Genomic DNA, 225,572 nt, shown 5'->3' with positions numbered 1-225,572 from the left:
CTTTCAGCTCGAGCTTAGTCCCGGCAATCTCCGCATTCTGACCGTCGGCACGTCGAAAGGCTTTAGCGTCTCTTTTAGCCTGACGGCAGAACTTTCCGAGGAACTCGGGCATGCCCACCTGGATGGAAAAGGCCACAGCGTGAAAACGCACTGACCCTCCTGTTCATGGACCTTGCTGTCATATCGGTCGGGGTTAAGGACGGTGAGCATCAAGCGTAACGATCCGGCCATCCAATGGTTTTGCGTTCAACGCATGTAATGCAAATTGCTGCGCCATCACATCGCGTCCCGTCGGATCATGGGCGACAGCTTTCCACTCTGTGATCTCGAGACTGGCGATACCGTCCGTATCGGCGGTACGTGCGGACATTCGAACGTCGTCGAGCCGATGCAGGACGACTCCCGATCCCTTAATTGTATTCGTCAGCCGCTCCAAACCAACGCGGACCATTGGCCAGTGCTCTATGAAAGGACCCCAACTCTTGTCTTTGAGGATACCGTTGAGGATGCCTCGCGAGATTGGATCTCCCGGCGCCAAGGCGCTAAGGCTCGCAATGACATCAATGACATGCACCCCGGTGGGTAATCGAACAATGAGGCCGATTTTGCCGTCGTCGAATCGTACCAGCTTCATTTCTACTCTCCACCGCTTGTGATCGAGCACAATCATATTTGGCAGGAGAAAGGGAAAACCCCGATTTTTGCTTCCAAACCCAAAATCTGCAAAGGGGCAAAGTCTGCGAGACACTCGAAGCGAAGATTTGGACGCGTGGCGCATCATCCGCGATCCGATCTTCTCGATGGGATTATGATTGCGTCCTGAACTCTTGCCGCGAGCCGTTCGATTCTGGCGTCGGGAATGCCATTTGCCCGCAGACTGTCCCGTGTTTGAAAGAGATAGTCGGCGCAGGAGCCAAGCCCTCCCTTCGCTGTTGCAATCCGCTGAACCATCGTCTCCGTTGGCAGTCGCCCCGCGTACTTTTCGCAGTCGGAATCCATCGTAAATGCGATAGCGTGGCCGAATGCTGGACCGTCCGGGCTGAATAATTCGACCCATCTGGGAATGTACGCGCGACATTGCATCTCGCGTCGCCAAAGAAGTGGCAACTCCGATTCGATGTCCGTGTGGTCGAGTCGATATGCGGTGCCCATGCAGTGGCCACCTTCGTCGAGCCCAAGCATCAACCCTGGATTGGAAATCGAGGCGCGCCCGGCGATGATCGACATGCAGAACGCGCGATGCCATCCGTTGAGGCGCGCGATCCTTTGCTCGGCGGTCTTTAGGGCGGGATTCCAGATGAGTGAACCGTAGCCGAAAATCCAGATATCGCCCGCGGGCCGTGTAGCCAGGATCTTTGCGAGTGAATTCGCGCGGTCCGCCTCGGATAGAAGGCGGATACCTGGGGCGTCCTTTGCGTAGATGTCGGCGACACCATCCCTTTCCAGAAGTGTACGCGTTACGACCGGCGCGATGTGCGGATCGGGTCGAGCGATTGAATTTGTAAGTCTGGTCATTGATGCCCCGAACAGTTCCCCGATGTGCGCTTGCGCCGGCGATGGAATCAGCGTGTCGACTCTTGCGCCAGGAATCGCCGAAACGGCGCTCGCATGCACTCCGATTTCTGTCGTCAATGTCGGTTCGCGGAAAGTCGGATTGCGGAGCAAGAAGCGGAGCGAAGAGGTGCGTTGCCTAGTTTATTTGCCAATACGCAGCATCCTTAGGAAAGAGCATCCCATGATCCGCATTGGTTATGCCCCTGGCGCCTTCGATCTCTTCCACATCGGACATCTGAACTTGCTTCGGCGCGCTAAGGAAAGTTGCGACTTTCTTATCGCCAGCGTCGTCGCGGACGAAGTGTTGATTGCTCACAAAGGCATAACGCCGGTCATTCCGCTCGCCGAGCGCATTGAGATCGTCCGCAGTTGCCGCTTCGTCGATGCGGCGCATTGCGCGATGACAAACGATAAGCTCGAGATTTGGCGGGATCTGCGATTCAATGTCTTCTTTAAAGGCGATGATTGGTTAGGCACCGAGAAGGGGATCCGCCTGGAGCGGCAGTTCGCCGAGGTAGGGGTGGAGGTGGTTTACTTTCCCTACAGCCAGTCAACTTCGAGCAGCCGACTGCGCCGGACTTTGCAGAATATCGATGCGATGGCACTCAGCGGGTTCCGGCGACCTGAGCAAGGAATTGTGGTTGCGGCCTAAGGCGGAATGCGAGTGAACGGAGTCTTTCAGAAGCCGATTGTTGAAGGGGGCACTACCAACCTGGATAAAGCGCGAAGAGTCGTGCCCAATCAACCAGGATGCCGGCGGAATGCATGTGACTGACAGCATCGGCGGCGTGCCAGGTGCAGGGAACGCGCCGAAGCCAGCGATTGTCTTTGCCGGCTCGGTAGAGCCATATGATCGATGCAGCAAGCATCTGGCGTTCATCTGACATAGCGCGATAGTCAGCGCGCCATTGCTCCATGCCCGCAGGAACGACGATCCCGTGATGGAAATCGTAGCCTGTTGGACGAATGACGTGGTGATAAGTACCAGGTCCATCGTCGCTGAACAGGGATCCCAAGCCGTAGTGATGGATCACATAACGAAGTTGATGGTCGAAAGATCTCGGATCGTCGAGAGAGGGCTGAATAGTGCTCGTTTGGAGAATGGTCGCAAGCTGGCCTATGTCGGGATCGTTCAGTTCCAGTCGTGACGCGACGAGTTTCATCAGGCGATAGTCTGGAAATCGCTCTTGAGCCACCTCCGGGGAACGCACCGCGAGCTCTATCAATAAAAGGGGTTCCGCAAGATCAGTTGGTGTCACTTTTGCACTCGTGGATAAATCCGCGAAAAGAGGGCGCTGAAAGTGGTAGCGCCAGCGCAATCCCGGTGTGAGGCTTATACGAGGTGGAATGCCCGGGAACGTTGCTCACGCCTGAGCAGTTCTCGCTTGCGTTTGACGCCCCAACGGTAGCCGGAAATTGAGCCGTCCTTCTTAATGACGCGGTGGCACGGAACAAGAACCGCGATGGGATTGCGAGCGATTGCTTCGGTCACGTCTCGGGCGTCGCGGGTGCCCAGTTTGGCTGCCAAGGCGCCGTAGTTTGTCGTCTCACCCATTGGTATTGCGCCCAGCATCGACCAGACCTCGACTTCATACGGCGTTCCATACAAATCGAGTGGAACGGCAGGATCAAAACCCGGCTCTTCGATTGCGCGCTCCACCTTGTCGAGGACGTCACTCAAGTGCTGCTGACTGTCGATGATGTCGGCCTCGGGGAAACGGTCGCGCAGTGTGCCTACCGCCGTAGAGCGATCTGAACTGAATTCCAGGGCGACGATTCCATTGTCGGACATGGCGAGCACGAAATCGCCGAGGGAACTAATCCCCCATGCGAAGCGTATAGTTTCGCGCATCTTGCGCTCCTTCGGACACGTTATGTCGAGAAGATAGGAGACCGCGATAGCGCGGCCGATCCGATCTTGGCTTTCAAATTGAAAAAGCGCTGGGCCGGACTCTGCAAGGCCGACGCACCCGGAGGCCGGGATGGCATGCGTCCCTATCTCGCGTCGTGGAAGATAATTCCGACGGTGTGACGCATGCCGGAGCGCAAGCGGCTCACGCCATGGCGGAGGTTCACGCGGTAGTTGCCCTTCGAACCCTGCACCGGCCGGTTATGGACAGCGAAGGCGACAGCGTCACCCTGCCGAAGTGGAACGACCTCGGCCCGGCTCTGCATCCGGGGCCGCTGTTCGGTCAGGACGAACTCGCCACCTGTAAAATCCATGCCGGGCTCCGAGAGGAGAATCGCGACCTGGATTGGGAAAGCGAGGTCACCATAGAGATCCTGGTGCAGACAATTGAAATCACCGGGAACGTACTGCAGCAAGAGCGGGGTTGGCCGTGTTTGGCCGGCGTCGTGGCATTGCTCAAGAAATGATGCGTGATTGTTGGGATAACGCTCGTCTTTTCCCATTCGGCCGTTCCATTCGTTGGCGACGCCGGCGAGGCGCGGATAGAGTGCCGTCCGCAAGCCACCTAGAAGGTCGGGAAGCGGATACTTGAAGTAGCGGTACTCGCCCTTGCCGAATCCGTGGCGGGCCATATGGATGTGGCTTCGGAAGTGACTTTCGTCAGGATAGAGTGCAGCGATGTTTCGGCATTCTTCGGGAGTTAGGAGTTTAGGCATAACAGCGCACCCATACCCGTCGAGTTCACCTGCAAGTGCTTGCCAGTCATATGCAGAAACTCGCGTCTCTGCGGACGAAACTGCAGATGCGAGCGACGCGATGGAGGAACGTGACTTCATATCATTGCCTCCTTCGCGATCAGCGCACGCTTGCGTTCAATACCCCAGCGGTAGCCCGCCAGATCGCCATTGCTGCGCACAACGCGGTGACATGGAACAGCCAGCGCGATGGGATTGGCGGCGCAAGCATTAGCGACCGCGCGTGGGGAGGTCAGGGGGCCAACCCAACGGGCCAGATCCATGTAGGATATCGTCCTGCCGGCCGAGATCGCACGGATCTTTTCCCACACACGCCGTTGGAACGGCGTTCCGCGCATGTCGAGTATAACATGAAGTCCTTTAGTGGGCTTCTCTATGAAGCTGATCGCTTTCGCCAGATCATTTCGAATCATGGCCTCGTGAGTGACCAGCTTGGCGTATGGAAAGCGTGAGGCGAGATCCGTCGCCAGCTCGTCGTCGTTGTCGCCGATCAGGATTGCGCAGACTCCCTTGAGGCTGCGAGCGACAAGCAGACGACCCAATGCGCATTCGCCGGTTGCATGGAATATGACTTCGACAGGGGCATTGTTGCGCGCCGCTGGGAGTTCATCTTGCGCGGCTGCCTTAGTGATCATGAAGTTCATCGATGCAGCTCCTTTAATGTGTGCCTCATGATCCGAAATATTCGATGGTCAGTTCATCTGAACTCCGATGCTTGCTTTCGAATTAGAAAGTTTCGATTGATGGCTATCGACATGAAAAAGGCCGAGCGTGGAGCGGCTCGGCCTAAAACAGGTGATCAGATACTGATCAATTTATGCGATACGAGTGATCGTTGTCTCCGCAAGAAGGAAGGTCTCGCCAGTGTGAAAGCGAACTCGAATATCGCCGTTCTCGCGTAGCTGCCATTCTGCATGACCGTCAGACACGAGCTTCCTCAGGCTGTTCAGGATGAGCATTTTTGTCGGATCGGCAGGGGCGAATCCCGCAACCGCGTCCGGCATATCCTCGGTGCCGCAACGCTTCTCCCGCTTTGTCTTTACGTTCGATACGCAATAAAGGGGCATGGTCCAAGGCGTTCCCTTTGCCGGCAGGTCCGCGGATTACCGGCGATATTCGACAAGTACGTATCGATCACCAGACGATAAAACAGTATACAAAGGCCGTGGCCCGACACTCCGTATTTTGTCATCAAATTGAAGGGGGCGCCGCAGCTAGAGTGCGCGCCGGAACGTCAAATTGATGCGCATGCGTCCAAGGGTCTTGTGAGAACCGTCCTTCAATTCCGTTACGCCGTGATAGAAAAGGCGTGAAGGTCCGCCCCAGACAGCAATATCACCGTGCCCAAGAGCAAATCTTTTCACCGGATCGTTGCGCATTAGGCCGCCGAACTGGAACGTAGCGGGCAGCCCCAATGATACAGAGACGATGGGATTAGCGAAATCTCTCTCGTTTTTGTCTTGATGAAGCGACAGGCGCGCGCCGGGCTCGTAACGATTGATAAGGCACGCGTCTGGCCGAAAATCCGAGTAGCCCGCAGCGGCTGCCGCCGCGACTGCGAGGTCTTGGAATGAGGATGGCATGGCGGGCCAGGGGTTCTTGGTCTCGGGATCGATCCGGTCGTAGCGATATCCCGTGCGATCTGTGACCCACCCGGCGGTACCGCAATTTGTCATTCCGACCGACATTATATGGCCGCCTGGCGTGATCATCTGGCGGAAAGGCGATGTGGCGGTTATGTCGGCCAACGCCGCCAAGAGTTCGCTTTCAAATGAGAGTGCTGCCCCGCGTAGTAACACGGCGCCATCCGCCATGATCTCCTTTGGCGGATATAGGTGCGCAACGAGATCGAAAAAATCATCCATACTGGATAATGCCCTAAGGTACGCGTCCCGACCGAACACTGTGATAAACTGACTTCAAGATCGCCGCTTATGTAGCGAGAGGCGAAGCAATCCATCTGCTTGCAACGCCGGGTCGGTTGGCGATTACCGGTGTTGATGGGAGAAGGAATACCGCATGTTTGCGGCGGTCAGCGCTCCGACTCTTGCTTTCAAATCGGCATTTTCGATTGCGGCGCTGCTACTCCAAGACGTTCCCCCGTTCCCGAGGCATGCGCCATAGATACCATGAGGCGACGGTGCGGTGTGGTGCCCAGGCCTTCGCGATCTCGCGCAGTTCTTTGGGCTTCGGGGGTTCGGGAAGCGACTTGAGTGCGCGATAGCCTTCGCGAACACCGAAATCATCCACGGGCAACACGTCCATGCGCTCAAGCGAATACATGAGCAGCATTTCGACGGTCCAACGGCCGATGCCCTTGATCGTGACAATTCTGGCGATCAGTGCCTCGTCGTCCATTTTCAGGGCGACCTTCCGAGACGGAATCAAGCCCGAGAGTGAGCCTTCAGCTATGGCCTTGATGGTCGCACTTTTCGTAGCGGAGAAACCACAAGCGCGCAGAGTGTCGAATTCGGCCGCGATAATGTTCTCCGGCGTCGGGAACGGGACCTCCGGATAGAGAGCTTTCAGCCGCGCGATAATCGCGTCACCCGCTTTTGCGGTGAGTTGCTGATATCCAATAGCCCGAACCAATGCTTCATAAGGTTCGCGTGCGGCTTTAGGGTCATGCCGGCACGGACCGACGTGGGCAACAAGGTGCGCCCAATCGTCGTCAAGGTTGCTTAGGAAGGCGACAGACTCTTTGTATCGCGAGAAGATATTCGATTTGCGTCGTTTTCGCATTCAGGTGCCTTGCGAGGCTTCCCGGTCGAGCAGCGCGCGCTTGCGTTCAACACCCCAGGCATAGCCGGAGAGCGCACCGTCATTGCGAACCACGCGGTGGCAGGGAATGGCGACGGCGAGACTATTCGCCGCGCACGCTCCCGCGACCGCTCGCACGGCCTTTGGCGAGCCGATGCGCTGGGCGACCTCTGCATAGGAGACTGTCTTGCCCACGGGAATTTCCTGAAGCGCTTGCCATACGCGCTGCTGGAAGGCCGTGCCGCGCACGTCGAGCGGAAGATTCAGGCCTATTCCCGGCGCCTCGATGAAGCCGACGACGCGCGCAACCAGGGCCTCATAGTCGTGGTCGGCGCCAATGAGACGCGCCTTCGGGAAGCGATCCTGAAGATTACGGACCAGCTTGTCCGGATCATCCCCTAGCAGAATGGACGCGACACCCTTCTTGCTGGAGGCGACAAGAATAGCGCCAAGGGAGGTTTGTCCGACCGCGAACTTGATTTCCTCGTTCGTGCCGCCGGCCCGATATTGCGACGGAGTCATGCCCAGCATGTTCGTCGATTTCTCGTAGAAGCGCCCGCTGGAATTGAATCCGGCGTCGTAGATCGCCTCGGTGACCGTGTTTCCGGAGTCTAACCCTTGACGGACCTTCTTAGCGCGATTGGCGCTGGCATAGTCCTTCGGTGTCAGGCCGGTGACGGCCTTGAATACGCGATGGAAATAGCTCGAGCTTCGACCGACCGCGCCCGCCAATTCCTCCAGCGATAGTTCTTCTTCACTGTCTTCGATAATCCGGCACGCTTTTGCAACCAGAGTTGCGTTCTCGTGTTCGATTGAGAGGCCGTCCGGATTGCAACGCCTGCACGGTCGGAAACCCGTCGCCTTGGCGCTTTCCAGACTGTCATGAAGCTGAACGTTCTCAGGGTTGGCTGTACGGGAGGGGCACGACGGTCGGCAATAGACGCCTGTCGTCGACACCGAATACCAGAGGTGGCCATCCACTGTTTTGTCGCGTGCGAGAACTCGCGCCCAACGCGGATCGTCTGCGGCTGACGGGGGCGGTTGTTTCACGGACTTGGTGAGAGTCGCTGTCATCGTCTTATGTCTCACATATTGGATCGATCGACACTGCTGCCAGTGCCCGCTGAAAGCACTCCGGTCCTTGCTTTCGAATTCGATCGTTGCCCCATCCAGCTGGGCCGCTCCAGAATTGATAGATGTTGCCCGAGCGGGTTCCTTGAATTGAATACATCCGAACGTCAGGCGCGCCTGCGCAGCATCTCCACGACGTTCATATCCGACCGCATGCTGGCGGCGCGACCCGAAACCCGATCAAAAAAACAAGGTCCGCACCCTTGTGCGGACCTTGTTGACGATCTGCAAAAATTGGGCCCCGATCAAGCGGCCTTGATGAGCCCGAGTTGAGTCAGTGTAGTCACGCCGTCATCGAGGCCGATTTCTTCGACTATCTTGCCGTTGATCACCTTCAGCACCGTGGTGCCGGTGAAGTGCATCTTGCGGCCGGTCGCAGCGGGGAGGCCTCCGATCAGGAAGTCATTGAAGGCCGGGCCTGTATGAGTGCCGCCGCCTTCCCATTGACCGACGACGTAGTCGCCTTCCGCAATCAGATCCGCGGTACCCCAGAAGTTAAGGTCGGGAAATGCAGCACGAAAATCGGTTATGAAGGCCTTGATGTCCTCCCTACCACGGCGCGGTTCATGCAGCGAGTATTTGAGCAACATATCCGGCGCGGCGATCTCGTCGATAACTCCGAGATTGACATTCTTCCCCCAGAATTCGGTGAACCAGCGACCGACAACGGCCTTGTTATCATCTTCCTTGCTCATTGAAGTCATTCCTTATGATCTTTCGTGACGATCACCGACATCGGTCGATAACCTGAGCAAGGGATTACGCTCGGCGCTGACCCGCCAAACTCCGGTTCTTGCCTTGAAATCAAAACTCGGATCTGAATTATTTTGATTGAGCAATGCGGAAAACGAACCGCCTCGCTTGTTTAGCAGACCTGTGCGGTTTCCTGTTCTCGGGTGTCGAGTTTACTGAGGTTGAAAGCGATATCCTGTACGTGTTCGACTGGAGGTCAGGCTGCAGAGATCGAAAATAACTTCTCACTTCATCTGATCATCATCGCGACCGACATCCTAAAACATAACATCGGAATTGTGACGATTATGCCGAGGGTGCTTCATTGATCTCCTTTAGCACCTCGGCCTCTCGGTCCACCATAAAGCCGGCTTTGGTCTTTTCGATCTGCATCTCGTAGCGGAGCGGATTGTTGTCTCGCGGATAAACAATTCGATTAGCGGCGTTTTCAAAACGAACAGCAAAATACCGTCGTCCTTTGTTTTCGGGAATCTCGGCCGCCCGCGTCATGAATTCGGTGATCAGCTCGTCCGAGCGGTTGAATATCTCTCCCAGCTTCGTGGCCATTAATTCTTGCGACGGCGGAGCCACGTTCCCCATAGGGGCAATCCGCAGGGAAACAACGAGTGTCCGCAACCGCGACGCGATTTGAGCACGAAGTTTGTAGAGTTCATCGTTCGTCTCGCCCTGAAGACGCTGTACGAGTGCCCGTATCTCGTCTCTGCTCTCTGTAAGGCGCGACCTCCTGGCTTCGGTGTTCTGGCGCTTGTCCTCATTCGCCTTGAGCAATGCCTTCAGCTCGGCCGATCGAGCTGCAATCTCGGTTAACTTTCCTGTCAAGAACTCGACGGGACCACCTGCAGCGAGCGAAGCGAATGTTTGCTCCGAAGCGAGCATGGCAGACTGTAGCTCGCCTTGCAGCGTGGATCTCTCGTCCTCCAGAGTCTTTCGGACGGCGGCGTCATCGCTGACGTTGATGATACTGTCGAGGTCGAGCTCTTGGACAAATGCAAGGAATGAGGCTTCGAAGTCCCTGTATTTCCACCGGGTGGCCATGCACCCGAGTCGACGCTTGGCGTCGTTACAGATGAGATACGCGCCACCTTTCCGGCCCGATCCCTTGTTCTCGAATTTCATGGCCGAGCCGCAGTAGGCGCACGCGGCGAGTCCGCCGAACAGGTTTGCGAAACCGGTCCCCTTGCGACCCGCTCCGTTTACCCGGCGCTGCTCCTTACCGTTCTGCGCCCGATAGAATAGCTCCCGGTCCACGATCCGCGGGAAGTAATTCTCGATTGGCTCGCCGTCTGGAAGGTGTTTGCCGTCTACCCTCTTGCGGGGCTGGAATTCTCCAAGGACCGCCCGGTTGCTCAGGATTTTGGAGACATACGACTGATGCCAGCCGTCCGACGGGTTGAAGGTTGGCGTTTGAGAAACATTCAGCCGGGCTGCTATCCGGTACATCCCGATCCCGGCTGCTGCGTCCTCGAAGATCAATCGGACCACGTCAACCCGCTCCGGAATCGCATCGAACCGCTCCCGGTCCGGAGACAAGGTGAGCCACGCCGGAGCCCACTTGGTCATCGGACGGCCCTCAGAGGCCAACTTTCGCTTGTACTTCCAAGCGTCCCCGACTCGATCGGCCTTTTTTGCAGATTCCTCGTACGCCTGGCTCATTGCGACGAGAGAGATAATCAGGTCGGTCAGCTTTGTTTCGCCTGTTCGGTAAACGTGACCGTCCATAAGAGTGACGAGGTTGATCCCCGCATTGATGATTTGAAGGAACAGGGCCAGGCCCTGATCGATTTTTTGTCGACTAATGCGATCAAGCGACTCCACCAGCAAATAGGAACCTTTCGGTACCGAATCGGTCCCAACCGCCGCTAGGAATCGCCCGAGCGCCCCTTCCTTAACGTTGGCGCCCTTGAAAGCAGATATGCCGATATCCTCGAGCTCGTCGCCTTCGGCGAGCTCCAGACCGTGCTCCTTGGCATAAGCGCGAGATTTCTCCAGCTGCCGACGTCGACTGTCGCCCTTAAGCTGGATGTCGGTAGACATTCGGAGATAGGAAAAGGCGCGGGGTCCCATGAGAAAGCCATTCGTTGAGAATGGCTTACCTTAACACCGTTTCGGGTTAATTGGACCCACTATAGTGAAGGCTGGCAACCCCGGCGCGACCTGAACCTGCACGTCCACCGCGCGGGCTTCGATGCCTTCAAACGCCACCGTGGAAACGCGCTGAACCATAGCTCCCTCGCCCCGTGGGAAAGCCTAGCAGGAACGGAGGCATGCGCAAGAACATTTAGGGAACAGGCAGAACGGTCTTTTTGAAAGGACGCTTGGAAACCCGGTCCAAAAGCGAAACCCGGCCCAAAAGCGAACACCGATTTTGAAATATTAGTCCAAGTATAGATTGTATTGATTAAAATAAATCAGAATATATTTGCCAATTTTAGTTTTCCTTTTATCCTTAACCAAGGATTAATACATAGGTATACTCGCGCTGAATTCTATTTACCTTGTTTTCGGGGCCCGAATTCAAGGAACAAGAAAATGACCAGCCTGTTTCGCCGGTTTCTGCATCTGACGTTGTTGCTGCTGCTGGCGATACTGGCTCCATTTAACGATTTTTCCCCGCGATCGGCTGCGGTCGCCGGCACGGACGATCCCGAGGTCGCCCATAGCAACAGGGCGCATCGGCCTCAGCGGCTGATCCATGGCGAAAGGGTGAACTGTCCACGTCCTGCGCCGGCTGCGGAGCCGCTCGATCCTCCGACCACGTCTTCATTGTCGCGCGCGCAAAAATTTTCGGCGGGCGAGCACTTCAAGGAAAATATCGCGCCCTCTGCCGACGTCAGGATCGCATGGCTCGGTGCGACCTTCATGCGCCGCTTTGTCATCAAGATCGAAGATGCGGACGGCGAGACGGTACTTCAGTTTCACACGCTGCTCCGGCCGTCGCGCGATCACCACATCATTGCCGAACTCGAAGATCGGCATGAGACCCGTCTCGCCGATCTGTGGTGTCTGCTGAAAATCCAGGCCAGCGGCGAACCCGGAACGCTCCTGACCGATGCGGTCCCGAATATTTTTTACGTGCGCGACAGTTCAGGTGTGCTCGGCGCCGTCGATGCCGTCTGGGGAGGTGCTGGGTGGGAGATCGGCGCAAGTTCGATCGACGGCGAGCGGATGTGGCCTGTCGGGGTGCGCGTGATGTCGCGCTGAGCTGCGTGCTGTTCGACTGAGGAATCGCGGCAGCGAGCAGTCTGCCCGCTGCCGCTCTTATCTTCAGAGGTTCATGATCATCGGCTCGGCGATGTAGCGGAAGCCGTCGCCGACCTTCACCACATGGCCGTATCCGGGCCACGCGAAGTGATACGACATCACGGCCGTCTTGTTGGCCGCGAGCATGTCGAGCATCTTGACCCTTGTCGCCGCCGCCATCTTGGGATCGGAATCGTAGGCGAACTCCATCCGCGGACGTTCCAGCAGCAGCACTTGATGGTGGGTGAGGTCGCCGAGGAAAGCGAACGATTTTCCCTCCGACTGGATCATGAACATGTGGTGGCCGAAGGTGTGGCCGGGCGCCGCGATGGCGGTCACGCCCGGCAGGAATTCCTGATCGTCCTTGAAGAACACGATGCGGTCGCGCACCGGCATCAGGTTTTTCCGGGCGTGAACGATGAAGTCCTTCAGCGGGCCGTCCATCTTCTTTTCATCGGTCCAGAAGTCCAGATCGGCCTGGCTGATGTAAACCTGCGCGTTCGGGAACAGCGGCTTGCCGCCTTCGTCGACGATGCCGCCGATATGATCGATATGGGCATGCGAGCAAACAATGGCGTCGACGTCTTCCGGTTTGAGTCCGGCTTCTGTGATGCTCTTCTGCAGGCGTCCAGTCGTCGGCCCGAACAGCTTCGACGTGCCCATGCCGGTGTCGAACAGAACTACCCGGTCTCCGAAATTCACGATCGGCGCGTTCTGTTCGAGAATGACGTTGCTGGTGCTGAGAAAATTATCCGCCAGCATCTTCTGTACGTCTTCCTTGGGCACGCCGACGAACGTGCCGGACGGATCACCGAGCGGAAGCGGCCCGTCGGACACCACCGTCACCTCCGCGCCGCCGAGCTTGAAGCGATGAAAGTAGGGAGCCTGCGTACCGAGCTTTGGCGCACGCGCCAGCGCGTCACGGCTCATCATCGTTGCAGTAAGTCCGGCACCGAGAGCAAGGAGAGATCGTCGCGAAACATCGATCGTCATGCGTTCCTCCATTGGCTTTTGTTGTTCGTCGCCTGCAGTGGCCGGATTATGAAGCCGGTATCCACGAGCTGGCAAGGAGCGGCGCAACAGCGGGCGCTTGCGCGCGATGCGTTTGCAGCATGACGACGCCTCGAGTTGATATCTAAGAGAAATCAATCCTGACGGGCGTGGGCGTGGATGCGGCTGTCCGGAACCAGCGTCGCTTCGTTTGCGTCGAGCCTGCCGGGCTTGGGCGAGAGGCGCAGCCCGAACACATGCGGAAAACGCATAATCTCGACGTCGAATTCTGCGGTGGTCACCGGCGTCACCGCGGCGGCCGATTTCGGTGCGTAGAGTCGGCCCCAGATATCGACGCCGGAAAATTGCGGAAGTTGGGTCAGGCGCAAGTTGCCGATACTGCCGTCGAAATTCAGAAGCTGCCGGGCGCGATCGTTCATCATCACGACCCAGCCGTCGACCGCATGGCCGACATCATTCGTAATCGGCGACGCGATCACCATGGCGTCCGGCGCGGTGCGGAACAAATGCTCATAGACTTCGAGCTGATAGCTGATCAATTCCGAATAGATCACCAGCATCACGGTGCTTTCGGTGATCCTGATCGGCAGCACCAGCCGCTGCCAGACCTGGCCGCTCTGCGAGCGCCCGCCCGTGTAACGGATAAAGGAAGGAGCCATGCGCCTGGCAACCTGGCGATAGACCTCGCCGAACTCATCCTTGAGAGGATTGGTCAGTTGCGAGAGCAGGCAGCCCCCGAGCTTCTCGGGCGAGGCGGCCTGGATGGCTTCGCCGACGTAGATATAGGCAAAGTCGTCGCCGACGCTCACCATGTGGATGGAGTTGGCGCGCAGCCTGTAGCTGCATTCCTCGGTCAGGCGCTGGACCGTCAATTCGTTGGTATCGTTGAGAGTTTTCCACTTCGCCCACAGAAATTCCATCGCGGCTGTCGCCAGCTCGCGTGGAATCGATGTGCCGTTGAAAACTTCAAGCGCCATTCAATCAACCGTCCGGTGCAAAACCGCAGTTTGATCAGCCGCGGACCCGGGTCCGTCAATCAAATTGGCAGAAAGTGGTCAGCAATTGATTAAATGACAGGCTCGCATCACGCACGCTTGGCTGCGATGACATCCCAGATCTTCGCTGCCACATCGGGGCCGCCGAGCTTTGCGATGGCGCGGATGCCGGTCGGCGAGGTGACGTTGATTTCCGTCAGATGGCCGTCAATCACGTCGATGCCGACGAACAGCAGGCCGCGTTCGCGCAGGGCGGGCTTCAGCCGCTCGCAGATTTCGCGCTCGCGCGGCGACAAGTCGGTCGCCTTTGCGGCCCCGCCGCGCACCATGTTGGACCGCAGATCGTCCGCCGCCGGCACGCGATTGACGGCGCCCGCGAATTCGCCATCGACCAGAATGATGCGCTTGTCGCCGTGCTTCACTTCAGGAAGGAAGCGCTGGATCACCCACGGCTCGCGGAATGTCACCGCGAACATGTCGTAGAGCGAGCCGAAATTCATGTCTTGCGGCGTGACGCGAAACACCGCAGCGCCGCCATGGCCGTAGAGCGGCTTCATCACCACGTCGCCTTGCTCGGCGCGGAATGCGTTGATCTCGTCCTTGTCACGCGAAATGAGAGTCGGCGGCATCAGGTCGGCGAACTCCATCACGAAAATCTTTTCGGGGGCGTTGCGCACGCTGGCCGGATTGTTCACCACGAGCGTTTTCGGATGGATGCGCTCAAGGTAATGCGTGGTGGTGATATAGGCGAGGTCGAACGGCGGATCCTGCCGCAGCAAAACCACGTCGAAGGATTCCAGATCGACGCGGCTGGCGTCACCTAGGGTAAAGTGATCGCCTTCCTGATCGCGAACCGTCAGCGGCTGCACGCTCGCGACCAGTTGCTTGCCCTTCAGGGACAGTTTTTCAGGCGTGTAATACGACAGCGCATGGCCGCGCTTTTGCGCTTCAAGCAACAGGGCAAACGTCGAGTCGCCGCGAATGTTGATCCGCGCGATGGGGTCCATCTGGACGGCGACTTTCAGCTTCATGCTCTAATTCCGTTTGTTGGCTTGCGGCGGCAATCTGGTCGATTTGGAGGTATCTTTCCAGAACAAATCCACGCAACCCTGCTGGTCACGTGCTGGCGTCGAATGCCGCCATCAGATGCTTTGGCAGATGTTTCGGTGCAATCAGGACGGCGTCGAACCGTATGTCGAAATCGGCGTGTTCGGGATGCGTCATCAGCCAGGCTTGCGCCGCCGCGATGATGCGCTGCTGCTGTCGCGGCGTCACCGAATAGGCGGCGTCATCGAGCGTGGCGCGCGCCTTCACCTCGATAAAGGCCAGCAGGCCGCGCCGTCGCGCCACGATGTCGATCTCGCCGTAGGGCGTGCGAAAGCGCCGCGCCAGAATACGGTAGCCCTTGGCGATCAGGTAGACGCAAGCTTTGCTTTCGGCGGAAATTCCGGTCTGAAACGCCGCGACGCGCGCGGGCGAAGGAGTCTTTGCGGTGCGATCCTCGGGCGCTGAACCCGTTGGCGCGATGGTGCCACGACGTTTGAGTGTTCGCGAAGCCGGTGATGGCGGATCGTCAGTCGTCATCGCCGCTCCGCTTTTCTTTCGCGAATTCGAGCGCACGCGCATAAATCTCGCGGCGCGGCCGTCCGGAGACTTCGACGGCATGAGCGACGGCGTCCTTGACGCTGCCGCGCGCCAGCGACGATCGCAACAGGTCGTCGAGCGCGTCGTCGGTCATCAGCCCGGCGTCGGCCGCGGGCGGACCGATTACCAGCACGAATTCGCCGCGCGTCTCAAGCTCGTCCGCCACCGCCGCGAGTTCGGTGACCGTCGCGCGACGCACCTCCTCATGCAGCTTGGTCATCTCGCGGCAGATCGCGGCTTCGCGCTCGCCCATGATACTTGCGAGATCTTGCAGGGAATCCTGCACCCGGGCGCCGCTCTCAAACATCACCAGCGTGGCGTCGATGCGCGCCAGTTCGGTGAGGCGTGTGCGGCGGGCGACTTGTTTCGACGGCAGGAATCCCTCGAAGAAAAACCGGTCGGTCGGCAGCGCCGCGACCGAAAGCGCCGCCAGCACCGACGACGGCCCGGGCAACGCGATGACGTTGAAGCCCGCCGCGCTGACCTCGCGCACCAGTTTGAATCCGGGATCCGAAATCAGCGGCGTGCCGGCGTCGGATACCAGCGCGATCGATGCGCCTTGCGCGAGCTTCTCCAGAATCTTCGGCCGCGCCACCGCCGCGTTGTGTTCGTGATACTGAATCAGGGATGCCGCGATGGAGAATCGTTCGATCAGCCGCCGCGTGATGCGGGTGTCCTCGCAGGCGACCACGTCGACGCCCGCGAGCGTTTCCAGTGCGCGCAATGTGATGTCGCCGAGATTGCCGATCGGCGTTGCGACCAGATAAAGGCCCGGAGCGGCTTTCGGCGCGTTCACGAGTTGCCCGGCGACCGTGAAGGTGCGAACGGGACTGTCGGGAGATCGGTCGGGCGAGGAGGTGGGAACATTCTTGGCGCGCATCCGGACAATCTAGCGCCGATGGATCGCTTCGTCTTGTTCGCAACTGCAAACTATACAATCGCGGTCTTTCCTTACCGGTCCTCGCGGAAATGCTTTTGTTTTAGTTAACTTATGGCCGACAATATGCCTGAATCCCCTTCCAGACGATCCTGAGGACGAAGACCCGGGCTCCTCCGGACGGACTTGACGGAAGAAATACGATGGTTGCGCCGTTCAATTCAAAGCCTCCACGCACCGGCGCGACCCGCCGGAGCGCTGTCGGCCTCATTCTGGGTGCGCCGCTGATCGCGGGCTGTGCTGGGTCGCCGTTTTCCGGCGGCGAGCAGCCTGCGGGGCCGCAGCAACAGCCATCGGCCGTCGGTTCTGGTCAGGTCAAGGTCGGCTTGCTGTTGCCGTTGTCCGCATCGGGCAATGCGGGGGTCGCCGCGCAGTCGATGCGCAACGCGGCGGAACTGGCACTCGCCGAATTCCAGAATCCCAACATCCAGCTTCTCATCAAGGATGATGCCGGCACGGCGCAGGGGGCGCAGCAAGGCGCACAGCAGGCGCTCGACGAAGGCGCCGAGATCGTTCTGGGGCCATTGTTCGCGCCGTCGGTTCCCGCCGCAGCACAGCTGACGCGGACCAAGGGTGTATCCCTGATCGCGTTCTCGACCGATTCGAGTGTCGCGGGTCGTGGCGTTTATCTTTTGAGCTTCCTGCCGGAATCCGACGTCAACCGCATCGTCGATTACGCGGCAAGCACCGGCAAGCGATCCTTCGCCGCGTTCCTGCCGGAGAATGCCTACGGCAACGTGGTGGAGGCGGCCTTCAAGCAGGCGGTGGCCCGCAAGGGTGGCCGTATCGTCGCGTTCGAAAAATACAGCGGCGATCCCGCGGCCTCCGCGCGCACGTTCGGCGCGTCATTGACAGCCGCGGATTCGCTGCTGCTTGCCGACGACGGCGATTCCGTTGTCGGCGTTGCCGATGCGCTTGCGGCAAACGGCGCCGATCTCAAACGCCTGCAATTGCTGGGCACCGGCCTGTGGGACAATCCGCGCGTGTTCGCCAACGCCAATCTGCGTGGCGGGCTTTATGCAGCGCCGGACCCGTCGGGCTTCCGAAGTTTTTCAACCCGCTATCGCGCCAAGTACGGCGGAGATCCGGTACGCACCGCGACGCTGGCCTATGACGGCGTTGCGCTGGTCGCGGCACTGGCGCGGACGCAGGGCGGGCAGCGGTTTTCGCCGGATGTACTGACCAATTCGTCGGGTTTCGCGGGCATCGACGGACTGTTTCGTTTCCGCAGCGACGGCACCAACGAGCGCGGCCTTGCGGTGATGCGGGTGACGCCGGGCGGTGGGCAGACCGTCGCCGGATCGCCGAAGAGTTTCGGAGCGTAATAACTTTCTAGGCCGCCAGATCCGCGACCACGGCGTCCAGCACGGGAAAGCCCTGCATCGTCACGCGCACGCGGCCGTCCGGATCGACGACGATCGCGCCTTCGTCACGCAGGATTTCGATGCGTCTCGGATCGAGCGAACGTCCGGACAGCGCTTTGTAGCGCGCAGGATCGATGCCTTCCGCAAGACGAAGCCCCATCAGCAGGTACTCGTCGGCGCGTTCTTCACTGTTGAGCAGTTCGTCGCTGATCACGCCGTGGCCCTGCGCCTCGACGCGCATCAGCCAGGTCTCGGGACGTTTCTCGGTGGCGATGGCGTGGCGGATGCCGTCGATGTCGAGACGGCCATGCGCGCCCGGACCGATGCCGGCATAGTCCTGTCCGCGCCAGTAAACCAGATTGTGCTTGCACTCCGCGCCCGGCCGCGCGTGATTGGAAATCTCGTAGGACGGCAGGCCGAGCTTCGCGCAAACGTCCTGAGTCACGTCGTACAGCGCGCGCGCGACGTCCTCGTCGGGAATCTTGAGCTTGCCCGCGGCGTGAAGGCCGAAGAACGGCGTCTCCGGTTCGATGGTGAGCTGGTACAATGACAGATGCTCGGCGGCTTCCGCGACTGCGAGCTTCAGTTCGTCTTCCCACATTTTCGGCGTCTGGTCGGGCCGTGCGTAGATCAGGTCGAACGAGTAGCGATCGAACGCCGAGCGCGCGATGGCCACCGCATCAAGCGCCTCGCGCGCGGTGTGCAAACGTCCCAGCGCTTTCAGCGACGCATCGTCCAGCGCCTGCACGCCGAGCGACACGCGATTGACGCCGGCGGTGCGATAACCCTTGAAACGTGTCGCCTCGACGCTGGTCGGATTGGCTTCCAGCGTCACTTCGACATCGCTTGCAACAGACCAGTGCTTGGCGATGGCGTTGAGAATGGCGCCGACGGTTTGCGGCTGCATGAGCGACGGCGTGCCGCCGCCGAGGAAGATCGATGTGACTTCGCGGCCGGGCGTGCGCGCGGCGGTGGTCTCGATCTCGCGCTCGAAGGCGCGCGCGAAACGAAACTCGTCGATCGGCGCGTGACGCACATGGCTGTTGAAGTCGCAGTACGGGCACTTCGACAGGCAAAACGGCCAGTGCACGTAAACGCCGAAGGCTGGCTGTGCGTCAGCTTTTGCCAAGGCACATCTCCGCGAGTTTCACGAACGCCTTCGCGCGATGGGACAGCCCCATGCCGTGCGGCGGCAAACCATGTTTCTCGATGCTGGTCATTTCGCCGAAGGTTCGCGCATGACCGTCCGGCAGGAAAGCCGGATCGTAACCGAATCCCGCGGTGCCGCGCGGCGGCCACACCAGCGTGCCGTCGACGCGGGCCTCGACCTCTTCCAGATGTCCGTCGGGCCAGGCGACGCACAGCGCCGAGACGAAATGTGCATTTCGTTGCGTGGGCTCTTTTGCGCCGCGCTCCTGCAACAGGCGTTCGATCTGAGACATGGCTGCGAGAAAATTCTTGTCTTCGCCGGCCCAGCGCGCCGAATAGATTCCGGGCTGGCCGTCGAGCGCATCGACCGCCAGACCTGAGTCGTCGGCGAATGCAGGAAGTTTTGTGGCGTTCGCGGCCGCTACCGCCTTGATGCGGGCATTGGCCTGAAAGGTCGTGCCGGTTTCATCCGGTTCGGCCAAGCCGAGTTCCGCCGCCGACACCGCTTCAACCCCGTAAGGCGCAAGCAGTTCGCGCATCTCGGCGAGCTTGCCGGGATTGTGGGTCGCGATCACAAGGCGGCCGCTGATTCGGCGATGATCACTCATGCGCAATGGTTATCCGGGAGGAGAACGGTGGGAAGCGGGAAATTACGCCGCCGCCATTTTTTGCAGGTCTACCAGCCGGGCAATGCCCTTCTTGGCGAGCGCCATCAGCGCAAGGAACTCGTCCTGCGAGAACGGCGTTTTTTCGGCGGTGCCCTGCACTTCGATGATGCGGCCGTCGCCGGTCATGACGAAATTCGCATCGGTCTCGGCTTCTGAGTCTTCCGCGTAGTCGAGATCGAGCACCGGCGTGCCGTTGTAGATTCCGCACGAGATCGCGGCAACGTTGTCGCGCAGCACATTGTCGTTCTTCAGCATGTTGCGTGCCTTCATCCACGACAGGCAATCCGCCAGCGCGACCCATGCGCCGGTGATCGACGCCGTGCGTGTGCCGCCGTCGGCCTGGATGACGTCGCAGTCCACGGTGATCTGGCGTTCGCCCAGCGCCACGAGATCGACGGTGGTGCGCAGCGATCGCCCGATCAGGCGCTGAATCTCGACGGTGCGGCCGCTTTGTTTTCCGGCGGCGGATTCGCGGCGCATGCGTTCATGGGTGGCGCGGGGCAGCATGCCGTATTCGGCGGTGACCCAGCCGCGGCCCTGACCCTTAAGCCACGGCGGCAGCCGGTCTTCCAGGGTGGCGGTCACCAGCACATGGGTGTCGCCGAATTTCACCATGCAGGAACCTTCGGCGTATTTGACCACGCCGCGTTCGAGCGTGACGGGGCGCAGTTCGTCGGGCGCGCGACGGCTTGGCCGCATGAAAAACCTCCTGAAATTCGGGAAACCTTGATTTGGCGCTGCTTTTAGGGGGTCGGGACCGCAGCGGCAAGGGAAGATAACGGGCCGGAGAGCATGTCGGAGAATGACGCTTGTCATGTTGCCCCGCGATGGACAATTGTAGCGAGAACAACCCGTTTGGAGCCCGAATTGGCCCACCACGACCCGATCAGCCACCTGATTACACCGAACGCCGGGCTGGCCCAGCTCAATGAGCGCTCCCGGGATATCTTTCGTCAAATCGTCGAGAGTTATCTTGCGACCGGCGAGCCGGTCGGATCGCGCAACATCTCGCGTCTGATTACGGTTCCGCTGTCGCCCGCGTCGGTGCGCAACGTGATGTCGGATCTTGAGCAACTCGGATTGATCTATGCGCCGCATACATCCGCCGGGCGGCTGCCGACCGAACTGGGATTGCGCTTCTTCGTCGATGCGTTGATGCAGGTCGGCGATCTGACCGAGCCGGAACGGCAGTCGATCGAAAGCCAGCTCAAATCGGCCGGAGGGCAATCGGTCGAGGCGGCGCTGAGCGATGCCTTGACGCGATTGTCGGGGCTCACACGTGCCGCAGCCGTCGTGCTCACCGCGAAGTCGAATGTGCGGCTGAAGCATATCGAATTCGTGCGGCTGGAGCCGACGCAGGCGCTGGTGGTCCTGGTTGCCGAAGACGGACAGGTGGAAAATCGCGTGCTGCCGTTGCAGCCGGGCGTGCCGACATCGGCGCTGACCGAGGCCTCCAATTTTCTCAACGCGCGGATTCGCGGACGTACGCTGGCAGAGGCTCGCATCGAACTCGAAGCGGCGCTGACCGAGAGCCGTTCCGAACTCGATCAACTGACGCAGAAGGTCATCACCGCCGGAATCGCAAGCTGGTCCGGCGGCGCCAGCGACGAGCGGCAACTTATCGTTCGCGGCCATGCCAATCTGCTGGAAGATCTTCATGCGATGGAAGATCTCGAGCGGGTGCGCCTGCTGTTCGACGATCTCGAAGCGAAGAAAGGCGTGATCGACCTGCTCGGCCGCGCCGAGCGCGCCGATGGCGTGCGCATCTTCATCGGCTCCGAGAACAAGCTGTTCTCGCTGTCCGGTTCCTCCACCATCATCGCGCCCTATCGCGACGGCGCCGGACACATTGTCGGCGTACTGGGCGTGATCGGCCCGACCCGGCTGAACTACGCGCGGGTCATTCCGATGGTCGATTACGCGGCCCGGATTGTCAGCCGTCTGATCGGTCAATAATCCAAAGCGCTTGATTTTCCGCGCCTAAACCACGATATGCGGGGTTAACAATCCCGCATTCACGACGACGATTTTCTGAAAAGGTGAGTTATGGCGAATTCCAATGGGCAGAAGGAGCCGCAGGGCACGTCCGCGCCGGACACGGCGAATGCCGCAGCGGACAAGGAACCTGTGGTCTCAAAGCCGTACGTGATGCCCGACGACCCCGAAGAGGGCTCGGTTGAGGCGCTCACGAAGGAAGTCGCGGACGCCAAGGACCGGACGTTGCGGACGCTCGCCGAGATGGAAAATCTGCGCAAGCGGACCCAGCGCGAAGTCGCGGACGCGCGGACCTACGGCATCACGTCCTTTGCGCGCGATGTGCTCGACATCGCGGACAACCTGCAGCGCGCGCTCGATGCCGTTCCGATGGAAGCACGCGAAGCCGCCGATCCCGGGTTGAAGGCGCTGATCGAGGGTGTCGAACTGACGGAGCGGTCGTTGCACAAGACGCTGGAGAAAAACGGCGTGCAGAAGCTCGATCCGCTCGGCGAGAAATTCGATCCGAATTTCCATCAGGCGATGTACGAAGTGCCGGATTCCTCGGTGCCGTCGGGCACCGTCGTGCAGGTCGTGCAGGGCGGTTACACGATCGGCGAGCGTGTGCTGCGGCCGGCGCTGGTGGCGGTGGCCAAGGGCGGCGCGAAGGCTGCACCGGCAGCCGCGCAGGAATGATTCCTAGCGCGCGTTGATGCCGTCACGAACCGCGCGGAATCGCGGAAAGGCTTTCGGCCATTCCTCGCGCGTCGCGCTTGCGATGATTCGCAGCGACGACCCGCCGCCGAATCTCAGCCACTGGACCACCGTGACTGGCGTGTCGTCCTTGCCGGCGACGGCATCGATCCGCGTCTCATAGCCGGGCGTGCCTTCAATCCGCATCGGTTCGTTCGCCGTGATGCGCGCATTGCGCAGTCCGGGAATGGTCGCCGCGGCCTGCTGCGCGAAGCGCCCGCGATCGTCCGGTTTTTCAGGACCGCCGCCAACCATGCCGATCACCATGTAGGGCGCGCCGTCGAGCGTGGTGTCTTCGGTGCCGTCCGTCAGCAGGATCGATGAGCGCGGCGCCAGCGTGCGCACCGTCTTGAACTCGCTGAGTTCGCCGATCTTGAAAGGCATCAGGCCGAGCTGTTCCTCGACGGGGACTTCCTTGCGCAGCGTCGTTGACGCCAGCATCTTGCGCACGGCCTCGTCGGACAGCGGCTTGGCGGCATCGTCGCGCACCTGAACAATGGCGTAGCCGGTGAACTTGTCGCCGCCCGACACGATCAGCGAATACATCCGGATCGCCGTGCTTCCATCCTTGCCGGTATCGGAGGTGATGTAAGCCTTGCCCCCCGCGGCTTCGAAGGCTTCGGGCTTGGAACCTTGCCCGGTGGATTTGCCCTCGCTCACCGCGGTTTCGACCGTGGTGAACGCGGCGGCCGGAATTTCTGCGATGCCGACCTTGATCTTCTGGTCGGCGGATTCGAATCCCAGAAACTCCTTGGCGACGGCGAGACCTTCGGCCGGCACCAGTCCGACGCGCGCACCGGGCGGGAACACGGGCTCGGCTCCAAGGGCGGGTTGGCCCGCGGAGACAAGGGCGGCAAAGGCGAGAACGCGTGCGATCGTTTTCATGAAACCTGACTGATGTCGTATTGAGGCCGTTCGATGGTCGGAATCGCGCCAGACCAGAGGCTCCGGATCACGGCCCGGTATTCTCTGATCTGTATTTCGGATCTGGCTTCGGTCCACCGCTCCGGGCCGGTTCGGGGTGAGGTCGCGAGGCGCCAACTGTTTCCGTGCCGGACCAACAGATCAAGGCCCGATTCGTTGCAAATTGGCGCATTGGCCGCCGTCCGCGCGCCCCGGCGGGCTCGGTTTTGCGCTCGTGAAAATTCATTTTCCTGCCTGTTTACAAGGGCCGGTCCTTGCGGGGCCATGCCCCCCTCCTATATGAGGCGGAGCGTCGCGACGTCGCGAATATTTGATATTGGGGGTTTGGATTGGTGCGCCTGATGGGCCCAGCCAACCTGCCGCAAAAAGAAGGATATGAGGACCATGGGAAAGGTCATTGGGATCGATCTCGGCACCACCAATTCGTGCGTTGCCGTAATGGATGGCAAAACGCCGAAAGTTATCGAGAATGCCGAGGGCATGAGGACGACCCCGTCCATCGTCGCCTTCACTGACGACGGCGAGCGCCTCGTCGGTCAGCCCGCCAAGCGCCAGGCTGTCACCAATCCTGAAAAGACCATCTTCGCCGTCAAGCGCCTCATCGGCCGCCGTTACGACGATCCGACGGTCGAAAAGGACAAGAAGCTCGTCCCCTACAAAATCGTGAAGGCCGGTAACGGCGACGCCTGGGTCGAGGCCGATGGCCAGACCTACTCGCCGTCGCAGGTCTCCGCGTTCATTCTGCAGAAGATGAAAGAGACCGCCGAAGCCCATCTCGGCCAGAAGGTCGATCAGGCGGTCATCACCGTTCCTGCCTATTTCAACGACGCCCAGCGTCAGGCCACCAAGGACGCCGGCAAGATCGCCGGCCTTGAAGTGCTGCGCATCATCAACGAGCCGACGGCGGCTGCGCTCGCCTACGGCCTCGACAAGACCAAGCAGGGCACCATCGCGGTTTACGATCTCGGCGGCGGCACGTTCGACGTGTCGATCCTGGAGATCGGCGACGGCGTGTTCGAGGTGAAATCCACCAACGGCGACACCTTCCTCGGCGGTGAAGATTTCGACATGCGTCTGGTCGGCTATCTCGCTGACGAATTCCAGAAGGAGCAGGGCATCAACCTGCGCAACGACAAGCTCGCCTTGCAGCGCCTGAAAGAGGCCGCTGAAAAGGCGAAGATCGAACTGTCGTCGACGACCCAGACCGAAATCAACCTGCCGTTCATCACGGCGGATGCCTCCGGTCCGAAGCATCTGACCATGAAGCTGACCCGCGCGAAGTTTGAAGCGCTGGTCGATGATCTGATTCAGAAAACCGTCGAGCCTTGCCGCAAGGCGTTGAAGGACGCTGGTCTTTCGGCTGCCGAGATCAACGAGGTTGTTCTGGTCGGCGGCATGTCGCGCATGCCGAAGGTGCAGGAAATCGTGAAGCAGCTGTTCGGCAAGGAGCCGCACAAGGGCGTCAACCCGGACGAGGTCGTCGCCATCGGTGCTGCGATTCAGGCCGGCGTGCTGCAGGGCGACGTCAAGGACGTGCTGCTGCTCGACGTGACGCCGCTGTCGCTCGGCATCGAGACGCTGGGCGGTGTCTTCACCCGCATCATCGAGCGTAACACCACGATCCCGACCAAGAAGAGCCAGGTGTTCTCGACCGCCGAGGACAATCAGGGCGCGGTGACCATTCGCGTGTTCCAGGGTGAACGCGAGATGGCGGCCGACAACAAGATTCTCGGTCAGTTCGACCTGATGGGAATTCCGCCGGCGCCGCGCGGCATGCCGCAGATCGAGGTCACGTTCGACATCGACGCCAACGGCATCGTCAATGTGTCGGCGAAGGACAAGGCGACCAACAAGGAACAGCAGATTCGCATTCAGGCGTCCGGTGGACTGTCTGACAGCGACATCGAGAAGATGGTCAAGGACGCCGAGGCCAACGCGGCCGAGGACAAGAAGCGCCGCGAGGCGGTCGACGCCAAGAACCATGCCGACGCGCTGGTGCATTCCACCGAGAAGGCGCTGGCCGAGCATGGCGACAAGGTGGGCGAGCCAGAGCGCAAGGCGATCGAAGATGCGCTCGCCGATCTGAAGGAAGCGCTGAAGGGCGACGATGCCGAAGGCATCAAGACCAAATCGAATACGCTGGCGCAGGCTTCCATGAAGCTCGGCGAGGCGATGTACACGCAGCAGGCCGAGGCCGACGCCAAGAAGGACGCTGCGAAGGACGATGTCGTCGACGCCGAGTTCACGGAAGTCGACGACGACAAGACCAACAAGAAGTCCGCGTAACCCGCTCATGATCAGCCTCCCCCTCAAGGGGAGGCTTTTCACGGTGAACCGAACCGCTTACAGATCCAGACTCGCATGACCCAGATTAGCAATGTCTAAGACCTGCTATTACGAGACACTGGAAGTCGAACGCTCCATCGACGAAGCCGGACTGAAGTCGGCCTTCCGCAAGCTCGCGATGAAATGGCACCCGGACAAGAATCCGGGCGATCCAGCCTGCGAGCACAAGTTCAAGGAAATCTCCGAGGCCTACGAGATCCTCAAGGACGGCAACAAGCGCGCCGCCTACGACCGCTATGGCCATGCCGCGTTCGAGCAGGGCAATGGCGGCGGTCATGGCGCCGGGTTTGGCGCGGGCTTTGCGTCGTCATTCTCCGATATTTTTGAAGACCTGTTCGGCATGGCCGGACAGCGCGGCGGCCGTGGCGGCCGCGAGCGCGGCGCGGACCTGCGCTACAATATGGAAATCACGCTGGAGGAAGCGTTCTCCGGCAAGACCGCACAGATCGACATTCCGGTCGCGGTGACCTGCGAACCGTGTTCGGGCACCGGGGCCAAGGCCGGCACCAAGCCGAAGATCTGCTCGATGTGCGGCGGCGCAGGCCGCGTGCGTCAGGCGCAGGGTTTCTTCACGCTGGAGCGCACCTGCCCGGGCTGTCAGGGCCGCGGCCAGATGATCGAAACGCCGTGCGCATCGTGTTCGGGCTCGGGGCGCGTCACCAAGGATCGCTCGCTGTCGGTCAACATTCCGGCGGGCGTCGAGGACGGCACGCGTATTCGTCTCGCCAGCGAAGGCGAGGCGGGCGTGCAGGGCGGTCCTGCGGGCGATCTCTACATTTTCCTGTCGCTGGCCTCGCACAAGTTCTTCCAGCGCGACGGTGCGGATCTGCACTGCCGCGTACCGGTGTCGATGGTGACGGCGGCGATGGGCGGCGAGTTCGAGGTTCCGACCATCGACAGCGGCAAGACCAGGGTGAAGGTGCCCTCGGGCACCCAGTCCGGCCGCCGCTTCCGCGTCGCCGGAAAGGGAATGCCTGTGCTGCGTTCCCGGCAGATGGGCGATATGTATGTGCAGGTTGTGGTCGAAACCCCGCAGAATCTGACCAAAAAGCAGAAAGAACTGCTTGCCGAGTTCGAGAAACTGTCGTCCGGGGAAACCCAGCCTGAAGCCGCCGGTTTCTTCAAGATGGTCAAGGACTTCTTCGGGACCCGCGCCAATACGCCATAAGCGCTCCTTCTTGACGCTTTTTGCTTGCGCTTGTATCCATTTGTGAAGGAAATTTGACGCCCCGCCCGGCCCCGGGCTCCGTTGGAAGTGACATGGCCCCCCAGCCCTCCGTGCGTGCGTTGAAGAAACCGCTTCGTCTCGATGACGAAGTTCGTTTTCTCCGCTCATGGATTGAAAAGCCGCTTCGCATGGGCGCGGTGATGCCCTCCAGCAAGGTGCTGGCCCGCGCGGTTGCCCGATACGTCGATATTCATTCCGATGGACCTGTCATCGAACTTGGCCCCGGCACCGGCGCGATTACCGATGCGCTGATCGCGCACGGCGTGGCCGAGAAGCGCCTGCTGCTGGTGGAATTCGATCCGGGGTTTTGCGCGCTGCTGAGCGAGCGCTACCCGCAGGCGACCGTGATTCAGGGCGACGCCTACAATCTCGACCAGACGCTATCTGAATTGAAAGAGCCCGCCGCTGCGATGGTGTCGGGCCTGCCGCTTGTCACCAAGCCGATGATGATCCGCATGAAGCTGATGCGCGATGCGTTCCTGAAAATGGAAGCCGGCGCGCCTTTCATCCAGTTCACCTATTCGGTGGCGCCGCCGATCCCGAAATCGCTGCCTGGTATTCAGACCCAGGCTTCCGAGCGGATCTGGATGAATCTGCCCCCGGCCCGTGTCTGGGTCTATCGCAAGGGCTAACAGGCGCTGTGCGCCGACCTCTCCACGACGGAGGGGTGGAGGAAGACGGTGAACCGGCTTTCCCTGCGCCGGAAAACGTTTTAGTCCTGACATCATGGCCGCGCTGAAAATTCTCGTCATTCCGGGCTCGCTGCGCACCGGCTCGTTCAATGCGCGGCTCGCCGCCGTGGTGGTCAGGGAATTGGCGCTGCTCGATGTCGAGGTGACGCTGATCTCGCTCGCCGACTATCCGCTGCCGATCTATGATGGCGACCTCGAGGCGAAGTCAGGCGTGCCGGCCAACGCGGTCAATCTCAAGCGCATGATCGGCGCGCATCACGGCGTGTTCATTGTCAGCCCCGAATACAATTCATCGGTGCCTCCGCTTCTGAAGAACGCCATCGACTGGACGACGCGGGTGCGCGATCGCGGCGAGACGTTCGGTCAGGTGTTTCGCGAGCGCGCCTTTGCGATCGGCGCCGCATCCGACGGAAAATTCGGCGGCCTTCGTGTTCTGATGGCGCTGCGCCAGATTCTGGCGCTGGGCTGCGGCGCGACGGTGATCCCGAAACAGATGGCGCTGTCCTTCGCCGGTCACGCGTTCGACGACATGGATCGCCTCAAGGAACCCGGCGACGCCGAACAGTTGCGCGGAACACTGCGCCAGCTGATCGATGTCGCCCAACAGATGATGTGAGGCCGCATGATGCAAGCACACACGATTGACGCCCGCGACCGGCTGATCCTCGCGCTCGATCTCTCCAGCGTCGAGGCCGCCGAGGCGCTGATCACGCGGCTCGGAGACAGCGTGACCTTCTACAAAGTGGGCTATCAGCTCGCCTATGCCGGAGGTCTTTCACTGGTTCCGAAACTCGCGGATCGCGGCAAGAAGGTTTTCGTCGATCTCAAGCTGCACGACATCGGCAACACGGTCGGGAAGGGCGTCGAGAACATCGCGAAGCTCGGTGCGACGTTCCTCACGGTCCATGCCTATCCGCAGACCATGAAGGCGGCGGTCGAGGCGCGCGGATCGTCGCTGAAGATACTCGCGGTGACGGTGCTGACCTCCTACGACGACGACGATCTGCACGCGACGGGATCGCGGTTCGGCGTGTCCGAGCTTGTAAAGGCGCGGGCGTTGCAGGCGCAGGCGCTCGGCATCGACGGGCTGGTGTGTTCCGGCGAGGAGGCGGCCACCGTGCGCGGTATCGTCGGCCCGCAGATGGCGCTGGTGACGCCGGGAATTCGCCCCGCCGGCAGCGCCGTGGGCGACCAGAAGCGCATCATGACGCCGGGTCGCGCCATTGCCGCAGGCGCGGATTATCTGGTGGTCGGGCGGCCCATCGTGGAAGCGTCCGATCCAAAAGCGGCGGCGGATGCCATCGCCGCGGAAATTGCTCAGGCGGCCGGCTGAACCGAACAAGGCTCAATCAGAACAAGGGAGACAACAATGGCCAAGGGTTACTGGATCGCGCGCATCGATGTGCATGACCTCGACGGCTACAAGCGGGATTACGTCGCTCACAACGGCGCGGTGTTCAAGAAATACGGCGCGAAGTTTCTGGTGCGCGGCGGCACCCACGAAGCGCATGAAGGCCCGGCCCGTTCGCGCAATGTCGTGCTCGAATTCAAGGACTACGCGACCGCGCTGGCCTGCTACAAATCGCCGGAATATGCGGATCTTGTGAAGGCTCGGGCGCCGCATTCCAGCGGCGAGATCGTCATCATCGAGGGCTATGACGGCGAGCAGCCTTGAAAGTTATTTTCCCATCCCGTTTTCCGGAACGATCAGCGGCACGAACCCGAACACGTTGGGACTGTCGGGATCGACGATCACGCGGACCGCGTGAACCAGTGTGTCGCCATAGACCATCAGCTTGTTGACGCCGGGAATCGGCCTGCCCTTGCTGTTGCGCAGTGGCGCGATGGAAAAATAATGCTCGTCGCCGTGGATCAGCAGCACCGGCTTTCCGAAAGCCTTCGCGCCGGCTTCGATGGCGTCGAGCGTGTTGGTAAAGCCGGACTGGCGCGGCATCGCGCCGTTCGGAAACCGCGCCTCGTTGAATTCCGCCTGCACGAACATCACCACGGCCTTGGCGTTGTCCGCCTTGGCCTTGGCGAAGCTCGCCTCGATCCATGCGACGTTGGCCTTGTCGCGGGCGAAAAACTCTTTCACGCCCTCGAGGTCCTGCGCCTCGAAGCCGTTGTTGGAGCCCGGCACATGCGCAGTCAGGAACATCACGCCATTCTTGGCGAAACGCGTGTTCTCCACATAGGTTGAAAATTCCGGCATTACCGATGCCTGGCTTTCAACGTCGAGCGGCGTCTTGCCGAGCGATTTTCCCGGCGTGGCGAAAAACATCTCGCGCAGCTTGGCCAGCCGCTCGCGCGGATTGAAGCTTCCGGCAGCCTTGCGGTGGCAGTCGATCCATTCGTTGTCGCCGATGGTGTAGACCAGCGCGCCCTCGAAGGTCTGGATCTGGTCGTAGGATTTTTTCAGCACGTCGTCGCTGCACGGAAGCGCGCCGGATTTGATGTCGCCCACATGCAGGGTGAAGGCGGGCTTCAGCGCATTGACCGCCGCGATCAGCCGGTCGAACTTCGCGTAATCGTCGGGAAGATTGTAGGGCATGTCGCCGAGCGCCACGAACGAGAAGGCGTTGTCACCGCCGATGCGCTCAGCGGCACCAGCGGATGGGAGCAAAGCGGTCATCGCGAGCATCGCGGCGGATGCGGCAAACAGCAGGCGCATGGAGGTTGTTCCTCGGTCAGTCTGACATGGAGCGTTAGGATGTCCGCATGACGCTTGCGTGACCTCATGGTTGCCGCCGCGCCCCGGCGCCGCTATACCGCAAGAACAGGTTTTAAAACGGGTTTTGAGGGCTGGAAATGGCCGATATGCGCCTGATCGTTGCCGGAGCCGGAGGCCGCATGGGCCGAACGCTGATCCGCGCCATCGACGAGACCCCGGGTGCGGTGCTGGCCGGCGCGCTGGAAGCGCCGGGCTCCGAGCTGCTGGGTCAGGACTCAGGCGTGCTGGCGGGGCTCCCCGCCAACGGCGTCGAACTGTCCTGCGATCTCTGGTCGCTGTCGAAGAACGCCGACGGCATCCTGGATTTCACCGTGCCGGCCGCCACCATCGCCAATGTCGCCATCGCCGCCCAGCGCGGTCTGGTCCATGTCATCGGCACCACGGGGCTGTCGTCATCCGACAACGCCGTGATCCGCAGCGTGACGTCGCAGGCCATCGTGGTCCAGTCCGGCAACATGAGTCTCGGCGTCAATCTGCTGGCGGCGCTGGTCAAGCAGGTCGCGAAGTCGCTGGATGAGGATTTCGACATCGAAATTCTCGAAATGCACCACAAGGCGAAAATCGACGCGCCGTCGGGCACGGCCTATCTGCTGGGGCAGGCGGCGGCGGACGGCCGCGGCATCAATCTCGAACAGCACTCGGTGCGCGCGCGTGATGGCCATACCGGCGCGCGCAACGCGGGCGACATCGGATTCGCGACGCTGCGCGGCGGCACCGCGACCGGCGACCACACGGTGATCTTTGCCGGTCCTTACGAGCGCATCGAGCTTGCGCACAAGTCGGAGGACCGGATGATCTTCGCGCGCGGCGCGCTCAAGGCGGCGATGTGGGCGCAGGGCAAGAAGCCCGGCTTCTACACCATGGCCGACGTGCTCGGCATCGGCGCCTTTTGAACCCATTGTCAAAATCGGAATTGAAAGAATGAGCGACCGTCTTCTCGTGCTTGTGCGTCATGGCCAGAGCGAATGGAATCTGAAAAATCTGTTCACCGGCTGGAAAGATCCCGACCTCACTGAACTCGGCGTCAAGGAAGCCGTCGCCGCCGGGCGCAAGCTGAAGGATGAAGGACTGACCTTCGACGTGGCGTTCACGTCGGTGCTGACGCGCGCGCAGCGCACGCTCGACCTCGCACTCAAGGAAATGGGCCAGACCGGAATTCCGGTTACAAGGAATCTCGCGTTGAACGAACGCGACTACGGTGATCTGTCCGGGCTGAACAAGGATGATGCGCGCGCCAAGTGGGGCGAGGAGCAGGTGCTGGTGTGGCGACGTTCCTATGACGTGCCGCCGCCCGGCGGCGAAAGCCTGAAAGACACGCTGGCGCGCACGCTGCCTTACTACGTGCAGGAAATCCTGCCGGCCGTGCTGCGTGGTGAACGCACGCTGGTGGCGGCGCATGGTAATTCGCTGCGTGCACTGATCATGGTGCTGGAAAAGCTGACGCCGGAGCAGATCCTGAAACGCGAGCTCGGCACCGGCGCGCCGGTGGTCTATCGCTTGAACGCCGATGCCACGGTGGCGTCGGTGAAGGACCTGGCGTAACGAACTAGGCGACGAGTCCCGCCGCCTGTCCGCTTTCCCATCCGAGCATCGCGCGTTTGCGCGTGATGCCCCAGTGATAGCCGGTGAGCGCGCCGCTTTTGCCGATCACGCGATGGCACGGCACCACGAACGAGATCGGATTCCGGCCGACCGCGGCACCGACCGCGCGCGAGGCTTTCGGCTTTGAGATCTTGCACGCGACATCCCCATAGGTGGTGGCGCGGCCCATTGGAATCTTGAGCAGCGTCTCCCAGACCCGCACCTCGAAATCGGTGCCGATCAGCACCACGCGCAGCGGCTGGTCTTCGCGCCATTGCGAGGAATCGAAAATGCGTTTGGCGAACGGCGCGGTTTCGGCGAAGGATTCGATATAGGTCGCCAGCGGCCAGCGCCGCTGCATGTCGGCCAGTGCCGCCATCTCCTCGCCCTCGTCGGCGAACGCAAGGCCCGCAAGGCCGCGTTCGCTGGCGATCACCACGGCCATGCCGAACTGCGAGGGGTGGAAGCCATAGCGCAGCGTCATGCCCGCGCCGCCCTTTTTCCATTCGCCCGGCGACATCGCTTCATGGGTGACGAACAGATCGTGCAGCCGCCCCGGACCGGAGAGGCCGGAGTCATACGCGGCATCGAGCACGCTGGCGGAATCGCGCAGCAGCCTTTTCGCGTTGTCGAGGGTCAGCGCCTGCATGAAGTCCTTCGGCGTAAGGCCTGCCCAGCGCCGGAACAGATGATGCAGTTCGTCGGGCGTCAGATGCGCGGCATCGGCCATCGCCTCGATGGTCGGCTGCGTACGCCACTGCTCCGAGATGAATCCGATGGCGCGGCGAACGGAATCATAATCGCGCAATGCAGCGCCCTGCTTCGAGGGCTTTGCGAGTTTCAGATCGGCAGGCAAGGATTTCATGGTGGCGGTCATCATGGCGGCATCCGTTGCGTCTGTATGCATCATGACCCGGATGTAGGCCGCCTGCCGCCGCGCAACCACCCGATTTCTGCTCGCGCTCTAGCTGACCGGATTAAGCGTCGGCCCGCGTTTCGCGGCGATCAGGGCGATCTGTAACGCACTGGCAAAACTGGCTTTTTCCTCGGATCCGAGAAAGCTGCCGATCGACAGCCGCCGTCCGCGCGACACCAGATAAAGTTTCTCGATGCCGAATTCGGCATGCTCCTTGCGCTCGATCCGAACCCAGAGCGGATTGAGTGTCCACTCGACCACATGGCCGCGATGGCTGACCCGGCGCACGCGAATTTCATATGGCGTCACCACGATGTCTTCGGTCGCGGCGGCGCGGCGGAAGTTCAGCCGGAACGCCCCGTAGATGATGAGCACGTCGAGGCAGAAGAAACCGAGCACCGGCCACGCGCCCATCAGCAGAAACATCACGCCGGCGGCGAAACTGACGACGGTGATAACTCCCATCAGCGCCAGAAATCCGCCGCGGCTGAGCGAGCGGTGCGGCGTCAGGCGCGCGGAAAACAACGGTGTGTCCGCGTCATGCACAGCATCAAAGTCGTTGCGGTCGTCCATCGGGAGTTACTATACCAAAATCATGGCGAAAAAGGCGATCACGTCCCGTTCAAAACCAAAGCCGCAAGCGCGCGTCGCCAAGGCGGTCAAGCAGCCATCGAAAGCCGTTAAGTCAAAATCCAGGCAGAAATCCAGAACGAAGCCCTGGACGCAGGCGGAAGTGATCGAGGCCTTCAGCCGCTTTCGCAGCGCCAATCCCGAGCCGAAGGGTGAACTCGAACATCTCAATCCCTACACGCTGCTGGTCGCGGTGGCGCTGTCGGCGCAGGCGACCGATGTCGGCGTCAACAAGGCGACGCGGCATCTGTTTCCGGTCGCCGACACGCCGGAAAAAATGGTGGCGCTCGGCGAGGAGACGGTTCGCGATTATATCAAGACCATCGGTCTCTATCGCACCAAAGCGAAGAACGTCATCGCTCTGTCAGAGCAGTTGATCGCGCTGCACGGGAGCGAAGTGCCGCGCAGCCGCGAGGCGCTGGAGGCGTTGCCCGGCGTCGGCCGCAAGACCGCGAACGTCGTGCTTAACATCGCGTTCGGCGAGTCGACGATTGCCGTGGACACCCATCTGTTTCGTGTCGGCAATCGCACGGGCCTTGCGCCGGGGAAAAATCCGCTCGAGGTCGAACTGGGCTTGCTCAAGATCGTGCCGGCGGAATTCGCGCGCCACGCCCATCACTGGCTGATCCTGCACGGCCGCTACACCTGCGTCGCGCGCAAGCCGTTTTGCGGCAAGTGCATTATAAACGACCTGTGCAAATGGCCTGAAAAGTCGCTCTACACGGGCGCCTAGACCGGCACGCTGGATTTGCGCGCTGGCTCGATCAGTTCGGGCCGTGGGCCTGACAGCCGCTTGTGCATGTGAACCATGAACGCCATGCCGAACAGCGGCGTCGCCAGATTCACGATCGGGATCGACACGAAGGCGGCAATGAACAGCCCTGCCGTGAAGACAATCGCGCTGTTTTGCTTGCGCATCAGCTTGGCTTCTTCCGGCGTGCGGAAGCGCATGGCGGCGAGTTCGAAATACTCGCGGCCGAGCAGCCAGGCGGTGGCGATGAAGAACACGATGAAGCCAGCACCAGCGACCAGCACGAATGGCAGCGCGATCAGATAGACCAGAATCGTCAGCAGCGCCGTCTTCGAGCCTTCGGTGATCGCGCGTCCGACCGGCAGCGCGACGCCGGGACGCTCGGCGGGATAGTGTTCACGCTCGACAATGTCGGCGACGTCATCGACGAACACGCTGGCGACCAGCGATGTAATCGCAGGCATCAGGAACACAGCGCCGACCACAATGCCGAGCCCCGCGGCAATCGAGACGATCCACGCCAGAACATTGATAAGGGTATGATAGTCCGACCCGATCATGGTCTCGGCCCAGACCTCTCCCGATCCGGCGAGCCAGCTCAGTGCTCGTTGCAGCGCGACTGCTGCTGCGACGATCAGCACCAAGGCGAGGCCGACCGACTTCCACAGGATGGAGCGCATCGGCGGCGACAGGATCTGGGACAACGCCTTGAGCGCGGCGTCAAACATGGGCCTTCCTCCAAAGAATCTGGCGAGAGTTAAGTACGGGGAAGGTGTCTGGCAAGTGGCAACTGCGTCCTGGCGAGCGAAGCAAGGCGATCCATCCTTGAGCCGGCAAGAACGGGATTGCTTCGTCGCAAGTGCTTCGCGCAATGATGCGGCGCGGATTTACCCGCTTCGCTCGAGATCGGATTCAGGATCACGCGGCGCGTTCGTGCGCCGGTTCCCGTTCCTGCGAAGCCTGCTCAAACGCCGCAACAGGCGCGAGCGGCGCTTCTGGCGTTTCGAAGATTCCCTCTGGAAAGGGATCAGCTTCGTCCGTCACCTCCGGGGACGGCTTGGTCGTATCGGCCCAGTGCAGCGCCGTGTAATCGAAACCGCGGACGATGGTCGGCTTGACGATCTCGAAATACGGCGAGATGTCGAAGTCGCGCGGCATGTAGAGCGACGAATCGCGGATGTGCAGGATTTCACGCCGCGCCTGACGGCTTGCGGCCTGCGTGATCTTCGGCAGGATCGGATAGCGCACCACGCCGAATGCCTGTGCGATCAGCGCCGAGCAGATGATTTTGGTCGGATCGCCCGACCCTAACGAAATCATGCGCCGCCGCCAGCGCTGCGGCACCGGCAGCGGGATGAGGTAGCGCATCAGATCGAGAATGTTCTTGGTGTCGTAGCCGAAGCCGATGCGGTTGATGGCGTAGCGGCAGACCGTGGTGCGGTCCTCATACGACAGACCCACCGGACGGCAGAGGCGGGTGTGATAGGGATAATATTTCGAGAGCGGCGCGGAGGTGACGCCTTCGCCGATATTGGCCTCGATCAGGACATGCGGTTCGCCGTCGGGCTCAACCGCGCCGTCGATTGGGCCGACATAGAGTGCGGCATGAGACCACGTCGATTGCGTGAGATACTTGATGATGCCGGAAACGCGGTTGTTGCCTTCGACCAGCAGCACGTCACCGGGCTCGATCAGCCCGCGCAACCGTTCCGGATCGCTCGGCGTGAAGGGTTCGTAACCCGGCACCTCCTTCTGAAGGTACCTGGCGATGACCTTGCCGACGGTATCGAGCACGAAGCCCATGAATGTCTCCCGAGGTCGCGGCACGTTTCTGGCTGCTTTTCCCGCCTCGTATTGTTGTCGGAAGCGATTTCAATTTAGTTCATGCACAGGACGGCGAAATAATCAAACGTTCACCATGACCGTTGCCGCGAAGCCTTTGATGCGGCAAGTTCGCTTCAAGTTCCCACTTTCGGTCGAATTTCGGAAACCATGACATGAGAATTTCCCGGCGCGATCTCCTAGCCGGTTCGGCGGCGCTGGCGTTTTCGCCTTTCGGGCGAAGCGCGCTGGCGGCCCCGTTGCCGCGCGATGCCGAGATCGCCGTGATCGGCGCAGGCGTGGCCGGTATCGCCGCTGCGCGCCGTATTGCCGCCGCAGGCCGCAAGGTCGTGGTGATCGAGGCTGCGTCCCTTCTCGGCGGCCGCTGCGTCACCGACGCGACCTCGTTCGACGCGCCGTTCGACCGGGGCGCGCGCTGGCTTTACAACGCCGAGACCAGTCCGGCGGCAAAGCTCGCGCGCAGCGTCGGCATGGAAATGTATCCCGCCCCGCGCGGCCAGCGCATGCGGATCGGCCGCCGCAATGCGCGCGCCGGAGAGGCCGAGGATTTTCTCGCCACGCTCGTGCGCGCCAATCGGGCCATGGGCGATGCCGTGCGCGGCAAGGCGGATATGCCGGCCGCCGCCGGCCTGCCGAAGGAACTGGGCGTGTGGGCGGGCGCGACGGATTTTCTGCTCGGCGCGATGGCTACCGGCAAGGATCTGAGGGATCTCTCCGCGCTCGATCTGGTGACCATGGCGCAGCGTGACGGGCCGTCGGCTTGCCGTCAGGGATTGGGCGCGCTGATCGCGAAACTCGGCGAGACGCTGCCGGTCGTTCTGTCCACGCCGGTGACGCGCATCGTCTGGAGCGGCCGCGACGCGCAGCTTGAGACCGCGGCGGGCACGCTCACCGTGAAAGCCGTCATCATGACGGCGTCCACCAACGCGCTGCTCTCGGGCAAGATCAGGTTCGCGCCTGACCTGCCGAAGCGCCAGCAGGACGCCGCCTCGAAACTCACGCTCGGCAGCTACGATCACATCGCGCTCGAATTGCCGGGCAATCCGCTGGGGCTGTCGCGCGACGACATCGTGATCGAACAGAGTACCGACCGCAGCACGGGTTTTCTATTGGCCAATCTCGGCGGCTCGTCGCTGTGTCAGGTCGATGTCGCGGGTTCGTTCGGCGCGGAATTGTCGGCGCGGGGCGAGGCGGCGATGGTGGCGTTCGCGACGGAATGGCTGACCAAACTGTTCGGCGCGGATATCAAGAACATCGTCAAGCGCACCACCGCGACGCGGTGGAACGACATGCCTTATGTGTTCGGCGCCATGTCTGCGGCATCGCCCGGCGGCCAGCCGGCGCGGAAGATTTTGATGGAGCCGCTGGGCAGTTTGTTTTTCGCAGGTGACGCTGCGCACGAAACCCAGTGGGGTACGGTCGGTGGCGCATGGGAGTCCGGCGAGCGCGCTGCGGACGCGGCGCTGCGCAAGATCGGCGCGCTGAAGGATTCGCCGGTGGCGGAGCAGACGAAGAAGAAGCCGAAGCGCAGTCAATCACGCGCGACGGCTGAGCCGCCGCCGAGCGGGCGCGGGATGGTCTGGCCGCGCTGACGGGCGATTAACCCCGCAGCACGCCGCCGGTCTTCTTCGTGACGTCCGCGATGATTTTTGAAGCCACCGCGTCGATCTCCTGATCGGTCAGTGTCTTCTCTCGCGGTTGCAACGTCACAGCGATGGCGATGGACTTCTTGCTCTCGTCGATGCCCTTGCCCTCGTAGACGTCGAACACGGTTACGCCGGTAATCAGCTTCTTGTCCACGGCCTGCGCTGTGCGGACGATGTCGCCCGCCTTGACGCTGCGGTCCACGATGAAGGCGAAATCGCGCGACACCGGCTGGAACGGCGACAGTTCGAGCAGCGGCTTGGCGCGGGTCGGCTTCGCCTTGGCGTCGGGAATCCGCTCAAGGATGATCTCGAACGCCACCAGCGGGCCGTCGGCCTTCAGTGCTTCGAGCGTGCGCGGATGCAGCTCGCCAAAATATCCCAGCACATTCTGCGGCCCAACCTGGATCGCGCCGGAGCGGCCGGGATGCAGCCACGCCGGAAAGTTTTTCGACTCGGCAGCCGAGACGATCTGCAACGCCTGCATCGGAGCGCCTGCGGCGGCGAGCACAGCCAGCGCGTCGGCCTTGGCGTCGAGTGCGTCGACGGTGAAGCTGCCGGACCACTGACGTCCAAGACCCTTGGAGGACGCCAGCCCACGGCGCACGCCGCTCGCAGCCATGAACTGATCCTCGGGCCTGTCGCCCTTGAAGATCTGCCCGACCTCGAACAGTGCCACGTCCGAGAAGCCGCGATCCGCGTTGGCCTGCGCCGCCGCGACGAGACCCGTGATCAGCGAAGGCCGCATGTCGGAAAGGTCCGATGCGATCGGATTGGCGAGCGTGAGGGCAGCGCTACCGCCGCCGAACAGCTCGGCCTGCTGCTTGGAGACAAACGACCACGTTACGGCTTCGACAAGTCCGCGGGCCGCGAGCGCGCGCTTGGAGCGGCGGGTGCGCAACTGCAACTGGGTCAGCACCGGTTTGCGCGGCGCATCGCCACGCTCGAACGGCGTCAGCGGCACGCTATCCACGCCGACAATGCGTACGATTTCTTCGACGATGTCGGCCTTGCCGTGCACGTCGCTGCGCCACGACGGCACCGCGACCTTCACCACGGGACCGGTGCCCGCGATCATGAATCCGAGATGGCTCAGGATGCGCTTCATCTCCGGAAACGGCACCTCGATGCCGGCCAGACGCTTCACTTCCGCGATGGGAAATTCGATGATCCGATCATCGCCATGCGTTGCGCCCGCGACGACGACTTCCGACGGCGTGCCGCCGCAAAGGTCCATCACAAGTTTGGTCGCCATCTCAAGGCCCGGCACCATGAAGGCCGGATCGACGCCGCGCTCGAAGCGATAACGGGCGTCGGAGTTGATGCCGAGCTTGCGGCCGGTCTGGGCGATGTTGATTTCGTTCCACAGCGCCGATTCGATCAGCACGTCGGTGGTGGTCTCGTCGCAGCCCGAGGCTTCGCCGCCCATGATGCCGGCCAGCGATTCCACACCATGCTCGTCGGCAATCACGCAGATGCTTTCATCGAGCGTGTAGGTCTTGCCGTCGAGCGCCAGCAGCGTCTCGCCAGCCTTGGCGCGGCGCACGGTGAGGTTGCCCGTCACCTTTTTCGCGTCGAACACATGCAGCGGGCGCGCGCGGTCGAAGGTCATGAAGTTGGTGATGTCGACCAGCGCGTTGATCGGGCGAAGGCCGATCGAGGTGAGGCGCTGTTGCAGCCATTCGGGCGAGGGGCCGTTCTTGACGCCGCGCACCAGGCGCAGCGCGAAGCCCGGACACAGCGACGCGTCCTCAATCGTTACCTGCACGGGCGAAGCGAATTCGCCCTTGATCTGCTTCGGGGCAGGGTCCTTGAACTTGCCCATGTCGGCGGCGGCGAGATCGCGCGCGATGCCGTGGACGCCGGTGCAGTCCTGACGGTTCGGCGTGAGATTGATTTCGATCACCGCGTCGCCGAGACCGGCCCACTCCGCGTAAGGCGCGCCGGGCGGCGCATCGGCCGGCAATTCCATGATGCCGTCGTGATCTTCCGAGAGCTGCAGTTCGGCGGCGGAACACAGCATGCCGCGGCTCTCGACGCCGCGAATGGTGCCGATGCCGAGCGTGATGTCCTTGCCCGGAATGTAGGTGCCGGGCGGCGAGAACACGCTCACAAGTCCCGCGCGCGCGTTCGGCGCGCCGCAGACCACCTGCACAGGCGCGCCGCCATCACCGGTATCCACCATGCACACGCGCAAACGATCCGCATTCGGATGCTGCTCGGCGGAAATCACCTTTGCGATGGTGAACGGCTTGAGCGCTTTCGCCTTGTCGTCGAGATGTTCGACCTCGAGCCCGATCATGGTGAGCTTGTCGGCGATTTTCTCGAGCGGCTCGTCGGTGTCGAGATGCTCTTTCAGCCAGGAGAAGGTGAATTTCACGACGACAACCCTCCCGCCAGCGTCGGGACATCGAGCGGCTTGAAGCCGTAATGATTGATCCAGCGCGTATCGGACTCGAACATCTGGCGCAGATCGTTGATGCCGTATTTCAGCATCGCGATGCGATCGATGCCCATGCCCCAGGCGAAGCCCTGATAGACGTCGGGATCGATGCCGCAGGCGCGCAGCACATTCGGATGCACCATGCCGCAGCCGAGAATCTCCAGCCAGTCCTCGCCTTCGCCGAAGCGAATTTCGCCCTTCTCGCGGCGGCACTGGATATCGACTTCCAGCGACGGCTCCGTGAACGGGAAGAACGACGGACGGAATTTCATGGTGACGTTGTCGACCTCGAAGAACGCCTTGCAGAATTCTGCGAGAATCCATTTCAGGTGGCCGAGATGCGAACCCTTGTCGATCACAAGCCCTTCGACCTGATGGAATTGCGGTGTGTGGGTCGCGTCCGAATCGATGCGGTAGGTGCGGCCTGGGCAGATCACGCGAATCGGCGGCTTCTGCGACAGCATGGTGCGGACCTGCACCGGCGAGGTGTGGGTGCGCAGCAGCGGCCGCGAGCCGTCTTCCTTACGATTGAAGAAGAACGTGTCGTGCATTTCCCGCGCCGGATGGCCTTCGGGAAAATTCAGCTTGGTGAAATTGTAATCGTCGGTCTCGATGTCCGGACCTTCGGCGATCGAGAAGCCCATGTCGGCGAAGATCGCGGTGAGTTCGTCCATCACCTGGGTGAGCGGATGAATGCGGCCCTGCTCGGCGGGCGTCTCGCGGGTCGGCAGCGTGACGTCGATGGTTTCCGACGCAAGCCGGGCATCGAGCGCTGCGTTCTTGAGAATGTCGCGGCGCGCGGTCAGCGCCTCGGTCACCTTGTCCTTGGCGAGATTGATCTTCGCGCCTTCGGTCTTGCGCTCGTCCGGCGACATCTTGCCGAGCGTCGCGAGCAGCGCCGAGATCGAGCCCTTCTTGCCGAGCGCTGCGACGCGCACGGCCTCTAACGCCGCTTCATCGGAAGCGGCGGCGATGGCGCCGAGAATTTCGGTTTCGAGTTTAACGAGGTCGGACATTGCAAGCCCCAGCGGAACGGTTTCGGTTGAACCGTCCGGCGGGGATCATGTCACCCAGCCGAACGCAGCGGAGCGTTGCTACGCTCCGGTCGTATCGGCCTCGTGCAAGAGGGGCAAAGCTTACGCCGCGAGTGCGGCTTTGGCCTTTTCAGCAATCGCCTGGAACGCCGCCGGTTCGTGGATCGCGAGATCCGACAGCACCTTGCGATCCACAACGACGCCCGACTTGGCGAGGCCGTTGATAAACACGCTGTAGGTCATGCCGAACGGACGCACAGCCGCGTTGAGGCGCTGGATCCAGAGCGCGCGGAACGTGCGCTTCTTCAGCTTGCGCGCGCGGAAGGCATACTGGCCGGCCTTGTCGACGGCGGCCTTGGCGGCGCGAATGGTATTCTTGCGGCGGCCACGGAAACCCTTGGCGGCCTTGTAGACTTTCTTGTGCTTGGCGTGAGCTGTGACGCCGCGTTTAACGCGAGACATGATGAATGTCCTTCATCTGGAAAAGTGAAAACGGGATTAGTGAGATGCGCCGCGCGTGCGCGGCATTCAGACTCAGGCGTTCGGCAAGAAGTACTTCTTGATGTTGTCGCCGTCGGTCTTGAACAGCACTCGCGTGCCACGCAGCTGACGAATCTGCTTTTTGGTCCGCTTGATCATGCCGTGGCGTTTGCCTGCATGGGCGGACATCACCTTTCCGGTGCCGGTCACTTTGAAGCGCTTTTTAGCGCCCGACTTGGTCTTCAGCTTGGGCATTTGGCTCTCCTGTGGCCGCAGCAAAAATCCGCCCCGAGAGGCGCTTTGGCGGCTGAAATGCTCGTTAGAGCGTTGATAATGCTCAACTTAATCCCGCGTGGAGAAAGTCAGCATTGGCGTCGCCACGGCAGCCCTTAATCAGCCGGGCGACGAAGGTTGGGCTTATGGCAGACGAAGTGCGAATTGGCAACGATTAAGCGGGGCTTTTCGCAGCCTGCCGGGGCCGGGAAAGCCGCCGCACCGGGCTACCCCTCCGCTGGGTTCATGGCGTCTATGCTGCATTGCACTATGAGATCCTGCGGATAATCCCTATACCCGCCCCAACTTATAAATCGAAGGAATGCCAACAGTCATGCGCAGCGCGACGACCACCTTGTTCTCAAATCCCATGGCCCTGATGATCGTGGGCGCGGTCCTGGCTGCCGTTGTGCCGCCGGCGTCCACCAAAGCTGCCGGGTCGTTTGACGGCGCATGGAAGGTCACCATCATCACCCAGGCCGGCAATTGCGATCCGGCCTACAGCTATCCCGTGAAGGTCGAGGACGGCCGGGTCAGCTATTCCGGCGACGGCAGCTTCGATATTTCCGGCCGTGTTGGCGATGCCGGCGCGGTCAGCGTCGCGATCGCGCGCGGCGACCAGAAGGCCAGCGCCAGCGGCAAGCTGTCGGCCAATTCCGGTTCCGGTCAGTGGAGCGGCAAATCCTCGAGCATGGAATGCTCCGGACGGTGGGAAGCCAGCCGCCGCTCGTAACGGCGCGGACCATCGATCAGTTGACATGAAAATGGCGCCGCAGTGAGCGGCGCCATTTTTCGTATCGATAAGAAAATCGGTTCGGCGCTTATCTTTCGTTGGGCATGATCTTTTCCGAAAACCGGTTCCCACTTTTCGGGATCATGCCCTTAGCGCGGCGCGAGAACCATGACCACCTGACGGCCCTCGAAGCGTGCGTCCTGCTCGACCTTGGCGATCTCGGCGACGTCGCTCTTCACCTTGTCGAGAAGCTTGGTGCCGATTTCCTGATGCGCCATTTCACGGCCGCGATAGCGCAGCGTGATCTTGACCTTGTCGCCTTCTTCAAAAAAGCGAAGCATCGCCCGCATCTTCACGTCGTAATCGTGATCGTCGATCATCGGCCGGAGCTTGATCTCCTTGATCTCGACGATCTTCTGCTTCTTGCGGGCTTCTGCGGCTTTCTTCTGCGCCGAATACTTGAACTTCCCGTAGTCCATGATCTTGCAAACGGGAGGCGTGGTGTTCGGCGAAATCTCGACGAGATCCATGCCGGCTTCCATCGCCATCTTGATGGCGACCGCTGTTTCGGTGGTACCGACGTTGGTGCCGTTCTGATCGATCAGCTGGATTTCGAGATTGCGAATTTCATCGTTGGTGCGCGGCCCATCTTTCGATGCGGTGGGCGGGGCTCTGTTGGGACGGCGAATGGGTAAATCTCCGATGTTGTGAACGAGGTCTTGAGTTTGAAGGAATAAGGTCCGCCGGGCAAGCGCGACAGGGTCGCTGCGCGCATTTTCCGGAGCCGCCCTGAAAAGCGGGATCAGCCATAAAACCGTAAAATGCCCGACAAAATAACCAGCCCTGGTGCTTTCCCTGGCGCTTTTCGGCGAGTCCGCTCCACATAGAGGCACAGCGCCGCTTCCGCAAGCGCCGCACGGCCGTCGAACCCACGGTCCGGCCGAGTAGGCCGGAGTGAAAGTCAGCCGGATGACGGTTGTTCCGTTCGCGTTGACGGATTGTGCCGTGGACCTCCATAACAGCCAAGACGGGGCATCTTCCATGACGCATTCATCTGACAGTTCCGCGGGGCCAGAGCCCGCCTTCATCGACGTGGGGGAGGGCGAGGCTAAGCGGCGCATCGCGGTCCGCAAACGTCCCGGCGTCTCGCCCGGGGTGTTCTGGCTGGGCGGCTTTCATTCCGACATGAAGGGAACCAAGGCGCAGGCGCTCGACGCATGGGCCGCCGAACAGGGGCGCGGCTGCATCCGTTTCGATTACTCCGGACACGGCGAATCCGGCGGCGCGTTCGCCGACGGCACCATCGGGCAATGGCACGAGGAAAGCCTCAAGGTGTTCGACACCTTTTGCGAAGGGCCGCAGATCGTGGTCGGCTCGTCGATGGGCGGTTGGATGGCGCTGCTGCTGGCGCGCGCGCTGGCGAGGCGTGGCGCGGCGTCGGGTGCGACGCTCAGGGGACTGGTGCTGATCGCGCCCGCACCGGATTTCACCGAGGACCTGATGTGGAAGGGTTTCTCGCAGGAGGTCCGCGACGAGATCATGACCAAGGGCCTGTGGCATCGTCCGTCCGCCTATGGCGAGGACGCCTATCCGATCACGCGCAGGCTGATCGAGGAGGGCCGCAACCATCTGCTGCTCGGCGGCACCATCGATGTCGGCTGTCCGGTTCGCATTCTGCAAGGCGCGCAGGACCCCGACGTGCCGTGGCGGCACGCGTTCGCGCTGACGCATTGCCTGCCGAGCGACGACGTTGTGCTGACGCTGGTTCAGGACGGCGATCATCGCCTGTCGCGGCCGCAGGACATCGCGCGTATGCTGGGCGCGGTCAGTGAGTTATCGGCGGCGTGATCCCGAAAAGTGGGAACCGGTTTTCGGATCAGATCACGCCCAAACAAAATCATTGATCCTAGGAGACCGTCATGAAAACCGACACGCTGCTTCATGATTTCTGCCGCGCCGTCGAACAGCGCGACGGCAAGGGCTTTGCGGCGCTGTTCACCGACGACGGCGTTTACCACGATGTATTCTACGGCGCGTTTAAGGGCCGCGAGAACATCACGCAGATGATCGACGACTGGTTCTATCGAACCGCGAAGGATTTTCGCTGGGTGATGCACGATCCGGTCAGCGACGGCAAAACGCTCTATGCGCGGTACACGTTCAGCTACACGTCGATATTGCCGGAAGCGGATGGCGCGCGGGCGATGTTCGAGGGTGTTGCGATCATGACGCTGCGCGACGGCAAGATCGCCGAGTATCACGAGGTCGCCAACACCGCGCCGGCGTTCGTCGATCTGAAGTTCGCGCCGGAACGCATTGCGAAGATTCTGGCGAAGCAGGGCGCGGCACTCAAGGCTCGCCCCGAGATGAAGCGGCATCTGGCGCAGTGAATTCTGGGCAATGATGCGTTAGACCAGTGCCGCCGTCCACTCGTCCCGCACGCTTTCGTCATTATCGTTCGCCGTCTCGGCAAGTGCCGCGAATTCCTCGCGCGGCAACAGCCGCGACAGCGCCCACACCGCAGCGCCCCGCACCATGGCGCTCTCGTCGCCGAGCAGGCGGCGCGCTTCGGTCGCGAGTGAAACATCCCTGCTGTTGCCGATCGCGGTCAGCACGTTGCGCAAAAACCTTGCACGGCCGATTCGCTTGACCGGGGACTTGGTGAACATCGCGCGGAATGACGTGTCGTCGAGCCGCGCCAGATCGGCCAGCGATGGCGCCCGCAGTTCATCGCGGGCTGCGAGCTTCGCTTCATGGCCCGCCTGCGCGAACTTGTTCCACGGGCACACGCTCAGGCAATCGTCGCAGCCGTAGATGCGATTGCCGATGGCCTCGCGGTGCTCGCGCGGGATCGGACCCTTGTGTTCGATGGTGAGGTACGAGATGCACTTGCGCGCATCCAGCCGATAAGGTGCTGGAAACGCATTGGTCGGACAGATGTCGAGGCAGGCCTGACACGACCCGCAGTGGTCGATGTCGGCGTCGTCGCGCGGCAGGTCGAGCGTGGTGAAGATCGCGCCGAGGAACAGCCACGAGCCGTATTCACGCGACACGAGATTGGTGTGCTTGCCCTGCCAGCCGAGACCGGCCTGCTGCGCGAGCGGCTTTTCCATCACGGCAGCGGTGTCGACGAACACTTTGACGTCGCCGCCTGCTGTCGCCAGCAGCCAGCGCGCCAGCGTCTTCAGCCGCTTCTTGATCAGGTCGTGATAGTCGTCGCCGCGCGCATAGACCGAAATCGCGCCGCGCGTTCTCTGTTCGAGAAGCGCCAGCGGATTTTCATCCGGCCCGTAGTTCATGCCCAGCATCACGACGGAGCGCACCTCGCTCCACAGCACGCGCGGACTGGCGCGGCGCGGCGGATCGTTGGCGAGCCAGTCCATGTCGCCATGCGACCCGGCATCGAGAAAGGTTTGCAGTCTGTCACGCGCGCCCGCGATGGAATCGGGATCGGCGATGCCGACGGCGCTGAAGCCGAGGGCGCGCGCCTCGATGGTCAGCGCGGCCTTGACCGCGGACGCATCAGCCGGAGAGTTCTGCGTCAGAAGTCGAGATCCACGTAATGCGCCGACGCCGGAACGCCCGCCATCCATTCGCTCAGCAACGGGCGGAACGACGGGCGGGATTTGATCCGCACGTACCATGCCTTGGCTGCGTCGTCCTCGTTCCATGGCACATCGCCCAGATAGTCCAGCGCCGACAGATGCGCTGCGGCGGCAAGGTCGGCAAAAGTGAGCTGGTCGCCGGCCAGAAAGTTTCTCGTCCGCGCCAGCCAGCCGATATAGGCCAGATGATAGCGCACATTGGCGCGCGCCGCGCGCAGAACATCGGTCGATGGCGGCCCGCCGCCTTGCTCGGGTTTCATGAAGCGCTTGTAGATGCGCTCGCTGACCAGCGGATTGCTGGCTTCCTCAAAAAACTTGTCGTTGAACCATGTCATCAGACGCCGCACCTCGATGCGGTCGTTCATCGCCCGCGGCAGCAGCCGATGCTCGCCAAGCGGCGCGCCGTGGATTTCATCGAGAAACTCGGCGACCAGGCCGGCTCCCGGCATCGCGGGCGTGCCCTCGGTCACCAGCACCGGCGTATCCCCCGCCGGATTGAGCGCGAGGAAGGCTTCGCGCCGGTCCCATGCCAGTTCCTCTACCAGCCGCGTGTCGAGGCCGTGCTCGCCGAGCGCCAGCCGCACGAAGCGCGACCGCGGACAAAACGGGTGATGAAAGAGTGTGAACATGTGATTTTTGATAGTCCGGTTAGGTTTAACAAAAGGTCTCGAAGGGCGGTTAACGCGCAGGGCCGAAGCAACCGGCAGGATAGGCCGGAACGCCGGCTGGCCGACAGGAACCCTCCCTCAATTTCACGGATTTGCCGTTGCGGCAACACGGTGGATGAGCGACAAGAACGCGGTTTGCGAACCCCTCCACTGTTCCGGAAAACTCCCGATGCTCGCTGATCTCCTGAAGGCCGTCATCCTCGGCATCGTTGAGGGTGTGACCGAATTTCTTCCCGTTTCATCCACAGGCCACTTGCTGCTGGTGGAGCGGTTCATGGATCTCGATCGCGACAATTTCTGGAAGACCTTCGCGGTGATGATTCAACTCGGCGCGATTCTCGCCATCCTGGTGATCTATTTCGGCAGATTGTGGCGCATTGCGGTCGGGATGTTCTCCGATCCGGCGGCGCGGCGCTTCGTCATCGGCGTGCTGCTGGCATTTTTCCCGGCGGTGGTGCTCGGGCTGATTTTCGGCGGCTTCATCAAGAGCGTGCTGTTCAATCCGTGGGTGGTGTGTTTCTCGCTGATCGCCGGCGGCGCGGTGTTGCTGTGGGTCGACCAGCAGGATCTCAATCCGCGCTATCACGACGCCACGACATTTTCGCTGCCGATGTATCTCGGCATCGGCATCGCGCAATGCGCGGCGATGATTCCCGGCGTGTCGCGCTCCGGCGCGTCGATCGTCGCGGCGATGCTGTTCGGCGCGGACAAGCGCGCGGCCGCCGAGTTTTCGTTCTTTCTCGCGATCCCGACCATGGTCGGCGCGTTCGTCTATGATTTTTACAAGAGCCGCGCCGACATGACGATGGACCATGGTCTGGTCATCGCCGTCGGTTTCGTGGTGTCATTCATCACCGCGATCATCGTGGTGAAGACGTTTCTGGATTATGTCACGCGACGCGGCTTCGCGCTGTTCGCGTGGTGGCGCGTCATCGTCGGCTCGCTGGGATTGATCGCGCTCGCGCTGGGCAAGTAAAAGGCTTCACGCGCCCTTGTGCGCGAACTGGCCGGTTTTCCGGTAGCGCCAGAGATACGACGGCGTAATGGCCTCCAGCGAATCCGGCGCGATGCCGAGGCCTTCCAGCGTCAGCCCGGCGGCCTTCGCCGCTTCCGATACCACGTTGTCGCTGCGCAGCAGCTCGACCTGATCCGGCGTCAGCTTCAGATCGCCCGGCGCGAATTGCAGGAAGAATGCCTGGAGCCGCGCCAGCGCAAACGGCAGCGACACCAGCGCGCTGTTGCGTTCGGTGACGCGCAGAATGGCTTCGAGAACCTCGCGCATCGTCATCACCTCAGGCCCGCCGATCTCGTAGGTCGCGCCCGGCTTTGTCTTGCCGTCCACGGCGTCGGCGATGGCGGTGGCGACGTCGCCGACATAGACCGGCTGCAATTTCGTGAGGCCCCCGCCGATCAGCGGCAGCACCGGCGAGATGCGCGCCAGACCTGCAAAGCGGTTGGTGAAATGATCTTCCGGGCCGAACACCACCGAGGGGCGGATGATCGTGGCTTCGGGGACTGCTGCCAGCACTGCCGCCTCGCCCGCCGCCTTGGCGCGGGCGTAGTGCGAGGTCGAGTTCGCATCCGCGCCGATGGCCGAGACATGCACCACCCGCGCCCCGGTCTCGCTTGCCGCGCGCGCCACGGCTTCCGCGCCCTGCGCCTGCACGGCGTCGAAGGTCTGCGCGCCGCTCTCGGACAGAATCCCCACCAGATTGACGATCACGCTGGCGCCGCGGGCGGCGGCCTGCACCGACGCCGGATAACGCAGATTGGCCTGCACCGCGTGAATCTGGCCGACCTTGCCGACGGGCTGGAGATGCCCGGCGAGATCGGGGCGGCGGACGCCGACCCTGATGCGGTAATCGCGCTTGCAGAGCGCCCGGATCACGTGCCGCCCCAGAAAACCCGATCCTCCGAAGACCGTGACGAGCGTATCGATGGGGGCTGACATGCGTGGGTTCCTGCGTAAATGTTGGATACGGGACGACCGTCCCGCCGATTTCCGCGATACGCCATCATTCCTGTGCTGTACAGGCCATTCCGGCGGCATCCGTAGCGTTTTGAGCGGAGTGGATACCGGGTTCGCGTCAAGAAAACGCGTCAAGGCCGGAGCTATTTGACAACCGCGCGGACGATCAATAGTAACCGGCCCAATGCCCAGGTGGCGGAATTGGTAGACGCGCTGGCTTCAGGTGCCAGTGGCTTAACGGCCGTGAAGGTTCGAGTCCTTTCCTGGGCACCACTCGATGGTACGACGGCTTCCTCCCCGGAGGTCAGTCTTCCGGACGGTACCCTCCATCCGATTGACTCAATCCAACGTTCTCGGCGGAGCTTTCGTGAAAAATCCAGCCGTTATCCTGATGGCCGTGCTGTTCTCGGCCGCGCCGGCCGTTGCGATGGATGCCCGGTTCGCGGCGAGCCTCAAGAAACTCGATCCCCAGACCCGGCTGGAGCAGGTTTGCGATCTCGAAGCCATGAGCCGGATCGACCGCGACGCCAATCCTTATCATCCGGATCGCGCAAAGACCGATGTCGTGTCCCACCCGAAGCACACCGGCGACACGGTGAAAGGCTCCGGCGGGGCATTTCGCAGCAAGGGCCGCTGGTATTCGTTTTCCTTCGAGTGCAAGGGCTCGCCCGACCACATGAAAGTGCTGTCGTTCAGTTACAAGATCGGCGAGCTGATCCCGGAATCGAAGTGGGCGGCCCTGGGGTTGTGGCGGTGAGGCTGCCGATCCCTCTCGTCTCCCGGGGTATTGAGCGGTAGTTTAGCTCCATCGATTCGATCACATCCGAAACCGAGAGTTTTGCAGACCATGACCATCCGCCTGCATCGCGGCGACTTGCCGGACCTTTCGCGCTACACGCAGTCGGTGGCGATCGACACCGAGACGCTCGGCCTCAATCCGCACCGCGACCGGCTGTGCGTGATCCAGTTGTCGAACGGCGACGGCACTGCGGACGTCGTGCAGATTCCCGCAGGCCACACCGATGCGCCGAATTTGAAAAAGCTGCTCGGCGATCCGAAGGTCACCAAGATTTTTCACTTCGCGCGGTTCGATCTCGCGGTGCTGTTTCATGCTTTCGGCGTGATGCCGCAGCCGGTGTATTGCACCAAGATCGTGTCGCGGCTGGTTCGCACCTACACCGATCGGCATGGTCTGAAGGATCTGGTGCGTGAAGTGCTCGGCGTCGATCTGTCGAAGCAGCAGCAGTCGAGCGACTGGGGCGCTGCGACATTGACCGATGCGCAACTGGCGTATGCCGCGTCCGACGTGTTGCACCTCCATGCGCTGCGCGAAAAGCTCGACGCCATGCTGGCGCGGGAAAGCCGCGAGGAACTTGCGAAGGCGTGTTTCGAGTTCCTGCCGACCCGCGCCCGGCTCGACCTCGATGGATGGGAAAACGACGACATTTTCGCCCATTCCTGATTCCGGCCTTCGCAGCGGATTTCGCCCGGTTTCGGCCACTTTTCCGCTCTTTGCACGGTGTCTGGTCCATTTCAGACCTAAGCCCAGGTCCAAGTCTCTGGCGTGGCGGGACAAAGTGGCGGGCTGCAAAAAGTGGCCTTGTCGCGTAGAGTAACCTCGGCGCGATGACGCTTCGGAGCGGAATTTGTATTCGATTCAGGGCCAGAGCTATCAGGTGACCGCGGATGCGCGCTACGCCCAGGCGAAGCGTCACAGCCGCCGTGTGCGCCAGATGCGGCTGGCGGTTCCTGTGCTGGTGGCCGCGGCGATGGTCATGATCGTGGGCGCGTCGCTGTTCAACCCGTTCAGGATTCTTTCAAAGCTGCCGATCGACATCGGCAAGCTCGGAGTCTCGGGCACCAAGATCACGATGGATGCGCCGCATCTCGCGGGCTTCACCCCGGATCAGCGTCCCTATGAACTCTGGGCCAAGTCGGCGGTACAGGACGTGACGACTCCGAACAACGTCGAGTTGCACGAATTGCGCGCGAAGGTGCAGATGGAAGACAAGACAGGCATCACCATGGACGCGCGCAGCGGTCTGTTCGATACGAAAACCCAGCTACTCGATCTGAAGGACAGGATCTTCCTGCAATCGACGACCGGCTACGAAGCGCGATTGACACAGGCGGCGGTCGATATGGGCGCCGGCACGGTGTCGTCGGACGAGCCGGTGGCGGTGAAGCTTCTGAATGGTACGCTCGACGCCAAGCGTCTGAGGATCACGGAAGGCGGTGCGCTGGTGCGCTTTGAAGGCGGCGTCTCGATGATCCTGATTCCGGAAGAGCCGGCGAAAGATGCGGCTGCGAGCAGTGAAGCTCCGGCGCAGGATGCCGCCGCAAGATGACGAGTTGCATGACGACAATCGACAAAGGTCCTGAGGCCCGCGGCTTGACGCGCGCGATCGCGCGCACGCTGTCGGTGGCGGCGGTCGCGATCGCCTTGTGCGCAGGGCCCGAGGCGCGCGCGCAAAGCTCGGCGACGGGTGTTCCTAATGCGATGCAGGGCTTCTCGCAGAATCGCGACAAGCCGATCCAGATCGATGCGGCCTCGCTCGAGATGCGCGACAAGGACAAGGCGGCGACATTCAGCGGCAACGTGAAGGTCGTGCAGGGCGACACTACCATGCTGTGCAAGACGCTCGTCGTCTTTTACGACAACGATCAGACGGCCGGCGCCAAGCCTGCGATGAAGACGTCGACGCCGGGGCCGACCGGCAGTTCGTCGATCCGCAAACTGGAAGCGAAGGGCGGCGTCGTCGTCACCCAGAAAGAGCAGACGGTCACCGGCGATCGCGGCGTGTTCGACATGCGCGCCAACACGGTGACGATGCATGGCAATGTGCTGCTCACCAAGGACAAGAATGTGCTGCGCGGGGACCGGCTTATCGTCGATCTCACCACCGGCATTTCTCGCGTCGAAGCGGACAACAAGCGCGTCCAGGGCGTATTCCAGGCCTCGCCCAGCGCGTCGCCGCAAGGCGCAAGCCCGACCGGCACGACATCTGCGCCGGCACCGGCGGCGCCTGGAAAGCCGCTTAAGCTCAATAGCTTGCCGGCTACGCCGAAGCGCAGCGGTTGAACCCGATGCCGCGAGCCTGTATCACCCAGCCCCGGAACATTGGGGATGGGCAATACGCCCTCGCTCCCTCATGCTCAGGCAATCTCAAGGCTGATTTGAAAAGGCTGACTTGAAGCGGGCATGGTGGATCTCCTGCGCATCTTTCGTCGTCGAGGCCCGGTGCGTGGACGGCAGGGGTTCGCACGTTCGCGTCAGGACGACGCGCCGCAGGACATCACCTCATTGGCTGCGCGGATGGGCGACATCTTCCGGCCTGCCGCCGGCGAGAAGCCGTTAGCGGCCAGCCAGAGCACCCCGGCCAAGCGTGAGGCCGTCGCAGCCGCGATTCCCCGCGACCCTCCGACGCTCGCACCTCAGGATTCGTTCACGCACAATGCGCCGCCGATTCCGCGCAACCTGCCGCGGGATGTTTCCAAGGAACAGCCGCGCGAGAATGCGCCGCGTGCGCGCGCCGGCAACAACGGCGCATCGCCGCAACGCGCGCAGCACTCCGGTTATCTCGCGATCCACGGCGTCGAGAAAAGTTTCGGCACGCGCAAGATCGTGCATGGCGTCAGCATCTATGTCCGGCGTGGCGAAGCCGTCGGCATTCTGGGACCGAACGGCGCCGGCAAAACCACGGTGTTCTACATGATCACCGGCCTCATCAAGCCGGATCGCGGTCGGGTCGAACTCGACGGCCACGATGTCACGCAATTGCCGATGTATCAGCGCGCGCGGCTCGGCATCGGTTATCTGCCGCAGGAAGCCTCGATCTTTCGCGGGCTTTCGGTCGAGAACAACATTCGCGCGGTGCTGGAAGTGGTCGAGCCCGACAAGCGCAAGCGCGAACGCGAGCTGGATTCCCTGCTTGAGGAATTCAACATCACGCGCCTGCGGAAATCGCCATCCATCGCGCTGTCCGGCGGCGAGCGGCGGCGCGTCGAAATCGCGCGCGCGCTGGCGTCGCGTCCGAGTTACATGCTGCTCGACGAACCGTTCGCGGGCATCGATCCGATTGCGGTCGGCGACATTCAGGAACTGGTGCGGCATCTCACCCAGCGCGGGATCGGGGTCCTGATCACCGATCACAACGTGCGCGAGACGCTGGGTCTCACCGACCGCGCTTATATCGTCTATGCAGGTGAGGTTCTGACCGAAGGCAGCCCGGACGAGATCGTCAACGATCCCGACGTGCGCCGCCTGTATCTCGGCGAGGAATTCCGGCTCTAGGTCCGCTGCCGGGCGGTTCATGCTGCAGCGCGGCGCGCCCTACTCCGAATTTTCAAAACGTCAAGCCGTGTACAAGCCTTCAGGAAAGGTTTAAGCAAGAAACGGACCACTTTTGGACCGAATCTGGGTTTTTATGGCTCTGACGCAGAGATTAGAGTTCCGCCAGTCGCAGTCGCTGGTGATGACGCCGCAGCTGATGCAGGCGATCAAGCTGCTGCAACTGTCGAATCTCGATCTCGTGGCCTTCGTCGAGGATGAGCTTGAGCGCAATCCGCTGCTCGAGCGGGCCGATCAGGACGGCGCGCCAGATCGCGGGCAGGAGCCCGCCGCCCAGACCGAATTTTCCGAAGGTGAGGACAGCGGATTCACGCAAGGTCACGATCACGCCGGTGACGGGGAACGCTCCGCGGATGCGTTCGAGCCCGGCACCGAGGAATGGATGGCGCCCGATCTCGGAACGCGCACCGAGATCGAGCAGACCCTCGACACCGGAATGGAAAACGTTTTTCCCGAAGAGCCTGCGGATGCCGCAGCGCGCGCAGCCCAGGACGCGGCTCCAAGCGCCTACACGGAGTGGGGCGGGGGGGCATCGAACGACGACGACTACAATCTCGAGGCTTTTGTCGCCGCAGAACTCACGCTCAGCGGTCATCTCGCCGAACAACTGGCGGTGGCGTTTCCGGATCCGATGCGCCGCATGATCGGGCAGTACCTGATCGATCTCGTGGACGATGCCGGCTACGTGCCCGCCGATCTCGGCGATGCGCATGAGAAGCTCGGCACCTCGCGCGGCGAGGTCGAGGCGGTGCTTGCGGTTCTGCAGAAATTCGATCCGCCCGGCGTCTGCGCGCGCAACTTGAGCGAATGCCTCGCGATCCAGTTGCGCGAGAGTGATCGTTACGATCCTGCGATGCAGGCGCTTGTCGAAAACCTCGATCTGCTGGCGAAGCGCGACATCGCCTCTTTAAGAAAAATCTGCGGCGTCGATGATGAAGACATCGCCGACATGATCGGAGAAATTCGCCACCTCAATCCCAAGCCCGGCCTGAAGTTCGGGTCGGCCAGGACGCAGAGCGTCGTGCCGGACGTTTACGTTCGCCCGGGACCGGATGGCGGCTGGCATGTCGAACTCAACAGCGACACCCTGCCGAAGGTGCTGGTCAATCAAGTCTACTATACGCAGCTGTCGAAGACGATCCGCAAGGACGGCGACAAATCCTACTTCACCGATTGCCTGCAAAACGCGACCTGGCTGGTGCGCGCCCTTGATCAGCGTGCGCGGACGATCCTGAAAGTCGCCACCGAAATCGTCCGCCAGCAGGACGGCTTCTTCACGCAAGGCGTGGCGCATCTGCGGCCGCTGAACCTGAAAGCCGTCGCCGACGCGATCCAGATGCACGAATCGACCGTTTCGCGCGTCACCGCGAACAAGTACATGGCGACCAATCGGGGCACCTTTGAGCTAAAATATTTCTTTACCGCCTCCATCGCGTCGGCGGACGGCGGTGACGCGCATTCCGCGGAAGCTGTGCGGCACCGCATCAAACTCCTGATCGACGCGGAAAGCGCTGCCGCGATCCTGTCCGACGACACCATCGTGGAACGATTGCGCGCCGACGGCATTGATATTGCCCGGCGCACGGTTGCGAAATATCGTGAAGCCATGCGTATTCCCTCGTCCGTGCAGCGACGCCGCGACAAGCAGAGCATGCTCGGCACCGCGCTGACCTCGGCTGCTCCGGCCGTAGACAGGTCCCGCGACACAGCAACCGCTTGACTGCGCCGCCAAGAAGCGGAACGCTCCGATACGTAATCTCCGAACTGTTCGACAATTCGAAGCGGCAAGTGAGGAACGACATGACACTCCGGATCTCTGGAAAAAGCATCAGCGTCGGTGAAGCCCTGCGTGATCGCGTCAATGAACGAACGGATGAAGTTCTTCGAAAATATTTCGACGGTAACTATTCGGGCCACATCACTCTCAGCAAGGATGGCTTCGGCTTCCGCACCGATTGCGCGCTTCATCTTGATTCGGGCATCACGCTCGAAGCAGACGCGATGGCTGCCGATGCCTACGCCAGCGCCGATCAGGCGCTGCTGATGATCGAGAAGCGTCTGCGTCGTTACAAGAGCCGCCTGAAGGATCGCTCCGCGCGCAAGGCCTACGCCGCGGCCACAGCGGAGATCAACGGGGCGGGATTCAACGGACCCGGTCTCGACGCGCCGAGCTACGTGATCGAGGCTCCGTCCGGCGATCACGACGAGGGCGCGGACTTCAATCCCGTGATCATCGCGGAAGCGGTGACGTCGCTGAAACGGTTTTCGGTCAGCGAAGCGGTCATGGAACTCGATCTGACCGGCGCGGCTGTGATGGTTTTTCAGCACGGCTCGAGTGGCCGGGTGAATGTCATCTACCGCCGGCCGGACGGCAATGTGGGCTGGGTCGATCCCCCGACCGTCGGCGAGCCGGTTCGCCATTGACGCCTTGAGCGTGCCTAACTATGGTCCGCGACCTTTCAGGATTGCGGGCCAGAGTCTGGTTCGAATGGCCTTGACGCCGCCCGGTCGCTGACCGATTTAACAAGTCCACCAACGGCTTAACCTCACCCTCGGAACGTTCTATGACGATTACCGACCTGGTCGCACCCGAGGCGATTCTTCCTGCTTTGAAGGTCAACAGCAAGAAGCAGGCGCTTCAGGAACTCTCCGCGCGCGCGGCCGTCCTGACCGGACAAAATGAACGGTCGATTTTCGAGGTGCTCCTTCAGCGCGAAAAGCTGGGAACCACCGCTGTCGGCTACGGCGTGGCGATTCCTCACGGCAAGCTGCCGAAGCTCGACAAGCTGTCGGGCCTGTTCGCGCGGCTGGATCGCCCCATCGATTTCGAGGCGATGGATGGCCAGCCGGTCGATCTCGTATTCCTGTTGCTGGCTCCCGAAGGCGCCGGTGCGGACCATCTGAAGGCGCTGGCGCGCATCGCGCGGCTGTTGCGCGACCAGGACATCGCCAAGAAACTGCGCGCGTCGAAGGACGCGGAGGCGCTGTATTCGGTGCTGGCGCTGCCGCCGGCGACTGCGGCCTGAGAAATAGAGCCCCGGTACAGGCGGCCCAGCGCGTGGCAAAGCCGTTGTCAAAATCCTACGGCTTCAGCCATCTGTTCGACCCGCGGCGGGCGCAAAGCCGCCCCTCCATGGATCGGAGGCGGTTCGTCGCCTTCGTCGTCAAGTCGGCGCAGAGCGCCGAGGATGTCTTTCAACGGGATCGCGTCGGGCGAGCCGGGTAACCGGCGAAGCCAGGGATTATCCCTGACGGCGAATGCATCCGATGCCCATGCCGCGAGAACGCAGCGCTTCTCCGCAGACGAGAGAACAGGGCTCTTAAGAACCTCCGACGGATGACTGAAAGTTGCGGCCAGAAGTGAATTTGCATGAATGTCGAAATCGGTTCCACGAATGTTCATGGTCGCCTCCATTGCTCCTTTCTGTTCAAGAGGGCGCCGAAAAATTTAGAGCGCCTGACACGCTCTTCAAGGCGCCAAATTATTTTCTTGTCCACGCGGCGGGATGTTTTTTTCAGCGCACAAGCTTCAAAATTTTTTTGAGAGGGTCTTGAAACCTATCGGCTTTTTTTTAGTTTTTTCTTTGCCGTTTACAGGCCCGGGCGCCCTTTAGGGGTCCGGAGGAGACGGGCATCAGAGGTGTTCGATGCTCGCTTATATCCAACTTGCTCAATGGAGGATTTGGCTATGAGAACGTCTTATGACTTCACCCCGTTCTGGCGGTCATCCATCGGCTTCGACCGTCTGTTTGACCTCGTTGATGCTGCGCAGCAGCAAGCTGAGGCTCATTATCCGCCGTATAACATCGAGAGGCTTGGAGACGACCGATACCAGATATCGCTGGCGTTGGCGGGATTCCGGCCTGACGAGATCAATGTTACGGCTGAGCAGAATGTGCTCACAATTGAAGGACGCAAGACGGACGAAAAGCGCGAGTATCTCTACCAGGGGATTTCCGAGCGCCATTTCCGTCGGCAGTTCAACCTCGCAGACTACGTGCAGGTAAGGAACGCATCCTTCGATAACGGGCTTCTGCGCGTTGAACTGGTCCGGGAGATCCCGGAAGCGATGAAGCCTCGGCAGATCGCCATTAACGGCGTATCAAACGTTCAACAAATCGACTCGAAGGCCGCCGCATAATTCCGGCCCGCCTTTGGTTCCAAATGTGCACCCTGCTGGCTTGAGCCGGCGGGGTGCCGCTTCGTCAAACGAAAGGAAAGATGGAGGACCGTCGTGTCGACGATGATGGTTGATGAAAAACTTGCCCGCATACGAGTGCGGAACAGTAATATTCGGCGATACCGTCGTTTGCTGAAGACAGAGCTCACTGAGATTGAGCGTTGCTTTATTCTGAAAAGGTTATCCGAAGAGCAGGACGCGTTGGCGAAACTAGCCGGCGAGATCCTTCCTTTGTCCATCGGTTCTTCGCAACTCCAGAAGACTATCGCGGCTTCGGGTTAGTTGGTGGGTTGGGGCGAGTACAAACACAAACGGCAGCGCGATGCGCTGCCGTTCGTACGGTGCTCGTCGTGCTGTACGCCGCGCGTCAGTGGACGCTGACGGTTTCCAACTCGTTGCTCCATGCATTCGCGATCGCCGCTTCGCGGCTGTCGGTCAGCATGATCGGTGTGCCGTCGGCGGCGTGAAGTGCGAACAGCTTCAGGCCCGGCGCGATCTGTGGCGCCTGCGGGAAAAGTCCCGGCACGTCTTCCGAGCGAATCTGTTTGACGTAGGCGATATGGCCTTCGCCCAAGGTAGCCAGCGCCTCCAGCGAGACGGCGGGTTCAAAGATGACAGTACCAGTCATGGTCTCGACTCCTTGCAGTTGTTAAGCGGTCGAGTCCGCTACTCGTTCCATTATTCGTGCTCATTGATGGCTATCGTCTTAACAACCCGTTCAGGTTCGGGACGAGCCAGATCGATCGACAGCAGGCCGTTCTTCAGGTCGGCGCCGATGACATACATCCCGTCCGCCAGCACGAAGGTGCGCTGGAAGTGACGCGCGGCAATGCCGCGATGGATGTATTGCCGGGTCTTGTCGTCCTGTTGGCGGCCCCGGATCACGAGCTGATTTTCCTCAGTGGTTACATCGAGTTGGTCGCGGGTAAATCCGGCGACCGCCAGCGTGATCCGCAGGCGTTCGGGCTGGCCGTCATCACGGCCGCACCGCTCGATATTGTAAGGAGGATAACCGTCTGCGCCTTTCACGACGCGATCGAGCGCACGCTCGATTTCGTCGAATCCCAAAAGGAACGGACTCGATAGCGATGGAACACGAGACATTCACAAAGTCCTCTCGAAGCGACTTTGACGTTAAGGGCCCTTGCGGCACCCCGTTATCCGGCCAGTGGTTTCACCTTCCGGATGACCTCAATATGGCGATGTTCCAGGCCCCGTTCAAGAACCCCAAAACCGGCTCCCAACAGGAAAAATCGAGCGATTTCAGGCCCGATCGCCGATCCGGCTGCGCCCGTCGGGGCTGAACAGGTGCAGCTTCTCGTGCGCGGCCGTGACCCTGATTCGCTGGCCGATGGCGGGCTCGGCTTCTCCCGGAAGCCGCACGATGATTTCGCCCGGCGGCAGTTCGCCTGGCTTCGCGCTGACGGTGGGACCCGCGCCTTCGTGCGCCCGGGTGCCATAGACAAAGGTTTCTGCGCCGACGCGCTCGATGGCGTCGACCACGAGTTCGAGTGCCAGACCCGCGGCTGGCGATGATCCGTCGATCAGTGCGAAATCTTCCGGGCGTACGCCGAGGATGGCGTCGCCGGATACTTTGATCTGAAGACCGTCGAGCAACGCGCCGAGATCGTTGGCCTGCACTGGCAGCAGGTTCATCGGCGGCGCGCCGATGAAGGACGCGACGAAGGTGGTGGCCGGCTTGCGGTAGATGTCGAGCGGCTTGCCGATCTGCTCCACCACGCCGCCGTTCATCACCACCAGAATGTCCGCGAGCGTCATCGCTTCCAGCTGGTCGTGGGTGACATAGATCGATGTGGTCTTGAGGCGGCGCTGAAGCTTGCGGATTTCAACGCGCATGGCGATACGCAGCTTGGCGTCGAGATTCGACAGCGGCTCATCGAACAGAAACACCTTCGGTTGCCGCACGATGGCGCGGCCCATGGCGACGCGCTGACGCTGGCCGCCGGACAGTTGCCGCGGCTTGCGCTCCAGCATTGGCGTAATTTCGAGAATCTGCGCCGCCTCGCGCACGCGGGTGTCGATTTCGGGCTTCGGCATCCCGCGGTTTCGCAGGCCGTAGGCCATGTTGTTGTAGACGCTCATGTGCGGATAGAGCGCGTAGTTCTGGAACACCATGGCGATGTCGCGTTCGGCGGGCTCGATCTCGTTGACCACGCGGCCGCCGATGTCGATGGTGCCGCCGGTGATGGTCTCGAGCCCCGCCACCATGCGCAGCAGCGTGGACTTGCCGCAGCCGCTTGGTCCCACGAGAACACAGAACTGCCCGTCGGGGACCTCGAGGTCGATGCCCTTGATGGCATCGACGCCGCCTGGATAGGTTTTCCTGACATCGTGCAGAACGACGTTTGCCATTTCGATTTCCTGCTTCCGAAATTTTTACTTTTCTGTCTCGACCAGACCGCGCACGAACAGTTTCTGCATCAGGATGACCACGGCCACCGGCGGCAGCATCGCCAGCACCGCGGTGGCCATCACGATGGGCCACTCGGTCAGCGCGTCGGACGTGGTGATCATCTTGCGGATGCCGATGACGATGGTCTGCATGTCGTCGCGCGTGGTGATGAGCAGCGGCCAGAGATACTGATTCCAGCCATAGATGAAGAGGATCACGAACAGCGCCGCCATGTTGGTGCGCGACAGCGGCAGCAGCGTATCCTTGAAAAACCGAAACGGTCCCGCGCCGTCGATGCGCGAGGCTTCCAGCAACTCATCCGGCACGGTCATGAAGAATTGCCGGAACAGCAACGTCGCGGTGGCGGATGCGATCAGCGGCAGCGTCAGCCCCGAATAGCTGTCGAGCAGGCTGAGATCGGCGGCGATCTTGTAGGTCGGATAGATGCGCACTTCCACCGGCAGCATCAGCGTTATGAAGATCAGCCAGAACAGCCACATCCGGAACGGAAAACGGAAATAGACAATGGCGTAGGCCGACAGGATCGAGATCGCGATCTTGCCGAGTGCGATCGACAGCGCCATCACCAGCGAATTGAACAGCATCACGCCGACCGGCTCGCGGGTCGAACTCGATGTGCCGATGAAGATCGTCTTGTAATAATTCTCGAGGAAATGCCCGCCGGGCAGCAGCGACATTTGCCCGTTGGCGATCAGCGACGCCTCCTGCGTCGAGGCCACGATGGCGAGATAGACCGGAAACGCCACGATGGCGATGCCTATCCATAAAATGAGATGCGCGACGTAGCGGCGGATGCCCTGGCGCTCGACCATCAGTACGTCACCTTGCGTTCGACAAAACGGAACTGGATCGCGGTCAATGCCACCACGATCACCATCAGGATCACCGACTGCGCCGCCGACGAGCCGAGATTGCCGCCGAGCAGGCCGTCCAGATAAACCTTGTAGACAAGGGTTTCCGTCGCCTTGGCGGGGCCGCCGCCGGTCATGGCGTCGATGATGCCGAAGGTGTCGAAGAAGGCGTAGACGATGTTGACCACGATCAGGAAGAAGATGGTGGGTGTCAGCAGCGGGAACGTCACGGTCCAGAACCGGCGCATCGGCTTCGCGCCGTCGATGGCGGCAGCCTCCAGCACGCTTTTCGGAATGGCCTGAAGTCCGGCCAGGAAGAACAGGAAGTTATAGGAAATCTGTTTCCACGTCGCCGCCAGCACCACGAGGATGACGGCGTGATCGCCGTTAAGCAGCGGATTCCAGTCGATGCCCATGTTGCGCAGGCCCCGCGCCAGCACGCCGAGCGAGGGATGCAGCATGAAGATCCACAGCACGCCGGCGACGGCGGGGGCGACCGCGTAGGGCCAGATCAGCAGCGTGCGGTAGACGTTGACGCCGCGCAGCGGTTTATCGGCCATCACCGCCAGCAACAGCGCGAGCGACAGCGACGCGCCGGCGATCATCGCGGAAAAAATGAAAGTGCGCAGGATGGTCGCGAAATATTCCGGTTGGCTGAGCAGCTCGGCGTAATTCTCGAAGGCGACGAACGTTGTCGAAAGACCGAACGCGTCCTGCAGCAGGAACGACTGCCAGACCGCCTGTGCCGCGGGCCAGTAGAAAAACACCAGCACGACCGCGAGCTGTGGAATCAGCAGCAGAAAGGGCAACAGGCGCGAGTGAAAGACCGTTTGCTTTTGCATGAAGGCTCAATGCGTCCGGGTCGTTTATGCTCGTCATGGCCGGGCTTGTCCCGGCCATCCACGTCTCACTTTTGGCGCTTCAGGAAGACGTGGATGCCCGGCACAAGGCCGGGCATGACGGTTTCAGCCGGTGTTGCAGTGCTGGATCGGATCACTTTGCGACCGTGCGTTCGAACTGGCGCAGCATCGCGTTGCCGCGCGTCACGGACGCATCGAGCGCTTCCTTGGCGGTCTTCTTGCCCGCCAGCGCGCCCTCGATTTCCTCGGCCCAGATGTCGCGCAGTTGCACCATGTTGCCGAGCCGCAGGCCGCGTGAATTTTCAGTGGGCTCCTTGTTGGTCAGTTCGAGCAGCGGCGTTTCGAGATAGGGCTGGCTCTTGTAGAAGCCTTCCGCCTTGGCTTTGGCATAAGCCGCCTTGGTGATCGGCAGATAACCTGACGCCTTGTGGATCGCGACCTGACGATCGGTGTCCGACAGGAAGGCCAGGAATTTCGCGACGCCCTTGTATTCCTCGGGCTTCTTTCCGCCCATCACCCACAGCGATGCGCCGCCGATGATCGAGTTCTGCGGCGCGCCCTTGGCGTCAGGATAGTAAGGCATCGGCGCGTTGGTCCAGTCGAACTTCGCGTTCGCCTTCACCTGCCCGAAGAAGCCGGACGACGTCAGGAAGATCGGACACTCGCCCGACGTGAAGCGGCCTTCGCCGGTGTTGGTGCGGCCGGAGTAATCGTAGGTCTTGTCCTTCTGAAGATCGATCAGCGTCTGGAGATGCTTGAGCTGAAGCGGTCCGTTGAATTCGAGCACGGTGTCGAAACCGTCGAGGCCGTTGGCCTTTGAGGCCAGCGGCACGTTATGCCACGACGACAGCTGTTCGAGATTGGCCCATGTCACCCACGCGGTCGAGAAACCGCAGGTCGCGTAGCCTGCGGCTTTCAGCTTCTTGGCGTCCTCGAAGACTTGCGGCCATGTTTTCGGAATCTCGGCGATGTTCGCCTTCTTCAGCGCGTCCTTGTTGATCCACATCACCATCGACGAGGAATTGAACGGGAACGACAGCATGTCGCCCTTGGATGTCGAATAGTAGCCGGTGATCGCCGGAAGGTAAGCCTGTGGATCGAATTTCTCGCCCGCTTCCTTCATCAGGACGTGCACCGGCTTTACGGCGCCGGTCGCGGACATCATGGTCGCGGTGCCGACCTCGAACACCTGAATGATGTGCGGCGCGTTGCCGGCGCGGAACGCGGCGATGCCGGCGTTCATCGTGTCCGGATAGCTGCCCTTGTAGGACGGGACGACCTTGTACTCGCTCTGCGACGCGTTGAACTCTTCAGCGAGCTTCACCACGACCTCGTTGTTGCCGCCGGTGATGGCGTGCCACCACTGGATCTCGGTGGCGGCTTGCGCGGGCATGGCAAGTGCGATCATGGTCGAGGCAGCGAAGCCAAAGCTGATCTGGCGAATCCTCATCGAGTTTCTCCCTGAAGCCGTCATCATCGTTGAATGCTGCGCGCTAACAGCGCCGGATGACGTGCAATTGACGCGGGATGGTAATCGGGGAGGGTTGCCGGAGGGAAGCCCTAAATGGCCAAGACCTTAGTGGCCCAACCTTGGGTGCAGGCGATTGTGGCGTCGCGCACGATGTGCGTGTGCGGAATCTTCGAAGGGAAGAAAAAAGGCGACGGTCAAAGCCTGACCGCCGCCCTTTTGATGCGTTGCTGTGTTCCCAGGGAAACTCAGCGCTTGCGTTCTGCCGCCACGATGCCGCTGGCGTGAAGCTCGGCGATCTCCTTCGCCGAGTAACCGAACTCACCCAGTATTTCGTCTGAGTGCTCGCTGAATTTCGGCGGCACGCGACGCAGGCTGGCCTTGGTGCGGTCGAAGCGGATCGGCGAGGCGACGCCCTTGTACCAATCCTTCTCGATGACATCGCCGCGGTGCTTGACGTGGTCGCTCGCCAGCGCCTTGTCGATCGACTGCACCGGGCCTGCCGGCAGACCCGCCGCGAGCAGGCGACGGCACAGTGGTTCGCTGTCGTGGTCCTTGAGAATATCGACAAGGACGTCGCGCAGTTCGTCGCGATGCGCGATGCGATCGCGGTTGCGCGCGAAACGCGGATCGGTGCCGAGCTCAGGTCGCCCAAGTTCCTTCATCAGCTTGCGGAAAGTGCCGTCATTGCCGACACCCATGAAGACGTTGCCGTCGCGCGCCGGGAACACCGCATAGGGCACCAGATTCGGATGCTCGTTGCCGGTCAGCGCCGGCGGCTTGCCGTGCATGAAGTAATTGGCCGTATGCGGATGCATGATCGCGAGGCCGGTTTCGTAGAGTGTCGTCTCCAGGAACTGGCCCTTGCCGGATCTCGCGCGTTCCGCGAGCGCCATCAAGATACCGACCGCCGCGTAAAGTCCCGTCGACATGTCGACAAGCGCCACGCCGATGCGGGTCGGGCCGCTTTCCGGCGATCCGGTCGAAGCCATCAGGCCGACCATGGACTGGATGATCGCGTCGTAGCCGGGGTGTCCGCCGTGGGGGCCGTCGCCGCCGAAGCCGGAAATGCGGCAGTGGATCAATGCGGGGAATTTTGCGCGCAGGAAATCGTTGCCGATGCCCCACTTGTCGAGCGTGCCCGGTTTGAAATTCTCGATCAGCACGTCGGCGGTCTCGAGCATTTTCATCAGAACCGTGCGACCGCCTTCCGAGGCGAGATCGAGGCCGATCGAACGCTTGTTGCGATTGGTGCCGATGTAATAGGCCGCGTCATCGTCGTGGAACGGAGGGCCCCAGTCGCGGGTCTCGTCGCCCGCCGGAGGTTCGACCTTCACGACATCTGCGCCGTGGTCGGCGAGAATCTGCGTGCAGTAGGGACCGCCGAGCACGCGCGTCAGATCGATGACGCGCAGTCCGGCCATTGCCCCGGTCGCGGTTTGGGATGTCATTGAGTCAGCCTTCGATCAACGGAGAATGAAAATGGTGCCGCAGCATTGCAGCCTGCCGTCACATTGAAAGAATTCGGACAGCGCCGTCAATATCGCGACGGTCATGCGTCCATGCGTGCGTCTTCGCAAATGCGTTGTTCAGTGAGCGAACGGAAATTCAGGCGTCAGAAGACTCAATCGCGGAGTTTTGAAGGAGGATGGTGGAGCCAGGCGGGATCGAACCGCCGACCTCTTGCATGCCATGCAAGCGCTCTCCCAGCTGAGCTATGGCCCCGAACACCTCGCCGCGCGGTGGGACTGCGCGGGTTATTTCAGCGGCGCGTCGATCAGGCGACGCGCAAGTCCCGAAAAATCACACTTGAGAATTTATCTCAAGTCTCTTCGTCGCCGGAAACGTCGCCAATGATGTCGGTGACGTCTTCGTCGTCTTCCTCGTCTTCGGCGATGAAGGTCGAATCATCGTCATCGTCGTCGGAAATGGTGTCGTCGACTTCGATATCGTCCTCGGACTCCGGCACCACGGCCTTGACCTTGCCGGTGTTTTCCTCGGCGTCGGCCTCTTCCAGCGACACCAATTCTTCCGACTCGGCCGGTTCCGGCACGATGCTGGCGGCGCTGGCTGCCGCAGCGCGCGCGGCTGCGTCGGCGCGCGTGCGTGGCGGCGGAATCGGCGCGATCGGCACAACTTCGCCGGTGTACGGCGAAATCACCGGTGTCTTGTTGAGGTCGTAGAACTTCTTGCCCGTGGTCGGGCAAATGCGCTTGGTTCCGAGATCGGCTTTTGCCACGGCTTATAGTCCTGAGAATGTCTTGAAAAAGCGGTGCTTCACTTGGCTAGTTGCGCCGCCGCTGTCAATAGCGGTTTAGGGGATAAATGACCGGGTCGTGACGTGCTGCAAACCTCGTGGTAGGAGCCGCCTACATAAGGAAAATGCCGTTTTGACCCATTCCGACCACCCCACGCCGCTGGAATCGCGGCCCGCAGGCGCTCTCAGCGGCCGCGTCCGCGTCCCGGGCGATAAATCGATCTCGCATCGGGCCCTGATTCTCGGTGCGCTGGCAGTGGGTGAGACCCGGATTTCGGGGCTTTTGGAAGGCGAGGATGTTCTCAACACCGCCAAGGCCATGCGCGCTTTGGGCGCACGGGTCGAGCGCACCGGCGAGGGCGCTTGGTCGGTCCGCGGCGTCGGCGTCGGCGGCTTTGCCGCCCCCGATGCGCCGCTCGATTTTGGCAACAGCGGCACCGGATGCCGTCTCGCCATGGGCGCGGTGGCGGGATGCCCGATTGCTGCGACCTTCGACGGCGACGCCAGTTTGCGCAGCCGGCCGATGCGCAGAATCCTTGACCCGCTGGAACTGATGGGCGCGCGCGTTTCAATGAGCGCGGACGGCGGACGGCTGCCGATGACGCTGCAAGGCGCGCGCGATCCGCTGCCGATCGTCTACCGCACGCCGGTGGCGTCGGCGCAGATCAAGTCGGCGGTGCTGCTGGCGGGATTGTCCGCGCCGGGCGTCACCACGGTGATCGAACAGGAAGCCAGCCGCGATCATACCGAACTGATGCTCACGCATTTCGGCGCGCATGTCGTCACGACGAAAGAGGGCGCGCACGGCCGCAAGATCGCGCTCACCGGACAGCCCGAATTGCACGGCGCCAATGTTGTCGTGCCGGCCGATCCGTCGTCGGCGGCATTCCCCATCGTGGCCGCGCTGATCGTGCCGGAATCCGATGTGACGTTCACCGACATCATGACAAACCCTTTGCGGACAGGGCTTTTCACAACCTTGCGCGAAATGGGCGCTTCCATCGAAGAGAGCCATCAGCGCAACGATGCCGGCGAGCCGATGGCGCAATTCCGCGTGCGCGCGTCGCAGTTGCGCGGCGTGACGGTGCCGCCGGAACGCGCGCCCTCGATGATCGACGAATATCTCGTGCTCGCCGTCGCAGCGAGTTTCGCGGAAGGCGTCACGACAATGCGCGGCTTGCAGGAATTGCGCGTCAAGGAATCCGACCGTCTCGCGGCGACCGCGGACATGCTGCGCGTCAACGGCGTGCAGGTCGAGATTTCCGGCGACGATCTGATCGTGACCGGCAAGGGCCATGTGCCGGGCGGCGGCCTTGTCGCCACGCACATGGATCACCGCATCGCCATGTCGGCGCTGGTGATGGGTGCGGCGTCAGACGCGCCGGTGAAGATCGACGATACCGGATTCATCGCCACCAGCTTTCCGGATTTCATTCCGATGATGCGCGGGCTGGGAGCGGACTTCTCATGATCATCGCCATCGACGGACCCGCCGCATCCGGAAAAGGCACGCTCGGCAAGCGGCTGGCCCATCATTACGGGTTCCGCCATCTCGACACCGGCGTGATCTACCGCGCGGTCGCCCAAGCGCTGCTGGAGATGGGGGCCGATCTGACCAACGAGGCCCTCGCGGTGGCGGTAGCCATGGAACTCGACCCTGAAAAGTTCGGCAATCCGGTCCTGAAAACCCAGAAAGTGGGTGACGCGGCCTCGGTGGTCTCGGCAATTCCAAAGGTAAGAGAAGCACTTATCGATTTTCAGCGGCAGTTCGCGGCAGGCCCCCCGGGCGCCGTTCTGGACGGCCGCGATATTGGAACCGTGATCTGCCCGCACGCCGAGGTGAAGATTTTCGTCGTGGCGGACCCCGAGGTCCGGGCCCGCCGCCGGACGCTGGAGGCGCTGGCGCGGGGCGAGCAGGCCGACGAGGCCGCCGTTCTGGCCGACATCCTCAAGCGCGACGAGCGCGACCGGAACCGGGCTGCGGCCCCGCTAAAAGCGGCTCCGGATGCGGTCTTGCTGGATAACTCCCAGTTGGATATAGAAAGCGGCGTCCGGGCTGCCATCGACATTGTCGAGGCCGTCCGAGCGGGCCGGTCGAGGGCTTAGTCCCTGCCGTCATTGGAGGAATGCCCGCTCCCGGTCTTTGAGGTCGATTTTCGTCTCAGCTCCGGACAGCAGACCACGCGCTTTCCAGGCGCGTCATTCCAATTTTTGCATCGTATCGCTCGTGCAGGCACAGGTCGGCCCGGTTTCGCAAATGCTTTTGCGGAAGCGGTCGTCAAAGGTAGCGGACCTTTGGCACTGGATGCGCGTTACGCCTTCAACCCCGCTGCCGGCATCCGCATCTGGAGAACAAATGGCTTCGACTGCTACTTCCTATAATCCTTCCCGCGACGATTTCGCCGCGATGCTCGATGAGTCCTTTGCAGGCGGCAACCTGCAGGAAAGCTCCGTCATCAAGGGCATTGTTGTTGCGATCGAGAAAGACATGGCCGTCATCGACGTCGGCCTGAAGACCGAGGGCCGCGTGGCTCTCCGCGAATTCAACGGCCCCGGCCGTGAAGCCGACCTCAAGGTCGGCGATGAAGTCGAGGTGTTCCTCGACCGGATCGAGAACGCACTCGGCGAAGCCGTGCTGTCGCGCGACAAGGCGCGCCGCGAGGAAAGCTGGGGCAAGCTCGAGAAGGCCTTCAACAACAACGAGAAGGTTCACGGCGTTATCTTCAATCAGGTCAAGGGTGGCTTCACCGTCGATCTCGACGGCGCTGTCGCCTTCCTGCCGCGCTCGCAGGTCGACATTCGTCCGATCCGCGACGTCGCGCCATTGATGAACAACTCGCAGCCGTTCCAGATTCTCAAGATGGATCGCCGCCGCGGCAACATCGTGGTGTCGCGCCGCACGGTTCTCGAAGAGACCCGCGCCGAACAGCGTCAGGAACTGGTGCAGAACCTCGAAGAAGGTCAGGTCATCGACGGCGTCGTCAAGAACATCACCGACTACGGTGCGTTCGTTGACCTCGGCGGCATCGACGGCCTGCTGCATGTCACCGACATCGCATGGCGCCGCGTCAATCACCCGACCGAAGTTCTGGCCATCGGCCAGACGGTCAAGGTGAAGATCATCAAGATCAACCACGAGACCCACCGTATTTCGCTCGGCATGAAGCAGCTGCTGGACGATCCATGGCAGGGCATCGAGGCGAAGTATCCGCTGAACTCGCGCTTCACCGGACGCGTCACCAACATCACCGACTACGGCGCATTCGTCGAACTGGAGCCGGGCATTGAAGGCCTGATCCACGTCTCCGAAATGTCGTGGACCAAGAAGAACATGCACCCCGGCAAGATCGTTTCGACCTCGCAGGAAGTCGAAGTGCAGGTTCTTGAAGTGGATTCGGCCAAGCGCCGCATCTCGCTCGGCCTCAAGCAGACCATGCGCAATCCGTGGGAAGTCTTCGTCGAGAAGTATCCCGTCGGCGCCACTGTCGAAGGCGAAGTCAAGAACAAGACCGAGTTCGGTCTGTTCCTGGGCCTCGACGGCGAAGTGGACGGCATGGTCCATCTGTCCGACCTCGACTGGAAACAGCCGGGCGAACAGGTCATCGACAACTTCAAGAAGGGCGACATGGTCAAGGCCATCGTCCTCGATGTGGATGTCGAGAAGGAGCGTATCTCGCTCGGCGTGAAGCAGCTCGAGGGCGACCCGTTCGCAGAACCAGGCGACGTCAAGAAGGGTGCCGTCGTGACCTGCGAGATCATCGAGGTGAAGGAAGCCGGTATCGAAGTTCAGATCACCGGCACCGACTTCACCACCTTCATCAAGCGTTCTGAACTCGCCCGCGATCGCGGCGACCAGCGCGCCGAGCGCTTCGCTGTCGGCGAAAAGGTTGACGCCCGCGTCATCCAGTTCGACAAGAAGGCCCGCAAGGTGCAGGTCTCGATCAAGGCGCTTGAAGTCGCTGAAGAGAAGGAAGCCATCGCGCAGTACGGATCTTCGGATTCGGGTGCGACGCTGGGCGACATTCTCGGCAACGCGCTCAAGAAGCGCGACAAGTAAGCGCCTCGTCGCTTGAACCAATCAGGGCTCCGGAATTTCCGGGGCCCTTTTTGTTTGTGAGTGCCGAGTCAATGGATTTGATCGCCGTCATTGCGGGGAGCGTTTGCGACGAAGCAATCCAATCTAAAGCTGGATTGCTTCGCTTCGCTCGCAATGACGAGCCAGCACGGGTTATTCGCCGGAACTTATCAGCTCTGGAACAGTCGCTTCGTCGCCGTTCCATCCGCATGCGCGCAGCCGCTCATGCAGATGGGCGGGCGCGGGCGCGACCACGCGCACCGGCGGTTTGTTTTTCGACAGCGGGATGACGATTTCACGTGCGTGCAGATGCAGCGTCGGTTCGCCGAACCGCGGTCCGTTGCCGTAGATGTTATCGCCGACGATCGGCCAGCCGCTCGCGGCGGCATGGACGCGCAGCTGATGGGTACGGCCGGTGATCGGTTCCATCGCAAGCCATGTGAGGCCGTCACCGCGACCGAGCACTTTCCATTTGCTCAGTGACGGAAATCCGTTCGGGTCCGGCTTCTGCCACCAGCCGCGCTCTGCGTCCAAACGTCCCAGCGGAATGTCGATTTCGCCCTCGTCCGCCGCAGGGCCGCCTTCGACCACCGCCCAGTAGGTCTTGGAAATCTTGCCGTGCTTGAACAGCAGGCCGAGCGAGGCCGTCGCCTTGCGATGGCGTCCCAGCACAAGACAGCCGGATGTATCGCGGTCGAGACGATGCGCCAGCACCGGCGGGCGCGGCAGGCCGTAGCGCAGCGCGTCGAATGAGGCTTCCAGATTGGGGCCGCCTTTCGGCCCCTTATGCACGGCGATACCGGCCGGCTTATCGATCACCAGCATCAGCCCGTCGCGATGAAGCACGCGGGCCTGCATTTCTTCCGGTGTCGGTTGCGGCGTATCCATTGTTCCTGAACGACTTTCGTTTGCAGCCCGAACCGGGTAACACACCCCCCGCATGAACGACAGTCCGCAGGAACCCAAACAAAGCTGGTGGCGCAGGCTTTCCGCCGGCCTCAAGCGCACGTCCAGTTCGATCGGCGGCGCGGTCGCCGCATTGGTGACCAAGCGCAAGCTCGACCGCGCCATGCTCGATGACATCGAGGATGTGCTGCTGCGTGCGGATCTGGGAACCGAAGTCGCGGCGCGCATCGCGGAAGCCGTCGGCAAGGGACGCTACGACAAGGACGTGTCGGCGGACGATGTCACCGCGATTGTCGCAACCGAAGTCGAGAAGGTGCTCGGCCCGGTGGCGAAGCCGCTGGAAATCGATACGGCGCAAAAGCCGTTCGTCATTCTCGTGGTGGGCGTCAACGGCTCCGGCAAGACCACCACCATCGGCAAGCTCGCATCGAAGCTGACGGCAGAAGGCCGCAAGGTGATGCTGGCCGCGGGCGATACCTTCCGCGCCGCCGCCATCGAGCAGTTGAAGGTGTGGGGCGAACGCAACAAGGTTCCGGTGGTGGCGCGTGCGCAGGGATCGGATTCGGCGAGCCTTGCCTTCGAGGCGGTCGAGGCCGCGAAGGCGGCCGACATGGATGTGCTGCTGATCGACACCGCCGGGCGCTTGCAGAACAAGACCGAGCTGATGGTCGAGCTTGAGAAAGTGCGCCGCGTGATCGGCAAGGTCGATGCCTCCGCGCCGCACGCGGTGTTGCTGGTGCTAGATGCCACTGTCGGACAGAACGCGCTGTCGCAGGTCGAGGCATTTCACAAAACCGCAGGCGTCACCGGGCTGGTGATGACCAAGCTCGACGGCACCGCGCGCGGCGGCATCCTCGTGGCGCTGTCGGAGAAATACAAGTTGCCGGTGCATTTCATCGGCGTTGGCGAGGGGATCGACGATCTCGCGCCGTTCACCGCGCGCGATTTCGCGCGCGCGATTGCAGGACAGGACACCTGATGGCTGCCACCGACAAGCCCGCGCCGCACCCGCTGTTCAAGCTCGCGACCGAGCTCGGCCCGCTGGTGATCTTCTTTGGAGCGAATGCGAAGTTCGGGCTGTTCGTCGCCACCGGCGCCTTCATGGTCGCCATCGTGGCGGCCATCGTCGCGTCCTATGTGGTGACGCGGCATGTGCCGATGATGGCCATCGTCACGGCGGTGATCGTGCTGGTGTTCGGCGGATTGACGTTGTTCTTTCACGACGAGACCTTCATCAAGATCAAGCCGACCATCATCTACGCGCTGTTCGCGGCGACACTCGGGATCGGATTGCTGCTCGGGCGTTCGTTCATCGCGATCATGTTCGACCAGATGTTTAATTTGACGCCGGAAGGCTGGCGGCTGCTGACCATCCGCTGGGCGATCTTTTTCGCCGGCATGGCGGTGCTGAATGAAATCATCTGGCGCACCCAGACCACGGATTTCTGGGTGTCGTTCAAGGCGTTCGGCGTGATCCCGATCACCGCAATCTTCGCGATGCTTCAGACCTCGCTGATCAAGCGCTACGGGATCGAGCCGGCAACGGATGCTGCGAGCGACGCCGAGCGCGGCGACATTACCAAAGGCTAGGCGCAAAAAACGCACCGGCGCGGAGCGCCGATGCGTTTCTGAAGAACTCAAATCGCAGAGACAGAATTACTTCTGCTTTGCGATGATCTTGTCCTTGATCTCGGCATAGGTCTTCTCGGGCACGATCTTCTTCTGCACGAGTTCGTCCTTGCCCTTGTACGGGCGGCCCTTGATGATCGCGGCCGAGTAGGCGTCGCCGATGCCCTTGAGCGCCTTGAGCTGATCCGCCGACGCCGAGTTGATGTCGAGCAGTTCGGTCTTGGTATCGGCCTTCGCCGCTGGCGCCGCCTTGGTGTCGGCTTTCGCCGCCGGAGCGGGGGCCATCTTCGAGTCGGCCTTGGGCGCGGTGGCGGCGGGCGGAGGCGCCATCTTGCCGCCGGTTGCAGGCTGTGTCGCCTGGGCGAACGACGGCGACGCACTCAGCAGGCCGGCAGCGAGCATGGCCGCAGTCAACGAAGCAAATTTAGAAAAACGCATGGGTTGTCCCTCCAGGACGATGTTTGCAACACAAGGAGGTTATGTTCGAATTCGTGGCTGCGCCATGGCTGTCAAATGAACGGCAGATAAAAGCGCATAATTATTTTTGATGCGCCGCCGCGAGAATAGTTAACGCAGCGCCTTGTCGATTTCGGCCTTCAGCACGCGGTCGATGTTCTCGGGCGTGATCGGCCCGATCAGCTTGTAGGCGATGGCCCCGTCGCGGCCGACCACGAAGGTTTCCGGCACGCCATAGACCCCCCACTCGATCGAGGCGCGGCCATTGGCGTCGACGCCGACTGCGCTGAACGGATTGCCGTAGCGTCCGAGGAAGCGGCGGGCGTTGTCCTGGGTGTCCTTGTAGTTGATGCCGATCACGCGAATCCGCTTGTCCTGCGCGAGCTGCACCAGCAGCGGCGCTTCGTCGTGACACGGCACGCACCATGATGCCCAGACATTCACGACGCTGACCGCGCCCTTGAATGCGGCGGGGTCAAGCCCCGGGATTTGCGCGCCGTTGGCGACGAGTCCGTCCAGCGGCGGAAGTTTCGTCTGCGGCGCCGGGCGGCCGATCAGCGCCGACGGGATGCGCGCCGGGTCACCGGCGCCGAGCCTGAACCAGAACAATCCGGCCAGCACGGCAAAGGCGATCAACGGCAGCGCCACCAGCCAGGACCGGCGCTGCTGGCGGCCTTGTGAGCGACGTTGCGGCCGCGCTGCGCCGTTCTCGCTCATGATGGCTTGCCGGGATTTTGCGCCGAGCGCCGCGTCACGCCGCGGGCTTCGAGATCGCGCAAGGCGCGCTGCTGGTTTTGATAGTCGAATGCGATCCAGAGGATCAGCACTGCGATCACAAGACCTGCGAGCAGGTACGAGGTGACGATGAAGGAGGCGTAGGGACCGAGCGACATCGGGTTACGCCGCCTGCTTGCTGGCTTGCATCATCTGCAAGCTGCGCACCCGCCGCCGCAGCACTTCGTTGCGCATCGCGGCCAGATGCAGCGTCAGGAACAGCAGCGAAAATCCGATCGCCATGACGAGCAGCGGAATCAGAAACGCGCGGTCCATGGTCGGCCCGCCGGCGCGGATCACCGATGCGCCCTGATGCAATGTATTCCACCAGTCGACGGAGAATTTGATGATCGGAATGTTGATCGCGCCGACCAGCGTCAGGATCGCGGCGGCCCGCGCCGCGCGCGACGGATCTTCCACCGCGCGCCACAGCGCCATGATGCCGAGATACATCAGAAACAGAATCAGCACCGATGTCAGCCGCGCGTCCCATTCCCAATAGGTGCCCCACATCGGGCGGCCCCACAGCGAGCCGGTCACGAGCGCGAGAAACGTGAAGGATGCGCCGAGCGGTGCCGCGGCCTTCGCAGCGACGTCCGCCAGTGGATGCCGCCACACCAGCGTGCCGAGCGCGGCCACGCTCATCACGCCCCAGACGAACATCGACAGCCACGCGTTCGGCACGTGGATGAACATGATCTTCACGGTTGCGCCCTGCTGGTAGTCGTCGGGCGCCAGCGCGGACAGATAAAGTCCGGCCGCGAGCAGGATCACGGTTGTGGCGGCAAGCCACGGCAGCACGCGCGTGGTGAGCGCAAGGAACCGCGTCGGATTGGCAAGGTCGATAAGGCTCATGATGGTCCTGATAAAGGCCGCGCGCGCGGGAGGCAATGCGCGCAAGCCGCGGCGCGCAGCGTTTCCGTGAGAATTGATCGGGCGTGTTGCCGCATCAGTCGAGCCCTTGCCGCAGGCTGGCCGCCGCCGCAAACGGCCCGACCACAAAGCTTATAAGCGACAGTGCGCACAGGATCGAAAACGGCGTGCCGAACGAGACCGGCCCGTCGATGGCGGCGTTCGAGGCGGCAACACCGAAAATCAGCACAGGAATCGAGAGCGGCAGCACCACCACGGCGAGCAGCAAGCCGCCACGCCGCAGCGTCACCGCAAGCGCCGCGCCGATCATGCCGGTGAATGTCAGCGCGGGCGTGCCGGCCAGCAGCGTCAAGGCCACCGCGAATGTCGATGCCGCGTCGAGGTTGAGCAGAATCCCGATGACGGGCGTCGCCACGATCAGCGGCACGCCTGCGGCCAGCCAGTGCGCCAGCGCTTTCGCCGCGCACGTCAGTTCCAGCGGCGTGCGGCTCATGGCGATCACATCGAGCGAGCCGTCATCCTGATCGGCGGTGAACAGCCGGTCGAGAGTCAGGAGGCTTGCGAGCATCGCACCGAGCCAGAGGATGGCGGGGCCGATGCGCTTGAGCAGCGCAAGGTCCGGCCCGAGCGCGAACGGCATCACCACAACGACGCTGAGAAAAAACAGCACGCCGATCAGCGCGCCGCCACCGGCGCGCAGGGCGACCTTGAGGTCACGGCAAATGAGAGCGGCGAGCGCGGTCACGCATCACCGCCGATTCGCAATTCCTGCGCGGAAATTCCAAGCGGGCCATGGGTCGCGGCGAGAATGATTCCACCGTCGGCCAGATGATCCGCCATCAGGGCGGCGACCATGGTTTGACCTTTGGCGTCGAGCGCCGATGTGGGCTCGTCGAGCAGCCAGACCGGCCGCCTGACGGCGAGCAGCCTTGCGATCGAGAGCCGCCGCCGCTGGCCGGCCGAGAGAAAGCCGGCGGGCAGGTGAATGGCATGAGCGAGACCCACCGCCGCGAGGCTGTCCGTTGCATCGGCGGCGTCTCCGCCGAGAAACGCCCGCCAGAATTCCAGATTCTCGAGCACCGAGAGCGAGGGCTTCATCGCGTCGCGATGGCCGAGATAGTGCGCCTGCTCCGGGAGGGTCAGGTCTGTTTCGGGGCTTTGAAGCGCGATCGTGCCGCTTGCGGCGGGCAGCAGCCCCGCGATCATGCGCAGCAAGGAGGATTTTCCTGCCCCGTTGACGCCGGTCACGGCCAGCGCCTGTCCTGCGGAGACCTCAAAATCGAGAGCGGAGAAGATATTTCTCCCGCCCCTGACGCACCCCAGACCGTGACCCGCAAGTCTCATGATGGATTGACCGATGGCCTTTGGCAGGGAGCCGTTGTTCCGGTTGTCGCGCGCATAATTGGCAGACAATCCATAGCGGGTGTGGTGTACAGACTGGAAAGATTCTATAAAACCGGAACTTGGTGCAGCACACAATCAGCCGCCGGAAGCAGCACGGTCAGCCCTGATTCTCCCCGCGTCCGACGGTGTTTCGATACCTTTTTGCCGGTATCTTCAACTCCTGAACTGGGACCGTTCATATGCCCTCACTCGACAGCTTCAAATGCCAGAAAACCCTCAAGGTCGGCGGCAAGACCTACGTCTATTACAGCCTGCCTGCCGCTGAAAAGAACGGCCTCAAGGGCATTTCGAAGCTGCCTTACTCGATGAAGGTGCTGCTCGAGAACATGCTGCGCAACGAGGACGATCGCACGGTCAAGAAGGCCGACATCGTCGCGTTCTCGCAGTGGGCGAGAAAGAAAACCCTCGAACACGAAATCGCATTCCGCCCCGCGCGCGTGCTGATGCAGGACTTCACCGGCGTGCCGGCGGTGGTCGATCTCGCCGCGATGCGCAACGCCATGAAGGCGCTCGGCGGCGATGCCGAAAAGATCAATCCGCTGGTGCCCGTCGATCTCGTGATCGATCACTCGGTGATCGTGAACTTCTTCGGCGACAACAAGGCGTTCGGCAAGAACGTCGCGGAAGAGTACAAGCAGAACCAGGAGCGCTACGAATTCCTGAAGTGGGGCCAGAAGGCGTTCTCGAACTTCTCGGTCGTGCCGCCCGGCACCGGCATCTGCCATCAGGTCAATCTCGAATATCTCGCGCAGACCGTCTGGACCCGCAAGGAGAAGCTGACGGTCGGCAAGAAGAAGGGCACGTTCGAAGTCGCCTATCCGGATTCGCTGGTCGGCACCGACTCGCACACCACCATGGTCAACGGCCTTGCCGTGCTCGGCTGGGGCGTCGGCGGCATCGAGGCGGAAGCCTGCATGCTCGGTCAACCGCTCTCCATGCTGCTGCCGGATGTTGTCGGCTTCAAGCTCAAGGGCCAGCTCAAGGAAGGCGTCACCGCCACCGATCTCGTGCTGACGGTCACCCAGATGCTGCGCAAGCAGGGTGTGGTCGGCAAGTTCGTCGAGTTCTTCGGCGCCGGTCTGGATTCGATGTCGGTCGCCGACAAGGCGACCATCGCCAACATGGCGCCGGAATACGGCGCGACCTGCGGCTTCTTCCCGGTCGACAAGTCGGCGCTGGATTATCTCAAGACCTCGGGCCGCAAGGCTGCGCGCGTCGCGCTGGTCGAGAAGTACGCCAAGGCGCAGGGCCTGTTCCGCACCTCGGCTTCACCCGATCCGGTATTCACCGAATTGCTGACGCTCGATCTCGGCGACGTCGTGCCGTCGCTCGCCGGCCCGAAGCGTCCCGAGGGCCGCGTGGCCCTGCCGGGCGTCGCGGAAGGTTTCGCCGCGGCGATGGCGTCGGATTACAAGAAAGCACTGGACGGCACGCGTTACTCGGTCGAAGGCCGCAACTTCGATCTCGGCCATGGTGACGTGGTGATCGCCGCCATCACCTCCTGCACCAACACCTCGAACCCGAACGTGCTGATCGGCGCGGGCCTTCTCGCCCGCAACGCAGCCGCCAAGGGTCTGACCGCGAAGCCGTGGGTGAAGACCTCGCTCGCGCCGGGCAGTCAGGTGGTCGCCGAGTATCTGGCGAATTCCGGATTGCAGAAGGATCTCGACAAGGTCGGTTTCAATCTCGTCGGCTTCGGCTGCACCACCTGCATCGGCAATTCGGGACCGCTGCCGGAGGAAATTTCCAAGGCGATCAACGACAACGGCATCATTGGTGCAGCCGTATTGTCGGGCAACCGCAACTTCGAAGGGCGCGTGTCGCCGGACGTGCAGGCGAACTATCTCGCGTCGCCGCCGCTGGTCGTGGCCTATGCGCTGGCCGGCAGCGTCAACATCAATCTGGCCAAGGAGCCGCTCGGCACCGGCCGAGACGGCAAGCCGGTGTACCTGAAGGACATCTGGCCGACCTCGAAGGAGATCAACGCCACGATCAAGAAGTTCGTGACCTCCACGATCTTCAAGAAGAAGTATGCCGACGTGTTCAAGGGCGACACCAACTGGCGCAAGATCAAGACCGTGACCAGCGACACCTACGCCTGGAACATGAGCTCGACCTACGTGCAGAACCCGCCGTACTTCGAAGGCATGAAGATGGAGCCCGAGCCCATTGCCGACGTTCTCGATGCGCGCATCCTTGCGATGTTCGGCGACAAGATCACCACCGACCACATCTCGCCGGCCGGTGCGATCAAGCTGACCTCGCCCGCCGGCAAGTATCTGTCGGAGCATCAGGTGCGGCCCGCCGACTTCAACCAGTACGGCACGCGGCGCGGCAACCACGAAGTGATGATGCGCGGCACCTTCGCCAACATCCGCATCAAGAACTTCATGCTGAAGGGCGCGGATGGCAACGTCCCGGAGGGCGGTCTCACCAAGCACTGGCCCGACGGCGAACAGATGTCGATCTACGATGCGGCGATGAAGTATCAGGCCGAACAGGTGCCGCTCGTGGTGTTCGCGGGCGCCGAATACGGCAACGGTTCGTCGCGCGACTGGGCCGCGAAGGGCACGCGCCTGCTCGGCGTGCGCGCGGTGATCACCCAGAGCTTCGAGCGCATCCACCGCTCCAACCTCGTCGGCATGGGCGTGCTGCCGCTGACCTTCGAGGACGGCGCATCATGGCAGTCGCTCGGTCTGAAGGGCGATGAAAAGGTCACGATTCGCGGCCTGCAGGGCGATCTCAAGCCGCGCCAAAAGTTAACGGCGGAGATCGTGTCCGGCGATGGCTCGGTGAAGCGAATCTCGCTGCTGTGCCGCATCGACACGCTCGATGAGCTTGAATACTACCGAAACGGCGGCATTCTTCACTATGTGCTGCGTAAGCTGGCCGCGTGACGCGCGGCCTGAAAACGCATCCGTGAACAGGCTCACTGCGAAGTGAGTGGCGAGCGCACAGGGGGCGGCCTATCAATGGGCCGCCTTCTTGCTGATGAAAAGGCATGATGAAAGGCATCATACATCGTGGGGACAGGCGTGATGTCTGATTTACCAACATCGAAAACGGCAGCAGCCGGCACCCTCGCAGCGCGGCTGTCGCGCACGCTCGGCGTCTGCGCGATCTTCACCGTCATCACTCCGGTGTGCGCCGATCCGCGCGCGGTGGTCGAGCTCTTTACCTCGCAGGGTTGTTCGTCGTGCCCCCCGGCTGACAAGGTTCTCGGTGAACTCGCGCAGGATCCGACCGTGATCGCACTCAGCCTGCCGATCGACTACTGGGACTATCTCGGCTGGAAGGACACGCTGGCGGATTCGCGCTTCAGCGCCCGCCAGAAGGCTTACTCGCAGATGCGTGGCGACCGCGGCGTCTACACACCGCAAGCCGTCGTCAACGGGACGACCAATGTTCTCGGCAGCGACCGAGCCGGAATCGAGAGTGCAGCGAATCGCACGCAGAGCGCCTCGGGTGTGATGTCCGTGCCGGTGAAGATGACGACATCGGGCGGGCAGATCAAAGTCTCGGTGGCCGATGCCGGCGGCAAAAGCGGCGAGATCTGGATCTGCGCGGTGTCGAAGGCGGTGCCGATCACCATCTCGCGCGGCGAGAATCGCGGGCAGCAGGTCACGTATCACAACGTGGTGCGCAACATGCTGAAGGTCGGAGACTGGAACGGCAAGGCCGGAAGCTGGACCGTGCCGCTTGAAAACATCAGCCGCGACGGCATCGATGCGGCGGTGGTTTACGTTCAGGACGGCAATCGCGACAAGCCCGGTCCGATGCTGGGCGCGGCCTTTACGTCGCTGAACTGATTTCAGTCTGCAATCTCAAAACTCTTGAGAGCGCGTCTTGTTGATGTGACGAGCCGCAGGCGCGTGCCGGGATTCGGGTGTTGCACACTCGCGCATCTTGCAACTTGAGCGACCGCATCTCCTGAAACAAAAACGGCCAGCTTGCGCTGACCGGAAGATTTGGGGTCGACATTTACTGCAGGGAGTTAGACCCGATCCTGACGACCCCGGGGGGCTGGGGGCTGAGGAATCCGGTGCCGAAAGGACCGGGTCAACGCAGTTTCGTTTTTATCGTTGCCCAGCGCGGCGGCGAATTGACCGAATTCAGGCGGCATTATGATTTCGACTAACGTCAGCGTGATGCGGAATTGCCGCATGATCAGGCATCGGGGAGACCCGAAATCCCGCTTGCAGCGGCCGCCGGACAGGGCGATCATGTCATCCAAGTGACATGGGAGGCGCCGATGAGTTCTGTGTCGGGCGACAAGGATCCAAGCGAGAGCCGGGGGCCGGAGCGCAGCACGGCGCCGCTCCCGCCTCAAAGCGTCACCTTCAACCGTGCCGAACTTAATCGCATTCTCAATCTGTACGGGCGCATGGTCGCCGACGGCGAATGGCGCGACTACGCCATCGACTTTCTGAAAGACCGCGCGGTGTTCTCGATTTTCCGCCGCGCCTCGGAAGTCCCGATCTATCGAATCGAGAAAGACCCCCGTCTGGCCCGCAAGCAAGGCGTCTACAGCGTGATTGCAGCCAGCGGTCAGATCCTCCGCCGTGGCCACGACCTCGAGCGGGTGCTGCTGGTGATCGACCGCAAGCTGGCGCTGGTCTAGCTCTCTGGAAGTGTCGCGCCGCCGCCGCCGAGCGCGCGCTGCATCATCACCGTGTCGAGCCAGCGGCCGAACTTGAATCCGACATTCGGATGCGTGCCGATCATCTCGAAGCCCGCGCGGGCATGAACGCCGATCGAGGCGGCGTTGGCGGAATCGCCGATCACCGCGATCATCTGCCGGTAGCCGCGTTGTTCGGATGCCGTAATCAGATCTTGCATGAGCCGTGATCCGATCCGCCGCCCCTGTGCCGCGGGATCGAGGTACACGGAGTTCTCGACTGTAAAGCGATAGGCCGGACGCGGCCTGTATGGTCCGGCATAGGCATAGCCGACAACGACATCCTCCATGATCGCCACCAGATACGGGAAACCGCCTGCCGTCAGCGCCTCAAAGCGCCGCGTCATTTCGTTGAGATCGGGAGGCTCGAGTTCGAAGGTCGCGGTGCCGTGAAGGACCGCGTGCCTGTAAATCGCCGTGATGGCGGGAAGGTCGGTGGCTGCGGCCGCTCTGATGTGAACCTGGGGCATGGCTTGCCGGAACTGTTTCGGCGTCTCGCATAACTCAACGATACCCCAAACAAAAGCCCCGGCTTTTGGCCGGGGCTTTCGGAGTTATCGATCAGCCACGATCGGTCTTCAGTCGCGCTGTCCCAGCAGCTGCAGCAGCAGCGTGAACAGGTTGATGAAGTTCAGGTAGAGCGACAGCGCGCCTGTAATCGCGGCCTTATCCGCCACGTCTCCGCCCTGAGCGGCGTAGCCGTAGATGTAGTCGTTCTTCAGGCGCTGGGTATCCCAGGCGGTGAGGCCCGCGAACACCAGCACGCCGACCACCGAGACGATGAACTGCAGCATGGAGCTGGCGAGGAACAGGTTCACCAGGCTCGCGAGGATGATGCCGAACAGGCCCATCATCAGGAACGAACCCATGCCGGTCATGTCACGCTTGGTTGTGTAGCCGTACAGGCTCAGCGCACCGAACGTGGCAGCCGTGATGAAGAACACGCGCACGATCGAGGTGTGCGTGTAGACCAGGAAGATCGACGACAGCGAAATGCCCATCAGCGCTGCGAACACCCAGAACAGAAGCTGGGCGGTTGCCGGCCTGAGGCGATTGATGCCGAACGAAATGGCGAACACCATCACCAGCGGAGCGAGGATGAACACCCACTTCAGGGGGCTCACGAACATCGCGACGCCGAACGACGTCAGGTACTGGTTGCCGATCCGGCCAGCGGCAGCGGTCTGGTCAGGCGTCACCGCACCCATGTACACGCCGAGCGCGGCCAGACCCGTGATGGCCAGGCCGATCGACATGTAGTTGTAGATCTTGAGCATGTACGAGCGCAGACCGGCATCGACGGCGGCGGCGTCAGCGCGCCCGGCGGCCCGGCCGAAGGGAGAAGCGTAGTTGCGGTCCAAGTCCGACATTGTCGAAACCCCGTGTTTGACTGGCGAAAGCGAAGGGTCTGCGCCGCCAGCTATAAGTTCTTCCCAGAGGACCGACTTGATAGACCATCCAGCGACGGCATCAAGACGGAATCTGAACCCGCTCGGTATGTGGGAAACTAACACATTCAACGCAAGCTCGGGCGCGCGGCGATGTGTCGCAAAACCCGCTATTCGCTGCTACAAATTGTCATAAGTTACGCAGCACGGTAGCCGGTTTTTGGTTAAGCGCGAGTAATGTTCCCATCAGCCCCAGCCCGACCGTCACGGCGAGGGCCGCCAGCACCACAATCGCCGCGCTGCCGGCCTGCCAGACGAAGCTCAGGGTCATCAGCCGGGTGACGATCTGCCAGGCGGCGATCGATCCCGCCGCCACGCCGAACACCGCCGTCGCAAAGCCGATCAGCAGGTACTCCAGCGCATAGGCGCCCAGCAGCCGGCCGCGCGTCGCGCCCAGCGTCTTGAGAATCACCGCATCGTAGACCCGGTGCCGGTGCCCGGCGGCCAGCGCGCCGCCGAGAACGAGTATGGCCGATATGAGCGTGACGGAACTGGCGCCCCGGATCGCCAGCACGAGGTTGGTCACGACCTTTCCGATGGAATCGAGCGCCTCGCGGACCCGCACGCTGGTCACCATCGGGAAAGCGGCGGCGACCTCCTTGATGAGCTTCGCATCGCTCGCGGCGCTCGAAGTGGTTTCGGTGAGCGTCGCGATGTCGGTATGCGGTGCGCCGGCGAAGGCCGTCGGCGAAAACACCAGGGCGAAATTGATGCCGAGGCTCTGCCAGTCCACCGTCCGCAGGTTGCTGATCTTCGCAACGATGTCGCGGCCGAGGACATTCACCGTGATCTCGTCACCGACCTTCATGCCGAGCCCGTCGGCGATCTTCTTCTCCAGCGATACCAGCGGTGGTCCGTTGTAGGCGGCATCCCACCATGTGCCTTCGACGACCTTTGAGCCGCGCGGGACTTCGCCGGTATAGGTCAGGCCACGGTCGCTTTGCAGCACCCATGCGGTGTCGGCCGACGGCTTGAGGTCTTCGGCCCTGACGCTCTTCGCGGCGACGATGCGTCCGCGCAGCATCGGCACGGTCTCCACCGTCGCCGACGGCGCGGTCTGTTTCAGGAAGTCGCTGAAGCGGGTCGCCTGGTTGGCCGGGATGTCGATGAAATAGAACGACGGCGCGCGGTCGGGCAGCGCCGCCATGAACTGCCGCCGCAGGTTGCCGTCGATCTGCGTGATCGTCACCAGCACGGCGAGCCCAAGACCGAGCGACATGACGACCGACGGCGTGAGCGCGCCGGGACGATGGATGTTGGCGATGGCCAGCCGCAGCATGGTGAAGCGCGGGCGCGGCAGGTTGCGCGCCAGAGTCATCAGCAGCGACGCGATGCCGCGCAGCACGGCGAACACCGCGATGCTCGATGCGACGAACACGGCGGCCACGCGCTTGTCATACGCAAGACCGATGGCGACTGCGATCAGCAGCGCGATCACCGCGGCCATCAGGGCGAGATAGCGTTTGCGCGGCCAGTGAAACTCCGACGAGACACCTTCGCGAAACAGCGCGGCCACCGGCACGTCATGGACGCGGCCGAGCGGCCACAATCCGAAGGCCAGCGCCGTCAGCAAGCCGTAGAGAAACGACAGCGCCAGTTCGCCGGCATGGAATGTCGCCTCCACCGGCAGCGGCAGGATTTTTCCGAACACGCCGACGATGACAAAAGGCAGCGCCGCGCCGATGGCGAGCCCGATCAGCGATCCGAGAATCGCCAGCACCATCACCTGGGTGAGGTAGATCGTGAACACCTCGCGGCCGGTCGCGCCCAGCGCCTTGAAGGTCGCGATCACGTCGCGCCGCTGGTCGAGGTGGCTCTTGATGGCGTTGGCGACACCGACGCCGCCGACCAGCAATGCTGCTAATCCCACCAGCGTCAGAAATTGCGTGAAGCGCTCGATGCTGCGCTCGAGCTGCGGCGAGGCGTTGCCGCGGCTGCGGACTTCCCATCCGGCCTCCGGCAGGGCCTTCTGCGCGCGGTCCGTGACCGCTTGCGTCGCGCTGTCGTCGACCGTCACGCCGGGCAGTTGCAGGCGATAGATCCAGCGCACCAGCGTGCCGGGTTGCAGCAGGCCGGTGGCGCGCAGCGCGTCCTCGCTGACAAGAAAGCGCGGCCCGAGACCGACGCCGCCCGCGAGCTTGTCCGGCTCTGAATCGACCACGGCGCGAATTTCAAAAGCCGCGCTGCCGACGGTGAGGCGATCGCCGGCCTTGAGGCCGAGCCGCGCCAGCAGGACGGCGTCGGCGCCCGCGCCGAACGTGCCGTCGCGTTGCGCCAGCAGTTCGGTCATCGGCATTTGCGGCGTGAGCTTCACCTCGCCGAGCATCGGATAGTTGCCGTCGACGGCTTTCAAATCGACCAGCGCGAACTCGCCGCTCTGCGAGCGCGCCATGCCGCGCATGATCGCCGCGGACGAGACCTTGCCCTGCGCGTCGAGGAACGCGCGCTCGTCTTTGCTGGCTTCGCGCTGGATCAGCGCGAAAGAAATATCGCCGCCGAGCAGCGTGCGGCCCTGATGGTCGAGGCCTTCGCTGAGACTGCCCGCGACGGAGCCGACGCCCGCGATCGCCATGACGCCGAGCGCGATGCAGGCAATGAAAACGTAGAAGCCGCGAAGGCCGCTGCGCAACTCGCGCAATGCATAGCGAACCGCCAGCGACAATGTGCCGCCGCGCGGGGACATGTCCGTGGCTGTGCTCATCGCGATGCCGTCTCGACCCAGTGCCGGTCGGTGGCCGGACCGTCGACGCGGCCCGAGCGCAACCGCACCACGCGGTCGCAGCGCTGTGCGAGCGCGACATCGTGAGTCACCAGAACGAGCGTCATGCCGCGCTCAAGGTGTTTGGCGAACAACAGATCGACGATCTGCTTGCCGGTGGCCTCGTCGAGATTTCCGGTCGGCTCATCGGCGACGAGGATCGCGGGATCTGGCGCCATCGCGCGCGCAAGCGCGACGCGCTGCTGCTCGCCGCCGGAAAGTTGCGAGGGATAGTGATGCAGCCGCTCGCCAAGGCCGACGCCTTCGAGCTCGTGTGCTGCGCGCGCGGTCGCGTCGGTGCGGCCCGCCAGTTCGAGCGGCACCGCGACATTTTCCAGCGCGGTCATGGTCGGGATCAGATGAAACGACTGGAACACGATGCCGACATGACGGCCACGGAATCGTGCGAGCGCGTCCTCGTCGAGGGCATTGAACGAGACGCCGTTCACCACCACCTCTCCGCTGTCAGGACGTTCCAATCCCGCCATCACCATCAGCAGCGTGGACTTGCCCGAACCTGATGGGCCGATCAGGCCGACGGCCTCACCGGGCGCGACGCGCAAGGACACGTCCTTGAGGATGTGAACCCGCGCGGCGCCAGAGCCCAGCGAGAGATTGACGTTCGAGATGGAAATGGTGTCCGGTTCGAGACCGGCACGCTTCGAGGGTTCGATGAGACTGTCCATGGATCTGTCATATGGGGGTTTCGGTACAGCGGTCGAGGGGCTGATGTCCCGAATCCGGGGCCCGCACCTTTTTGCCGCGCCTTCCGGAATGAAATTCAAACGCGAAGCCACAATTGTTAAAGCGGTGATGATCGCAGCAGCGGGGGCAATCATGGCGATGTCGGGGCCGGCCTTCGCGCAAACGCCGGATGTCAAACCAGATGTCAAAGATGTGAAGACGATCAAGCTTGCCGTGCTGGGCGATTCCCTGACCGCCGGTTACGGCCTGCCGGCCCCGGCGGCGTTTCCGGTGCGATTGCAAAAGGCTCTTGCCGAGAAGGGCATCGCGACCGACATCCACAATGCGGGCGTGTCGGGCGACACCACGAGCGGCGGCCGCGACCGGCTTGAGTGGTCGATCCCGCCCGGCACTGAAGCCGTGATCGTCGAACTCGGCGCCAACGACGCGCTGCGCGGCGTCGATCCCAAGGTGGCGCGCGGCGCGCTCGACGATATTCTCACCAAGCTGAAGGCGCGCAACATCGCTGTTTTATTGTGCGGCATGTATGCGCCGCCAAATTACGGCGCGGAGTACACGGCGAAGTTCAACGCCATTTATCCCGATCTCGCCAAGGCTCATAAAGTCCCGCTCTATCCGTTCTTTCTCGACGGCGTCGCCACCGATGCGAAGCTGACCCAGCCCGACGGGCTGCATCCGACCGCCGCGGGCGTCGATGTGGTGGTCGCGCGGATTTTGCCCACGGTTGAGGCGTTCCTGAAGGATCGTGCGGCGCAAATAAGCAAGCCCTGAGAGGTTTTGGCGCCGGCCACGAGATGGCCGCTTCGCACTGTCATCGTGCTGCGCTAAAAAGGGGGCAGGTGATTCGTGATCCTCTCTTGCATCGAGGAGTTTCGTGATGCCTCGCTTGTTCACCGGGCTGGAAATTCCCCCGGACATCGGCCAGACGCTCTCGGGTTTGCGCGGCGGATTACCTGGTGCGCGCTGGATCGATCCCCAAAATTATCACGTCACATTGCGGTTCATCGGCGACATCGATGGCCCTGCGGCCAATGAGATCGCCTCGACGCTGGAGCGGATCAACCGCAAGCCGTTCGAGGTGGCCTTGCAGGGCCTGTCGAGCTTCGGCGGCAAGAAACCCCGGGCAGTGGTGGCATCTGTTGTACCAAGCCGCCCCCTGATGGACTTGCAGGCCGAACTGGAGCGGCTGATGCAGCGTTTCGGGTTCGATCCCGAGGGCCGCAAATTCATTCCGCATGTCACGCTGGCGCGGCTGCGGGATGCGTCCAATCAGGATGTGGCGGATTATCTGTCGGTGCGCGGTTATTTCCCGACCCGCAGCTTCATGGCGTCACGGTTCGTGCTGTTCTCGTCGCGCGCCTCTGTCGGCGGCGGGCCCTACGTTGTCGAGGACGCCTATGCGTTGAGCGCATAGAACGTAATCAGCACCCGATGCACTCGGAATTCTGCCGGAGTGAGTGATGTTCTCGTGAAACCGTCAACACTGTGGCGGATCATGCGCGTCACGTAGGCCGATTGTACTCTTGCATTCTTCGGCCCGTTCTGGCCGTTAGCGGAGCATGAACGCTCCGTCCCGCACCTCGTTCAGAGGGCACTATCAGGCGCTGGTTGCCGCCGGCACCATCGAGGCCGATCCGGCGCAGGCGAAGGCCGTTGAAGCCTTCTCGATGCTGGAGACGCGACTGGCGGGATACCGTCCCGGACGTGGCGGCGGTCTGCTGCAGCGCCTGTTCGCGGACAAGGAGGCGGTCCCGCTGCGTGGCCTCTACATTCACGGCGAGGTCGGACGCGGCAAGACCATGCTGATGGACCTGTTCTTCAACGACAGTCCCGTCGCGCACAAACGCCGCGCGCATTTTCATGAGTTTATGGCCGACGTTCACGAGCGGATTCACGGTTTCCGCCAGAAGATCGCGCGGCAGGAAATTCCCGACAGCGATCCGGTGCGGCTGACCGCAGCGTCGATCTTCGAGGAAGCGTGGCTGCTGTGCTTCGACGAATTCCACGTCACCGACATCGCGGACGCGATGATCCTCGGCCGGCTGTTCAGCCGGCTGTTCGAACTCGGCACGGTGGTGGTGGCGACATCGAACGTCGCGCCTGACGACCTCTACAAGGGCGGCCTCAACCGCGCGCTGTTTCTGCCGTTCGTGGCGCAACTCAAGGAGCGGATGGAGGTGCTGCGGCTCGACGCGCGCACCGATTTCCGGCTCGAAAAGCTCGCGGGCATCAAGATGTGGCTGGTGCCCGCCGATACCGCCGCCGATGCCGCGCTCGACAAGGCATGGATGAAACTCACGGGCGGCGCAGCCGACCGGCCGCGCGACATCACGATCAAGGGCCGTGTGCTGCATATTCCGCATTCCGCGCACGGCGTTGCGCGATTCACGTTCGCGGACCTTTGCGAGAAGCCGCTGGGCGCGTCGGACTATCTGCATCTCGCGCACGATTATCACACGCTCATCATCGACCGGATTCCGGCGATGACATACGAGCATCGCAATTACGCCAAGCGCTTCATCACGCTGATCGACACATTGTACGACAATGCCGTGAAGCTGATGGCCTCGGCCGACGCCGACCCGCTGTCGCTTTACAGCGTGACCGAGGGCATCGAGGCCAACGAGTTCAAGCGCACCTCGTCGCGGCTGATCGAGATGGGGTCGGAATCCTATCTGGCGCTGCCTCACGGCCGCAGCGACTCCTCCGCCAGCGGCTCGACCACAGGTCTGGTCGAAACCTGATCGTCCCGTCCGGAGTTCGCTTTATGTTTCACCTTTGGCGGCTGCGAAACCTCGATGCGAAGGACGCTTGAGGGCCAAGCTTGAGGGCCATGGCGAAAGGCAGTGCCGCATCCTTGCCGCTTCCTTGGGCGAACGGCGACTTGAACGCTTGCCGCGAAAGGTCTAACCAGCCGTCCAGAGCTTTCCCACCCTCTCCCGTCGATCTCAAAGGATAGATTTCCCATGGCGCGTGACAAGATTGCTTTGATTGGTTCAGGTCAGATCGGCGGCACACTGGCCCACCTCGTCGGACTGAAAGAACTTGGCGACGTGGTGATGTTCGACATCGCCGAAGGCGTGCCGCAGGGCAAGTCGCTCGACATCGCGCAGTCTTCTCCGGTCGACGGGTTCGACGCCAGCTTCACCGGCGCCAATTCCTACGAGGCGATCGAAGGCGCCAGTGTCGTGATCGTGACCGCCGGCGTGCCGCGCAAGCCCGGCATGAGCCGCGACGATCTTCTCAGCATCAATCTCAAGGTCATGGAGCAGGTCGGCGCGGGCATCAAGAAATACGCCCCCGATGCGTTCGTGATCTGCATCACCAATCCGCTCGACGCGATGGTCTGGGCGCTTCAGAAGGCCTGCGGCCTGCCGCACAAGAAGGTCGTCGGCATGGCCGGCGTGCTGGATTCGTCGCGCTTCCGCTACTTCCTCGCCGATGAATTCAACGTTTCGGTGGAAGACGTCACCGCCTTCGTGCTCGGCGGCCACGGCGACACCATGGTGCCGCTGACCAAGTATTCGACGGTCGCCGGCATTCCGCTGCCGGATCTCGTCAAGATGGGCTGGACCTCGCAGGCGCGCATCGACGAGATCGTCGACCGCACCCGCAACGGCGGTGCCGAGATCGTCAACCTGCTCAAGACCGGCTCGGCGTTCTACGCGCCTGCCGCCTCCGCGATTGCGATGGCGGAAAGCTATCTGCGCGACAAGAAGCGCGTGCTGCCCTGCGCCGCCTACCTCAACGGCGAATACGGCGTGAAGGACATGTATGTCGGCGTACCGGTTGTCATCGGATCGAAGGGTGTCGAGCGTATTGTCGAGATCGAACTGGCCGGCAAGGATCGCGAAGGCTTCGACAAGTCGGTCGGCGCGGTGCAGGGTCTGGTCGATGCCTGCAAGAAGATCGCGCCTGACCTGCTCGGCAAGTAAGCGCGCGACCTCGATCGAGCGCGATCCGGTGACATGTTCGCCGGATCGCCGCTAAGTCTCCCTACCTTTCAAGTCTCTCTACCTTTCTCTCCTTTGTTGTCTGGGGCTCTCCATGAACATCCACGAATATCAGGCCAAGGCGGTGCTGAAGGAATTCGGCGTGCCGGTGTCGCGCGGCGTGCCGATCCTCAAGGCGTCCGAAGCGGAAGCGGCCGCGAAAGAACTCGGCGGCCCGTTGTGGGTGGTGAAGAGCCAGATCCATGCCGGCGGACGCGGCAAGGGCAAGTTCAAGGAAGCCTCGGCCGGCGACAAGGGCGGCGTGCGCCTCGCCAAGTCGGTCGATGAGGTCAAGGAATTCACCACGCAGATGCTCGGCGCGACGCTGGTGACGATCCAGACCGGTCCCGCGGGCAAGCAGGTCAATCGCCTCTATCTCGAGGACGGTTCCGACATCGAGAAGGAATTCTATCTCTCGCTGCTGGTCGATCGCGAAACGTCGTGGGTGTCCTTCGTGGTTTCCACCGAAGGCGGCATGGACATCGAGAAGGTCGCGCACGACACGCCCGAGAAGATCATCACGTTCTCGGTCGATCCCGCCACCGGCGTCATGGGCCATCACGGCCGCACCGTCGCGCAGGCGCTCGGCCTCAAGGGCGACCTCGCCAAGCAGGCGGAAATGCTTGTGGCGCAGCTCTATACGGCGTTCCTCGCCAAGGACATGGAGATGCTGGAGATCAATCCGCTGATCGTCTCCAAGCAGGGCGAACTGAAGTGCCTCGACGCCAAGATGTCGTTCGATTCCAACTCGCTTTACCGTCATCCGGATATTGTCGCGCTGCGCGACACCACGGAAGAAGACGCCAAGGAAATCGAAGCCTCGAAGTATGACCTCGCCTACATCGCGCTCGACGGCACCATCGGCTGCATGGTGAACGGCGCGGGCCTCGCGATGGCCACGCTGGACATCATCAAGCTCTACGGCGAAAGCCCGGCCAACTTCCTCGACGTCGGCGGCGGCGCGTCGGAAGAAAAGGTTACAGCGGCGTTCAAGATCATCACCGCCGATCCGAACGTGAAAGGCATTCTCGTCAATATTTTCGGCGGCATCATGAAGTGCGATGTCATCGCCGCCGGCGTTGTCGCCGCGGTGAAGACCGTCGGTCTCAAGGTGCCTCTGGTGGTTCGCCTCGAAGGCACCAATGTCGAGGAAGGCAAAAAAATCATTCGCGAGTCCGGCCTGAACGTGCTTCCCGCCGACGACCTCGACGACGCCGCGCAGAAGATCGTCAACGCCGTGAAGGGAAAGTAAGCCGATGTCCATCCTGATCGACAAGAACACGAAGGTCATCTGCCAGGGCTTCACCGGCAAGAACGGCACCTTTCATTCCGAGGGCGCGATCGCTTACGGCACCAAGATGGTCGGCGGCACGTCGCCCGGCAAAGGCGGCACCACGCATCTCGGCCTGCCGGTGTTCGACACCGTCTCCGAAGCGCGCGAGAAAACCGGCGCCGACGCATCCGTGATCTATGTGCCGCCGCCGGGCGCGGCTGACGCGATCTGCGAGGCGATCGATGCGGAAGTGCCTCTGATCATCTGCATCACCGAAGGCATTCCGGTGCTGGACATGGTGCGCGTGAAGCGATCGCTCTCGGGCTCCAAGTCGCGGCTGATCGGGCCGAACTGCCCCGGCGTCGTCACCGCCGGCGAATCCAAGATCGGCATCATGCCGGCCAACATCTTCAAGCCCGGCAATGTCGGCATCGTGTCGCGCTCCGGCACATTGACCTACGAAGCGGTGTTCCAGACCACTCAGGCCGGCCTCGGCCAGACCTCGGCGGTCGGGATCGGCGGCGATCCGGTCAAGGGCACCGAGTTCATCGACATTCTTGAGCTGTTTCTGGCCGACGAGAAAACCAAATCGATCATCATGATCGGCGAAATCGGCGGATCCGCCGAGGAAGACGCCGCCCAGTTCCTCAAGGACGAAGCCAAGCGCGGCCGCAAGAAGCCGATGGTCGGATTTATCGCCGGCCGCACCGCGCCTCCGGGCCGCCGCATGGGTCATGCCGGCGCAATCGTCTCGGGCGGCAAGGGTGATGCGGAATCCAAGATCTCGGCGATGGAAGCCGCTGGAATCACCGTCTCGCCGTCGCCCGCGCGACTCGGAACGACGCTTGTCGAAAAATTGAAAGGCTAGTTCAGTTCTTGGTTCTTTTCAGCGCGAAGTTTTGCCCTAAATAGGGTAAAAGGTGCGGCCCAAACACGACGCCGATACCGAAATCGGGCGAATTCTCCCGATTTTTCCGCGCGATGCAATCAATCAGGACGCAATCATGTCTCGCCAGGACGCGAACGCCAATTTCGCTCTCACTTCCTTCCTCGACGGCGCCAACGCCACCTACATCGACGAACTGTACGCGCGCTACGAGAAGGACCCGTCTTCGGTCGATCCGGACTGGGTGGCCTTCTTCAAGACCCTGAAGGACCAGCCTGCGGACGTTGAGAAGAACGCGCAGGGCCCATCCTGGGAAAAGGCCAACTGGCCCACCACGCCGAACGACGATCTGACCTCCGCGCTCGACGGCAACTGGGCGCAGGTCGAGAAGGTCGTGGGCGGCAAGCTTGCCGCCAAGGCGCAGGCAGCGGCTCCCGGCGGCGGTAACCTGACCTCGGCCGATCTGCAGCAGGCGACGCGGGATTCGGTGCGCGCACTGATGCTGATCCGCGCCTATCGCATGCGCGGCCACTTCCACGCCAATCTCGATCCGCTCGGCATCGAGGGCCAGAAGGATCACGAAGAACTCGATCCGCGCTCCTATGGCTTCACCGACGCCGATCTCGACCGCAAGATTTTCCTCGATCATGTGCTCGGTCTTGAGACCGCGACGCTGCGCGAGATCGTTGCGATCTGTCAGCGCACCTACTGCCAGACGCTCGGCGTCGAGTTCATGCACATCTCGAATCCGGCGCAGAAGTCGTGGATTCAGGAGCGCATCGAAGGTCCGGACAAGGAAATCAGCTTCACCCGCGAAGGCCGCCGCGCCATCCTGATGAAGCTCGTCGAAGCCGAAGGCTTCGAGAAATTCTGCGACATCAAGTTCACCGGCACCAAGCGCTTCGGTCTCGACGGCGCGGAATCGCTGATCCCCGCGCTCGAACAGATCATCAAGCGCGGCGGCAATCTCGGCGTGCAGGATATCGTGCTGGGCATGCCGCATCGCGGACGTTTGAACGTGCTGACGCAGGTGATGGGCAAGCCGCATCGCGCGCTGTTCCACGAATTCAAGGGCGGCTCCGCCAACCCCGACGAGGTCGAGGGTTCGGGCGACGTGAAGTATCATCTCGGCGCATCGTCGGACCGCGAGTTCGACGGCAACAAGATCCATCTCTCGCTCACTGCCAATCCGTCACATCTGGAAATCGCCGATCCGGTGGTGCTCGGAAAGGTGCGCGCCAAGCAGGACCAGAACGGCGATCCGCCGGACCAGCGCATCTCGGCGCTGCCGCTGCTGCTGCATGGCGATGCCGCGTTCGCAGGCCAGGGCGTGGTGGCGGAATGTTTCGCGCTGTCGGACCTCAAGGGCTATCGCACCGGCGGTTCGCTGCACTTCATCGTCAACAACCAGATCGGTTTCACGACCTATCCGCGCTACTCGCGCTCGTCGCCGTATCCGTCCGACGTCGCCAAGATGATCGACGCGCCGATCTTCCATGTGAACGGCGACGATCCGGAAGCCGTGGTGTTCGCGGCCAAGGTCGCGATCGAATACCGGCAGAAATTCCACAAGCCTGTCGTCATCGACATGTTCTGCTATCGCCGCCACGGTCACAACGAGGGCGACGAGCCGTCATTCACCAACCCGGTGATGTACAAGAAGATCGCGACCCATCCGACCACGCTCGACATCTACGCCAAGCGTCTGATCGCCGACGGCGTCATGACCGAAGGCGAAATCGACAAGGCGAAGGCCGACTGGCGCGCGCGGCTCGATGCCGAGCTTGAGGCCGGTTCGGGCTACAAGCCGAACAAGGCCGACTGGCTCGACGGCAAGTGGGCGGGCTTCAAGTCGGCCGACCTCGGTGAAGATCCGCGCCGCGGCAACACCGGCGTCGCCATCGACGAACTGAAGGACATCGGCCGCAAGATCACCAAGGTGCCTGACGGCTTCCGGCTTCACCGGACCGTGCAACGCTTCCTCGACGCGCGCATGAAGGCGATCGAGAACGGCGAGGGAATCGACTGGGCGACCGGCGAAGGGCTGGCGTTCTGCACGCTGATGAAGGAGGGCCACAACGTCCGCCTGTCGGGTCAGGATTCCGAGCGCGGCACGTTCTCGCAGCGTCACTCCGTGCTGTTCGATCAGGAAGACGAAAGCCGCTACACGCCGTTCAACCACATCGGCGAGAATCAAGGACACTACGAAGTCATCAACTCGCTGCTGTCGGAAGAAGCGGTGCTTGGTTTCGAGTACGGCTATTCGCTGGCCGAACCCAATGCGCTGACGATCTGGGAAGCGCAGTTCGGCGATTTCGCCAACGGCGCGCAGGTGCTGTTCGACCAGTTCATCTCGTCGGGCGAACGCAAGTGGCTGCGCATGTCGGGCCTCGTCTGCATGCTGCCGCATGGCTATGAAGGCCAGGGTCCGGAACATTCGTCGGCGCGCCTTGAGCGCTTCCTGCAGATGTGCGCGGAAGACAATATGCAGATCGTCAATATCACGACGCCTGCGAACCTGTTCCACGCGCTGCGCCGTCAGTTGAAGCGCGAGATTCGCAAGCCGCTGATCATCATGACGCCGAAATCGCTGCTGCGTCACAAGCGTGCGACCTCGAAGCTCGAGGAGTTCGGCCCCGATACGTCGTTCCACCGTGTTCTGCTGGACGACGCGGAGAAGGGCGGCGATATCAAGCTTGTCGCGGACTCCAAGATCCGCCGTGTCGTGATCTGCTCGGGCAAGGTCTATTACGATCTTTACGAGGATCGCGAGAAGCGCGGCATCGACGACATCTATCTGCTGCGCGTCGAGCAGCTCTATCCGGTGCCGCTGAAGACGCTGGTGCAGGTCATGGAGCGTTTCAAGAAGGCCGAAGTGGTCTGGTGTCAGGAAGAGCCGCGCAACATGGGCGCATGGCACTTCATCGAGCCCTATCTGGAATGGGTGCTCAACCAGGTCGGCGCCACGCACAAGCGTCCGCGTTATGCCGGACGCGCGGCGGCGGCCGCCACGGCCACCGGCCTGATGTCGAAACACCTTCAGCAACTGAAAGCGTTTCTCGACGAAGCTCTCGGCTGATCTATCGATGCCCGCGCGCCGCGGGCATCTTTATCTTTGAATATGATTGATTGAGGCGTTGACGGCTCCCGCCGCTCAAGACGCAAGAGGAAAAGACAAATGGCTGAAATTCGCGTTCCGACACTTGGCGAGTCCGTCACCGAAGCCACCATTGGCCGCTGGTTCAAGAAGGCAGGCGACGCGGTCGCCGTCGACGAGCCCTTGGTTGAGCTTGAAACCGATAAGGTGACCATCGAAGTGCCGGCGCCGTTTGCGGGAACGCTGGGCGAAATCGTCGCCAAGGATGGCGAGACGGTTGCTGTCGGCGCGCTGCTCGGCCAGATCACCGAAGGCGGGGGCGGAGCGAAGGCTGCGCCAGCAGCTACAAAGGCTGCTGAGCCTGCGCCCGCCAAGGCCGCCGCACCCGCTGCCGCAGCACCAGCGCCAGCCCAGAAGTCGCCGCCGGCTGACGCGCCGCAGGCTCCAAGCGTGCGCAAGATTTCCGCCGAATCCGGCATCGATGCCTCGACCGTTCCGGGCTCCGGCAAGGATGGCCGCGTCACCAAGGGCGACATGCTGGCCGCCATCGAGAAGGCCGCCGCCATTGCGACGCCGCTCAACCAGCCTGCCGCCGCCGTTCAGGTACGCGCACCGTCGCCTGCCGACGATGCCGCGCGTGAAGAGCGCGTGAAGATGACCCGGCTGCGCCAGACCATCGCGCGCCGCCTCAAGGACGTGCAGAACACCGCTGCGATGCTGACGACCTTCAACGAGGTCGACATGACCAACCTGATGGCACTGCGCAGCCACTACAAGGAACTGTTCGAGAAGAAGCACGGCTCCAAGCTCGGCTTCATGGGCTTCTTCGTGAAGGCCTGCGTGCAGGCATTGAAGGAAGTCCCCGCCGTCAACGCCGAGATCGACGGCACCGACCTCGTCTACAAGAATTATTACCACATCGGCGTCGCGGTCGGCACCGACAAGGGCCTCGTCGTGCCGGTGGTGCGCGAATGCGATCACAAGTCGCTGGCCGAGATCGAGAAGGGCATCGCCGACTACGGCAAGAAGGCGCGCGACGGCCAGCTCAAGATCGAAGACATGCAGGGCGGCACCTTCACCATCTCGAACGGTGGCGTCTATGGCTCGCTGATGTCGACGCCGATCCTGAACGCGCCGCAGGCCGGCATTCTCGGCATGCACAAGATTCAGGAGCGGCCGGTCGCCATCGGCGGCAAGATCGAGATCCGCCCGATGATGTACCTCGCGCTGTCCTACGATCACCGCGTCATCGACGGCAAGGAAGCGGTCACCTTCCTCGTCCGCGTCAAGGAATGCCTTGAGGATCCGGCCCGGCTGGTGCTCGACCTCTGATCCCGGAGGCGGGCATGGACCGTGTCGCCATCGTTACTGGTGCGAGCCGCGGCATCGGCCGCGCGACGGCGCTGGCCGCTGCGAAGCGCGGCTACAAGGTCGTCGTCGGCTACGCCAGCAACAAGGCGGCGGCCGATGAGGTCGTGGGAACCATCGAAGCCAGCAACGGCAAGGCCATCGCGGTGAAATGCGATGTCGGCAATGAGGCCGACATTCTCAGGCTGTTCAAGGAAGCCGACGGCTTCGGCAAACTTGGCGTGCTGGTCAACAATGCCGGCGTGGTCGACATGACCGCGCGCGTCGACGAGATGTCCGCCGAGCGGCTTACCCGCATGATGAACGTCAACATCGTCGGCAGCATTCTGTGTGCGCGCGAAGCCGTGAAGCGCATGTCCAGCAGGCACGGCGGGTCCGGCGGCGTTATCGTCAATCTGTCGTCGGTAGCGGCGACACTCGGATCGCCGACGCAATACGTCGATTATGCGGCCTCGAAGGGCGCGATCGATACGTTCACGGTCGGGCTTGCCCGCGAAGTCGCGGATGAAGGGATCCGCGTCGTTGCGTTGCGTCCGGGCCTGATCGACACCGACATCCATGGGAGCGGCGGCGAGCCGGACCGGGCGCATCGCCTGGCCCACACCGTTCCGATGAAGCGCGTCGGCACTGCGGATGAAATCGCCAACGCCGTCGTCTGGCTGATGTCGGACGACGCGTCATACGTCACCGGTACGATCGTCGATGTATCGGGCGGCCGCTAATTTCAATCTCTCTCTGAGTACAGGATCACATCATGGCCTCTTATGATCTCGTTATTATCGGCACCGGTCCCGGCGGTTACGTCTGTGCGATCCGTGCGGCGCAACTCGGCATGAAGGTTGCTGTGGTCGAGAAGTGGCCGACCTTCGGCGGCACCTGCCTCAATGTAGGCTGCATTCCCTCCAAGGCGCTGTTGCAGGCGTCGGAGCGTTACGAGGAAGTCACCCACATGCTGCCCAAGATGGGCATCGGCGTCGGCAAGCCGAAGCTCGATCTTGCGACCATGATGAAGTTCAAGACCGACGGCGTCGACGGCAACGTCAAGGGCGTCGGCTTCCTGTTCAAGAAGAACAAGATCGATCCCTATGAAGGCACCGGCCGCATCGTCTCCGCCGGCAAGGTCGAGGTGAAGGGCAACGACGGCAAGACGCAGGTTCTCGAAACAAAGAACATCGTCATCGCCACCGGCTCGGACGTGACGAAACTGAAGGGCGTCGAGATCGACGAAAAGCGCATCGTGTCCTCGACCGGCGCGCTCGTGCTCGACAAGGTGCCGGAGAAGATGCTGGTGATCGGCGCCGGCGTGATCGGGCTCGAACTTGGTTCGGTGTGGCGGCGTCTCGGCGCGCAGGTCACCGTGGTTGAATTCCTCGATCGCATCCTGCCCGGCATGGATGGCGAAGTCGCGAAGTCGTTCCAGCGCATCCTTGAAAAGCAGGGTGTGGAGTTCAAGCTCGGCTCCAAGGTGACCGGTGTCGATAGCTCCGGCAAGAAATTGAAGGCCAGCATTGAGCCGGCTGCGGGCGGCGCTGCCGAAACCATCGAGGCCGACGTCGTGCTGGTCGCCATCGGGCGCGTGCCTTACACCGAAGGCCTCGGGCTGAAGGAAGCCGGTGTCGAACTCGATCAGCGCGGCCGTGTCCAGACCGACGGACATTTCGCAACCAACGTGAAAGGCATCTACGCCATCGGCGACGTGATTGCGGGGCCGATGCTCGCGCACAAGGCCGAGGACGAAGGCATCGCGATTGCGGAAATTCTCGCAGGCCAGGCCGGCCACACCAACTACGATGTCATTCCCAGCGTGATCTACACGTTCCCGGAAGTTGCCTCCGTCGGCAAGACCGAAGAAGAGTTGAAGCAGGCGGGCGTCGCCTACACGTCGGGAAAGTTCCCGTTCACCGCGAATGCGCGCACCAAGGTCAACCAGACCACGGACGGCTTCGTAAAAATTCTTGCGGATGCGAAGACCGACCGCGTGCTCGGCGTTCACATCGTCGGCGCTGAAGCCGGCGAAATGATCCACGAGGCTGCGGTGCTGATGGAGTTCGGCGGTTCCGCGGAAGACCTCGCGCGCACCTGCCACGCGCATCCGACCCGCTCGGAGGCCGTCAAGGAAGCCGCGCTTGCGGTCGGAAAACGCGCTATCCATATGTAAGGCCTGACCGGCATTCAGCCGGTCATGCTGGATGAGAATCCGCCATGCGCCGGCTGCTTCGTCCGCTCTGGGTTTTTCTCGCGCTGATCTTTCTGCTCGAGGCGTGGCTGTGGGATCGCGTCGAGCCCATTGTCGCGCGCGTCGTCGCGCTGATCCCGCTGCCCCGGCTGAAGCAATGGCTCGCGGATCGTGTCGAGCATCTGTCGCCTGGTCTCACGCTGCTGGTGTTTGCGGTACCGTTCGTTGTTTTGACGCCGCTTAATCTCGTTGCGGCATGGCTGCTGGCGCACAAATATTTTATGGGCGCGACGGCGCTGATTATCCTTCAGAAGATTCTCGGCGTCGGCATCGTCGCCTTCGTGTTTGACGTGACGCGCGAGAAGCTGCTGCGGATGAATTGGTTCCGCAAACTTTATGAGTTCGTTCTCGATCTGCGCGCGCGGGCCGCGGAAATCGTCGCGCCGTTCAAACTCGCCGTTCGGGAATGGATGGCGCGCTTCCGCCGCCGCGCGTCGCCTGGATTCATCCGGCGGCTGCGCCGGCGGATGCAGGCCTCGCGCCCGTCGCCGTAAGATGAACGGCGCGACCGGCCTCCAAAAGCGGTTATCGCCAGTCGGCCGCAATGTCGCCTTATGCAGCGAAGTTTTTCACCACTTCGCCTTATGCAAAGACCTCTCGCGGAATTTTTGCACAAAGGCCTGAGCAGACGGATCTTTTTCGCTTTTACATCAGATGCACGGCGTGCGGCGCGAACAGGCCGATTGCGGTGAACGCCAACCCCGCCAATGCCAGCAGGCCCGAAACCCATGCCAGCGCGATCATGCCGGTGATGATGGTCGCCGACGCCAGCACGATCCCGATCTGGAACGCCGCTGAGGCCACCTCGTAATGATGATAGCGCGCCATCGCGAGATCGCGGGCGTGCTCGGCTTCCTTGGCGCGCGCCGCGAGCTGTTCGGAGCCTTCGCCGGTTTCGGGTTCGGAGCGATAACGCGCCGCGGTCTTGGTCCAGTCGTCGATCTGCTTGGTCAGCGCAGCCTTCTGCGCGTCGTCGCCCGAAAGCCCAAGGCTGAGCTTGGCGTGTTCCGCCACCGTCTGCACCGTCGTGCGGCGGATGCTCTTGGCCTGGAAGAAGGCCCACAGGTTCGATGCTTCGACGTTCTTGCTGATGGATTCGGTCTGGGCGCCCTTGCCGAGCGTTTCAGATAACGCAAGGAACAGCGCGATCACCGCGATCAGCAATGCAATCTTCTTGTTGGAGCCGGACGCATGCTCGGCGTGCTCGGCGTGCTCCATGCTTTCGTGTGCGCTCATCGAAATACCCTTTCGGTCAAAATCAAGCGCCACGATTGACCGAACTGTGGTTCGTCCGCAAGAGGCAGCCGGGTGACAGGATGGGTAAATTTGGCGGGCAATTACGGCACGACAAATTTATGTCAGGCCATCGCTAGGCTCTTGGATGCGCCGTCTTGTAGACATCGAGCAGGCGGTCGGCGTCGACGCCGGTGTAGATCTGCGTGGTCGACAGCGAGGCGTGGCCGAGCAATTCCTGGATGGCGCGCAGGTCGCCGCCGCGCGTCAGCAGATGGGTGGCAAAGGAATGACGCAGCGCGTGTGGCGTGGCGCTGTCCGGAAGACCAAGCGCGCCGCGCAGCCGTTCCATTGTCAACTGGATGATACGCGGGCTGAGAGGGCCGCCGCGCGCGCCGACGAAAATTGGACCATCCTGCGCAATCGCGTGCGGACACATCGCGACATAATCCTGCACCAACGCCAGCACGTTTTGCAGTACGGGCACCATCCGCGTCTTGTTGCCCTTGCCGGTGACCGTGATTACGTCGCCCTTGCCCGGCAGCGGAACATCGCGCCGGATCAAACCGAGCGCTTCGGAAATACGCAGGCCCGATCCGTACAGCAGCGCCATCACGGCGGCGTCGCGCGCCCAGATCCACGGCTCGCGATTTTCGCCGGCGCGAATGTCCGCATCGGTCATCTGCCGCGCGGATGACATCTGGATGGGCTTCGGCAGGCTCTTGCCGATTTTTGGCGCGCGGATCGCGGACAGCGCGCCGACCTTACCCTTGCCGTAGCGTTCGAGGAATCGTCCGAACGAGCGCAGCCCTGCGAGTGCACGCATCAGGGATCGTCCGCCGATGTCGTCGGCGCGGCGCGCGGACATGAAGGCGCGCACATCGGTCGCTTCGATGGCGGCGAATTGCTTGAGGGTCACGAGACCGCCCCAGTGCTCGCTCAGGAACACCAGGCATTGACGCAGATCGCGCGCATAGGCTTCCAGCGTCTTGGGCGACAGCCGCCGCTCGGCGCGCAGATGCGACAGCCAATGCGTAATCTCGGCCGCAAGGTCCGGCGCGGCGCAGGTCAATGGCGCGCCTTCCGGTTCGGCCTCGGTTGCAGCAGCGGCTTTGACCATCATATGTCCGATGCGATCCTTGACAGGAATCGGTTTATCGCACCCTTTTCCTTATTCAGCCCTTAATCTGGACCCCTCTCACCATGGCAAGACGAGTCGTCGATGTTCTTGTCCCGGTGGCCCTGAACCAGACCTATTCCTATCGCGTTCCCGATGGCGTCGAACTGAACCCGGGCGACGTGGTCAGCGTGCCGCTGGGACCGCGCGACGTCACGGCGGTGGTCTGGGCCGATAATCCGAACCCCGATCCGCGGCTGCACAACCGCCTGAAAGACACCGGCGAGAAGCTCGACGTGCCGCCGCTGAAGACGGAACTGCGCAGCTTCGTCGATTGGGTCGCCAACTACACACTGTCGGCGCGGGGCATGGTGCTGCGCATGACGCTGCGCATGGGCGAGCATCTCGGACCCGAGCGCGTGCGCATGGGCGTGCGGCTGGTGGGCGCGCCGCCGCAGCGCATGACGAGCGCGCGCCATCGTCTGATCGAGATTTTGTCGGACGGCTTGCTGCATGGGAAATCCGAAGCGGCAAAGGAAGCGGGCGTCAGCCCGGGCGTGATCGACGGTCTTGTCGATGAAGGCACGCTCGTCACCGAACCGATGCCGCGCGACCTTGCGCCGCCAGTGCCCGATCCGTCGTTTGCCGAGCCGGATTTTTCACCCGAGCAGCGCACCGCCGCCGACACGATGAAAGAGCTGGCGTCAAAGGATGAGTATCAGGTCGCGCTGCTCGACGGCGTGACGGGTTCGGGCAAGACCGAAGTCTATTTCGAGGCTGTCGCGGAAGCCATTCGCCGCAGCCGGCAAACCATGATCCTGATGCCGGAGATCGCGCTGACCGGGCAGTTTCTCGATCGGTTCGCGTCGCGCTTCGGGGTGCGACCGATCGAATGGCATTCCGAGCTGACCCCGCGCACACGCGCGCGCAATTGGGCGGCGGTTGCTTCGGGTGACGCGCAAGTGATTGTCGGTGCGCGCTCCGCGCTGTTTCTGCCTTACGCCAATCTCGGGCTTATCATCGTCGATGAAGAACACGATCAGGCCTACAAGCAAGACGAGGGCGCGCATTATCACGCGCGCGACATGGCGGTGGTGCGTGGAAGTATCGCGAAAATTCCCGTCGTGCTGTGCTCGGCGACGCCGTCGGTCGAGACCGAAGTCAACGCCCGCAAGGGCCGCTACAGGCGCGTCGTGTTGCCGTCGCGCTTTGGCGGCCAGCACATGCCGCATATTGAAGCCATCGATCTCAAGCGCGAAGGCCCGCAGCGCGGCCGGTTCATCTCGCCGCGACTGGCGGAGGAAATCAAGATTGCGGTGGAGCGCAAGGAGCAGGCGCTGCTGTTCCTCAACCGGCGCGGCTACGCGCCGCTGACGTTGTGCCGTTCGTGCGGGCATCGTTTCGCCTGCACCATCTGCGATGCGTGGCTGGTGGATCATCGCTTCCGCCAGCGCCTTGTCTGTCATCACTGCGGCTTCTCGATGCCGCGTCCGCATCAGTGCCCGCACTGCGCCGCTGAGGAATCGCTCGCGGCTATTGGCCCCGGCGTGGAACGTTTGCAGGAAGAAGCGGCGGCGCTGTTTCCCGACGCGCGCACCATGGTGCTGTCGAGCGATCTCATCACCGACATCGAAACCATGCGTTCGGAACTGAACGAGATTGCGGAGGGCCGGGTCGACATCATCATCGGCACGCAACTGGTGGCGAAGGGTCATAATTTTCCGCGCCTCAATCTGGTCGGCGTGGTGGATGCGGATCTGGGATTGGGTAATGGCGATCCGCGCGCGGCCGAGCGCACGTTCCAGTTGCTCAATCAGGTGATCGGCCGCGCGGGACGCGAGCAAGGACGCGGCGTCGGTTATCTGCAGACCCATCAGCCCGAGCATCCGGTGATGAAGGCGCTGGTCGCCTGCGACCGCGAAGCGTTCTACGCCAGTGAGATCGAGGCGCGCGAACGCGCGCTGTATCCGCCGTTCGGGCGGCTGGCGTCTCTCATTATCTCAGCGGGGGATCGTCCGACGGCGGAAGGATTCGCGCGCAAGCTCGCCGCCACGGCGCCGCGCGACGAGCGCGTTCAGGTGCTCGGTCCCGCGGAGGCGCCGCTCGCGGTTATCAAGGGCCGCTATCGTTTTCGTATCCTGGTGAAATCGGTACGCGGCATCGATCTGTCGGCCTATATGCGCGACTGGCTCGCGGCCGGGCCGAAGACCAAGGGCAATCTCAAGCTCGAGATCGATATCGATCCGCAGAGCTTTCTATAATTGCGAAGCGGTCGAGCATGAAAAAGGCCGGTGCAACCGGCACCGGCCCTTTCAACGCAACTTTACGCAACTCAACTCATACGCAACGCTTACTGAACTTCGGCAACGACGTGGCCGACGCCGCGGCTGGTGAGACCGACCGCGCGGGCAGCGCCCTTCGACAGATCGAGCACACGGCCCTTGATGAACGGACCACGGTCATTGACGGTGACGACCACGCTGCGGCCGCCATGGGTGACCTTCAGGCGCGTACCGAACGGCAAGGTCCGGTGAGCGGCGGTCATGGCCTCCTGATTAAAGCGCTGGCCAGAAGCGGTCTTGCTGCCGGACTCGTTGCCGTAGAAAGAAGCCTTGCCCGAAAAACTGCGGCTGGAGCCGACCGAGGCATTGGCGTCGCGCCACGATTTGCGTCCGGCTTCGCTCGCAGAAGCGCTAAGCGCCAGGATTCCGATAGCGACCAACGCGATCGAGGTATTCCGATTCGCGGCGCGGTGCCCCGGCATGCGCTTGAGTGCGGCGATCATATAGTTGTCCCTCTTTTGGTAAATCCATCCAGCGCATGGCTAAATGAGCCAGCGCTTGCGTTGCGGGATAGATCATCCGGTAATAAGGCATAACGGCGGCGAGGGATTTGGTTCCGAAATGCCTCAAAATATTTATATGCAAGCTGATTACATCAATGAATACTCACGTCGATAGCTGGTAAACAATACTGCATTGATCAATACTTTATAGATTTCGCAATTATTGGCTGCGGGAAGTAAACGCAAAAATGCCGAATTGACTTCCGTCATGCGATATTCTCATGACGGTATGTGCGAAGCGGGACGTTGGTAAGAGGTTCAGGCGGGCAGATTTGTTGCGACGCGATGAGCGGGGCCGGATTTGCCGCGAATCAGGGCTCGGCCGGCGAAGCGATCACGCCCCCGTGTCAGCCCACCGGCGTATCGAAGCCAAGGTGGCATGGACCGCGACCGTGGTCGCTTTTGGCAGGCAATTTGTGATGCCAAATCGCTCAAACCATCGGAAGGCGACGCACCAAGGACGCGCTCAAGACAACGGTGCCCGTGCGACAAACCGGCGCCGTCAAAAGCGCATCAGCAATCGCCGTCATGTTGCACCTGCGCGCGCGCTATGTTAGCAAAACCGCGATTTTGGGCTGCTGGGTAGGTTGCTCCGGCCAGAAATCGAAGTCCCGCTTGAATTCCAAGGACTTGAGATCGCTTGGTGTCCTCATGACACCAGACTGGCAGCGATGGTCTTTTCCTTGGTCGTTCGACAGCTAAAAAGAGATTTTTGTGGCAGCTGAAGATCCCTCCGTATCTGGCGTGTCCGGGCGTTATGCGACGGCCCTTTTTGAGCTGGCGCGCGACCAGAAATCGGTCGATGCCGTCAAGGCTGACCTCGACAAATTTACGGCCATGCTGGCCGACAGCCCAGATCTTCTGCGGCTGGTGCGCAGCCCGGTGTTCACCGCCGACGCGCAGACCAAGGCTCTCTCCGCTGTCCTGGCCAAGGCCGGCATCGGGGGCGTCGCCGCGAATTTCCTGAAAGTCCTGACCGCCAATCGCCGGCTGTTCGCCGTCGCCGATGTCATCAGGGCGTTCCGCGCGCTGGTCGCCAAGTTCAAGGGCGAAGCGACTGCTGACGTGATCGTCGCAGAGCCGCTCAGCGACAAGAATCTCGACGCCCTCAAGGCCGCGCTGAAGACAGTGTCGGGCAAGGACGTCGATCTCAACGTGAAGGTCGATCCGTCAATCATCGGCGGGCTTGTCGTCAAGCTCGGCAGCCGCATGGTGGACAGCTCGCTTCGCACCAAACTCAATTCGATCAAGCACGCGATGAAAGAGGCAGGCTGATGGACATCCGCGCCGCGGAAATTTCCGCAATCCTCAAGGACCAGATCAAGAATTTCGGCCAGGAAGCCGAAGTCTCGGAAGTCGGTCAGGTTCTCTCGGTTGGCGACGGCATTGCCCGCGTCTACGGTCTGGACAATGTTCAGGCCGGTGAAATGGTCGAGTTCGAGAATGGCACGCGCGGCATGGCGCTCAATCTCGAAAGCGACAACGTCGGCATCGTGATCTTCGGCGCTGACCGCGAGATCAAGGAAGGCCAGACCGTCAAGCGCACCCGCGCCATCGTGGACGCTCCGGTCGGCAAGGGACTTCTGGGCCGCGTCGTCGACGCGCTCGGCAATCCGATCGACGGCAAGGGTCCGATCCAGTCGACTGAACGCAAGCGCGTCGACGTCAAGGCACCCGGCATTATTCCGCGCAAGTCTGTGCACGAGCCGATGGCCACCGGCCTCAAGGCTGTCGACGCCCTGATCCCCGTTGGCCGCGGCCAGCGCGAACTGATCATCGGCGACCGTCAGACCGGCAAGACCGCGATTGCGCTCGACACCATCCTGAACCAGAAGCCGCTGAACGTCGCCGGCGCGCCGGAGGGCCAGAAGCTGTATTGCGTGTACGTCGCGATCGGCCAGAAGCGTTCCACCGTCGCGCAGTTCGTGAAGGTGCTCGAAGAGCAGGGCGCGCTGGAATACTCGATCATCGTCGCCGCGACGGCGTCCGATCCTGCGCCGATGCAGTACATCGCGCCGTTCACCGCCTGCACGATGGGCGAATACTTCCGCGACAACGGCATGCACGCCGTCATCATCTATGACGATTTGTCCAAGCAGGCCGTCGCCTATCGCCAAATGTCGCTGCTGCTGCGCCGCCCGCCGGGCCGCGAAGCCTATCCCGGCGACGTGTTCTATCTGCATTCGCGTCTGCTCGAGCGCGCCGCCAAGCTCAACGACGAGCACGGCAACGGCTCGTTGACGGCGCTGCCGATCATCGAAACCCAGGCCAACGACGTGTCGGCCTACATTCCGACCAACGTGATTTCGATCACCGACGGCCAGATCTTCCTCGAGTCTGATCTGTTCTTCCAGGGCATCCGTCCTGCGGTTAACGTCGGTCTTTCGGTGTCGCGCGTCGGTTCGTCGGCGCAGACCAAGGCGATGAAGAAGGTCGCCGGCAAGATCAAGGGCGAGCTTGCGCAGTACCGCGAAATGGCGGCGTTCGCGCAGTTCGGCTCCGATCTCGACGCCTCGACGCAGCGCCTTCTCGCCCGCGGTTCGCGTCTGACCGAACTCCTGAAGCAGCCGCAGTTCTCGCCGCTGAAGATGGAAGAGCAGGTCGTGGTGATCTACGCCGGCGTCAACGGCTACCTCGACGGCATTGCGGTCAACAAGGTGCGTGCGTTCGAAGACGGTCTGCTGTCGCTGTTCCGCGGCAAGCACGCCGACATTCTGAATGCCATCCGCGACTCTCGCGATCTGTCAGACGACGTCGCCGGCAAGCTCAAGGGCGTTGTCGAAAGCTACACCAAGACATTCGTTTAAAAGGATCGTCGCCGCGCGGATTTACGCGCGCGGCGAAACCGGGGTTTGCGTTCCGGCGTGAAGCTGGATCGTCAGGGTGAGATAAAGAATGGCGTCTCTTAAGGACATGCGTGTCCGCATCGCCTCGACCAAGGCGACGCAGAAGATCACCAAGGCCATGCAGATGGTTGCGGCGTCGAAGTTGCGCCGTGCCCAGACCGCGGCCGAAGCGGCGCGTCCCTATGCCGAGCGCATGGATGCGGTGATCAGCAATATCGCAGGCGCAGCCGCCGGCTCCGGCACCGCGCCGGCGCTGCTGGCGGGCACCGGCAAGGACAATGTTCATTTGCTGCTGGTCTGCACCGGCGAGCGAGGCCTCTCCGGCGCGTTCAACTCGTCCATCGTGCGCTTGGCGCGCGAGCGGGCCCTCTCGCTGATCAATCAGGGCAAAGAGGTCAAGATTTTCTGCGTCGGCCGCAAGGGTTACGAGCAGCTTCGCCGGCAGTTCGACAAGCAAATCGTCGGCAACGTCGAATTGCGCTCGGTGAAGGTGCTCGGCTTCAAGAACGCTGAAGACATCGCCAAGAAGGTCATTGCGATGTTCGAGGCGGGCGAGTTCGATGTGTGCACGCTGTTCTATTCGCGCTTCAAGTCGGTGATCTCGCAGATTCCGACCGCGCAGCAGATCATTCCGCTGATGCTTGAAGAAAAGGAAGCCGTGGCTGGCGCCGCGTCGGTTTACGATTACGAGCCGGCTGAGGACGAAATTCTCTCGAGCCTGCTGCCGCGCAATCTCGCGGTGCAGATTTTCCGTGCGTTGCTCGAAAACAACGCGTCGTTCTACGGCGCGCAGATGAGCGCGATGGACAATGCGACCCGCAACGCCGGCGACATGATCCGCAAGCAGACGCTGATCTACAACCGCACCCGCCAGGCGATGATTACCAAGGAACTGATCGAAATCATCTCTGGCGCTGAAGCCATCTAAGGCCGACCGCCGTATACGAGTTTCAAGGAGACTATCCCATGGCATCCCCCGCCAATCAGACCGGACGCATTTCGCAGGTTATCGGCGCCGTCGTCGACGTGCAGTTCGATGGCCATTTGCCCGCCATTCTCAACGCGCTCGAAACCACTAACGGTGGCAACCGTCTGGTGCTGGAAGTCGCGCAGCATCTCGGCGAAAGCACCGTCCGCACGATCGCGATGGACCTCACTGAGGGACTGGTGCGCGGTCAGGAAGTCACGGACACCGGCAGCCCAATCATGGTGCCGGTCGGCGTCGGCACGCTCGGCCGCATTATCAACGTCATCGGTGAGCCGATCGACGAAGCCGGCCCGGTCAAGGCCGAAGACACCCGCGCGATTCACCAGGAAGCGCCGCTCTACACCGACCAGTCCACCGAGGCTGAAATTCTCGTCACCGGCATCAAGGTCGTCGATCTGCTCGCGCCTTACGCCAAGGGCGGCAAGATCGGCCTGTTCGGCGGCGCCGGCGTTGGCAAGACCGTGCTGATCCAGGAACTGATCAACAACGTTGCGAAAGCCCACGGCGGTTACTCAGTGTTCGCGGGCGTCGGCGAGCGAACTCGCGAAGGCAACGACCTCTATCACGAGTTCATCGAATCCGGCGTCAACAAGAAGGGCGGCGGCGAAGGCTCCAAGTGCGCCCTCGTGTACGGCCAGATGAACGAGCCTCCAGGTGCGCGCGCGCGCGTCGGTCTCACGGGTCTGACGGTCGCCGAGCATTTCCGCGATCAGGGCCAGGACGTGCTGTTCTTCGTCGACAACATCTTCCGCTTCACGCAGGCCGGCTCCGAAGTGTCCGCTCTGCTCGGCCGTATTCCTTCGGCGGTGGGTTATCAGCCGACGCTCGCGACCGACATGGGCGCGATGCAGGAGCGCATCACCACCACCACCAAGGGCTCGATCACCTCAATTCAGGCGATTTACGTCCCGGCCGACGACTACACCGATCCGGCGCCCGCAACGACGTTCGCCCATCTCGATGCGACGACCAACCTCAACCGTGCGATCTCGGAAAAGGGCATCTACCCGGCGGTGGATCCGCTCGAGTCGGCCTCGCGCATGTTGTCGCCGCTGATTGTCGGCGAAGAGCACTATCAGACCGCACGTATGGTCCAGCAAATCCTTCAGAAGTACAAATCGTTGCAGGACATCATCGCCATTCTCGGCATGGACGAACTGTCGGAAGAGGACAAGATCGCGGTTGCTCGCGCCCGCAAGATCGAGCGCTTCCTGTCGCAGCCGTTCTTCGTCGCTGAAGTCTTCACCGGTTCGCCGGGCAAGTTCGTCGATCTCGCCGACACCATCAAGGGCTTCAAGGGTCTTTGCGAAGGCAAATACGACCATCTGCCGGAAGCGGCTTTCTACATGGTCGGCACCATCGAAGAAGCCGTCGAGAAGGGCAAGAAGCTCGCAGCGGAAGCGGCGTAAGCATCATGGCGACCTTTCACTTCGATCTGGTTTCTCCGGAAAAGATCGCCTTCTCGGGTGAAGTCGAGCAGGTCGACATTCCCGGCGTCGAAGGCGATTTCGGCGTGATGGCCGGACATGCGCCGCTGGTGGCGAGCGTTCGCCCCGGCATCATGACCGTGACCGTCGGCGGCAAGCACGAGAAGATCATCGTGCTCGGCGGTCTTGCGGAAATTTCGGAGAAGGGCCTCACCGTGCTCGCCGATACCGCGACCTCGATGCAGGATCTCGATCGCGAAGTGTTCGCGAACCAGATCGCGGAGATGGAAGAGGGATTGAAGGAAGAGGAAGGCAGTGCGCTCGACCGCGCCATCGAACGCCTCGACCACTTCAAGGTCATTCAGCAGTACATCGTTTCCACCGCGATGCACTGAGTCGCATCACGCAACTGAATTGAAAAAGCCCTGCAACCGCAGGGCTTTTTTCGTTTCAGGATGATCTGCTCTATTTTCCCGCGAACTTGGTGAATTCCTCGACCACGCGCTCGTAGACCGGACGTTTGAACGGCACGATCAACTCCGGCAGGTTTTTCATCGGCTCCCACCGCCAGGCGATGAACTCCGCCTTGTGTCCGGCGGGCGAGGCCACGTTGATCTCGCTGTCCTTGCCGGTGAAACGCAGCGCGTACCATTTCTGCTTCTGGCCGCGAAACCGGCCCTTCCACGCGCGACCGGCCACCGTGCGGGGAATGTCGTAGGTAAGCCACTCCGGCACTTCGCCGAGTTTTTCCACCGAACGCGCGTTGGTCTCCTCGTAAAGCTCGCGCTTGGCTGCGGCCCACGTGTCTTCGCCGGCGTCGACGCCGCCCTGGGGCATTTGCCATACATGGGTCTGATCGACATGCTCCGGGCCGCCGACGCGGCGGCCGATGAAGACAAGCCCGTCTGCATTGATCAGCATGATCCCGACGCAGGTCCGGTAAGGCAGATCGTCGTAACGCGGCATACTGCTAAAAACCCTTGGTCTTCGACTGGTCTGCTGAGCGCGCCCATCGCGCTCAATTCTCTCGTTCGCATCATCGCGGGGACATTCGGTTCCCGCCCTGACGATCGTGCTCAGCTAGATTTTGGTTTCAGCATCGCTGTTGTCAACGGCACCAGCTTCAAACCACGGCTTTCAAGTTGCTTCGCCCAGGTTCCGATCCGGTCGATCGAGATCGGAAGCGCGGACGCGATGCCGACCGCCGATCCGCGCTCCTTCGCCAATGTCTCCAGCCGCGCCAGTGCGCGGTCGATCTCGGCCGGCGTCGGCACGGTATCGATGCTCACATCGGCTTTTGCGAACGGCATCGCCTGTCCTTCTGCGATCACGCCGGCGACGCTGCGCGCCGCACTGCCGTCGTCAAGATAAGCGAGACCGCGCCGGGCGGCTTCCTTGATGATCGGCTGCATCGCGGCATCGGTTGTGACGAAGCGCGAGCCCATGAAATTGGCGATGCCGACATAGCCCTGAAACCGGCTCATGTGCCACGCGAAGCGATCGGCGTTCTGATCGGCGGGCAGCGTGGTCAGCAGTGTCTGCGGGCCGGGATCGTTGTCGGGATAGTCGAACGGCTCCATAGGAACCTGCAGGAGCACTTCGTGCTTCTGCGCGCGCGCGCGTTCGACCAGTTTGCCGGGGTCGGAGCCGTAAGGCGTGAACGCGAGCGTCACCGCGCCGGGCAGTTTGATAATCGCATCGGCGGTTTTCGCAGCACCGACGCCGAGGCCGGACACCACGATGGCGATGACGGGGGTCTTGCCGAGGGTCGCGCGGTCGGCATCGGTGCCGGCAGCGTAGGCGCGGAACGGCTTTATCCCGTCGGCCACCACGGGGATCATGCCGTAACGTGAACTCTCAAGCAGCTTCGGATTGATGCTGGCGACCACGGCCGGCGGACCATCGGTTTGCACCGGGGCTTCCGCCCCCGCGCCGACGATCACACTTTGACGGGCCCCACTGGAGCCGTCGATAATGGTTACGGTCTGCTGCCCCGGCGCAGCCTCCTTGGTGCCTGTGGAAGCCTCCTTGGGCATTGGGGATGCCGCGCTCGCCGGTTGCGCAGTCTTTTCGCCGGGCAGCGTGGCAGGGTCGTAGGAGACCCTGGCCAGCGGCTCTCCGCCCATCGGATTGGTGTTGAAAATCGCAAACCCAAGGAAAACCGCCAGAAACAGCCCGAACAGCCCTGCGATCGCCTGCGGAAGCGTCAACGGAAGCCGGTATCGCCGCTTGCGCGGCCGATCCTGTCCAAGCGGTGCGCTCAGATCGTCGGTGGTCACTGCCGTCAACCTCGCGAATCAATTGCCGAATCTTACCACGGCGTCCGAGCCATGGTTCGCAAAGGCTGGGCCGCAAAGGCGTGACGTCCGGAGGGATGCGGGCGGCGTGGTCAGGGGTGGGCTTGTGACCCAACGAAAGAGGGCGGCCCGAGAGCCGCCCAAATCGATGAACTTGCGATGGCCGAACTGAAGTTCAGTTCGCGGCCTTGTTGGAGGCCTTGTCGGTGGGCGTCGGGACCGACGTGGTCTGCTTGATGCCGTGCAGGAGGTCTGCGGCCATCTTCAGCGCCTTGTCGTCCTTGGCATCCGGCGGCACATAGGACTGCGAGCCGGTTTCTTCCTGACCCTCTGCCTTCAAGTGACCGCGCAGCGACGCCTCGCCCTTGGTGTCGGTCTTCGACTTAAGTTCGTCAGGCACATCCTGCTGCACTTCGATGTCCGGGATGATGCCCTTGGCCTGAATCGATTTGCCCGATGGCGTAAAGTAACGCGCCGTCGTGAGACGAAGCGCACCGTTGCCGGAGCCGAGCGGGATGATGGTCTGCACCGAACCCTTGCCGAACGAGCGGGTGCCGAGCAACGTTGCGCGCTTGTGATCCTGCAGCGCGCCGGCGACGATTTCAGAGGCCGATGCGGAGCCGCCATTGATCAGCACGATCACCGGCTTGCCCTTGGCGAGATCGCCCGCCTTGGCGGTGCGGCGCTGGGTTTCCTCGGCGTTGCGGCCGCGGGTCGAAACGATTTCGCCGCGGTCGAGGAACGCATCGGACACCGACACGGCTTCTTCGAGCAATCCGCCGGGATTGTTGCGCAGGTCGAGGATGTAACCCTTGATCTTGTCCGGACCGATCTGCGTGGTCAGGTTGGCCATCTCGCGCTTCAGGCCTTCGGTGGTCTGTTCGTTGAAGGTTGTGACGCGGATATAAGCGATGTCGTCGCTCTCGACGCGCGCACGCACCGAACGGACGCGGATGTTGTCGCGCATCAGCGTGACTTCGATCGGCTTGTCCTGGCCCTTGCGGATGATCTTGAGTTTGATCTTGGTGTTGACCGGGCCGCGCATCTTCTCGACGGCCTGATTGAGGGTCAGACCCTGCACCGGTTCATCGTCCAGATTTGAAATGATGTCGTTGGCCATGATGCCGGCCTTGGACGCCGGTGTTTCGTCGATCGGCGACACGACCTTGATCAGTCCGTCTTCCATCGTGACTTCGATGCCGAGGCCGCCGAACTCGCCGCGGGTCTGCACCTGCATGTCGCGGAAACTCTTCGCGTCCATGTAGCTGGAGTGTGGATCGAGACCGGTGAGCATACCGCTGATGGCGGTCTCGACCAGTTTGCTGTCATCCGGTTTTTCGACGTAGTCGCTGCGGACCCGCTCGAACACGTCGCCAAACAGGTTGAGCTGCCGGTAAGTGTCCGACGACGCGGCGCGCGCCGTGGATCCCACCAGCGCCGAACGTGGCTGGGTGAGGAAGAGTGTTGCCGCCGCGCCGGCTGCGACGCTGAGGAGAACCAGGGAAGTCTTGCGCATCATCCGCGAACCTTTTGGCCTTCACTTGCGGCCCACCATGGACCAGAATCGATTGGAGCGCCGTCTTTACGGAACTCAATGTAGAGCACAGGCTGGCTTGACGCTGCCGCCAGAATTGACGCGACCTGAGACGTGGTCCCCATGGTCGCGACCGGTTCTCCCGTTAGAACAAACTGCCCGATCGTGACCGAAATACGTTCCATCCCGGCGATTAAGACATGATACCCGCCGCCAGCGTTGAGGATCAAGAGTTGTCCGTAGCTCCGGAACGGGCCTGAGTAAACAACCCAGCCATCACACGGTGTTGTGACCTGCGCCCCGGGCCTAGTGGCAAGGGAAATGCCCTTTTCCTGGCCTCCGCTGCCATCGGAACCGCCAAAACTGCGGATCCGGGTGCCGTTAACCGGAATCGGCAAAAGCCCCTTGGCGGAAGCAAAGGCGATCGCCGGACTCAGCCGCGCGGGGTCCTTCAGGGCGCCAAGGTCGGGCTTGCCGTTCAGCGAGGCCGGCGTGCCCTTCAGTTCCGCCGTAGCCGCCGCTTTCGCCGCCGCCTTCACGTCCTGCTCCATCTTGGCGATCAGGTCCTGAAGGGTTTCGGTCTGTTTGGACAGGGCGACGGCGCGCTGCCGCTCGGCTTCCATGTCCTTCTCGGTGTCGGTCTGCTTTTTCTGGCGTTCCTGCACGAGGGCTGCGAGGCGCGCGCGGTCTTCATTCAATTTATCTCGGTCGACGGCCAGCCGGTCGCGTTCCTCGGCGATGTTCTTGCGCAGGCTGACCAGTTCGCCGAGATCGCTGGCGAGCTTGGCGGCGCGCACGCGCATCTCCGGGACCACTGCGCCGAGCAGCATCGCGGTGCGCAGCGATTTCAGCGCGTCCTCGGGTCTGACAAACAGCGCCGGAGGAGCACGGCGTCCGGCGCGTTGCAGGGCCGCCAGCACTTCGGCGATTTCATCGCGGCGGGATTCGAGTGAAGCACGGATCTGGAGTTCGCGTGCGTCGAGCGGCCGGATCCGGCCTTCGGTGTCGGCCATCTTGCCTTCGACGTCGCGCACCTGTCCGGCGATGCCGATCAATTGCTGATTAAGCTTGGTGCGGTCCTGACCGATGGCTGCGATGTCGGCCTTGAGTTTCTTCTCGAGCTCGGCCGCTTTCTTCTGCTGCTCGCGGGCGTCTTCGAGTTCCTGCGTGCGCTGTTTGATCGCTTCCGGATCGGGCGCGCTCACTTGTTTGACGGTGCCTTGCGCATGCGCCGGGATGCTTCCGCCTGCGATCTGTATCGCTGACAACACCATCGACAACGGCAACACCGCCGCGCCACGTGTCAGGCGATGTATCATCAGCAGTGTTGCGTTGGCTGTCGCGTCAGTCACGTAGGCCGATCTCTCGAGATCTTTGGGCGGGCATGATCTTGTCCGAAACCGGTATCCACTTTTCGCTTCGCTAACGCGGTCTTTCGGGTCGGGATCGTGCCTATGCGCGGTGATAAGGGTGGCCGGACAAAATGGTCGCGGCCCGGTAAATCTGTTCCAGCAGCATGACGCGCACCATCTGATGCGGCCAGGTCGCCTTGCCAAACGCAACGCTCAGCTTCGCTTTGCGCCTCAAATCGGGCGAAAGTCCGTCCGCGCCGCCGATCAAAAAAACGGCGTTTGGAACCGATTCGTCCCGCCATCGCCCAAGATGCCGCGCGAACGCGGCGCTGTCGATGGCTTCGCCGCGCTCGTCGAGTGCGACAATGGACGATTTGTCAGGAATGAGCGCCGAGATAGCGGCGGCCTCTTCGGCGATTCGCGCCGCAGCGTCGCGGGCGCGGCTTTCCGGAATTTCATGAATCTCAAGGCCGCGAAATCCGAGTTTACGGCCGATATCGTCGAAGCGTTCGCGATAGCGTTCGGCGAGGTCCCGTTCCGGACCCTGCTTGAGGCGGCCAATGGCAATGACGACGATACGCATACGCGCAAACTATCATGCGCGCAGGCACATGAACACGCACACTCAAAGCTCCGTTCAGCGCGCTTTCGCCGTAGGCTTGTCCGAGGTCCACATCTTTTCGAGATTGTAGAACTCGCGGACCTCCGGTCTGAACACATGAACGATCACATCGCCGGAATCGATCAGCACCCAATCGCAATTGGGCAGGCCCTCGACGTGAGGGGCTGCAATGCCGCTTTCCTTGAGGCCTTTCGCGACGTTCTCCGCGATCGCGCCGACGTGGCGGTTCGCCCGCCCGGAGGTCACGATCATGTAGTCGGAGATCGAGGATTTGCCGCGGAGGTCGATGGTGACCGTTTCTTCCGCCTTCATGTCGTCAAGGCGGGAGAGGATCAGGTTCAGCGTCCCATCGGCATCGGGTCGCGCCTTCAAGGCGGGAACGGGATCGACGGAGACGGACGTTGCTTTGCTGCGGGTCTTCGACGCGACTGGCTTTGTCGAGGAAGCCTTTGTGGAAGGCTTGGATAAAGCAGCAGCCTTTGTCGAAGCGGACTTTGGCGAAGCAGTCTTGGACAATACAGATGTGGTCAGGGACCATTCCTTTCACTGTATCGCGAGCGCCGAATCCTGGCGCCCACCATCATATTAGGCATGTGGGGTTAACGGTTTCAATGTTCCAGATGTCGGTGCGATGATTTGCGGATTGCTGTTGCCGGAAAGCGTCATTGTGGATCGGCATCCTTCCAGCTTCCGTCCGGGTTCCGTAATCGGGTCGAGGACAGGCTCGATTTCAGGCCCGTGAGAAAGGTCCAGGCCGGGGCCCGGCGGCTCGCGAGCTTTCCAGCGTCCCGCTCGTCGATGCGATAGGGCATCAGTGCCTGTGCTGCAACCGACGATAGAGCGCGGAGGCTATCGGACGGCCGGTCGACCACGGCGATCGGCACCATGTCGGCGATACTTCGCCAGCTTTCCCAGCGATTGAACTGCGCGAGATTATCGGCGCCCATGATCCAGACAAAACGCACGCCGGAACAGCGGCGGCGCAAATATGAAATGGTGTCCGCAGTGTAGCGCGTGCCGATGACGGTTTCGAGACAACTGACCTCGATGCGCGGATGATGTGCGACCCTTTCGGCTGCGCGCATACGGTCGCGCAGGGCGTGCAGCGAGCCGTTGTTCTTGAGCGGGTTGCCCGGCGACACCAGCCACCAGACGCGGTCGAGCCGCAGCCGCTTCATCGCGAACAGGCTGATGGCGCGATGGGCTTCATGCGGCGGATTGAACGATCCGCCGAGCAGCCCGATACGCATCCCGTCGGCATGTTGTGGAATCGCGCGCGGCAGACGAACGGCGTCGTTTTCCTGGCTATCGGGCGCGTCGCTCACGGGCGCGTTTGGCCTGTGCCGTGCACGCGATATTTGAAACTGGTCAGTTGTTCGGCGCCGACCGGGCCACGGGCGTGGAATTTTCCGGTGGCGATACCGATTTCCGCGCCGAAGCCGAACTCGCCGCCGTCGGCGAACTGCGTCGAGGCGTTATGCAGCACGATGGCGGAGTCCACTTCGTTGAGAAATTTTTGCGCGGTCTTCGCATCCTCGGTCACGATGGCGTCGGTGTGGTGCGAGCCATAGCGTGCGATATGCGCCAGTGCGTCATCGACGCCGTCCACCAGCTTCGCCGAGATGATCGCGTCCTCGTACTCGGTGGCCCAGTCGTCTTCGGACACGGGCGTTACGCGCGCATCGGCACGGCGGATATCGTCGCCGCCGCGCACCTCGCAGCCGGAATCCAGCAGCATCGTCACCAGCGGCTTGAGCTGCGTATCGGCAACCGCCTTGTCGATCAGCAGCGTTTCGGCCGCGCCGCAGACGCCGGGACGCCGCATCTTTGCGTTCAGAACAATCGTTTTCGCCATGTCGAGCGAGGCGGCCTTGTCGACATAGACGTGGTTGACGCCTTCGAGATGCGCGAACACCGGCACGCGCGCTTCATCCTGCACGCGGGCGACGAGGTTCTTGCCGCCGCGCGGCACGATCACGTCGATTGCGCCATCGAGACCCGACAGCATCATACCGACGGCGGCGCGATCGCGGGTCGGCACCAGTGAAATGGATTCTTCAGGCAGGCCTGCCTTGCGCAAGCCTTCGATGAGGCACTGATGGATTGCGCGGCAGGAGCGGAAACTGTCCGAGCCGCCGCGCAGGATCACGGCATTGCCGGATTTCAAACACAGCGCGCCGGCATCGGCCGCGACGTTGGGGCGACTCTCGAAGATCACACCGACGACGCCGAGCGGCACACGAACGCGCTCGATGGTCATGCCGTTGGGGCGCGTCCAGGTTTCGGTGACAATGCCGACGGGATCGGGAATGCCGCGCACCACGTCGATGCCGTCAGCCATTGCATTGATGCGTTGTTCGTTCAGCGCGAGACGATCGACAAACGCGCTGCTCGATCCGTTGGCTTTGGCTTCGGCGACGTCCTCGGCATTGGCCGCAAGAATCGCTTTCGCACTGGCGCGGATCGCGGCGGCCATGGCGGTGAGCGCGGCGTCCTTTTGCGTGCTCGACGCGAGCGCCAGCACGCGCGCAGCGCGTTTTGCGCCAGCGCCAAGGCCGGTCATCAGCGCGGTCAGGTCGGTCGCGCTATCGAGAGCTTTGAGCGGAGCGGACATATCGGTCTATCTGGTGTCGAATTTCTCTAAGACCATGCTGTAGCACAGATATTTCGGGCCGGCGAGGTGTCGGGAACATGGCAGACCGGCGAGATGGGCCAATGGCTTACCCGGCTCGCCGCCAGGCCATTGGCTGAATTGGGCTTTGCCGCTCGCGCTATTTCGCGCTGTCGGTGCCGCGCGGGCCGCCGACCACCAGGTCGTCGCGATGGATCATTTCCGCCCGTCCGCTGATGCCGAGGATCTGCGCCGCGTCAGAAGACGAGCGTCCCTTGATCAGTTCGGCGTTCTCCGCGTCATAGGCCACGAGGCCGCGTCCGATTTCGTGGGTGTCCGGTCCGCGCACCACCACGGCGTCGCCGCGGGCGAACTGGCCGTCCACCCGGATCACGCCAGCGGGCAGCAGGCTCTTGCCGGCGCGGAGCGCGGCGACGGCGCCCGCGTCGATGGTGAGCGTGCCCTTCGGCTCCAGCGATCCGGCGATCCAGCGTTTGCGCGCGGTGACCGGATTGGCTGGCGTCAGAAACCATGTGCATGGTCCGCCATCGGCGATGGCCTGCAACGGATGCTCGATCTTGCCCGACGCAATCAGCATGTGCGTGCCGGCGCTGGTCGCGATTTTCGCGGCCTCGATCTTGGTGCGCATTCCGCCACGCGACAATTCGGACTCGGCGGCGCCCGCCATCGCTTCGACGTCGGCGGTGATGGATTCGACGACCGGAATGAGCTTTGCGTTCGGATTGGCGGAAGGCGGCGCGGTGTAAAGTCCGTCGATGTCGGACAGCAGGATGAGCAGGTCCGCGCTGGTCATGGTGGCGACGCGCGCCGCGAGGCGGTCATTGTCGCCGTAGCGGATTTCATTGGTGGCGACGGTGTCGTTCTCGTTGATGACCGGCACCGCGCGCCATTCGAGCAGCTTGGTGATGGTGGAGCGTGCGTTGAGATAACGCCGCCGCTCCTCGGTGTCCTGCAAGGTCACGAGAATCTGTCCCGCGCCGATGCCGTGCGCCCCGAGCACCTCCGACCAGATCCGCGCCAGTTCGATCTGGCCGACGGCAGCGGCAGCCTGGCTCTCTTCAAGCTTGAGCGCGCCTGTTGCAAGTTTCAGGCGGCTGCGTCCGAGCGCGATCGAGCCGGATGACACAACCAGTACATCCTTCCCGTCCCGGTGGAGTCTAGCGATGTCGGCAGCGAGTGCGGCAAGCCAGTGCGCGCGCACTTCGCCGGCGGTGGCATCGATCAGCAGCGACGATCCGACCTTCACAACGATGCGGCGGAAATTCTTGAGCTTCGGGTTCGACATCGGAAATCAGTGTCTGGAGGGCATAACTTGAATTGGAGGCACGTGCGTCAGCGGCCGAGCGGCGTCCAGCCTGCCGGCTCCGGCTCCGCTTCGATCACACTTTCGGTGGCTCTCTTGGCCTTCGCTGACACCGGCGCTTCGTCGATCAGCGCGACCAGTGCGCGCAATGCTTCCGGCACGCCTTCGCGCGACACGCCCGACAACAGCAGCGGCGTTTTCTTCGCCGCACGCTTCAGCCGGGCTTTCTGCTCCTTGAGATCTTCCGGCGAAACCGCGTCTATCTTGTTGAGCGCCACGATCTCGATCTTGTTGGCAAGCGTGTCAGCGTAGGCCTCGAGTTCGGTGCGCACGGTCTTGTAGGCCTTGCCGGCGTGCTCGCAAGTCGCGTCTACCAGATGCAGCAGCACGCGGCAGCGCTCCACGTGCCCAAGAAAACGGTCGCCAAGACCCGCGCCTTCATGAGCGCCTTCAATCAATCCGGGAATGTCGGCCAGCACGAATTCGCGTCCGTCGATGCCGACGACGCCGAGCTGCGGATGCAATGTCGTGAACGGATAATCCGCGATCTTCGGTTTCGCCGCGCTGACGACCGACAGGAATGTGGACTTGCCGGCATTCGGCAATCCGACGAGACCAGCGTCGGCGATCAATTTCAGCCGCAGCCAGATCCAGCGCTCCTCGCCAGGCTGACCGGGATTGGCGTTGCGCGGCGCGCGGTTGGTCGAGGTCTTGAAATGTGCGTTGCCGAAGCCGCCATTGCCGCCGGTCGCAAGCACGAATTTCTCGCCGACTTCGGTGAAGTCGTGGATCAGCGTCTCGCGGTCCTCGTCGAAAATCTGGGTGCCGAGGGGCACCTTCATCACGATATGCTTGCCATTGGCGCCATGGCGGTCCGAGCCCATGCCGTTGACGCCCTTCGGCGCCTTGAAGTGCTGCTGATAGCGATAATCGATCAGCGTGTTGAGGCCGTCGGCAACTTCGATGATGATGTCGCCGCCGCGTCCGCCGTTGCCGCCTGACGGTCCGCCGAACTCGATGAATTTTTCGCGGCGAAATGCCACGCAGCCGTTTCCGCCGTCGCCGGAGCGGATATAGACCTTGGCTTCGTCGAGAAATTTCATCGGTTTTCCATTGTGCCGCGATCGGCAAAAGTCAGGCTTTTTGCGGCTTGTCGCGTCTCGGATATATGCGCCATAGGTCCCGGAGCGGCAACCCATTCATGCGCAATAACGCCAGAAAGGCTGCATTTGCGGCGGTTGCCGAACCGTCGGGCACCTTCTAAACGACGTTCTCGGCATACATTTTGTCGAATTAACGTTATCCGGCGACCTCCCATGACCCTGCTCGCAAAAATCTCCGCCGACGCTGGCAACCGCTCGGCCGCACTCGCCGGCATCGCGCTGATGCTGCTGGCGGTCTGGATGTTCTCGTTCGGCGATGCGCTGGGGAAATACATCGTTGCAACCTATTCGGTGGGGCAGCTGCTGTTGCTGCGCGCCGCAGCAAGTCTCATCGTGATGTCGCCTGCAATCTGGCGTCAGCGCGCAGCGCTGCGGACCATTCAAAGGCCGGGTCTACAAGTGATCCGGGTTGCGCTCTCGACGCTGGAGGTCGCGGCGTTCTTCGCAGCTTCGGTTTACCTGCCGCTTGCGGATGTCATCACCTATTACCTCGCCGCGCCGATTTTCGTGACGGCGGCGTCCGCGCTCTTCCTGGGCGAACATGTCGGCTGGCGGCGCTGGAGCGCCATCATCGTCGGCTTCATCGGCGTCATGATCGCGCTGCGGCCGTCCACGCAGGCCATAAGCTGGCCGGCGATGATCGCGCTGGCCGGCAGCGCGTCGTTTGCAGCCCTCATGATCATCACGCGCTCATTGCGGGGGACGCCGGACATCGTGCTGACGTCCGCCCAATTCGCAGGGACGTTGCTGTTCGGTCTGATCGTCGCGCCGTTCGGCTGGATAACGCCTCCACTGCCCGATCTTGGTCTTTTCGCGCTGGCCGGTTGCATTTCCATCGCGGCCGCGCTCTGCGTCAACCGCTCGCTCAAGCTCGCGCCTGCGAGCGTGGTCGTGCCGTACCAGTACACCATGATTATCTGGGCCGTGATCTTCGGCTACGTGGTCTTCGGCGACATCCCGTCGGCGGCGATGCTTGCGGGTGCGGCGGTGATCATCGTCGCCGGTCTCTACATCTTCCTGCGCGAGCGGGATCTGGTGCGCGACGAGCCGGTGGTGGTGCCTCCGCCGGGCTGAAGCATCGCCTGGCGATAAGCATGGCCGCCCGAAATGGCCTGCGTTTCTGGCGGTTGCGCGGTGATCTGTTGCTTTCTAAGCAGGATCGATCGCGTCAAGTCCGGCCGATTCGACGCGCACGTTTTCTGTTTCAAACAAGTTTCATCCCGCCATTTTCCGCGCCAGCCTGTTGCCGATGAATCGTCCGTTCAAATCATTGCGCCGCACGACGCCGCTCTCGTCAGCGCTCTCCGGCATCCTTTTCATGCTGGCGGCGATGACGATCTTTTCGCTGGTCAACGTCTTCAGCAAGATGATGGTGGTGGCCTATCCGCCGGCGCAACTGTTCTTCATCCGGGGCTTCGGCGCGATTGCGACGCTGTTGCCGTTTCTGGCGCGGGACAACTTCGCCGCCGCTCGCAACGTGCCGCGGCCCGGATTGCAGGTGCTGCGCATGGTGCTGTCGGTTTCCGACGGAATGCTGTTCTTCACCGCGATCAAATACATTCCGCTGGCAGATGCCACGACCTGCTATCTGGCGGCGCCGATCTTCGTCACCGCGTTCTCGGCGATTTTTCTGCGCGAGCAGGTCGGCTGGCGCCGCTGGACCGCTGTCATTGTCGGCTTCATCGGTGTTCTCATTGCGCTGCGCCCGACCGGCGCAACCATTTCCTGGCCAGCGCTGATCGCGCTCGCTGGATGCCTGTGTCAGTCGATTTTCATGATCGTCACCCGTTACGTGCGGGGCACTTCGAACATCTTTCTGGCGACGACGCAGGTGGTCGGATCGTTTGTGTTCGGAGGGATCGTGTCGGCGTTCCTGTTCGTACCGCCGACATGGATCCTTGTTCTGCTTCTGCTGCTCAGCGGCATGGTCAATGTCGCCGCCGTGCTGTGCCTCAACCGGTCGCTGATTCTGGCGCCCGCCAGCGTGGTTGCGCCGTTTCAATACACGATGATCGTCTGGGCCATCGTGCTCGGGTTTCTGGCGTTCGGCGACGTTCCGTCACCGAACACCATGATAGGAGCGGGGATCGTGGCCTGCGCGGGAATCTATATCTTCCTGCGCGAGCGCACGGTGATGCATCGCGAGCCGGAGCCCAATCCGCCGACGGTGGTCTGATCGACCATTTTACCGCCGCGTCGAGTTGCTCCAGCTTCTCAGCGACGCCCACACGCTGCGCTCCAGCTTGAAGCGATCGACAGGGGTCGATGATCCGAGCGCGAGAAACCGGTGCAGTTCAACGCCGGTCCACTGGAAGCCGCACTTCTCCAGCACGTGGCGTGATGCCGGGTTCAACACCCGCGCGCCGGCCAGCAACTGGTCGATGGCGAATTCCTCGAACGCATAATCGATGACGGCACGCGCGGCTTCTGTCGCGTAGCCTTTGCCCCAGTGATCGACGCCGAAACAATAGCCGAGCTCGGGCGCGTTTTCGTTTTCCCAGCTCACGCCGACAAGCCCGACCGCGGCACGCTCGTGCTCGACCAGAAATACGGTATCGATAGTGGCGGCGATGGTGGTCACAAAGCTGATCGCATCGTCGGCCGAATAGGGATGGGGGACGCGGCGTAAATTGATCGACACGCGCTTGTCGCCAACGACACGCGCAATGGCTTTAACGTCCGCGAGTGTCGGTTGGCGAAGAACCAGCCGCTCGGTCTCGAGGACGACAGCTCTCAGCTCGTATGGCGTCAGGGTTGGGGTTTCCTGCAACATGGATGGCTCCTGATGCGTCCCGCTGTCGGGTCTTTCCCGGGCGGCGAACGCGCAAAACAAAAGGGGAGGCCGGTTACCCGTCTCCCCTTCGAGCCTTCCAGTGCCCTGCCGGTTCAACGAGACCCGGCAGACGCGATGTGTCTACCGTTTTATTCAGCCGCTTCCGCCGTCGGAATAACCGAGACGAAGGTGCGGCCGTTGGCTTTGGCGCGGAATTCGACTTTGCCTTCGACCTTGGCGAACAGGGTGTGATCCGTACCCATGCCGACGTTAAGGCCGGGATGCCAAGTCGTGCCGCGCTGACGCGCAATGATGTTGCCCGGAATCACGTGCTCGCCGCCGAACGCCTTGACCCCAAGGCGCTTGCCTGCCGAGTCGCGTCCGTTGCGCGATGAACCGCCTGCTTTTTTGTGAGCCATGGCTCCGTCTCCAAACTTGTCTTCAGTGTATAGGCCGATTCCTTGACGGAATCATTTCACTTTTTGTCGCTCTTTGCCTTCGGCGCGGCCTTTTTGGCTGCGGTCTTCGGCTTGGCAGCGGCCTTGGCTGGCGCTTTCGCAGCTGCCTTCTTGGCTGGAGCCTTTTTAGCGACCTTGGCCGGTGCCTCGTCACCGTCAACCGGCGCGGCCTCGACCTTCTTTTCCTTCTTCGGGCGCGGCCCCACGGTCGGGGACTTGCCGTCGGTCAAAATCTCGGTGACGCGGATCACCGTGATCTCGTCGCGATAGCCACGCTTGCGCTTCGAATTCTTGCGGCGGCGCTTCTTGAAGGAAATCACCTTCGGGCCGCGCTTGTGGTCGAGCACTTCGGCGGCCACGGACGCACCCGAAACAAACGGGAATCCGAGGACCGGCGTGTCTCCGCCAACCACCATTACTTCGCCAAGCTGCACGATCGTTCCGACATCGCCGGCGATCTTGCCAATCTCGAGCACATCATTTGGAACGACCCGGAACTGCCGGCCGCCCGTTTTGATGACTGCGAACATCGTTTTTTTCCTTCGTGTTCGATCCCGGCGCTCGGATGAAATCCGGGCCGGCTTCTTATTCAGTCGCTATGGGTTCAATTGTCTGCGCCGCCACGACTCGTTGGCCAGAGCTGCGCAAAAACAAACGGCGCGAGAAATCCCGCGCCGGGTTGCGGGTGTTATAGCCGGGGCGAGCGGCGAGTCAAGAAAAAGCGGCCCAAAAACAAGCGCTTTATAAGCCATTTGGGCCGATTCTGCTGGTTTTAGGGGGAGACCGCACGGTGCGGCGCTCCGACCGCGAAACAATCCGGTTCCCCTGCCGTTATACCCGGCAATTACAGGGGCAACCAGAACATGGCTGAAGACACACTGACAACCGCCGGCATTGGCAATCACGGGGCGGCGCGCCTGCCGTCGGTCGATATCGACAGCTACAATATCGAGATCAAGGACGAGGACGGTTTTCTGGGCGACCGCGCCAGCAAGGGCGCGTTTCAGAACATTCTCGATAAGTGGCGGAAACCGCTCAAGAAAAACGGCGACGACCCATTCGGCGGCAGGGCGTCGGAAGATATCAGCAAGAAGCAGCTCGACGAGATCCTAGGCGGCGACGATGCCGAGGCGGCAGCCCTGGTTCACAGCGCCATCGAGGAATTCGCCCAGGAACTGGCCTACGTCACGGCTCGGTTTCTCAAGACGAAGGCGTGGGACAAAACCGAGGCGATCATTGTCGGCGGCGGTTTTCGGCAGAGCCGGATCGGTGAACTGGCCATCGCGCGCGCCGGCATCATTCTGAAAGCGGAGGGCCATAAGGCCAGCCTGATCCCGATCCGTTTTCATCCTGATGAGGCGGCATTGATCGGCTGCGCGCATCTCGCGCCGTCGTGGATTTTCGAGGGTCACGACAGCCTGCTGGCCGTCGACATCGGTGGCACTAACATCCGTTGTGGTGTGGTGGAGACACGGCAGAAGAAGACGCCGGACCTGTCAAAAGCGTCCGTCTGGAAGTCCGAACTCTGGCGTCACGCCGATGACGAGCCGACCCGTGAAGGTGCCGTGAAAAAGCTCGCTGGAATGCTGAAAGGACTGCTCAAGGAAGCCGAAGCGGAAGGCTTCAAGCTCGCGCCTTTTATTGGAGTATCGTGTCCGGGCGCGATCGATTCCGATGGCTCCATCGAAAAGGGCGCGCAGAATCTGCCGGGCAACTGGGAAAGCAGCAAATTCAACTTGCCGGCCAGTCTGATCGAAGCGATCCCGACCATTCGCGATCACGACACCGCGGTGCTGATGCATAACGACGGGGTGGTGCAGGGCCTGAGCGAAATCCCCTTTATGCAGGACTACAAACGCTGGGGAATCCTTACTATCGGAACCGGACTGGGCAATGCGCGCTTCACCATGCGCAGTCCCAAGGAGAAGAAGAAAGGCTAGGCGGGTCTCGCCTATTCCCGACTGCGGCTGCGGCGGGTGGAGATCATCTGCGATATTGCCAGCTGCACCCTACGGGATGGCCCCGATCCCGGCATTCCTGATCCCGAAAAGCCCGTCAGCGCTTGTCTGGGCGAGCGTCCTCGCATAGAACTCGCCCGCGACCCGGCGGGAAACCGCCGCTTTGGTACCGGAGAGGTGGCAGAGTGGTCGAATGCACCGCACTCGAAATGCGGCATAGGTGCAAGCCTATCGGGGGTTCGAATCCCTCCCTCTCCGCCAAATCTCAAAGCATATCTTTGATTTTGAAGAATAAATTTCAGTAATTCAAATCCGCCCATGGAATTTGTGGATCACCGCGAATGGACGCGATCGCTCGCGCACGAACGTGAACACTTGTCCTTCACTGCGGAAGCGGGTCGTAGCAAATCGCTGTGATGCCGTGAGCCGATGAGGTCTGCACCTCCTTGCAGCACTCGATCATGTTCGCCAATGGCTGGTGCCGGACTGTGCGGCTCGGCTTCGACCTCGCCGAATCTTTGATGCGATGAACCGCGACTAACAATCGTCTGCGGAAAGCGTCACCCACGCTTGGACGGTTCGCGATCATTCGAACCATTCGCGATCGCTTCAGGCAAGTCACTGGATCTTTCTGCGGTTCATTGAAGCCGAGCATCGTGACAGCGAACACATGATCGATGGTGGCTTGGTCAGTTCCTTCGATGAGTTCTAAAGCCGATAGACGTTCCTGAGCATGTCGGCGATATCGCCCGGCGCGGCTGGACTCTTCAAATGATGACCTGTTGTTCCTGATTTTCACTGGTGTCGAAGCGAGTCCCGCTGCCGCGCTCACGATGGCGATTGTTTGACTGGTTAGTTAACTATTTGTATTATCCTCGGCTCTCCCTCTGGAGCAGCTCTCGGATGAGCGCGCCCCAAGTGCCTTCGGAATGGGCTCCAATTGGAGAGCCGAAGGAGCGACATCGTCAAATCGTGTCACCTGTTATTGCCGAACGACGTTGATGGGTATTACCTTGCGGTTCGAGCAGCGGACTGTATCAGCGCGAAAGCGGAAAGCATGGATATGAGCAAGGATAGATCGACTGCGCGCAGTCGGTCGAGCAATGAGCAATCGGCCAAGCCCCGCACGCCCCCTACCCGGAGCGCCCGCCCGCCGGCCCGAAGGCGCGCAGCCGTGGGTACCGATACGCGGCAAAGAATCTTGAACGTTGCGACCCAGGAATTTTCGGCCAAAGGCTACGACGGCGCCAGGGTGGATGACATCATGCGCCTGGCCAAGGTCAGCAAGAATTTGATCTACCACTACTTTGGCAGCAAGGAGCGGCTTTTCATCGCGGTACTCGAGGCGGCCTATCAGGGAATGCACGATTATCACAGCACCTGGTCGATCGATGCAGCCTCGCCGGCCGACGGTATCCGCCAGCTTGTGCGCTCCACCTTCGAGTACTGGGAAAAATCCTCCGCATTCATCGGGCTTCTCAATTCCGAAAATCTCCATCGCGGTCGGCATCTGCGAAAATCGAAGCTGACCAAAGAAGGCTACTCCGGCCTGCTTGAAAAACTTTCGCAGCTTTTGAAGCAAGGCGAGAAGACCGGAGATTTCAGAGCCGGAGTCGATCCGGTCGAATTGTACATTTCGATCTCTGCCTTGGCCTATCATTATCTGTCGAACAGATACACTTTGGCCTATCTTCTCGACCGTAAATTATCGACAGAGACTGATAAGAACATGCGGATATTGCATATTGAAGATCTGATTGTGGGTTACCTTCGCGAGGGCGCCCGGCGGAAGAAGTAAGCGATCTCCGCTCATCCGGTACGATCATCGATCTTCAACCTCCGATCAGATGACGATTGCCGACTGCCTGTTTTCGATGCAGCGAAGTACGCTCATCGCAGAAAGGCTCGAGGTTTTCGGATTGCTCGGAAGCGGGCGTCCGGAGATGCTCATGGTGTATGAACCGAACGCGCCCCGCACCTCCAATTCATGAACGTTCTCGGTGACCTTGGGATCGGCGACGATACGCACACGCGTCGCGTCGAAGCCAATTCCCGCCAGCGCGATTGTGGCTGCTACATTCGCGTTCTTTGGAAACTTCAATGCGGCTTCGCGTGCATTCCCTTCGAACACCACCGTCTCTCTGTCCGTAGCGAGTTCTTGCGACAAACTTGCTGGCGGCTTCCGCGCTGAATAGCGGACTTCGTCCAATCCTCCACGCCGCGCCGCGGAGAGCGCGTCGATTCCCGCAACAGCTCCCGCCGGCAGGAAAATTTTGCTGCGCTTCGCTGCGGCCTGGAGGTCTCGCCATAGATCGTCGTGAGCGAGCGCGCCTATCGATACGATTACCAGATCGCTACCTTGCTCCAGCGCGGCAACTCCGTATTGCTTCAAAGCGTCATGACCCGCAGCCTCGACGACGACGTCCGCGCTCGGCAAACTATCGCCGCGCCTGACGATGTGAGGCTTCGGATCAAGCCGGTGCGAAAGCCAGTTTCCGATGGCACCGTTGCCGATCAGTGCAATCTTCATGTTGAGCAATCCGTTTCTATCGTGGGTTATGTACGAAATCGACGATCGCCTGACCAAGGCGCTCATCCGACGTTCCGATATGGGCGATCGCCGACGTATGATTGTGACCGGGCAGCCACATTGACGGCGGAGCTTTCCGTTTGGCGTTCGCCAGTCGATAAACCAGCTCCGCACAATAGACGTCCACAAGTGGATTTTCGAATTCCGCCCATGCGACGAAGGTGGGTAAACTCTTGGCATCGATGTGCGCGACCGCGGAATAATCCTCGTACTTCGAAGAATCCGTCCCGTAGTACTGTTCCACCTTCCTGGCGTTCGGGTTTTCCGGAAGATTGTCCGCCCGCACCCTTCCGCTGATAAAGATTAAGCCCGCCAGATCCGCGCGCTCAGAAGACCGAAACTGCGGATCATATCCATAGCTCCCGGCGTGAGCTCCTCCTGCCGAGTGCGACATCAGGAAGGTTTTGTCGGCATTCCAGCCATAGCGGGATGCCGACGCGCTCATCCACGAGATCACCCGAGCGATATCCTCGGTCGCGCCAGGATACTTGGTGTCGTTTGCAAGGCGATATCCGACGTTAACTCCGGCGATGCCGTGCCGTGCGAGATAGATAAGAACGTTTGAATATATCTGAGAGCTGCGGTTGCGGTGACCGCTCACGAAGGCGCCGCCGTGAACAAATACCACTACCGGCGGCGACGGCACATTTTCGGGTATGAAGACATCAACGACCTGACGCTCATGATCGCCGTAAGGGATGTCCCGGTGTTCGACCACTCCAGCGCGCGGACTGCCCTTCAATACCTCGGAAAAACGCTGGATCATCAGGTCGACATGCCCTGCTACGTTCGTACTCCATTTGGGTCCGATGTCGCGCATCAAGGCCAGAAGATCCTCGGGAATATCCGGAAGCCGTTGTTCGTGAGAGGTCATGTACCCTTGCGTCCTCAAAGTGGCCCCGATGGGCATTTCGTCACCCGTGCGGACGGGATACTACACTAACTAACCGGTTAATCGTCAATTGGGGCCTGCTTGTGTGCGCCGCACGCCGGCTTGCCACTTTCGAGAAATTTGACTAACTAGATGGTTAGTCTGTGTCGAGAGGTATGGTGCGCGATGTTCAACGCGGTTTCTTTCATTCCGGGCGTCGAGCCGGTGCCTAAAACTTACATCGAGTTCCGCCGGCCCCAGGACAATGCCGTCACCGGGCAAATCATGGAGGCAGGGGCGGACGGCGTCGCCGAGGCCGTCGCAAGCGCGAGAGCGACCTTTCTCGCACACCGGAAGACCGCCTTGTCCGTCCGGATCGGCTGGCTGAAAGCCGCGGCGGCTGCGATGCGCGATTCGGTGGAAGAGATCGCGGTCCTGATTTCAGAAGACGTCGGCAAACCGATCCGGATGGCGCGCTTTGAGGTCAATCGAGGGATCGATTTTATCGAGGCATGCGCGGCCGCAGTACCGCAGCTCAAAGGCGAGGTTCTGGCGCTGGACGCGGCCGCAGCGGGAGCGGGCCTCACCGGTATGACCCGCCGAGTGCCCTACGGAGTCGTTGCCGGTATTACGCCGTTCAACGCTCCCGTGAATCTGCTGCTGCAAAAAGTCATGCCCGCCATCGCGGTCGGCAACAGCATCGTGGCAAAGCCGGCTCTCTCCGGGACTCGCGTCGCATTGAAGCTGGCCGAAATGTATGTAGCGGCCGGCTGGCCGAGCGGCCTGTTCAACGTGGTCACGGGCGACCGCGCCACAGCGCTTGCCTTGGTGGCTCACCCCGACATCGCTGCGGTCTCGTTTACCGGCGGTACCGCTGCGGGAAATGACCTCGTCCGGGCCGCTGGAGCGCGCAAATTCCTGGCAGAACTCGGATCAAACGCTGCCAATATCGTTCTCTCCGATGCTGATGTTTCGCTGGCGGCCTCCAAGATTGCGTCGGCAGGGTTTGAGGCGAGCGGCCAGCAATGCATTTCAGCGCAGCGCGTGCTCGTCGACCGTAGCGTACTCGATGAGTTTCTTCCGATGTTCGTCAAGGCTGCCGAGGCGCTCAAAGTCGGTGATGTCTCGGATCCCAAGACCGACGTTGGTCCAATGGTCCATCAAGCTGCGGCGGAACGCGTGATGGGGATGGTGAAGGACGCACTCGACAGAGGCGCGAGAGCCGTTCTTGCTCCGCAGCGCAAGGGCGCACAGGTTTCGCCCGGCATCCTGGTCGATGTCCCTCGCGATGCCAGGCTGTGGAAAGAAGAGGTCTTCGGACCGATCGTCGTGGTTGCGCCATTCGACACAGTGGATGAGGCGCTCGAACTCGCAAATGACTCGGACTTCGGACTGCAGGGAGCGGTCTTTACACGAGCCCTCGCCAACGCTTTCCGCTTTGCGGACGACTTCGAGGTCGGATCGCTCTGGATCAATGAGGCGAGCCGCTTCAGGCTGGACATGTACCCATTCGGAGGCGTCAAGCAGAGTGGCATTGGTCGCGAGGGCGTCCACTCGGCGATGGAAGAACTATCACAAGTCAAGTTTGTGGGCATTCGTCCTTAATGGGCTCGGCATTCCGACTCAGGAGATAAGATCGATGCAGATGAATGACAGCCAAAGTGTTCCTGCTTCGCGTCAGGCGGTATGGGCCGCACTGAATGACCCCGACGTTTTGAGGCAATGCATTCCCGGCTGCCAAACCCTCGAGATGACGTCGCCCACGGAGATGACCGCCAAAGTCATTATCAAGATCGGGCCGGTCAAGGCGACCTTCGGCGGCAAAGTCACCTTAACCGACCTCGATCCGCCGAGCGGATATCGGATCATCGGGGAAGGATCCGGCGGAGTCGCGGGCTTTGCAAAGGGCGGCGCGGTCATCCGGCTCGAGGAAGTCAGCGAGCAGGAGACTCTTCTGCATTACGAGGTCGATTCGCAGATCGGTGGAAAGCTGGCTCAGCTTGGCGGGCGCCTGATCGACTCCACGGCCAAGAAGCTCGCGAGCGAGTTCTTCACCAAATTCAGCGCTGTCGTTTCCAGTGGAAGCCACGCGGCAGCGTAGCTGCCGAGACTCTCCACGAACTGTCACTGCCTCCCGAGCCGCCGAGCATGATTGCAGGATAAAGCTGCGGGCGTGACGCGTAGGGTGCCAGTCTCATGCGCTGCCTGTACGCGAAGAACCGCTGCGCTTGTCTGATGCCCTGGTCATGCAGAAGGTAAAAGGAGCAAGTCATCCGCTTGCTCCCTAACCTCATTGCTTGGACAACTTATCAGGCCTGCTCAGAGCCGGACTCACCAGCTTCGATATGCGCAGCGCGGCGCTGAAACAGCCGATCGTCCGCGTATCCCATCGTTTCTGGTTTTCCGCGTCCGAGCATCACCTGGAAGTAGACCGGTCCCAGGCTGGCATTCTCATATCCGTGAATCACGCCTGCGGGTGCAGAGATGCACTCCCAAGGACCAAGTCGTGTGGTGATGCGTTTGCCCGACTCGTCCTCAATGAACACATCGAGAAAGCCCTGCAGAACGAAGAACACTTCTTCGACTTCGTGGGTGTGTGCGGCGTTGCCCTGTCCAGGCTCGACATACATGATAGAGAGCGTGAAGTTGCCTGCGGGAATGAATCCGCTCGCACCATGCTTGCCGGATCCTCCGGCGCCGATGAAGCGATGTTGAGCCCGTTTGAACCCTTCGATTTTCGCGTCCTCGAATGCCGCCCAATCAGGTTTCCGATCTCTAAAACGGGCGATGTAGCGATCGTTAATCTCCTCGAGAGACATGTTCTCAAGTTCTTTGGCTCGTGGATGTCTGGCAATTCCCATTTTTGTCTCCTGAGTTAATTTTCTTGCGAGTTGATATCTCGCCTCTGCGCAGACCGGTTGCTCGCAACGAGGTGAACGTTCAAAGGCTACCTGGCACACGGCGCTTCAGGTCGGCTTTCGCTCCACTTGCCCAATCTCAAGCGACTAACCAAGTGGTCAACAAACTAGACAGACTAGATAGTCAACACAAGGGATTTGAGGGGTCCCATGAATGCTGTTCTCCGGATCGGCACATCAGGCAGCGTGGCGGGCGTTTATCTCCTTAAGTGCAGAAGCGATCGATGCGCGCTCGCTGTCGGTTAAACGTCTCTGCGGCCTGATAGGGTCTCCGACCGGATAGCCCTGCTCCTGCAGGGCGACCTTGATGCACGCCGCAAGATTGTACTTGGCGAACATTTCGTTGATGCTCCAGAGGCGCGTCTGCAGGCTCATGGCCTTGGTCCATTCCTCGCGGATGCAAAGCTCGTAGAGAGCGACGCTTTGCTTCGGAACAATGCATGCGGGGCCGGCAAACCAGCCTTTACCTCCGATCATCATCACGCAGACCGGAATGTGCGCTGACGCGGCGAAGATATCGATGGCATCGCCGCAACGGTTGCGGATGGAAAGAAGCCGTCCGGTGTTGGTTGACGCGTCCTTCAGGCCGACGATGTTGGGATGCTGGCTCAGCCGCGCAATCACTTCGATCGTTAGGTTGCTGCGCTGAAAGTTCGGATTGGTATAGATGATGACTGGGAGGTCGGTGCTGTCGGCGATCGCCAGAAAGTACTCCTCTGTCTCACGGTCGCTGAGCGGGAAATATGTCTCCAGGACCGCGAGTATTCCGTCAGCGCCGGACGCCCGGTAGGCTTTCGCTTGTTCTACAGCGTGCGCCGTTGATGTCCCGGCAACGCCAGCGATCACCGGCACGCGACGGTTCGCAGCGGATACTGTTATGTCGACAGCGCGTCTGCGTTGGCTGTCATTGAGGTAGGCAAATTCGCCTGTGCTGCCCAGCGGTGTCAGACCGTGTACTCCGCTTTCGATCAGGTCGACACAAAGCCGGTCGAGCACGTCACCTAATACGTTTCCATCCTCATCCACGGGCGTTACCAAGTAGGGAATAACACCTTTGAATCGTCTAACCACCGTGTGCCTCCTCGCTCACTCTGGTGCCTCGCGCGGACCTGCGGATGACGATGCGCGGAGCGATCCTTTGCAGCATCCTAATACTAACTAACTGGTCAGTCAAATTTCAATCCCATTAATCCTGATGACGAAAGCGATCGGTCGCTCAAAGCTCCCTTGGCCGGACCCTCGAGTGCGGCCGTTTCCGTCTCTGAATCGCCGATGGCCACCTATTGTGAGATGATCCATGCACGAACGGTGATCGTTCGCCCGAACCCATTGTGACGATCCCATGTCGCCTCCCGGCGCGTCGACATGTCGCGCGCCGCACGAGGAGGAGTGCGGCTTTCCGTTGCATTTCCCCTTTTTGACGATGGGTGCCCGCGATGGGAATAGCGTCGACTTCAACGAGGTCATAGCCCGGTTTTCAAGGCAAATATGGAGTTGGGATATGGGAGGTGCCGCACTGCAATCGCTCAAATCCGGGAAAGCGCGGCGGATTTCCACGCACGGTTGCGGCGCAGCAACGTATGCCGAATAATTGGTGCAGGTGCGTAGAAACACAGCATTCAAAGATCAGCCAATGAGCAATGCAAGCGTGCGCGTTGCCCGACTGCCGCAGTAAGTTAGGAGCAAGCCTGATGATCGGCGGAATGTGTTTGACATAAAACTGACTAGCTAGTTAGTCTAGTTCTAGATTATATGTCTTCTGCAAACCGGTGGATATGAAAATGAACAACTCTATCCCGATAAACAAGTGTAGTGCGTCAAAGCGTGGCAGTTCGCTGTCTCGGCGAACTTTCTTGAGTGGAGCTGTCGCCGCTCCGCTGGTGTTGCGCGGCGGAAAAGCATTCGCGGACGATGCCTTGTCCGTTCGGGTGGATTTCGCTCCGTGGGGTGTTCATGCGCCGCTGCATCTTTCGCGCGCGAAGGGGTGGTTCAAGGAAGCAAACCTTGCCGTGGACCTGCAGGATGGCACGGGTACCCTCAATACAATCAACCTGGTCGCCGCTGGATCGGTGGATGTTGGACTTGTGCAACTTGGTCCGATGGCGATCGCGCGCGGTCAGGGATTGCCGATCACATCCTTCGCCGGCTTCCTTCGAAGGTGCGATCTCGCCGTCCTGGTTGATGCCAAGACCGGCCCCAAAACTCCGAAAGAACTCGCTGGCAAGAAGCTCGCCTGCTTCGCGAGCAGCATGTGGGCTCCTTACATCGACACTTATATTAAGCGGATCGGGTTGACGCGCGGCGAGGGACCGGACCAGGTCAACGTCGTCATGGTGTCGCCGGTGACGATGGTTCCGACCTATGCGGCAGGTGGCGTTGACGGATTCATGTCGCTCAAGGAATTCGGGGCATATGTTGACGACACGAGACCGACCCATTCGTTTCTCACGACTGATGTTGGCCTCTCAATTCCCAGCTACGGATTCATTGCGACCGAGCAGACATTGCAAAAGAAGAAGGACGTCCTCACGAGGCTCGCAGCAAGCCAGCGTAAGGCCTGGGAATATACTTTCGCGGCGCCTGAGCACATCGATGAAGCTGCCAAGGCTACGCTCGCAAATCGCGCTGATAAGCAGCTCAACCTGACGGTGATCCGGAAGCAGGTCGCGCTGATGCAAGAGTTTCTTGATACGCCGAGTACAAAAGGAAAGCCGATCGGCTGGCAGTCCGAGGATGACTGGAAAGACGCGCTCGCGCTTATGGTCGAGACAGGTCAGATCAAGGACGGGACCAAGCCGTCCGCTTACTACACGAACTTGATCACATGAGTGTAATCTCGATTAGTCCTCGAATAGCGAGAGAGACCATTCCTCAGAAGCCTTACATCGTGATCGACGGCGTCGATAAAACGTACGCAGTCGATGGGAATCCGATTATTGCTCTCGAGGATATCAACATCGATATCGCGCCGGGCGAGTTCATCAGCGTGGTCGGGCCGTCCGGCTGCGGCAAGAGCACGCTGCTGAAATGCGTGGCCGGCCTTCAGGACATCACCGCCGGCAAGATCGCAATCCAGGATAAGAAGGTGTTGTCGCCGCCTGACAACATGGCGATTGTTTTTCAGCGCGATGTGTTGCTCGATTGGAGAACGGTCCTCGACAATGTCCTGATACTTGTGGAGTTCAGGGGATTACGGCGGGAGGACTACGAGCAGCGCGCGATAGAATTGTTGAGCAAGTATGGCTTGGACGGCTATGCGCACCGCTTTCCCTGGGAGCTCTCCGGCGGAATGCGCCAGCGCGTCGCGATTTGTCGCGCGTTGATCGTGAACCCGGAACTGCTGCTTATGGACGAGCCGTTCGGCGCGCTTGACGCGATGACGCGGGACGATTTGAACGCCGAACTTGAGCGTCTCTGGTACGAAACCCGAAAGACGATCATTTTCATCACGCATGGTATCGACGAGGCTGTCTATCTCGCAGATCGCGTCGTGGTCATGGCAAGAAACCCCGGACGTATCGCCGAGATCGTCGAGATCGATATTCCGCGGCCGCGACCGCTCAGCATCCGTCAAACCGAGGAATTCGGAAAATATGTCAAACACATCCGCCATATCTTCGCGTCAATGGGCGTCGCAAAAGCCGACTAGCCTGCGGGCCCGCTGGCGCAAGACGGAACACGCGCGGACGATCACCCTCGTGATGGTCAGCCTTATCGTGCTTTGGGAGGCCGCTGTTCACCTATTCGGGATCAGAGCGTTTCTCCTTCCCGCGCCTTCCGTTGTCATCGTGGACATCATCAACAATCCCGCGTTCTTCGCGGCGCAGTCGCTCTACACCACGTATATCACGTTGGTTGGCTTTCTGATCGCGCTGGTCGGGGGCATTGTCCTTGCCGCGGCGATCGTATCCTCGAGATTTCTGGATAAGACTTTCTACACGCTGCTTGTTGCGACCAATTCGGTCCCGAAGGTCGCACTAGCGCCGCTCTTTGTCATTTGGCTCGGCACGGGAAGTGCTCCGAAGTTCGCGATTGCCGCGATCATCGCAATCTTTCCGATCGTCATTAATACGACTGTCGGATTACGGGCGATCGATAACGACATGATCGATCTCGCGCTATCGGCACGGGCTACGCGGCGTGACATCATGTTGAAGATCCGGTTTCCCAACGCGCTGCCGAGTCTGTTCGCGGGTGCGAAGATAGGTATTTCCTTTGCACTCATCGGCGCGATCGTCGGAGAGTTTGTCGCGGGCGAGAAGGGGCTCGGTTCCGTGATCCTGACAAGCCAGGCATCGTTCAACAGTGCTCGTGCATTCGCAGCCATTCTTCTCCTCGGAGTCATAGGTACGGTGATGTTTTACATCGTCGAGGCGGTCGAGAACTGGGCGTTGCCATGGCATATCTCGCAACGCAGCCGTAAGAGTTAAGACTTGCGGTGACGTTCGTTCGCGGCCGTCACCGGAAAACTCCAGGATCACCATGAAGCCGGCACCTTTCGATTACTACGCGCCGAAAACCATATCGGCTGCGATAGATTTGCTGAACCAATACGGCGGAGATGCGCGTCTGCTCGCCGGTGGGCAAACGCTAATGCCGATGATGAACTTTCGTCTGGCTGCGCCCTCCGTCATCATCGATCTGAACCGGGTGGAAGAGCTCGATTTCATCGAATGCGCGGACGATGTGGTGCGCATTGGCGCCATGACGCGTCAGAGATCGATTGAGTTCTCGCCCCTCGTTGCCGAGAAGCTACCCCTGCTGAGCAAGGCCATTCAGATGGTCGGGCATCTGCCCACGCGGTCGCGCGGGACGATCGGAGGATCGCTTGCCAACGCGGACTCAGCGGCCGAGCTCCCGATGGTACTTCAGGTGCTTGAAGGCGAGGTCCTGGTCACGGGAGCCAAAGGGCAGCGCACGATTAAGGCATGCGACCTGTTCGTGGACTCGATGGTGACGACACTGGAGGAGGACGAAATCCTGACCGAGGTGCGGATCCCGGTGATGCCGTCCTCGGCGCGTTTCGCCGTGGATGAATTCTCGCGACGTCGCGGCGACTTCGCCATCGCGGCTGTTGCGGCTGTTCTTACGTTTGAGGGCCTGCGCTGCAAGGCGGCGCGTCTCGCGACTGCTGGCGTTTCGCCAACGCCCACCAGGCTTTCCTCGGCGGAGCGACTGCTGGAGGGCCGGATCATCGATGCAGCCGCCATCGCCGAGGCTGGAGATGCGGCGGCTGCAGCTATTGAACCCATGGTTGACCGCAACGCGAGTGAGGCCTATCGGCGCCACCTGACCAAGACGTTGACGATGCGAGTCTTGAAGCGCGCGGCGCACTAAAGCGTCGTTGATGAAGAAGACGCCGACGAGATCGATCGTAGCGCGGGAGGAAGAGTTTTGATTAAGCAGGTTGAAATTGAATGCGAGGTCAACGGCAAGACCGTGAAAGGTGTCTGCGAGCCGCGGACCTTGCTGGCTGATTTTCTGCGCGAAAATCTCGATCTGACCGGAACGCATGTTGGTTGCGAGCATGGTGTGTGCGGCGTTTGCTCCGTGGTGGTGAACGGGCAGGCCGTCCGATCGTGCCTGATGCTCGCGGTGCAAGCTTCCGGAGCAAGCATCACCACGATCGAAGGCATCGCAAAGGCCGGCAAGTTTCATCCCGTGCAAAAGGCCTTCCACGAGAATCACGCATTACAGTGTGGTTTCTGCACGCCGGGGATGCTTGCCGTCATCATAGATTTTCTGGGCACCAATCCCTCACCGACCGAAGAAGAGGCGCGAGAGGCCTTGTCGTCCGTTATCTGCCGCTGCACCGGCTACCAAAACATCGTGAAAGCCGTGTTGGCCGCGGCGGCCGAAATGCGAGGCGAGGACACGCATGCTATGAAGAGCGAGTTGGCGCATGTCTGAGGCGGGAAGTGGTTTTGTCGGCAAGTCCATTCTTCGCCGCGAAGATCAGCGGCTTCTGACGGGATCGGGACAATTCGTTGCGGATCTTAAGTTGCCGGGGATGCTGCATGCGGTCTTCGTTCGCAGCCAGGTTGCCCATGGTCGAATCCGAAGCGTCGATCTCTCCGGCGCGTTGTCCTCGCCGGGCGTCGTTTACGCGATAGCCGGTCCGGATCTCGCCAAGGTTTTGACGCCAGTGCCGGACGCGCAGCTCGCGCTGCCGAAGAAGTGGACAACGCGCGTTCAGCACAAATTCCTGAATCCTCAACAACCATTGCTCGCGCACGACAAGGTTCGCCATGTCGGCGAAGCAATCGCGGTGATCATCGCGGAGAGCCGGTATCTAGGCGAGGATGCAGCCGAACTGGTAACGGTCGACATCGAATCTCTCGATGCCGTGGTCGATCCGGAAGCGGGCATCTCGGAGGGAGCGGCGATCCTTCACGAGCAATATGCAACCAACTTGATTGGTGATTTCTCCGTCGGCAAGGGGAATGTCGACGCTGCCCTGAATTCCGCGCCGCATCGTTTGAGCCGGCGCTTCTATCATCATCGATACGGCGCGCTGCCGATGGAATGTCGCGGTGTGGTTTCGTCCTACGACAAACGGACGGACAGCATCACGATATGGTCGGCCTGCCAGGTCGTGCACTGGCTCAGACGCGAGGCGTCTACGGTGCTCGGCATGCCTGAAGCCCGGATCCGGAGCCTTGCGCTCGATGTGGGCGGCGGTTTCGGAGTTAAGGGCCACGTTTATCCCGAAGACCTTCTTATCCCTTATCTCGCGCGTGAAATCGGCCGCCCGATAAAGTGGGTCGAGGATCGGCATGAGCACTTCATGAGCGCGTGTCATTCGAGGGATCAGGTCCACGATGTCGAGATCGGCTTCGACGATGATGGCCGGTTGCTCGCGTTTCGAGACGACTTCTTCGTCGACTGCGGCGCCTGGAACCCCATCGGATCGGGCATCGCCTACAACACGGCCGTGCACTTGCCGGGCCCGTACAAATTCGACCACTTCTCGGTTCGATCGCGCATCGTGGCAACCAACAAGGTGCCGAATGCACCTTATCGTGGAGCCGGCCGGCCGGAGGCCACGTTCGCGATGGAGCGGATGATGGACCTCATCGCGCGAGAGCTGAAGCTGGATCCGGCAGTCGTGCGCATGCGGAACATGATTCCGCATTCCGAGATGCCATACAGCCTCGGCATCCCTTATCGCGATGGGGAGCCGATTGTTTACGACAGTGGCGACTATCCCGAATCGCTTCGTCTCGCGCTGGAGGCCATCGGCGGGCTGGACGCATTCCGTGAGCGGCAACGGGCCGCCCACGCCGAGGGACGATATCTGGGACTGGGTCTGGGCTGCTACGTCGAAGGCACGGGCGTGGGGCCGTTCGAGGGCGCCACGATCAGGATCGATCCCACCGGGAAGGTCTATCTCGCGGGTGGAGCCTGCGCGCAGGGCCAGGGCATGGAAACGATCTTCTCGCAGATCGTTGCCGATGCCTGGAAGGTGGAGCCCAAAGACGTCGTCGTATCGCTCGCAGACACGTCTTCGATCTCGATCGGATTTGGGACCATCGCCAGCCGGAGCACAGTCACGCTCTCCGGCGCTATACATGCCGCAAGCGAAGCGCTGCTGAAGAAAGTCCTCGCGATCGCCGCCAACATCCTGGAGTGCTCGCCCGACGATCTCGAACTGCGAAATGGCGCCGTCGGGTTACTCGGTGTGCCGGGCAAGGAAATCACGTTGGCGAGTATCGCAAAGGCGGCTCGCCCAGGCTGGGACAACAATCGGCCCGTTGGGATGAGCGCAGGTCTGGAAGAAACGGCATACTTCGAACCTCCGACCGTCACGTGGGCCTATGCAACGCATGCAGCGATTGTCGAGATCGATACGGCCCTTGGCCGGCTCGAGATTGAAAAGTACGTCATCGTCCACGACTGCGGAACAGTCGTGAATCCGATGCTCGTCGACGGGCAGATACATGGAGGATTCGTACAAGGCTTGGGCGGCGCGATGCTCGAGGAGTTCAGCTACGACTCCGAAGGACAGTTGCTTGCGGGTTCTTTCATGGACTACCTGTGCCCCGGCGCAAGCGACGTCCCGCATGTCGATTTGATTCACATGCACTTTCCTTCGCCGCTTAATCCGCTCGGTGTTAAGGGCGTCGGCGAAGGAAGCGCGATTGCGCCGCCGGTTGTTATCGCCAATGCCGTGTCGGACGCCTTTTCGGAGCGCGGGGTGGAATTCAATTCCACGCCGGTCCGTCCGGAGCAGATCGTTCGTGCCATGTTCGAGATCTAGGCCAAGCCCGCAGATGCCAGCACGTGGATGATGATCCACTGCCGACAGATGCATCACAGGCCTGAGAGCCCGCCACAGACGCAGGGAGGCTAAAATACTTAACTCGTTGCGTGACGCCGCAAGCGCCTCTCCATTCGATCTCGTCGTGGTCGGTTCGGGGGCCGCCGGTCTTTCGGCGGCGCTTTCGGCCGCGATACTTGGCCTCAGGCCCCTGATCGTTGAAAGCACAGATCGGATCGGGGGGACGAGCGCCTATTCGGCGGGCAGTGCGTGGATTCCGAATACACGTCATGCAACGCAGGTCGGCGGCGAAGATAGCTTGGAGAATGCCGCTTTGTATCTCCGCTCGTCGGTCGGCAACGAGTCGCCGGAAGCGCTCCGGCTGGCGTTCCTGTCGAGCGGTCCGGAGGCCGTCGAGCAACTCGAGCAACATTCCCAACTCCAGTTTCGGGCGCGAAAACTACATCCGGACTACAACAGCGATCTGCCGGGAGCGACCCTGAAGGGGCGGGTCCTGGAGGCTGTGCCGTTCGACGGACGCAAACTCGGAGCATTGTTCGATCTCATTCGAGAACCGATTCCCGAATTCACCATCCTCGGCGGAATGATGGTGAATCAAGAGGATGTTCTGAACCTGCTTGCGGCGAACCGCTCGCTGCGGGCGCTGATGCATTCCTTGAAGATACTGACGCGGCATGCGGTCGATCGCCTGTCGTACCGGCGTGGCACACGCCTGATGATGGGAAATGCGCTGATCGCGCGCTTTCTGATCTCGCTGCGCGATCGCGACGTGCCCATATTGCTCAACACATCCGTCAAGCAGATTCATTCCGACGCCGATGGACCTTGCGCCGTTACGCTCGAGCAAGATGGCATCACACATCGGATCGACTTTCGGGGCGGGATGATCGCGGCCACGGGCGGCTTCAATCGCAATCCGGATCTGCGCAAGCGGATGCTGCGCGAGCCTGTGGCGGAATTCTGCCCTGGCGCTCCGGGACATACGGGCTCCCTGCACGAGCAGTTGTTCGATATAGGAGCCCACTATGGCGAAGACGACCGCGACAGCGCGTTCTGGTCTCCAGTTTCAGTTCGCGCGCGAGCCGATGGCAGCAAAGCGGTTTTTCCACATTTCATATTTGATCGAGGCAGGCCGGGAATCATAACTGTCAACCAATCCGGCCGCCGCTTCGTCAACGAAGCGCTGTCGTATCATCCCTTCACGCAAGGTCTCTTCGCCGCTCATGCGATTTCGCCAAGCATTCCAGCCTACCTCATCGCTGACGAAGCGGCGCTCAGAAAGTACGGTCTTGGAATGGTTCGCCCCAGTCGGTGGGGTCGCGGTGCGTTTCTGAAAGACGGTTACCTGACGCGCGCGAAGAGTCTGCCCGAACTGGCGAAGAAGCTTGGTATCGATCCGGATAATCTCGTGGCGACTGTCGAACGATTCAACGGCTTCGCTCGCGATGGTGTCGATAGCGATTTCGGACGTGGCTCGACGGAATACCAGCGGATCACCGCCGGAGACCTTGGTCATGGTCCCAACCCCTGTCTGGGCGCGCTGGAGACGCCTCCGTTCTATGCGGTTCGTCTGTATCCCGGCGATATTGGAGCCGCAACCGGCTTCACAACAAACGAAAACGCGCAGGTGTTGCGGAAGGACGGGAGCTCAATCGCGCGCCTCTATGCATGCGGCAATGATATGCATTCGGTCATGGGCGGGAATTATCCCGGTCCGGGTATCACGTTGGGTCCTGCGATCGTATTCGGCTACGTTGCGGCACGTGATATCGCGCGACGATTGCTCTAACGTGATCGCCCCGCATTGAGATGCGGCCCGATATAAGTATCTGATTGTGTGGGGCTTTGCGGGGCGTAGGGCTGGCCCCGCCTTCACATACGCAGTTTCTTTGCTGCCAATCCCGCGGGAGTGATTTACTGCTCAAAACAGATACCAGCGGTTTATAGAGCCATCGATGAGCAAACCTCCGCGACGAGACTATCGTCAGCTCGACCTCTTTTCCCTGATGTGCCTGGTCGCACTGGTCAAGGAACTCAACGTCTCGACTGCAGCGAAGCGCATGGGCATCAGTCAGCCCGCCATGAGTCAGGTGCTCGCGCGGCTGCGTGTCTTGTCGGGCGATCCGCTGCTCGTCCGTGGCGCAAATGCAATGCTGCCGACATCGCGCGCGCTTGATCTCACACAGACCGCGGAGCAGGCGATCGATCTGCTTGAAGGCGCGTTCTGGAAGGAGCGCAAATTCGTCCCGGCAGAGGCGACGCGGCTGTTTTCGATCATGGCGTCGGACTACATTCAGGCGGTATTTTTTCCCGTTCTGATGCAGCGCTTTCTCGTTCAATCTCCGAAGTCGTCGATTCGTGCGACCCTGCCGGACCTCAGCCGGCTGCACCGCCATCTCGAGAGCGGCCCGGTGGATCTTGCTATCGGCTTCTTTACCAATCTTGCGCCGACCCTGCGTTCGGTGGGTTTGTTTCGGGATCGTCTGGTTTGCGCCCTGCCGCGTGCGGAGTTCGGCAAACGCCGATCGATCGGATTAGGTGAATATATGGCGCTCAATCATGTCGTGTTCTTCACTGAGGAGAACGGTAGTTCAACAGTGGAACGCCATACCGATCATGCGCTGAGCCTCAAGAGGGGAGAGCGCAAGATCGCACTGCACGCACAGAGCATGACCACCATGCTCGACGCTGTTGCGCGGCATGGCTTTGCAGCAACAATTCCGCTGCGATTGATCGATCATCAGCGGCATCCGCAGGTGAAATTCCTGCCGTTGCCGTTTCCCGTGCCTGATTTCGTGTTGTCGATGGTCTGGCACGAGCGGCATCATCACGAATCCGGAAATGCCTGGCTGCGCGGCGTTGCCCGCGATGCTGCACGTGCGTTGCGCGCGCAGAATAAGGATTCGTAATAGGAGTTATAAGCGAATAGGGTTTGCTGAATTTTGCGACTTGGACCTAGTCTCATTCCAACAACGAAAAACAGGGAGGTCCACATGGCGATCGACGTCGTAAAGCCCAGCCGCGCCGAAATTGAGAAGTGCATCGCGCGTTTCGACAAGATCAAGGGTGTGTCCGATGGCATTCCGGACATGAAACTTGAAGAATATCATCGCACTTTCTACAGCGTGATCGGTTTCGATCAGCCCACCGGCGACGAGCAGTATTCGCCCTTCGGCAACGCGGTGCGTCCGGTGATCAATCATATGAAGCCGGGCTTCGGCGTGGCTTTCGTGAAGGCCACGCCCGGGCATGGCGCGCCGATGCACACCCATGACACGAATGAAACCTTCATGGTTGTTGAAGGAAAATGGCGTCTGGAATGGCAGGGCGCCGAAGGCGATGAGCACGTGATCCTCAGCCCGAAGGATTTCATCTGCTTTCCGATCGGTGTGCAGCGCCGGTTTATCTGTGTCGAGCCGGAGCCGGGCAAGACCGAGGGCATACTGCTCGGCATCATCACCGGCGACGAGCCTGCGGCCGAATACGCGCCCGAAGTGCGCGACCAACTCGTCAGCGCCGGCATTCTGCAGTCGGCCTGAGCAATAAGCTGAGTTCGGATCAAGGCGCGCCCGAAACGGGCGCGCCGTAATAACAAATAGTATGAGGGGAAACCGTTGATGACCCAGATAATCCGGGCGTGGTCACGCCGCGTTGTACTCGCGATGGCAGTGTCGCTCGCGGTCGTCTTGTGCGGAGCATTGTCGGACGCGCGTGCAGCCGATCCGATCCGGCTCGGCTTCAGCATGCCCTTGACGGGACCGCTTGCCGCCAACGGCAAGGCCGCGCTGCTTGCGCTGAGGATGTGGTCGGAGGACGTTAACGCCAAAGGCGGCCTGCTCGGACGCGAGGTGAAGCTGGTCTATTACGACGATCAGAGCAGCCCGGCTGCAGTTCCCGGCATGTACACCAAGTTGATCGAGGTCGATAAGGTCGATCTCATCATCTCAAGCTACGGCACCACGCAGATGATCCCGGCGATCCCGCTAGCCATGCAGAAGGGCATGGTGATGATGGGCCTGATCGGTATGACGCCGAACGAGAAATTCAAGTACGATCGCTTCTTCCAGATCGCGCCGCTCGGCCCCGATCCGCGCACGGAAGTGCCCCGCGGCTTCTTCGACGTGGCGATGGCGCAGGAGCCAAAGCCGACGACGATCGCCATCACAGGCGTCGACGTTGAATATGGCAAGGTCGCGATGGACGGCGCGCGCGATCTCGCCGCGAAGCACGGCCTCAAGGTCGTCTATGACAAGAGCTATCCCGCGAACGTCGTCGATCTGACGCCGATTGTCCGCGCGATCCAAGTGACCAAGCCGGATCTTGTCTTTGTCGCATCCTACCCGACCGACAGTGTCGGTTTCATCAAGGCCACGACCGAGCTCAACTTCAAGCCGAAGATGATCGGCGGCGGCATGATCGGCGTGCAATATGCCGCGCTGAAGACCCAGCTCGGCCCGTTGCTGAACGGCGTGGTGAACTACGAACTCTACGCTCCCGAGTCGACGATGGATTTCCCCGGCATCCAGGAATTCCTGAAGCGCTATCAGGCGACCGCGAAATCCGAAGGCATCGATCAACTCGGTTTCTACGTGCCGCCTTACGTCTATGCGGCCGCGCAGGTCATGCAGAATGCGATCACGTCGACCGGTTCGCTCGATCAGGCCAAAATCGCGGAACACATCCGTCAGGACGAATTCGATACCATCGTCGGAAAAATCCGGTTTGGCGAAAACGGCGAATGGGCCAAGCCCCGTCCGCTGCTCGTTCAGTATCAGGGCATCAAGGGCAATGGCATTGACCAGTTCTACAAACCCGGAACTCAGGCCATCATGCACCCGCCGTCGCTGAAGTCCGGCAAGCTGATCTATCCTTACGCGGGACCCGGCCAGTAATGGCCGAATCCGACAACGAGTCCTGATGATGGATTTTTCCGCGCAACTTCTGGCAGACGCCCTGGTGTCTGGCGTCCTGCTGGGCGCGTTCTATGCCGCCATGGCAATCGGCGTGTCGATTGCCTTCGGAATGCTCGACGTGGTCAACATCGCGCATCCGGCCTTTATCGTGCTGTCGTCCTTCTTCGTCTACTGGCTGAACCAGATATTCGGGCTCGACCCGCTGCTCATCGGATTTCTGCTAACAATTCCGTTCTTCGCGCTCGGTTGCGCGATTTACACGGTCTACCATGTGAGTTTCGAGCGGCGGGGCAAGGACGCGCTCCGCGGCCTGACGTTCTTCTTCGGCTTGATGTTCATTGTCGAGATCTCGCTGGTGCTGACGTTCGGGGTGGATCTGCGGAGCGTGCAGGTGCCTTACGCCAGCGGCATTCTTCTGCTCGGCGACTTCGTCGTGCCTTATCGTCTGCTGGTGCCGGCCGCCATTTCGGTCGTCACCATCGGCGCGATCTATCTGTCGCTGACAAAGACATTCTTTGGCCGTGCCGTGCTCGCTGGCGCGCAGGATCAGCTGGCGCTGCGGCTGATGGGCGTCAACCCGACGCGAGTGCGGCAGATTGCGTTCGGCGTTTCGTTCGTGACCGCGGCGATCGCCGGCGCGATGCTGATCATGATGCAGCCGGTGACGCCGCCGACAGGGCAGGAGTTGATCGGCCGGGTGTTCGCGGTTTGCGTTCTGGGCGGTCTCGGCAGCGTGGTCGGCACCGTGCTTGGTGCACTGATCCTCGGGCTTGCAGAAAGCATCATGGGCACGTTTTTCGGCCCGTCATGGGCGCCGGCTGTCGCATTCGGCATCATGCTTGCCGCTCTCGCGATCAAACCGTCCGGCCTGATGGGACGCTGAAATGAGTGCAAGTCGCTTCACCTTCTTCTGTGTTCTCGTCTTGATCGCCGCAGCGCTCTCGACGCGCATTGGTCTCAACGATTACGCTTTCTTCGCAGCCTACATCGTAGCGCAATACATCGTGCTCGCGACAGCCTGGAACGTGCTCGGTGGCTATGCCGGTTATGTCAATTTCGGCATCGCAGGATTTTTCGGCATCGGCGTCTATTCGACAGTGGCGCTGAGTCAGCTGGTATCGCTGCCACTGCCGCTCTATGTGATGATTGCCGCGGTGATCGCCGGTCTTGCCGGCCTTGCGACCGGGTATCTGACATTACGGCTGCGCGGCGTGTTCTTTTCGATCGCGACGCTGGGCCTCGCGGTCGTGTTGCAAACCGTCGTGCTGAACTGGGATTTCGTTGGCGGCGCACGTGGTTTCACGCTGGTCCGGCCGGCGACTCCGTCGCTGTTTTCCAATTACACGCAGTATCTGTTTTTTGCGATGACGACGCTTGCCGTCATCGCGATATGGCTGGCTCGCTGGATCGAGCATTCCTGGATGGGAAGGGGGCTCGCCGCGCTGCGCGACGATGAGCAGGCTGCTGAATGTGCCGGAGTCGCGACCCTGCGGCTGAAGCTGATGGCCACCACCCTCAGTGGCGCACTGATGGGCGCGGCGGGCGCGTCATATCCGCTTTATGTCGGCTATGTCGATCCGTACTCGACATTCAGTCTGGCGCTCGCAGTCAACACGCTCGCAATGCCGCTGATCGGGGGAACGTCGAACTGGGTCGGCCCCGTGATCGGGGCGGTCCTGCTCAGTCTCGTTCAGGTCGGCACGGGGGTGACCGCGTTCTCGCAATGGAGTTCGCTGATCGTCGGTGTGCTGCTCGTGCTTTTCGTTATCGTCGCCCCCAACGGTCTGATGGGTTTGTTCCGCCGTAACCGGTCTCCTGCTTCGGAGCGGCCGGCATGACGGCGCTTCTCGAGGTCAAAGGGCTGAGCAAGCGCTTCGGCGGCTTTATTGCGCTGAACGATGTGTCGCTGGCAGTTCAGCCCGGCGAGCGGATCGGCGTGCTGGGGCCGAACGGGTCCGGCAAGAGCACGCTCGTCAACTGCATCACCGGCACTTTGCGCAGCGACGGTGGCGACGTGCTGCTGTCGGGGGAAAGCTTGCGCGGCAAACCGGCGCATTTGCGAACCCGCGCCGGGCTCGCGCGAACGTTCCAGATTCCGAAGCCGTTCTTCAGCGTCAGCGTTCTTGATAACATTCGTATCCCGCTCGACTATTGCGGACATCACAAGTCGCATGAAACGACGGTCGCGAAAGAGGCGATGGCGTTGCTTGAACTCGTCGGCCTGGCTCATCAGGCCGCGCAGTCGACCACCGCTTTGACGCAGGTCGAGCTGCGCAAGCTCGAGCTCGCCAAGGCGATTGCCTCCAATCCTAAACTCTTGATCGCCGACGAGGCGCTGGCGGGGCTGTCGACCACCGAGGTCGATGAAATTCTCGAGCTGCTGTTCCGGCTTAACGAGCGCAACATCGCGATCATCATGATCGAGCACATCATGCGCGCCGTGACCAAGTTCTCCCAGCGCGTCATTGTGCTGGTGGCAGGCAACAAGATTGCCGACGGCCCGACCGAACAGGTGTTGCGCGATCCGAATGTCGAAAGGGCGTATCTTGGCGAATAGCATCGTCGTTGAGAACGTTCATGCGGGCTACGGCGGCGTCCGCGTGCTCAACAATGTCTCGCTCGAAGTCAGTCGTGGCGAGACGGCGGCGCTGCTCGGCACTAACGGGAACGGCAAAAGCACGCTGATCAAATGCATCATGGGAATATTGCGCCCTTCCGCCGGGCGCGTGCTGATCAATATCGATGGCAGGTCACATGACGTGTCCACACTCTCGACCGAGGAACTGGTGCTTCTCGGCGTCACGCTGGTGCCGGAAGGCCGCCGGCTATTCCCGAACCTGTCGGTCGAGGAAAACCTGCTGCTCGGCGCCTTTCGCAAGTCGGCGCGGGCCAGGCTCAAGGAGACAATAGGGCTGTGCTTCGATCTGTTTCCCGTGCTGCGTGAGCGCCGGCGGCAGCTTGCCGGCAGCATGAGCGGCGGCGAGCAGCAAATGCTGGCCATCGGCCGTGCGATGATGTCGCTCCCGTCGATTCTCATTATCGACGAGCCGTCGGTCGGCCTCGCGCCGATCATGGTCAAGCGCACCATCGAAAAGATCGGCGAATTGAAACGGAAGCAGGAACTGACGGTTCTGATGGCTGAGCAGAACTTCACGCAATCGATCCGGATCGCCGACCGCGGATACGTCATCGTGCATGGCGAGATTGCGGTTTCCGGAACGAGCGCCGAACTGAGCGATAACGATCTCGTCAAGAAACTGTATCTCGGTTTGTGAGGTGACTTATGGGCGAAGCAGCACCAGCGATCGATCCGGTCGATCCTGAACTGATTGCAACCGGCGCATTCCTCAAGGACAACGGACTGGTTGCGCCAGATCCGCGAACGGCGGCGATGGCCGATGTTCGCGCCGGGCAGGATCGCCTCGGCAAATTCCTCGCCGATAAAGTGACGCCGGTCGCAACCGAACGTGACCTGACTATCGAGGGGCCGGGCGGTCTCATTCCGTGTCGTCTGTATGTGCCGGATCTCGGCGCGCCGCCGCCATTGCTGGTCTATTTTCACGGCGGCGGGTTTGCCTATGGCAGCGCGCGGGGCTGGGACGGGCTGATGCGCGAACTCGTGCATCGCGCCCATATCGCCGTGCTCAACGTCGACTATCGTCTCGCGCCCGAACACAAATTCCCGGCCGGCCTGTCGGATGCCCTCGCGGCAATTCAGCACGTCCGTCAATCTGGCGCGGCGTGGGGCGTTGACCCAGCGCGTCTGGCGGCGGGTGGCGATTCAGCGGGCGCAAATCTGGCGCTGGCTGCGGCCATGACGCTGCGCGATCGCGGCGAACAGGCTTTGAAATCGCTGTTGCTGTTCTACTGCGTCTCGTCGGGCGATTCCGCCAGCGAAAGCTGGAAGACGCTCGGGACCGGAGCCTATGGCTTGTCGCAGGCGCAGATGGAGTGGGTGTGGTCGACCTATCTGGAGCGCCCGGAGCAGCGCAACGACTGGCGTGCCGCTCCGCTGGCGGGCGACTTGCAAGGGCTTCCGCCGGTGCAACAGATTATTGGCTCGCTCGACCCACTGCTTGACGATGCCCGGGCCCTGAAGGCGCGGCTGGACGCGGTCGGCGTCGCCAACGATCTGAAGGTCTATCCCGGGGTCAATCATGGCTTCGTCCGTTTCAACACCATGATCGCTACGGCGCAGCGCGCGGTTGATGATGCCGCCGCCGCATTGCACCGCGACTTAAGGACAGCGCGATGATAACGAGACCTTCGCTTAATCAGCGGCTGCGCGAAGGCGGTGCGCTTACCGCCGTGTTCGCGATCATTCCTTCAACGCATGTCATCGAGATGATCGGGGTCGCTGGATTCGAAGCCGTCATTATCGATATGGAACATGGTCCGTTTTCGATCGATTCTGTGATTCCGCTGATTCTGGCCGCGCAGGTGCGCGACATGTATCCGATCGTCAGGGTGCGGGCGAACGAGCCCTCGCTGATTGGCGCGGTGCTTGATGCCGGCGCGGCCGGTGTGCTGGTGCCTCAGGTCACCAGTGCTGCCGCAGCGCTGGAGGTTGTGAAGGCAGCGAGATTTGCTCCGCACGGTGCGCGTGGCACCAACCCTTGGGTGCGCGCCGCCGATTACGGCGCGGGCCCGACCTGGTTTCAGGATGCCAATCGCGACGTCAGTGTCATGGTGATGATCGAGGGCCGTGAAGGTCTTGACGCGCTCGGTGACATTCTCGCGGTTCCCGGCCTCGACGGCATCTTTCTCGGTCCGGTCGACATGGCTCAGTCGCTCGGGGTTGGCGGGCAACCCGAACATCCCAAGGTGATTGAAGCGATCAAGAACACGGTCACGACGGCGTCCGCGCGCGGCATCGGCACGGCGGTGTTCGCGCCGAATGTCGCAGCGGCAAAGCGCTGGGCGGCGCAAGGTGTGCGGATGGTCGCGCTCAGCGAGGACGCGGCCATCATCATGGATGCGTTGCGCAAGCTTAAACAGGAACTGCAATAGGAGACGTCGATGAAACTCGTCACGTTCCGTCATGGCAATGACCGGCCGCGCAGTGGCATCTTGGTCGAGGACGGTGCCGCTGTCATCGATCTCGCGGCGGCCTATCAGCAGAAGTGGAGCGGCACCGGTCCGGTCGCCACCGTGCTCGAAATCGCCGAGGCCGGCGCCAACGGCCTCGATGTCGTGACCGAGCTTCTGAAGCTGCCGCCGTCGGGAGCGCGGCGGGCGCGAAGCGAAATCAAGCTCGACGCGCCGATTCCGCGTCCCCCGCAGATGCGCGACTTTTTGTGTTTTGAGAAGCATCTCGTGCAGGCTTTCGAGCAAGCGCGCCGCGTCCGCGCGCAGCAGTCTCCGGACCCGGAGGCAGCGATGCGCGAGATGGAGCAGAAGGGCATCCTGTCAGTTCCAGCGACGTGGTACGAGCGGCCGATTTTTTATCATCCGAATCGTCTCAACGTCATCGGCACGGACACCGACGTGGTGTGGCCGGCCTATTCGTCGCTGATGGATTTCGAACTGGAGTTCGGTTGCTACATCGGAAAATCGGGCAACGACATCGCTGCGTCAGGCGCGCGAGCGCACATCTTCGGTTACACCATCTTCAACGACTTCTCCGCGCGCGACGAGCAGACCAGGGAGATGCCGGGCCAACTCGGCCCAGGCAAGGGCAAGGATTTCGACGGCGGCAACGCGATGGGACCTTGCCTTGTGACTGCCGATGAATTCGGCGATCCCTACGCCAAGACCATGATCGCGCGCGTCAACGGCGAGGAGTGGGCGCGCGGCAACACCGGCGAGATGCGCTGGAAGTTCGAGGATTGCATCGCGCATGTCTCGCGCGGAGAAACGCTCTATCCGGGTGAATTTTTCGGCTCCGGCACCGTGGGCGGTGGCTGTGGCCTCGAGACGATGCGCTTCTTGAAATCGGGCGACGTGGTCGAACTCGGGGTCGAGGGCATCGGAGTGTTGCGCAACCGCGTGCTACGCCGCGACTGACAAGAAACAAGTAAGGGAGAGAACACATGGTCCATCGCATTCGCCGCGTCGTCACCGGCCACGATCAGAACGGCAAGTCCAAAATCGTCATGGATGGGTTGGCACCGAACATCCTCGAGATGGCGTCGATGCCGGGCGTTGCGCTGACCGACTTGTGGCGGACGGCTACGTCACCAGCGTCGAACGAGGGCAATGCGGACGCCGCAGAAGGTCAGATCAAGCTCGAACCGCCATCAGAAGGCACGATCCTGCGCATTGTCGAGTTTCCGCCGGATACCGCCTGGCGTCAGAGCGCGGATGCCAAGAAGGCGTTTGCTTCGATCGGCGCCGACGGCGCGCCGGACCATGCGTCAGACGATCCGATGACCCACACCACGGCGACCGTGGACTACATCATCGTTCTCAGGGGCGAGATCTATGCCATCATGGACACGGAGGAGACGCTGCTGAAGCAGGGTGACATCCTGATTCAGCGCGGCACCAATCACTCCTGGAGCGTGCGCGGCACCGAACCCTGCATCGTGGCCGCGATCCTCGTCGGCGCCAAGCCCACGGGGCGGTTGAAAAAGTAACCTAGGCTATCTGCGAAGCCCGCAACCGCAATCGTCTGAAGCGATGATTTACGTGCCCTTGCGGTGCTTCTTCTTCTTCGGTTTCTTGGCAAAGGCCGTCTTGTCGACATCAGGCCAGCTCTGACGATCGGGACCGCCGGCGTGTTTCGGCTTCTTGGCGCGTGGCGGCGCATCCTCGAACCGGGGCCGTTCGTCGCGCTGCGGCTTCGCCTCGTGTGACTTCTTCTCGTAGCGCGGCTTGCTGTCAAACGACGGCTTGCCTTGATACGCGGGCTTTTCCCGATAGGCCGGCTTGCCGTTGTTCTTGCCTTTGTAATCCGGTTTGCCGCTGCGCTGTACAGGCGGGGCGTCGCCTTGCGGTCCGTTCGGCAATGCTTCGAGGCGGATATTGTCTTCCTTGTCCGGGCGCTTGATCTTCGCGGCGAACTCCTCGGCAGCGGACGCCGAAATCTCGAACTCGGTGGTGGCGTCGAAAATGCGGATGGCGCCGATGTCGCCTTTGCCGATTCCGCCACGGCGGCAGATCATCGGCAGCAGCCAGCGCGCTTCGGCGTTCTTGTTGCGGCCGATGGCGGCGCGAAACCACACACTGCCCTCGGACATACCGCCGCGTGCTGGTTTCGATCTCGGCGCGCGCTCTTCGCCTCGTGTGTCGCGCTCGAATCGTTTGGCGCCGCGCGCCTCGCGCGCGCCGCGATCGTCACGCGAACGCCCCTGACCCGGATCGAGAATATCTTCGGGCGATGGAAGGCGCGACCGATAGAGCCGCGCCAGCGCCGCCGCGATGTCCTCAGGCGGCCGCTCGGCGAGCAATGCGCGCGCCAGCACCAGATCGTCCTCGGTGTTTTCCTCGCCGAACAGCGCGTCCTGCAACATGCGCTGCTGGTCGAGCTTGCGGATCTCCTCCACGGTCGGCGCGGTGCCCCAGACCGCATCAATGCCGGCCTGGTTGAGCAGCAGCTCGGCGCGGCGCTTGCGCGCGGGGATCACCAGCATGACGCTGACGCCCTTCTTGCCGGCGCGGCCGGTGCGGCCTGAACGATGCTGCAGCACTTCCGGATCGTTCGGCAGGTCGGCGTGAATCACGAGGCCAAGACTTGGCAGATCGAGGCCGCGTGCCGCGACATCGGTGGCGACGCAGATTCGCGCGCGGCCGTCACGCAAGGATTGTAGCGCCTTGGTGCGCTCGTTCTGGGTCAGCTCGCCGGAGAGTGCGACCACGGAAAACCCGCGCTCCAGAAGTGCTGCCTGGAGATGGTTGACCGCGTTGCGGGTGTTGCAGAACACGATGGCGCTCGGGGACTCGAAGAATCGGAGAACATTGACCACGGCATGCTCGACGTCGCCGGGCGCGATCCGGATCGCACGATATTCGATATCGGCGTGACCGCTTCCGCTGCTCGTGACTTCGATACGAAAAGGGTCGTTCTGATATTGCTTGGTGATGGAGATAATCGTGCGCGGCAGGGTCGCTGAAAACAGCAGCGTGCGCCGTGTGTCCGGCGTGGTCTTGAGAATGAACTCCATATCCTCACGAAACCCGAGATCAAGCATCTCGTCGGCTTCATCGAGAACCACGACCTTCAGTTCAGTTACATCGAGGCGCTTGCGGCGAATATGATCGCACAGCCGGCCCGGCGTGCCGACCACGATATGCGCGCCGGCTTCGAGTTCGCGCTTTTCGCGCTGCGGGTCCATGCCGCCGACGCAGGAGACGACGCGCGCGCCGGCCTGCTTGTAAAGCCATTCGAGTTCGCGATGCACCTGCAACGCCAGTTCACGTGTCGGCGCGACGATCAGCGCCAGCGGAGCTGCGGCCCGATTCAGCCGCTCGGCTTCGCCCAGCAGATCGGCGGCCATAGCGAGGCCATAAGCGACAGTCTTGCCGGAGCCGGTTTGCGCCGACACCAGCAGGTCGCGGCCGGCGGCATCGCTTGCGAGCACCGCCTTCTGGACAGGGGTCGCGTCATTATAATTACGCTCGGCCAGAGCGCGGGCGAGTGGTGCACTTGCAGACAGGGTTTTCACGGTCAGACCTTGGTTGGCGTTGTCGCCACGGTGCAATCAAATGGATTGGACAAGCGCCCGGATACGGACGCTTTCAGCAGCTTCGCGAGATTGGTGAAGTTTGCACGTGCTTTAGGCGAGTTTCGGCAAAAGAGCCAATGAATACTGTCGCAAATGTTCGGCAAAAGCGCCTTTTTAAGGGTTTTTGCCGATTTGAGGAACCATTCCGCCGCCGCTTACTTGTGTTTCCCGAGTTCATAAACGGGAGTTTTAGATATGAAGCGGACTTTGATTGCCTTGGCGATGATTTCTACCGGCGCCCTCATTCCGGTGGTTGCGTCTGCGCAAGGCGTGCCGGGCGGTATCGAACGTGGTGCGCGTGAAGGCGAGCGTGCAGGCGGACCGGTCGGCGCGATCGTTGGCGGCACTGTAGGTGGCGTTGTCGGCGGCGTGGCCGGCGTTCTCGGCGTCGATCAGCGTCCGCGCTTTCGCAACTACGTGGTCGAACAACGTCGTCCTTCTTACCGTTATCAGAATGAACTCGCGGTAGGTGTTGTCCTTCCTGAGGACGGCGTGACCTACTACGACGTTCCGCAGGAATATGGTGTTCGCGACTATCGCTACACCGTGGTGAACGACCGCACGGTTCTGGTTGACCCGCGCACCCGTCGCGTGGTGCAGATCGTCGAGTAACTTTTCTACTCATATGAAACTAAAAAGGCCGCCCTTCAGGGGCGGCCTTTTCCTTTTCCATTACAGAGAATTCAGCCCGCCTCGATCACCGCGCGCTGCGCCATCACCTTGATGAGGTTGGCGCGGTATGCCGCCGAACCGTGGATGTCCTCCATCAGACCGTCGGCGGAGACTTTCACCGCGTCGATGGCGCCCGCCGACCAGTTGGCTTTCAGTGCGGCTTCGATGGCCGGCACGCGCATCACGCCGTTCTGCGAAGCCCCGGTGGCGGCAACGCGCACGTCGCCGGATTTGGTCTTGGCGACGAATACGGCGGTGAGCGCGAAACGTGACGCCGGGTGACGCATTTTCGAGTAGGCCGCCTTCGCCGGAATCGGGAACGAGATCTCGGTGATGATCTCGCCGTCTTCGAGCACGGTGGTGAACAGGCCCTTGAAGAAATCCTCGCCCTTGATGCTGCGCTTGTTGGTTTTCACCGTGGCGTCGAGCGCGACCACGGCGGCGGGATAGTCCGCGGCCGGATCGTTGTTGGCGATCGAGCCGCCGATGGTGCCGCGATAACGCACAGCAGGATCTCCGAGCACCGAAGTCAGATGCACGATGGCGGGGATCGCCTTCGCCGCGTCCTTGCTGGTGAGGATGTCGTAATAGGTGGTCGCCGCCTTGATAACGAGCGCGTCGGCGGTGGCCGACACGCCGACCAGCGCGGGTATCCGCGCGAGGTCGATCACGTCCGATGGTTGCGCAAGGCGCTGCTTCATCACCGGCAGCAGCGTGTGGCCACCGGCGAGATATTTCGAATCCGACCCCTTCTTGAACAGGGCGACGGCGTCATCGACGCTTGCGGGGCGATGGTAGGTTGTCTCGTACATGATGTTTCTCCCCGTTCCTATTCCGCTGCCTGCTGCTGATGAATGGCGTGCCACACCCGGTCGGGCGAGGCCGGCATCTCAAGCCGGTTGTTGCCGATGGCGTCGGTGATGGCGTTGATCACCGCCGGCGTCGAACCGATGGCGCCGGCTTCGCCGCATCCCTTGATGCCGAGCGGATTGCCGGGGCAGAGCGTCGTGGTGTGCGACAGCTTGAACGACGGCAGATCATCCGCGCGCGGCATGGCGTAATCCATGAACGACGCCGTGATGAGCTGGCCGCTCTTGTCGTAGACCGCATGTTCAAGCAGCGCCTGACCTATGCCTTGCGCGAGCCCGCCATGCACCTGGCCTTCGACGATCATCGGGTTGATGAGACGTCCAAAGTCATCGGCCGCGACGAAGCTGACGAACTCCGTCTTGCCGGTGCCGGGATCGACCTCGACCTCGCAGATATAAGTTCCGGCCGGGAAGGTGAAGTTGGTCGGATCGTAGAACGCGGTTTCCTTCAGGCCCGGCTCCATGCCGTCTGGCAGGTTGTGGGCGGTGTAGGCGGCAAGCGCCACCATCGGCAGCGCGATCGACTTGTCGGTGCCGGTGACTTTGAATTCACCGTTCTCGATGACGATATCGTTCTCCGATGCCTCCAGCTGATGCGCGACAATTTTCTTCGCCTTGGCTTCGACCTTCTCCATCGCCTTGACGATGGCAGACATGCCCACCGCGCCGGAACGCGAGCCGTAAGTGCCCATGCCGAACTGCACCTTGTCGGTGTCGCCATGGAGAATAGAGACCTGACTGGTCGGAATGCCGAGCCGGTCAGCGACCACCTGCGCGAAGGTTGTCTCGTGGCCCTGGCCGTGGCTGTGCGAGCCGGTGAGGATCTCGATGGTTCCAACGGGGTTGACCCGCACCTCGCAGGATTCCCATAGACCGACGCCGGCGCCGAGACTGCCGACGGCTTTCGACGGCGCGATGCCGCAGGCTTCGATGTAGCAGGAGAAGCCGATGCCGCGCAGCTTGCCTTCCTTCTTTGCCTTTTCCTTGCGGGCAGGGAAGCCGGCATAGTCGGCGGCTTTCAGCGCGGCGTCGAGCGAAGCACCGAAGTCACCGATGTCGTAGGCCATGATAACCGGCGTCTGGTGCGGAAACTGCGTGATGAAATTCTTGCGCCGCAGTTCGGCCGGATCGACCTTGAGCTGCCGCGCCGCGGTTTCCATCAGCCGCTCCATGACGAAGGAGGCTTCCGGGCGGCCCGCACCGCGATACGCATCCACCGGCGCGGTGTTGGTGTAGACGCTGATGACCTCGGCGAAGATCGCCGGAATGTTGTACTGGCCCGACAGCAGCGTCGCGTAGAGATAAGTCGGCACCGACGACGAGAACAGCGACATGTAGGCGCCGAGATTGGCGTGGGTCTTCACCCGCAGGCCGATAATTTTATTGTCCTTGTCGAAGGCCATCTCCGCCTTGGTGAGATGGTCGCGGCCATGGGCGTCGCTGAGGAATGCCTCGGTGCGGTCCGATGTCCACTTCACCGGACGGCCGGTGCGCTTGGAGGCCCATAGCGCCACCATTTCTTCGGGGTAGATGAAAATCTTGGAGCCGAAGCCGCCGCCGACGTCCGGCGCGATCACCCGCAGCTTGTGTTCCTGTGCGACGTTATAGAACGCCGACAACACAAGGCGCGCCACATGCGGATTCTGCGAGGTGGTGTAGAGCGTGAAATGCTCTTCGGCGGAATCGTATTCCGCGACCGCAGCGCGCGGCTCCATCGCGTTCGGCGACAGACGATTGTTGGTGATGTCGAGCGCCACGACATTCGCGGCCTTTGAGAAGGCGTCATTGGTGGCGGCTTCGTCACCAATGGTCCAGTCGTAGATGACGTTGCCGGGCGCTTCGGGATGAAGCTGCGGCGCGCCGGGTGCGATGGCTGCGCGAATATCGGCGGCGACGGGCAATTCCTCGTAGTCCACCACGACCGCTTCGGCGGCATCGCGCGCCTGGTTGCGGGTTTCGGCGATGACGACCGCCACGGCATTGCCGACAAAACGCACGATCTCCGGCGCCATCGCCGGCCATGCGCCCATTTTCATCGGCGTGCCGTCCTTGGAGTGGATCATCCAGCCGCAGATCAGATTGCCGATCTTGTCGTCGACGAGTTGCTGCCCGGTCAGGACATCCACCACGCCCGGCATGGCCTTGGCGGCGGCGGTATCGATGCTTTTGATTTTTGCGTGGGCGTGCGGGCTGCGGACGAACGACGCATAGGTCATGCCGTGAAGGCGCACATCGTCGGTGTACTTGCCCTTGCCGGTGATGAAACGCTTGTCTTCCTTGCGCAGAACCCTCTCGCCGATACCTTCACTCATAATGCTGGCCTTTCCATAAGGGTTGCCTTGGTCGCGCGAGCAGCGCGGGCAACTGCAAATCCGATTGGTGAGCTATCGTCGCGGACTATTCCGCGGCGACTGAAACCTTCATGCGTCCGGCGGCGTCCAGCACCGACTTGACGATGTTGTGGTATCCCGTGCAGCGGCAGATGTTGCCTTCCAGCTCGTGGCGCACCGTGGCCTCGTCGAGATTGCCGCCGTGGCGGGTCACGATGTCGATAGCCGACATGATCATGCCCGGCGTGCAATAGCCGCACTGGAGGCCATGATTGTCCCGGAACGCCGCCTGCATTGGATGCAGCGTGTCCCCTTTCGAGATGCCTTCGATGGTGGTGACATTGGCGCCGTTGGCCTGTCCGACCAGCGTGGTGCAGGATTTCACGGCGCGGCCATCGATATGAACGATGCAGGCGCCGCACTGGCTGGTGTCGCATCCGACATGCGTGCCGGTCAGACCGAGATGATCGCGTAGCAGATGGACGAGCAGCGTGCGATCCTCGACATCGGCGGACACCGCTTTACCGTTGACGGTCAACTTGATTGCAGACAAAGGGACCTCCCCAGATGATTTCCAAAAGTGCTTTTTGTAATTGTTCCAATTAACAACCGGCGCGCAAAACTTTGCAACTCGATTTTCGTTGTAGCTGTCATCGCGCGATCATCTGCATGTGAACGCAGGCGCCGCGCTGCGCCGGCGGGCCGTTCACCGTCGTCTGGATGCATCTCGCAAGTGCGAGAGCAGGGCGGTTTCTGCATTCCATAGATGCAGACGGGCCGTTTGATCGCGGGAGGGTTTTTGCCTACGCTTGCCGGAGCGGCGTAAAAATGAACGTCGCCAAGGGAGTATAGAAAGAGTGATCGACAAGCGCGTGGGCTCGCTGGCCGAAGCGGTCGCCGATGTCCGGGATGGAGCCGTTGTGCTGGTGCCGGGATTTGGCGCCGTCGGGATCGCGGACAATTTGCTCGAGGCCCTGCATGATCAAGGCGCGCGCGAGTTGACAATCGTTGCCAACAACTCGGGCAATGGCGATCACGGGCTGGCGCGGCTCATCAACTCGGGGCGGGTGCGCAAGGTGATCTGCTCCTATCCGCGCTCCGGCGATTACAGTGCATTTTTGAAAGCCTACCGCGCCAAAAGCCTTGAACTCGAACTGGTGCCGCAAGGCACGATCAGCGAGCGGATGCGCTGTGCCGCTGCGGGCCTGGGCGGATTTTTCTCACCGGTTTCCGCTGGCACCAAGCTTGCCGAAGGCAAGGAGCAGCGTGAGATCGACGGCAGGCTGCACGTGTTCGAGAAACCGCTGAGGGGCGATATCGCGTTGGTCAAGGCGGCCAAAGCCGACCGATGGGGCAATCTCACCTACCGCAAGTCCGCCCGCAATTTCAATCCGGTCTGCGCTATGGCAGCGGACCTGACCATCGTCGAGGTCGAGACCATGGTCGATCTCGGGACACTTGACCCGGAAGCCGTGGTGACGCCGGGAATTTTCGTCGATCGCATCGTGGTCGCCGAACCGCTCAAGATCGGGAGCTGAATCGTGACCGAATACACTCCACTGACGCGCCAGCAAATGGCATGGCGAGCGGCGCAGGATCTGCCGGAGGGTGCTTACGTCAATCTCGGCATTGGAATTCCGACGCTGACATCGGGCTTCGTGCCGAAAACGCGCGAGGTGATCTTTCACAGCGAGAACGGCGTGCTTGGCATGGGCGGTCCGCCGAAGCCCGGCGAAGAAGATGAAGAATTGACCGATGCCGGCAAGAATCTGACCACGCTGGTCACGGGCGGCTGTTATGTCCATCACGCGGATGCATTTTTGATGATCCGCGGCGGCCATCTCGATGTCAGCCTGCTGGGCGCCTTTGAAGTTTCGGGGAGCGGCGATCTCGCCAACTGGACCACGGAAGACCCCGAGTTTCCGCCGGGCGTTGGTGGCGCGATGGATCTTGCAGTGGGCGCCAAGGCCATCCGTGTGCTGATGGAACATACCGACAAGAAGGGCCAGCCGCGCATCAAGAACCGCTGCACCTATCCGTTGACGGCGGCGGGCGTGGTCAAGCGTATCTACACCAATCTCGCGGTGATCGACGTCACGCCCGCAGGGCTCCTGGTGATTGAGATGATTCCGGGCATGACGCTCGAGAAACTGCAGTCGCTGACCGAGCCGAAGCTGCAGCTCGCACCCGGCTACAAGGACATGATGCCGCCCGCGCGCGCGGCCTGACGGCGCGAGCTTCCACCCGGATATCGTGAGCCAAAAAGTCCGGGAAAGCCATTTTTCGGATGACCGGTTCCATATGGAACCTTCCTTTCGCGATCAGGTTGTTATGGGAAGCGGAGGCGGACGTACCCTCTGTCGGCGGAAGGCTTCGGATTCACTGTTCGGAGGCCTTTCCCATTGATAATACTCGCCGTTTGGGGACTCAGGCTGGTTCCCAAACTCCTGCTATCTGTTTCGCCGGTCGCGGCGTCCATCGAAGGTCGAGGGTGCGGCCGGTGAAAGAGACGGCGGGATGTCAGCTTTGACAAACATCCAGATGTCCCCGGCCCAAACGCCCTCGGCACGCATCTCACCGACGACCGGTGTTGAGGCTTCCGGTTCCCTCCCGCGTGAGACCGTTGAAACCGATATTCCAGCGCGTCTGGATTCCTTGCCTTGGAGTGGTTTTCATACCCGTGTCATCGCCGCGCTCGGCATCACATGGATACTCGACGGACTTGAGGTCACACTGGCGGGTGCGTTATCGGGCGCGCTGAAGGACAGTCCGGTTCTCAAGTTCACCAACACCGACGTCGGACTCGCCACCAGCGCCTATATCGCTGGCGCGGTGCTCGGCGCCCTTGGGTTCGGATGGCTGACCGATCGCATTGGTCGCAAGAAGCTGTTTTTTGTGACGCTCGCGGTCTATCTCACCGCGACCGCTGCGACGGCATTCTCGTGGAATCTCGCCAGTTTCGCATTGTTCCGTTTTCTCACTGGCGCCGGCATCGGCGGCGAATACACCGCGATCAATTCGACAATTCAGGAGCTGGTGCCTGCACGCTATCGCGGCCGCACCGATCTGATCGTCAACGGCAGCTTCTGGATCGGTGCCGCGCTGGGCGCGGTCAGCGCCATCATTTTGCTCGATCCGGACGTGATCAATCCGGAACTGGGATGGCGTCTGGCGTTCCTGACCGGCGCGGGCCTTGGTCTGGTCGTATTCGTGATGCGGTTATGGATTCCCGAAAGCCCGCGCTGGCTGATGATTCACGGCCAGCCCGCGCGCGCTCTGAAGATCGTCGCCGACATTGAACGTTCAGTGACGCCCAACCGACGCGAACCCGATCGCCCCCGGCCGAAGATCAGATTGAAGATGCGAACCCACACGCCGCTGCGCGAGGTCGTCGATACATTGTTGCGGACCTATCGCAGCCGCTCGCTGGTGGGATTGTCGCTGATGGTGGCGCAGGCGTTCTTTTATAACGCGATTTTCTTCACCTATGCTTTGGTTTTGACAGATTTCTTCGGTATCGCATCAAGCCATGTCGGCTGGTACATCCTGCCATTCGCCGCTGGGAATTTTCTCGGGCCGTTGCTGCTCGGCGCACTGTTCGACACGGTCGGGCGGCGTACCATGATCGCGTTCACCTACAGCATGTCGGGCATTCTGCTCGCCGTGTCGGGTTATCTGTTTTCGATCGGCGTACTCAGTGCGCAGACCCAGACGATCACCTGGATGGTGATCTTCTTCTTTGCGTCGCCGGCGGCCAGTGCTGCGTATCTCACCGTGAGCGAAACATTTCCGCTCGAGGTTCGCGCTCTGGCCATAGCATCGTTCTATGCGATCGGCACCGGTATCGGCGGCATTGCCGGTCCGGCCTTGTTTGGAGTTCTCATCGACACCGGCTCACGCAACAGCGTGTTCGCCGGTTATCTGCTCGGATCGGCCTTGATGATCGCCGCGGCGCTGATCGCGTGGCGATATTGTATCGACGCGGAATGCAAGTCACTGGAGGAGGTTGCGCGGCCCCTGGCCGCGCAAGAGTAGCTAATGGATCATCGTGTGATTGAAGAGCCCGCTGCAAGGATTGCGAGAGACGCTTTGCAGGCTCCGGCGGGAATTGTGCCGGATCTCGATCAGACCGCGCTGCTGCTCGATATCGACGGCACGTTGATCGAACTCGCGCCGACGCCGCGCGACATTATAGTACCGCCGAAACTGGGCGCGACGCTTCAGGCGCTGCACGACCGTCTCGACGGCGCGCTCGCGCTGGTGAGCGGCCGATCCCTGACCGATATCGACGTGATCTTCGCGCCATTGCAGTTTCCCGCGGTTGGCGGTCACGGCGCGGAGATGCGGCTGTCGATCGAGAATGAGGCGGTCGCAGCCCATGCGCCGCCGATGGATAACGACCTGAAAAAGCGCTTCATCGCGATCTCGCACCTCAGCCCCGGCATCCTGTACGAGGACAAGGGCTATTCCGTCGCGCTGCATTACCGGCTGGCGCCGCAGTTCGAGCGCACTATTTACGAAGCCGTGTCTGCGATCCGGGCGGACCTGCCGCAGGCGCCGATCGACGTTCTTCCTGGAAAGTTCGTCTGCGAGATCAAGCATGCGGGTTTCACGAAGGCGACCGGTGTTCGCGAATTGATGAACCATGCGCCGTTCTCCGGCCGCAACCCCGTTTTTATCGGCGACGACGTGACCGACGAGTCTGTGTTTGCCATCATGCCCGCATTCAAGGGCATCTCCTTCTCGGTGGGCCGCCGCGCCCATGGCGTCGATGGCCAGTTCAGGTCGCCGACGGACGTTCGCGCGTGGCTCACGCATTTGCTCGACGAAGAAACCATGGCGGCACGATGAACATTTCCAAGACTATTACTGCATCGCAGGTCGAAGCTGGTAAAATCGATCACGGTCTCGATCTGGCCGTGATCGGAAACTGCAAGACGGCAGCGCTGGTCGATCCGACATCGCGGCTGGTGTGGTGGTGTTTTCCGCGCTTCGACGCCGATCCCGTATTTTCCCGTCTGCTTGCAGGGGATGAAGAGAAGGGCTTCAGCGACGTCGTGCTGGACGGGATGGTCGAGTATCGCTCGAACTATGTCCGCAACACCGCGATCGTCGAGACCATCCTGACCGACAAGAACGGCGCTGCGATTCGGATCACCGATTTCGCGCCGCGCTTCCGGCAGTACGGCCGGATGTTCCGTCCACCGCAATTGTTCCGCATCATCGAGCCGATTGCGGGCTTGCCGCGCGTCACCATCCGCGTTCGGCCGACCCATTCCTACGGCAAGCCGCTGGCGCGCCGGGCCTTGGGCAGCAATCACATTCGCTATTTCGAGGATGAGACGACCGTTCGCGTCACCACTGATGCGCCGATCTCCATGATCGAGCACGAGTCGCCGTTCGTGCTGACGCGGCCTGTCCACATGGTGTTCGGCCATGACGAACCGTATCCCGGCGATCTTGCCGCCACCGCCACCTCGTTCGCCGAGCAAACCAAGTCGTACTGGCTGCACTGGGTGCGGCGTCTTTATATCTCCTATGACTTCCAGGAAGCGATCATCCGCGCTGCGATCACCCTGAAGCTGTCGAATTTCGAGGAGACCGGCGGGATCATCGCCGCGCATACGACATCGATTCCCGAAGCCCCAGGCTCGGGACGCACGTGGGATTACCGCTATTGCTGGTTGCGCGATGCCTACTTCGTGGTGAAGGCGCTGAACCGCGTCGGGGCGACGCAGACGATGGAGGATTTCATCGGCTTCACGCTGTCGATTGCCACCAATACCGATGGGCCGCTGAAACCGGTCTATAGTGTGGTGCCGAACCTGCCGCTCGACGAATGGATCACGACCGATCTCAACGGTTATCGCGGAGATGGTCCGGTTCGCATCGGCAACGCTGCGGTCGAACAGAGCCAGCACGATACTTATGGTAGCGTGATTCTCGCAGCCCTTCCGCTGTTCTTCGACCAACGTCTGCCGACACCCGGCGGAGAAAAGCTGTTCCGTTTGCTGGAAGGTCTCGGCGAAAAGGCGGCGCAGGTGGCGCTGAAACCTGACGCCGGCATCTGGGAGTACCGAGGGCGGCAGCGCGTGCATACGCATTCGGCGGCGATGTGTTGGGCGGGTGTCAATCGGCTCGCATCCATCGCTGCGAAGCTTGGCCTGCATGATCGTGCGGCCTACTGGAACTCCATCGCCGATCCCATTCATCACGAGCTTGTCGAGAAGGCGTGGAATCCGAAGCGCGAAGCCTTTACCGCGGCATTCGGTTCCGACGACCTCGACGCCAGTGTGCTGCTGTTGCCGGATCTCGGCGTTTGCGAGGTCGACGACCCGCGTTTCGTCAAAACCGTGGCGGCAATGGAGCGCGAATTGCTGCGCGAGAAGCACGTCATGCGCTATGCGGCGGAAGATGATTTCGGACTGCCCGCGACTGCGTTCCTGATCTGCCGGTTCTGGCTGATCGATGCGTGGTGGCAGCAGGGACGGCGCGTGGAAGCGCGCGAAGCGTTCATCGATGCGCTGTCGCATCGCAATCGCTACGGCTTGCTGTCGGAAGACATCGATCCGAAAACGGGCGCGCTGTTTGGAAACTTCCCGCAGACCTATTCGATGGCGGGTTTGATTCTCACCGGCATGAAACTGTCGCGGAACTGGGAAGATCGCTATTGGCGCAGTTAATGCGATATTTCAGCGGTATTTTGAATCGATGCGCGCCGCGAGATTCCGTATGTGTCAAGACTATGCAAAGCGTTTTTAATCAGCCACCCTTCGTGAATGGAACCCGGTTCCATTCATTGTCAGCCAAATTCGACGTCAATCAGTCTGAAGGATGGCAAGGAACCATATTGATGAACAGGTGTTAGTTTTGCGCTTGCGAAACTAGGGAGGGCCCCTGTGGATCTCGTCGTTGTTTCCAATCGTGTCGCGCGCGCAAAAGCAAATGAGCCGATGACCGGTGGATTGGCAGCCGCACTGCTGCCTGTTGTTGAAAAATCTGGTGCGATCTGGGTCGGTTCCTCCGGCCGCGTTCGTGACAACGCTACCAAGGATTCGTTCGCCCAGATCGAATCGCTGGGCGCTGGCGCGTTGGCTCTTCTCGATCTCCCCGCCGCGCACTACGGCGGTTACTATGAGGGCTTCGCAAATTCCGCATTGTGGCCCGCGCTGCATTCCCGCACCGATCTTATTCGAGTCTCGCAAGACGATTATCAATCCTATCGTGAAGTGAACGCCTTCATGGCGCGCGCGCTGATGAGGTTTCAAAAGCCGAACGCGGCGTTCTGGATTCAGGATTACCATTTCCTCGCCCTCGGCGCGGAGATGCGCGCTCTCGGCATCCGCAATCCGCTCGGCTTCTTCCTGCATACGCCATGGCCCGCCCGGCGGATTATTTCCGGCGTGCCGCATCATCGCGAGCTGATCGAGGCGATGCTGGCCTATGATCTGATCGGGTTCCAGACCGAGGACGATTGCGAGAATTTCGCGACTTATCTGCGCAGCGATCTCGGTCTTCAGGTCGACAGGGGAGGAATTGTCACGTCGCAATTCGGTACCTCGCGCATTGCTGCATTCCCCATCGGTATCGATGTTGACGGATTTGCCGCGCAAGCCCAGCGTGCATCGTCGCATCCGGACGTGTCGCGCCTGCGCAAGAGCCTGCACGGCGAGCGTCTGGCGATCGGCGTCGATCGCGTGGATTACTCCAAGGGTCTGGTCAATCGCATCAGCGCGTTCGACCGGCTATTCGAGATGCAGCCGTCGTTGAAACGCTCGGTCTCGCTGCTTCAGATCGCAACGCCGTCGCGCGGCGGCATCGAGGCCTACTGCAATCTGCAGGACGAATTGTCGAAGCAGGTGACCGAGGTCAACGGGCGTCATGGCGAGGTGGATTGGACGCCGATCCGCTATCTCAGCAAGGGCTTCAGCCAGACCGTGCTGGCCGGATTCTACCGTGCCGCGCAAGTCGGCGTGGTCACGCCGTTGCACGACGGCATGAATCTGGTCGCCAAGGAATATGTCGCAGCCCAAAATCCGATCGATCCGGGCGTCCTCGTGCTCTCGAAATTCGCCGGCGCGGCAAACGAACTCGACACTGCGTTGCTGGTCAATCCGCATGACATCGACGGCATGGCACGCGCCATCGCTGTTGCATTGTCTATGCCTGCCACCGAGCGGCGGATGCGCTGGGAAGCGATGATGGTCAAGCTGCGCGCCAGCACGGTTCATAGCTGGTTCGCGGATTTCATCGATGCGCTGGAGAACACGCATTTGGCGACGGGGCCAAACCTGCCGTCCGCCGTTGTCCGGCCGCTACGTACCGCCGGCAGCAGGCTCTATCACTGAGCGCGGACCACGCGGACCGGTGGTTTTCCCGTCTGGTTGGTCGCCAAATAACGATAGAACTTCAGATATTTACGGAATATTTGCCGCTAGCGCCCGCGCTCTCTTGCAAAACGGCGCGTGCCCCTTCATGACAGCGCATCCGGAGGGATGGCCGAGTGGCTTAAGGCGCACGCTTGGAAAGCGTGTGTGCGGGAAACCGTACCGTGGGTTCGAATCCCACTCCCTCCGCCAGCGAATCTTTGCCTGTGCGTGGGCATTCAAAACGCTGAAATCCGGCGGTCTCCCGCCGGCGGCAGGGAGCAAGATGGCGACCTACGACAATCAGAACATCTTCGCGAAAGTCCTTCGTGGCGAGATTCCCTCGTACAAGGTTTACGAGAACGAGCATACGTTCGCGTTTCTCGACATCATGCCGCGCTCGCCAGGGCATACGCTGGTGATCCCGAAGGGTCCTGTGCGGGGTATCCTCGACATTTCGGCCGACGCTTTCGCGGAAGTGGCGCGCACCACCAGAACCATCGCGGTCGCGGCGGTCAGGGCGTTCAATGCGGGCGGTGTGATCATTCAGCAGTTCAGCGAGCCGGCCAGCGGCCAGGTCGTGCTGCACATGCATATGCACGTGATGCCCATGACCGAGGGGATCGATCTGTTGCCGGCTCAAACGCGCCGGGAAGATCCGAAGGTCCTCGAACAGAACGCGGCAAAGCTGATAGCCGCTCTCAAAGAGCAATCGGCTTAGTCAGCGAACCGCATCGCCGCGGCGGGCGACCACTCTCCACGCGACAGCGATTGCTGTTATCGTGTCGGGTCGCCCAACCTCGCTAAACGCCGAGATAGCGCTGCAGCACGTCCGGTTGCTTCTTTATTTCCAGCGCCGGTCCTTCGTGGACGATATGGCCGTTATTGATGATGTAGACGCGCTGCGCGAGTGCGAGCGTCGCGGCGAGATTTTGCTCGACCAGCACGATCGTCTGTCCTGCTGCCGCAAGCGCGCGGCATGCGTTTACCAGATCGCGAACAATCACGGGCGCGAGCCCTTCAAAAGGTTCATCGAGCAGGATGATTTCCGGGTCGCGGATCAGCGCGCGTGCGATGGCAAGCATCTGTTGCTCGCCTCCTGACAGATCGGTGCCGCGATTGCCGCGCCGTTCCTTCAGCCGGGGGAACATCTCGTAAATCCGGTCGAGCGGCCAGCGCTTCGGTGCGGTGATCCCGGCCAGAACGAGGTTTTCCTCGACGTTGAGGCTGCCGAAAATCCGGCGGTCTTCATGCACGAGCTGGATACCGGCCTGCGCGATGGTGTGGCTCTGCTGCCCGGCCAGATCCTTGCCGTTGAACATGACCTTGCCGTGGCGCGGCGCCACCACACCCATCAGGCTCTTCAGCGTTGTGCTTTTGCCCGCGCCATTGCGGCCGAGCAGCGCTACCACCTCGTTGCGCTCCACGCGCATCGAGACGTCGAAGAGAATGTGGGAATCCCCATAATATGAATTGAGTCCACTGACCTCGAGCAAACTCATTCGAGCACTCCCCCGAGATAGGCTTCCTGCACGATCGGATTGTTCTTGATTTCATCCGGCGTGCCTTCAACCAGCACACAGCCTTCCTGCAACACGGTGATGCGCTCCGCCAGTTCAAACAAGGCGTCCATGTCGTGATCGATGATGATCATGGTGCGCCCCTGGGCAATGGATTTAAGCAGCTTGACGGTTTCCACCCGCTCACGCGGACTCATGCCGGCCAGTGGCTCGTCGAGCAACAGAAGGCTCGGCGAATTCGCGAGCGCCAAACCGATCTCCAGCCGCCGCTTCTCGCCGTAGGCCAGCGAGGACACTGCCACGTCGGCGCGCTCGACCAGATTGATCATGGCGAGCGTGTGCTCGACCTGCTCAATCAGCCCGGGAATATTGTAAGTCCGCCGCAGCATGTCGAAGCGGAATTTGCCGCGTAGCTCCGCAAGTACGGCGATGATGAGATTCTCACGCACCGTGAGCCGAGAGAAGAGCTGGTTGACCTGATAACTCTTGGTCAATCCGAACTGGCAGACATCGGTGACGGTCTTGCCGGTGATGTCGGCGCCTTCGAACACGATTTTGCCGGATGTCGGGACCACTTCGCAGGTCAGCATCTTGAAGAATGTCGACTTGCCGGCACCGTTGGGTCCGATCACGCCGCGCAATTCGCCATGCTGTACGGTGAAATCGATATCGCTGTTGGCCACGAGACCGCCGTAACGCTTGGTCAGGCCGGTGGCTTGCAGGATGGGACCCTTGTAGCCGTCGAGCGCGCGGCGGCGCGGCGGCATCGGCGCTGCCGCCGGCTCTCTTGCAACTGCGGCTTCTGCGGCTTTCTGTTCTTCTTCGGCGGTGAGGCCGGGCGTCGGTGCAGCTTCGACGGGTTCAGGGGCAGGTGTCTTGCGAGCGAAAGTCAGCTCATAAAGATCCCTGAGACCGCCGATAATGCCACGACGGAGGAAGCAGACCAGCAGGACGAAGACAACGCCGAGCGCGAGCTTCCATGCCGCGCCTAGACCGGCGGTGTCCTGCAGAAAGTCGCGCAGGTAGAGCCAGACCGCTGCGCCGACCAGCGGCCCGTAAAGCGTGCCGAGACCGCCGATAACCGTCTGCATGACGAGTTGGCCGGAGGTGTCGAATGTGAAGGCGTCCGGCGGCATGTAGCCTTGCAACACGCCGAGCAGGCCGCCGGCGAGACCGCCGTAAGCGGCGGCCACGACGAACACGAGCAGTTTGTAACCGTGGACGTTATGGCCGACGGCGGCGGCACGCAGCGGATTATCGCGGATCGCCACCAGAATGCGGCCGACAGGCGAGTGAACGATGCGGCGCGCGATGATGATGCCGATCAGATAGCAGACGGCCAGGAAGCCATACATCGTCCAGCCGCTGCTGACCGAAACGGTGGTGAAACCGAAATTGAAAACAGGCGACGGCACACCGGGCAGGCCGTTCTCGCCACCGGTGAAATCGGACAGTGGCGAGTTCTCCATGAAGAAAAACACCTCCGCGATCGCCACCGTGATCATCGCGAAATAGATACCGGTGCGGCGCAGCGCCACCAGACCGACCAGATAGCCGGTGACGGCGGCGGCAACGGTGCCGATGAACAGGCCGAGCATGACACTGGAAAGGCCGGTGCGCGTGAGCAGATACGCCGCGACAAAGCCGCCGGTGCCGAAAAAGGCGGATTGCCCGAACGACAGCAGGCCGGTGTAGCCGAACAACAGATCGAAACCGATGCCGAACAGGCCCATCACCAGAATCCGGCTCATGGTGTTCGGAACGAAGCCCAGCGACGGCAGCACGAAGGGCGCGGCGATGAGTGCGGCGGCAAGAATGATATCCGGCAGCCAGACGCGGCGCGCCCAAGGAGACCGCCCGGAAGCGGGCGGAGAAGAAGGGGTCATCGTCATGTTCAGTTCCGCCCTTGACTGCCGAGCAGACCATGCGGACGCAGCACGAGAACGAGCGTCATCACGGCGAACAGCATGGCGTAGGAATAACCGGGGTTGATCATCGATGTGATGCTGAGGATTTCGCCGGCGATCAGTCCGCCCAGCACCGCACCGGGGAACGATCCGACGCCGCCGATCACAACAACGACGAAGGCCTGCACCAAAATGGCGTCGCCGATATCCGGCGTGATAGGCGCCACTGGCAGGTTGACGATGCCGGCGAAGCCGGCCGCCATCGCGCCAATGCCGAACACGACCATGAAGATGCGATAGACGTTGATGCCGAGCGAATCGACCATTACCGAATCTTCGATGCCGGCGCGCACGATCATGCCGAGCCGGGTGCGGTACAGAACGAGGTACAGCCCAAGCAGCGCCACCGCCACGATGCCGACGACCGCGAGGCGATAAGTCGGGTAAAACATGAAGCCGAGCGATGTGATGCCTGAGGCCCACGGCGGGGAGGGCATCGACTTCGACAGACTGCCGAAGAAAAATCGGATCAGTTCGACGAAGCAGATGCCGAGGCCGAACGTGACCAGAATTTGATCTTCGTCGGGGCGGCTGTAAAAATGACGAATGATGACGCGTTCAATGACCACGCCCGCCAGCAGCACGAACAACGAGCCGCCGATCACCGCCGCGGCATAGGATTCGGTGTAGCTGTAGACGACGTAACCGGCGTAACCGCCGACCATGAACATTGCGCCATGCGCGAGGTTAAGCACGCCCAGCGTGCCGTAGATAATGGTCAGGCCCGAACTGATCAGCGCGAGCAACGCGCCCAGCACCAGGCCATTGAACATCTGCGAAACAAGATTAGCCCAGTTGATCAACGGAACGCCTCACTCAGCAATAGAACATCGTCCGGCAAAAAAATCTGGCTGCTGCCGGAAAATGCTCGAGTTTGATAAAAGGGCGCGTATTCCGGCTGCACTCGCGAGTGAGTTCGACGGAATACGCGCGTTATGCGGACGTCAGGTGTAGCCGCCGAGCTTGCAGCCGTAGTGATCCGGCGCCTGCAGCAGTCCCTCTCCGCCGACAACCTCGACCACCTCGTAGAAGTCGTCCGGGTTCTTCATGTCGCCCGGCTTTTTGCCGCGCGTGATGACCACGGGACGGATCAACTGATGATCCGCGCCGCGGAATTGCACTTCGCCCACCATCGACTGCACCTTGGCGCCAGCTTCGTAGGCCTTGATGACGTCCGGCGGGTAGAACGATTTTGCCCGCTCAACCGCATCGGCCCACATCGCAAGCTGCATGTACGCTGTGCACGCGCCCCATTCCGGGTTGCTCTTGTGCTTGGCGCGAAATGCCTCATTGAACATCTTGGCGAGCGGATACTTGTCTTCCATCGTCCACCAGTAATCGGTGGCGGCGAACACGCCCTGCATGTTCGCGGCGCCGACTTCCTTGGCGAGGAACGGCGTGTTGTAGGGAACCACCAGCGTCATTTTGCCGAGAATGCCGAACTGCTTGGCCTGCGAGATCGACAGCACGGCGTCACGGCCGAAGTTGATGTTGATCAGCACGTCCGCGCCGCTATTGGCAACATTGAGAAGATAAGAGCTGTAGTCCGTGGTGCCGAGCGGTGAAATCTGGTTGGTGACAACCGTCCAGCCACCCTCCTTGAGATAGTCTTCCATCGACTGCCGCGTGGTGTGGCCGTAGGTGTAATCCGGAGTTAGGAAGGCGATCTTCTTGTTCTTGCCGAGATTCTTGATCAGGAACGGCGCAATCGCCTTGGCTGCGGTCTGCGCGTGGAAACATTCGCGGAAGCTGTAACGCACGCAATCCTTGCCGGTCGTGTCGTTGGAACCGGAAATGCCGGGCAGGTAGATGACCTTCTCGCGGTCTCCGGTCTTGTTCATGGCGACCGCTTCAGCGCTCGACACCGAGCCGGTGACGACGACGGCCTTATCCTGGCTGATGAATTTCGAAAAATTCTGTACGGCGGTATTCGGCTTGGCTTCCGAGTCCGCGATGCCATGCTTGATCTGCTTGCCGAGCACGCCCTTTTTGATGTTGGGGGAAATCTTGCTCATCAGGGGATTGCCCGCGTTGAGATGCTCGATCGCAAGCTCATAGCCCTTGATGAGATCTTCGCCCGGCGCGGCATATGTTCCTGTGCGAGGCACCGAAATACCGACAAATACCGAGGATCCGGACGATCCGGCCGGATAGGTTCCGAGCGCTGGATGATCTTCTGCGAGTGCCGGGACGATCTTACCGGCGGGCAGCATGACTCCGCCTGCGAGGCCCGCCGCGGTCTGGAGCATCGCGCGCCGCGACAGCGGAATGTTGAAATTCTGAATTACCTTCTTCATCAGTCATCCTCCAAAATGCATTTTGTTGTTGTGATACGCGCTTCAAGTGGGCCGCAAAGGCGCCCGGTCTGGACGACAGCATTTCGCAGAACGTCATGACGACCCGCGATCGTTCATGCTCCCTTTTTGATTTTCCAGCGTCATCGCCCTCACGACGGCAGATCACTTGTCAGTCCGCGTGAGATTTCATATCGCATTACGATATACTTGACTGTCAATGTCACTTTCGTCGCATGACTTCCCGTACTAGGATGCGAGGATGCATCGGTTTGCGATATATTCGAAAATCATGTTGCGCTGCGGCCGGGGTCGTTCGCGTGCTCGGCGTCGCGAGTGGCAGGTGCGATGAGCATGAAAAGCAAAGCCGTCTCTTCGCTGGTTCGCCGCAGCGTATCGTCGCGACGCAAAGGCAACGCGCTGCTTGCAGCGGACCCGCGCTTCGGGACGGTGCGTAAAGCCGGGCCGCAATTGGTAAGCAGCAGCCTCATTGCGGCAACCGCTGCAGACATATCCAGCGAACTCAGCGGCCGTGCGATCAACGTTCTGAAATTGCTGGCGCCGGAGCTCACGGGAGAGATTCCGCCGCGCGGACACTGGATTCCCGGGGATGTGTTCCTGCGCAAGATCACGATGAAGAATCTTGCAACCGCACGGAATTGCGGCCCGCAGACCTCCGAGGAGATCGTCAAGTGGGCCGCATCGCGCGGCGTGACCATTCCGCCGATTCGCCATGCCGGCAAATCGCTCACGGCGATGTGGCGTGAACTCGAGACAAGATTCGCCGAAGGCAAACTGACCAAGGTTGAGATCACCGAAGCGCTTGAAAGATCCGTGCGGCGAAGAAGCACGAAGGTCCCTTTGGCGCTGCAGATCATTCTTCTGAGCCTGCTCAGTTCATCCTGCGAGTAATCGGAGCGTCATCGCCAAGCCGTTGCATTGACGGGGACCTGTTCGAGGCTTGGCGACATGGCGAAACGCATTGGGACAACCGCCTAATCGTGTGCGATTCCGCGGGTGGGTAACGTATATTCGGGCCGCCAATAGCGCTATCATCGAACAGATGAAGCGCTTGTGCGCAGGACAAGAGAATGACCCTTTCGACGCGAAAGCCACGCTCCGCCGTAAGTCGTGCCGGCGCAAAACCAGAAACCCACGACAAGACACCAGCGGTGGACTACGAGGCGCTCGCCCGGTTTCGCTTCGAGCTTCGGAAATTTCAGGCGTTCAGCGAAGCGGCAGCTCACAAAGAGGGCCTTACACCGCAACAGCATCAAGCGCTTCTCACCATCAAGGGCTTCTCAAGCCACGGCTCCGTCTCGATCGGTGAACTGGCGGGGTTTTTGCTGATCCGACACCACACCGCTGTCGAGCTGGTGGATAGGATGACAAAACTCGGCCTTCTCAGCAGAATGGTCGACAGCGACGATGGCCGGCGTGCCCTGGTCAAGTTGACTAGGGAAGGTGAAAGACGGCTACGGAAGCTGTCAAAAATTCATTTCCAGGAAATCAGCGCGATAAGCCCGACGTTGACCAAGATCATGAAGCCCTTTCGGCGATCTCTGCAGACATAATAGAAGCCAAGAAATCCGAGTTTCAACGTGACGGGCGAGGCGGAGTAACTCGCCTCTTATTTCCTCTGGCGGCAAGAGTGGCTGTCGGTAGCCTTGCGGGCGCATCATGCTTAACAGGACCTTTCGATTTCGGCCGATAACGTGTCTATTTTGTCACGCTTGAAGAGAAAGCCACGGCTGGCCCATTCGGCCGGAACCATCAGGCCTCCTGTCCATTTTTCGTTAACTGGGGGGCCGATAGGGTCCGTCCAACGCAAACATTGGGGAAAAACAATGCGCATCCGTTCCGCACTTCTGGCACTGTCCGCGACCTTGCTGGCTTCGACCGCATCATTCGCCGCCGATATGGGCCCTCGTTCTTACACCAAGGCACCGGTTTACGCGCCCGCGCCGATCTATAACTGGACCGGCATCTACGTCGGTGCGCACATCGGCGCCGCCTTCGGTGGCGACGACGCCTTCGCGACCAGCATTGTTGGCCTCACCGGCACCAGCCGTGACGCAGCCTTCCTCGGCGGCGGTCAGATCGGTGCTGACTACCAGTTCGCTCCGAACTGGTTGGTCGGTATCGAAGGCCAGATCAGCGCGCTGTCGAACAATGACCGCACCTTCACGAACGGCGCTGCTGTTCTCCGCGACCGTTCGGATTGGCTCGCTTCGGTCACCGGCCGCCTCGGCTACACCTGGGGTCCGGGCCTGATCTACGCCAAGGGCGGTGTTGCATTCCGTGACGACAGCGGCCTCGCTGCAACCGCTGGCTTCCTGCCGGCTGTCACCAACCGCGAATCGACCGGCTACACCGTCGGTGGTGGTCTGGAATACATGTTCGCCCCCGCTTGGTCGGCGAAGATCGAATACCAGTACTATAACTTCGACAACACGACTGTTGTGACCCCCGCGGGCGCGCTGTCCTACAAGGACGACCTCCACACTGTGAAGGTTGGCGTGAACTACCACTTCAACTGGGGTGGTCCGGTCGTCGCGAAGTACTGAGACTTTCCAGAGACGAATTGAAAAGGCCCCGGAAAACCGGGGCCTTTTTTCTTTGTCGTTCTTATCGGGGCCCTGATGTCACTTGATCATCGGGCAGCCGCCATCGGCCATCGGCCTGAAGGCCTGCTCGGCGGGAATCGTGGTCAGCAGCTTGTAGTAATCGTACGGATACTTGGACTCCGCGGGCTTCTTGATCTCGAACAGATAGACCGGATGGATTACGCGCCCATCCGCGCGAATGGTGACGTCGCCGAACAGCTTGTCCTTGCCTTTGAACTTCTTCATCTGCGGCACGGCATCCTTGGCGTCGTCGCTGCCGGTGGCGGCGACTGCATTGAGGTACGCGAGCGTCGAGGCATAGACGCCGGCCTGATTGCCGCTCGGCATCTTGCCGTTCATGCCCGGCCGGGCTGCGAAGCGCTTGGCGAAGGCGCGGGTATCGTCATCCATGTCCCAGTAAAATGATTCCGTCAGCAGCAGCCCCTGCGCCACCTTCAGCCCCATGCCGTGAACGTCGTTGATGAAAATCAGGAAGGCCACCATGGATTGCCCGCTTTCCTTCAGGCCGAATTCGCCGGCCTGCTTCACGGCGTTGATGGTGTCGGCGCCTGCATTGGCAAGGCCCACGACCTTGGCCTTGGAGTTCTGCGCCTGCAGCAGCATCGAGGCGAAATCCGACGTGCCGAGTGGATGCCGCGACGAACCCAGCACCTTGCCGCCGTGCTTCTGGATGTAGTTGGTGGCTTCGGCTTCGATGCCTTGACCCAGCGCGTAGTTGACCGTCAGGAAGTACCAGTCGGTGCCGCCACGCTGCATCATCGCCGCAGCCGTGGTATTGCCGGTGGCCCAGGCGTCGTTGACCCACTGAATGGTGTTCGGCGAACAGTCCTTGCCGGTGAGGTCGGAGGTGGCCGTGGAGGACGCCAGAAACGTCATCTTCGTATGGCGTGCGATATTGTTGATGGCGAGGCCGACCGACGAATTCGGCACGTCGACGATGGCATCAACTTTTTCGATGTCGAGCCATTTGCGCGCGATCCCCGAGCCGACATCCGCCTTGTTCTGATGGTCGGCATAGACGATATCGACCTTGATGTTCTTGCCGCCGCCGTTGAAATCTTCGGCGGCCATGCGTGCGGCTTCCACCGATCCCATGCCGTTGGTGTCCTGAAACACGCCTGAAATGTCGTTCAGCACGCCGACGCGCACCACGTCGTCGGAAATTTCCGCCTGCGCCGCGCTGAGTGTGATGCACGACGCGGCGATGGCGAGATAGCCCTTGAGATTTTTCATTGTGTTTCCCCTCTGACTTTGTTTGCACGGTCCCGGCGCCCCGGGCCGCGTTGGTTTTCTAGACTTGTCGTTCCGGCACCCGCAGCACGAGACCATCGAGCTCCGGTGTGATCTTGATCTGACAGGACAGGCGGCTGTTCGGCAGCCGTTCGGTGGCGACGCCTTCCAGTAGTTCGTCCTCGTCGAGGCCGACTTCGGTGAGTCGGCCGATCCAGTTGTCGTCGACATAGACGTGGCAGGTGGCGCAGACGGCGCCGCCGCCGCATTCCCCGACGATGCCGTCGATGCCGTGGCGCAGCGCGGTCAGCATGGCGCTGTCGCCGTCATTGGCATCGACGCTCTCGGTGCGATTGTCCGGGTGGATGAATGTAACGCTTGGCATGGATACTCGCTCAGGCAGGCGTGAGAGTGACCGGCAGGCTTTCCAGCCCGCGCAGGGTGTTGTTGAAGCGGCGCTTGACGTCGCCGGTGATGGCAATGGAACGAACCTTGCGCGCGAGCGCAGCTAGCATCACCTCGCCCTCGAGCCGCGCCACCAGCTGACCCACGCACATGTGGATGCCGGAGCCGAAGCCGACATGGCCGCTGGTCTTGCGTGTGATGTCGTAGTGCTCCGGATTGTCCCATCGCCGCGGGTCGCGATTGGCCGAGCCGAGGAACATCAGGATCTTTTCGCCTTCGCCGACATGATGGCCGCTAATCTCGACCTCCGTCGTCGTGGTGCGGAAAAATGTCTGGACCGGGCTCTCGAAGCGGATCGCTTCCTCGAACGCATTACGAGCAAGGCTGACGTCGCTGCGTAGCCGGGCGAATTCGTCCGGAAACCGCGCAAGGCAATAGATCGCGGCGCCGATTCCATTCACCGTGGTGTCGATACCGGCGCTCAGCAATGAGCGGACCAGCATCGGTGCTTCCGCGGCGGTGATGTCGCCGGTATCGACGCGGGCATGGATACAGGCGCCGAATCCGCCGGGGGTGAGGTTGTCGCGCTGACATTGTTCCTGCACGTAGGCCTGGTGCGGTATCGAACGCTCGATAGCGGTCTGGCGCAATTCATTCGGCGGTCCGAACGCATTGAACACCACGCCGGCATAGGGCAGCAGATGTTCGCGCCCTTCCTGCTTCAGGCCCATCGCATCGGGAAATACCGATAGCGGATAGGCTTCCGCGAGATCGGCGATCGCATCGAAATTCCGCCGCGCCAGCAACTCATCGACCTTGGCTTCGGCGGCGGCTGCGAAGCCATCGCGGATCTGCTTCATCACGGCCGGCGACAGCACCTTGCTGAGAACAGCGCGCGTGCGCGTGTGTTCCGGAGGGTCCGCCTCTAGAATAAGGCTCGGCGGCCGCCACGGCTTCTCCTTGGCGAAATCGCTGAGCCCCGCGCCGCGGCTGGAGCAGAACGTCGCCGGATCGTTGAGCACCGCATGGACCTCGGCATAACGCGCGACGCCATAGACATTCCATTTTTCGAGATGCACGACGGGGGCGGTCTCGCGCAACAACTCATGGGTCGGATACGGGTCCGCGAAAAATTCCATCGCAAATGGATCAACATCGAGGCCCGGCGGGCGAAGCTGCGCGCGGCCATCGATGCCGAGTGCACCCGATGCAAAAGCTAGAACGGGATGCGCTGAACTTGTTTCGGTCATGGGAGCCTCCCTGAGTTCGTTGTCATCAAACCGCGGCTTGTGATTTTTCGCGCGCGTGTTTCAATGGATCGAGCTTCTTGACTATGAAGTCTTTGCAGGTCAGGAATTTTCGGATGGGCACAATCGGATGAGCACCAAGAGATCGGCCGCATCGCGTTCCGCGAAACCGAAAGGCGCGAAGGCGGACCAGACGCTCGACCTCGAGCGATACGTTCCGGCGTTCATCACGTTTATCGGCAACAAACTGTCGCGCAGCGCCACGGTGTTTTATCAAAAGCAGTTCGGTGTGAACGTTACGGAATGGCGGATTATTTCGCTGCTCGCCATCGAGCCTGGCATTCCTGCATCGCGGATTTGCCATGTCATCGGCTTCGACAAGGGGCCGGTCAGCCGCACGCTGACTCTGATGCAGGAGCGCGGTCTTATCGTGATCAAGACCGATCCGCGTGATGGCCGCACCCATTCGATCTCGCTGACGCCGAAGGGTAAGGCGACCCATGACGCGGTTTTGGTCGCGGCGCTGGAACGCGAACGCCGGCTGCTGTCCTGCCTCGACGACAAGGAACGTGAAGTTCTGATCGATCTGCTGCGCCGGATTCACAGCAACCTTGGCGCCGTCAGCGCTCAGGCCGATTCCTGAAACAACAGATATCGTGGAATCGCGGCGGGTCGTCTTGCGCGGTCCTAAGACGTTTGCGCATGCCCGGTAAAGCCGTTCACCGCCAGCGCGGTCAGCCATCGTTCTCTCCCTGCGGGGCGCGGCATTTGCTGCTCTGTCGGACTCCCCGCGGAGATGCTGTCACGAATTAGTTGCTTGGGCAACAAAAAAGCGAAGTGGGCGCGGATCGCGGAACCCGGTGTCTAAATCCTTGTGGCGCCACTGAGAAGTTCGCGGTCGGCGCGCGAGCGGCGCGTGACGAAATCGATGACGGCGCGCACGGGCGGCAGTTCGATCAGATCGGGATGCGCCAGCAGCCAGATGTCGGAGAGGCCGGCCAGTTTCTGCGGCGCCACCCGGATGAGATCGTCGTGAGCGTCGCCGACGATGCAGGACATCGCACAGATGCCGACCCCGGCGCGGACAGCCGCCAGCATGTCGGCCTGCGACGAGCAGCGCATCACCACCGAGGCATGCTTGGCGACATGATCGCTCCAGCGCCCGAGTTCTGCATTGGAGGCGCGGTCCGCGAAGCCGACGATGCTGTGATGACCCCAGTCGTCGCGATGCTCGGGCAGCGGATGGCGGGCGGCGTAGTCGCGCGATGCATAGAAACCGACGCCCAGCCGCGCGATCTTGCGGCCGACAAGATTTTCGTCGCCGCTTTGATAGATGCGCAAAACGATGTCGGCCTCGCGCTTGCGCACGCTGACCGGAAACGGATGCGTGACGAATTCGATCTGAACGTCGGGATGGCTTTCGATGAAGGATGCCATGTGCGGCATCAGCCAGTAAGCCGCCAGCGTCGGGCCGATGGAAAATTTCACCAGTCCCCGCGCTTTCGCACCTTTGGCCGAGACGGCGGCTTCGGCCCGCAGCGCTGCGGCTTCCATCGCCCCGGCATGTTCGCGGAAGCGGCGACCCTGAACCGTCAACACCAGTCCGTCATTGGAGCGAACGAACAGCTTGGTCCCGAGCTGGGTCTCCAGCGCTGCAATCTCCCGCCCTACTGTGGGATGGCTGGAGCGCAGCCGGCGCGCCGCGCCGAGATAGCTGCCGGATTCTGCTACCGCGATGAAAGTTCGGCAAAGATCCCAGTCCATGGCGCGCTCCATTCGTCCGTACATTATTGATAATAGAATTGTTCATACTTGAACATACAGAAGCCCATCCGGGATGTTACCGTTGCTCACATTCACAACAGGAACATCCGATGCCGCTTCCAGCCTCACTCACCGGCACGCTCGAACTGCCCGTTCTCGGCTCGCCGCTCTTTCTCGTGTCGGGCCCCGAACTCGTGATCGCGCAATGCAAGGCCGGCATCGTCGGCTCGTTTCCGGCATTGAACGCGCGGCCGGTCGCGGTGCTCAGTGAATGGCTGACCCGGATCGAGGATGAGCTCGGCGACTACAAGGCGAAAAATCCGGACAAGAAGGTCGCGCCCTACGCGGTCAACCAGATCTGTCACGCCTCCAACGACCGGCTGATGCAGGACATGGAGACTTGCACGAAGCACAAGGTGCCGATCATCATCACATCGCTGCGCCCGCCGTCGGAAATCGTCGATGCCGCGCATTCCTATGGCGGCGTGGTGTTTCACGACGTCATCAATGTGAAGCACGCGCGCAAGGCGGCGGAGCAGGGCGTTGACGGCCTTATTCTCGTTTGTGCGGGCGCCGGCGGTCACGCCGGAACGTTGTCGCCGTTCGCGCTGGTACGCGAGGTGAAGCAGTGGTTCAAGGGCACCATTCTGCTGTCGGGCGCGATCTCCGACGGCTGGGGCATTGCGTCGGCGCTCGCGCTCGGCGCGGACATGGCCTACATGGGCACCCGCTTCATCGCCACCGTCGAGGCCAATGCCGATCCGGCCTACAAGAAAGCGCTGACCGATTACGCCGCGCACGACACCGTCTACACGAACCTGTTCACGGGCGTTCACGGCAACTATCTCGGCCCATCGATCGCCGCCGCCGGTCTCGACCCAGACAATCTGCCGGTCGCTGACAAAACCAAGATGAACTTCGGGTCCGGCGGCAACATGAAGGTCAAGGCGTGGCGCGACATCTGGGGCTCGGGTCAGGGCATCGGCCAGATCACCGATGCGCCGCCGGTCGCGGAACTGGTCGAGCGGCTCAAGGTCGAGTTCAACGAAGCGCGGGGAGATTTCCTGATGCGGGCCAGCGCCTGAGAGACAAGCACGCGCACAAGCGCGGCCTGACTAAAACAACAAACCCAAGGGAGAATGCCATGAGAATCTCGCGTATAGCGACCGCCATGCTTGCGCTCGCCGCCTGCGGAATCACGCAGACTCGTGCGGATACCAAAGGCGAGATCCGCATCGGACAAACGCTGCCTTACAGCGGGCCGCTGTCCGGATTCGGCGCGATTGGCCGGGTGCAGGAGGCATATTTCGCCAAGATCAATGCCGAGGGCGGCATCAACGGCCGCCAGGTGAAGTTCATCAGCATGGATGACGCCTACTCGCCGCCGAAGACTGTCGAGCACACCCGCAAGCTGGTCGAGCAGGACGAGGTGCAGGTAATGTTCGGTTCGCTCGGAACCGCCACCAACAATGCGGTGCATCGGTATCTCAATGGCAAGAAAATTCCTCAGTTGTTCGTGCTGAGCGGCGCGACCAAATGGGCCGACCCGAAGAATTTTCCGTACACCATGCCGGGAATGGCGGCCTACGAATCCGAGGGCGTGATCTACGCCAAGTACATTCTGCAAACCAAACCCGATGCGAAGATCGCCATTCTGGCGCAGAACGATGATTTCGGCCGCGACTATGTCGCCGGATTCAAGCGCGCGCTTGGCGCCAAAGCCGCGACGATGATCGTGTCCGAGGCAAGCTATGAAACCAGCGCGCCGACCATCAGTTCGCAGCTTGCGACCCTGAAGGCGTCCAATGCGAATGTGCTGTTCGGCGTTGTGCTCGGAAAGTTCACGTCGCAGTTGATCAAGGGCATCGCCGAACTGGGCTGGAAGCCGGACATGACGTTCCTGCCGACGTCGGCGGCGTCGATTTCGTTTCTGGCGCCGGCCGGGCTGGAAAATGCCGTCGGTATGATTTCGTCGAGCAACCAGAAAGACGTCAACGACGTTCAATGGGCCAACGATCCCGGCGTGAAGGAATTCTTCGCGTTCATGAAGCAGTACATGCCCAACGCGGATCTAAACAATTCCAACTATGCCGCCGGATACCACTATGTCGGTTTGCTGGCGATGGTTCTCAGGGCCTGCAAGGATGATTTCAGCAGTGAGAACATCAAGCGTCAGGCCGCATCGCTCAAGGACGTCCAGTTGCCGCTGCTGTTACCCGGCATTACGGTAACGACTGCGGCTGACGACTATCTGCCATTCCAGCAGCTTCTGCTGCGCCGCTTCGACGGCAAGAGCTGGGTTGGTTTCGGCGAGGTGCTGGACGATCAGTAAGCGCAGTCTGGGCGTGCCGCCGATGGACGCGGCGCGCCCAGCCTCGCTCCTTTCAATGGAACATTCGTCATGATCATCAGCGGCGAACGCCGGATCGATACGTCAGAGATTCAGCAGCGCATCGCGCGAGCGGCAAGCGGTTTCAAGGCGCTCGGCCTGCGCGATGGTGCGCCGGTTGGATTGATGCTGCGCAACGACTTCGCGTTCTTTGAAGCGTCGGCGGCCGCTGCGATGCTCGGATCGCCGGTGGTGCCGATCAACTGGCATTTGAAGGCCGAAGAGGTCGCCTACATTCTGGCCGACAGCGGCGCGCATCTGCTGGTCTGTCATGCCGACCTGTTGCCGCAGATCAAGGACGGCCTGCCGAAGCGGCTGCCGTTGCTGGTGGTGACAACGCCGCCGGAAATCGCCGCTGCGTTCGGCGTGTCGCCCGAAGCCGCGCGCGTGCCCGACGGGCATATCGATTGGGATAACTGGCGTGATGGCCATGCGCCGTCGCGGGATGTGCCGGGCCGGGCGTCGCCGATGTTCTATACTTCGGGGACCACGGGACGTCCGAAAGGCGTGAAACGTCAGCCGATGCAGCCGGAGCAGATGCTTGCCGCCGAGCGCGTCGGCGCAATTACTTACGGTCTGAAGCCGAATGAGAATCAGGTCATTCTCATGAACGGCCCGATGTATCACTCGGCGCCAAACTCCTACGGCATGATGGCGTTCCGTCACGGCTGCACCATCGTGCTGGAGCCGCGCTTCGATCCGGAAGACCTGTTGCAACTCGTCGAGCGGCACAAGGTCACGCACATGCACATGGTGCCGACCATGTTCGTGCGCCTGTTGCGGCTGCCGGACGATGTGAAATCCCGATACGATCTGTCGTCGCTGCGCTTTATCGTGCATGGCGCTGCGCCGTGTCCCGCGCCGGTGAAGCGGGCGATGATCGACTGGTGGGGGCCGGTGGTCCACGAATACTTCGGATCGACCGAAACCGGAATTCCGATCTGGCATTCCGCGCAGGAAGCGCTGGCGAAGCCAGGCACCGTCGGTCGCGCCATCGAAGGCGGCATCGTGAAAATCTTCGGGCCGAACGGCGAGCCTTGCGGCGTCAACGAGATCGGCGAGATCTTCATGAGGCAGACTGCGATCTCGGATTTCGATTATCACCACAAGGCCGGCGCGCGCGCCGAAGCCGGACGCGACGGTCTCATTAGTGTCGGCGATGTCGGTTATCTGGATGAAGACGGCTATCTGTTCCTGTGCGACCGCAAGCGCGACATGGTGATCTCCGGCGGCGTGAACATCTATCCCGCTGAGATCGAGAACGTGCTGATCGGCATGGACGGCGTGCGCGACTGCGCGGTGTTCGGCATTCCGGACGAGGAATTCGGTGAGCGGCTGTGCGCCTGCATCGAGCCGGAAACGGGCGTGGCGCTGACGCCGAAAGCGGTGCAGGACTATCTGCGTAAGCGGCTGGCGAACTTCAAGGTGCCGAAGGACGTCAATTTCCTCGACCAGTTGCCGCGCGAGGCCAGCGGCAAGATCTTCAAGCGCAAGCTGCGCGATCCCTATTGGGAAAAGAAGGGCGCGGCGTAACAGTCCTAGCTCGCCGGCCTGATCCACACCCGGTTGTCGTGGAATGCCGCGCCGCCGTAGGGCGCGATGGGATCGGCGCCGGTCAGGGTGTTGATGCCGCGGCCATCCTCGTAGGCGTCGTTTGGCCAGATCGATTCCGCGATCAGCACGCCGTGGCGCACGCCTTCGAACAGTTTGGCGTGAATGCGCACTTCGCCGCGCTGATTGCCGAGAATCACCTTGCCGCCGTCGTCGATTGACAGCGCTGCGGCATCGTCGGGATGAATCATCACGGTGGGACGTTGTTCGCGCCCGAGCGACGTGGGGGTTTCGCTGAACGTCGAATTGAGAAAGTTGCGCGCCGGAGAGGTGGCGAGGCGGAACCGGTGCTGGTCGTCGGCTTCTTCGATGACCTCCCAGTGATCCGGGAGCACCGGGAGCCCTTCGATCGGGCCGGAATGCCAGGGACTGCGGAATGGCACGGTCGGCCATTCCGGCTTGAAGCGGAACTTGCCGCCCGGCCAAGCGAAGCCTTTCGTATAATGCGCGGTGTCGAAATCCGGCTGGCAGTCGATCCAGCGTTCGCGCTCCAGATTTTCCAGCGTGCCCCAGCCGGACATTTGCAGCGTCTCGTCGATGATCTGGCGCGGCGACATGTTGAAGCCGCGATGCTCCGCGCCGAGCCGCTTGGCGAGACCCGCAATCACGTCGTGGTTCGAGCGGCATTGGCCCGGCGGCTCGATCAGCTTGGGGCCCGCGATAATGTATTGATGGCCGCCGCCCTGATAGACATCGTCATGCTCCATGAACATCGTGGCGGGCAGCACCAGATTGGCGGCCTTCGCCGTCTCGGTCATGAATTGCTCGTGCACGCAGACGAACAGGTCGTCGCGCGCGAAACCTTGCTTGACGCGGGTCTGGTCCGGCGCGACCGACACCGGATTGGTGTTCTGGATCAGCATCGCCGTCACCGGCGGGCCGTTAAAGAGTGCATCGGCGTCGCCACAGAGGATCGAGCCGATACGCGACTGGTCGAGCGAGCGCACCGACGGATCGACGACGTCGGTTCCTTCGATCAGCGTGCGATCCCAGTGATAGATCGCGCCGTTGTTGTGAAACGCGCCGCCGCCTTCGTGACGCCACGCGCCTGTCACCGCGGCGATGCAGCTTGCGGCGTGCATGTTGGCCGCGCCGTTGCGCGAGCGCGAGAAGCCGTAGCCGAGCCGGAAATAGGTGCGTGGCGTGTTGCCCACCAGCGCCGCGAATTCCTCGATGGTCTCGACCGGACAGCCGGTGATGCGTGAGGCCCATTGCGGATCGCGGCTGCGCAGATGCTGTTCGAGTTCGGCTGGAACGTCGGTGTACTGCGCGAGGAAATCGCGGTCGGCCTTTCCGTCACGGAACAGGCAATGCATCACGGCGCAAGCGAATGCGCCGTCGGTGCCCGGCCGCAACAGGACGGCGAGATCGGCCTGCTCCATGGTGCCGTTCATGTAGATGTCGACCGCGACGATCTTCGCGCCGCGTTCCTTGCGCGCGCGGGTCGCGTGGGTCATGACGTTGACCTGCGTGCTCACCGCGTTGGTGCCCCAGATCACGACGCAATCGGATTTTGCCATCTCGCGCGGATCGGGACCGGCGAGCTTGCCGGTGCCGGCGATGAATCCGGTCCAGGCGGGATTGACGCAGATCGTGGAATGAAAGCCGGAATACTTCTTTGCGTGGCGCAGGCGATTGATGCCGTCGCGCATCACGAGGCCCATGGTGCCTGCATACTGATAGGGCCAGACGGCTTCCGAACCGTAACGCGCCTCGGCTTCCTGAAATTTCCGGGCGACCAGATCCAGCGCATCGTCCCACGAAATCGGCGCGAATGTGCCGGAGCCTTTCGCGCCGGTGCGGACCAGCGGCTGTGTCAGGCGATCGGGATGGTGAATGCGCTCGGCATAACGCGCCACCTTGGCGCAGATCACGCCGGCGGTGTAGCCGTTGTCACGTGCGCCGCGCACCCGGCCGATGGTGTGCTCGTCGAGCACGTCGACTTCCAGCGCGCAGGTTGAGGGGCAATCGTGCGGGCAGACGGTCGCGGCGACCCGAACGGGCACGGTTTTGGGGCGGAGCATCTGGTTCATTGCCCGGACCTTAGCCCGCGCAGCCGGACATGCAAGCCGCACCGCCGCCCGCTTGGGAGGCCCGAGTTCTGCGCATGGCGGAAAGTCATCCGGCGGACTCAACCTTGCCTGCGCGAATGTGCTAAGCGGAACCCGCATCGGGGCAGGGAATCGCGCCCGCCCGGTCGCATCATGCGCGTCACATCGTTTGAAGGAATATCGATGAACATTCTGCCCTCCAATCTGCGCTTTGGCGCGGGTCAGTCCGTCAAGCGTCTCGAGGATCAGCGGCTTCTCACAGGGCAGGGACATTTCATCGACGACAAGCCGCAGGACGGCGGGCTGTGGCTTTACGTGTTGCGCTCTCCGCACGCCCACGCCAGGATTACGGCGATCGATACCAGCGCCGCGCTGGCCATGCCGGGTGTCGCCGCGGTTTACACCGGCGCCGATCTTGTCGCTGACAATATCGGGACCATTCCGACCTTGCCGATCTTCAAGCGACCCGACGGGTCGCCGATGGCGGCGCCACCGCGGCGGCTGCTCGCGCATGAGATCGTTCGCTTCGCGGGTGAGCCGGTCGCCGTTGTGCTGGCGTCGTCGCGCGCCGATGCACAGACTGCGGCCGAAGCCATCGCCATCGATTACGACGTTCTGCCTGCGGTGGTCAGCCCGACCGAAGCGTTGGCGGCTGGAGCACCCGCGGTCTGGCCCGACGCGCCGGACAATATCGCCGCCGCCATGAGTTATGGCGATGCGGCGGCGACCGAAGCGGCGTTCGCCAGGGCGAAGCACGTTGTCTCGCTCGATCTTGCGAGCCAGCGGCTGGTGCCGTCGGCGATGGAGCCGCGCAGCACCATGGCGGAAGTGGATAAAAAGACCGGACGTCTCACGTTGCACGTCCAGACCCAGACACCGACGGCGACCCGCGACGTTCTCGCGGACGTTGTGCTGAAGCGGCCGAAGGACAGCGTTCACGTGCTGGTCGGCGACATCGGCGGCGGCTTCGGCCACAAGACCAATCTTTATCCGGAAGACGGCATCGTTGCCTATGCGGCTACAAAGCTGAAGCGGACCGTGCGCTGGCGCGGCGACCGCATCGACGATTTCATCGGCGGCTCGCATGGCCGCGATCTCACGTCGACGGGTGAGTTTGCGCTCGACGAGAAAGGCCGCGTGCTGGCTTTCCGCGTGCGTTCGCTGGGCGGTACCGGGGCGTATCTGACCGGCGCGGGCGTCATCATTCCGCTGGTGCTCGGGCCGTTTGTCGCGACCGGCGTCTATGACCTGCCGCTGGTTCATTTCGACATCAAGGCGGTGCTGACGAATACTGCACCGACCGGACCTTATCGCGGGGCCGGGCGGCCGGAAGCGGTGTTCATCGTCGAGCGTTTGATGGATGCCGCAGCGCGCCAGATCGGTATGGACCCGCGTCAGATCCGCAAGGTCAACTACATCAAGCCCGCGCAGATTCCCTACACCAACGCCGTCGGTCAGGTTTACGACAGCGGCGCCTTCGCGCACATGCTCGATCGCGCCTCGACGCTCGCGGACTGGGACGGCTTTGCCGCTCGCAAGAAGGCCGCGAAAAAGAAGCGTCTGCTGTATGGACGCGGCCTCACCAGCTACATCGAATGGACCGGCGGGCGTGTTCACACCGAGAAGGTGACGCTGCAGGCCACGGCGGCAGGCCGGGTGGAATTGCATTCCGGCACGCAGGCGATGGGGCAGGGACTTCAGACCAGCTATTCGCAGATGGTCGCCGCTGCGCTCGGCATTCCGCTCGATCGCATCGACGTCGTTCAGGGCGACACGGACAAAGCCACGGGCGGCGGCAGCGTCGGTTCGCGCTCGCTGTTCGTCGGCGGCACGGCTGCTGTTGTGTCGGCCGGCGATCTCATTCAGAAGGCACGCGAGAAGGCCTCGCACGCGCTCGAAGCCTCGGTCGGCGATATCGAATACAGCGACGGCTTTCTCACAGTGGTCGGCACCGACCGCCGCGTCAGCCTGTTCGATCTGGCGAAGAGCGAGAAAGACGCGCGCCTCAGTGTCGACAGTCAAGGCGATGTGGACGGGCCGACCTGGCCGAACGGCACGCACATCTGCGAAGTCGAAATCGACCCGGAGACCGGCGTCACCAGGGTGGCGCGCTACACGACGGTCGATGATGTCGGCGTTGCCATCAATCCGATGCTGGTGACGGGTCAGATTCACGGCGGTGTCGCGCAGGGCATCGGCCAGGCGCTGTATGAAGGCGTGGTCTACGATTCGTCGGGGCAGTTGCTGACTGCGAGCTATCAGGACTATTGCATCCCGCGCGCCAGCGACATGCCGCATGATATCATTGTGACGCTGGACGAATCCGCGCCATGTGTGACCAATCCGCTGGGCGCAAAGGGCTGCGGTGAATCCGGCGCGATCGGCGGACCGCCCTGCATCGTCAACGGAGTGATGGATGCGCTGAGCGATCTCGGTATTTCCGGATTGCAGACGCCGCTGACGCCGGTGAAAATCTGGGAAGCGATTCGCGCCGCCAAAAGCGACAAGGCGGCGTGATGCGTTTCGTTCAGCGCGGCCCTTCACCTGCCGCACGGAGCGCCGTGAGACCCTCGCGGTAGGTCGGATAGGCCAGCGTGACGCCGAGTTCGGTGCGCAGCAGGTCGTTCCGCACCCGCTTGTTCTCGGCGTAGAACGAGCGGCCCATCTCGGTGAGGCCTGCATCCTCAAGGCTGATTTCGGGCGGCGGCTCGCAGCCGCAAAGCTGTGCCGCAAACGTTACGACATCCTGCGGCGGCGCGGGCTCGTTGTCGGTGACGTTATAGATTGCACCGGCGCGGGGCCGCTCAAGCGAGGCGTCGACCGCGCGCGCAATGTCCTCGACATGGATGCGGTTAAATACCTGACCGGGCTTGACGATCCGCCGCGCCGTTCCCCGCGCCAGTTGCACGAGCTGGCTCTGGCCGGGGCCGTAGATGCCCGCGAGGCGGAAAACATGCACCGGGATGTTGTTCGCGGCCCCGAAGGTCAGCCACGCCTGCTCGGCGTCAGCGCGTTCGCGCGAGCGCGCATTGGTTGGTGCCGCCGGCGTCTGCTCGTCGACCCACGCGCCGCCGTGATCGCCGTACACGCCGATGGTCGAGAGATAGCCGATCCACCGCAGCTTCGGCGCGGCGGCGATCTGCGTTGCGTAGCTCGCAAGTACCGGATCGCCTTTGCCGGGCGGCACGGAGATCAGCAGCGCCTCGCAGGCGGCGAGGTCACCCTCGATCGCGTCGTCGCGGCCGTCCGGCCCGAACACGCGCGCCGGCAGTCCGGCAGCGGACAAGGCCTGCGCCTTGTCGCGCGACCGCACGGTTCCACTCACACTGTCGCCGAGCGCGATACGCCGCTCCGCGATGGTCCGCCCGCTGAAACCTAGGCCGAAGACAAACAGATTCACGAATAGCCCTGTTCAAAAGCCTTGATGCGACGTACCTATCGGCTCACGGACCAATTTTCAATGCAACGGAGTGCCGGATTGGGCGACTATGATCCGCTTCGCGAATATCTGTCGCGCCAGCATTTGCCTGAACTCGTTCTGACCTTCGAGGAAATCGAGGACATGCTTGGCTTCGCGCTGCCGCGCGCCTCGCAGCGCGCGTCGTGGTGGGAGAAGGAGCGAAATCCTGAGAACGCGCGGCCGCAGCGTGACGCGATCCGCGATGGCGGCTATGAGGCGACGCGGCTTGCCGACGGCAAGGGCGTGCGCTTTCGCAAGCTCACCGCTGGACGGTTTCGGCGCTAGCATCAAATTTGATCGACAAATCCCGCGCGCTGCCGAAGCGCGCGATGCTCGGCCGCCGTGAGCAGGTCGATAAATGCCTGTCCCATTCCGGCGTGTTTTGTCGTCGCGGTCAGCGCGGCGGCATACATGGTGGCGAGATCGTAACCGCGCGGCAGCGCTCCGATCAGTGTCAGGCCGCGCGTGTTGAGAATTTCGGTGGTCTGCGTGCAGCCAATGGGGCGTTTTGCATCCGATGCCGCGAGGTTTCGCATCGCCGTCGCCCCGTTGGGAAACTCCCGGATCCGATCCGCGACCTCCGCTGCGATCCCCAGCCCCTCAAGCATTGTTGCGACGTGAATTCCCGCGGTCGAGGATTTGGTGTCGGGCACGAAGATGGCGTCGGACGTGAGCAGGGCGGCGCGCAGCTCATCTGCGTTGCCGATGGAAACGATAGGATCGCCGGTCCGCACGGCGACCGCGGTTTCGACAAGCCCCACATTCCTTGTTGTGGAGGGATCGATAAGGTTTTGCTCGGCGAGCGCTTTGAGAACCGCAGTTGTGAGCACCACCACATCGGCAGGTGCGCCCGCCCGCAATTTGTCGGCCATGGTGCCGACCGCACCGAACTCGCCTTCGACGGTCCAGCTCGTAACTTGTTTGAATGTTGGCGCAAGCGCATCGGCAAGCCCCTGCGCGGCGCCGCCGCTGAGAATTCTCAGTTTGGTCATGAAGAATGTCTTCTTGTTATCGTTGTTACTGCGCCTTGCTCTCGATCGCCTTGACCACGGCGGCCCATTTCACGATATCGCCGCGCAGGAACGCATCGAACTGCGCGGGCGTCATCGCCATCGGGCTCGCGCCCTGACCGGCCCAGAGCGAGACGATCTCCGGACGCCGGACGGCGTCGCTGATCGCGGCATTCAATCGCGCGACCACGGCCGGTGGCGTACCAGCCGGCGCCATGATGCCGAGCCAGATGGTTGCGTCATAGCCGGGCACGCCCGCTTCGGCCACGGTCGGAATATAGGGCAGCACGCTTGATCTCGTCTGTCCCGTGGTCGCCAGCGCGCGCACCTGACCCGCGGTGATGTTCGGCATCATGGTGGTGACGGCGTCGATCATCATTTCGATCTGCCCGCCGATCACATTGCTGCGCGCCTCGCCGCTTCCGCGATGCGGGACATGAACGATGTTGGTGCCCGTCATCGATTTAAAAAGCTCGCCCGCCATGTGGTAGGGCGTGCCCTGGCCGGACGATGCATAGTTGAGCTTGCCGGGCTGCGCGCGCGCCAGCGCAATGAATTCCGCCAGCGTCTTCGCCCGCACCGAGGGGTGAACGACAATGACAAGGTCCGAGGTGTTGACCGGCGCGATGGGAACGAAGTCGCGCATCAGCTCGTAGTTTCGATTGGGCAGCAGCGACTCGTTCGCGGTCTGCGCGTTCGACATCATCAGCAGCGTATAGCCGTCGGGTACAGCCTTCGCGGCTTCCAGCGTTCCAATGACGGCGCCTGCGCCCGGCCGGTTCTCCACCACGACCGGCTGTCCGAACCGTTCCTGGAGCGTCTTGCCGATCAGCCGTGCGTTGACATCCGCCGGCCCGCCGGCACCGAACGGCACGATGATCTTGACCAGACGGGAGGGGAAATCCTGCGCCGGGGCCTGCGATGCCGAGAAAAGAAGAGCGCCGATGGCGATGGCAAACCCGAGATGTCTCATGAATTGCGCCTCAGGCGCCGGCGGGCGCGCCGCGCATCAAAGCCGAAACCAGACCGGTTGCCAACGGCGGCTCGGAAGGTTCTTGGTGCGCCGCAATATGATCTTGCAAGAACTGCGCGGCTTTACGGCGAAAGTTCAATACCCCGCTCATGTGCGATTTTCGCTATAAGGATGTCCTAAAATAAAAAACAGGGAGATTTGCATGACATCGAAATTTCTGGCTGCCGCGGTCGCGGCGTTCAGCCTGACGACGGCGCTGCCGGCGGCTGCGCAAGGCGTCAAGATTGGAATTCTCAACGATCAGTCCGGCGTTTACGCCGACTACGGCGGCAAGTGGTCCTTCGAAGCGGCCAAGATGGCGGTCGAGGATTTCGGCGGCACGGTGCTCGGCCAGAAGATCGAAGTGATCTCCGCCGATCACCAGAACAAGCCGGACCTCGGCGTCAGCATCGCGCGCCGCTGGTACGAGGTCGAGAACGTCGACATGATCACCGAGCTGACCACGTCGTCCGTCGCGCTCGCGGTTCATGATCTCTCCAAACAGATGAAGAAGATCGATATCGTGGTTGGCGCGGCAACGTCGCGTCTGAGCGGCGATGCATGTCAGCCTTATGGCTTTCACTGGGCGTATGACACCCGCGCGCTTGCCTACGGCACCGGCGGTGCACTGGTGAAGGCCGGCGGCGATACATGGTTCTTCATGACCGCCGATTACGCGTTCGGTCATGCGCTGGAGAAAGACACCGGCGACTTCGTCACCCAGCAGGGCGGCAAGGTCGTGGGCGCGGTTCGCATTCCCTTGAACACCGCCGACTTCTCCTCGTTCTTGCTGCAGGCACAAAGCTCGAAAGCGAAGATCATCGGTCTCGCCAATGCCGGTCTCGACACCACCAACTCGATCAAGCAGGCGGCGGAATTCGGCATCGTTAAGGGTGGCCAGAAGCTCGCTGGACTGCTGCTGACGGCGGCTGAAGTCCACGGCCTCGGTCTTGAAGCCGCGCAGGGTCTCGTGCTGACCGAGGGCTATTACTGGGATCGCGACGCGCGGTCGCGCAATCTCGGCGAGAAGTTCTTCAAGCGCACCGGCCGGATGCCCAACATGATCCAGGCCGGCACTTACTCGGCGACCTTGCAGTACCTGAAAGCCGTCAAGGCCGCGGGCACCAAGGACACTGAGGCGGTTGCCAAGAAGCTGAAGGAACTGCCGGTCGATGACGACTTCGCGCAGGGCGGCAAGGTTCTCGAAAACGGCCGCATGGTGCACGACCTCTATCTGTTCGAGGTCAAGAAGCCGTCCGAGTCCAAGAAGCCCTGGGATTACTACAAGGAGCTTGCGGTGGTGCCGGGCGACAAGGCGTTCCCGTCCGCCAAGGAGTCGGGCTGTCCGCTGACGAAGTAAATCCCGCCATCCGGTCCGGCGCTGTGCCGGGCCGGATGATGGGGTGATTTTCAATTGACGATATTTGAAGCTGTTTTCCTTAAGCATTTTTGCGCAGGTCGCCTTCTTGAAGCGGCCGCGCCGCGCTAAGATGGCGAATGAACCGCATTCTCCCGCTGTGCCTTCTTGTCTTGCTTGGCCTGCCCGCCGCCGCGCAAACGCCGCCGGAGCAGAAGCCTTCGGCCGAACAAAAATCCTCGCCTGAGCAGAAGTCTCCGGTTGGACAAAAGCCCGCCGCGCTCGTCTGCATCTACAACAGCCGGAGCTACAGCGAGGGCGCGACCGTCTGCGTGCAGAAGGCGATGATGCAGACCTGCACATCTGACGGTACGAAGGCCACATGGACCACGGTCACGGATGAGAAACTGAGCAGCCGCTGCGTGACGCCGGCACCGCGCCTGTCGAAGTATCAGCGGCGTGCGCTCTGGAATCGCCGGAATGTCGCCAGGGAAATCACCGCCTGGACCGATCGTTCGCCGTTCTGCTTTGTCACAAACGGCCAGCGGTTCTGCGAATAGGCTGACAAACGATCAGTTGGTCTTGTAGATCGTATTGGCCCAGGTGCCGCCGCACGTCTCCTCGCGGTTGCCGGTGCATTTGGCGTTGCAGTTGTCGGCCGCGCCGAACTTGCCGAACTTGTTGCCGCAGAAACAGTGACCGCCATATTGCGTTCCGGCGTGACTGAAGCCTTTGTCACGACAGGTAGAGACGCACAGTTGCGTCGTCATCTTGCCGTCGTAGAAGGTGTAGCCGTCAAGATCGCGCTTGCTGTCATCCTTGAAGCATCCGAGATAGCCGTTCGCCGCTGGAGTGGTCGCGGTGCTGGCGGACGGGGTCACCGCGGCAGTGACCGCGGAAGGCGATGCAGGCTCGCCGGCTTTTTGCGCGGGATGCAGTGAGCGTTCGTCCGGCTTCGCGCTTGCGACCCTGGTGTCCTGTGTTTTCAGGTCTTGCAGGCGGGCGCGGGCAAGGTCGCCATAGATGCTGTCGCCGAAGCGCCGCACGAAGGCTTCGAGCACAGTGGCGCTCGTGGTTGCGGACACCGCGCGCCAGGCTTCCGCGATCTCGTTGGACGACGGCGACGGCGCTGCATTGACCGGTACGCGCGCGGCGGCCGATGCGGCCGGATCGACTGACGCGACCTGCGCGGGCTTGTCCTCGGTTTTCTTCGACTCGGCTTTGGCCGTTGCGGCCTGTGCATCCACGATGGCGACCGTGTTGCCGCCGAGCGAGCCATACACATATGGCTCCTGCTTGCGGCTCGTGGAGGAGAGCACCGAGTCGCGCACGCGCCCGAATGCGATGCGCAGATCGACGCCCGGCGTCGCGATGTGTTCGAGCAGCGCGGTGGTGAAGGGGCTGTTGCTGTTGTCGCCGTCGAGCGCCACCGAGCCCGCCTTGGCGGCGAACGCGATCAGTGTGTCGGACACCGTCGGCTCGATCTTGGCGAGACCGCGTCCGACCGAGCGCGACGCCACCGTGCGCTTCATGGTCTTGGCGAACGGATTATCGCGGCAGGCATCCAGCATCACGAGACGCAGGCGCTTGGCGGGCTCGATCGCCTTCAGCAGCCGGTCGAGCGACAGCGCTTCGTCCTCGATGTCGAAATCGCGCGCCAGTTTCGCATCTGCCGGCACCAGATAGTTGGTGCCGTCGACCTCGATGCCGTGGCCGGCGAAGAACACCACGGCGACATCGGCGTCCTGTGCCTTGTCAGAGAAATCGCCGACCGCCCGGCGCAGATCGGCGATGCCGACATCGCGCCGGGTTTCGACTACATCGAATCCCGATTTCCGGAACAGGTTCGCCATCGCGTCGGCGTCGTTCGACGGGTTAGGTAGTTTGGCGACATGCTGATAGGCGGAAATGCCGAGCACCAGAGCGACACGCTTGTCGGCGCGCGCGGCGGTCGCGGTCAACTGCGCCACGGACAGCATCGCAAACAGGATCAGGAAGGATCGCAGCACGGTGCGCAAGGGAAGCATCTCCTGGATTTCCGGCCCGCTCTTTACCACAGGCGGCAATGAGCGGAAAAGAGGCGGAATGCCGCAAAAAACCCGCGGTTTCCCTTGAACTTTTCACGCCCTTGGGCGACATCGCTGCACGGTATATGACGCCGGAAACACTACAGAACAACAAGCAGGAGCCGCCATGTCCGTTCGCATCGTCGATGTCCGCGAGATCACCAAGCCAATCTCGTCCCCGATCCGCAATGCCTATATCGACTTCACCAAGATGACGACGAGCCTTGTTGCGGTGGTGACTGACGTCGTGCGCGACGGCAAGCGCGTGATCGGCTACGGCTTCAACTCCAACGGACGTTACGGGCAGGGCGGGTTGATCCGCGAACGCTTCGCGCCGCGCATTCTCGAAGCCGAGCCGAAATCGCTGCTCGATGAAACCGGCGGCAACATCGATCCCGACAAGGTCTGGGCTGCGATGATGTCCAATGAAAAGCCCGGCGGCCACGGCGAGCGCTCGGTCGCGGTCGGCACGCTCGACATGGCAGTGTGGGATGCGATGGCGAAGATCGCAGGTAAACCGCTGTTTCGCCTGTTGGCGGAGCGTCACAAGCGCGAAGCCAATCCGCGCGTGTTCGTCTATGCCGCCGGCGGATACTATTATCCCGGCAAGGACAACACCGCGCTTTGCAAGGAAATGCGCGGTTATCTCGATCGCGGCTACAACGTCGTGAAGATGAAGATCGGCGGCGCCTCGCTCAAGGAGGATCAGGGACGCATCGAGGCTGTGCTGAAGGAAATCGGCTCGCAGGCGCAGCTCGCGGTCGACGCCAACGGCCGCTTCGATCTGGAGACCGCAATCGCTTACGCCAAGATGCTGCGGCAGTATCCGCTGTTCTGGTATGAAGAGATCGGCGACCCGCTGGACTTCGCATTGCAGGCGACGATGGCGGATTTCTATCCGGGACCGATGGCGACGGGCGAGAATCTTTTCAGCCATCAGGACGCGCGCAATCTCATTCGTCACGGCGGCATGCGGCCGGATCGCGACTGGCTGCAGTTCGACTGCGCTTTGTCGTATGGCCTCTGCGAGTATCAGCGCACGCTCGAGGTTTTGAAAACGCACGGCTGGTCGCCGTCGCGTTGCGTGCCGCATGGCGGGCATCAGATGTCGCTGAACATCGCGGCGGGCCTCGGCCTCGGCGGCAACGAAAGCTATCCGGACCTGTTCCAGCCTTACGGCGGTTTCCCCGACGGCGTGCGCGTCGAGAACGGCCACATCACCATGCCGGATCTGCCGGGCATCGGCTTCGAGGGCAAGTCCGATCTCTATGCCGAGATGAAGGCGCTGGCGGCGTAAATGACGCTTCGCGCGTCATATCGACAAAATCGATTTGAAGCCTCCGGATTTCTCGTTTGCCAAAATCGTAGAGAGGCCTAGATTTACCGGACGTGAGGCAGACCGAACCCCGAACCTGCCAGGAAGACGCCGCGGCGTCCGGACCCAACCCGGATTGCCGCGGCGAACGGAGGGATCAAAACCATGCAGACCGGAAAGCAAGAGCGCATCCCATTCCTGCGCGTTTTTCTGGCGTGGCTCGCGCACCGCCTTGCGCGCGGGCAGGCGTCGATGAAACCGGCATACAGCGCCGTCGCTGTCCCGGTGCTCGCCGTGCGCGGCAAGCCGTCGCGCGGATGAGTGAGCGGAACGCGACTCCGACGAGAGGGCGTCGCCGAAAGAGAGATCGTGAGAAATTGAAAGTCGTCTGAGAGTGGTCCGCCCGTCATTTGGCGGACGGCCATTCTTCCTCAAACTGAAGGCCGCCTGTTCGCAGGTGGCCTCTTTTTTTGACCCGATCGCGAGCCGCCGTCACGAATTGACGTGAATGAAGTCCCGCAGCAGCGGATAGATTTCGTTGTTCCACTTGCGGCCGCTGAACACCCCATAGTGTCCCACGCCGGCCTGCATATGATGCACCTTGCGGTAGGCGCGCACGCCGGTGCAGAGGTCCTGCGCTGCGAGGGTCTGCCCGATCGAACAGATGTCGTCCTTCTCGCCCTCCACGGTCATCAGGCCCATCTTCTTGATCGAGGCGCAGTTCACCGGACGGCCGTGGTAGGTGAACTTGCCCTGCGGCAGCAGATGTTCCTGAAACACGTCGCGGATGGTGTCGATGTAGAAATCAGCCGGCAGATCCATCACCGCGAAGTATTCGTCGTAGAACGTCTTGATGGTGTCGGCTTTCTCAGTCTCGCCTTTTGCCAGATGCTCGAGCAAATCCTTGTGCGACTTGAGGTGGCGATCGAGATTCATCGACACGAATGCCGTGACCTGGATGAAGCCCGGATAGACTTTGCGGAACGCGCCCTTGCACTGCATCGGGACGTACTGGATCAGGGTGTCCTCGAACCACTTCAAGGGTTTTGATTTTGCGAAGTCGTTGACCTTGGTGGGCGCGATGCGGGTGTCGATCGGCCCCGCCATCAAGGTGAGGCTCGCCGGGCGCGCGGGGTGATTGTCCTCCGACATGATCGCGCAGGCGGCGAGCGCCGACACTGACGGCTGGCAGATCGCGACCATGTGCGACTTCGGGCCGATCTGATCCATGAACGTGATGAGATGTTCGGTATATTCGTCGAGGCCGAACTTGCCTTGATTGAGCGGAATGTCGCGCGGGTTATGCCAGTCGGTGATGTAGACGTCGTGATCCTGCAGCAGTGTCTGCACCGTGCCGCGCAGCAGCGTCGCGAAGTGTCCCGACATCGGCGCGACCAGCAGGACCTTCGGCTGCGCCGGTGCGCCTTCCTTCTTGAAATGCAGCAGTGAGCCGAACGGCGTCGCGAACGGGATTTCCTCGATGACCTCGCATTTGCGGTTGCCGACCAGAACAGGCTTGATGTCATAGTCGGGCCGCTTGTAGGTCAGCGACGTCCGCGAGATCATCTCGAACGCGGCCGCGAGCCGTCCGAACACCTTGTCGGAGACGCCCTCCGGAAACATCCTGAGATACGCCATCGCCGTGGCTGCGCCCGAGCGCAACGGCGCGGCGAAATCCATGGTGTTCTGATAGGCCTGATACATCATCGGCGACATCCACGTCATTCCCCTGCTTTGTCGTCATGCAACAATGACGCCAGAGCGCCGTCAATTGGCCTTAGGAACTGGCATGTCGTTTGCTGTGTGTAAAAGGAGCAGGCGCTTAAACAACAGGCAGGCTCGGCGAACGGCGGGCTGTCGGCACCGCTTCTTTGATGTGCAGGCGTAAGGAGGGCGACCATGGCCAAGGCCACTTTGACAATCAGCAGCAAGAACTATTCGTCATGGTCGCTGCGCGGCTGGCTGCTCACCAAATTTTCGGGGCTGGAGTTCGACGAGATCGTCACCGCCGCCGATGATCAATCGGCGCGTGCGGAAATCCTGCTGCTGTCGTCGTCGATCCTGGTGCCGTGTCTGCGGCATGACGGGGCGACGGTCTGGGATACGCTGGCGATCGGCGAATATCTCAACGATCTCATGCCCGATGCGGGTTTATTGCCGTCCGAGCGCATTCCCCGCGCGCACTGCCGCTCGATCTGCGGCGAGATTCATTCCGGCTTCGCGACCCTGCGCTCGTCGCTGCCGGTCAACATCAAGGGGCATTTTCCCGGCTTCAAGATCTGGTCGCGGGCGCAGGCGGACATCGACCGGATCTGCGCGATCTGGAGCGACTGCCTGGAAAAATCCGGCGGGCCGTTCCTGTTCGGGCATCGTTCGATGGCGGACGCGATGTACGCGCCGGTGGTGACGCGCTTCCTGACCTACGATGTGCAGATCGGCCCGACACTGGCGAGCTATGCAAAACGGATCATCAGCCTTCCTGAAATGCAGGAATGGATCGAGGCGGCACGGCTGGAGCCCGCCGATATCGAGGAGCTTGAGGTGGAATATTAGGCAGCGGCGCAGCGCAATTGCCTGATCGCTGGGCCCAATATCATCACTTGCGCGGATCTGTGACCGTGCCTGACTGGGATGCCAGAGCTTCTTAAGTCGATCGCGAGTCGTTGCGCGGCATGGCATGTCGTCCGCGCGCTCCAATCTCCCACGGATTCAGCCACATCTTTTGCTGCGTAAAAATTCCTCAGGTCACGCGCGTTCCTAATGCGGTCGCTGGCGTGGAATTCGCATGATCCTTTGCAGAAGCAACTGGCCGGGTGCCCCGCCCGGAGTGGAGAATGCCATGAATGTGCATGCCACGGTCGATTCAAAATCGCCGGGTCTGACTCACCCGAACGGTGATCCCATCCGCCTGAACACCCAGAGTTTTGTGGCGATCGATCGCCACAAGGATACGACATACGAGCCGACCTATCGCCCGCAGGCGCTCTACAGCCGCGCGAACGAAGGCTTTCATGCCAACAACGAAGCTTTCCTTCTCCATGAGGTCGCAACAAATCTGCCGATTTATCTCCCGGATACCGGCCCCACCGATTTCCACCTTCACCTTCCACCGGGTGGTTTCCAACTCGTGCTGGTGACGTCGGGGATGTTCACTTTCGATTACGATGGGCGCTTCTACAATGTGGGTCCCGGCGCGGTGATGCTGCAAAGCGCGATCGTGCATCGCCAGCTTTTTTACACATGGTCAGGGTTGTCGACCGAAGAGAATCTGAAGACGCCGCAGACGGTGGTGCCGGACGCGATGTCCATGGGCTACTCCGGCAAGTTTCTTGAAGCCTTCATCACCGATCCGACGACTTTCCCAAATCCGACGATTGTCGGTCCGGATCAAATCAACGAGGCCGAAACGCCGCGTGTGGCCTGGACCCATCCGCTGCATGACCGCCCCGCCGATGCCGGCTTCTGGCTTCAAGACCCGCTGGCGCTGGACGCGCTCTTCAAGCCGCTGGCCGGCGGTGCCGTCAAATCGGCGGTGCCGGTTTACGTGCGCGACATTGGTATCGAAGTCCCGAGTGGCCATCTCGTCACCGGCCACATCATCGCAACCGATCCGAACGGGCACTCGCTCCTGCCGAAAAGCACTTCGGCATCGGTGAACGAGGACTCTTTCGCAAAAGGCGAAGTCGTCATTTACCGCGTCATTCGCGGCACGTCCGAATTCAGGGACAGCACGGGCAAGACGTTTGAACTTGCGACCGGCGATGTGGTGACCGCGAGCAAGAACACGATCACGCTCACAGGCGTGGGCGAAAACACGCAGGTGCTGCGGCTCGGCCTCCTGAAGGGGATGGAGAAGCTTCGCAGTTGGACGCCGACGCAGCGTGACGAGATCGACGGCCTCGCCGGTCAAATCATCACCCAAAGGGACATCCGTCCCTTGCGGACCGAAGGCAAGCCGGTCGGCTATTTATACGAGTAGGCACTGGCCGCCCCCGTGGCGGTTGATGTTTCCTGTTGCTATTGTTCCCCGAGAGATATTCACCGGGGAAGCACAGATGCCCACACGCGCGCGTGTTGATGAATTCATTGCCGTGGTCGAAGGCGGCGATCACGCCGGCGCCATCGAGCGCTATTACACCGAAGATGCCAGCATGCAGGAAAACACGTCGCCGCCGCGCGTCGGCCGCGAGGTGCTGGTGGCGCATGAACGCGGCATCCTCGCGATGATGAAAGAGGTTCACTCCAAAGCGCTGGTCTCGGTGGTTGAAGGCGACCACGTCATGATACATTGGAATTTCGATCTGGTCGGCCGCGACGGCAAGACCCGCCATGTCGATGAAATCGCGATGCAGGAATGGCGTGGCGACAAGGTGTTCCGCGAGCGGTTCTTCTACAACGCGGCGAAGGGCTGAAAATTCCCGCGCACGCCGCATGACTAAGCCTCATGTGAGCAATGACGAGGTCTCGCTTGACGCCGTGACCGGCGTCCTGACAGATGTCCGGCCAGACGAAAACGAGAAGAGCATCAGCTCTCACGAGGAAGCGCCAGTTCATGAATTCGCCTCACACCGGCTCCGCCGGGGATGAGAAAACGATCGACGAGACGTCGATCCGCTATGAAGGCTGGCCCATCGTCGCGGTCTGCTTTCTGGTCGCGACGTTTGCATGGGGCGCCGGGTTTTACGGGCAAGGGGTCTATCTCGCCGAACTGCATCGGCTGCATGGCTGGCCTAACTCACTGATCTCGACCGCGACGACCTGCTATTACCTGTTCAGCGCCGTGCTTGTGGTGTTCGTCAGCGAGGCGATCCGAGTGCTGGGGCCGCGCCGTCTTCTGATCGCGGGCATCGTCAGCATGGCGGCGGGCACCGCGCTGGTCGGGCAGATCACGTCGCCGTGGCAGCTTTATGTGGCTTACGCGCTGATCGCGACCGGTTGGGCGGGCACCAGTCTCGCCGCGATCAACAACACGCTCGGCCTGTGGTTCGACAAGAAGCGCGGCATGGCGATCAGTTTAGCGCTGAATGGCGCAAGCTGCGGCGGCATTCTCGGCGTGCCGCTGCTGGTTGCAGCCATCGGCAGGTTCGGTTTCCCGGCAACCTCGATCGGGGCGGCGCTGGTGATGATCGCGCTGGTGGTGCCGGCCGTCGTGATCTGGGTCGGCCGGCCGCCGAAACGCACGTTGCCGCCGCTGGATGCATTCGATCCAGCGCCGGCGCCTGTCGCGCAGTCAGCGGCCCAGATGCGCCGCGCGGCGTTCGGCAGCCTGCCGTTCTGGACCATCACCGTGCCGTTCTCGCTGCTGCTGGTGGCGCAGGTCGGTTTCATCGTGCATCAGATTTCGTTTCTCGAACCGATCATCGGCCGCGAGCGCGCCGGGATCGCGGTTGCACTGATGACGGCGATGGCTGTGATCGGGCGCGTGCTGTTCGGTATCGTGGTCGACCGGATGGATCAGCGCATCGCGTCCAGCGTCTCGGCGGTCAGCCAGGCCATTGCACTGCTCGTCATCATCAACACGCGGAACGAATTCGCCCTGTTCGCTGCAAGCGCGCTGTTCGGATTTTCCGTCGGCAACATGATCACGCTGCCGTCGATGATCGTGCAGCGCGAGTTCAGCACGGCGGCATTCGGCGTGCTGGTCAGTCTGGTGACGGCGATCTGCCAGTTCACCTATGCGTTCGGACCGGGGATCGTCGGCCTGCTGCGAGATATCTTCGGCAGCTACACCGTGCCGTTCTATGCCTGCGCCGCGCTGGAATTGATCGCCGCGGTGATCGTCTTGATCAGAGCGAAGACACCGCAGGTTATTTAATCAACCTTCCCGTTCCCGCAGCAGCGCTTCGACATCGAGCCGGCGCGTGAACATCGCAAGACTTCCATCGGGATGGCGCGGCCATTCGGCTTCGGGCCGATCGCGATACAATTCCACGCCATTCTCGTCGGGGTCACGCAGGTAAAGTGCCTCGCTGACGCCGTGATCGCTCGCGCCGTCGAGCGTAATCCCGGCGGACAGCACCCGATGCAATGCATCCGCCAGCGCCGCGCGCGTCGGATAAAGGATGGCAGTGTGAAACAATCCGGTGGTGCCCGGCGCGGGCGGCTTGCCGCCCTTGCTTTCCCATGTGTTCAAACCGATGTGGTGGTGATAGCCACCCGCCGAAATGAACGCGGCCTGATCGCCATAACGCTGCATCAGCTCAAAGCCGAGCACGTCCTGATAAAATCCCAGCGCGCGGTCGAGGTCCGCCACTTTAAGATGGACGTGGCCGATCCGCGTGCCCGCGGCGATGGGCCTGAAAGACGATGACGCAGTCTCGGTCATATCAATCTCCGATTTCCATACTGAATAGGAGAGATGGATAGCGAACGGAGTTAATCAAGCGGCCATGTGCTCCGTCATTGCGAGAAGCGCTAGCGACGAAGCAATCCAGTTCCTAGATCTGGGTTGCTTCGCTTCGCTCGCAATGACGTTCTCTCTGGTCACGGCACCAGGTCCGAGACCTCACCCTCGGGCAGTCCCACCTCGAAGGCGTTAAGGGTCATGGAGATCAGCGAATAGTAGCCGAGCACGCCGACCAGCTCGACAGTGCCGCTCTCGCCGAACATCGCGACGGCCTTGTCGTAAAGCAGCTTGGGTACGGTGTGGTTCTCGTGCATCGACTCGCTGAATTCGTAAACCAGTTGCGCTTTCGGGTCGTCGAAATCCGGAACGCGGCGGTGATTGATGGCATCGACGATCTTGGGCTCAAGCCCGGCGGCGAGCGCAATCTTCTTGTGCGCGTACCATTCGTAATGCGCGCTCCAGTGCCGCGCGGTGACGAGAATCGCGAGTTCCGACAGCCGCGGCCCGAGCGAAGTGTTGTAGCGCAGGAATTCGCCGAGCCGGCTCGCGTGCCGCGCCATCTCCGGCGCATGAATCCACGCGCGCAGCGGCGGCACTACGGTGCCGCGCTTGCCGGCGGAAGCTTCCGCATAAATGCTCTTCTGGTCGTCGCTCATTTCGCTAGGCGAAAGGTCTTTCAGGCGCATAACGGTTTCCCTTGTTCTTTCAATCGTTGCGGCGCTCGGCGTGAGAATGCCGATGGGCCGTGCATGGCTACCATATCGCACACCGCGCGGCTTTCGTGGATGGGAGATATTGAAATTCGCCAAGCGGACAGTACAGTCCGGCCGAGAAATTCAACCGTGGCCGCGCAAATTGCGTCATGGGCCGAACTGGTCGAGGAAATATCGATGGCAGAGTCCGAAAAATTCCGCGCGGAGACGCGCGCCTGGCTGGAAGCCAATTGTCCGCCCGAGATGCGCAAGCCGGTGGCGAGCGAAAACGATGTGTTCTGGGGCGGCCGCAATACCAAATTTGCATCCGAGCCGCAAAAGGTCTGGTTCGAGCGAATGCGCGACAAGGGCTGGACCGTGCCGGAATGGCCCAAGGAGTATGGCGGCGGCGGCCTCGATGCAGAACAGACGAAAATCCTGCGTCAGGAAATGGCGGCGATCGGCGCGCGGCTGCCGCTGTCGAGCTTCGGCATCTGGATGTTGGGACCGGCGCTGCTGAAATACGGCACCGATGCGCAGAAGCGCGAGCATCTGCCAAAAATTGCCGCCGGATTGATTCGCTGGTGTCAGGGTTATTCCGAACCCAACGCGGGGTCGGACCTCGCGTCCCTGCAGACGCGCGCGGATGTTGATGGCGACGACTACATCATCAATGGGCAGAAAATCTGGACGTCCTACGCCAATTTCGCCGACTGGATCTTCTGTCTGGTGCGGACGGATTTCTCGGCCAAGAAGCATGATGGCATTAGCTTCATCCTGTTCGACATGACCTCGAAGGGTGTATCGACCAAGCCGATTCTCCTGATCTCCGGCAAGTCGCCGTTCTGCGAAACCTTCTTCGACAACGTCCGCGTGCCGCGATCCCACGTGGTCGGCACCGTCAACCGCGGCTGGGATGTCGCGAAGTACCTGTTGCAGCACGAGCGCTCCATGATCAGCGGTCTCGGCGATCGCAGCGCCGGGCGGCCGCTCGGTCAGGTGGCGGCGAATTCCATCGGCGCAGATGCGAACGGTCAGCTCGACGACGCGGTGTTGCGCGGGCAGATCGCCGCGTTCGAGGTCGATGAGGCCGCGCTCGCCTGCGCGTCCGAACGCGCGGTCGATCTCGCCAAGGCAGGGCAGGGCCATCCAGCCTGGTCATCGGCGCTGAAATACTACGGCACCGAGTTGAACAAGCGCCGTCATGAAATCCTGATGTCGGCCGGTGGCGTCGATGCGCTCGAATGGGAAAGCGAACGCTCGCGCGAGGGCGCGGCGGCGCGCTCGTGGTTGCGCACCAAGGCCAACTCGATCGAAGGCGGCACCAGCGAGGTGATGCTTGGCATCGTCGCCAAGCGCATTCTCGATCTGCCGGGCGCGTAATCGCGCCGCGCCCATAACTCACATTGCATTGGATTCTATAAAATGGCTCTCGTCTTCAACGAAGAACAGTCAATGCTGCGCGACAGCGCGCGCAGCCTCATCAGCGACAAGGCGCCGGTCGCGCATCTGCGCAAGCTGCGCGACACCAAGGATGCGACCGGCTTCTCGCGCGAGTTATGGAAAACATTCGCCGAGATGGGCTTTGCGGGTCTTCTGGTGCCGGAGGAGTTCGGCGGCAGCGCGCTGGGCGCGGTCGAGGCAGGCGTGGTGATGGAGGAAATCGGCCGCACGCTGATGCCGTCGCCGTTTCTGTCGACCGGTGTGGTGGCGGCAACCGCGCTGACGCGCGGCGGCAGCGCCGCGCAGAAGTCGGAATATCTGACGAAGCTCGCCAAGGGCGACCTGATCGTGTCGCTTGCGGTGGACGAGGGCGCCAAGCACCGTCCGCACAAGACCGCGATGAAAGCGACGCGATCCGGCAACGGCTTCAAGCTGAAGGGTGCGAAAGCCTTCGTGGTCGACGGTCACGTTTCGGATCTGCTGATCGTGGCGGCCCGCACCGCGGGCGAACCCGGCTCGCGCGACGGCCTGACGCTGTTTCTGGTCAATCCGAAATCCAAGGGCATCGAGATCGAACGCACCGCGATGGTCGACAACCACAACGCGGCACGTATCATGTTCAATGATGTCGATGTGACGGCAGACAGTGTACTCGGCGAAGTCGATCAGGGTGGGCCGCTGCTGGACGGCATTCTCAATGTCGGCCGCGCGGCGGTTGCGGCTGAGATGGTCGGCCTCAGTGAGGAGGCCTTCACGCGCACGGTGACCTACCTGAAAGAGCGCAAGCAGTTCGGCAAGTTGATCGGCGAGTTTCAGGCCCTGCAGCACCGCGCCGCGCATCTCTATACCGAGATCGAGATCACGCGCGCGGCGGTGATGAAGGCATTGCAGGCGCTGGATTCGGATTTTGACAAGGCCGGTGCCGCGGTTGCGGTGGCCAAGGCGAAGGCGGGCACGACCGCAACGCTGGCGGTGCAGGAAGCGGTGCAGATGCACGGCGGTGTCGGCATGACCGATGAATTCGACATCGGCTTCTTCATGAAGCGCGCGCGGGTGTGTCAGGAATTGTTCGGCGATGCGTCGTTTCATGCCGATCAGCTGGCGCGGCTGAAAGGATACTGAGCGACGATGTTCCCCAATAAAAATAGCCGGGCTTAAAGCCCGGCCATTTGCGTTCATAGAATCTGGCGCGCTACCTGATCGGCGGGGCGTACTGGATGCCGCCGGCGTTCCACAACTGGTTCAGCCCGCGCGGGATCGCGAGCTTCGAGCCTTCGCCGACATTGCGGTCGTAGACTTCGCCGTAGTTCCCGACATGGCGGATGATGCGCGCGGCCCAGTCCTTCGTCAGGTCCATTTCCTCGCCATAGGCGCCTTCGGTGCCGACCAGGCGCATGACGTCGGGCTTCTTCGACTTTAAAGCCTCGTCGATATTCTTGGAGGTGACGCCGAGCTCTTCCGCGTTAAGCATCGCGTAGATCGTCCATTTTACGATCAGCAGCCACTCGTCGTCGCGCTGCCGCACCACTGGCGCCAGCGGCTCCTTCGAGATCACGTCGGGAAGAATGCTGTGTTCGCCGGGCTTGGTCAGCCTCAGCCGCAGCGCATAGAGCTGCGACACGTCGGTGGTCAGGACGTCACAAGTGCCTTCGTCATACGCCTTGAGGACGTCATCCAGTTTCGCGAAATTCAGTTCCTGATACTTGATGTTGTTGGCGCGGAAGTAGTCCGCGAGATTGAGCTGCGTCGTGGTGTTGGCTTGAACGCAGACCTTGCTGCCGTCGAGTTCGAGGCCGGATTCGACGTTGCGCGACTTGCGCACCATGAAGCCCTCGCCGTCGTAATAGGCGATGGCCGCGAAGTTCAGTCCGTATTCGGTTTCGCGGGACATGCTCCATGTCGAGTTACGCGACAGGATGTCGACTTTGCGATTGCGCAATTCCTTGAAGCGTTCGCTGGCGTCGAGCGGAACGAATTTCACCTTGGTCGGGTCGTTGAAGATCGCGGCGGCTACGGCGCGGCAGATATCGACATCGAAGCCGGTCCAGTTGCCCTTGTCGTCGGGCAACGAGAAGCCCGGCAGGCCAGTGTTGACGCCGCACAGCACTGCGTCGCGCTTCACGGTACGTTTCAGGGTCCGAGTGTCGTAGCGCTCATAGGTGATCGCGGCGGCCGCGACGGCGACCGCGATGACTGCACCGAACAACAGGCCGGTGTTAAATGTCCGTGGAAAGAAAGCCATGAAATAATCCCGCCTGTGATGCGTGCGTGGAAGCAAAAGGTGGACTGTCCGGATCTAGATTTCCGGCCGCTGACGGATAATGACCTTGGTGCCGACCGGGATACGATCATAAAGATCGGTCACGTCGGCATTGACCAGACGGAAGCAGCCCGACGACACGGCGCTGCCGATGGTCTGCGGCTGGTTGGTGCCGTGAATGCGGTACACCGTTGCGCCGAGATACAGCGCGCGTGCGCCCATCGGATTGCCCGGGCCACCCGCCATGAAGCGCGGCAGATAAGGCTGGCGTGCGATCATTTCCGGCGGTGGCGTCCAGTCCGGCCATTCCTGCTTGCGGGTGATCTTCTGCAATCCCTGCCACTGGAAGCCTTCGCGGCCGACGCCGATGCCGTAGCGCAGCGCGCGGCCGTTGCCCTGGATCAGATAGAGGAAGCGTTCGGACGTGCTGATGACGATGGTGCCGGGTGCTTCGGTGGTCCGGTAGAAAACGGCAGTGCGCTTGAATTCCGGCGCGAGTTCTTCGTCGTCTGGGATGTAGCCCGGCTGGTCGCCGATGTTCATCTCGCGTCCCTGCGCGAAGGCGTGTGATGCCGCGCCCAACAGGCTGACGCTAATCAGAGTCGCCAGAGACAAAAGCCGGAAGATGTTCATGTCGAGAATCCCGCGTTGGTCCGTGCCTGCGCGCATCAAACCTGAGCCATGCACGGCTGGCAAGTGATACGCGCGTCAAGGCGCGCACCATGCGTCGCAAATCCTTAAAATATCTCTGAAATTAGCGATGGTTTCGCGGTCAGTGCGGCTTGATCCAGAGCCGCAAAACGTAGGCGAGCGTGGCGACCGAGCCGGTGCCCAGCAGCCATAACGCCACGAACCACAACAGGCGTCGTCCGAGCGGACGGGGTGGTTCGGGCGGCGGTGCCATGACTAGTGATAGCCGCTCGACGCGTCGACCTTGCCGCGGAAGACATAATAGGCCCATGCGGTGTAGCCGAGGATGATCGGCACCAGGATCGCGACGCCCCAGATCATGAAGTTCAGGCTGTTGGCGGGGGCGGCGGCCTGCCAGATCGTGATGCTTTGTGGCACGATGTAGGGATACATGCTGACGCCCAGTCCCGCATAGGACAAGCCGAACAATGCGAGCGACAGCACGAATGGCCGGTAGTCCTGCTTGTTCGCAATACTTCTCAGGAGCAGCAGCGTGACGACAGCCACCGCGATCGGGATCGGCGCGGTGAAAATGATGTTCGGCCATTCAAACCAGCGCCGCCAGTAGTCGGCCTGAAGGAATGGCGTCGCGAGGCTGACGGCGACAATGGCGATCAAGGTCGCGACCAGCAGCCACAGGCTGAGGCGATAGGCATGGTCGCGCAGTTCGCCGGTGGTCTTCATGACCAGCCAGGTCGCGCCGAGCAATCCATAACCGGCGACGACGGCAAGGCCAGTCAGAATGCTGAACGGCGTCAGCCAGTCCCACCAGCCCCCGGCATAGGCGCGGCCTTCGACATGCACGCCTTGCAGGATCGCACCGAGCGCGATGCCTTGCGCCAGTGCTGCGATCAGCGAGCCGCCGGCGAATGCGATGTCCCAGCGGTTGCGTTCGCTCTGGGTGCGCCAGCGGAATTCAAATGCCACGCCGCGAAATATCAGCCCGATCAGCATCGCGATGATCGGCGTATAGATCGCCGGCATCAGCACCGCATAGGCCAGCGGAAAAGCCGCCATCAGTCCGCCGCCGCCGAGCACCAGCCAGGTTTCGTTGCCGTCCCACACCGGCGCGACGGTGTTCATCATCACATCGCGGTCTTCCTTCTTCGGGAACATCGGAAACAACATGCCGAGTCCGAGGTCGAAGCCGTCCATCACGATGTACATGAAAACGGCGAAGGCGATGATGAAGGCCCAGAGCGTCGCGATATGGAAGAATTCTCCGGCCATGGCGTTCACCCTTGTCCATGCGTGATGGAAACGGACTGCGCGGGCGTAATGCCTGCGGCGCGGCTCGGCACATCCTCGCGCGGACCCTGCTCGCCATGGTGCGGCGGCTCGTGCATCAGCCGCAGGATGTAGAACACGCCCATGCCGAACACGATGAAGTAGACGATGATGAAGGCGATCAGCGACGTGGCGACGGCGGGCGCGTCGAGCGGTGATGCTGAATCCACCGTGCGCAACAGACCGTAGACCGTGAACGGCTGACGTCCGACCTCGGTGGTCACCCAGCCCGCCAGCACCGCGATGAATCCCGCCGGTCCCATCGCGAGCGCAAAGCGATGCAGAAATTGCGAGTCATAAAGCGTGCCGCGCCAGCGCGCCCACAGACTGAGAATGCCGATGCCGAGCATCAGGAAGCCGATGCCGACCATGATGCGGAACGACCAGAACACGATCGGCACTTTCGGCCAATTCTCGCGCGGTACGGTATCGAGACCCTTCAGCGGCGCATCCAGCGAATGCTTGAGGATCAACGACGACGCTTTCGGAATCTCGATCGCGTATTTCACTTTCGCCTCGTCCTGATCGGGCCAGCCGAACAGGATCAGCGGCGCGCCGTTGGGATGGCTCTGGAAGTGGCCTTCCATCGCCATCACCTTGACCGGCTGATGCTCCAGCGTGTTGAGGCCGTGCTGATCGCCGGCGAAGATCTGGATCGGGGCCACCAGCGCCGCCATCCACATCGCCATCGAGAACATCACGCGGGCGCCTTCAAGCTTCGAATTCCGCAGCAGGTGATAGGCGCCGACAGCGCCGACCACGAAGGCGGTGGTGAGATAGGCCGCCAGCACCATGTGCACGAGGCGATAGGGGAAGGATGGATTGAAGATCACCTTCCACCAGTCCGCGGCGACGAACTGTCCCGCGGGATTCATCGCAAAGCCGGCGGGCGTTTGCATCCAGGAGTTCGCCGACAGAATCCAGAATGCGGAAATCAGCGTGCCGATGGCGACCATCAGCGTGGCGAGGAAATGCAATTTGTGGCCGACGCGCTTCAGCCCGAACAGCATGACGCCGAGGAATCCGGCTTCAAGGAAAAACGCTGTCAGCACCTCGTAGGCCATCAGCGGCCCGATAATGGGGCCGGTTTTGTCGGAGAACACCGACCAGTTGGTGCCGAACTGGTACGACATCACGATCCCGGAGACGACGCCCATGCCGAAGGCGATGGCAAAGATCTTCAGCCAGTAATTGAACAGGTTGATGAAGACCTCGCGGCCGGTCCACAGCCAGAGCGCTTCGAGAACGGCGAGATAGCTTGCGAGGCCGATGGAGAAGGCCGGAAACACGATGTGAAAGCTCATCGTGAACGAAAATTGCAGGCGCGCCAGGGTGATGGCGTCGAAACCGTCGAACATTGCGGGCCTCCGGCATGCTCAATCCGGAGATGCTATAGCACGCTCGCTGGCGGGTTGATAATGGTCACGGCGCGCAATGTTGCATGGCTCGAATCCGATCAAGCCTGCGGCGTTTGGTCCTTGGTGCGGAAGCCGATCAATAATCCCTGCGCTATCAGCGCAGGAAGAAGCGTACCGGCACGGTGAAGCTCGCCGAGCTTTGCGTCATTTCCGGTGGGAATGATGGCAGCGGCTGTGCGCGATGGATCATCGCCATGGTCTCGCCGTCCAGCGCAGAGGAGCCTGAGGATTTCGCCAGCCGTGCGCTCGTCACCTGTCCGCCGCGGCTGACGGTGAAGCTCAGCATCGCCACACCCTGTTCACCGGCGGCTTTCGCGCCGGACGGATATTGCTTGTAGCGCTGAAGGTGCGCCGACAGGATGCCGTTGTAATTCGCGCGCGCGGCCTGCGCCGCCTGCGGCGTCGCCGTGGTGCGCGGCGCGGGCGCTTCGGTCGGCTTCTTCGGCCGCTCGACTGGCTTGGGCTTCGGCTTGACGATCGGCTTCGGCTCAGGCTTCGGCTTTTCCGGAGGAGCCACGACCTCGGCCTTCTCCTGCATGGGAGTCGGAGGGACCTGTTCCTCGACGATTTCCTGCGGCTTCTCGGGCTCGGGCGGCGGCGGTTCGGCCTCCTGCATCTGCGGGCCAGGCGCGAGATCGAGCTGTTGCGGCTCCGGCGTCGGCGGCGCCGATTCCAGATCGAGCATGATCGGCTCGGATGCGGTGCCGGCCACGTCGGGCGGCGTGTACCAGTTCAGGCCCGCGGCAATCGCTCCGACGTGAACGGCCACGACCAGCGCCGCCGACAGCGCCCAGCGGCGGACGTCGGTTTGGTCGGGCGGGCCGTGCAGGACGAGCGTGTTCATTTCAGCTGCTTGCCGCTCTGTTCAGTTTCTTGCGTCGAGTCCGACGAGCGCGATCTTGAGATAGCCGGCGTTGCGCAGCAGGTTCATCACGTCCATCAGATCGCCGTAAGGCACGCTCTTGTCGGCGCGCAGGTAAACAGGATCGGTCTTCTTGCCGTTCATGGCGGTATCGAGCGCGCTCGCGAGTGTCGGACGCGGAACGATGTCCTCGCCGATCGCAAGCGTCAGATCCGGCTTCACCGTGACGAAGACCGGCTTGTCCGGACGCGGCGGAGGTGTCGCGGTGGAGGCGGGAAGTTCGACGCCGAGATCGACGGTCGCCAGCGGCGCTGCAACCATGAAGATGATGAGAAGCACCAGCATCACGTCGATGAACGGCGTGACGTTGATTTCATGCGTTTCGGCCAGATCGTCATCCGCGCCGGCGACTTTGCCGCCCAGTTTCGCGCCCATGACGTTACTCCGCGGCGCGCGCGACGCGCAGTGAGCGGCGGCCCTGATCGCGGCTGATGAGCAGCATCACCTGCGCGGAGGCGTCGCCGAGCAGCGCGCGATAGGCCGCAACCATGCGGGCGAGGTGGTTGTAGATCACGACCGCAGGAATGGCCGCGATCAATCCCATCGCGGTGGCGAGCAGTGCCTCGGCGATACCCGGAGCGACAACTGCGAGGTTGGTGGTGTGCGCTTCGGAAATGCCGATGAAGGAATTCATGATGCCCCACACCGTGCCGAACAGGCCGACGAATGGCGCGGTGGCGCCGATGGTGGCGAGCATGCCGGTGCCGCGAGCGATGCGCCGCGACATCGCAGCCTCGACGCGGCTGAGCCGCAGTTCAATGCGTTCCTTGAAGCCCTCGTCGTTGATAGTGTCTGACAGTCTCGCTTCCGCGGCGGCGGATTGCACCAGCAGCGCGACCGCGTCGTCGCCGTCGCGGGCGTCGCGCTCGGCTTCAGCCAGCGAAATGTCGTTGCCGAGTATTTCGATGCGATTTTTCGCGCGCGAGGTTTCGCTGCGCAGTTCGAGCAGCTTCGCGACGCAGATCGTCCAGGTGACGAACGAGGCGAAAGCCAGCCCGATCATCACGATCTTAACGACGATGTCTGCGCCCATGAACATGCCCCACGGGGACAGGTTGTGCGGCAGCGCAGGGTTCCTCGCCGGCGCGGTCGTTCCCTGAACGGCCGGTGTTTGGGCGACAGGCGATTGAGCGGCGGGTGACTGAGCAGCAGGAGCCGCGGCGGCCGGCAACTGAACGGGAGGAGCCTGCACAGCGGGCGTCGGCGCGGGCTGTGCTTGAACAGCGGGTTGTTGCGTGCCCGGCGTTGGCGTGCCGGGTGTCTGCGCAAAAGCCGGCACGATCAGCATGATGGCAGCGGCGAGCGAGACCAGAGATCCGGCGGCCTTCTTGAAAGGGGTCATATGCTCTCCGCTTCTTCAAATCGCATTCGCAGCCGACATCATGATCAACGTCAGAACTATCAACGTCAGATGGCCGAGCCTGCTTTTCGTTCCAGACCTTCGGCGAAGAAATCCGCAGCGTGGCGCTGCGTCTGTCGCTGTTCGACTGAAGGCCCGGTCGTTTTAATGCACGCGGCTGACGTTGTCGCCCTTGGTTAGCTGGATTTGGCCAAAACTGGAACGATTCCAGTCTTTCCGCGGCCTCAGAATCTCACATTTGTGAACAGCCGGACGCCGAGGCCCGGCTGCAGCACTTCCGCTTTCTTGAACGAAATATGATTGCGAATGGCTTCGTTGAGCAGGTTGTCGCCGGCGAGTCCGACGGTGATTTCGCGCGGTCCGCTGTCGGTCCGGTTGAACGTATGCGTGTAGCTCACCTCTGCCTTGAGCAAATTGTAGCCGTCGGTCGGGGTCTCGTTGAGCGACACGTCGTTTTGCGTGAAGGCGTGCAGCAGCCCGACCCGCGCGTACCATTCGGCGCTGCGCCACCACACGCCGCCGCCGAGCCGCATCGGCGCGATGCGTGGCACGTTGGTTCCATCGGTGAAGGTCGCGCGCACGATGTCGTACTGACCGTCGACGCCGAACACGCCGTTGCCGAGTGGTGTGACATCGAGTTGAGCTGCGAGTTCCGCGCCCCGGAAAATCGCGTCGCGCTGGCCATAGGCAACCTGAATCAGCGGGCCGGCCGCGCCGCAGGTGAAAAATTGATCGACGCAGAAGTTGCCGGTCACCTGCTTGAAGATGAAATCCTGATAGCGCGTGTAGTAGAGGCTGGTCTCGAACCGCAGTTGCCCCTTGGCGCGCTTGAGCCCGATCTCGGCGGTGTTCGCGGTTTCGATTTTCAGGTTCGGATTTCCGATGACGAATGTTCCGGACGCATCGTCGGAGCCGCGTGAATAAAGTTCGGGCGCGGCCGGCGCGCGCTGCACCCGCTGCGCCGTCAGCGTCGCCACCATGTCCCATGGCAGGTTTTTCAGGAGACCGAGACTCGCGCTCTTCGGCGCGAACGATCGCCGCCCGGGTTCTTCACCGAACGTAACGGGCGGTGGCAGGAAATCAGCCGGGAATGACGGCGCGAGACCCTTGACCAGATGGTTCTCGATGCGGCCCGCTGCCTGCAGCTTCAGTGTGTCGGTGAACTGGATCTGCTCGAACGCGAAAATGGCGGCGGTATCGGTCTTGGTCGGCGACAGCAGGCCGCCGAGATTTCCCACGGTGCCGAGTTCGCGGTGTCCGACCTGCGCGCCCCATGTGCCCGTCAGCGCGCCGAGCGCGGTCGCGACCGAGGCGTGGTCTACCTCAAAGCGCCCTTCGAGTTCGCGGTTCTTGATGGTGTTCTGCACGCCGTCGATGCCGCCCGCACCGATGCCGAGTTCATTGTGCTTGTAATCGCTGGCGCCGAAGGTGAAGCGCACGGCGTCGATGCCGTCGGTCGGCGCGCGCCATTCGCCCTTGCTGGTCCACTTGGTTTGTTCGAGATCGATGCGCGTTTTCTCCCGCGCGTCGATCACACCGGGAATGTGATAGAGGCTGGTGATGTGCTGGATCGCGGTGCCGATATAGCCGCCGTCGAAAAAGTACGAACCGCCGACGGATTGTCCTTCCGATTGCAATCGCGTGTTGGCCTGCACGCCGCCGGGAATCCGGTAGTCGCCCGCGCGCCGCGCATAGGCATCGGCATGGATCGCGACATTGTTGCCGCTGGCGTCCACGCTGGTCGCGCCGTCGAGGCCGTTGTCGACCGACGACGCGCCGCCCTTGAAGCGTGCGCTGAACCCGCCTGGTGTCAGCGTTTCCGGAATGCGGTTGTTGGTGGCGCTCACCACGCCGCCGATGGCCTGCGATCCGTAACGCAATGTCGCCGGTCCGCGGATGACTTCGATCTTGTCGGCGGCGAGCGGATCGATCGGCACCGCGTGGTCCTGACTGAAATCGGATGCGTCCTGCGTGCCGATGCCGTTCTCCTGCACACGCACGCGATAATCATCGAGGCCGCGGATGTTCGGACGGCTCGCGCCCGGCGCAAATGTCGATGAAGCGACGCCCGGCAATCCGGAGAGAAGATCGGCAAGCGAAGCTGCATTGCTGCGTTCGATCTCGCGTCCGGTGATGGCGGTGGTGGATTGAAAGGTGGTGTCGGTGATGGTGACCGGGCCGCGCTGCAAGCCGTCACCTGATGTGGCCGGCGCGGCATCCGCCGGGGCCGATACGGCGATTTCGGGCAGCACCTCCTGGGACTGGCTTTGGCCTACACCCCCCAAACCAGCCGACACACAGGCCATCCCGGCTGCCGAAACCCATGATTTCAAACGCATTTCGCCCTCAACCCGCGCCACTCTCGGGCTGTTAGTAATGCAAATGCGAACTATTCGCAATAAGAGAGTTTGAGATCGATGCGCCGATAAGGCTGGGTTTTTCGGAAGGACGGTTTTTTTCAGAAGTGGCTTTGGCCGGAAGATCGCTGGATCAACTGCACCCGCAGCATCGCGCCGTCGCCGTCGTGATGCCGTGTCGCAGATGATCCGTCAGCGCAAACGCTGAGATTGCGAACTGCGGCTATTCTGCCGGGGCAGCTTCGCCGAGGGGGTTCGACGCCTTGCTCGGCCCGGCTCTCTTCATCAGCACGCGCTGACGGCGCTGGCGCAGCCAGACCAGAATGCCGGTGACGCCGAGCACCGCCGGCATGATGCCGCTCAGGAACACGACGAGGCGCCAGATTTCGCCGGAGTGGCTGCCTTCATGCAGCCAGCGGATCCATGACGCGATCCGGTCGCCTTGCAGTGGCTCGAGTACCGTCACCGCACCGCTGCGGTCGTTGACGGTGATGGTCACCGGTTCGGCCTTGCCGTCTTCACGCAAGCGGACGCGCCATGTGCCGGTTTGCGGGTTCGGATAGAAGATCGCATCGACCGCCGAATTCGGCCGTGCGGCTGCGAGCGCATAGATATCCGATGGCGAGCGTTGCGGACTGGCCATGACCTGACCGCCGGGTCCGCCGCCTCCGCGCTGCTGCACTGTCATCGGCGCCATCGACGACAGCACCGAGCGGCCCTGCTGGGGCCATGCGAGATAAATGCCGGTCAGCGAAATCAGCGCCAGCGGAAAACAGATCCAGAAGCCGGTCATGTAATGCAGATTGGACGATGTCGCGGGTGCGCGCCGCCACACGAAGGCGCGGTGCCACTGGCCGCGCCGCGGCCACCACAGATATAGACCCGTCAGCGACAGTGTGAGCATTGCGACGCCGACCCATCCGACCGTGCTGCGGCCGTAATCCGGAATCGTCAGGTTCTCGTGGAACACATGCATGAAGCCGAAGAACGTCTCGCGGAAATTGACGATACTCAGCACGCGCGCATCGGTGCGGTCGATGGAAGCCGTCAGTCGCACGGGCCGTTCGCCCTGGCGCGCCGGGCCGCGAAGCGCAATCGTCAGCGGCGTGCGGCCGTCATCCGGAATGTCGATGAACAGCGGCGCGAAGCCTTCGCCCGCAGCCTTGCGCGCATTGGCGGCGGCAAGAGCAAGATCGGTCGGCGTCTGCGGCGCGACCGCGTCCCGCGGCGTGCGCATGAACGCGTCGATGTCGTCGTGATAGACGAGGATCGCGCCGGACAGCGCGACCGGCACGAGCAGAACGAACAGGCCGATGCCAAGCCACAGATGAACGTTGCGCCAAAGCCGTTTCAGGAAACCGCTGCGGCGTGCCGGAGAAGATGCTGTCATCTGGAATCGTTCTAAGCTCGATACTCTTGAGTGATTCTAAATTCGCGCACGCACAGCGCGTTTGTTCGATTTCTTTAATCGCAGTGCGCATATCCCTGCAATTGCCAAAGCCGCGAACGGGCTCAGTTTGCAGACGTTCTAATCTCAAAGGGTTGCCCTGCTGCCGCGCACTTTCCTAAACGCTGCCTTGAATTCGCCGTTCGTGTGAACGCGCGACAATTGAGCAGTTGGGGAATGGGCGTATGCGGGGTGTTGCAGGAATTGCCTTGAAGGGAGTCGATTCACGCGAAGCCGGGCTTTGCTCCGGGCGCACGGCATGGCTTTCAGTGAGCTATGTGGCATTGATGTTGGCTTCGGCGGCTATTGTATCGGGGGCGGTTGCCCAGGAAGCGTTGCCAACAATCGACGTTGAAAGCGCAGGTGGCGACAAGAACGGCACCGTTGGTTACCTTGCGACGAGAACGTCCAGTGCCACGAAGACCGACACGCCGCTGATCAATGTCCCTCAGTCGGTTAGTGTTCTGACCAAGGAATTCATCAAGGATCAGAATTTTCAGAGCATTGGTGATGCCATCCGCTACGTTCCCGGCGTGATACCGCATCAGGGTGAAGGTAATCGCGATCAGGTGGTCATTCGCGGGCAAAGCTCGTCGGCGGATTTCTTTATCAACGGTATCCGGGACGACGTTCAGTACTATCGCGATCTCTACAATATACAGAGCATCGAAGTGCTGAAGGGGCCGAATGCGATGATCTTCGGTCGCGGCGGTGGTGGCGGCGTTATCAATCGCGTGCAGAAGGAAGCGGACGGGGTTCCGATTCGCGAAGTCACGGTTCAGGGCGGTTCGTTCGACAACAAGCGGGTTTCGATCGACACTGGCGGTGCTGTGGACGCGAATGTCGCCGGCCGAATCAATGCCGTGTACGAGAAGTCCGGCACGTTCCGGAACTATGGGGACATCGAGCGCTACGGGATCAACCCGACCGTCACGATCCGTGGCGATGACACCAAGGTCAAGCTCAGCTACGAATACTTCCACGACGAGCGTACCGCGGATCGCGGTATTCCCTCATTGGGCACTGTTCCAGCGGCAACGCGTTTCAATCCCACGGTTCCTTATCCGACCGATCCTGCAACGTTCTTCGGAAATCCGGATCTGAGTTATGCGAAGGTCGACGCGCACATCGCGGACGCCGTGATCGAACACGACTTCAACAATGGTCTGAAGGTCAAAAATACGTCGCGCTATGCCTATTACGACAAGTTTTACCAGAACGTATTTCCGGGCAGCGCGGTCAATCCTGCTACAAGTCAGCTGACGCTCTCCGCGTATAACAACGGTATCAAGCGCCAGAATTTGTTCAATCAGACCGATTGGACCTACAAGACCAATACAGGGCCCGTGCTGCATACCCTTGTGTTTGGGACGGAATTTGGCCGGCAAACCAGCGACAGCCTGCGCATGACAGGCACCTTCCTCGGCTCGAACGTTGTTTCGGCTTTCAATCCTGCGAGCTTTGTTCCGGTCAGCTTCGCGAACAACGGCGGCTCCGACGCAAATGCCCTCTCATCTCTCAACCTCGCATCTGCCTATGTGCAAGATCAGATCGAAGTCACAAAGTATCTTCAGTTTATCGGAGGTGTGCGCTTCGACCAGTTCGACCTGACGGTTAACAACAGAAACAACAATCTGACGACGAGCAGGGTCGACAACCTCGTATCGCCCCGGGCCGGCGTCGTGTTCAAGCCCGTCGACAATGTGTCTGTCTACGGCAGCTATAGCGTATCCTATCTGCCAAGTTCGGGCGATCAGTTCAGCGCGCTGTCTCCTGGCCTTGCGGTCACGGAGCCGGAAAAATTCACCAACACCGAAGTCGGCGTGAAATGGGATATTACGCCGCGGACGCAATTCACCGCTGCTATCTACGATCTCGATCGTGATAATCAGAGATTCACAACCAATACAGGCCTCATTCTTACAACCGGAAAAACCAATACCAAGGGCGCTGAAGTCGCTCTTACCGGTTACGTGACCGACCAGTGGCAGGTCACGGGTGGTTACGCCTATACTGACGCCCGCGTCGTCAGCGATAATTCGCTCATCATCGTCAAGGGCAACCGTGTTGGCCTCGTGCCGTACAACACGTTCACGATGTGGAACAAATACCAGATCGACCCGATGTGGGCCGCGGCTGTTGGCGTGATCCACTACGACGATTTCTATGCGACTTCAGACGACACCGTGCGGCTGCCTGCCTTTACGCGTGTCGATGCCGCCGTTTATCTCAAGATCAATGAAATGTGGCGCGCGCAGTTGAACATCGAAAACATCTTCAACACCGGATACTATGCGACAGCCGACGCGAACAACAACATATCGCCGGGCTCGCCCCGGGCATTCCGGGTGTCGGCCATTGCCAAATTCTAGAACACTCGTAATTGTATTTGCGATGTGAGCAGAGGGGAAGCGAACCATTCGCTTCCCCTTTTCGCTACGCCGATTTTGTCTGCGCCGCGATGAACGCACGCCATCCGCCGAACTGCGTGATGTCGCGCGCGCCGTCGATGGCGGCAGCTTCAACCAGAAAGCCTTTCACGCCGGAGCCATCCGCGAGACGCACGGTGCCGATGGACAGCGGCGACGGGATCGTAGCCACGAATGCGCCGAATGCCTGTGTCGGCAGCGCCCACACTTCAACCGCGATCGCGGCGCCTCCGCTCTCCGCGCGCAGCAGGCCGGGCTTCGGCGGCACAGTGCCTTTCAGCGCATAGAGCTTGTAGTCCGGCGTCGTCGATGTCGCTTCGATCAGCCGCCCGCCAAGGATGCGCAGTTCGTGGTTCAGCGCCATGCCGGACAGATGTGCACCGACGGCGACGATGGCGACTTCATCCGCGCCGGGTTTTTTCGAGACCGGCGCGAGCGGCGATTGCTTGAGGTTCTTCGCGCCGACGGCGAGTTTCGTGTCGGCATGAAACACCCGCCCGATGCTGGCGAGCTGCGCGTCGTGTCCTGCGGGCGCGAGCAGCGTGATGCCGAACGGAATGCCGTCCGCGCGCATCGACGCAGGCACGGCAAGGCCGCACAGGTCGAGCAGGTTGACGAAGTTCGTATAGGTGCCGTTGCGGCTGTTGAGTTCGATGGGGTTCGCCAGCACCTGTTCGACGGTGTAGGCGCTCGGCGCGGTCGGCAGCACCATCGCGTCGATGCTCTCAAAAGTCTTGCGGCTGATCTGACGCATCGCTTCGAGCCTGTAGAGCGCAGCGAAAGTGTCGACGGCGGTGAGCTTCTCGCCTTGCAGTGTAATCTCGCGCGTAACCGGATGCACCGCATCGGGGTTTGACGCGAGCAGATCGCGAATGACGAGATAGCGTTCAGCGACCCACGGCCCTTCATAGAGCAGCCGCGCGGTCTCATAGAACGGCGCCAGATCGAACAGGACCGGCGTTGCGCCGAGCGCGATCAGTCGCGCCACCGCTGCGTCGTATCCGGCTTCGGCGGCTTCATCGCCGAAGAATTTCAATTGTCCCTTGCGCGGGATGCCGAGTCGGAGCCCGGCCGGAAAGCCTGTCACCGCGCCGACAAAACGGTCGCGCGAATACGGATCGGCGGCGTCGTATCCGGCCATGACGTTGAGCGCGATCATTGCGTCGTCGACGTTCAGCGAAAAGATCGATACGCAGTCGAGCGTGCGGCATGCCGGCAGCACGCCGGAGGTCGACATCAGGCCGAGCGATGGTTTCAGTCCGACGATGTTGTTGAGCATCGCCGGCACGCGGCCAGAACCCGCGGTGTCGGTGCCGAGCGACAGCGGCACCAGTCCCGCCGATACCGCCACCGCCGATCCCGAACTCGATCCGCCCGGCACCAGATCGCCGCGCACGGGATTTTTCGGAATGCCGTAGGGCGAGCGTACGCCCACAAGACCCGTGGCGAACTGATCGAGATTGGTCTTGCCGATCACGATGGCGCCGGCCGCGCGCAGCCGCGCCACGGTGTTGGCGTCCTGCGTCGGTCTGTAGGAGAAAGCAGGGCAGGCGGCGGTGGTCGCAAGTCCCGCGACGTCGATGTTGTCTTTCACCGCGACGGGCACGCCGAACAGCGGCAATGAAGCATCGCCCTTCGCCGCCAGCGCGTCGGCTTCCGCAACCGCCTCGGCCTCGTCGCGCAGGCTGATGAAAATGGCGGGGTCGCTGTGATCGCGGATGCGCTGGAAGGTGCGCGCCACGGTTTTCGCGAGCGATGTCGTTCCGGCGCGATGCGCGGCAACGATCTCGGCAACAGTCTCGGTCACAAATCGCTTCCCGTCATTCTGGTGTTGGTCCTGCCGCCTGTTTGCGCGGACCCGGTTAGTTATTTCCGGCAGCCTCAGTCATCCTGCCCGTCGCTCCTATCGAAGCAAGGCATGTGCCATTGTGTACATCTCGGGTCGGCCACTCTCGATCCTCGAATTCCCAACTAAAAGCAGAGGCTTGCGCGATGATCGCCGCTCCTGCCGGTGGTCGAAAGCGTCGTCTGGAACGGAACGGACGATTAAAATTCAGGCAATTGGCTGCGCGCCTTGGGCCGCCACGGAGCGATTGACAGGCTGCCCTCAATCTGCATTATATTGCATCAATCGCCAAAGAGCGACAAAGAGAACTGCATTATTATTCTCAAGTGCAGTCGCCGAGGAGAGGGACCACCCATGTTTGCGTTCGCCGCACCCGCGACGAATCCGATCCTGTGGCCGGCGTCATGACGCCGGCCACCGCCCATCGTCGCAGCGATCCGCAGGCGCTGTTCGCGACGCCTGCGATCGTGTCCGAGCGCAAGGCCGACGGCAGCATCTGGCTCAGGTCGGCGACGCCGCTGCAATCCTACGCGCGCTGCGCTGGCGACTGGCTGGAGCAATGGGCGCGCGAGACCCCCGAAACAGTTTTTCTGGCCGAGCGCGCGAGCGCCGATGCGCCGTGGACCCGGCTGACCTATCGCGATGCGCGATTGCGCGTGCGCGCCGCCGCCGCGTGGATTCTCGCGCAGGGCATGAGCGCGGAACGCCCGCTCGCGATTTTATCCGACAACTCCATCGACCATGCCGTCTTCATGCTGGCGGCGATGCACGTCGGCGTGCCGGCGGCGTCGCTGTCGCCTGCCTATTCGCTGGTCTCGAAGGATTTCGACAAGCTGAAGGGTATGATCTCGCTGCTGGACCCCGGCGCGATTTATGTCTCGAATGCGAAACTGTTCGCGCCGGCGCTCAACGCCATCGCGCCACTGCACAGCGCCACCGTTGTCGCGGGTAATCCCGACGGCTTCGAGGGCGCGCTTGCGTTCTCATTCGTGACGGCGACAGCCGAGAGCGCCGATGTCGCGCGCGCCTTTGCGGATCTGACGCCCGACACCGTCGCCAAACTGCTGTTCACGTCCGGCTCGACCGGCACGCCGAAGGCCGTCATCAACACGCAGCGCATGATGACCTCGAACCAGGCCGCCAAGGCGCAGGTCTGGCCGTTTCTCGGCGACGGCGGGCTGACGATTCTGGACTGGCTGCCGTGGAGCCATACGTTCGGGGCCAATCATAATTTCAACTGTGTGCTGCGCAACGGCGGCACGCTGTATATCGACGGCGGCAAACCTGCGCCGGGCCTGTTCGCGTTGTCGCTGGCGAATCTGCGCGACGTGATCCCGACGGTGTATTTCAACGTGCCGCGCGGTTACGACATGCTGATAGCGGCATTGCGCGAGGATGACGATCTGCGCCGCCGTTTTTTCACCGGCGTGAAGTTCATGTTCTATGCGGGCGCGGCGCTGCCGCAGAATTTGTGGGACGCGCTGGAAGCGCTGTCCGTCGCCACTGTCGGACACGCTGTCCCGATGGTGTCGGCGTGGGGCTCGACCGAGACCGCGCCGCTCGCGACCGACTGTCACTTTCAGGCGCAGCGTTCCGGCAACATCGGCGTGCCTGTCCCCGGAACTGATATCAAGCTGGTGCCTGCGGGCGACAAGCTCGAGGTGCGGGTGCGCGGGCCGAACGTGACGCCGGGTTACTGGAAGGCACCGGAGCAGACCGCGAAAGCGTTCGACAGCGACGGCTTCTATCTGATGGGCGATGCGATGGCGTTCGCCGATCCCGCGCGGCCCGAACTTGGATTGTTCTTCGACGGCCGCGTCGCCGAGGATTTCAAGCTCACCTCCGGCACCTGGGTCAGTGTCGGTGCGCTGCGCGTCGCCGGCATCGCCGCACTCGCGCCGCTGGCGCAGGACATCGTGGTCACGGGTCATGACGCGAACGACGTCCGCTTCCTGGTCTTTCCCAACATTCCGGTCTGCCGCGCGCTGGCGCAATTGCCCGACGCCGCCGTGGCCGACGTGCTGGGCGCACAGGTCGTGCGCGATGCAATCGCTCTGGGCCTGTCGCGGCTGAAGGCAAACGGCGGCGGCTCATCGAGCTTTGCGACGCGGGCGTTGCTGATGGCCGAATTGCCGTCGGTGGACGACGGCGAGATCACCGACAAGGGTTACATCAACCAGCGCGCGGTGCTGTCGCGCCGCGCATCCGAACGCGCGAGGCTCGATGACGATGATGGCGGCGACTGGATCGGATGTCCGGTCTGACCCCACGGAGGGCGACGATCTGCCACTTTCGTTGCAGGAGACGGCGCTGGAGACGGCAGGAGATATGTGCTGCAATCGAGAGATTGCAGCCTGCATAAGGAAATTCAAAAAGCGGGCGGTTGCGCCCGGAGCCTGAACGGCCCGACGACATTCAAACAATCAAAAAACGAGAGGGAGCCACGTCCATGTCCAACGAGATCAAGTCCAATCAGATTCTGAAAGTCACCCGGAGAACGCTGTTGTCCGGCGCCGCCGGTGCGGCCACGCTGGCGGTGACGCCGCGCCTGTTCAGCCCCGCGATCGCGCAAAAGGCGCCGCTCAAGGTCGGCCTGATGCTGCCTTACACCGGCACATTCGCGAAGCTCGGCCAGTTCATCGACAACGGCTTCAAGCTCTATGTCGAACAGAAGGGCGGCAAGCTCGGCGGACGCGAGATCGTGTTCGTGCAGGTGGATGACGAATCCAAGCCCGAAGCCGCCACCGACAACATGAACCGCCTCGTTGGCCGCGAAAAGGCTGACATCGTTGTCGGCACGGTGCATTCCGGCGTCGCGATGGCGATGGTCAAGGTCGCGCGCGACACCAACACAATGATGATCATTCCCAATGCAGGCGCCAACGACGCCACCGGCCCGCTGTGCGCGCCGAATGTGTTCCGGACCTCGTTCTCGAATTGGCAGACCACATTCCCCGCCGGCAAGGTGCTGTTCGATGCCGGCATCAAGAACGTGGTCACCATCACCTGGCGCTACACCGCCGGCGCGGAAATGATCGGCGCTTTCACTGAGAATTTCACGAAATCCGGCGGCAAGATCGTTGAGGATCTGACGCTGCCGTTCCCCGAAGTGGAATTCCAGGCATTGATCACCCGCATTGCGACGCTGAAGCCGGACGCGGTGTTCTCGTTCTTCGCCGGCGGCGGCGCCGTGAAGTTCGTCAAGGATTACGCAGCGGCGGGTCTCAACAAGTCCATTCCGCTCTATGGCGCGGGGTTCCTCACCGACGGCACCATTCAGGCGCAGGGCGAGGCCGCCAACGGCATCAAGACCACGCTGCATTACGCCGACAATCTCGACAATCCGGCGAACGTCGCGTTCCTGAAAGCGTTCAAGGCCAAGACCAATCTGGATGGCGACATCTATGCCGTGCAGGGCTATGACGCCGCCGCGCTCTACGACATCGGCCTCACGGCGGTGGGCGGCGATGCCGGCGCGCGCGACAAGATGATCGCGGCGATGGGTTCGGCGAAGATCGATTCACCGCGCGGCCCCTTGAGCTTCAACAAGGCGCACAACCCGATCCAGAACATCTACCTGCGTGAGGTCCGCAACGGCCGCAACGAGATGGTCTCGATCGCGCAGGCCGCTGTCGACGATCCGGCGCGCGGCTGCAAGATGACGTAATCCTGTTTGAAGGCGGGCGCTGTAGATCGATCCGCACACGGTGTGTCATGGCCGGGCTTGACCCGGCCATCCATCTAAAGACAAAAGTTCATCGAGCGATGGATTGCCGGGTCAAGCCCGGCAATGACGGCCTGATATTGTTGAAAGCCTCTTTATGATTGCTTCGTCCGGAATTTCGCAATGGACCTCGTGACGCTCGGCGTTCAGCTTCTGAATGCGATCCAGTATGGAATGGTCCTGTTCCTGGTCGCCAGCGGATTGACGCTGGTGTTCGGCATTCTCGGCGTCATCAATCTTGCGCACGGCGCGTTCTACATGCTGGGCGCGTATCTGGCCTACTGGATCGCGGCCTATACCGGCAGCTTCTGGATCGCGCTGGCCGGCGGCGTGGCCATCGCTTTCGTGGTCGGGCTGCTGCTGGAAACGGTTTTCATCCGCAGGCTTTATGGCCGCGATCATCTCGCGCAGGTGCTGCTGTCGTTCGGTCTCATCCTGGTGATCGATGAAGTCCGGCAACTGCTGTTCGGCAAGGATGTGCATTCGGTGCTGCCGCCGGAAGGGCTGCGCGGCGCCATCCAGCTTACCGACAACCTGTCGTATCCGGTTTATCGGCTGGCGATCTGCGTGTTCTGCCTGATCGCTGCCGCCGTGATCTTCCTTGTCATCACGCGCACGAAAATCGGCATGATCGTGCGCGCAGGCGCGGAGAACCGCGAGATGACGCGCACCCTCGGCATCAATTTCGATACCGTGAACCGCTACGTGTTCGCGGTCGGCATCGCGCTCGCCGCTCTCGGCGGCATCGTCGTTGCGCCGGTATCGACTGTCTATCCCGGGATGGGCGACAGCATGCTCATTCTGTCGTTCGTGGTGGTCGTGCTCGGCGGCATCGGCTCGATCGGCGGCGCGGCCATCGGCGCGCTCCTGATCGGCCTTACCGATACATTCGGCAAGGTGTTCTTCCCGAGCGTGTCCAGCGTTCTGATTTACGTGCTGATGGCGGCGGTTCTGCTCTGGCGTCCGAACGGCATTCTCGGCCGGCGGGAGATTTGACCGCATGAATGCGCAAACAAATTCGCGCGTGTGGTTGGTTCCCGCGATCCTTCTCGCGCTCGCCGTCGCGCTGCCGTTCATAGCACCAACATACTATGTGCAGTTCGTCAGCAAGGCGCTCATCATGGGCATCCTGGCGATGTCGCTCAATCTGGTGGTCGGTTATGGCGGACTGGTAAGCCTGTGCCACGCCGCCTTCTTCGGCATCGCGGGTTATGTGCTGGCGCTGGCCTCGCCGAAATACGATCCCGCCTCATTGTGGTGGACGCTGCCGCTCGGGGTCGCGGTGTCCGCCGCCGCCGCCGCCGCTATCGGCTCGCTCGCGCTGCGCACGCGCGGCATCTACTTCATCATGGTGACGCTGGCCTTCGGCGAGATGCTGTTCTTCCTATTTCACGATGCCAAGTTCGCCGGCGGTTCCGACGGCGCATTCATCTACAACAAGCCGTCGATGATGCTCGGCAACATCACGCTGCTCAATCTCGAAAAGCCGCTGGCCTATTACTTCGTGGTGCTGGCGGTGATGGTGGCGGTGATCGCGTTGCTCACCATGATCGTGCGCTCGCCGTTCGGCCATGCGCTGGCGGCGGCGCGCGACAACGAGCGCCGCGCGCGTGCCTTGGGCTTCCCGGTGTTCCGTGTGCGGCTGACCGCTTTCATCATCTCGGGCGCGATTGCCGGGATCGCGGGCTATTTCGCCGCCGCGCAATTCGGCTTCGTCGCGCCGCAGATGCTGGGCTGGCATCTGTCGGCCACGGTGCTGGTGATGGTGCTGATCGGCGGATTGCGCTCGGTGGCGGGGCCGCTGATCGGCGCGCTGGTGCTGATCGGGCTGGAAGAAGTGCTGAAGGCGCTTACCGAACACTGGAAGCTTGCCGAAGGCCTGATCATCATCCTGATCGTGCTGGCGCTGCCGAACGGCGTGCGTGACCTGCTCAACATGATTCTTCCGGCGCAGGATGTGGAGTCGGACAAGGATGTCCCGAAGCAATCCGTCCCCGTTTCCAAAGCGACGGAGGCTCGTCATGGCTGAGCCGCAAATCGCGCTTCGCGCGACAGGTCTGAAGAAACATTTCGGCGGGCTCACGGCCGTCGCGGATGTCTCGCTCGACGTTCATGTCGGCGAAATCCATGCCGTGATCGGGCCGAACGGCGCGGGCAAATCCACGCTGATCAATCTTCTGTCCGGCGACCTCACGCCGAGCGCGGGAGAGGTTCTGCTGAGCGGCCAGACCGCTTCCGGATTTCAGGACATCACGCGGTTCGCGCCGGATCGCCGCGCCCGCGCGGGGCTTGGGCGGTCCTATCAGAAGACCACGATCTTCCCGCAGTTCACCGCGCAGGAGAACGTGCGGCTGGCGGCGCAGGCCCATGCCGCGTCGCCGCTGAAAATGTTCGGCAACGTGTTTTCAGACGCTGATGTCAATCACCGCACAACTGACGCGCTGGAGCAGGCCGGACTCGCGGCGCGCGCGCGGATGATCGCCACGCATCTGTCCCACGGCGAACAGCGGCAGCTCGAGATCGCGATGGTGCTGGCGACGCAGCCGCGCATCATCCTGCTCGATGAGCCGCTTGCGGGCATGGGCCAATCCGAAGCGCGCAAGGTAGTCGACCTGATCGCGTCGCTGAAGAAAGGCCGCGCGGTGCTGGTGGTCGAACATGACATGGATGCGGTGTTCGAACTGGCGGATCGCCTGACGGTGATGGCGGACGGCCATGTCATCGCCAGCGGATCGCCGCAGCAGGTTCGCGTCGATCCCGCCGTGCGCGTCGCATATCTCGGCGTCGAGGAGGCCGCGGCATGAGCGCACTTCTCGATGTGCAGAAACTCGAGGCGTTCTACGGCGCGGGGCAGGTGCTGCACGGCATCGGCTTCACGATTGCACGCGGCGAACAGGTGGCGCTGCTTGGCCGCAACGGCATGGGCAAGACCACGCTGTTGCGTTCGCTGATGGGGC

The 225,572-nt window shown here is 61.7% G+C and carries 218 protein-coding genes, 4 tRNA genes and 1 pseudogene (2 of these 223 running past the window's edge); 116 read left to right on the top strand and 107 right to left on the bottom strand.

Annotated features, from left to right (window positions below; genetic code table 11):
- Window positions 1-154 carry the end of a hypothetical protein gene (locus AC07UB_RS10915; RefSeq protein WP_494652962.1) on the top strand. 224 nt of this gene lie to the left of the window's left edge, so the window shows 154 of its 378 coding nt (coding positions 225-378); its start codon lies off the left edge, out of view; the stop codon is at window positions 152-154.
- 39 nt (window positions 155-193) lie between these two features.
- Here AC07UB_RS10915 and AC07UB_RS10910 read toward each other — a convergent pair whose 3' ends face one another.
- Both AC07UB_RS10910 and AC07UB_RS10905 read right to left on the bottom strand, forming a co-directional pair.
- Window positions 194-634 carry a hypothetical protein gene (locus tag AC07UB_RS10910; RefSeq protein WP_494652961.1) on the bottom strand — a complete coding sequence of 147 codons (441 nt, stop codon included), beginning with the start codon at window positions 632-634 and terminating at the stop codon, window positions 194-196.
- Window positions 635-777: 143 nt separating this feature from the next.
- Window positions 778-1,632, bottom strand: a complete 855-nt coding sequence (locus AC07UB_RS10905; protein WP_494652959.1) for a gamma-glutamylcyclotransferase — start codon at window positions 1,630-1,632, stop codon at window positions 778-780.
- A gap of 103 nt (window positions 1,633-1,735) precedes the next feature.
- Between AC07UB_RS10905 and AC07UB_RS10900 the strand changes: the two genes are divergently transcribed.
- Complete coding sequence (locus AC07UB_RS10900; protein ID WP_494652958.1) at window positions 1,736-2,206, top strand: FAD synthase family protein; 471 nt, start codon at window positions 1,736-1,738, stop codon at window positions 2,204-2,206.
- Between the two features lie 52 nt (window positions 2,207-2,258).
- Here AC07UB_RS10900 and AC07UB_RS10895 read toward each other — a convergent pair whose 3' ends face one another.
- The 10 genes and pseudogenes from AC07UB_RS10895 to AC07UB_RS10850 form a co-directional block, all read right to left on the bottom strand.
- Window positions 2,259-2,813: a hypothetical protein gene (locus tag AC07UB_RS10895; RefSeq protein WP_494652957.1), complete on the bottom strand. Its 555-nt coding sequence runs from the start codon at window positions 2,811-2,813 to the stop codon at window positions 2,259-2,261.
- Window positions 2,814-2,887: 74 nt separating this feature from the next.
- On the bottom strand, window positions 2,888-3,406 hold the full coding sequence (locus AC07UB_RS10890; protein WP_494652956.1) for a methylated-DNA--[protein]-cysteine S-methyltransferase: 519 nt from the start codon (window positions 3,404-3,406) through the stop codon (window positions 2,888-2,890).
- 143 nt (window positions 3,407-3,549) lie between these two features.
- Entirely contained in the window at window positions 3,550-4,299 is a 750-nt protein-coding gene (locus AC07UB_RS10885; RefSeq protein ID WP_494652954.1) for a 2OG-Fe(II) oxygenase, read from the bottom strand.
- Complete coding sequence (locus AC07UB_RS10880; protein WP_494652952.1) at window positions 4,296-4,862, bottom strand: methylated-DNA--[protein]-cysteine S-methyltransferase; 567 nt, start codon at window positions 4,860-4,862, stop codon at window positions 4,296-4,298. The genes AC07UB_RS10885 and AC07UB_RS10880 overlap by 4 nt, the downstream gene beginning before the upstream one ends.
- A 570-nt stretch (window positions 4,863-5,432) precedes the next feature.
- Window positions 5,433-6,083: a DNA oxidative demethylase AlkB gene (alkB, locus tag AC07UB_RS10875; RefSeq protein WP_494652950.1), complete on the bottom strand. Its 651-nt coding sequence runs from the start codon at window positions 6,081-6,083 to the stop codon at window positions 5,433-5,435.
- 217 nt (window positions 6,084-6,300) lie between these two features.
- Window positions 6,301-6,960, bottom strand: coding sequence for a DNA-3-methyladenine glycosylase family protein (locus AC07UB_RS10870; RefSeq protein ID WP_494652948.1), 660 nt, complete (start codon window positions 6,958-6,960; stop codon window positions 6,301-6,303).
- Window positions 6,961-8,052: a bifunctional DNA-binding transcriptional regulator/O6-methylguanine-DNA methyltransferase Ada gene (gene ada / locus AC07UB_RS10865; RefSeq protein WP_494652947.1), complete on the bottom strand. Its 1,092-nt coding sequence runs from the start codon at window positions 8,050-8,052 to the stop codon at window positions 6,961-6,963. It abuts the gene before it with no gap.
- A 302-nt stretch (window positions 8,053-8,354) separates the two neighbouring features.
- Window positions 8,355-8,804 carry an ester cyclase gene (locus AC07UB_RS10860; RefSeq protein ID WP_494652945.1) on the bottom strand — a complete coding sequence of 150 codons (450 nt, stop codon included), beginning with the start codon at window positions 8,802-8,804 and terminating at the stop codon, window positions 8,355-8,357.
- A 343-nt stretch (window positions 8,805-9,147) separates the two neighbouring features.
- Complete coding sequence (locus AC07UB_RS10855) at window positions 9,148-10,926, bottom strand: recombinase family protein (protein ID WP_494652944.1); 1,779 nt, start codon at window positions 10,924-10,926, stop codon at window positions 9,148-9,150.
- 54 nt (window positions 10,927-10,980) lie between these two features.
- Window positions 10,981-11,085 (bottom strand): annotated as a pseudogene (locus AC07UB_RS10850) (ATP-binding protein); the annotation flags it as partial.
- A 306-nt stretch (window positions 11,086-11,391) separates the two neighbouring features.
- On the opposite strand from AC07UB_RS10850, the gene AC07UB_RS10845 reads away from it, so the two are divergent.
- Window positions 11,392-12,063, top strand: a complete 672-nt coding sequence (locus AC07UB_RS10845) for a hypothetical protein (protein WP_494652942.1) — start codon at window positions 11,392-11,394, stop codon at window positions 12,061-12,063.
- A gap of 63 nt (window positions 12,064-12,126) precedes the next feature.
- Here the strand turns inward: AC07UB_RS10845 and AC07UB_RS10840 are convergent, their stop codons facing one another.
- The 5 genes from AC07UB_RS10840 to rsmI form a co-directional block, all read right to left on the bottom strand.
- Window positions 12,127-13,095, bottom strand: coding sequence for an MBL fold metallo-hydrolase (locus AC07UB_RS10840; RefSeq protein WP_494652940.1), 969 nt, complete (start codon window positions 13,093-13,095; stop codon window positions 12,127-12,129).
- A gap of 152 nt (window positions 13,096-13,247) precedes the next feature.
- The gene (locus tag AC07UB_RS10835) at window positions 13,248-14,090 is read right to left on the bottom strand and encodes a hypothetical protein (protein WP_492791456.1); all 843 of its coding nucleotides are present in this window, start codon (window positions 14,088-14,090) and stop codon (window positions 13,248-13,250) included.
- Window positions 14,091-14,197: 107 nt separating this feature from the next.
- A complete protein-coding gene (gene gshB / locus AC07UB_RS10830) occupies window positions 14,198-15,139 on the bottom strand; it encodes a glutathione synthase (RefSeq protein ID WP_492791457.1) in 942 nt (313 codons plus the stop codon).
- An 85-nt stretch (window positions 15,140-15,224) separates the two neighbouring features.
- Window positions 15,225-15,692 (bottom strand): YraN family protein, encoded by a 468-nt coding sequence (locus tag AC07UB_RS10825; protein ID WP_494652937.1) that lies wholly within the window; start codon window positions 15,690-15,692, stop codon window positions 15,225-15,227.
- Complete coding sequence (gene rsmI / locus AC07UB_RS10820) at window positions 15,682-16,632, bottom strand: 16S rRNA (cytidine(1402)-2'-O)-methyltransferase (RefSeq protein ID WP_494652935.1); 951 nt, start codon at window positions 16,630-16,632, stop codon at window positions 15,682-15,684. The genes AC07UB_RS10825 and rsmI overlap by 11 nt, the downstream gene beginning before the upstream one ends.
- A 200-nt stretch (window positions 16,633-16,832) precedes the next feature.
- Between rsmI and AC07UB_RS10815 the strand changes: the two genes are divergently transcribed.
- Window positions 16,833-18,014: a penicillin-binding protein activator gene (locus AC07UB_RS10815; protein WP_492791460.1), complete on the top strand. Its 1,182-nt coding sequence runs from the start codon at window positions 16,833-16,835 to the stop codon at window positions 18,012-18,014.
- A 7-nt stretch (window positions 18,015-18,021) separates the two neighbouring features.
- On the opposite strand, the gene hemW is transcribed toward AC07UB_RS10815, so the two are convergent.
- Genes hemW through rph form a run of 3 tightly spaced genes read right to left on the bottom strand, consistent with a single transcriptional unit; the run spans window position 18,022 to window position 20,569 of the window.
- Window positions 18,022-19,182: a radical SAM family heme chaperone HemW gene (gene hemW / locus AC07UB_RS10810; protein ID WP_494652933.1), complete on the bottom strand. Its 1,161-nt coding sequence runs from the start codon at window positions 19,180-19,182 to the stop codon at window positions 18,022-18,024.
- Entirely contained in the window at window positions 19,169-19,810 is a 642-nt protein-coding gene (gene rdgB / locus AC07UB_RS10805; RefSeq protein WP_494652931.1) for an RdgB/HAM1 family non-canonical purine NTP pyrophosphatase, read from the bottom strand. Before rdgB ends, hemW begins: the two co-directional genes overlap by 14 nt.
- A 42-nt stretch (window positions 19,811-19,852) precedes the next feature.
- Window positions 19,853-20,569: a ribonuclease PH gene (gene rph / locus AC07UB_RS10800; RefSeq protein WP_492791463.1), complete on the bottom strand. Its 717-nt coding sequence runs from the start codon at window positions 20,567-20,569 to the stop codon at window positions 19,853-19,855.
- A 168-nt stretch (window positions 20,570-20,737) separates the two neighbouring features.
- Here rph and hrcA point away from each other — a divergent pair, with 168 nt between their 5' ends.
- On the top strand, window positions 20,738-21,826 hold the full coding sequence (gene hrcA / locus AC07UB_RS10795; protein WP_494652929.1) for a heat-inducible transcriptional repressor HrcA: 1,089 nt from the start codon (window positions 20,738-20,740) through the stop codon (window positions 21,824-21,826).
- A 90-nt stretch (window positions 21,827-21,916) separates the two neighbouring features.
- Window positions 21,917-22,540, top strand: coding sequence for a nucleotide exchange factor GrpE (gene grpE, locus AC07UB_RS10790; protein ID WP_494652927.1), 624 nt, complete (start codon window positions 21,917-21,919; stop codon window positions 22,538-22,540).
- Between the two features lie 3 nt (window positions 22,541-22,543).
- Here grpE and AC07UB_RS10785 read toward each other — a convergent pair whose 3' ends face one another.
- Complete coding sequence (locus AC07UB_RS10785; protein WP_494652925.1) at window positions 22,544-23,482, bottom strand: hypothetical protein; 939 nt, start codon at window positions 23,480-23,482, stop codon at window positions 22,544-22,546.
- 423 nt (window positions 23,483-23,905) lie between these two features.
- Between AC07UB_RS10785 and dnaK the strand changes: the two genes are divergently transcribed.
- The 6 genes from dnaK (at window position 23,906) to AC07UB_RS10755 (ending at window position 29,462) form a co-directional block, all read left to right on the top strand.
- Window positions 23,906-25,807: a molecular chaperone DnaK gene (gene dnaK / locus AC07UB_RS10780; protein WP_492791467.1), complete on the top strand. Its 1,902-nt coding sequence runs from the start codon at window positions 23,906-23,908 to the stop codon at window positions 25,805-25,807.
- Between the two features lie 91 nt (window positions 25,808-25,898).
- Window positions 25,899-27,035 carry a molecular chaperone DnaJ gene (gene dnaJ / locus AC07UB_RS10775; RefSeq protein WP_494652923.1) on the top strand — a complete coding sequence of 379 codons (1,137 nt, stop codon included), beginning with the start codon at window positions 25,899-25,901 and terminating at the stop codon, window positions 27,033-27,035.
- 92 nt (window positions 27,036-27,127) lie between these two features.
- Window positions 27,128-27,727 carry a class I SAM-dependent methyltransferase gene (locus AC07UB_RS10770; RefSeq protein ID WP_492791469.1) on the top strand — a complete coding sequence of 200 codons (600 nt, stop codon included), beginning with the start codon at window positions 27,128-27,130 and terminating at the stop codon, window positions 27,725-27,727.
- A gap of 94 nt (window positions 27,728-27,821) precedes the next feature.
- Window positions 27,822-28,403: an NADPH-dependent FMN reductase gene (locus AC07UB_RS10765; RefSeq protein WP_492791470.1), complete on the top strand. Its 582-nt coding sequence runs from the start codon at window positions 27,822-27,824 to the stop codon at window positions 28,401-28,403.
- Window positions 28,404-28,409: 6 nt separating this feature from the next.
- Window positions 28,410-29,120, top strand: a complete 711-nt coding sequence (gene pyrF / locus AC07UB_RS10760; RefSeq protein ID WP_494652920.1) for an orotidine-5'-phosphate decarboxylase — start codon at window positions 28,410-28,412, stop codon at window positions 29,118-29,120.
- 36 nt (window positions 29,121-29,156) lie between these two features.
- Window positions 29,157-29,462 carry a DUF1330 domain-containing protein gene (locus AC07UB_RS10755; RefSeq protein WP_492791472.1) on the top strand — a complete coding sequence of 102 codons (306 nt, stop codon included), beginning with the start codon at window positions 29,157-29,159 and terminating at the stop codon, window positions 29,460-29,462.
- A gap of 3 nt (window positions 29,463-29,465) precedes the next feature.
- On the opposite strand, the gene AC07UB_RS10750 is transcribed toward AC07UB_RS10755, so the two are convergent.
- Window positions 29,466-30,458, bottom strand: coding sequence for a hypothetical protein (locus AC07UB_RS10750; RefSeq protein WP_494652918.1), 993 nt, complete (start codon window positions 30,456-30,458; stop codon window positions 29,466-29,468).
- A gap of 137 nt (window positions 30,459-30,595) precedes the next feature.
- On the opposite strand from AC07UB_RS10750, the gene dapB reads away from it, so the two are divergent.
- Window positions 30,596-31,411, top strand: coding sequence for a 4-hydroxy-tetrahydrodipicolinate reductase (gene dapB, locus AC07UB_RS10745; protein WP_492791474.1), 816 nt, complete (start codon window positions 30,596-30,598; stop codon window positions 31,409-31,411).
- Between the two features lie 28 nt (window positions 31,412-31,439).
- Window positions 31,440-32,060: a 2,3-bisphosphoglycerate-dependent phosphoglycerate mutase gene (locus AC07UB_RS10740; RefSeq protein ID WP_492791475.1), complete on the top strand. Its 621-nt coding sequence runs from the start codon at window positions 31,440-31,442 to the stop codon at window positions 32,058-32,060.
- Window positions 32,061-32,064: 4 nt separating this feature from the next.
- Here AC07UB_RS10740 and AC07UB_RS10735 read toward each other — a convergent pair whose 3' ends face one another.
- Window positions 32,065-32,979: a methylated-DNA--[protein]-cysteine S-methyltransferase gene (locus AC07UB_RS10735; protein ID WP_492791476.1), complete on the bottom strand. Its 915-nt coding sequence runs from the start codon at window positions 32,977-32,979 to the stop codon at window positions 32,065-32,067.
- Window positions 32,980-33,063: 84 nt separating this feature from the next.
- Window positions 33,064-33,588: a DUF2244 domain-containing protein gene (locus AC07UB_RS10730; protein WP_492791477.1), complete on the bottom strand. Its 525-nt coding sequence runs from the start codon at window positions 33,586-33,588 to the stop codon at window positions 33,064-33,066.
- A gap of 22 nt (window positions 33,589-33,610) precedes the next feature.
- Between AC07UB_RS10730 and nth the strand changes: the two genes are divergently transcribed.
- On the top strand, window positions 33,611-34,378 hold the full coding sequence (nth, locus tag AC07UB_RS10725; RefSeq protein WP_492791478.1) for an endonuclease III: 768 nt from the start codon (window positions 33,611-33,613) through the stop codon (window positions 34,376-34,378).
- Here nth and AC07UB_RS10720 read toward each other — a convergent pair.
- Both AC07UB_RS10720 and AC07UB_RS10715 read right to left on the bottom strand, forming a co-directional pair.
- Window positions 34,375-35,124 (bottom strand): sulfate transporter family protein, encoded by a 750-nt coding sequence (locus AC07UB_RS10720; RefSeq protein WP_492791479.1) that lies wholly within the window; start codon window positions 35,122-35,124, stop codon window positions 34,375-34,377. The two genes, nth and AC07UB_RS10720, sit on opposite strands and share 4 nt — an antisense overlap.
- A 190-nt stretch (window positions 35,125-35,314) precedes the next feature.
- The gene (locus AC07UB_RS10715) at window positions 35,315-36,199 is read right to left on the bottom strand and encodes a YiiX/YebB-like N1pC/P60 family cysteine hydrolase (RefSeq protein ID WP_492791480.1); all 885 of its coding nucleotides are present in this window, start codon (window positions 36,197-36,199) and stop codon (window positions 35,315-35,317) included.
- Window positions 36,200-36,393: 194 nt separating this feature from the next.
- On the opposite strand from AC07UB_RS10715, the gene AC07UB_RS10710 reads away from it, so the two are divergent.
- Window positions 36,394-37,830, top strand: coding sequence for a flavin monoamine oxidase family protein (locus AC07UB_RS10710; RefSeq protein WP_494652914.1), 1,437 nt, complete (start codon window positions 36,394-36,396; stop codon window positions 37,828-37,830).
- 7 nt (window positions 37,831-37,837) lie between these two features.
- Here AC07UB_RS10710 and pheT read toward each other — a convergent pair whose 3' ends face one another.
- From pheT to rpmI, 4 genes are all read right to left on the bottom strand, one after another.
- Window positions 37,838-40,261, bottom strand: a complete 2,424-nt coding sequence (gene pheT, locus AC07UB_RS10705; RefSeq protein ID WP_494652912.1) for a phenylalanine--tRNA ligase subunit beta — start codon at window positions 40,259-40,261, stop codon at window positions 37,838-37,840.
- The gene (pheS, locus tag AC07UB_RS10700; RefSeq protein WP_494652910.1) at window positions 40,258-41,340 is read right to left on the bottom strand and encodes a phenylalanine--tRNA ligase subunit alpha; all 1,083 of its coding nucleotides are present in this window, start codon (window positions 41,338-41,340) and stop codon (window positions 40,258-40,260) included. Before pheS ends, pheT begins: the two co-directional genes overlap by 4 nt.
- A gap of 120 nt (window positions 41,341-41,460) precedes the next feature.
- Complete coding sequence (rplT, locus tag AC07UB_RS10695; RefSeq protein ID WP_492791484.1) at window positions 41,461-41,820, bottom strand: 50S ribosomal protein L20; 360 nt, start codon at window positions 41,818-41,820, stop codon at window positions 41,461-41,463.
- 72 nt (window positions 41,821-41,892) lie between these two features.
- Complete coding sequence (gene rpmI, locus AC07UB_RS10690) at window positions 41,893-42,093, bottom strand: 50S ribosomal protein L35 (RefSeq protein WP_044405954.1); 201 nt, start codon at window positions 42,091-42,093, stop codon at window positions 41,893-41,895.
- Window positions 42,094-42,445: 352 nt separating this feature from the next.
- Here rpmI and AC07UB_RS10685 point away from each other — a divergent pair, with 352 nt between their 5' ends.
- On the top strand, window positions 42,446-42,844 hold the full coding sequence (locus AC07UB_RS10685; RefSeq protein ID WP_492791485.1) for a hypothetical protein: 399 nt from the start codon (window positions 42,446-42,448) through the stop codon (window positions 42,842-42,844).
- Window positions 42,845-42,993: 149 nt separating this feature from the next.
- Here the strand turns inward: AC07UB_RS10685 and infC are convergent, their stop codons facing one another.
- Window positions 42,994-43,533 carry a translation initiation factor IF-3 gene (infC, locus tag AC07UB_RS10680; RefSeq protein WP_492792737.1) on the bottom strand — a complete coding sequence of 180 codons (540 nt, stop codon included), beginning with the start codon at window positions 43,531-43,533 and terminating at the stop codon, window positions 42,994-42,996.
- 352 nt (window positions 43,534-43,885) lie between these two features.
- On the opposite strand from infC, the gene AC07UB_RS10675 reads away from it, so the two are divergent.
- Both AC07UB_RS10675 and AC07UB_RS10670 read left to right on the top strand, forming a co-directional pair.
- Window positions 43,886-44,692, top strand: coding sequence for an alpha/beta hydrolase (locus AC07UB_RS10675; RefSeq protein ID WP_494652907.1), 807 nt, complete (start codon window positions 43,886-43,888; stop codon window positions 44,690-44,692).
- A gap of 71 nt (window positions 44,693-44,763) precedes the next feature.
- Window positions 44,764-45,234, top strand: a complete 471-nt coding sequence (locus AC07UB_RS10670; RefSeq protein WP_492791487.1) for a nuclear transport factor 2 family protein — start codon at window positions 44,764-44,766, stop codon at window positions 45,232-45,234.
- An 18-nt stretch (window positions 45,235-45,252) separates the two neighbouring features.
- On the opposite strand, the gene queG is transcribed toward AC07UB_RS10670, so the two are convergent.
- Both queG and AC07UB_RS10660 read right to left on the bottom strand, forming a co-directional pair.
- On the bottom strand, window positions 45,253-46,437 hold the full coding sequence (queG, locus tag AC07UB_RS10665; protein ID WP_492791488.1) for a tRNA epoxyqueuosine(34) reductase QueG: 1,185 nt from the start codon (window positions 46,435-46,437) through the stop codon (window positions 45,253-45,255).
- Window positions 46,386-47,078 (bottom strand): glutathione S-transferase family protein, encoded by a 693-nt coding sequence (locus tag AC07UB_RS10660; protein ID WP_492791489.1) that lies wholly within the window; start codon window positions 47,076-47,078, stop codon window positions 46,386-46,388. The genes queG and AC07UB_RS10660 overlap by 52 nt, the downstream gene beginning before the upstream one ends.
- Window positions 47,079-47,286: 208 nt before the next feature.
- Here AC07UB_RS10660 and AC07UB_RS10655 point away from each other — a divergent pair, with 208 nt between their 5' ends.
- Window positions 47,287-48,093 carry an undecaprenyl-diphosphate phosphatase gene (locus tag AC07UB_RS10655; protein ID WP_492791490.1) on the top strand — a complete coding sequence of 269 codons (807 nt, stop codon included), beginning with the start codon at window positions 47,287-47,289 and terminating at the stop codon, window positions 48,091-48,093.
- A gap of 6 nt (window positions 48,094-48,099) precedes the next feature.
- On the opposite strand, the gene AC07UB_RS10650 is transcribed toward AC07UB_RS10655, so the two are convergent.
- Window positions 48,100-49,068: a complex I NDUFA9 subunit family protein gene (locus AC07UB_RS10650; protein WP_492791491.1), complete on the bottom strand. Its 969-nt coding sequence runs from the start codon at window positions 49,066-49,068 to the stop codon at window positions 48,100-48,102.
- Between the two features lie 204 nt (window positions 49,069-49,272).
- Here AC07UB_RS10650 and AC07UB_RS10645 point away from each other — a divergent pair.
- The 9 genes from AC07UB_RS10645 to ptsN all read left to right on the top strand — a co-directional run bounded on the left by AC07UB_RS10645 (window position 49,273) and on the right by ptsN (window position 56,463).
- Window positions 49,273-49,359 (top strand) — tRNA-Leu (locus tag AC07UB_RS10645).
- Window positions 49,360-49,477: 118 nt separating this feature from the next.
- On the top strand, window positions 49,478-49,843 hold the full coding sequence (locus AC07UB_RS10640; protein WP_492792738.1) for a DUF930 domain-containing protein: 366 nt from the start codon (window positions 49,478-49,480) through the stop codon (window positions 49,841-49,843).
- Between the two features lie 90 nt (window positions 49,844-49,933).
- Window positions 49,934-50,548: a ribonuclease D gene (locus tag AC07UB_RS10635; protein WP_492791492.1), complete on the top strand. Its 615-nt coding sequence runs from the start codon at window positions 49,934-49,936 to the stop codon at window positions 50,546-50,548.
- A gap of 184 nt (window positions 50,549-50,732) precedes the next feature.
- Complete coding sequence (gene lptC / locus AC07UB_RS10630; protein WP_492791493.1) at window positions 50,733-51,434, top strand: LPS export ABC transporter periplasmic protein LptC; 702 nt, start codon at window positions 50,733-50,735, stop codon at window positions 51,432-51,434.
- Window positions 51,435-51,442: 8 nt separating this feature from the next.
- On the top strand, window positions 51,443-52,168 hold the full coding sequence (locus tag AC07UB_RS10625; RefSeq protein ID WP_492791494.1) for an LptA/OstA family protein: 726 nt from the start codon (window positions 51,443-51,445) through the stop codon (window positions 52,166-52,168).
- A 120-nt stretch (window positions 52,169-52,288) separates the two neighbouring features.
- Entirely contained in the window at window positions 52,289-53,380 is a 1,092-nt protein-coding gene (lptB, locus tag AC07UB_RS10620; RefSeq protein WP_492791495.1) for an LPS export ABC transporter ATP-binding protein, read from the top strand.
- A gap of 133 nt (window positions 53,381-53,513) precedes the next feature.
- Window positions 53,514-55,157 (top strand): RNA polymerase factor sigma-54, encoded by a 1,644-nt coding sequence (gene rpoN / locus AC07UB_RS10615; RefSeq protein ID WP_492791496.1) that lies wholly within the window; start codon window positions 53,514-53,516, stop codon window positions 55,155-55,157.
- A gap of 80 nt (window positions 55,158-55,237) precedes the next feature.
- Window positions 55,238-55,861, top strand: coding sequence for a ribosome hibernation-promoting factor, HPF/YfiA family (hpf, locus tag AC07UB_RS10610; RefSeq protein WP_492791497.1), 624 nt, complete (start codon window positions 55,238-55,240; stop codon window positions 55,859-55,861).
- Window positions 55,862-56,001: 140 nt separating this feature from the next.
- Complete coding sequence (gene ptsN, locus AC07UB_RS10605) at window positions 56,002-56,463, top strand: PTS IIA-like nitrogen regulatory protein PtsN (protein WP_492791498.1); 462 nt, start codon at window positions 56,002-56,004, stop codon at window positions 56,461-56,463.
- A 47-nt stretch (window positions 56,464-56,510) separates the two neighbouring features.
- On the opposite strand, the gene AC07UB_RS10600 is transcribed toward ptsN, so the two are convergent.
- The gene (locus tag AC07UB_RS10600; RefSeq protein ID WP_492791499.1) at window positions 56,511-56,840 is read right to left on the bottom strand and encodes a hypothetical protein; all 330 of its coding nucleotides are present in this window, start codon (window positions 56,838-56,840) and stop codon (window positions 56,511-56,513) included.
- A 285-nt stretch (window positions 56,841-57,125) separates the two neighbouring features.
- On the opposite strand from AC07UB_RS10600, the gene AC07UB_RS10595 reads away from it, so the two are divergent.
- Window positions 57,126-57,578, top strand: coding sequence for an Hsp20 family protein (locus AC07UB_RS10595; RefSeq protein WP_492791500.1), 453 nt, complete (start codon window positions 57,126-57,128; stop codon window positions 57,576-57,578).
- A gap of 406 nt (window positions 57,579-57,984) precedes the next feature.
- On the opposite strand, the gene AC07UB_RS10590 is transcribed toward AC07UB_RS10595, so the two are convergent.
- The 6 genes from AC07UB_RS10590 to ugpB all read right to left on the bottom strand — a co-directional run bounded on the left by AC07UB_RS10590 (window position 57,985) and on the right by ugpB (window position 63,212).
- On the bottom strand, window positions 57,985-58,245 hold the full coding sequence (locus AC07UB_RS10590) for a BQ00720 family protein (RefSeq protein WP_492791501.1): 261 nt from the start codon (window positions 58,243-58,245) through the stop codon (window positions 57,985-57,987).
- A 50-nt stretch (window positions 58,246-58,295) separates the two neighbouring features.
- Window positions 58,296-58,721 carry an Hsp20 family protein gene (locus AC07UB_RS10585; RefSeq protein ID WP_006023255.1) on the bottom strand — a complete coding sequence of 142 codons (426 nt, stop codon included), beginning with the start codon at window positions 58,719-58,721 and terminating at the stop codon, window positions 58,296-58,298.
- A gap of 159 nt (window positions 58,722-58,880) precedes the next feature.
- A complete protein-coding gene (locus AC07UB_RS10580; protein WP_492791502.1) occupies window positions 58,881-59,990 on the bottom strand; it encodes a sn-glycerol-3-phosphate import ATP-binding protein UgpC in 1,110 nt (369 codons plus the stop codon).
- Window positions 59,991-60,014: 24 nt separating this feature from the next.
- Window positions 60,015-60,863 carry a sn-glycerol-3-phosphate ABC transporter permease UgpE gene (ugpE, locus tag AC07UB_RS10575; protein WP_492791503.1) on the bottom strand — a complete coding sequence of 283 codons (849 nt, stop codon included), beginning with the start codon at window positions 60,861-60,863 and terminating at the stop codon, window positions 60,015-60,017.
- Complete coding sequence (gene ugpA, locus AC07UB_RS10570; protein ID WP_492791504.1) at window positions 60,863-61,744, bottom strand: sn-glycerol-3-phosphate ABC transporter permease UgpA; 882 nt, start codon at window positions 61,742-61,744, stop codon at window positions 60,863-60,865. The genes ugpE and ugpA overlap by 1 nt, the downstream gene beginning before the upstream one ends.
- A gap of 151 nt (window positions 61,745-61,895) precedes the next feature.
- Window positions 61,896-63,212 (bottom strand): sn-glycerol-3-phosphate ABC transporter substrate-binding protein UgpB, encoded by a 1,317-nt coding sequence (ugpB, locus tag AC07UB_RS10565; RefSeq protein WP_492791505.1) that lies wholly within the window; start codon window positions 63,210-63,212, stop codon window positions 61,896-61,898.
- A gap of 114 nt (window positions 63,213-63,326) precedes the next feature.
- On the opposite strand from ugpB, the gene AC07UB_RS10560 reads away from it, so the two are divergent.
- Complete coding sequence (locus AC07UB_RS10560) at window positions 63,327-63,518, top strand: hypothetical protein (protein ID WP_492791506.1); 192 nt, start codon at window positions 63,327-63,329, stop codon at window positions 63,516-63,518.
- Here the strand turns inward: AC07UB_RS10560 and AC07UB_RS10555 are convergent.
- The 3 genes from AC07UB_RS10555 to AC07UB_RS10545 all read right to left on the bottom strand — a co-directional run bounded on the left by AC07UB_RS10555 (window position 63,479) and on the right by AC07UB_RS10545 (window position 65,469).
- A complete protein-coding gene (locus AC07UB_RS10555; protein WP_492791507.1) occupies window positions 63,479-64,681 on the bottom strand; it encodes a CaiB/BaiF CoA transferase family protein in 1,203 nt (400 codons plus the stop codon). The two genes, AC07UB_RS10560 and AC07UB_RS10555, sit on opposite strands and share 40 nt — an antisense overlap.
- A 198-nt stretch (window positions 64,682-64,879) precedes the next feature.
- Window positions 64,880-64,955: transfer RNA gene (locus tag AC07UB_RS10550), tRNA-Ala, on the bottom strand.
- A gap of 97 nt (window positions 64,956-65,052) precedes the next feature.
- On the bottom strand, window positions 65,053-65,469 hold the full coding sequence (locus tag AC07UB_RS10545; RefSeq protein ID WP_492791508.1) for a TIGR02300 family protein: 417 nt from the start codon (window positions 65,467-65,469) through the stop codon (window positions 65,053-65,055).
- 151 nt (window positions 65,470-65,620) lie between these two features.
- Between AC07UB_RS10545 and aroA the strand changes: the two genes are divergently transcribed.
- The 3 genes from aroA (at window position 65,621) to rpsA (ending at window position 69,544) form a co-directional block, all read left to right on the top strand.
- The gene (aroA, locus tag AC07UB_RS10540; RefSeq protein ID WP_492791509.1) at window positions 65,621-66,958 is read left to right on the top strand and encodes a 3-phosphoshikimate 1-carboxyvinyltransferase; all 1,338 of its coding nucleotides are present in this window, start codon (window positions 65,621-65,623) and stop codon (window positions 66,956-66,958) included.
- Entirely contained in the window at window positions 66,955-67,593 is a 639-nt protein-coding gene (cmk, locus tag AC07UB_RS10535; RefSeq protein ID WP_492791510.1) for a (d)CMP kinase, read from the top strand. The genes aroA and cmk overlap by 4 nt, the downstream gene beginning before the upstream one ends.
- Window positions 67,594-67,843: 250 nt before the next feature.
- Complete coding sequence (rpsA, locus tag AC07UB_RS10530) at window positions 67,844-69,544, top strand: 30S ribosomal protein S1 (RefSeq protein WP_492791511.1); 1,701 nt, start codon at window positions 67,844-67,846, stop codon at window positions 69,542-69,544.
- 171 nt (window positions 69,545-69,715) lie between these two features.
- Here the strand turns inward: rpsA and AC07UB_RS10525 are convergent, their stop codons facing one another.
- A complete protein-coding gene (locus tag AC07UB_RS10525) occupies window positions 69,716-70,450 on the bottom strand; it encodes an RluA family pseudouridine synthase (protein WP_492791512.1) in 735 nt (244 codons plus the stop codon).
- Window positions 70,451-70,502: 52 nt separating this feature from the next.
- On the opposite strand from AC07UB_RS10525, the gene ftsY reads away from it, so the two are divergent.
- Both ftsY and AC07UB_RS10515 read left to right on the top strand, forming a co-directional pair.
- A complete protein-coding gene (ftsY, locus tag AC07UB_RS10520) occupies window positions 70,503-71,447 on the top strand; it encodes a signal recognition particle-docking protein FtsY (protein WP_492791513.1) in 945 nt (314 codons plus the stop codon).
- Complete coding sequence (locus tag AC07UB_RS10515) at window positions 71,447-72,058, top strand: septation protein A (protein WP_492791514.1); 612 nt, start codon at window positions 71,447-71,449, stop codon at window positions 72,056-72,058. The genes ftsY and AC07UB_RS10515 overlap by 1 nt, the downstream gene beginning before the upstream one ends.
- A gap of 66 nt (window positions 72,059-72,124) precedes the next feature.
- Here the strand turns inward: AC07UB_RS10515 and AC07UB_RS10510 are convergent, their stop codons facing one another.
- From AC07UB_RS10510 to ccmA, 6 genes are all read right to left on the bottom strand, one after another.
- The gene (locus AC07UB_RS10510) at window positions 72,125-72,535 is read right to left on the bottom strand and encodes a ComEA family DNA-binding protein (RefSeq protein ID WP_492791515.1); all 411 of its coding nucleotides are present in this window, start codon (window positions 72,533-72,535) and stop codon (window positions 72,125-72,127) included.
- Between the two features lie 129 nt (window positions 72,536-72,664).
- Window positions 72,665-73,270 carry a DsbE family thiol:disulfide interchange protein gene (locus tag AC07UB_RS10505; protein WP_494652901.1) on the bottom strand — a complete coding sequence of 202 codons (606 nt, stop codon included), beginning with the start codon at window positions 73,268-73,270 and terminating at the stop codon, window positions 72,665-72,667.
- Window positions 73,267-73,446, bottom strand: a complete 180-nt coding sequence (ccmD, locus tag AC07UB_RS10500; RefSeq protein WP_492791517.1) for a heme exporter protein CcmD — start codon at window positions 73,444-73,446, stop codon at window positions 73,267-73,269. Before ccmD ends, AC07UB_RS10505 begins: the two co-directional genes overlap by 4 nt.
- A gap of 4 nt (window positions 73,447-73,450) precedes the next feature.
- Complete coding sequence (locus tag AC07UB_RS10495; protein WP_494652899.1) at window positions 73,451-74,182, bottom strand: heme ABC transporter permease; 732 nt, start codon at window positions 74,180-74,182, stop codon at window positions 73,451-73,453.
- Window positions 74,183-74,276: 94 nt separating this feature from the next.
- Window positions 74,277-74,945: a heme exporter protein CcmB gene (ccmB, locus tag AC07UB_RS10490; protein ID WP_494652898.1), complete on the bottom strand. Its 669-nt coding sequence runs from the start codon at window positions 74,943-74,945 to the stop codon at window positions 74,277-74,279.
- Entirely contained in the window at window positions 74,942-75,544 is a 603-nt protein-coding gene (ccmA, locus tag AC07UB_RS10485) for a heme ABC exporter ATP-binding protein CcmA (RefSeq protein WP_494652896.1), read from the bottom strand. The genes ccmB and ccmA overlap by 4 nt, the downstream gene beginning before the upstream one ends.
- 239 nt (window positions 75,545-75,783) lie before the next feature.
- Between ccmA and acnA the strand changes: the two genes are divergently transcribed.
- From acnA to AC07UB_RS10470, 3 genes are all read left to right on the top strand, one after another.
- Entirely contained in the window at window positions 75,784-78,501 is a 2,718-nt protein-coding gene (acnA, locus tag AC07UB_RS10480) for an aconitate hydratase AcnA (protein ID WP_492791521.1), read from the top strand.
- 141 nt (window positions 78,502-78,642) lie between these two features.
- Window positions 78,643-79,413, top strand: a complete 771-nt coding sequence (locus AC07UB_RS10475; protein ID WP_492791522.1) for a DUF1223 domain-containing protein — start codon at window positions 78,643-78,645, stop codon at window positions 79,411-79,413.
- Window positions 79,414-79,856: 443 nt separating this feature from the next.
- Window positions 79,857-80,225 (top strand): DUF2794 domain-containing protein, encoded by a 369-nt coding sequence (locus AC07UB_RS10470; RefSeq protein ID WP_492791523.1) that lies wholly within the window; start codon window positions 79,857-79,859, stop codon window positions 80,223-80,225.
- On the opposite strand, the gene AC07UB_RS10465 is transcribed toward AC07UB_RS10470, so the two are convergent.
- From AC07UB_RS10465 to AC07UB_RS10450, 4 genes are all read right to left on the bottom strand, one after another.
- Complete coding sequence (locus AC07UB_RS10465) at window positions 80,222-80,752, bottom strand: GNAT family N-acetyltransferase (protein WP_492791524.1); 531 nt, start codon at window positions 80,750-80,752, stop codon at window positions 80,222-80,224. The two genes, AC07UB_RS10470 and AC07UB_RS10465, sit on opposite strands and share 4 nt — an antisense overlap.
- A gap of 108 nt (window positions 80,753-80,860) precedes the next feature.
- A complete protein-coding gene (locus AC07UB_RS10460; protein WP_492791525.1) occupies window positions 80,861-81,652 on the bottom strand; it encodes a Bax inhibitor-1/YccA family protein in 792 nt (263 codons plus the stop codon).
- A 208-nt stretch (window positions 81,653-81,860) separates the two neighbouring features.
- Window positions 81,861-84,431, bottom strand: coding sequence for an ABC transporter permease (locus tag AC07UB_RS10455; protein WP_492791526.1), 2,571 nt, complete (start codon window positions 84,429-84,431; stop codon window positions 81,861-81,863).
- Window positions 84,428-85,174, bottom strand: coding sequence for an ABC transporter ATP-binding protein (locus tag AC07UB_RS10450; protein WP_492791527.1), 747 nt, complete (start codon window positions 85,172-85,174; stop codon window positions 84,428-84,430). The genes AC07UB_RS10455 and AC07UB_RS10450 overlap by 4 nt, the downstream gene beginning before the upstream one ends.
- A 151-nt stretch (window positions 85,175-85,325) precedes the next feature.
- Here AC07UB_RS10450 and AC07UB_RS10445 point away from each other — a divergent pair, with 151 nt between their 5' ends.
- The 11 genes from AC07UB_RS10445 (at window position 85,326) to AC07UB_RS10395 (ending at window position 98,539) form a co-directional block, all read left to right on the top strand.
- Window positions 85,326-85,964, top strand: coding sequence for an arylesterase (locus AC07UB_RS10445; RefSeq protein WP_494653610.1), 639 nt, complete (start codon window positions 85,326-85,328; stop codon window positions 85,962-85,964).
- 106 nt (window positions 85,965-86,070) lie between these two features.
- Window positions 86,071-86,607: an RNA 2',3'-cyclic phosphodiesterase gene (gene thpR / locus AC07UB_RS10440; protein WP_492791528.1), complete on the top strand. Its 537-nt coding sequence runs from the start codon at window positions 86,071-86,073 to the stop codon at window positions 86,605-86,607.
- A gap of 145 nt (window positions 86,608-86,752) precedes the next feature.
- The gene (zapE, locus tag AC07UB_RS10435) at window positions 86,753-87,937 is read left to right on the top strand and encodes a cell division protein ZapE (RefSeq protein WP_494652892.1); all 1,185 of its coding nucleotides are present in this window, start codon (window positions 86,753-86,755) and stop codon (window positions 87,935-87,937) included.
- Window positions 87,938-88,159: 222 nt separating this feature from the next.
- On the top strand, window positions 88,160-89,128 hold the full coding sequence (gene mdh / locus AC07UB_RS10430) for a malate dehydrogenase (RefSeq protein ID WP_492791530.1): 969 nt from the start codon (window positions 88,160-88,162) through the stop codon (window positions 89,126-89,128).
- 112 nt (window positions 89,129-89,240) lie between these two features.
- Window positions 89,241-90,437 (top strand): ADP-forming succinate--CoA ligase subunit beta, encoded by a 1,197-nt coding sequence (sucC, locus tag AC07UB_RS10425; RefSeq protein ID WP_494652890.1) that lies wholly within the window; start codon window positions 89,241-89,243, stop codon window positions 90,435-90,437.
- A 4-nt stretch (window positions 90,438-90,441) separates the two neighbouring features.
- Window positions 90,442-91,326, top strand: a complete 885-nt coding sequence (sucD, locus tag AC07UB_RS10420; RefSeq protein WP_494652888.1) for a succinate--CoA ligase subunit alpha — start codon at window positions 90,442-90,444, stop codon at window positions 91,324-91,326.
- A gap of 136 nt (window positions 91,327-91,462) precedes the next feature.
- Complete coding sequence (locus AC07UB_RS10415; protein ID WP_492791533.1) at window positions 91,463-94,423, top strand: 2-oxoglutarate dehydrogenase E1 component; 2,961 nt, start codon at window positions 91,463-91,465, stop codon at window positions 94,421-94,423.
- A gap of 99 nt (window positions 94,424-94,522) precedes the next feature.
- Window positions 94,523-95,773: a 2-oxoglutarate dehydrogenase complex dihydrolipoyllysine-residue succinyltransferase gene (odhB, locus tag AC07UB_RS10410; protein ID WP_492791534.1), complete on the top strand. Its 1,251-nt coding sequence runs from the start codon at window positions 94,523-94,525 to the stop codon at window positions 95,771-95,773.
- Between the two features lie 14 nt (window positions 95,774-95,787).
- The gene (locus tag AC07UB_RS10405; RefSeq protein WP_492791535.1) at window positions 95,788-96,531 is read left to right on the top strand and encodes an SDR family oxidoreductase; all 744 of its coding nucleotides are present in this window, start codon (window positions 95,788-95,790) and stop codon (window positions 96,529-96,531) included.
- Between the two features lie 32 nt (window positions 96,532-96,563).
- The gene (gene lpdA / locus AC07UB_RS10400; RefSeq protein WP_494652886.1) at window positions 96,564-97,967 is read left to right on the top strand and encodes a dihydrolipoyl dehydrogenase; all 1,404 of its coding nucleotides are present in this window, start codon (window positions 96,564-96,566) and stop codon (window positions 97,965-97,967) included.
- Between the two features lie 44 nt (window positions 97,968-98,011).
- A complete protein-coding gene (locus AC07UB_RS10395; protein ID WP_494652884.1) occupies window positions 98,012-98,539 on the top strand; it encodes a hypothetical protein in 528 nt (175 codons plus the stop codon).
- Between the two features lie 151 nt (window positions 98,540-98,690).
- Here AC07UB_RS10395 and AC07UB_RS10390 read toward each other — a convergent pair whose 3' ends face one another.
- On the bottom strand, window positions 98,691-99,281 hold the full coding sequence (locus AC07UB_RS10390; protein WP_492791538.1) for a DUF4337 domain-containing protein: 591 nt from the start codon (window positions 99,279-99,281) through the stop codon (window positions 98,691-98,693).
- Between the two features lie 133 nt (window positions 99,282-99,414).
- A complete protein-coding gene (locus AC07UB_RS10385) occupies window positions 99,415-100,401 on the bottom strand; it encodes a tyrosine recombinase XerC (RefSeq protein ID WP_492791539.1) in 987 nt (328 codons plus the stop codon).
- 80 nt (window positions 100,402-100,481) lie between these two features.
- On the opposite strand from AC07UB_RS10385, the gene AC07UB_RS10380 reads away from it, so the two are divergent.
- A complete protein-coding gene (locus AC07UB_RS10380; RefSeq protein ID WP_492791540.1) occupies window positions 100,482-102,656 on the top strand; it encodes a primosomal protein N' in 2,175 nt (724 codons plus the stop codon).
- Window positions 102,657-102,745: 89 nt separating this feature from the next.
- Here the strand turns inward: AC07UB_RS10380 and AC07UB_RS10375 are convergent, their stop codons facing one another.
- Window positions 102,746-103,180 carry a septal ring lytic transglycosylase RlpA family protein gene (locus AC07UB_RS10375; RefSeq protein WP_492791541.1) on the bottom strand — a complete coding sequence of 145 codons (435 nt, stop codon included), beginning with the start codon at window positions 103,178-103,180 and terminating at the stop codon, window positions 102,746-102,748.
- A 774-nt stretch (window positions 103,181-103,954) separates the two neighbouring features.
- On the opposite strand from AC07UB_RS10375, the gene AC07UB_RS10370 reads away from it, so the two are divergent.
- The 5 genes from AC07UB_RS10370 (at window position 103,955) to AC07UB_RS10350 (ending at window position 108,896) form a co-directional block, all read left to right on the top strand.
- Window positions 103,955-104,515, top strand: a complete 561-nt coding sequence (locus AC07UB_RS10370; protein ID WP_492791542.1) for a F0F1 ATP synthase subunit delta — start codon at window positions 103,955-103,957, stop codon at window positions 104,513-104,515.
- Entirely contained in the window at window positions 104,515-106,047 is a 1,533-nt protein-coding gene (gene atpA / locus AC07UB_RS10365) for a F0F1 ATP synthase subunit alpha (RefSeq protein ID WP_492791543.1), read from the top strand. Before AC07UB_RS10370 ends, atpA begins: the two co-directional genes overlap by 1 nt.
- Before the next feature lie 88 nt (window positions 106,048-106,135).
- Window positions 106,136-107,014, top strand: coding sequence for a F0F1 ATP synthase subunit gamma (locus tag AC07UB_RS10360; RefSeq protein ID WP_492791544.1), 879 nt, complete (start codon window positions 106,136-106,138; stop codon window positions 107,012-107,014).
- 38 nt (window positions 107,015-107,052) lie between these two features.
- Entirely contained in the window at window positions 107,053-108,483 is a 1,431-nt protein-coding gene (gene atpD / locus AC07UB_RS10355) for a F0F1 ATP synthase subunit beta (protein ID WP_492791545.1), read from the top strand.
- Window positions 108,484-108,488: 5 nt separating this feature from the next.
- Window positions 108,489-108,896 (top strand): F0F1 ATP synthase subunit epsilon, encoded by a 408-nt coding sequence (locus AC07UB_RS10350; protein WP_492791546.1) that lies wholly within the window; start codon window positions 108,489-108,491, stop codon window positions 108,894-108,896.
- A gap of 70 nt (window positions 108,897-108,966) precedes the next feature.
- Here the strand turns inward: AC07UB_RS10350 and AC07UB_RS10345 are convergent, their stop codons facing one another.
- From AC07UB_RS10345 to obgE, 10 genes are all read right to left on the bottom strand, one after another.
- On the bottom strand, window positions 108,967-109,467 hold the full coding sequence (locus AC07UB_RS10345) for an RNA pyrophosphohydrolase (protein WP_492791547.1): 501 nt from the start codon (window positions 109,465-109,467) through the stop codon (window positions 108,967-108,969).
- A 110-nt stretch (window positions 109,468-109,577) separates the two neighbouring features.
- Window positions 109,578-110,780, bottom strand: coding sequence for a divergent polysaccharide deacetylase family protein (locus AC07UB_RS10340; protein ID WP_492791548.1), 1,203 nt, complete (start codon window positions 110,778-110,780; stop codon window positions 109,578-109,580).
- Between the two features lie 193 nt (window positions 110,781-110,973).
- A complete protein-coding gene (locus tag AC07UB_RS10335; protein ID WP_492791549.1) occupies window positions 110,974-112,317 on the bottom strand; it encodes a S41 family peptidase in 1,344 nt (447 codons plus the stop codon).
- On the bottom strand, window positions 112,314-113,651 hold the full coding sequence (locus AC07UB_RS10330) for a murein hydrolase activator EnvC family protein (protein ID WP_492792741.1): 1,338 nt from the start codon (window positions 113,649-113,651) through the stop codon (window positions 112,314-112,316). The genes AC07UB_RS10335 and AC07UB_RS10330 overlap by 4 nt, the downstream gene beginning before the upstream one ends.
- 133 nt (window positions 113,652-113,784) lie before the next feature.
- Window positions 113,785-114,267, bottom strand: a complete 483-nt coding sequence (gene rlmH / locus AC07UB_RS10325; protein WP_492791550.1) for a 23S rRNA (pseudouridine(1915)-N(3))-methyltransferase RlmH — start codon at window positions 114,265-114,267, stop codon at window positions 113,785-113,787.
- 54 nt (window positions 114,268-114,321) lie between these two features.
- A complete protein-coding gene (gene rsfS, locus AC07UB_RS10320) occupies window positions 114,322-114,678 on the bottom strand; it encodes a ribosome silencing factor (protein ID WP_492791551.1) in 357 nt (118 codons plus the stop codon).
- Window positions 114,679-114,968: 290 nt separating this feature from the next.
- Window positions 114,969-115,589 (bottom strand): nicotinate-nucleotide adenylyltransferase, encoded by a 621-nt coding sequence (locus tag AC07UB_RS10315; protein WP_492792742.1) that lies wholly within the window; start codon window positions 115,587-115,589, stop codon window positions 114,969-114,971.
- Between the two features lie 38 nt (window positions 115,590-115,627).
- The gene (locus AC07UB_RS10310) at window positions 115,628-116,920 is read right to left on the bottom strand and encodes a glutamate-5-semialdehyde dehydrogenase (RefSeq protein WP_492791552.1); all 1,293 of its coding nucleotides are present in this window, start codon (window positions 116,918-116,920) and stop codon (window positions 115,628-115,630) included.
- A gap of 157 nt (window positions 116,921-117,077) precedes the next feature.
- Window positions 117,078-118,223 carry a glutamate 5-kinase gene (proB, locus tag AC07UB_RS10305; protein WP_492791553.1) on the bottom strand — a complete coding sequence of 382 codons (1,146 nt, stop codon included), beginning with the start codon at window positions 118,221-118,223 and terminating at the stop codon, window positions 117,078-117,080.
- Between the two features lie 47 nt (window positions 118,224-118,270).
- A complete protein-coding gene (gene obgE / locus AC07UB_RS10300; RefSeq protein WP_492791554.1) occupies window positions 118,271-119,344 on the bottom strand; it encodes a GTPase ObgE in 1,074 nt (357 codons plus the stop codon).
- A gap of 213 nt (window positions 119,345-119,557) precedes the next feature.
- On the opposite strand from obgE, the gene AC07UB_RS10295 reads away from it, so the two are divergent.
- Both AC07UB_RS10295 and AC07UB_RS10290 read left to right on the top strand, forming a co-directional pair.
- Window positions 119,558-120,478, top strand: a complete 921-nt coding sequence (locus tag AC07UB_RS10295; protein WP_492791555.1) for a DMT family transporter — start codon at window positions 119,558-119,560, stop codon at window positions 120,476-120,478.
- Window positions 120,479-120,653: 175 nt separating this feature from the next.
- Window positions 120,654-121,580, top strand: a complete 927-nt coding sequence (locus AC07UB_RS10290) for a DMT family transporter (RefSeq protein WP_492791556.1) — start codon at window positions 120,654-120,656, stop codon at window positions 121,578-121,580.
- A gap of 9 nt (window positions 121,581-121,589) precedes the next feature.
- Here the strand turns inward: AC07UB_RS10290 and AC07UB_RS10285 are convergent, their stop codons facing one another.
- The 3 genes from AC07UB_RS10285 to rplU all read right to left on the bottom strand — a co-directional run bounded on the left by AC07UB_RS10285 (window position 121,590) and on the right by rplU (window position 123,165).
- On the bottom strand, window positions 121,590-122,177 hold the full coding sequence (locus tag AC07UB_RS10285; RefSeq protein WP_492791557.1) for a GNAT family N-acetyltransferase: 588 nt from the start codon (window positions 122,175-122,177) through the stop codon (window positions 121,590-121,592).
- A 149-nt stretch (window positions 122,178-122,326) separates the two neighbouring features.
- Window positions 122,327-122,596 (bottom strand): 50S ribosomal protein L27, encoded by a 270-nt coding sequence (rpmA, locus tag AC07UB_RS10280; RefSeq protein ID WP_492791558.1) that lies wholly within the window; start codon window positions 122,594-122,596, stop codon window positions 122,327-122,329.
- Window positions 122,597-122,652: 56 nt separating this feature from the next.
- Entirely contained in the window at window positions 122,653-123,165 is a 513-nt protein-coding gene (rplU, locus tag AC07UB_RS10275) for a 50S ribosomal protein L21 (protein ID WP_492791559.1), read from the bottom strand.
- A gap of 333 nt (window positions 123,166-123,498) precedes the next feature.
- On the opposite strand from rplU, the gene AC07UB_RS10270 reads away from it, so the two are divergent.
- From AC07UB_RS10270 to AC07UB_RS10260, 3 genes are all read left to right on the top strand, one after another.
- Window positions 123,499-124,575, top strand: a complete 1,077-nt coding sequence (locus tag AC07UB_RS10270) for an ROK family protein (protein ID WP_492791560.1) — start codon at window positions 123,499-123,501, stop codon at window positions 124,573-124,575.
- Window positions 124,576-124,764: 189 nt separating this feature from the next.
- Window positions 124,765-124,854: transfer RNA gene (locus AC07UB_RS10265), tRNA-Ser, on the top strand.
- Between the two features lie 913 nt (window positions 124,855-125,767).
- Entirely contained in the window at window positions 125,768-126,391 is a 624-nt protein-coding gene (locus AC07UB_RS10260) for a TetR/AcrR family transcriptional regulator (protein WP_492791561.1), read from the top strand.
- Window positions 126,392-126,436: 45 nt separating this feature from the next.
- On the opposite strand, the gene AC07UB_RS10255 is transcribed toward AC07UB_RS10260, so the two are convergent.
- Both AC07UB_RS10255 and AC07UB_RS10250 read right to left on the bottom strand, forming a co-directional pair.
- On the bottom strand, window positions 126,437-127,123 hold the full coding sequence (locus tag AC07UB_RS10255) for an aspartate dehydrogenase (RefSeq protein WP_492791562.1): 687 nt from the start codon (window positions 127,121-127,123) through the stop codon (window positions 126,437-126,439).
- Window positions 127,124-127,139: 16 nt separating this feature from the next.
- A complete protein-coding gene (locus tag AC07UB_RS10250) occupies window positions 127,140-128,057 on the bottom strand; it encodes an alpha/beta hydrolase (RefSeq protein ID WP_492791563.1) in 918 nt (305 codons plus the stop codon).
- A 150-nt stretch (window positions 128,058-128,207) separates the two neighbouring features.
- Here AC07UB_RS10250 and AC07UB_RS10245 point away from each other — a divergent pair, with 150 nt between their 5' ends.
- Together AC07UB_RS10245 and AC07UB_RS10240 are read left to right on the top strand one after the other, a co-directional pair.
- Window positions 128,208-129,659, top strand: coding sequence for an aldehyde dehydrogenase family protein (locus AC07UB_RS10245; protein ID WP_494652874.1), 1,452 nt, complete (start codon window positions 128,208-128,210; stop codon window positions 129,657-129,659).
- Window positions 129,660-129,693: 34 nt separating this feature from the next.
- Entirely contained in the window at window positions 129,694-130,155 is a 462-nt protein-coding gene (locus AC07UB_RS10240) for an SRPBCC family protein (protein WP_494655265.1), read from the top strand.
- Between the two features lie 208 nt (window positions 130,156-130,363).
- On the opposite strand, the gene AC07UB_RS10235 is transcribed toward AC07UB_RS10240, so the two are convergent.
- Together AC07UB_RS10235 and AC07UB_RS10230 are read right to left on the bottom strand one after the other, a co-directional pair.
- Window positions 130,364-130,915 (bottom strand): cupin domain-containing protein, encoded by a 552-nt coding sequence (locus tag AC07UB_RS10235; RefSeq protein WP_492791566.1) that lies wholly within the window; start codon window positions 130,913-130,915, stop codon window positions 130,364-130,366.
- Between the two features lie 234 nt (window positions 130,916-131,149).
- Window positions 131,150-132,043 carry a dihydrodipicolinate synthase family protein gene (locus tag AC07UB_RS10230; RefSeq protein WP_492791567.1) on the bottom strand — a complete coding sequence of 298 codons (894 nt, stop codon included), beginning with the start codon at window positions 132,041-132,043 and terminating at the stop codon, window positions 131,150-131,152.
- Between the two features lie 782 nt (window positions 132,044-132,825).
- Here AC07UB_RS10230 and AC07UB_RS10225 point away from each other — a divergent pair.
- From AC07UB_RS10225 to AC07UB_RS10140, 18 genes are all read left to right on the top strand, one after another.
- Complete coding sequence (locus tag AC07UB_RS10225) at window positions 132,826-133,800, top strand: ABC transporter substrate-binding protein (protein WP_492791568.1); 975 nt, start codon at window positions 132,826-132,828, stop codon at window positions 133,798-133,800.
- Window positions 133,801-133,859: 59 nt separating this feature from the next.
- Window positions 133,860-134,621, top strand: a complete 762-nt coding sequence (locus tag AC07UB_RS10220; protein WP_492791569.1) for an ABC transporter ATP-binding protein — start codon at window positions 133,860-133,862, stop codon at window positions 134,619-134,621.
- 52 nt (window positions 134,622-134,673) lie between these two features.
- Window positions 134,674-135,402, top strand: a complete 729-nt coding sequence (locus AC07UB_RS10215) for an ABC transporter permease (RefSeq protein ID WP_492792743.1) — start codon at window positions 134,674-134,676, stop codon at window positions 135,400-135,402.
- A 52-nt stretch (window positions 135,403-135,454) separates the two neighbouring features.
- On the top strand, window positions 135,455-136,309 hold the full coding sequence (locus AC07UB_RS10210) for an FAD binding domain-containing protein (RefSeq protein ID WP_492791570.1): 855 nt from the start codon (window positions 135,455-135,457) through the stop codon (window positions 136,307-136,309).
- A 60-nt stretch (window positions 136,310-136,369) separates the two neighbouring features.
- Window positions 136,370-136,882: a (2Fe-2S)-binding protein gene (locus AC07UB_RS10205; protein ID WP_492792744.1), complete on the top strand. Its 513-nt coding sequence runs from the start codon at window positions 136,370-136,372 to the stop codon at window positions 136,880-136,882.
- The gene (locus tag AC07UB_RS10200) at window positions 136,875-139,232 is read left to right on the top strand and encodes a xanthine dehydrogenase family protein molybdopterin-binding subunit (RefSeq protein ID WP_492791571.1); all 2,358 of its coding nucleotides are present in this window, start codon (window positions 136,875-136,877) and stop codon (window positions 139,230-139,232) included. The genes AC07UB_RS10205 and AC07UB_RS10200 overlap by 8 nt, the downstream gene beginning before the upstream one ends.
- 106 nt (window positions 139,233-139,338) lie before the next feature.
- Window positions 139,339-141,042 (top strand): FAD-dependent oxidoreductase, encoded by a 1,704-nt coding sequence (locus AC07UB_RS10195; RefSeq protein WP_494652871.1) that lies wholly within the window; start codon window positions 139,339-139,341, stop codon window positions 141,040-141,042.
- Between the two features lie 166 nt (window positions 141,043-141,208).
- Window positions 141,209-142,162, top strand: coding sequence for a LysR family transcriptional regulator (locus tag AC07UB_RS10190; protein WP_494652869.1), 954 nt, complete (start codon window positions 141,209-141,211; stop codon window positions 142,160-142,162).
- Between the two features lie 84 nt (window positions 142,163-142,246).
- Window positions 142,247-142,792, top strand: a complete 546-nt coding sequence (locus AC07UB_RS10185) for a cupin domain-containing protein (RefSeq protein ID WP_492791574.1) — start codon at window positions 142,247-142,249, stop codon at window positions 142,790-142,792.
- Window positions 142,793-142,870: 78 nt separating this feature from the next.
- On the top strand, window positions 142,871-144,145 hold the full coding sequence (locus AC07UB_RS10180) for an amino acid ABC transporter substrate-binding protein (protein ID WP_492791575.1): 1,275 nt from the start codon (window positions 142,871-142,873) through the stop codon (window positions 144,143-144,145).
- A 25-nt stretch (window positions 144,146-144,170) separates the two neighbouring features.
- Window positions 144,171-145,049 (top strand): branched-chain amino acid ABC transporter permease, encoded by an 879-nt coding sequence (locus AC07UB_RS10175; protein ID WP_492791576.1) that lies wholly within the window; start codon window positions 144,171-144,173, stop codon window positions 145,047-145,049.
- Between the two features lies 1 nt (window position 145,050).
- Entirely contained in the window at window positions 145,051-146,004 is a 954-nt protein-coding gene (locus AC07UB_RS10170; RefSeq protein WP_494652867.1) for a branched-chain amino acid ABC transporter permease, read from the top strand.
- Window positions 146,001-146,723 (top strand): ABC transporter ATP-binding protein, encoded by a 723-nt coding sequence (locus tag AC07UB_RS10165; protein WP_492791578.1) that lies wholly within the window; start codon window positions 146,001-146,003, stop codon window positions 146,721-146,723. The genes AC07UB_RS10170 and AC07UB_RS10165 overlap by 4 nt, the downstream gene beginning before the upstream one ends.
- Window positions 146,713-147,441, top strand: a complete 729-nt coding sequence (locus AC07UB_RS10160) for an ABC transporter ATP-binding protein (RefSeq protein WP_492791579.1) — start codon at window positions 146,713-146,715, stop codon at window positions 147,439-147,441. The genes AC07UB_RS10165 and AC07UB_RS10160 overlap by 11 nt, the downstream gene beginning before the upstream one ends.
- An 8-nt stretch (window positions 147,442-147,449) precedes the next feature.
- Window positions 147,450-148,421: an alpha/beta hydrolase gene (locus tag AC07UB_RS10155; RefSeq protein ID WP_492791580.1), complete on the top strand. Its 972-nt coding sequence runs from the start codon at window positions 147,450-147,452 to the stop codon at window positions 148,419-148,421.
- On the top strand, window positions 148,418-149,176 hold the full coding sequence (locus AC07UB_RS10150) for an HpcH/HpaI aldolase family protein (RefSeq protein ID WP_492791581.1): 759 nt from the start codon (window positions 148,418-148,420) through the stop codon (window positions 149,174-149,176). Before AC07UB_RS10155 ends, AC07UB_RS10150 begins: the two co-directional genes overlap by 4 nt.
- Before the next feature lie 9 nt (window positions 149,177-149,185).
- Window positions 149,186-150,172 carry a fumarylacetoacetate hydrolase family protein gene (locus tag AC07UB_RS10145; RefSeq protein ID WP_492791582.1) on the top strand — a complete coding sequence of 329 codons (987 nt, stop codon included), beginning with the start codon at window positions 149,186-149,188 and terminating at the stop codon, window positions 150,170-150,172.
- Between the two features lie 26 nt (window positions 150,173-150,198).
- The gene (locus tag AC07UB_RS10140) at window positions 150,199-150,744 is read left to right on the top strand and encodes a cupin domain-containing protein (RefSeq protein ID WP_492791583.1); all 546 of its coding nucleotides are present in this window, start codon (window positions 150,199-150,201) and stop codon (window positions 150,742-150,744) included.
- A gap of 48 nt (window positions 150,745-150,792) precedes the next feature.
- Here the strand turns inward: AC07UB_RS10140 and AC07UB_RS10135 are convergent, their stop codons facing one another.
- A complete protein-coding gene (locus AC07UB_RS10135; RefSeq protein WP_494652863.1) occupies window positions 150,793-152,772 on the bottom strand; it encodes a DEAD/DEAH box helicase in 1,980 nt (659 codons plus the stop codon).
- A gap of 255 nt (window positions 152,773-153,027) precedes the next feature.
- Between AC07UB_RS10135 and AC07UB_RS10130 the strand changes: the two genes are divergently transcribed.
- Entirely contained in the window at window positions 153,028-153,444 is a 417-nt protein-coding gene (locus AC07UB_RS10130) for a DUF1236 domain-containing protein (RefSeq protein WP_492791585.1), read from the top strand.
- Window positions 153,445-153,515: 71 nt separating this feature from the next.
- Here the strand turns inward: AC07UB_RS10130 and AC07UB_RS10125 are convergent, their stop codons facing one another.
- The 3 genes from AC07UB_RS10125 to AC07UB_RS10115 form a co-directional block, all read right to left on the bottom strand.
- On the bottom strand, window positions 153,516-154,316 hold the full coding sequence (locus tag AC07UB_RS10125) for an FAD binding domain-containing protein (protein ID WP_494652861.1): 801 nt from the start codon (window positions 154,314-154,316) through the stop codon (window positions 153,516-153,518).
- Between the two features lie 17 nt (window positions 154,317-154,333).
- Window positions 154,334-156,685: a xanthine dehydrogenase family protein molybdopterin-binding subunit gene (locus AC07UB_RS10120; RefSeq protein WP_494652860.1), complete on the bottom strand. Its 2,352-nt coding sequence runs from the start codon at window positions 156,683-156,685 to the stop codon at window positions 154,334-154,336.
- Between the two features lie 85 nt (window positions 156,686-156,770).
- Window positions 156,771-157,256 carry a (2Fe-2S)-binding protein gene (locus AC07UB_RS10115; protein ID WP_492791588.1) on the bottom strand — a complete coding sequence of 162 codons (486 nt, stop codon included), beginning with the start codon at window positions 157,254-157,256 and terminating at the stop codon, window positions 156,771-156,773.
- A gap of 307 nt (window positions 157,257-157,563) precedes the next feature.
- Here AC07UB_RS10115 and AC07UB_RS10110 point away from each other — a divergent pair, with 307 nt between their 5' ends.
- The 8 genes from AC07UB_RS10110 (at window position 157,564) to AC07UB_RS10075 (ending at window position 165,790) form a co-directional block, all read left to right on the top strand.
- Window positions 157,564-158,241 carry a 3-oxoacid CoA-transferase subunit A gene (locus AC07UB_RS10110; protein ID WP_492792745.1) on the top strand — a complete coding sequence of 226 codons (678 nt, stop codon included), beginning with the start codon at window positions 157,564-157,566 and terminating at the stop codon, window positions 158,239-158,241.
- A gap of 36 nt (window positions 158,242-158,277) precedes the next feature.
- Window positions 158,278-158,931, top strand: a complete 654-nt coding sequence (locus AC07UB_RS10105; RefSeq protein WP_492792746.1) for a 3-oxoacid CoA-transferase subunit B — start codon at window positions 158,278-158,280, stop codon at window positions 158,929-158,931.
- A gap of 289 nt (window positions 158,932-159,220) precedes the next feature.
- Complete coding sequence (locus AC07UB_RS10100) at window positions 159,221-160,738, top strand: MFS transporter (protein WP_492791589.1); 1,518 nt, start codon at window positions 159,221-159,223, stop codon at window positions 160,736-160,738.
- Between the two features lie 3 nt (window positions 160,739-160,741).
- A complete protein-coding gene (otsB, locus tag AC07UB_RS10095) occupies window positions 160,742-161,554 on the top strand; it encodes a trehalose-phosphatase (RefSeq protein ID WP_494652858.1) in 813 nt (270 codons plus the stop codon).
- Window positions 161,551-163,386, top strand: coding sequence for a glycoside hydrolase family 15 protein (locus AC07UB_RS10090; protein ID WP_492791591.1), 1,836 nt, complete (start codon window positions 161,551-161,553; stop codon window positions 163,384-163,386). Before otsB ends, AC07UB_RS10090 begins: the two co-directional genes overlap by 4 nt.
- 216 nt (window positions 163,387-163,602) lie before the next feature.
- Window positions 163,603-165,051 (top strand): alpha,alpha-trehalose-phosphate synthase (UDP-forming), encoded by a 1,449-nt coding sequence (locus AC07UB_RS10085; RefSeq protein WP_492791592.1) that lies wholly within the window; start codon window positions 163,603-163,605, stop codon window positions 165,049-165,051.
- Window positions 165,052-165,192: 141 nt separating this feature from the next.
- Window positions 165,193-165,282, top strand: a tRNA-Ser gene (locus AC07UB_RS10080).
- Window positions 165,283-165,355: 73 nt separating this feature from the next.
- Complete coding sequence (locus tag AC07UB_RS10075) at window positions 165,356-165,790, top strand: HIT family protein (RefSeq protein WP_494652855.1); 435 nt, start codon at window positions 165,356-165,358, stop codon at window positions 165,788-165,790.
- Window positions 165,791-165,872: 82 nt separating this feature from the next.
- Here AC07UB_RS10075 and AC07UB_RS10070 read toward each other — a convergent pair whose 3' ends face one another.
- The 4 genes from AC07UB_RS10070 to AC07UB_RS10055 form a co-directional block, all read right to left on the bottom strand.
- The gene (locus AC07UB_RS10070; RefSeq protein ID WP_492791614.1) at window positions 165,873-166,571 is read right to left on the bottom strand and encodes an ABC transporter ATP-binding protein; all 699 of its coding nucleotides are present in this window, start codon (window positions 166,569-166,571) and stop codon (window positions 165,873-165,875) included.
- A complete protein-coding gene (locus AC07UB_RS10065; RefSeq protein ID WP_494653606.1) occupies window positions 166,568-168,340 on the bottom strand; it encodes a branched-chain amino acid ABC transporter ATP-binding protein/permease in 1,773 nt (590 codons plus the stop codon). Before AC07UB_RS10065 ends, AC07UB_RS10070 begins: the two co-directional genes overlap by 4 nt.
- A 143-nt stretch (window positions 168,341-168,483) precedes the next feature.
- Entirely contained in the window at window positions 168,484-169,359 is an 876-nt protein-coding gene (locus AC07UB_RS10060) for a branched-chain amino acid ABC transporter permease (protein WP_494652853.1), read from the bottom strand.
- A gap of 141 nt (window positions 169,360-169,500) precedes the next feature.
- The gene (locus tag AC07UB_RS10055; protein WP_494652851.1) at window positions 169,501-170,853 is read right to left on the bottom strand and encodes a substrate-binding protein; all 1,353 of its coding nucleotides are present in this window, start codon (window positions 170,851-170,853) and stop codon (window positions 169,501-169,503) included.
- Between the two features lie 351 nt (window positions 170,854-171,204).
- Between AC07UB_RS10055 and AC07UB_RS10050 the strand changes: the two genes are divergently transcribed.
- From AC07UB_RS10050 to AC07UB_RS10040, 3 genes are all read left to right on the top strand, one after another.
- On the top strand, window positions 171,205-171,762 hold the full coding sequence (locus AC07UB_RS10050) for a hypothetical protein (RefSeq protein ID WP_494652849.1): 558 nt from the start codon (window positions 171,205-171,207) through the stop codon (window positions 171,760-171,762).
- A 179-nt stretch (window positions 171,763-171,941) separates the two neighbouring features.
- Window positions 171,942-172,424, top strand: coding sequence for a MarR family winged helix-turn-helix transcriptional regulator (locus AC07UB_RS10045; protein ID WP_494652847.1), 483 nt, complete (start codon window positions 171,942-171,944; stop codon window positions 172,422-172,424).
- Between the two features lie 273 nt (window positions 172,425-172,697).
- The gene (locus AC07UB_RS10040) at window positions 172,698-173,417 is read left to right on the top strand and encodes an outer membrane protein (RefSeq protein WP_494652845.1); all 720 of its coding nucleotides are present in this window, start codon (window positions 172,698-172,700) and stop codon (window positions 173,415-173,417) included.
- 78 nt (window positions 173,418-173,495) lie between these two features.
- Here the strand turns inward: AC07UB_RS10040 and AC07UB_RS10035 are convergent, their stop codons facing one another.
- From AC07UB_RS10035 to AC07UB_RS10025, 3 genes are read right to left on the bottom strand one after another with little or no spacing between them, the layout of a single operon-like run.
- A complete protein-coding gene (locus tag AC07UB_RS10035) occupies window positions 173,496-174,710 on the bottom strand; it encodes an ABC transporter substrate-binding protein (protein ID WP_494652843.1) in 1,215 nt (404 codons plus the stop codon).
- Between the two features lie 58 nt (window positions 174,711-174,768).
- Complete coding sequence (locus AC07UB_RS10030; protein ID WP_492791621.1) at window positions 174,769-175,092, bottom strand: 2Fe-2S iron-sulfur cluster-binding protein; 324 nt, start codon at window positions 175,090-175,092, stop codon at window positions 174,769-174,771.
- 10 nt (window positions 175,093-175,102) lie between these two features.
- A complete protein-coding gene (locus AC07UB_RS10025) occupies window positions 175,103-176,251 on the bottom strand; it encodes a cytochrome P450 (protein WP_492792751.1) in 1,149 nt (382 codons plus the stop codon).
- A gap of 238 nt (window positions 176,252-176,489) precedes the next feature.
- On the opposite strand from AC07UB_RS10025, the gene AC07UB_RS10020 reads away from it, so the two are divergent.
- Window positions 176,490-177,002, top strand: a complete 513-nt coding sequence (locus AC07UB_RS10020) for a MarR family winged helix-turn-helix transcriptional regulator (RefSeq protein ID WP_492791622.1) — start codon at window positions 176,490-176,492, stop codon at window positions 177,000-177,002.
- Between the two features lie 221 nt (window positions 177,003-177,223).
- Here the strand turns inward: AC07UB_RS10020 and AC07UB_RS10015 are convergent, their stop codons facing one another.
- Window positions 177,224-178,123: a LysR family transcriptional regulator gene (locus AC07UB_RS10015; protein ID WP_492791623.1), complete on the bottom strand. Its 900-nt coding sequence runs from the start codon at window positions 178,121-178,123 to the stop codon at window positions 177,224-177,226.
- A 110-nt stretch (window positions 178,124-178,233) separates the two neighbouring features.
- Here AC07UB_RS10015 and AC07UB_RS10010 point away from each other — a divergent pair, with 110 nt between their 5' ends.
- From AC07UB_RS10010 to AC07UB_RS10000, 3 genes are all read left to right on the top strand, one after another.
- Complete coding sequence (locus AC07UB_RS10010) at window positions 178,234-179,208, top strand: NAD(P)H-dependent flavin oxidoreductase (protein WP_492791624.1); 975 nt, start codon at window positions 178,234-178,236, stop codon at window positions 179,206-179,208.
- Window positions 179,209-179,294: 86 nt separating this feature from the next.
- Window positions 179,295-180,455, top strand: a complete 1,161-nt coding sequence (locus AC07UB_RS10005; protein ID WP_492792752.1) for an ABC transporter substrate-binding protein — start codon at window positions 179,295-179,297, stop codon at window positions 180,453-180,455.
- Between the two features lie 69 nt (window positions 180,456-180,524).
- Entirely contained in the window at window positions 180,525-182,045 is a 1,521-nt protein-coding gene (locus AC07UB_RS10000; RefSeq protein WP_494652840.1) for an acyl-CoA synthetase, read from the top strand.
- Window positions 182,046-182,050: 5 nt separating this feature from the next.
- Here AC07UB_RS10000 and AC07UB_RS09995 read toward each other — a convergent pair whose 3' ends face one another.
- Window positions 182,051-184,156 carry a molybdopterin-containing oxidoreductase family protein gene (locus tag AC07UB_RS09995; protein WP_494652838.1) on the bottom strand — a complete coding sequence of 702 codons (2,106 nt, stop codon included), beginning with the start codon at window positions 184,154-184,156 and terminating at the stop codon, window positions 182,051-182,053.
- Between the two features lie 201 nt (window positions 184,157-184,357).
- On the opposite strand from AC07UB_RS09995, the gene AC07UB_RS09990 reads away from it, so the two are divergent.
- Window positions 184,358-186,691: a xanthine dehydrogenase family protein molybdopterin-binding subunit gene (locus AC07UB_RS09990; protein ID WP_494652836.1), complete on the top strand. Its 2,334-nt coding sequence runs from the start codon at window positions 184,358-184,360 to the stop codon at window positions 186,689-186,691.
- 10 nt (window positions 186,692-186,701) lie between these two features.
- On the opposite strand, the gene AC07UB_RS09985 is transcribed toward AC07UB_RS09990, so the two are convergent.
- Complete coding sequence (locus tag AC07UB_RS09985) at window positions 186,702-187,574, bottom strand: SDR family oxidoreductase (RefSeq protein WP_494652834.1); 873 nt, start codon at window positions 187,572-187,574, stop codon at window positions 186,702-186,704.
- A 78-nt stretch (window positions 187,575-187,652) separates the two neighbouring features.
- Here AC07UB_RS09985 and AC07UB_RS09980 point away from each other — a divergent pair, with 78 nt between their 5' ends.
- The gene (locus tag AC07UB_RS09980; protein ID WP_492791629.1) at window positions 187,653-187,919 is read left to right on the top strand and encodes a DUF7662 domain-containing protein; all 267 of its coding nucleotides are present in this window, start codon (window positions 187,653-187,655) and stop codon (window positions 187,917-187,919) included.
- A gap of 2 nt (window positions 187,920-187,921) precedes the next feature.
- On the opposite strand, the gene AC07UB_RS09975 is transcribed toward AC07UB_RS09980, so the two are convergent.
- The 3 genes from AC07UB_RS09975 to AC07UB_RS09965 are packed head-to-tail and all read right to left on the bottom strand — an operon-like array spanning window position 187,922 to window position 189,768.
- A complete protein-coding gene (locus tag AC07UB_RS09975) occupies window positions 187,922-188,626 on the bottom strand; it encodes a molybdate ABC transporter substrate-binding protein (RefSeq protein WP_494652831.1) in 705 nt (234 codons plus the stop codon).
- 25 nt (window positions 188,627-188,651) lie between these two features.
- Entirely contained in the window at window positions 188,652-189,617 is a 966-nt protein-coding gene (locus tag AC07UB_RS09970) for a tripartite tricarboxylate transporter substrate binding protein (RefSeq protein ID WP_494652829.1), read from the bottom strand.
- Window positions 189,618-189,627: 10 nt separating this feature from the next.
- On the bottom strand, window positions 189,628-189,768 hold the full coding sequence (locus AC07UB_RS09965; protein ID WP_494652827.1) for a hypothetical protein: 141 nt from the start codon (window positions 189,766-189,768) through the stop codon (window positions 189,628-189,630).
- 51 nt (window positions 189,769-189,819) lie between these two features.
- Between AC07UB_RS09965 and AC07UB_RS09960 the strand changes: the two genes are divergently transcribed.
- The gene (locus AC07UB_RS09960; RefSeq protein WP_492791632.1) at window positions 189,820-191,016 is read left to right on the top strand and encodes an ABC transporter substrate-binding protein; all 1,197 of its coding nucleotides are present in this window, start codon (window positions 189,820-189,822) and stop codon (window positions 191,014-191,016) included.
- 137 nt (window positions 191,017-191,153) lie between these two features.
- Window positions 191,154-191,573, top strand: coding sequence for a DUF1496 domain-containing protein (locus AC07UB_RS09955; RefSeq protein WP_494652825.1), 420 nt, complete (start codon window positions 191,154-191,156; stop codon window positions 191,571-191,573).
- A 12-nt stretch (window positions 191,574-191,585) separates the two neighbouring features.
- Here the strand turns inward: AC07UB_RS09955 and AC07UB_RS09950 are convergent, their stop codons facing one another.
- A complete protein-coding gene (locus AC07UB_RS09950) occupies window positions 191,586-193,040 on the bottom strand; it encodes a caspase family protein (protein ID WP_494652823.1) in 1,455 nt (484 codons plus the stop codon).
- 166 nt (window positions 193,041-193,206) lie between these two features.
- On the opposite strand from AC07UB_RS09950, the gene AC07UB_RS09945 reads away from it, so the two are divergent.
- Window positions 193,207-194,376 (top strand): mandelate racemase/muconate lactonizing enzyme family protein, encoded by a 1,170-nt coding sequence (locus AC07UB_RS09945; protein ID WP_494652821.1) that lies wholly within the window; start codon window positions 193,207-193,209, stop codon window positions 194,374-194,376.
- A 183-nt stretch (window positions 194,377-194,559) separates the two neighbouring features.
- A complete protein-coding gene (locus AC07UB_RS09940; protein WP_492791636.1) occupies window positions 194,560-194,715 on the top strand; it encodes a hypothetical protein in 156 nt (51 codons plus the stop codon).
- 171 nt (window positions 194,716-194,886) lie between these two features.
- Here the strand turns inward: AC07UB_RS09940 and AC07UB_RS09935 are convergent, their stop codons facing one another.
- Window positions 194,887-196,110 (bottom strand): polyhydroxyalkanoate depolymerase, encoded by a 1,224-nt coding sequence (locus AC07UB_RS09935; protein WP_494652819.1) that lies wholly within the window; start codon window positions 196,108-196,110, stop codon window positions 194,887-194,889.
- A gap of 183 nt (window positions 196,111-196,293) precedes the next feature.
- Between AC07UB_RS09935 and AC07UB_RS09930 the strand changes: the two genes are divergently transcribed.
- The 4 genes from AC07UB_RS09930 to AC07UB_RS09915 all read left to right on the top strand — a co-directional run bounded on the left by AC07UB_RS09930 (window position 196,294) and on the right by AC07UB_RS09915 (window position 200,209).
- Window positions 196,294-196,947: a glutathione S-transferase family protein gene (locus tag AC07UB_RS09930; RefSeq protein WP_492791638.1), complete on the top strand. Its 654-nt coding sequence runs from the start codon at window positions 196,294-196,296 to the stop codon at window positions 196,945-196,947.
- A gap of 286 nt (window positions 196,948-197,233) precedes the next feature.
- The gene (locus AC07UB_RS09925) at window positions 197,234-198,373 is read left to right on the top strand and encodes a hypothetical protein (protein WP_492791639.1); all 1,140 of its coding nucleotides are present in this window, start codon (window positions 197,234-197,236) and stop codon (window positions 198,371-198,373) included.
- Window positions 198,374-198,449: 76 nt separating this feature from the next.
- Window positions 198,450-198,806: a nuclear transport factor 2 family protein gene (locus AC07UB_RS09920; protein ID WP_492791640.1), complete on the top strand. Its 357-nt coding sequence runs from the start codon at window positions 198,450-198,452 to the stop codon at window positions 198,804-198,806.
- A gap of 140 nt (window positions 198,807-198,946) precedes the next feature.
- Entirely contained in the window at window positions 198,947-200,209 is a 1,263-nt protein-coding gene (locus AC07UB_RS09915) for an MFS transporter (RefSeq protein ID WP_494652816.1), read from the top strand.
- Here AC07UB_RS09915 and AC07UB_RS09910 read toward each other — a convergent pair whose 3' ends face one another.
- Both AC07UB_RS09910 and AC07UB_RS09905 read right to left on the bottom strand, forming a co-directional pair.
- A complete protein-coding gene (locus AC07UB_RS09910) occupies window positions 200,210-200,719 on the bottom strand; it encodes a VOC family protein (protein WP_492791642.1) in 510 nt (169 codons plus the stop codon).
- Window positions 200,720-200,877: 158 nt separating this feature from the next.
- A complete protein-coding gene (locus AC07UB_RS09905) occupies window positions 200,878-201,426 on the bottom strand; it encodes a carboxymuconolactone decarboxylase family protein (RefSeq protein ID WP_492791643.1) in 549 nt (182 codons plus the stop codon).
- Between the two features lie 204 nt (window positions 201,427-201,630).
- Here AC07UB_RS09905 and AC07UB_RS09900 point away from each other — a divergent pair, with 204 nt between their 5' ends.
- Together AC07UB_RS09900 and AC07UB_RS09895 are read left to right on the top strand one after the other, a co-directional pair.
- Window positions 201,631-202,815 (top strand): acyl-CoA dehydrogenase family protein, encoded by a 1,185-nt coding sequence (locus AC07UB_RS09900; RefSeq protein WP_494653603.1) that lies wholly within the window; start codon window positions 201,631-201,633, stop codon window positions 202,813-202,815.
- A 42-nt stretch (window positions 202,816-202,857) separates the two neighbouring features.
- Window positions 202,858-203,997 carry an acyl-CoA dehydrogenase family protein gene (locus AC07UB_RS09895; RefSeq protein WP_494652814.1) on the top strand — a complete coding sequence of 380 codons (1,140 nt, stop codon included), beginning with the start codon at window positions 202,858-202,860 and terminating at the stop codon, window positions 203,995-203,997.
- A 70-nt stretch (window positions 203,998-204,067) separates the two neighbouring features.
- On the opposite strand, the gene AC07UB_RS09890 is transcribed toward AC07UB_RS09895, so the two are convergent.
- From AC07UB_RS09890 to AC07UB_RS09845, 10 genes are all read right to left on the bottom strand, one after another.
- Complete coding sequence (locus tag AC07UB_RS09890; protein WP_494652812.1) at window positions 204,068-205,117, bottom strand: amino acid ABC transporter substrate-binding protein; 1,050 nt, start codon at window positions 205,115-205,117, stop codon at window positions 204,068-204,070.
- Between the two features lie 54 nt (window positions 205,118-205,171).
- Window positions 205,172-205,768, bottom strand: coding sequence for a L,D-transpeptidase (locus AC07UB_RS09885; RefSeq protein ID WP_492791646.1), 597 nt, complete (start codon window positions 205,766-205,768; stop codon window positions 205,172-205,174).
- Window positions 205,769-205,907: 139 nt separating this feature from the next.
- Window positions 205,908-206,039: a DUF2474 domain-containing protein gene (locus tag AC07UB_RS09880; RefSeq protein WP_492791647.1), complete on the bottom strand. Its 132-nt coding sequence runs from the start codon at window positions 206,037-206,039 to the stop codon at window positions 205,908-205,910.
- Window positions 206,040-206,041: 2 nt separating this feature from the next.
- Complete coding sequence (cydB, locus tag AC07UB_RS09875) at window positions 206,042-207,055, bottom strand: cytochrome d ubiquinol oxidase subunit II (RefSeq protein ID WP_492791648.1); 1,014 nt, start codon at window positions 207,053-207,055, stop codon at window positions 206,042-206,044.
- Between the two features lie 5 nt (window positions 207,056-207,060).
- Window positions 207,061-208,470: a cytochrome ubiquinol oxidase subunit I gene (locus tag AC07UB_RS09870; protein WP_492791649.1), complete on the bottom strand. Its 1,410-nt coding sequence runs from the start codon at window positions 208,468-208,470 to the stop codon at window positions 207,061-207,063.
- Between the two features lie 154 nt (window positions 208,471-208,624).
- On the bottom strand, window positions 208,625-209,374 hold the full coding sequence (locus tag AC07UB_RS09865; RefSeq protein ID WP_494652809.1) for an energy transducer TonB family protein: 750 nt from the start codon (window positions 209,372-209,374) through the stop codon (window positions 208,625-208,627).
- Window positions 209,375-209,395: 21 nt separating this feature from the next.
- On the bottom strand, window positions 209,396-209,827 hold the full coding sequence (gene exbD, locus AC07UB_RS09860) for a TonB system transport protein ExbD (RefSeq protein WP_492791651.1): 432 nt from the start codon (window positions 209,825-209,827) through the stop codon (window positions 209,396-209,398).
- A 4-nt stretch (window positions 209,828-209,831) separates the two neighbouring features.
- A complete protein-coding gene (gene exbB / locus AC07UB_RS09855; RefSeq protein ID WP_492791652.1) occupies window positions 209,832-210,794 on the bottom strand; it encodes a tonB-system energizer ExbB in 963 nt (320 codons plus the stop codon).
- 242 nt (window positions 210,795-211,036) lie between these two features.
- Window positions 211,037-213,151 carry a TonB-dependent receptor gene (locus AC07UB_RS09850; RefSeq protein WP_494652806.1) on the bottom strand — a complete coding sequence of 705 codons (2,115 nt, stop codon included), beginning with the start codon at window positions 213,149-213,151 and terminating at the stop codon, window positions 211,037-211,039.
- Window positions 213,152-213,392: 241 nt separating this feature from the next.
- On the bottom strand, window positions 213,393-214,559 hold the full coding sequence (locus AC07UB_RS09845) for a PepSY-associated TM helix domain-containing protein (RefSeq protein WP_494652804.1): 1,167 nt from the start codon (window positions 214,557-214,559) through the stop codon (window positions 213,393-213,395).
- Between the two features lie 266 nt (window positions 214,560-214,825).
- On the opposite strand from AC07UB_RS09845, the gene AC07UB_RS09840 reads away from it, so the two are divergent.
- Entirely contained in the window at window positions 214,826-216,988 is a 2,163-nt protein-coding gene (locus AC07UB_RS09840) for a TonB-dependent receptor (protein ID WP_494652802.1), read from the top strand.
- 64 nt (window positions 216,989-217,052) lie between these two features.
- On the opposite strand, the gene atzF is transcribed toward AC07UB_RS09840, so the two are convergent.
- Entirely contained in the window at window positions 217,053-218,852 is a 1,800-nt protein-coding gene (gene atzF / locus AC07UB_RS09835) for an allophanate hydrolase (protein WP_494652800.1), read from the bottom strand.
- A 443-nt stretch (window positions 218,853-219,295) separates the two neighbouring features.
- Here atzF and AC07UB_RS09830 point away from each other — a divergent pair, with 443 nt between their 5' ends.
- From AC07UB_RS09830 to AC07UB_RS09805, 6 genes are all read left to right on the top strand, one after another.
- A complete protein-coding gene (locus AC07UB_RS09830) occupies window positions 219,296-221,155 on the top strand; it encodes a feruloyl-CoA synthase (protein ID WP_494652798.1) in 1,860 nt (619 codons plus the stop codon).
- A gap of 185 nt (window positions 221,156-221,340) precedes the next feature.
- Window positions 221,341-222,558 carry an ABC transporter substrate-binding protein gene (locus AC07UB_RS09825; RefSeq protein WP_492791658.1) on the top strand — a complete coding sequence of 406 codons (1,218 nt, stop codon included), beginning with the start codon at window positions 221,341-221,343 and terminating at the stop codon, window positions 222,556-222,558.
- Window positions 222,559-222,738: 180 nt separating this feature from the next.
- Window positions 222,739-223,611, top strand: coding sequence for a branched-chain amino acid ABC transporter permease (locus tag AC07UB_RS09820; RefSeq protein ID WP_492791659.1), 873 nt, complete (start codon window positions 222,739-222,741; stop codon window positions 223,609-223,611).
- A 4-nt stretch (window positions 223,612-223,615) separates the two neighbouring features.
- Entirely contained in the window at window positions 223,616-224,644 is a 1,029-nt protein-coding gene (locus tag AC07UB_RS09815) for a branched-chain amino acid ABC transporter permease (protein ID WP_494652795.1), read from the top strand.
- Window positions 224,637-225,419 (top strand): ABC transporter ATP-binding protein, encoded by a 783-nt coding sequence (locus AC07UB_RS09810; protein ID WP_492791661.1) that lies wholly within the window; start codon window positions 224,637-224,639, stop codon window positions 225,417-225,419. Before AC07UB_RS09815 ends, AC07UB_RS09810 begins: the two co-directional genes overlap by 8 nt.
- Window positions 225,416-225,572, top strand: the 5' end (the start) of a protein-coding gene (locus AC07UB_RS09805) for an ABC transporter ATP-binding protein (protein WP_492791662.1). It continues 554 nt past the right edge of the window; the window shows 157 of its 711 coding nt (coding positions 1-157); the start codon lies at window positions 225,416-225,418; the stop codon falls past the right edge of the window. Before AC07UB_RS09810 ends, AC07UB_RS09805 begins: the two co-directional genes overlap by 4 nt.

The organism is Afipia sp. GW821-FHT04G03 (assembly GCF_059419985.1).
This window is presented reverse-complemented; position numbering and strand designations above follow the sequence as displayed.

Bases quoted from the DNA above. Each gene is read 5' to 3' on its own strand.
- AC07UB_RS10910 (WP_494652961.1), bottom strand. From the start codon at position 634: ATGAAGCTGGTACGATTCGACGACGGCAAAATCGGCCTCATTGTTCGA.
- AC07UB_RS10900 (WP_494652958.1), top strand. From the start codon at position 1,736: ATGATCCGCATTGGTTATGCCCCTGGCGCCTTCGATCTCTTCCACATC.
- AC07UB_RS10890 (WP_494652956.1), bottom strand. From the start codon at position 3,406: ATGCGCGAAACTATACGCTTCGCATGGGGGATTAGTTCCCTCGGCGAT.
- AC07UB_RS10885 (WP_494652954.1), bottom strand. From the start codon at position 4,299: ATGAAGTCACGTTCCTCCATCGCGTCGCTCGCATCTGCAGTTTCGTCC.
- AC07UB_RS10880 (WP_494652952.1), bottom strand. From the start codon at position 4,862: ATGAACTTCATGATCACTAAGGCAGCCGCGCAAGATGAACTCCCAGCG.
- alkB (WP_494652950.1), bottom strand. From the start codon at position 6,083: ATGGATGATTTTTTCGATCTCGTTGCGCACCTATATCCGCCAAAGGAG.
- AC07UB_RS10870 (WP_494652948.1), bottom strand. From the start codon at position 6,960: ATGCGAAAACGACGCAAATCGAATATCTTCTCGCGATACAAAGAGTCT.
- ada (WP_494652947.1), bottom strand. From the start codon at position 8,052: ATGACAGCGACTCTCACCAAGTCCGTGAAACAACCGCCCCCGTCAGCC.
- AC07UB_RS10860 (WP_494652945.1), bottom strand. From the start codon at position 8,804: ATGAGCAAGGAAGATGATAACAAGGCCGTTGTCGGTCGCTGGTTCACC.
- AC07UB_RS10855 (WP_494652944.1), bottom strand. From the start codon at position 10,926: ATGGGACCCCGCGCCTTTTCCTATCTCCGAATGTCTACCGACATCCAG.
- AC07UB_RS10845 (WP_494652942.1), top strand. From the start codon at position 11,392: ATGACCAGCCTGTTTCGCCGGTTTCTGCATCTGACGTTGTTGCTGCTG.
- AC07UB_RS10840 (WP_494652940.1), bottom strand. From the start codon at position 13,095: ATGACGATCGATGTTTCGCGACGATCTCTCCTTGCTCTCGGTGCCGGA.
- AC07UB_RS10835 (WP_492791456.1), bottom strand. From the start codon at position 14,090: ATGGCGCTTGAAGTTTTCAACGGCACATCGATTCCACGCGAGCTGGCG.
- gshB (WP_492791457.1), bottom strand. From the start codon at position 15,139: ATGAAGCTGAAAGTCGCCGTCCAGATGGACCCCATCGCGCGGATCAAC.
- AC07UB_RS10825 (WP_494652937.1), bottom strand. From the start codon at position 15,692: ATGACGACTGACGATCCGCCATCACCGGCTTCGCGAACACTCAAACGT.
- rsmI (WP_494652935.1), bottom strand. From the start codon at position 16,632: ATGCGCGCCAAGAATGTTCCCACCTCCTCGCCCGACCGATCTCCCGAC.
- AC07UB_RS10815 (WP_492791460.1), top strand. From the start codon at position 16,833: ATGGTTGCGCCGTTCAATTCAAAGCCTCCACGCACCGGCGCGACCCGC.
- rdgB (WP_494652931.1), bottom strand. From the start codon at position 19,810: ATGAGTGATCATCGCCGAATCAGCGGCCGCCTTGTGATCGCGACCCAC.
- rph (WP_492791463.1), bottom strand. From the start codon at position 20,569: ATGCGGCCAAGCCGTCGCGCGCCCGACGAACTGCGCCCCGTCACGCTC.
- grpE (WP_494652927.1), top strand. From the start codon at position 21,917: ATGGCGAATTCCAATGGGCAGAAGGAGCCGCAGGGCACGTCCGCGCCG.
- AC07UB_RS10785 (WP_494652925.1), bottom strand. From the start codon at position 23,482: ATGAAAACGATCGCACGCGTTCTCGCCTTTGCCGCCCTTGTCTCCGCG.
- dnaK (WP_492791467.1), top strand. From the start codon at position 23,906: ATGGGAAAGGTCATTGGGATCGATCTCGGCACCACCAATTCGTGCGTT.
- dnaJ (WP_494652923.1), top strand. From the start codon at position 25,899: ATGTCTAAGACCTGCTATTACGAGACACTGGAAGTCGAACGCTCCATC.
- AC07UB_RS10770 (WP_492791469.1), top strand. From the start codon at position 27,128: ATGGCCCCCCAGCCCTCCGTGCGTGCGTTGAAGAAACCGCTTCGTCTC.
- AC07UB_RS10765 (WP_492791470.1), top strand. From the start codon at position 27,822: ATGGCCGCGCTGAAAATTCTCGTCATTCCGGGCTCGCTGCGCACCGGC.
- pyrF (WP_494652920.1), top strand. From the start codon at position 28,410: ATGATGCAAGCACACACGATTGACGCCCGCGACCGGCTGATCCTCGCG.
- AC07UB_RS10755 (WP_492791472.1), top strand. From the start codon at position 29,157: ATGGCCAAGGGTTACTGGATCGCGCGCATCGATGTGCATGACCTCGAC.
- AC07UB_RS10750 (WP_494652918.1), bottom strand. From the start codon at position 30,458: ATGCGCCTGCTGTTTGCCGCATCCGCCGCGATGCTCGCGATGACCGCT.
- dapB (WP_492791474.1), top strand. From the start codon at position 30,596: ATGGCCGATATGCGCCTGATCGTTGCCGGAGCCGGAGGCCGCATGGGC.
- AC07UB_RS10740 (WP_492791475.1), top strand. From the start codon at position 31,440: ATGAGCGACCGTCTTCTCGTGCTTGTGCGTCATGGCCAGAGCGAATGG.
- AC07UB_RS10735 (WP_492791476.1), bottom strand. From the start codon at position 32,979: ATGATGACCGCCACCATGAAATCCTTGCCTGCCGATCTGAAACTCGCA.
- AC07UB_RS10730 (WP_492791477.1), bottom strand. From the start codon at position 33,588: ATGGACGACCGCAACGACTTTGATGCTGTGCATGACGCGGACACACCG.
- nth (WP_492791478.1), top strand. From the start codon at position 33,611: ATGGCGAAAAAGGCGATCACGTCCCGTTCAAAACCAAAGCCGCAAGCG.
- AC07UB_RS10720 (WP_492791479.1), bottom strand. From the start codon at position 35,124: ATGTTTGACGCCGCGCTCAAGGCGTTGTCCCAGATCCTGTCGCCGCCG.
- AC07UB_RS10715 (WP_492791480.1), bottom strand. From the start codon at position 36,199: ATGGGCTTCGTGCTCGATACCGTCGGCAAGGTCATCGCCAGGTACCTT.
- AC07UB_RS10710 (WP_494652914.1), top strand. From the start codon at position 36,394: ATGAGAATTTCCCGGCGCGATCTCCTAGCCGGTTCGGCGGCGCTGGCG.
- pheS (WP_494652910.1), bottom strand. From the start codon at position 41,340: ATGTCCGACCTCGTTAAACTCGAAACCGAAATTCTCGGCGCCATCGCC.
- rplT (WP_492791484.1), bottom strand. From the start codon at position 41,820: ATGTCTCGCGTTAAACGCGGCGTCACAGCTCACGCCAAGCACAAGAAA.
- rpmI (WP_044405954.1), bottom strand. From the start codon at position 42,093: ATGCCCAAGCTGAAGACCAAGTCGGGCGCTAAAAAGCGCTTCAAAGTG.
- AC07UB_RS10685 (WP_492791485.1), top strand. From the start codon at position 42,446: ATGCGCAGCGCGACGACCACCTTGTTCTCAAATCCCATGGCCCTGATG.
- AC07UB_RS10675 (WP_494652907.1), top strand. From the start codon at position 43,886: ATGACGCATTCATCTGACAGTTCCGCGGGGCCAGAGCCCGCCTTCATC.
- AC07UB_RS10670 (WP_492791487.1), top strand. From the start codon at position 44,764: ATGAAAACCGACACGCTGCTTCATGATTTCTGCCGCGCCGTCGAACAG.
- queG (WP_492791488.1), bottom strand. From the start codon at position 46,437: ATGGATGGCGGGCGTTCCGGCGTCGGCGCATTACGTGGATCTCGACTT.
- AC07UB_RS10660 (WP_492791489.1), bottom strand. From the start codon at position 47,078: ATGTTCACACTCTTTCATCACCCGTTTTGTCCGCGGTCGCGCTTCGTG.
- AC07UB_RS10655 (WP_492791490.1), top strand. From the start codon at position 47,287: ATGCTCGCTGATCTCCTGAAGGCCGTCATCCTCGGCATCGTTGAGGGT.
- AC07UB_RS10650 (WP_492791491.1), bottom strand. From the start codon at position 49,068: ATGTCAGCCCCCATCGATACGCTCGTCACGGTCTTCGGAGGATCGGGT.
- AC07UB_RS10640 (WP_492792738.1), top strand. From the start codon at position 49,478: ATGGCCGTGCTGTTCTCGGCCGCGCCGGCCGTTGCGATGGATGCCCGG.
- AC07UB_RS10635 (WP_492791492.1), top strand. From the start codon at position 49,934: ATGACCATCCGCCTGCATCGCGGCGACTTGCCGGACCTTTCGCGCTAC.
- AC07UB_RS10625 (WP_492791494.1), top strand. From the start codon at position 51,443: ATGACGACAATCGACAAAGGTCCTGAGGCCCGCGGCTTGACGCGCGCG.
- lptB (WP_492791495.1), top strand. From the start codon at position 52,289: ATGGTGGATCTCCTGCGCATCTTTCGTCGTCGAGGCCCGGTGCGTGGA.
- rpoN (WP_492791496.1), top strand. From the start codon at position 53,514: ATGGCTCTGACGCAGAGATTAGAGTTCCGCCAGTCGCAGTCGCTGGTG.
- hpf (WP_492791497.1), top strand. From the start codon at position 55,238: ATGACACTCCGGATCTCTGGAAAAAGCATCAGCGTCGGTGAAGCCCTG.
- ptsN (WP_492791498.1), top strand. From the start codon at position 56,002: ATGACGATTACCGACCTGGTCGCACCCGAGGCGATTCTTCCTGCTTTG.
- AC07UB_RS10600 (WP_492791499.1), bottom strand. From the start codon at position 56,840: ATGAACATTCGTGGAACCGATTTCGACATTCATGCAAATTCACTTCTG.
- AC07UB_RS10595 (WP_492791500.1), top strand. From the start codon at position 57,126: ATGAGAACGTCTTATGACTTCACCCCGTTCTGGCGGTCATCCATCGGC.
- AC07UB_RS10590 (WP_492791501.1), bottom strand. From the start codon at position 58,245: ATGACTGGTACTGTCATCTTTGAACCCGCCGTCTCGCTGGAGGCGCTG.
- AC07UB_RS10585 (WP_006023255.1), bottom strand. From the start codon at position 58,721: ATGTCTCGTGTTCCATCGCTATCGAGTCCGTTCCTTTTGGGATTCGAC.
- AC07UB_RS10580 (WP_492791502.1), bottom strand. From the start codon at position 59,990: ATGGCAAACGTCGTTCTGCACGATGTCAGGAAAACCTATCCAGGCGGC.
- ugpE (WP_492791503.1), bottom strand. From the start codon at position 60,863: ATGGTCGAGCGCCAGGGCATCCGCCGCTACGTCGCGCATCTCATTTTA.
- ugpA (WP_492791504.1), bottom strand. From the start codon at position 61,744: ATGCAAAAGCAAACGGTCTTTCACTCGCGCCTGTTGCCCTTTCTGCTG.
- ugpB (WP_492791505.1), bottom strand. From the start codon at position 63,212: ATGAGGATTCGCCAGATCAGCTTTGGCTTCGCTGCCTCGACCATGATC.
- AC07UB_RS10560 (WP_492791506.1), top strand. From the start codon at position 63,327: ATGGCCAAGACCTTAGTGGCCCAACCTTGGGTGCAGGCGATTGTGGCG.
- AC07UB_RS10555 (WP_492791507.1), bottom strand. From the start codon at position 64,681: ATGACATCCCAAACCGCGACCGGGGCAATGGCCGGACTGCGCGTCATC.
- cmk (WP_492791510.1), top strand. From the start codon at position 66,955: ATGATCATCGCCATCGACGGACCCGCCGCATCCGGAAAAGGCACGCTC.
- rpsA (WP_492791511.1), top strand. From the start codon at position 67,844: ATGGCTTCGACTGCTACTTCCTATAATCCTTCCCGCGACGATTTCGCC.
- AC07UB_RS10525 (WP_492791512.1), bottom strand. From the start codon at position 70,450: ATGGATACGCCGCAACCGACACCGGAAGAAATGCAGGCCCGCGTGCTT.
- ftsY (WP_492791513.1), top strand. From the start codon at position 70,503: ATGAACGACAGTCCGCAGGAACCCAAACAAAGCTGGTGGCGCAGGCTT.
- AC07UB_RS10515 (WP_492791514.1), top strand. From the start codon at position 71,447: ATGGCTGCCACCGACAAGCCCGCGCCGCACCCGCTGTTCAAGCTCGCG.
- AC07UB_RS10510 (WP_492791515.1), bottom strand. From the start codon at position 72,535: ATGCGTTTTTCTAAATTTGCTTCGTTGACTGCGGCCATGCTCGCTGCC.
- AC07UB_RS10505 (WP_494652901.1), bottom strand. From the start codon at position 73,270: ATGAGCGAGAACGGCGCAGCGCGGCCGCAACGTCGCTCACAAGGCCGC.
- ccmD (WP_492791517.1), bottom strand. From the start codon at position 73,446: ATGTCGCTCGGTCCCTACGCCTCCTTCATCGTCACCTCGTACCTGCTC.
- AC07UB_RS10495 (WP_494652899.1), bottom strand. From the start codon at position 74,182: ATGAGCCTTATCGACCTTGCCAATCCGACGCGGTTCCTTGCGCTCACC.
- ccmA (WP_494652896.1), bottom strand. From the start codon at position 75,544: ATGAGACTTGCGGGTCACGGTCTGGGGTGCGTCAGGGGCGGGAGAAAT.
- acnA (WP_492791521.1), top strand. From the start codon at position 75,784: ATGCCCTCACTCGACAGCTTCAAATGCCAGAAAACCCTCAAGGTCGGC.
- AC07UB_RS10475 (WP_492791522.1), top strand. From the start codon at position 78,643: ATGTCTGATTTACCAACATCGAAAACGGCAGCAGCCGGCACCCTCGCA.
- AC07UB_RS10470 (WP_492791523.1), top strand. From the start codon at position 79,857: ATGAGTTCTGTGTCGGGCGACAAGGATCCAAGCGAGAGCCGGGGGCCG.
- AC07UB_RS10465 (WP_492791524.1), bottom strand. From the start codon at position 80,752: ATGCCCCAGGTTCACATCAGAGCGGCCGCAGCCACCGACCTTCCCGCC.
- AC07UB_RS10460 (WP_492791525.1), bottom strand. From the start codon at position 81,652: ATGTCGGACTTGGACCGCAACTACGCTTCTCCCTTCGGCCGGGCCGCC.
- AC07UB_RS10455 (WP_492791526.1), bottom strand. From the start codon at position 84,431: ATGAGCACAGCCACGGACATGTCCCCGCGCGGCGGCACATTGTCGCTG.
- AC07UB_RS10450 (WP_492791527.1), bottom strand. From the start codon at position 85,174: ATGGACAGTCTCATCGAACCCTCGAAGCGTGCCGGTCTCGAACCGGAC.
- AC07UB_RS10445 (WP_494653610.1), top strand. From the start codon at position 85,326: ATGGCGATGTCGGGGCCGGCCTTCGCGCAAACGCCGGATGTCAAACCA.
- thpR (WP_492791528.1), top strand. From the start codon at position 86,071: ATGCCTCGCTTGTTCACCGGGCTGGAAATTCCCCCGGACATCGGCCAG.
- zapE (WP_494652892.1), top strand. From the start codon at position 86,753: ATGAACGCTCCGTCCCGCACCTCGTTCAGAGGGCACTATCAGGCGCTG.
- mdh (WP_492791530.1), top strand. From the start codon at position 88,160: ATGGCGCGTGACAAGATTGCTTTGATTGGTTCAGGTCAGATCGGCGGC.
- sucC (WP_494652890.1), top strand. From the start codon at position 89,241: ATGAACATCCACGAATATCAGGCCAAGGCGGTGCTGAAGGAATTCGGC.
- sucD (WP_494652888.1), top strand. From the start codon at position 90,442: ATGTCCATCCTGATCGACAAGAACACGAAGGTCATCTGCCAGGGCTTC.
- AC07UB_RS10415 (WP_492791533.1), top strand. From the start codon at position 91,463: ATGTCTCGCCAGGACGCGAACGCCAATTTCGCTCTCACTTCCTTCCTC.
- odhB (WP_492791534.1), top strand. From the start codon at position 94,523: ATGGCTGAAATTCGCGTTCCGACACTTGGCGAGTCCGTCACCGAAGCC.
- AC07UB_RS10405 (WP_492791535.1), top strand. From the start codon at position 95,788: ATGGACCGTGTCGCCATCGTTACTGGTGCGAGCCGCGGCATCGGCCGC.
- lpdA (WP_494652886.1), top strand. From the start codon at position 96,564: ATGGCCTCTTATGATCTCGTTATTATCGGCACCGGTCCCGGCGGTTAC.
- AC07UB_RS10395 (WP_494652884.1), top strand. From the start codon at position 98,012: ATGCGCCGGCTGCTTCGTCCGCTCTGGGTTTTTCTCGCGCTGATCTTT.
- AC07UB_RS10390 (WP_492791538.1), bottom strand. From the start codon at position 99,281: ATGAGCGCACACGAAAGCATGGAGCACGCCGAGCACGCCGAGCATGCG.
- AC07UB_RS10385 (WP_492791539.1), bottom strand. From the start codon at position 100,401: ATGATGGTCAAAGCCGCTGCTGCAACCGAGGCCGAACCGGAAGGCGCG.
- AC07UB_RS10380 (WP_492791540.1), top strand. From the start codon at position 100,482: ATGGCAAGACGAGTCGTCGATGTTCTTGTCCCGGTGGCCCTGAACCAG.
- AC07UB_RS10375 (WP_492791541.1), bottom strand. From the start codon at position 103,180: ATGATCGCCGCACTCAAGCGCATGCCGGGGCACCGCGCCGCGAATCGG.
- atpA (WP_492791543.1), top strand. From the start codon at position 104,515: ATGGACATCCGCGCCGCGGAAATTTCCGCAATCCTCAAGGACCAGATC.
- AC07UB_RS10360 (WP_492791544.1), top strand. From the start codon at position 106,136: ATGGCGTCTCTTAAGGACATGCGTGTCCGCATCGCCTCGACCAAGGCG.
- atpD (WP_492791545.1), top strand. From the start codon at position 107,053: ATGGCATCCCCCGCCAATCAGACCGGACGCATTTCGCAGGTTATCGGC.
- AC07UB_RS10350 (WP_492791546.1), top strand. From the start codon at position 108,489: ATGGCGACCTTTCACTTCGATCTGGTTTCTCCGGAAAAGATCGCCTTC.
- AC07UB_RS10345 (WP_492791547.1), bottom strand. From the start codon at position 109,467: ATGCCGCGTTACGACGATCTGCCTTACCGGACCTGCGTCGGGATCATG.
- AC07UB_RS10335 (WP_492791549.1), bottom strand. From the start codon at position 112,317: ATGATGCGCAAGACTTCCCTGGTTCTCCTCAGCGTCGCAGCCGGCGCG.
- AC07UB_RS10330 (WP_492792741.1), bottom strand. From the start codon at position 113,651: ATGATACATCGCCTGACACGTGGCGCGGCGGTGTTGCCGTTGTCGATG.
- rlmH (WP_492791550.1), bottom strand. From the start codon at position 114,267: ATGCGTATCGTCGTCATTGCCATTGGCCGCCTCAAGCAGGGTCCGGAA.
- AC07UB_RS10310 (WP_492791552.1), bottom strand. From the start codon at position 116,920: ATGTCCGCTCCGCTCAAAGCTCTCGATAGCGCGACCGACCTGACCGCG.
- proB (WP_492791553.1), bottom strand. From the start codon at position 118,223: ATGTCGAACCCGAAGCTCAAGAATTTCCGCCGCATCGTTGTGAAGGTC.
- obgE (WP_492791554.1), bottom strand. From the start codon at position 119,344: ATGAAATTTCTCGACGAAGCCAAGGTCTATATCCGCTCCGGCGACGGC.
- AC07UB_RS10295 (WP_492791555.1), top strand. From the start codon at position 119,558: ATGACCCTGCTCGCAAAAATCTCCGCCGACGCTGGCAACCGCTCGGCC.
- AC07UB_RS10290 (WP_492791556.1), top strand. From the start codon at position 120,654: ATGAATCGTCCGTTCAAATCATTGCGCCGCACGACGCCGCTCTCGTCA.
- AC07UB_RS10285 (WP_492791557.1), bottom strand. From the start codon at position 122,177: ATGTTGCAGGAAACCCCAACCCTGACGCCATACGAGCTGAGAGCTGTC.
- rpmA (WP_492791558.1), bottom strand. From the start codon at position 122,596: ATGGCTCACAAAAAAGCAGGCGGTTCATCGCGCAACGGACGCGACTCG.
- rplU (WP_492791559.1), bottom strand. From the start codon at position 123,165: ATGTTCGCAGTCATCAAAACGGGCGGCCGGCAGTTCCGGGTCGTTCCA.
- AC07UB_RS10270 (WP_492791560.1), top strand. From the start codon at position 123,499: ATGGCTGAAGACACACTGACAACCGCCGGCATTGGCAATCACGGGGCG.
- AC07UB_RS10255 (WP_492791562.1), bottom strand. From the start codon at position 127,123: ATGAAGATTGCACTGATCGGCAACGGTGCCATCGGAAACTGGCTTTCG.
- AC07UB_RS10250 (WP_492791563.1), bottom strand. From the start codon at position 128,057: ATGACCTCTCACGAACAACGGCTTCCGGATATTCCCGAGGATCTTCTG.
- AC07UB_RS10245 (WP_494652874.1), top strand. From the start codon at position 128,208: ATGGTTAGTCTGTGTCGAGAGGTATGGTGCGCGATGTTCAACGCGGTT.
- AC07UB_RS10240 (WP_494655265.1), top strand. From the start codon at position 129,694: ATGCAGATGAATGACAGCCAAAGTGTTCCTGCTTCGCGTCAGGCGGTA.
- AC07UB_RS10235 (WP_492791566.1), bottom strand. From the start codon at position 130,915: ATGGGAATTGCCAGACATCCACGAGCCAAAGAACTTGAGAACATGTCT.
- AC07UB_RS10215 (WP_492792743.1), top strand. From the start codon at position 134,674: ATGGTCAGCCTTATCGTGCTTTGGGAGGCCGCTGTTCACCTATTCGGG.
- AC07UB_RS10210 (WP_492791570.1), top strand. From the start codon at position 135,455: ATGAAGCCGGCACCTTTCGATTACTACGCGCCGAAAACCATATCGGCT.
- AC07UB_RS10200 (WP_492791571.1), top strand. From the start codon at position 136,875: ATGTCTGAGGCGGGAAGTGGTTTTGTCGGCAAGTCCATTCTTCGCCGC.
- AC07UB_RS10190 (WP_494652869.1), top strand. From the start codon at position 141,209: ATGAGCAAACCTCCGCGACGAGACTATCGTCAGCTCGACCTCTTTTCC.
- AC07UB_RS10185 (WP_492791574.1), top strand. From the start codon at position 142,247: ATGGCGATCGACGTCGTAAAGCCCAGCCGCGCCGAAATTGAGAAGTGC.
- AC07UB_RS10180 (WP_492791575.1), top strand. From the start codon at position 142,871: ATGACCCAGATAATCCGGGCGTGGTCACGCCGCGTTGTACTCGCGATG.
- AC07UB_RS10175 (WP_492791576.1), top strand. From the start codon at position 144,171: ATGATGGATTTTTCCGCGCAACTTCTGGCAGACGCCCTGGTGTCTGGC.
- AC07UB_RS10170 (WP_494652867.1), top strand. From the start codon at position 145,051: ATGAGTGCAAGTCGCTTCACCTTCTTCTGTGTTCTCGTCTTGATCGCC.
- AC07UB_RS10165 (WP_492791578.1), top strand. From the start codon at position 146,001: ATGACGGCGCTTCTCGAGGTCAAAGGGCTGAGCAAGCGCTTCGGCGGC.
- AC07UB_RS10155 (WP_492791580.1), top strand. From the start codon at position 147,450: ATGGGCGAAGCAGCACCAGCGATCGATCCGGTCGATCCTGAACTGATT.
- AC07UB_RS10150 (WP_492791581.1), top strand. From the start codon at position 148,418: ATGATAACGAGACCTTCGCTTAATCAGCGGCTGCGCGAAGGCGGTGCG.
- AC07UB_RS10145 (WP_492791582.1), top strand. From the start codon at position 149,186: ATGAAACTCGTCACGTTCCGTCATGGCAATGACCGGCCGCGCAGTGGC.
- AC07UB_RS10140 (WP_492791583.1), top strand. From the start codon at position 150,199: ATGGTCCATCGCATTCGCCGCGTCGTCACCGGCCACGATCAGAACGGC.
- AC07UB_RS10130 (WP_492791585.1), top strand. From the start codon at position 153,028: ATGAAGCGGACTTTGATTGCCTTGGCGATGATTTCTACCGGCGCCCTC.
- AC07UB_RS10125 (WP_494652861.1), bottom strand. From the start codon at position 154,316: ATGTACGAGACAACCTACCATCGCCCCGCAAGCGTCGATGACGCCGTC.
- AC07UB_RS10120 (WP_494652860.1), bottom strand. From the start codon at position 156,685: ATGAGTGAAGGTATCGGCGAGAGGGTTCTGCGCAAGGAAGACAAGCGT.
- AC07UB_RS10105 (WP_492792746.1), top strand. From the start codon at position 158,278: ATGGCATGGCGAGCGGCGCAGGATCTGCCGGAGGGTGCTTACGTCAAT.
- AC07UB_RS10100 (WP_492791589.1), top strand. From the start codon at position 159,221: ATGTCAGCTTTGACAAACATCCAGATGTCCCCGGCCCAAACGCCCTCG.
- otsB (WP_494652858.1), top strand. From the start codon at position 160,742: ATGGATCATCGTGTGATTGAAGAGCCCGCTGCAAGGATTGCGAGAGAC.
- AC07UB_RS10090 (WP_492791591.1), top strand. From the start codon at position 161,551: ATGAACATTTCCAAGACTATTACTGCATCGCAGGTCGAAGCTGGTAAA.
- AC07UB_RS10075 (WP_494652855.1), top strand. From the start codon at position 165,356: ATGGCGACCTACGACAATCAGAACATCTTCGCGAAAGTCCTTCGTGGC.
- AC07UB_RS10070 (WP_492791614.1), bottom strand. From the start codon at position 166,571: ATGAGTTTGCTCGAGGTCAGTGGACTCAATTCATATTATGGGGATTCC.
- AC07UB_RS10065 (WP_494653606.1), bottom strand. From the start codon at position 168,340: ATGAGCCGGATTCTGGTGATGGGCCTGTTCGGCATCGGTTTCGATCTG.
- AC07UB_RS10055 (WP_494652851.1), bottom strand. From the start codon at position 170,853: ATGAAGAAGGTAATTCAGAATTTCAACATTCCGCTGTCGCGGCGCGCG.
- AC07UB_RS10050 (WP_494652849.1), top strand. From the start codon at position 171,205: ATGAAAAGCAAAGCCGTCTCTTCGCTGGTTCGCCGCAGCGTATCGTCG.
- AC07UB_RS10045 (WP_494652847.1), top strand. From the start codon at position 171,942: ATGACCCTTTCGACGCGAAAGCCACGCTCCGCCGTAAGTCGTGCCGGC.
- AC07UB_RS10040 (WP_494652845.1), top strand. From the start codon at position 172,698: ATGCGCATCCGTTCCGCACTTCTGGCACTGTCCGCGACCTTGCTGGCT.
- AC07UB_RS10035 (WP_494652843.1), bottom strand. From the start codon at position 174,710: ATGAAAAATCTCAAGGGCTATCTCGCCATCGCCGCGTCGTGCATCACA.
- AC07UB_RS10030 (WP_492791621.1), bottom strand. From the start codon at position 175,092: ATGCCAAGCGTTACATTCATCCACCCGGACAATCGCACCGAGAGCGTC.
- AC07UB_RS10025 (WP_492792751.1), bottom strand. From the start codon at position 176,251: ATGGAATTTTTCGCGGACCCGTATCCGACCCATGAGTTGTTGCGCGAG.
- AC07UB_RS10020 (WP_492791622.1), top strand. From the start codon at position 176,490: ATGAGCACCAAGAGATCGGCCGCATCGCGTTCCGCGAAACCGAAAGGC.
- AC07UB_RS10015 (WP_492791623.1), bottom strand. From the start codon at position 178,123: ATGGACTGGGATCTTTGCCGAACTTTCATCGCGGTAGCAGAATCCGGC.
- AC07UB_RS10010 (WP_492791624.1), top strand. From the start codon at position 178,234: ATGCCGCTTCCAGCCTCACTCACCGGCACGCTCGAACTGCCCGTTCTC.
- AC07UB_RS10005 (WP_492792752.1), top strand. From the start codon at position 179,295: ATGCTTGCGCTCGCCGCCTGCGGAATCACGCAGACTCGTGCGGATACC.
- AC07UB_RS10000 (WP_494652840.1), top strand. From the start codon at position 180,525: ATGATCATCAGCGGCGAACGCCGGATCGATACGTCAGAGATTCAGCAG.
- AC07UB_RS09995 (WP_494652838.1), bottom strand. From the start codon at position 184,156: ATGAACCAGATGCTCCGCCCCAAAACCGTGCCCGTTCGGGTCGCCGCG.
- AC07UB_RS09990 (WP_494652836.1), top strand. From the start codon at position 184,358: ATGAACATTCTGCCCTCCAATCTGCGCTTTGGCGCGGGTCAGTCCGTC.
- AC07UB_RS09975 (WP_494652831.1), bottom strand. From the start codon at position 188,626: ATGACCAAACTGAGAATTCTCAGCGGCGGCGCCGCGCAGGGGCTTGCC.
- AC07UB_RS09970 (WP_494652829.1), bottom strand. From the start codon at position 189,617: ATGAGACATCTCGGGTTTGCCATCGCCATCGGCGCTCTTCTTTTCTCG.
- AC07UB_RS09965 (WP_494652827.1), bottom strand. From the start codon at position 189,768: ATGAGCGGGGTATTGAACTTTCGCCGTAAAGCCGCGCAGTTCTTGCAA.
- AC07UB_RS09960 (WP_492791632.1), top strand. From the start codon at position 189,820: ATGACATCGAAATTTCTGGCTGCCGCGGTCGCGGCGTTCAGCCTGACG.
- AC07UB_RS09955 (WP_494652825.1), top strand. From the start codon at position 191,154: ATGAACCGCATTCTCCCGCTGTGCCTTCTTGTCTTGCTTGGCCTGCCC.
- AC07UB_RS09950 (WP_494652823.1), bottom strand. From the start codon at position 193,040: ATGCTTCCCTTGCGCACCGTGCTGCGATCCTTCCTGATCCTGTTTGCG.
- AC07UB_RS09945 (WP_494652821.1), top strand. From the start codon at position 193,207: ATGTCCGTTCGCATCGTCGATGTCCGCGAGATCACCAAGCCAATCTCG.
- AC07UB_RS09940 (WP_492791636.1), top strand. From the start codon at position 194,560: ATGCAGACCGGAAAGCAAGAGCGCATCCCATTCCTGCGCGTTTTTCTG.
- AC07UB_RS09935 (WP_494652819.1), bottom strand. From the start codon at position 196,110: ATGTCGCCGATGATGTATCAGGCCTATCAGAACACCATGGATTTCGCC.
- AC07UB_RS09930 (WP_492791638.1), top strand. From the start codon at position 196,294: ATGGCCAAGGCCACTTTGACAATCAGCAGCAAGAACTATTCGTCATGG.
- AC07UB_RS09925 (WP_492791639.1), top strand. From the start codon at position 197,234: ATGAATGTGCATGCCACGGTCGATTCAAAATCGCCGGGTCTGACTCAC.
- AC07UB_RS09920 (WP_492791640.1), top strand. From the start codon at position 198,450: ATGCCCACACGCGCGCGTGTTGATGAATTCATTGCCGTGGTCGAAGGC.
- AC07UB_RS09915 (WP_494652816.1), top strand. From the start codon at position 198,947: ATGAATTCGCCTCACACCGGCTCCGCCGGGGATGAGAAAACGATCGAC.
- AC07UB_RS09910 (WP_492791642.1), bottom strand. From the start codon at position 200,719: ATGACCGAGACTGCGTCATCGTCTTTCAGGCCCATCGCCGCGGGCACG.
- AC07UB_RS09905 (WP_492791643.1), bottom strand. From the start codon at position 201,426: ATGCGCCTGAAAGACCTTTCGCCTAGCGAAATGAGCGACGACCAGAAG.
- AC07UB_RS09900 (WP_494653603.1), top strand. From the start codon at position 201,631: ATGGCAGAGTCCGAAAAATTCCGCGCGGAGACGCGCGCCTGGCTGGAA.
- AC07UB_RS09895 (WP_494652814.1), top strand. From the start codon at position 202,858: ATGGCTCTCGTCTTCAACGAAGAACAGTCAATGCTGCGCGACAGCGCG.
- AC07UB_RS09890 (WP_494652812.1), bottom strand. From the start codon at position 205,117: ATGGCTTTCTTTCCACGGACATTTAACACCGGCCTGTTGTTCGGTGCA.
- AC07UB_RS09885 (WP_492791646.1), bottom strand. From the start codon at position 205,768: ATGAACATCTTCCGGCTTTTGTCTCTGGCGACTCTGATTAGCGTCAGC.
- AC07UB_RS09880 (WP_492791647.1), bottom strand. From the start codon at position 206,039: ATGGCACCGCCGCCCGAACCACCCCGTCCGCTCGGACGACGCCTGTTG.
- cydB (WP_492791648.1), bottom strand. From the start codon at position 207,055: ATGGCCGGAGAATTCTTCCATATCGCGACGCTCTGGGCCTTCATCATC.
- AC07UB_RS09870 (WP_492791649.1), bottom strand. From the start codon at position 208,470: ATGTTCGACGGTTTCGACGCCATCACCCTGGCGCGCCTGCAATTTTCG.
- AC07UB_RS09865 (WP_494652809.1), bottom strand. From the start codon at position 209,374: ATGAACACGCTCGTCCTGCACGGCCCGCCCGACCAAACCGACGTCCGC.
- exbD (WP_492791651.1), bottom strand. From the start codon at position 209,827: ATGGGCGCGAAACTGGGCGGCAAAGTCGCCGGCGCGGATGACGATCTG.
- exbB (WP_492791652.1), bottom strand. From the start codon at position 210,794: ATGACCCCTTTCAAGAAGGCCGCCGGATCTCTGGTCTCGCTCGCCGCT.
- AC07UB_RS09850 (WP_494652806.1), bottom strand. From the start codon at position 213,151: ATGCGTTTGAAATCATGGGTTTCGGCAGCCGGGATGGCCTGTGTGTCG.
- AC07UB_RS09845 (WP_494652804.1), bottom strand. From the start codon at position 214,559: ATGACAGCATCTTCTCCGGCACGCCGCAGCGGTTTCCTGAAACGGCTT.
- AC07UB_RS09830 (WP_494652798.1), top strand. From the start codon at position 219,296: ATGACGCCGGCCACCGCCCATCGTCGCAGCGATCCGCAGGCGCTGTTC.
- AC07UB_RS09825 (WP_492791658.1), top strand. From the start codon at position 221,341: ATGTCCAACGAGATCAAGTCCAATCAGATTCTGAAAGTCACCCGGAGA.
- AC07UB_RS09820 (WP_492791659.1), top strand. From the start codon at position 222,739: ATGGACCTCGTGACGCTCGGCGTTCAGCTTCTGAATGCGATCCAGTAT.
- AC07UB_RS09815 (WP_494652795.1), top strand. From the start codon at position 223,616: ATGAATGCGCAAACAAATTCGCGCGTGTGGTTGGTTCCCGCGATCCTT.
- AC07UB_RS09810 (WP_492791661.1), top strand. From the start codon at position 224,637: ATGGCTGAGCCGCAAATCGCGCTTCGCGCGACAGGTCTGAAGAAACAT.